223 protein-coding genes, 3 tRNA genes, 1 pseudogene and 2 riboswitches (1 of these 229 only partly in view) are annotated in these 229,877 nt (G+C 55.6%); of the genes and pseudogenes, 119 read left to right on the top strand and 108 right to left on the bottom strand.

Annotated features, from left to right (window positions below):
- Positions 1-75: 75 nt before the first annotated feature.
- On the bottom strand, positions 76-762 hold the full coding sequence (locus tag I3V23_08095) for a response regulator transcription factor (protein ID QPI84566.1): 687 nt from the start codon (positions 760-762) through the stop codon (positions 76-78).
- 173 nt (positions 763-935) lie between these two features.
- Between I3V23_08095 and ribA the strand changes: the two genes are divergently transcribed.
- Both ribA and I3V23_08105 read left to right on the top strand, forming a co-directional pair.
- On the top strand, positions 936-2,033 hold the full coding sequence (gene ribA / locus I3V23_08100) for a GTP cyclohydrolase II (protein ID QPI84567.1): 1,098 nt from the start codon (positions 936-938) through the stop codon (positions 2,031-2,033).
- Positions 2,034-2,122: 89 nt separating this feature from the next.
- On the top strand, positions 2,123-2,551 hold the full coding sequence (locus I3V23_08105) for a L,D-transpeptidase family protein (GenBank protein ID QPI86752.1): 429 nt from the start codon (positions 2,123-2,125) through the stop codon (positions 2,549-2,551).
- On the opposite strand, the gene I3V23_08110 is transcribed toward I3V23_08105, so the two are convergent.
- Positions 2,542-3,201 (bottom strand): YggS family pyridoxal phosphate-dependent enzyme, encoded by a 660-nt coding sequence (locus I3V23_08110; protein QPI84568.1) that lies wholly within the window; start codon positions 3,199-3,201, stop codon positions 2,542-2,544. The genes I3V23_08105 and I3V23_08110 overlap by 10 nt on opposite strands.
- A gap of 253 nt (positions 3,202-3,454) precedes the next feature.
- Here I3V23_08110 and I3V23_08115 point away from each other — a divergent pair.
- Positions 3,455-3,529 (top strand) — tRNA-Lys (locus I3V23_08115).
- A gap of 384 nt (positions 3,530-3,913) precedes the next feature.
- Positions 3,914-5,326, top strand: coding sequence for an L-serine ammonia-lyase (locus tag I3V23_08120; protein ID QPI84569.1), 1,413 nt, complete (start codon positions 3,914-3,916; stop codon positions 5,324-5,326).
- Between the two features lie 6 nt (positions 5,327-5,332).
- Here the strand turns inward: I3V23_08120 and I3V23_08125 are convergent, their stop codons facing one another.
- Both I3V23_08125 and I3V23_08130 read right to left on the bottom strand, forming a co-directional pair.
- Entirely contained in the window at positions 5,333-6,322 is a 990-nt protein-coding gene (locus tag I3V23_08125; protein ID QPI86753.1) for a LacI family DNA-binding transcriptional regulator, read from the bottom strand.
- A 181-nt stretch (positions 6,323-6,503) separates the two neighbouring features.
- Complete coding sequence (locus I3V23_08130; GenBank protein ID QPI86754.1) at positions 6,504-7,319, bottom strand: porin; 816 nt, start codon at positions 7,317-7,319, stop codon at positions 6,504-6,506.
- A 162-nt stretch (positions 7,320-7,481) separates the two neighbouring features.
- Between I3V23_08130 and I3V23_08135 the strand changes: the two genes are divergently transcribed.
- The 5 genes from I3V23_08135 to I3V23_08155 all read left to right on the top strand — a co-directional run bounded on the left by I3V23_08135 (position 7,482) and on the right by I3V23_08155 (position 11,717).
- Positions 7,482-8,417: a site-specific integrase gene (locus tag I3V23_08135; protein ID QPI84570.1), complete on the top strand. Its 936-nt coding sequence runs from the start codon at positions 7,482-7,484 to the stop codon at positions 8,415-8,417.
- Positions 8,418-8,467: 50 nt separating this feature from the next.
- A tRNA-Arg gene (locus I3V23_08140) sits at positions 8,468-8,544 on the top strand.
- Positions 8,545-8,625: 81 nt separating this feature from the next.
- Positions 8,626-9,867, top strand: coding sequence for a Coenzyme F420 hydrogenase/dehydrogenase, beta subunit C-terminal domain (locus I3V23_08145; protein QPI86755.1), 1,242 nt, complete (start codon positions 8,626-8,628; stop codon positions 9,865-9,867).
- 10 nt (positions 9,868-9,877) lie between these two features.
- Entirely contained in the window at positions 9,878-10,510 is a 633-nt protein-coding gene (locus tag I3V23_08150) for a ribonuclease HII (GenBank protein QPI84571.1), read from the top strand.
- Between the two features lie 100 nt (positions 10,511-10,610).
- Positions 10,611-11,717, top strand: coding sequence for a site-specific DNA-methyltransferase (locus I3V23_08155; GenBank protein QPI84572.1), 1,107 nt, complete (start codon positions 10,611-10,613; stop codon positions 11,715-11,717).
- A gap of 95 nt (positions 11,718-11,812) precedes the next feature.
- On the opposite strand, the gene I3V23_08160 is transcribed toward I3V23_08155, so the two are convergent.
- Entirely contained in the window at positions 11,813-12,946 is a 1,134-nt protein-coding gene (locus I3V23_08160; GenBank protein ID QPI84573.1) for an alkane 1-monooxygenase, read from the bottom strand.
- A 78-nt stretch (positions 12,947-13,024) separates the two neighbouring features.
- Positions 13,025-14,125: an A/G-specific adenine glycosylase gene (mutY, locus tag I3V23_08165; protein QPI84574.1), complete on the bottom strand. Its 1,101-nt coding sequence runs from the start codon at positions 14,123-14,125 to the stop codon at positions 13,025-13,027.
- A 66-nt stretch (positions 14,126-14,191) separates the two neighbouring features.
- On the opposite strand from mutY, the gene I3V23_08170 reads away from it, so the two are divergent.
- Genes I3V23_08170 through I3V23_08180 form a run of 3 tightly spaced genes read left to right on the top strand, consistent with a single transcriptional unit; the run spans position 14,192 to position 16,507 of the window.
- Complete coding sequence (locus tag I3V23_08170; protein ID QPI84575.1) at positions 14,192-14,722, top strand: DUF721 domain-containing protein; 531 nt, start codon at positions 14,192-14,194, stop codon at positions 14,720-14,722.
- Between the two features lie 19 nt (positions 14,723-14,741).
- Positions 14,742-15,365 (top strand): DsbA family protein, encoded by a 624-nt coding sequence (locus tag I3V23_08175; protein QPI84576.1) that lies wholly within the window; start codon positions 14,742-14,744, stop codon positions 15,363-15,365.
- Complete coding sequence (locus I3V23_08180) at positions 15,362-16,507, top strand: CoA transferase (GenBank protein ID QPI84577.1); 1,146 nt, start codon at positions 15,362-15,364, stop codon at positions 16,505-16,507. Before I3V23_08175 ends, I3V23_08180 begins: the two co-directional genes overlap by 4 nt.
- Here I3V23_08180 and I3V23_08185 read toward each other — a convergent pair.
- The 6 genes from I3V23_08185 to I3V23_08210 all read right to left on the bottom strand — a co-directional run bounded on the left by I3V23_08185 (position 16,479) and on the right by I3V23_08210 (position 22,728).
- A complete protein-coding gene (locus tag I3V23_08185; protein QPI84578.1) occupies positions 16,479-17,471 on the bottom strand; it encodes a tetraacyldisaccharide 4'-kinase in 993 nt (330 codons plus the stop codon). The two genes, I3V23_08180 and I3V23_08185, sit on opposite strands and share 29 nt — an antisense overlap.
- Positions 17,458-18,768 carry a 3-deoxy-D-manno-octulosonic acid transferase gene (locus tag I3V23_08190; GenBank protein ID QPI84579.1) on the bottom strand — a complete coding sequence of 437 codons (1,311 nt, stop codon included), beginning with the start codon at positions 18,766-18,768 and terminating at the stop codon, positions 17,458-17,460. The genes I3V23_08185 and I3V23_08190 overlap by 14 nt, the downstream gene beginning before the upstream one ends.
- Positions 18,769-18,781: 13 nt before the next feature.
- Positions 18,782-19,018, bottom strand: a complete 237-nt coding sequence (locus tag I3V23_08195) for a DUF4170 domain-containing protein (protein ID QPI84580.1) — start codon at positions 19,016-19,018, stop codon at positions 18,782-18,784.
- Positions 19,019-19,074: 56 nt separating this feature from the next.
- Positions 19,075-19,887, bottom strand: a complete 813-nt coding sequence (locus tag I3V23_08200) for a 3'(2'),5'-bisphosphate nucleotidase CysQ (protein QPI84581.1) — start codon at positions 19,885-19,887, stop codon at positions 19,075-19,077.
- On the bottom strand, positions 19,874-21,238 hold the full coding sequence (locus tag I3V23_08205; GenBank protein ID QPI84582.1) for a TldD/PmbA family protein: 1,365 nt from the start codon (positions 21,236-21,238) through the stop codon (positions 19,874-19,876). The genes I3V23_08200 and I3V23_08205 overlap by 14 nt, the downstream gene beginning before the upstream one ends.
- 89 nt (positions 21,239-21,327) lie before the next feature.
- Positions 21,328-22,728, bottom strand: a complete 1,401-nt coding sequence (locus I3V23_08210) for a DUF2125 domain-containing protein (protein QPI84583.1) — start codon at positions 22,726-22,728, stop codon at positions 21,328-21,330.
- A gap of 105 nt (positions 22,729-22,833) precedes the next feature.
- Between I3V23_08210 and I3V23_08215 the strand changes: the two are divergent.
- From I3V23_08215 to I3V23_08225, 3 genes and pseudogenes are all read left to right on the top strand, one after another.
- A pseudogene (locus I3V23_08215) lies at positions 22,834-23,601 on the top strand (SDR family oxidoreductase).
- A gap of 49 nt (positions 23,602-23,650) precedes the next feature.
- Positions 23,651-24,277 carry an enoyl-CoA hydratase/isomerase family protein gene (locus tag I3V23_08220; GenBank protein QPI86756.1) on the top strand — a complete coding sequence of 209 codons (627 nt, stop codon included), beginning with the start codon at positions 23,651-23,653 and terminating at the stop codon, positions 24,275-24,277.
- A gap of 23 nt (positions 24,278-24,300) precedes the next feature.
- Entirely contained in the window at positions 24,301-25,470 is a 1,170-nt protein-coding gene (locus I3V23_08225) for a TIGR03862 family flavoprotein (GenBank protein QPI86757.1), read from the top strand.
- On the opposite strand, the gene I3V23_08230 is transcribed toward I3V23_08225, so the two are convergent.
- The 3 genes from I3V23_08230 to I3V23_08240 form a co-directional block, all read right to left on the bottom strand.
- Positions 25,467-26,492 carry a DNA polymerase III subunit delta gene (locus I3V23_08230; GenBank protein QPI84584.1) on the bottom strand — a complete coding sequence of 342 codons (1,026 nt, stop codon included), beginning with the start codon at positions 26,490-26,492 and terminating at the stop codon, positions 25,467-25,469. The two genes, I3V23_08225 and I3V23_08230, sit on opposite strands and share 4 nt — an antisense overlap.
- 14 nt (positions 26,493-26,506) lie before the next feature.
- On the bottom strand, positions 26,507-29,167 hold the full coding sequence (locus tag I3V23_08235; GenBank protein QPI84585.1) for a leucine--tRNA ligase: 2,661 nt from the start codon (positions 29,165-29,167) through the stop codon (positions 26,507-26,509).
- Between the two features lie 109 nt (positions 29,168-29,276).
- Positions 29,277-29,765, bottom strand: a complete 489-nt coding sequence (locus I3V23_08240; GenBank protein ID QPI84586.1) for a DUF3576 domain-containing protein — start codon at positions 29,763-29,765, stop codon at positions 29,277-29,279.
- A gap of 298 nt (positions 29,766-30,063) precedes the next feature.
- Here I3V23_08240 and I3V23_08245 point away from each other — a divergent pair, with 298 nt between their 5' ends.
- The 4 genes from I3V23_08245 to mtaB all read left to right on the top strand — a co-directional run bounded on the left by I3V23_08245 (position 30,064) and on the right by mtaB (position 33,656).
- Positions 30,064-30,918: a porin gene (locus I3V23_08245; GenBank protein ID QPI84587.1), complete on the top strand. Its 855-nt coding sequence runs from the start codon at positions 30,064-30,066 to the stop codon at positions 30,916-30,918.
- A gap of 108 nt (positions 30,919-31,026) precedes the next feature.
- Positions 31,027-31,500 carry an acyloxyacyl hydrolase gene (locus tag I3V23_08250; GenBank protein QPI84588.1) on the top strand — a complete coding sequence of 158 codons (474 nt, stop codon included), beginning with the start codon at positions 31,027-31,029 and terminating at the stop codon, positions 31,498-31,500.
- A 54-nt stretch (positions 31,501-31,554) separates the two neighbouring features.
- The gene (locus I3V23_08255) at positions 31,555-32,400 is read left to right on the top strand and encodes a diaminopimelate epimerase (GenBank protein QPI84589.1); all 846 of its coding nucleotides are present in this window, start codon (positions 31,555-31,557) and stop codon (positions 32,398-32,400) included.
- Complete coding sequence (gene mtaB, locus I3V23_08260; GenBank protein ID QPI84590.1) at positions 32,397-33,656, top strand: tRNA (N(6)-L-threonylcarbamoyladenosine(37)-C(2))-methylthiotransferase MtaB; 1,260 nt, start codon at positions 32,397-32,399, stop codon at positions 33,654-33,656. The genes I3V23_08255 and mtaB overlap by 4 nt, the downstream gene beginning before the upstream one ends.
- Here mtaB and I3V23_08265 read toward each other — a convergent pair.
- Positions 33,653-34,213, bottom strand: coding sequence for a TlpA family protein disulfide reductase (locus tag I3V23_08265; GenBank protein QPI84591.1), 561 nt, complete (start codon positions 34,211-34,213; stop codon positions 33,653-33,655). The genes mtaB and I3V23_08265 overlap by 4 nt on opposite strands.
- Positions 34,214-34,254: 41 nt before the next feature.
- Here I3V23_08265 and argH point away from each other — a divergent pair, with 41 nt between their 5' ends.
- The 3 genes from argH to I3V23_08280 all read left to right on the top strand — a co-directional run bounded on the left by argH (position 34,255) and on the right by I3V23_08280 (position 37,460).
- Positions 34,255-35,646: an argininosuccinate lyase gene (gene argH / locus I3V23_08270; GenBank protein ID QPI84592.1), complete on the top strand. Its 1,392-nt coding sequence runs from the start codon at positions 34,255-34,257 to the stop codon at positions 35,644-35,646.
- 282 nt (positions 35,647-35,928) lie between these two features.
- The gene (gene greA / locus I3V23_08275) at positions 35,929-36,399 is read left to right on the top strand and encodes a transcription elongation factor GreA (protein QPI84593.1); all 471 of its coding nucleotides are present in this window, start codon (positions 35,929-35,931) and stop codon (positions 36,397-36,399) included.
- Positions 36,399-37,460, top strand: coding sequence for a hypothetical protein (locus I3V23_08280; GenBank protein ID QPI84594.1), 1,062 nt, complete (start codon positions 36,399-36,401; stop codon positions 37,458-37,460). The genes greA and I3V23_08280 overlap by 1 nt, the downstream gene beginning before the upstream one ends.
- Here the strand turns inward: I3V23_08280 and I3V23_08285 are convergent.
- Positions 37,457-38,332 carry a molybdopterin guanine dinucleotide synthesis gene (locus tag I3V23_08285; protein ID QPI84595.1) on the bottom strand — a complete coding sequence of 292 codons (876 nt, stop codon included), beginning with the start codon at positions 38,330-38,332 and terminating at the stop codon, positions 37,457-37,459. The two genes, I3V23_08280 and I3V23_08285, sit on opposite strands and share 4 nt — an antisense overlap.
- On the bottom strand, positions 38,329-38,913 hold the full coding sequence (mobA, locus tag I3V23_08290) for a molybdenum cofactor guanylyltransferase (protein ID QPI86758.1): 585 nt from the start codon (positions 38,911-38,913) through the stop codon (positions 38,329-38,331). Before mobA ends, I3V23_08285 begins: the two co-directional genes overlap by 4 nt.
- 84 nt (positions 38,914-38,997) lie before the next feature.
- Here mobA and I3V23_08295 point away from each other — a divergent pair, with 84 nt between their 5' ends.
- Together I3V23_08295 and I3V23_08300 are read left to right on the top strand one after the other, a co-directional pair.
- Positions 38,998-39,717: an AzlC family ABC transporter permease gene (locus I3V23_08295; protein ID QPI84596.1), complete on the top strand. Its 720-nt coding sequence runs from the start codon at positions 38,998-39,000 to the stop codon at positions 39,715-39,717.
- Positions 39,714-40,046 (top strand): AzlD domain-containing protein, encoded by a 333-nt coding sequence (locus I3V23_08300; protein QPI84597.1) that lies wholly within the window; start codon positions 39,714-39,716, stop codon positions 40,044-40,046. The genes I3V23_08295 and I3V23_08300 overlap by 4 nt, the downstream gene beginning before the upstream one ends.
- Here the strand turns inward: I3V23_08300 and I3V23_08305 are convergent.
- Positions 40,043-40,507: an Lrp/AsnC family transcriptional regulator gene (locus I3V23_08305; protein ID QPI84598.1), complete on the bottom strand. Its 465-nt coding sequence runs from the start codon at positions 40,505-40,507 to the stop codon at positions 40,043-40,045. The two genes, I3V23_08300 and I3V23_08305, sit on opposite strands and share 4 nt — an antisense overlap.
- Positions 40,508-40,571: 64 nt before the next feature.
- A complete protein-coding gene (gene mscL, locus I3V23_08310) occupies positions 40,572-40,997 on the bottom strand; it encodes a large conductance mechanosensitive channel protein MscL (protein ID QPI84599.1) in 426 nt (141 codons plus the stop codon).
- Between the two features lie 240 nt (positions 40,998-41,237).
- Here mscL and I3V23_08315 point away from each other — a divergent pair, with 240 nt between their 5' ends.
- Together I3V23_08315 and rnhA are read left to right on the top strand one after the other, a co-directional pair.
- Positions 41,238-41,702 (top strand): DUF3429 domain-containing protein, encoded by a 465-nt coding sequence (locus I3V23_08315; GenBank protein QPI84600.1) that lies wholly within the window; start codon positions 41,238-41,240, stop codon positions 41,700-41,702.
- Positions 41,695-42,144 carry a ribonuclease HI gene (gene rnhA, locus I3V23_08320; protein ID QPI84601.1) on the top strand — a complete coding sequence of 150 codons (450 nt, stop codon included), beginning with the start codon at positions 41,695-41,697 and terminating at the stop codon, positions 42,142-42,144. Before I3V23_08315 ends, rnhA begins: the two co-directional genes overlap by 8 nt.
- Here rnhA and I3V23_08325 read toward each other — a convergent pair whose 3' ends face one another.
- Together I3V23_08325 and I3V23_08330 are read right to left on the bottom strand one after the other, a co-directional pair.
- Positions 42,145-43,062 carry a methionyl-tRNA formyltransferase gene (locus I3V23_08325; protein ID QPI84602.1) on the bottom strand — a complete coding sequence of 306 codons (918 nt, stop codon included), beginning with the start codon at positions 43,060-43,062 and terminating at the stop codon, positions 42,145-42,147. It lies immediately after the preceding gene.
- A gap of 2 nt (positions 43,063-43,064) precedes the next feature.
- Positions 43,065-43,589: a peptide deformylase gene (locus I3V23_08330; GenBank protein ID QPI86759.1), complete on the bottom strand. Its 525-nt coding sequence runs from the start codon at positions 43,587-43,589 to the stop codon at positions 43,065-43,067.
- Between the two features lie 237 nt (positions 43,590-43,826).
- Between I3V23_08330 and I3V23_08335 the strand changes: the two genes are divergently transcribed.
- Positions 43,827-44,996: a pyridoxal phosphate-dependent aminotransferase gene (locus I3V23_08335; GenBank protein QPI84603.1), complete on the top strand. Its 1,170-nt coding sequence runs from the start codon at positions 43,827-43,829 to the stop codon at positions 44,994-44,996.
- Here I3V23_08335 and I3V23_08340 read toward each other — a convergent pair whose 3' ends face one another.
- Positions 44,997-45,893, bottom strand: coding sequence for a DMT family transporter (locus tag I3V23_08340; GenBank protein QPI84604.1), 897 nt, complete (start codon positions 45,891-45,893; stop codon positions 44,997-44,999).
- A gap of 212 nt (positions 45,894-46,105) precedes the next feature.
- Here I3V23_08340 and I3V23_08345 point away from each other — a divergent pair, with 212 nt between their 5' ends.
- Positions 46,106-47,065, top strand: a complete 960-nt coding sequence (locus I3V23_08345) for an L-malyl-CoA/beta-methylmalyl-CoA lyase (GenBank protein ID QPI84605.1) — start codon at positions 46,106-46,108, stop codon at positions 47,063-47,065.
- A gap of 99 nt (positions 47,066-47,164) precedes the next feature.
- Complete coding sequence (locus I3V23_08350; GenBank protein QPI84606.1) at positions 47,165-48,127, top strand: acetyl-CoA carboxylase carboxyltransferase subunit alpha; 963 nt, start codon at positions 47,165-47,167, stop codon at positions 48,125-48,127.
- On the opposite strand, the gene I3V23_08355 is transcribed toward I3V23_08350, so the two are convergent.
- The 3 genes from I3V23_08355 to I3V23_08365 are packed head-to-tail and all read right to left on the bottom strand — an operon-like array spanning position 48,124 to position 50,404.
- A complete protein-coding gene (locus I3V23_08355) occupies positions 48,124-48,837 on the bottom strand; it encodes a 1-acyl-sn-glycerol-3-phosphate acyltransferase (protein QPI84607.1) in 714 nt (237 codons plus the stop codon). The two genes, I3V23_08350 and I3V23_08355, sit on opposite strands and share 4 nt — an antisense overlap.
- Positions 48,834-49,709, bottom strand: a complete 876-nt coding sequence (locus I3V23_08360) for a cell division protein FtsX (protein ID QPI86760.1) — start codon at positions 49,707-49,709, stop codon at positions 48,834-48,836. Before I3V23_08360 ends, I3V23_08355 begins: the two co-directional genes overlap by 4 nt.
- A 14-nt stretch (positions 49,710-49,723) precedes the next feature.
- Positions 49,724-50,404, bottom strand: coding sequence for an ATP-binding cassette domain-containing protein (locus I3V23_08365; protein QPI84608.1), 681 nt, complete (start codon positions 50,402-50,404; stop codon positions 49,724-49,726).
- A 199-nt stretch (positions 50,405-50,603) separates the two neighbouring features.
- On the opposite strand from I3V23_08365, the gene I3V23_08370 reads away from it, so the two are divergent.
- Complete coding sequence (locus tag I3V23_08370) at positions 50,604-51,329, top strand: zinc-ribbon domain-containing protein (GenBank protein ID QPI84609.1); 726 nt, start codon at positions 50,604-50,606, stop codon at positions 51,327-51,329.
- On the opposite strand, the gene I3V23_08375 is transcribed toward I3V23_08370, so the two are convergent.
- Both I3V23_08375 and lysA read right to left on the bottom strand, forming a co-directional pair.
- Positions 51,323-53,767: a DUF4175 family protein gene (locus tag I3V23_08375; GenBank protein ID QPI84610.1), complete on the bottom strand. Its 2,445-nt coding sequence runs from the start codon at positions 53,765-53,767 to the stop codon at positions 51,323-51,325. The two genes, I3V23_08370 and I3V23_08375, sit on opposite strands and share 7 nt — an antisense overlap.
- A 39-nt stretch (positions 53,768-53,806) precedes the next feature.
- Positions 53,807-55,072, bottom strand: coding sequence for a diaminopimelate decarboxylase (lysA, locus tag I3V23_08380; protein ID QPI84611.1), 1,266 nt, complete (start codon positions 55,070-55,072; stop codon positions 53,807-53,809).
- Between the two features lie 137 nt (positions 55,073-55,209).
- On the opposite strand from lysA, the gene I3V23_08385 reads away from it, so the two are divergent.
- Complete coding sequence (locus I3V23_08385; protein ID QPI84612.1) at positions 55,210-56,196, top strand: quinone oxidoreductase; 987 nt, start codon at positions 55,210-55,212, stop codon at positions 56,194-56,196.
- A 3-nt stretch (positions 56,197-56,199) separates the two neighbouring features.
- Here I3V23_08385 and I3V23_08390 read toward each other — a convergent pair whose 3' ends face one another.
- Positions 56,200-56,517, bottom strand: a complete 318-nt coding sequence (locus tag I3V23_08390) for a DUF2834 domain-containing protein (GenBank protein ID QPI84613.1) — start codon at positions 56,515-56,517, stop codon at positions 56,200-56,202.
- 181 nt (positions 56,518-56,698) lie between these two features.
- On the opposite strand from I3V23_08390, the gene I3V23_08395 reads away from it, so the two are divergent.
- From I3V23_08395 to I3V23_08405, 3 genes are all read left to right on the top strand, one after another.
- Positions 56,699-58,351 (top strand): electron transfer flavoprotein-ubiquinone oxidoreductase, encoded by a 1,653-nt coding sequence (locus I3V23_08395; GenBank protein ID QPI84614.1) that lies wholly within the window; start codon positions 56,699-56,701, stop codon positions 58,349-58,351.
- 110 nt (positions 58,352-58,461) lie between these two features.
- Positions 58,462-60,153 carry a tetratricopeptide repeat protein gene (locus I3V23_08400; GenBank protein ID QPI84615.1) on the top strand — a complete coding sequence of 564 codons (1,692 nt, stop codon included), beginning with the start codon at positions 58,462-58,464 and terminating at the stop codon, positions 60,151-60,153.
- A complete protein-coding gene (locus I3V23_08405) occupies positions 60,150-60,974 on the top strand; it encodes a 4-(cytidine 5'-diphospho)-2-C-methyl-D-erythritol kinase (protein QPI84616.1) in 825 nt (274 codons plus the stop codon). The genes I3V23_08400 and I3V23_08405 overlap by 4 nt, the downstream gene beginning before the upstream one ends.
- 3 nt (positions 60,975-60,977) lie before the next feature.
- Here I3V23_08405 and I3V23_08410 read toward each other — a convergent pair whose 3' ends face one another.
- Positions 60,978-61,979 carry a polyprenyl synthetase family protein gene (locus I3V23_08410; GenBank protein QPI84617.1) on the bottom strand — a complete coding sequence of 334 codons (1,002 nt, stop codon included), beginning with the start codon at positions 61,977-61,979 and terminating at the stop codon, positions 60,978-60,980.
- Positions 61,980-62,047: 68 nt separating this feature from the next.
- Here I3V23_08410 and I3V23_08415 point away from each other — a divergent pair, with 68 nt between their 5' ends.
- From I3V23_08415 to I3V23_08425, 3 genes are all read left to right on the top strand, one after another.
- On the top strand, positions 62,048-62,263 hold the full coding sequence (locus tag I3V23_08415; protein ID QPI84618.1) for a DUF2007 domain-containing protein: 216 nt from the start codon (positions 62,048-62,050) through the stop codon (positions 62,261-62,263).
- On the top strand, positions 62,260-63,027 hold the full coding sequence (locus tag I3V23_08420; GenBank protein QPI84619.1) for a methyltransferase: 768 nt from the start codon (positions 62,260-62,262) through the stop codon (positions 63,025-63,027). Before I3V23_08415 ends, I3V23_08420 begins: the two co-directional genes overlap by 4 nt.
- Positions 63,028-63,143: 116 nt before the next feature.
- Positions 63,144-63,308: a DUF465 domain-containing protein gene (locus tag I3V23_08425; protein ID QPI84620.1), complete on the top strand. Its 165-nt coding sequence runs from the start codon at positions 63,144-63,146 to the stop codon at positions 63,306-63,308.
- A 58-nt stretch (positions 63,309-63,366) separates the two neighbouring features.
- Here I3V23_08425 and phbB read toward each other — a convergent pair whose 3' ends face one another.
- From phbB to I3V23_08440, 3 genes are all read right to left on the bottom strand, one after another.
- The gene (gene phbB, locus I3V23_08430) at positions 63,367-64,089 is read right to left on the bottom strand and encodes an acetoacetyl-CoA reductase (protein ID QPI84621.1); all 723 of its coding nucleotides are present in this window, start codon (positions 64,087-64,089) and stop codon (positions 63,367-63,369) included.
- Positions 64,090-64,231: 142 nt separating this feature from the next.
- Entirely contained in the window at positions 64,232-65,407 is a 1,176-nt protein-coding gene (locus tag I3V23_08435) for an acetyl-CoA C-acetyltransferase (protein QPI84622.1), read from the bottom strand.
- A gap of 159 nt (positions 65,408-65,566) precedes the next feature.
- Complete coding sequence (locus I3V23_08440) at positions 65,567-66,433, bottom strand: EAL domain-containing protein (protein ID QPI86761.1); 867 nt, start codon at positions 66,431-66,433, stop codon at positions 65,567-65,569.
- Positions 66,434-66,505: 72 nt separating this feature from the next.
- Here I3V23_08440 and I3V23_08445 point away from each other — a divergent pair, with 72 nt between their 5' ends.
- The 3 genes from I3V23_08445 (at position 66,506) to I3V23_08455 (ending at position 69,521) form a co-directional block, all read left to right on the top strand.
- The gene (locus I3V23_08445; GenBank protein QPI84623.1) at positions 66,506-67,078 is read left to right on the top strand and encodes a DNA-3-methyladenine glycosylase I; all 573 of its coding nucleotides are present in this window, start codon (positions 66,506-66,508) and stop codon (positions 67,076-67,078) included.
- Between the two features lie 81 nt (positions 67,079-67,159).
- Positions 67,160-68,179 carry a GDP-mannose 4,6-dehydratase gene (locus I3V23_08450; GenBank protein QPI84624.1) on the top strand — a complete coding sequence of 340 codons (1,020 nt, stop codon included), beginning with the start codon at positions 67,160-67,162 and terminating at the stop codon, positions 68,177-68,179.
- A 37-nt stretch (positions 68,180-68,216) separates the two neighbouring features.
- Entirely contained in the window at positions 68,217-69,521 is a 1,305-nt protein-coding gene (locus I3V23_08455) for a UDP-glucose/GDP-mannose dehydrogenase family protein (GenBank protein ID QPI84625.1), read from the top strand.
- Positions 69,522-69,525: 4 nt separating this feature from the next.
- Here the strand turns inward: I3V23_08455 and I3V23_08460 are convergent, their stop codons facing one another.
- Entirely contained in the window at positions 69,526-70,497 is a 972-nt protein-coding gene (locus I3V23_08460; protein QPI84626.1) for a KpsF/GutQ family sugar-phosphate isomerase, read from the bottom strand.
- 157 nt (positions 70,498-70,654) lie between these two features.
- Between I3V23_08460 and I3V23_08465 the strand changes: the two genes are divergently transcribed.
- A complete protein-coding gene (locus tag I3V23_08465; GenBank protein ID QPI84627.1) occupies positions 70,655-71,104 on the top strand; it encodes an NUDIX hydrolase in 450 nt (149 codons plus the stop codon).
- Here I3V23_08465 and I3V23_08470 read toward each other — a convergent pair.
- A complete protein-coding gene (locus I3V23_08470) occupies positions 71,092-72,405 on the bottom strand; it encodes a SpoIIE family protein phosphatase (GenBank protein QPI84628.1) in 1,314 nt (437 codons plus the stop codon). The two genes, I3V23_08465 and I3V23_08470, sit on opposite strands and share 13 nt — an antisense overlap.
- A 154-nt stretch (positions 72,406-72,559) precedes the next feature.
- On the opposite strand from I3V23_08470, the gene I3V23_08475 reads away from it, so the two are divergent.
- Entirely contained in the window at positions 72,560-72,958 is a 399-nt protein-coding gene (locus I3V23_08475; GenBank protein ID QPI84629.1) for an Hpt domain-containing protein, read from the top strand.
- 10 nt (positions 72,959-72,968) lie between these two features.
- On the opposite strand, the gene ilvA is transcribed toward I3V23_08475, so the two are convergent.
- Positions 72,969-74,207: a threonine ammonia-lyase IlvA gene (gene ilvA, locus I3V23_08480; protein ID QPI84630.1), complete on the bottom strand. Its 1,239-nt coding sequence runs from the start codon at positions 74,205-74,207 to the stop codon at positions 72,969-72,971.
- A gap of 131 nt (positions 74,208-74,338) precedes the next feature.
- On the opposite strand from ilvA, the gene I3V23_08485 reads away from it, so the two are divergent.
- Positions 74,339-75,559 (top strand): argininosuccinate synthase, encoded by a 1,221-nt coding sequence (locus tag I3V23_08485; GenBank protein ID QPI84631.1) that lies wholly within the window; start codon positions 74,339-74,341, stop codon positions 75,557-75,559.
- On the opposite strand, the gene galE is transcribed toward I3V23_08485, so the two are convergent.
- Together galE and I3V23_08495 are read right to left on the bottom strand one after the other, a co-directional pair.
- On the bottom strand, positions 75,556-76,569 hold the full coding sequence (gene galE / locus I3V23_08490) for a UDP-glucose 4-epimerase GalE (GenBank protein ID QPI84632.1): 1,014 nt from the start codon (positions 76,567-76,569) through the stop codon (positions 75,556-75,558). The genes I3V23_08485 and galE overlap by 4 nt on opposite strands.
- 75 nt (positions 76,570-76,644) lie before the next feature.
- Entirely contained in the window at positions 76,645-77,901 is a 1,257-nt protein-coding gene (locus tag I3V23_08495) for a glycosyltransferase family 4 protein (protein QPI84633.1), read from the bottom strand.
- A 262-nt stretch (positions 77,902-78,163) separates the two neighbouring features.
- On the opposite strand from I3V23_08495, the gene I3V23_08500 reads away from it, so the two are divergent.
- From I3V23_08500 to I3V23_08530, 7 genes are all read left to right on the top strand, one after another.
- Complete coding sequence (locus tag I3V23_08500; protein QPI84634.1) at positions 78,164-79,165, top strand: Hsp33 family molecular chaperone HslO; 1,002 nt, start codon at positions 78,164-78,166, stop codon at positions 79,163-79,165.
- Positions 79,166-79,172: 7 nt separating this feature from the next.
- The gene (locus I3V23_08505; GenBank protein QPI84635.1) at positions 79,173-79,781 is read left to right on the top strand and encodes a CoA pyrophosphatase; all 609 of its coding nucleotides are present in this window, start codon (positions 79,173-79,175) and stop codon (positions 79,779-79,781) included.
- On the top strand, positions 79,778-80,944 hold the full coding sequence (locus tag I3V23_08510) for a CCA tRNA nucleotidyltransferase (protein ID QPI84636.1): 1,167 nt from the start codon (positions 79,778-79,780) through the stop codon (positions 80,942-80,944). The genes I3V23_08505 and I3V23_08510 overlap by 4 nt, the downstream gene beginning before the upstream one ends.
- A gap of 44 nt (positions 80,945-80,988) precedes the next feature.
- A complete protein-coding gene (gene rnr, locus I3V23_08515) occupies positions 80,989-83,247 on the top strand; it encodes a ribonuclease R (GenBank protein ID QPI84637.1) in 2,259 nt (752 codons plus the stop codon).
- A 143-nt stretch (positions 83,248-83,390) separates the two neighbouring features.
- Positions 83,391-84,635: a lytic murein transglycosylase gene (locus I3V23_08520; GenBank protein ID QPI86762.1), complete on the top strand. Its 1,245-nt coding sequence runs from the start codon at positions 83,391-83,393 to the stop codon at positions 84,633-84,635.
- A 92-nt stretch (positions 84,636-84,727) separates the two neighbouring features.
- The gene (locus I3V23_08525) at positions 84,728-86,398 is read left to right on the top strand and encodes a DNA polymerase Y family protein (GenBank protein ID QPI86763.1); all 1,671 of its coding nucleotides are present in this window, start codon (positions 84,728-84,730) and stop codon (positions 86,396-86,398) included.
- A gap of 137 nt (positions 86,399-86,535) precedes the next feature.
- On the top strand, positions 86,536-87,648 hold the full coding sequence (locus tag I3V23_08530) for a hypothetical protein (protein QPI84638.1): 1,113 nt from the start codon (positions 86,536-86,538) through the stop codon (positions 87,646-87,648).
- Positions 87,649-87,708: 60 nt separating this feature from the next.
- Here I3V23_08530 and I3V23_08535 read toward each other — a convergent pair whose 3' ends face one another.
- From I3V23_08535 to I3V23_08550, 4 genes are all read right to left on the bottom strand, one after another.
- Complete coding sequence (locus I3V23_08535; GenBank protein ID QPI84639.1) at positions 87,709-88,569, bottom strand: D-amino-acid transaminase; 861 nt, start codon at positions 88,567-88,569, stop codon at positions 87,709-87,711.
- Between the two features lie 6 nt (positions 88,570-88,575).
- Positions 88,576-89,550 carry a dipeptide epimerase gene (locus I3V23_08540; protein QPI84640.1) on the bottom strand — a complete coding sequence of 325 codons (975 nt, stop codon included), beginning with the start codon at positions 89,548-89,550 and terminating at the stop codon, positions 88,576-88,578.
- On the bottom strand, positions 89,547-90,548 hold the full coding sequence (locus I3V23_08545; protein QPI84641.1) for a DUF1611 domain-containing protein: 1,002 nt from the start codon (positions 90,546-90,548) through the stop codon (positions 89,547-89,549). Before I3V23_08545 ends, I3V23_08540 begins: the two co-directional genes overlap by 4 nt.
- A 154-nt stretch (positions 90,549-90,702) precedes the next feature.
- Complete coding sequence (locus tag I3V23_08550) at positions 90,703-91,047, bottom strand: hypothetical protein (GenBank protein ID QPI84642.1); 345 nt, start codon at positions 91,045-91,047, stop codon at positions 90,703-90,705.
- A gap of 204 nt (positions 91,048-91,251) precedes the next feature.
- Between I3V23_08550 and I3V23_08555 the strand changes: the two genes are divergently transcribed.
- The 3 genes from I3V23_08555 to I3V23_08565 are packed head-to-tail and all read left to right on the top strand — an operon-like array spanning position 91,252 to position 94,151.
- The gene (locus I3V23_08555; GenBank protein ID QPI84643.1) at positions 91,252-92,232 is read left to right on the top strand and encodes a glutathione S-transferase family protein; all 981 of its coding nucleotides are present in this window, start codon (positions 91,252-91,254) and stop codon (positions 92,230-92,232) included.
- Positions 92,233-92,265: 33 nt separating this feature from the next.
- Positions 92,266-93,225 (top strand): pyridoxal phosphate-dependent class II aminotransferase, encoded by a 960-nt coding sequence (locus I3V23_08560; GenBank protein ID QPI84644.1) that lies wholly within the window; start codon positions 92,266-92,268, stop codon positions 93,223-93,225.
- Positions 93,222-94,151, top strand: coding sequence for a cobalamin biosynthesis protein (locus tag I3V23_08565; GenBank protein QPI84645.1), 930 nt, complete (start codon positions 93,222-93,224; stop codon positions 94,149-94,151). The genes I3V23_08560 and I3V23_08565 overlap by 4 nt, the downstream gene beginning before the upstream one ends.
- On the opposite strand, the gene smc is transcribed toward I3V23_08565, so the two are convergent.
- A complete protein-coding gene (gene smc / locus I3V23_08570; protein QPI84646.1) occupies positions 94,148-97,612 on the bottom strand; it encodes a chromosome segregation protein SMC in 3,465 nt (1,154 codons plus the stop codon). The two genes, I3V23_08565 and smc, sit on opposite strands and share 4 nt — an antisense overlap.
- Before the next feature lie 216 nt (positions 97,613-97,828).
- Here smc and I3V23_08575 point away from each other — a divergent pair, with 216 nt between their 5' ends.
- From I3V23_08575 to I3V23_08590, 4 genes are all read left to right on the top strand, one after another.
- The gene (locus I3V23_08575; GenBank protein QPI84647.1) at positions 97,829-99,028 is read left to right on the top strand and encodes a hypothetical protein; all 1,200 of its coding nucleotides are present in this window, start codon (positions 97,829-97,831) and stop codon (positions 99,026-99,028) included.
- Between the two features lie 191 nt (positions 99,029-99,219).
- Positions 99,220-99,615, top strand: coding sequence for a ribosome silencing factor (gene rsfS, locus I3V23_08580; GenBank protein ID QPI84648.1), 396 nt, complete (start codon positions 99,220-99,222; stop codon positions 99,613-99,615).
- Between the two features lie 6 nt (positions 99,616-99,621).
- On the top strand, positions 99,622-100,092 hold the full coding sequence (rlmH, locus tag I3V23_08585) for a 23S rRNA (pseudouridine(1915)-N(3))-methyltransferase RlmH (protein ID QPI84649.1): 471 nt from the start codon (positions 99,622-99,624) through the stop codon (positions 100,090-100,092).
- 88 nt (positions 100,093-100,180) lie between these two features.
- Positions 100,181-101,212: a glycosyltransferase gene (locus tag I3V23_08590; protein ID QPI86764.1), complete on the top strand. Its 1,032-nt coding sequence runs from the start codon at positions 100,181-100,183 to the stop codon at positions 101,210-101,212.
- On the opposite strand, the gene I3V23_08595 is transcribed toward I3V23_08590, so the two are convergent.
- Positions 101,191-101,976: an ABC transporter permease gene (locus tag I3V23_08595; protein QPI84650.1), complete on the bottom strand. Its 786-nt coding sequence runs from the start codon at positions 101,974-101,976 to the stop codon at positions 101,191-101,193. The genes I3V23_08590 and I3V23_08595 overlap by 22 nt on opposite strands.
- A gap of 31 nt (positions 101,977-102,007) precedes the next feature.
- On the opposite strand from I3V23_08595, the gene I3V23_08600 reads away from it, so the two are divergent.
- A complete protein-coding gene (locus I3V23_08600; GenBank protein ID QPI84651.1) occupies positions 102,008-103,180 on the top strand; it encodes a sugar transporter in 1,173 nt (390 codons plus the stop codon).
- A 4-nt stretch (positions 103,181-103,184) separates the two neighbouring features.
- Positions 103,185-103,838, top strand: coding sequence for an ABC transporter ATP-binding protein (locus I3V23_08605; GenBank protein ID QPI84652.1), 654 nt, complete (start codon positions 103,185-103,187; stop codon positions 103,836-103,838).
- Between the two features lie 3 nt (positions 103,839-103,841).
- On the opposite strand, the gene I3V23_08610 is transcribed toward I3V23_08605, so the two are convergent.
- Entirely contained in the window at positions 103,842-104,096 is a 255-nt protein-coding gene (locus I3V23_08610; protein ID QPI84653.1) for a hypothetical protein, read from the bottom strand.
- A gap of 126 nt (positions 104,097-104,222) precedes the next feature.
- Here I3V23_08610 and I3V23_08615 point away from each other — a divergent pair, with 126 nt between their 5' ends.
- The 5 genes from I3V23_08615 (at position 104,223) to I3V23_08635 (ending at position 108,750) form a co-directional block, all read left to right on the top strand.
- Positions 104,223-105,122, top strand: a complete 900-nt coding sequence (locus I3V23_08615) for a D-amino acid aminotransferase (GenBank protein QPI84654.1) — start codon at positions 104,223-104,225, stop codon at positions 105,120-105,122.
- Between the two features lie 16 nt (positions 105,123-105,138).
- The gene (locus tag I3V23_08620) at positions 105,139-105,831 is read left to right on the top strand and encodes an HAD family hydrolase (GenBank protein ID QPI86765.1); all 693 of its coding nucleotides are present in this window, start codon (positions 105,139-105,141) and stop codon (positions 105,829-105,831) included.
- Between the two features lie 23 nt (positions 105,832-105,854).
- Positions 105,855-107,339 carry an AMP nucleosidase gene (locus tag I3V23_08625; GenBank protein QPI84655.1) on the top strand — a complete coding sequence of 495 codons (1,485 nt, stop codon included), beginning with the start codon at positions 105,855-105,857 and terminating at the stop codon, positions 107,337-107,339.
- Positions 107,340-107,468: 129 nt separating this feature from the next.
- The gene (locus I3V23_08630) at positions 107,469-107,759 is read left to right on the top strand and encodes an HU family DNA-binding protein (GenBank protein ID QPI84656.1); all 291 of its coding nucleotides are present in this window, start codon (positions 107,469-107,471) and stop codon (positions 107,757-107,759) included.
- 106 nt (positions 107,760-107,865) lie between these two features.
- Entirely contained in the window at positions 107,866-108,750 is an 885-nt protein-coding gene (locus I3V23_08635) for a DMT family transporter (GenBank protein QPI84657.1), read from the top strand.
- On the opposite strand, the gene I3V23_08640 is transcribed toward I3V23_08635, so the two are convergent.
- Both I3V23_08640 and aroC read right to left on the bottom strand, forming a co-directional pair.
- The gene (locus I3V23_08640; protein ID QPI84658.1) at positions 108,747-109,385 is read right to left on the bottom strand and encodes a hypothetical protein; all 639 of its coding nucleotides are present in this window, start codon (positions 109,383-109,385) and stop codon (positions 108,747-108,749) included. The two genes, I3V23_08635 and I3V23_08640, sit on opposite strands and share 4 nt — an antisense overlap.
- A gap of 166 nt (positions 109,386-109,551) precedes the next feature.
- Positions 109,552-110,652 (bottom strand): chorismate synthase, encoded by a 1,101-nt coding sequence (aroC, locus tag I3V23_08645; protein QPI84659.1) that lies wholly within the window; start codon positions 110,650-110,652, stop codon positions 109,552-109,554.
- Positions 110,653-110,748: 96 nt separating this feature from the next.
- Positions 110,749-110,857: riboswitch (TPP riboswitch) on the top strand.
- A 55-nt stretch (positions 110,858-110,912) separates the two neighbouring features.
- Here aroC and I3V23_08650 point away from each other — a divergent pair.
- The 3 genes from I3V23_08650 to I3V23_08660 are packed head-to-tail and all read left to right on the top strand — an operon-like array spanning position 110,913 to position 114,110.
- Entirely contained in the window at positions 110,913-111,899 is a 987-nt protein-coding gene (locus tag I3V23_08650) for a thiamine ABC transporter substrate binding subunit (GenBank protein ID QPI84660.1), read from the top strand.
- A complete protein-coding gene (locus tag I3V23_08655; protein ID QPI84661.1) occupies positions 111,875-113,428 on the top strand; it encodes a thiamine/thiamine pyrophosphate ABC transporter permease ThiP in 1,554 nt (517 codons plus the stop codon). Before I3V23_08650 ends, I3V23_08655 begins: the two co-directional genes overlap by 25 nt.
- Complete coding sequence (locus I3V23_08660; protein ID QPI84662.1) at positions 113,421-114,110, top strand: ATP-binding cassette domain-containing protein; 690 nt, start codon at positions 113,421-113,423, stop codon at positions 114,108-114,110. The genes I3V23_08655 and I3V23_08660 overlap by 8 nt, the downstream gene beginning before the upstream one ends.
- Positions 114,111-114,179: 69 nt before the next feature.
- Here the strand turns inward: I3V23_08660 and I3V23_08665 are convergent, their stop codons facing one another.
- From I3V23_08665 to I3V23_08720, 12 genes are all read right to left on the bottom strand, one after another.
- On the bottom strand, positions 114,180-114,980 hold the full coding sequence (locus I3V23_08665) for a cytochrome c1 (protein QPI84663.1): 801 nt from the start codon (positions 114,978-114,980) through the stop codon (positions 114,180-114,182).
- Between the two features lie 18 nt (positions 114,981-114,998).
- Positions 114,999-116,348, bottom strand: a complete 1,350-nt coding sequence (locus tag I3V23_08670) for a cytochrome b N-terminal domain-containing protein (protein ID QPI84664.1) — start codon at positions 116,346-116,348, stop codon at positions 114,999-115,001.
- Between the two features lie 15 nt (positions 116,349-116,363).
- Positions 116,364-116,942, bottom strand: a complete 579-nt coding sequence (gene petA, locus I3V23_08675) for a ubiquinol-cytochrome c reductase iron-sulfur subunit (protein ID QPI84665.1) — start codon at positions 116,940-116,942, stop codon at positions 116,364-116,366.
- Positions 116,943-117,164: 222 nt separating this feature from the next.
- Entirely contained in the window at positions 117,165-117,620 is a 456-nt protein-coding gene (locus I3V23_08680; GenBank protein ID QPI84666.1) for a GNAT family N-acetyltransferase, read from the bottom strand.
- Positions 117,617-118,225 (bottom strand): glutathione S-transferase family protein, encoded by a 609-nt coding sequence (locus I3V23_08685; GenBank protein QPI84667.1) that lies wholly within the window; start codon positions 118,223-118,225, stop codon positions 117,617-117,619. Before I3V23_08685 ends, I3V23_08680 begins: the two co-directional genes overlap by 4 nt.
- 19 nt (positions 118,226-118,244) lie before the next feature.
- Positions 118,245-118,724, bottom strand: coding sequence for an RNA pyrophosphohydrolase (locus I3V23_08690; protein ID QPI86766.1), 480 nt, complete (start codon positions 118,722-118,724; stop codon positions 118,245-118,247).
- An 8-nt stretch (positions 118,725-118,732) separates the two neighbouring features.
- A complete protein-coding gene (locus I3V23_08695) occupies positions 118,733-120,061 on the bottom strand; it encodes a S41 family peptidase (GenBank protein ID QPI84668.1) in 1,329 nt (442 codons plus the stop codon).
- Between the two features lie 41 nt (positions 120,062-120,102).
- A complete protein-coding gene (locus I3V23_08700; protein ID QPI84669.1) occupies positions 120,103-121,233 on the bottom strand; it encodes a peptidoglycan DD-metalloendopeptidase family protein in 1,131 nt (376 codons plus the stop codon).
- On the bottom strand, positions 121,230-122,756 hold the full coding sequence (locus I3V23_08705; protein ID QPI84670.1) for a 2,3-bisphosphoglycerate-independent phosphoglycerate mutase: 1,527 nt from the start codon (positions 122,754-122,756) through the stop codon (positions 121,230-121,232). Before I3V23_08705 ends, I3V23_08700 begins: the two co-directional genes overlap by 4 nt.
- Positions 122,747-123,955: an NAD(P)-binding protein gene (locus I3V23_08710; GenBank protein ID QPI84671.1), complete on the bottom strand. Its 1,209-nt coding sequence runs from the start codon at positions 123,953-123,955 to the stop codon at positions 122,747-122,749. The genes I3V23_08705 and I3V23_08710 overlap by 10 nt, the downstream gene beginning before the upstream one ends.
- A gap of 57 nt (positions 123,956-124,012) precedes the next feature.
- Positions 124,013-125,266 (bottom strand): FAD-binding oxidoreductase, encoded by a 1,254-nt coding sequence (locus tag I3V23_08715; GenBank protein QPI84672.1) that lies wholly within the window; start codon positions 125,264-125,266, stop codon positions 124,013-124,015.
- Positions 125,267-125,270: 4 nt separating this feature from the next.
- Entirely contained in the window at positions 125,271-125,558 is a 288-nt protein-coding gene (locus I3V23_08720; protein QPI86767.1) for a YggT family protein, read from the bottom strand.
- Between the two features lie 183 nt (positions 125,559-125,741).
- Between I3V23_08720 and I3V23_08725 the strand changes: the two genes are divergently transcribed.
- Positions 125,742-127,088: an MFS transporter gene (locus I3V23_08725; GenBank protein ID QPI84673.1), complete on the top strand. Its 1,347-nt coding sequence runs from the start codon at positions 125,742-125,744 to the stop codon at positions 127,086-127,088.
- 13 nt (positions 127,089-127,101) lie between these two features.
- Positions 127,102-128,016 carry a penicillin-insensitive murein endopeptidase gene (gene mepA, locus I3V23_08730; protein ID QPI84674.1) on the top strand — a complete coding sequence of 305 codons (915 nt, stop codon included), beginning with the start codon at positions 127,102-127,104 and terminating at the stop codon, positions 128,014-128,016.
- A gap of 11 nt (positions 128,017-128,027) precedes the next feature.
- On the opposite strand, the gene I3V23_08735 is transcribed toward mepA, so the two are convergent.
- Positions 128,028-128,855, bottom strand: a complete 828-nt coding sequence (locus I3V23_08735; protein ID QPI84675.1) for a TIGR00730 family Rossman fold protein — start codon at positions 128,853-128,855, stop codon at positions 128,028-128,030.
- 136 nt (positions 128,856-128,991) lie between these two features.
- On the opposite strand from I3V23_08735, the gene dapD reads away from it, so the two are divergent.
- On the top strand, positions 128,992-129,822 hold the full coding sequence (dapD, locus tag I3V23_08740; protein ID QPI84676.1) for a 2,3,4,5-tetrahydropyridine-2,6-dicarboxylate N-succinyltransferase: 831 nt from the start codon (positions 128,992-128,994) through the stop codon (positions 129,820-129,822).
- 245 nt (positions 129,823-130,067) lie between these two features.
- On the top strand, positions 130,068-130,973 hold the full coding sequence (locus tag I3V23_08745; GenBank protein ID QPI84677.1) for a LysR family transcriptional regulator: 906 nt from the start codon (positions 130,068-130,070) through the stop codon (positions 130,971-130,973).
- Positions 130,974-130,981: 8 nt separating this feature from the next.
- Here the strand turns inward: I3V23_08745 and I3V23_08750 are convergent, their stop codons facing one another.
- Positions 130,982-131,710 (bottom strand): GNAT family N-acetyltransferase, encoded by a 729-nt coding sequence (locus I3V23_08750; protein ID QPI86768.1) that lies wholly within the window; start codon positions 131,708-131,710, stop codon positions 130,982-130,984.
- Positions 131,711-131,732: 22 nt separating this feature from the next.
- Positions 131,733-132,461 carry a competence/damage-inducible protein A gene (locus I3V23_08755; GenBank protein QPI84678.1) on the bottom strand — a complete coding sequence of 243 codons (729 nt, stop codon included), beginning with the start codon at positions 132,459-132,461 and terminating at the stop codon, positions 131,733-131,735.
- A 127-nt stretch (positions 132,462-132,588) separates the two neighbouring features.
- Here I3V23_08755 and map point away from each other — a divergent pair, with 127 nt between their 5' ends.
- Both map and radC read left to right on the top strand, forming a co-directional pair.
- Positions 132,589-133,416: a type I methionyl aminopeptidase gene (gene map / locus I3V23_08760; GenBank protein ID QPI84679.1), complete on the top strand. Its 828-nt coding sequence runs from the start codon at positions 132,589-132,591 to the stop codon at positions 133,414-133,416.
- Between the two features lie 43 nt (positions 133,417-133,459).
- Entirely contained in the window at positions 133,460-134,140 is a 681-nt protein-coding gene (gene radC, locus I3V23_08765) for a DNA repair protein RadC (GenBank protein ID QPI84680.1), read from the top strand.
- A 2-nt stretch (positions 134,141-134,142) separates the two neighbouring features.
- Here radC and secA read toward each other — a convergent pair whose 3' ends face one another.
- Complete coding sequence (gene secA, locus I3V23_08770; protein ID QPI84681.1) at positions 134,143-136,845, bottom strand: preprotein translocase subunit SecA; 2,703 nt, start codon at positions 136,843-136,845, stop codon at positions 134,143-134,145.
- A 209-nt stretch (positions 136,846-137,054) separates the two neighbouring features.
- Here secA and I3V23_08775 point away from each other — a divergent pair, with 209 nt between their 5' ends.
- From I3V23_08775 to mutT, 3 genes are read left to right on the top strand one after another with little or no spacing between them, the layout of a single operon-like run.
- A complete protein-coding gene (locus tag I3V23_08775; GenBank protein ID QPI84682.1) occupies positions 137,055-137,885 on the top strand; it encodes a peptidylprolyl isomerase in 831 nt (276 codons plus the stop codon).
- A 22-nt stretch (positions 137,886-137,907) separates the two neighbouring features.
- Complete coding sequence (argJ, locus tag I3V23_08780; GenBank protein QPI84683.1) at positions 137,908-139,167, top strand: bifunctional glutamate N-acetyltransferase/amino-acid acetyltransferase ArgJ; 1,260 nt, start codon at positions 137,908-137,910, stop codon at positions 139,165-139,167.
- Positions 139,164-139,562, top strand: coding sequence for an 8-oxo-dGTP diphosphatase MutT (mutT, locus tag I3V23_08785; GenBank protein QPI84684.1), 399 nt, complete (start codon positions 139,164-139,166; stop codon positions 139,560-139,562). Before argJ ends, mutT begins: the two co-directional genes overlap by 4 nt.
- Here mutT and I3V23_08790 read toward each other — a convergent pair.
- Positions 139,559-140,617 (bottom strand): ferrochelatase, encoded by a 1,059-nt coding sequence (locus tag I3V23_08790; protein ID QPI86769.1) that lies wholly within the window; start codon positions 140,615-140,617, stop codon positions 139,559-139,561. The genes mutT and I3V23_08790 overlap by 4 nt on opposite strands.
- 69 nt (positions 140,618-140,686) lie before the next feature.
- Positions 140,687-141,535: a methyltransferase domain-containing protein gene (locus I3V23_08795; GenBank protein QPI84685.1), complete on the bottom strand. Its 849-nt coding sequence runs from the start codon at positions 141,533-141,535 to the stop codon at positions 140,687-140,689.
- 65 nt (positions 141,536-141,600) lie between these two features.
- Here I3V23_08795 and I3V23_08800 point away from each other — a divergent pair, with 65 nt between their 5' ends.
- The 3 genes from I3V23_08800 (at position 141,601) to I3V23_08810 (ending at position 143,130) form a co-directional block, all read left to right on the top strand.
- On the top strand, positions 141,601-142,335 hold the full coding sequence (locus I3V23_08800; GenBank protein QPI86770.1) for a ComF family protein: 735 nt from the start codon (positions 141,601-141,603) through the stop codon (positions 142,333-142,335).
- An 18-nt stretch (positions 142,336-142,353) separates the two neighbouring features.
- Positions 142,354-142,611: a glutaredoxin 3 gene (grxC, locus tag I3V23_08805; GenBank protein QPI84686.1), complete on the top strand. Its 258-nt coding sequence runs from the start codon at positions 142,354-142,356 to the stop codon at positions 142,609-142,611.
- Positions 142,612-142,674: 63 nt separating this feature from the next.
- On the top strand, positions 142,675-143,130 hold the full coding sequence (locus I3V23_08810; protein QPI84687.1) for a MarR family transcriptional regulator: 456 nt from the start codon (positions 142,675-142,677) through the stop codon (positions 143,128-143,130).
- On the opposite strand, the gene ubiG is transcribed toward I3V23_08810, so the two are convergent.
- Positions 143,127-143,870 carry a bifunctional 2-polyprenyl-6-hydroxyphenol methylase/3-demethylubiquinol 3-O-methyltransferase UbiG gene (gene ubiG / locus I3V23_08815; protein QPI84688.1) on the bottom strand — a complete coding sequence of 248 codons (744 nt, stop codon included), beginning with the start codon at positions 143,868-143,870 and terminating at the stop codon, positions 143,127-143,129. The two genes, I3V23_08810 and ubiG, sit on opposite strands and share 4 nt — an antisense overlap.
- Positions 143,871-143,940: 70 nt before the next feature.
- On the opposite strand from ubiG, the gene pip reads away from it, so the two are divergent.
- Complete coding sequence (gene pip / locus I3V23_08820; GenBank protein QPI84689.1) at positions 143,941-144,930, top strand: prolyl aminopeptidase; 990 nt, start codon at positions 143,941-143,943, stop codon at positions 144,928-144,930.
- Here pip and I3V23_08825 read toward each other — a convergent pair.
- On the bottom strand, positions 144,925-147,834 hold the full coding sequence (locus I3V23_08825) for an error-prone DNA polymerase (GenBank protein ID QPI84690.1): 2,910 nt from the start codon (positions 147,832-147,834) through the stop codon (positions 144,925-144,927). The genes pip and I3V23_08825 overlap by 6 nt on opposite strands.
- A 56-nt stretch (positions 147,835-147,890) precedes the next feature.
- The gene (gene dapE, locus I3V23_08830; protein ID QPI84691.1) at positions 147,891-149,045 is read right to left on the bottom strand and encodes a succinyl-diaminopimelate desuccinylase; all 1,155 of its coding nucleotides are present in this window, start codon (positions 149,043-149,045) and stop codon (positions 147,891-147,893) included.
- Between the two features lie 288 nt (positions 149,046-149,333).
- Between dapE and I3V23_08835 the strand changes: the two genes are divergently transcribed.
- Complete coding sequence (locus I3V23_08835; GenBank protein ID QPI84692.1) at positions 149,334-150,890, top strand: Hint domain-containing protein; 1,557 nt, start codon at positions 149,334-149,336, stop codon at positions 150,888-150,890.
- Here the strand turns inward: I3V23_08835 and I3V23_08840 are convergent.
- The 3 genes from I3V23_08840 to I3V23_08850 are packed head-to-tail and all read right to left on the bottom strand — an operon-like array spanning position 150,887 to position 153,336.
- Complete coding sequence (locus I3V23_08840) at positions 150,887-152,335, bottom strand: cobyric acid synthase (GenBank protein ID QPI84693.1); 1,449 nt, start codon at positions 152,333-152,335, stop codon at positions 150,887-150,889. The two genes, I3V23_08835 and I3V23_08840, sit on opposite strands and share 4 nt — an antisense overlap.
- 6 nt (positions 152,336-152,341) lie before the next feature.
- On the bottom strand, positions 152,342-152,962 hold the full coding sequence (gene cobO, locus I3V23_08845) for a cob(I)yrinic acid a,c-diamide adenosyltransferase (GenBank protein ID QPI84694.1): 621 nt from the start codon (positions 152,960-152,962) through the stop codon (positions 152,342-152,344).
- Positions 152,959-153,336, bottom strand: a complete 378-nt coding sequence (locus I3V23_08850; GenBank protein QPI86771.1) for a hypothetical protein — start codon at positions 153,334-153,336, stop codon at positions 152,959-152,961. Before I3V23_08850 ends, cobO begins: the two co-directional genes overlap by 4 nt.
- A 121-nt stretch (positions 153,337-153,457) precedes the next feature.
- On the opposite strand from I3V23_08850, the gene I3V23_08855 reads away from it, so the two are divergent.
- The 6 genes from I3V23_08855 (at position 153,458) to I3V23_08880 (ending at position 157,655) form a co-directional block, all read left to right on the top strand.
- Positions 153,458-153,646 (top strand): DUF2892 domain-containing protein, encoded by a 189-nt coding sequence (locus I3V23_08855; protein ID QPI84695.1) that lies wholly within the window; start codon positions 153,458-153,460, stop codon positions 153,644-153,646.
- A 98-nt stretch (positions 153,647-153,744) separates the two neighbouring features.
- On the top strand, positions 153,745-154,458 hold the full coding sequence (gene mtgA / locus I3V23_08860) for a monofunctional biosynthetic peptidoglycan transglycosylase (GenBank protein QPI84696.1): 714 nt from the start codon (positions 153,745-153,747) through the stop codon (positions 154,456-154,458).
- Positions 154,459-154,515: 57 nt separating this feature from the next.
- The gene (locus I3V23_08865) at positions 154,516-155,187 is read left to right on the top strand and encodes a glutathione S-transferase family protein (GenBank protein QPI84697.1); all 672 of its coding nucleotides are present in this window, start codon (positions 154,516-154,518) and stop codon (positions 155,185-155,187) included.
- Complete coding sequence (gene queG, locus I3V23_08870; GenBank protein QPI84698.1) at positions 155,184-156,218, top strand: tRNA epoxyqueuosine(34) reductase QueG; 1,035 nt, start codon at positions 155,184-155,186, stop codon at positions 156,216-156,218. The genes I3V23_08865 and queG overlap by 4 nt, the downstream gene beginning before the upstream one ends.
- On the top strand, positions 156,215-157,072 hold the full coding sequence (locus I3V23_08875) for an SDR family oxidoreductase (protein QPI84699.1): 858 nt from the start codon (positions 156,215-156,217) through the stop codon (positions 157,070-157,072). The genes queG and I3V23_08875 overlap by 4 nt, the downstream gene beginning before the upstream one ends.
- Positions 157,073-157,160: 88 nt before the next feature.
- Positions 157,161-157,655, top strand: a complete 495-nt coding sequence (locus tag I3V23_08880) for a L,D-transpeptidase family protein (GenBank protein ID QPI84700.1) — start codon at positions 157,161-157,163, stop codon at positions 157,653-157,655.
- A 4-nt stretch (positions 157,656-157,659) separates the two neighbouring features.
- Here I3V23_08880 and I3V23_08885 read toward each other — a convergent pair whose 3' ends face one another.
- Entirely contained in the window at positions 157,660-158,187 is a 528-nt protein-coding gene (locus tag I3V23_08885) for a CAP domain-containing protein (GenBank protein QPI84701.1), read from the bottom strand.
- Between the two features lie 144 nt (positions 158,188-158,331).
- Between I3V23_08885 and I3V23_08890 the strand changes: the two genes are divergently transcribed.
- The gene (locus I3V23_08890) at positions 158,332-158,937 is read left to right on the top strand and encodes a L,D-transpeptidase (protein ID QPI84702.1); all 606 of its coding nucleotides are present in this window, start codon (positions 158,332-158,334) and stop codon (positions 158,935-158,937) included.
- A gap of 148 nt (positions 158,938-159,085) precedes the next feature.
- Entirely contained in the window at positions 159,086-159,265 is a 180-nt protein-coding gene (locus I3V23_08895; GenBank protein QPI84703.1) for a hypothetical protein, read from the top strand.
- Positions 159,266-159,328: 63 nt separating this feature from the next.
- Here I3V23_08895 and rlmN read toward each other — a convergent pair whose 3' ends face one another.
- Both rlmN and I3V23_08905 read right to left on the bottom strand, forming a co-directional pair.
- Complete coding sequence (rlmN, locus tag I3V23_08900; protein QPI84704.1) at positions 159,329-160,516, bottom strand: 23S rRNA (adenine(2503)-C(2))-methyltransferase RlmN; 1,188 nt, start codon at positions 160,514-160,516, stop codon at positions 159,329-159,331.
- 73 nt (positions 160,517-160,589) lie between these two features.
- On the bottom strand, positions 160,590-161,120 hold the full coding sequence (locus tag I3V23_08905) for a hypothetical protein (GenBank protein QPI84705.1): 531 nt from the start codon (positions 161,118-161,120) through the stop codon (positions 160,590-160,592).
- Positions 161,121-161,293: 173 nt separating this feature from the next.
- On the opposite strand from I3V23_08905, the gene I3V23_08910 reads away from it, so the two are divergent.
- Complete coding sequence (locus I3V23_08910; GenBank protein ID QPI84706.1) at positions 161,294-162,316, top strand: asparaginase; 1,023 nt, start codon at positions 161,294-161,296, stop codon at positions 162,314-162,316.
- On the opposite strand, the gene I3V23_08915 is transcribed toward I3V23_08910, so the two are convergent.
- The 3 genes from I3V23_08915 to I3V23_08925 all read right to left on the bottom strand — a co-directional run bounded on the left by I3V23_08915 (position 162,308) and on the right by I3V23_08925 (position 167,061).
- On the bottom strand, positions 162,308-164,095 hold the full coding sequence (locus I3V23_08915; protein ID QPI84707.1) for a response regulator: 1,788 nt from the start codon (positions 164,093-164,095) through the stop codon (positions 162,308-162,310). The genes I3V23_08910 and I3V23_08915 overlap by 9 nt on opposite strands.
- A 137-nt stretch (positions 164,096-164,232) precedes the next feature.
- Positions 164,233-165,828, bottom strand: a complete 1,596-nt coding sequence (locus tag I3V23_08920) for a phosphoglycerate dehydrogenase (GenBank protein QPI84708.1) — start codon at positions 165,826-165,828, stop codon at positions 164,233-164,235.
- A gap of 78 nt (positions 165,829-165,906) precedes the next feature.
- Complete coding sequence (locus tag I3V23_08925) at positions 165,907-167,061, bottom strand: phosphoserine transaminase (GenBank protein QPI84709.1); 1,155 nt, start codon at positions 167,059-167,061, stop codon at positions 165,907-165,909.
- A 293-nt stretch (positions 167,062-167,354) separates the two neighbouring features.
- Between I3V23_08925 and I3V23_08930 the strand changes: the two genes are divergently transcribed.
- A complete protein-coding gene (locus tag I3V23_08930; protein ID QPI84710.1) occupies positions 167,355-167,789 on the top strand; it encodes a MarR family transcriptional regulator in 435 nt (144 codons plus the stop codon).
- Here the strand turns inward: I3V23_08930 and I3V23_08935 are convergent.
- The gene (locus I3V23_08935) at positions 167,786-168,583 is read right to left on the bottom strand and encodes an alpha/beta hydrolase (GenBank protein QPI86772.1); all 798 of its coding nucleotides are present in this window, start codon (positions 168,581-168,583) and stop codon (positions 167,786-167,788) included. The genes I3V23_08930 and I3V23_08935 overlap by 4 nt on opposite strands.
- 190 nt (positions 168,584-168,773) lie before the next feature.
- Here I3V23_08935 and I3V23_08940 point away from each other — a divergent pair, with 190 nt between their 5' ends.
- The 16 genes from I3V23_08940 (at position 168,774) to I3V23_09015 (ending at position 184,541) form a co-directional block, all read left to right on the top strand.
- Positions 168,774-169,721: a zinc ABC transporter substrate-binding protein gene (locus tag I3V23_08940; GenBank protein ID QPI84711.1), complete on the top strand. Its 948-nt coding sequence runs from the start codon at positions 168,774-168,776 to the stop codon at positions 169,719-169,721.
- Positions 169,722-169,737: 16 nt separating this feature from the next.
- Positions 169,738-170,529 (top strand): metal ABC transporter ATP-binding protein, encoded by a 792-nt coding sequence (locus I3V23_08945; protein ID QPI84712.1) that lies wholly within the window; start codon positions 169,738-169,740, stop codon positions 170,527-170,529.
- Positions 170,530-170,531: 2 nt separating this feature from the next.
- A complete protein-coding gene (locus I3V23_08950) occupies positions 170,532-171,719 on the top strand; it encodes a metal ABC transporter permease (GenBank protein ID QPI84713.1) in 1,188 nt (395 codons plus the stop codon).
- Complete coding sequence (locus I3V23_08955; protein ID QPI84714.1) at positions 171,716-172,633, top strand: metal ABC transporter permease; 918 nt, start codon at positions 171,716-171,718, stop codon at positions 172,631-172,633. The genes I3V23_08950 and I3V23_08955 overlap by 4 nt, the downstream gene beginning before the upstream one ends.
- 73 nt (positions 172,634-172,706) lie before the next feature.
- Positions 172,707-172,908: riboswitch (cobalamin riboswitch) on the top strand.
- Positions 172,909-173,050: 142 nt separating this feature from the next.
- Positions 173,051-174,877, top strand: a complete 1,827-nt coding sequence (locus tag I3V23_08960) for a TonB-dependent receptor (protein ID QPI84715.1) — start codon at positions 173,051-173,053, stop codon at positions 174,875-174,877.
- A 28-nt stretch (positions 174,878-174,905) separates the two neighbouring features.
- The gene (locus I3V23_08965) at positions 174,906-175,685 is read left to right on the top strand and encodes an ABC transporter substrate-binding protein (protein QPI84716.1); all 780 of its coding nucleotides are present in this window, start codon (positions 174,906-174,908) and stop codon (positions 175,683-175,685) included.
- Complete coding sequence (locus I3V23_08970; protein QPI84717.1) at positions 175,682-176,680, top strand: iron ABC transporter permease; 999 nt, start codon at positions 175,682-175,684, stop codon at positions 176,678-176,680. The genes I3V23_08965 and I3V23_08970 overlap by 4 nt, the downstream gene beginning before the upstream one ends.
- Complete coding sequence (locus I3V23_08975) at positions 176,677-177,441, top strand: ABC transporter ATP-binding protein (GenBank protein QPI84718.1); 765 nt, start codon at positions 176,677-176,679, stop codon at positions 177,439-177,441. The genes I3V23_08970 and I3V23_08975 overlap by 4 nt, the downstream gene beginning before the upstream one ends.
- Entirely contained in the window at positions 177,438-178,109 is a 672-nt protein-coding gene (locus tag I3V23_08980; protein QPI84719.1) for an adenosylcobinamide amidohydrolase, read from the top strand. Before I3V23_08975 ends, I3V23_08980 begins: the two co-directional genes overlap by 4 nt.
- A complete protein-coding gene (locus tag I3V23_08985) occupies positions 178,106-178,720 on the top strand; it encodes a MotA/TolQ/ExbB proton channel family protein (GenBank protein QPI84720.1) in 615 nt (204 codons plus the stop codon). The genes I3V23_08980 and I3V23_08985 overlap by 4 nt, the downstream gene beginning before the upstream one ends.
- Positions 178,717-179,124 (top strand): biopolymer transporter ExbD, encoded by a 408-nt coding sequence (locus I3V23_08990; protein ID QPI84721.1) that lies wholly within the window; start codon positions 178,717-178,719, stop codon positions 179,122-179,124. The genes I3V23_08985 and I3V23_08990 overlap by 4 nt, the downstream gene beginning before the upstream one ends.
- Positions 179,121-179,546, top strand: coding sequence for a biopolymer transporter ExbD (locus tag I3V23_08995; GenBank protein QPI84722.1), 426 nt, complete (start codon positions 179,121-179,123; stop codon positions 179,544-179,546). The genes I3V23_08990 and I3V23_08995 overlap by 4 nt, the downstream gene beginning before the upstream one ends.
- Positions 179,543-180,295 (top strand): TonB family protein, encoded by a 753-nt coding sequence (locus I3V23_09000; protein QPI84723.1) that lies wholly within the window; start codon positions 179,543-179,545, stop codon positions 180,293-180,295. The genes I3V23_08995 and I3V23_09000 overlap by 4 nt, the downstream gene beginning before the upstream one ends.
- A 64-nt stretch (positions 180,296-180,359) precedes the next feature.
- Positions 180,360-181,028 (top strand): ABC transporter ATP-binding protein, encoded by a 669-nt coding sequence (locus I3V23_09005; protein ID QPI84724.1) that lies wholly within the window; start codon positions 180,360-180,362, stop codon positions 181,026-181,028.
- An 11-nt stretch (positions 181,029-181,039) separates the two neighbouring features.
- Complete coding sequence (locus I3V23_09010) at positions 181,040-183,475, top strand: ABC transporter permease (protein QPI86773.1); 2,436 nt, start codon at positions 181,040-181,042, stop codon at positions 183,473-183,475.
- A complete protein-coding gene (locus I3V23_09015) occupies positions 183,465-184,541 on the top strand; it encodes an iron ABC transporter permease (protein QPI84725.1) in 1,077 nt (358 codons plus the stop codon). The genes I3V23_09010 and I3V23_09015 overlap by 11 nt, the downstream gene beginning before the upstream one ends.
- On the opposite strand, the gene I3V23_09020 is transcribed toward I3V23_09015, so the two are convergent.
- On the bottom strand, positions 184,538-186,043 hold the full coding sequence (locus tag I3V23_09020) for an alpha/beta fold hydrolase (GenBank protein ID QPI84726.1): 1,506 nt from the start codon (positions 186,041-186,043) through the stop codon (positions 184,538-184,540). The genes I3V23_09015 and I3V23_09020 overlap by 4 nt on opposite strands.
- 150 nt (positions 186,044-186,193) lie before the next feature.
- On the opposite strand from I3V23_09020, the gene serB reads away from it, so the two are divergent.
- Positions 186,194-187,069 (top strand): phosphoserine phosphatase SerB, encoded by an 876-nt coding sequence (gene serB, locus I3V23_09025; protein QPI84727.1) that lies wholly within the window; start codon positions 186,194-186,196, stop codon positions 187,067-187,069.
- A 42-nt stretch (positions 187,070-187,111) separates the two neighbouring features.
- Here serB and gltB read toward each other — a convergent pair whose 3' ends face one another.
- Genes gltB through I3V23_09040 form a run of 3 tightly spaced genes read right to left on the bottom strand, consistent with a single transcriptional unit; the run spans position 187,112 to position 193,856 of the window.
- Positions 187,112-191,650 (bottom strand): glutamate synthase large subunit, encoded by a 4,539-nt coding sequence (gltB, locus tag I3V23_09030; protein ID QPI84728.1) that lies wholly within the window; start codon positions 191,648-191,650, stop codon positions 187,112-187,114.
- 58 nt (positions 191,651-191,708) lie between these two features.
- On the bottom strand, positions 191,709-192,416 hold the full coding sequence (locus I3V23_09035) for a hypothetical protein (protein ID QPI84729.1): 708 nt from the start codon (positions 192,414-192,416) through the stop codon (positions 191,709-191,711).
- Positions 192,417-192,422: 6 nt separating this feature from the next.
- Positions 192,423-193,856 carry an NAD(P)-dependent oxidoreductase gene (locus I3V23_09040; GenBank protein ID QPI84730.1) on the bottom strand — a complete coding sequence of 478 codons (1,434 nt, stop codon included), beginning with the start codon at positions 193,854-193,856 and terminating at the stop codon, positions 192,423-192,425.
- Positions 193,857-194,070: 214 nt separating this feature from the next.
- On the opposite strand from I3V23_09040, the gene I3V23_09045 reads away from it, so the two are divergent.
- Positions 194,071-194,874, top strand: coding sequence for an undecaprenyl-diphosphate phosphatase (locus I3V23_09045; protein QPI84731.1), 804 nt, complete (start codon positions 194,071-194,073; stop codon positions 194,872-194,874).
- Between the two features lie 3 nt (positions 194,875-194,877).
- On the opposite strand, the gene I3V23_09050 is transcribed toward I3V23_09045, so the two are convergent.
- Entirely contained in the window at positions 194,878-195,858 is a 981-nt protein-coding gene (locus I3V23_09050; protein QPI84732.1) for a complex I NDUFA9 subunit family protein, read from the bottom strand.
- 196 nt (positions 195,859-196,054) lie between these two features.
- Between I3V23_09050 and I3V23_09055 the strand changes: the two genes are divergently transcribed.
- Positions 196,055-196,141: transfer RNA gene (locus tag I3V23_09055), tRNA-Leu, on the top strand.
- A 287-nt stretch (positions 196,142-196,428) separates the two neighbouring features.
- Here the strand turns inward: I3V23_09055 and I3V23_09060 are convergent.
- From I3V23_09060 to glpD, 10 genes are all read right to left on the bottom strand, one after another.
- Complete coding sequence (locus I3V23_09060; GenBank protein ID QPI84733.1) at positions 196,429-197,496, bottom strand: fructose-bisphosphate aldolase class II; 1,068 nt, start codon at positions 197,494-197,496, stop codon at positions 196,429-196,431.
- A 15-nt stretch (positions 197,497-197,511) separates the two neighbouring features.
- Positions 197,512-198,519 carry a class 1 fructose-bisphosphatase gene (locus I3V23_09065; protein ID QPI84734.1) on the bottom strand — a complete coding sequence of 336 codons (1,008 nt, stop codon included), beginning with the start codon at positions 198,517-198,519 and terminating at the stop codon, positions 197,512-197,514.
- A 2-nt stretch (positions 198,520-198,521) separates the two neighbouring features.
- Positions 198,522-200,000 (bottom strand): glycerol kinase GlpK, encoded by a 1,479-nt coding sequence (gene glpK, locus I3V23_09070; protein QPI84735.1) that lies wholly within the window; start codon positions 199,998-200,000, stop codon positions 198,522-198,524.
- 107 nt (positions 200,001-200,107) lie between these two features.
- Positions 200,108-201,826: a carbohydrate ABC transporter substrate-binding protein gene (locus tag I3V23_09075; GenBank protein ID QPI84736.1), complete on the bottom strand. Its 1,719-nt coding sequence runs from the start codon at positions 201,824-201,826 to the stop codon at positions 200,108-200,110.
- 83 nt (positions 201,827-201,909) lie between these two features.
- Positions 201,910-202,182 (bottom strand): DUF2160 domain-containing protein, encoded by a 273-nt coding sequence (locus I3V23_09080; GenBank protein QPI84737.1) that lies wholly within the window; start codon positions 202,180-202,182, stop codon positions 201,910-201,912.
- Positions 202,183-202,205: 23 nt separating this feature from the next.
- Entirely contained in the window at positions 202,206-203,057 is an 852-nt protein-coding gene (locus I3V23_09085) for a carbohydrate ABC transporter permease (protein ID QPI84738.1), read from the bottom strand.
- A gap of 3 nt (positions 203,058-203,060) precedes the next feature.
- Positions 203,061-203,930: a sugar ABC transporter permease gene (locus I3V23_09090; GenBank protein QPI84739.1), complete on the bottom strand. Its 870-nt coding sequence runs from the start codon at positions 203,928-203,930 to the stop codon at positions 203,061-203,063.
- The gene (locus I3V23_09095) at positions 203,930-205,006 is read right to left on the bottom strand and encodes an ABC transporter ATP-binding protein (GenBank protein ID QPI84740.1); all 1,077 of its coding nucleotides are present in this window, start codon (positions 205,004-205,006) and stop codon (positions 203,930-203,932) included. Before I3V23_09095 ends, I3V23_09090 begins: the two co-directional genes overlap by 1 nt.
- A gap of 11 nt (positions 205,007-205,017) precedes the next feature.
- Positions 205,018-206,106 (bottom strand): ABC transporter ATP-binding protein, encoded by a 1,089-nt coding sequence (locus I3V23_09100; protein QPI84741.1) that lies wholly within the window; start codon positions 206,104-206,106, stop codon positions 205,018-205,020.
- Positions 206,107-206,119: 13 nt separating this feature from the next.
- Entirely contained in the window at positions 206,120-207,718 is a 1,599-nt protein-coding gene (gene glpD, locus I3V23_09105; protein ID QPI84742.1) for a glycerol-3-phosphate dehydrogenase, read from the bottom strand.
- A gap of 260 nt (positions 207,719-207,978) precedes the next feature.
- Here glpD and I3V23_09110 point away from each other — a divergent pair, with 260 nt between their 5' ends.
- Positions 207,979-208,743, top strand: a complete 765-nt coding sequence (locus I3V23_09110) for a DeoR/GlpR transcriptional regulator (GenBank protein QPI84743.1) — start codon at positions 207,979-207,981, stop codon at positions 208,741-208,743.
- A gap of 646 nt (positions 208,744-209,389) precedes the next feature.
- On the opposite strand, the gene I3V23_09115 is transcribed toward I3V23_09110, so the two are convergent.
- The 7 genes from I3V23_09115 to I3V23_09145 all read right to left on the bottom strand — a co-directional run bounded on the left by I3V23_09115 (position 209,390) and on the right by I3V23_09145 (position 214,968).
- Positions 209,390-210,736 carry a hypothetical protein gene (locus I3V23_09115; GenBank protein QPI84744.1) on the bottom strand — a complete coding sequence of 449 codons (1,347 nt, stop codon included), beginning with the start codon at positions 210,734-210,736 and terminating at the stop codon, positions 209,390-209,392.
- Positions 210,733-211,773, bottom strand: a complete 1,041-nt coding sequence (locus I3V23_09120) for a hypothetical protein (GenBank protein ID QPI84745.1) — start codon at positions 211,771-211,773, stop codon at positions 210,733-210,735. Before I3V23_09120 ends, I3V23_09115 begins: the two co-directional genes overlap by 4 nt.
- A 95-nt stretch (positions 211,774-211,868) precedes the next feature.
- A complete protein-coding gene (locus tag I3V23_09125; GenBank protein QPI84746.1) occupies positions 211,869-212,165 on the bottom strand; it encodes a hypothetical protein in 297 nt (98 codons plus the stop codon).
- Positions 212,162-212,347, bottom strand: a complete 186-nt coding sequence (locus I3V23_09130) for an AlpA family phage regulatory protein (GenBank protein QPI84747.1) — start codon at positions 212,345-212,347, stop codon at positions 212,162-212,164. The genes I3V23_09125 and I3V23_09130 overlap by 4 nt, the downstream gene beginning before the upstream one ends.
- Before the next feature lie 83 nt (positions 212,348-212,430).
- Complete coding sequence (locus I3V23_09135) at positions 212,431-213,096, bottom strand: hypothetical protein (protein QPI84748.1); 666 nt, start codon at positions 213,094-213,096, stop codon at positions 212,431-212,433.
- Complete coding sequence (locus I3V23_09140; GenBank protein QPI84749.1) at positions 213,083-214,255, bottom strand: integrase arm-type DNA-binding domain-containing protein; 1,173 nt, start codon at positions 214,253-214,255, stop codon at positions 213,083-213,085. Before I3V23_09140 ends, I3V23_09135 begins: the two co-directional genes overlap by 14 nt.
- A 188-nt stretch (positions 214,256-214,443) precedes the next feature.
- Positions 214,444-214,968, bottom strand: a complete 525-nt coding sequence (locus I3V23_09145) for a helix-turn-helix transcriptional regulator (GenBank protein ID QPI84750.1) — start codon at positions 214,966-214,968, stop codon at positions 214,444-214,446.
- A gap of 195 nt (positions 214,969-215,163) precedes the next feature.
- Between I3V23_09145 and I3V23_09150 the strand changes: the two genes are divergently transcribed.
- The 8 genes from I3V23_09150 (at position 215,164) to I3V23_09185 (ending at position 221,104) form a co-directional block, all read left to right on the top strand.
- The gene (locus I3V23_09150; protein ID QPI84751.1) at positions 215,164-216,810 is read left to right on the top strand and encodes a phosphoethanolamine--lipid A transferase; all 1,647 of its coding nucleotides are present in this window, start codon (positions 215,164-215,166) and stop codon (positions 216,808-216,810) included.
- Between the two features lie 8 nt (positions 216,811-216,818).
- The gene (locus I3V23_09155; protein QPI84752.1) at positions 216,819-217,196 is read left to right on the top strand and encodes a diacylglycerol kinase; all 378 of its coding nucleotides are present in this window, start codon (positions 216,819-216,821) and stop codon (positions 217,194-217,196) included.
- Between the two features lie 150 nt (positions 217,197-217,346).
- Positions 217,347-217,958, top strand: a complete 612-nt coding sequence (locus I3V23_09160; protein ID QPI84753.1) for a ribonuclease D — start codon at positions 217,347-217,349, stop codon at positions 217,956-217,958.
- Positions 217,959-217,967: 9 nt separating this feature from the next.
- Complete coding sequence (lptC, locus tag I3V23_09165) at positions 217,968-218,561, top strand: LPS export ABC transporter periplasmic protein LptC (protein QPI84754.1); 594 nt, start codon at positions 217,968-217,970, stop codon at positions 218,559-218,561.
- Between the two features lie 8 nt (positions 218,562-218,569).
- Positions 218,570-219,064, top strand: a complete 495-nt coding sequence (locus I3V23_09170) for a lipopolysaccharide transport periplasmic protein LptA (GenBank protein ID QPI84755.1) — start codon at positions 218,570-218,572, stop codon at positions 219,062-219,064.
- Between the two features lie 3 nt (positions 219,065-219,067).
- The gene (gene lptB, locus I3V23_09175; GenBank protein ID QPI84756.1) at positions 219,068-219,829 is read left to right on the top strand and encodes an LPS export ABC transporter ATP-binding protein; all 762 of its coding nucleotides are present in this window, start codon (positions 219,068-219,070) and stop codon (positions 219,827-219,829) included.
- 204 nt (positions 219,830-220,033) lie between these two features.
- Positions 220,034-220,600, top strand: coding sequence for a ribosome-associated translation inhibitor RaiA (gene raiA / locus I3V23_09180; protein QPI84757.1), 567 nt, complete (start codon positions 220,034-220,036; stop codon positions 220,598-220,600).
- Between the two features lie 39 nt (positions 220,601-220,639).
- On the top strand, positions 220,640-221,104 hold the full coding sequence (locus I3V23_09185; GenBank protein QPI84758.1) for a PTS sugar transporter subunit IIA: 465 nt from the start codon (positions 220,640-220,642) through the stop codon (positions 221,102-221,104).
- On the opposite strand, the gene I3V23_09190 is transcribed toward I3V23_09185, so the two are convergent.
- The 8 genes from I3V23_09190 to cysQ all read right to left on the bottom strand — a co-directional run.
- On the bottom strand, positions 221,101-222,510 hold the full coding sequence (locus I3V23_09190; GenBank protein QPI84759.1) for a nodulation protein NodH: 1,410 nt from the start codon (positions 222,508-222,510) through the stop codon (positions 221,101-221,103). The two genes, I3V23_09185 and I3V23_09190, sit on opposite strands and share 4 nt — an antisense overlap.
- Before the next feature lie 3 nt (positions 222,511-222,513).
- On the bottom strand, positions 222,514-224,217 hold the full coding sequence (locus tag I3V23_09195) for a glycosyl transferase (GenBank protein ID QPI84760.1): 1,704 nt from the start codon (positions 224,215-224,217) through the stop codon (positions 222,514-222,516).
- Entirely contained in the window at positions 224,214-225,230 is a 1,017-nt protein-coding gene (locus I3V23_09200; GenBank protein ID QPI84761.1) for a glycosyltransferase family 2 protein, read from the bottom strand. The genes I3V23_09195 and I3V23_09200 overlap by 4 nt, the downstream gene beginning before the upstream one ends.
- A gap of 14 nt (positions 225,231-225,244) precedes the next feature.
- A complete protein-coding gene (locus I3V23_09205; GenBank protein ID QPI84762.1) occupies positions 225,245-226,450 on the bottom strand; it encodes a glycosyltransferase family 4 protein in 1,206 nt (401 codons plus the stop codon).
- A gap of 10 nt (positions 226,451-226,460) precedes the next feature.
- Positions 226,461-227,354, bottom strand: coding sequence for a UTP--glucose-1-phosphate uridylyltransferase GalU (gene galU, locus I3V23_09210; protein ID QPI84763.1), 894 nt, complete (start codon positions 227,352-227,354; stop codon positions 226,461-226,463).
- A gap of 136 nt (positions 227,355-227,490) precedes the next feature.
- The gene (locus I3V23_09215) at positions 227,491-228,684 is read right to left on the bottom strand and encodes a glycosyltransferase (protein ID QPI84764.1); all 1,194 of its coding nucleotides are present in this window, start codon (positions 228,682-228,684) and stop codon (positions 227,491-227,493) included.
- Entirely contained in the window at positions 228,681-229,481 is an 801-nt protein-coding gene (locus tag I3V23_09220) for a 3-deoxy-manno-octulosonate cytidylyltransferase (GenBank protein ID QPI84765.1), read from the bottom strand. The genes I3V23_09215 and I3V23_09220 overlap by 4 nt, the downstream gene beginning before the upstream one ends.
- Positions 229,478-229,877, bottom strand: partial view of a 3'(2'),5'-bisphosphate nucleotidase CysQ gene (cysQ, locus tag I3V23_09225; protein QPI84766.1) — the 3' portion only. It continues 398 nt past the right edge of the window; the window shows 400 of its 798 coding nt (coding positions 399-798); its start codon lies off the right edge, out of view; it ends in the stop codon at positions 229,478-229,480. Before cysQ ends, I3V23_09220 begins: the two co-directional genes overlap by 4 nt.

The following is a 229,877-nucleotide window of genomic DNA, read 5'->3' on the forward strand; positions in this document are numbered from 1 at the left end:
CGGGGGGCGCGGGGGGGCTTAGGCAATCCCGCAAGGTTCCCCGTGTGACATCACAGGTGCAAATCTGATGCCAAGTTAGGCAACCAATCGGTAACCGCCGCCTTCGGTGACCAAAAGCTGCACATTGCTGGGATCGGGTTCGATCTTTTGACGCAAGCGGTAGATATGGGTTTCCAACGTATGCGTGGTGACCCCCGCATTATACCCCCAAACCTCGTGCAGCAGCACATCACGGGCCACAACCCCCTCCTGTGCGCGATAGAGGAATTTCAGGATATTCGTTTCTTTTTCCGTGAGGCGGATTTTCTTTTTATCTTCCGTCTCGAGCAATTTCATCGCGGGCTTAAAGGTATATGGCCCAAGTTGGAAAATCGCATCTTCGGATTGTTCGTGTTGGCGCAATTGCGCCCGAATGCGCGCTTGCAACACCGAAAACTTGAACGGCTTGGTAACATAATCATTTGCGCCCGCATCGAGGCCCAAGATCGTATCAGCATCGCTGTCATGGCCTGTGAGCATGATGATCGGGCATTTGATCCCTTGCTTGCGCATCAAGCGGCACAAATCGCGGCCATCCGTATCGGGCAGGCCCACATCCAAAATCACCAGATCGTAAATTTCCTGCTTGGCCTTTTCCATCGCTTGCGCGCCCGTGCCCGCCTCGAACACATCGGAATCCTCAGTCATCACGAGCTGTTCTGACAACGCCTCGCGGATATCTTCGTCATCATCGACAAGTAGGATTTTTTTCAGGTTCGCCATGTCAGCCCTCCAAAGGCAAAATTGTGCCCGTCTCACATGGGTGTGATATACCCTATTTGAAAAGGGTTTGAAAAATATCCTCACGGCTCTGTGTTGTTCTGTGGCCAATTGTTTCAAATTCTGACAATCGGGGCTAAAGCTAATGCCCAGACCATAAGATCAGGACGGACAAGATGAGCCTTGCGCCAACCGCCAATGAAATCGCCGCCCGCGCCCGCGCTGATTTGCGCGCAGGCTTGCCTGTGGTGTTTAGCGATGGCGCAAAGGGGTTGATCGCATTGGCCTCGGAGACAGCAAGCACAGATCGGGTAGAAGATTTCCGCGCGCTTGGCGCGCCCTTTATCGTGCTGTCCGATTGGCGGGCGCGCACCTTGAATCTGCCACTTTATGAAGGCGATATAGCGCGTATCGCATTGCCCAAAGATGCAGGCAGCCGCATCCTAAAGGCACTAGCCGACCCGAAAGATGATTTGGATCGCCCGATGAAAGGCCCGTTCCAAAGCCTTCAAGGGCCAGAACACGGCTCGGCGGATGATGCGCGCACCGCCATTCATTTCGCCAAGTCGGCACAGCTTTTGCCCGCGATGCTTTGCGTGTTTCGGGATGACGCCGTGGCGATTGCGCGGGAACATGGGCTGACCGTTCTGCCATTCTCGGTGGCGCGGTCACAATTGGCAGAAAGCCAACCCTTTCACGCCGTAGCCGCCGCGCGTCTGCCGATGGTTGCCTCTGAGGCGGGGCGCCTTCATGTGTTTCGGCCCGATGATGGCAGCGCCGAGCATTACGCCATTGAAATTGGTCGCCCTGATCGGGACAAACCCGTTTTGGCGCGTCTGCACTCTGCCTGCTTTACGGGCGATGTATTGGGCAGTCTCAAATGTGACTGCGGCCCCCAACTTCACGCGGCATTGGCACAAATGGGCCAAGACGGCGCGGGTATCCTTCTCTACCTCAATCAAGAGGGGCGCGGGATTGGTCTGGCCAATAAAATGCGCGCCTATAGCCTTCAGGATCAAGGGTTCGACACAGTCGAAGCCAATCATCGTCTTGGGTTTGAAGATGATGAGCGCGATTTTCGTCTTGGGGCAGAATTGCTGCAAAAATTGGGTTTTGCCTCGGTGCGCCTGATGACCAACAACCCTCGAAAAGTTGAGATGATGCGCCAATCAGGCATAGAGGTCACAGAACGCGTGGCGCTCCATGTCGGCCAAAACGCGCATAATGCGCATTACTTGGCGACCAAGGCCGCGAAATCAGGACATTTGCTGTGACCCTGCCCCGCCCCGAAGACCTTGTGATCACCCATCAGGGTGCGCAGTTTAAGGGACGGCGCTTTCCCTGCAGCATCGGGCGCGGCGGGATGAGCCGCAGCAAGCGCGAGGGCGATGGGGCCACCCCAGTCGGCATTCACCGCATCGTTGGCTGCCTCTATCGCGCCGACCGCATGGCGCGCCCTTGTGATTGGGCCCTCAAAATTGGGCCGCGTGATCTGTGGTCAGATGATCCGCGCGATGAAGACTATAACCTCATGGTGCGTGCGCCCTACGCGCACAGCCACGAGAAACTGCGGCGCGCAGAACCGCTTTATGATTTGGTGCTGATCACCGATTGGAACTGGCCCTATGCGGAGCGCGGGCGTGGCTCTGCGATTTTCATCCACCAATGGCGGCGCGCGGGCTATCCGACCGAAGGATGTGTTGCGTTCTCCCGTGCAGATTTGCGATGGATCACTGCGCGCATTTCCTACGAAACACGTTTGATCGTGCGGGACGCGAAAAGCTATCCGTGAGGGACGACACGCGCGCCGAATATGGCAGAGCCCACACGAATATGCGTGGCCCCTAGCCGCAGCGCTTTTTCATAATCTGCGCTCATTCCCATCGACAATTCCGAAAGCTCGTTTCGCGCAGCAATCTTGCCCAAAAGGGCGAAATGCAGGCTTGGTTCCTCGTCCACGGGCGGGATGCACATCAAACCTTTAAGCGGCAAATCCATCGCGCGCGCAGTTTGGATAAAGGCATCTGCATCGGCAGGTAGGATGCCCGCCTTTTGCGGCTCGGCGCCTGTGTTGACCTGAATGAACAGATCGGGACAGCGGCCCAATTCTTGGGCCATATCGGCGATGCGGCGCGCCAGTTTTTCGCGGTCGACTGTGTGTATCGCGTCAAACAGCTCCATCGCGGGGCGCACCTTATTGCTTTGCAATGGGCCAATCAGGTGCAAATCCACCCCCTCAAATTGGGCTTTGAAATCGGGCCATTTACCTTGCGCTTCTTGCACGCGGTTTTCACCGAAACTGCGATGCCCCGCTCGCAACACCGCCTCAACCCGCGCGTTTGGCTGGACTTTCGAGACAGCGATTAGTTTTGCCGCGTCAGGCGCGCGCCCCGCTTCAGTCAAAATTCGCGCAACATCTGCCTGAATATCCTCAAGCGCCATTTTACCCTCACCCGTCACCAAATGAAAAAGAGCGGGCCAAAGCCCGCTCTTTCCCTAGCAGATAATCCGAGAGGATTAGAAGCTGAATGTCAGACCGAAATCTGCTGTATTGCAGTAGACGCAGTACACACCAATCTGAACAAAACCGCCCGCGCAATAGCATAGAAATTGTAGGCTGATTATTATAATGACAATTATTCAGGTTTTTGGCTTGACGGGGGACAGTCTCGTTTATATTACGCGAGCCTCAGGCGGGCCCGTAGCTCAGTGGTAGAGCAGTTGACTTTTAATCAATTGGTCGGAGGTTCGAATCCTCCCGGGCTCACCAATAGCCAGATATGACGCGTATCTGCTACCCCCAATCCAGACAGTCAGCCGCATTAGTGTGCGCAGTTCATCTCACGAAAATTGATGTGTTGGCCGGCGTATTTCCCGTCTGGTCACTCTCAATTGGTTTAAAGTTGATGCCTCCAAACAAAAACCGTAGGTGCAGCCCACTGCCTTGCTAGAGGCTGGGCCTCTGACAAAGCGGATGCGCTCATAGGCTTGCGTCCCCATCGCAGCGCTATGAGCGGGCAGGGCATGATTTCTGATCACACGCCTTAGCGATTGGTCGCGCAGCGTGAGAAACGAGTCGGATTTATCACCATAGAAATCAGAAAAAATCGCATATCTTGATCCAAGGCGCAGCACAGATAGGGGCACTTGCAGTATGTTTCTGTCAGTTTTTGATATTTTCAAAATTGGGATTGGCCCCTCCTCCTCCCATACGATTGGGCCAATGAATGCCGCCGCGCAATTTCTCGACCGCTTGCGCCATGGCACTCGAGAGCCCGGCGCCGGTGAGGTGGCGGCCTTGTCATGTCATTTGCACGGATCGCTTGCCTTTACTGGCAAAGGTCATGCCACTGACCGCGCTGTAATTTTGGGCCTTGCTGGGTTTCGCCCCGATAAACTTGACCCAGACCAGGCGGATAGCGCCATTGCAGCGATCAAATCAGCAGGGCATGTTACCCCTAACGGGCTGCCGCAACTGCGCCTCAACCCAGAGGAAGATATCATCTTTGACTATGGCCCCGCCCTAGTGGGGCATGCCAATGGTATGATCCTCCGCGCTTATGACGCCAACGGGGCGCTCTATATGGAGGAAGTCTTTTACTCCATCGGTGGTGGCTTCGTAATGACCGCGAAAGAATTACAAGCGGCCAAAGCCGCCCGCAAGAATTCACTCGCCGCCCAAAAGGCGGATGCAGGATACCCCTATCCCTTTGGCACAGCTGAAGAAATGTTGATTATGGGGGCAAAGGCGCAGAAATCTATTGCGCAGATGAAATGGGAGAATGAATGCCACGGCGCGCCGCGCGCCGAGGTGCAAAAGCGCCTTGAGGCAATCCGAGATGCGATGCTGTCCTGCATTGAGCGCGGCTTGCGGATGGAGGGTGAATTGCCCGGCGGTTTGCGGGTCAAGCGCCGGGCAAAGGCGATCCATGATCAGTTACAGGCCGAGGCGGGGCGCAACATCACCCAACCCCATACAATCAACGATTGGCTTTCGGTCTATGCAATGGCCGTGAACGAAGAAAACGCGGCAGGGGGCCGAGTGGTTACCGCCCCCACCAATGGGGCGGCAGGCGTGGTTCCAGCAGTTTTGCATTATTATCTAACTCATTGCATCGGCGCGACCGAAAAGGGCGGGTTGGATTTCTTGATGGTCGCGGCGGCAATTGGCGGGTTGATCAAGCATAATGCCTCGATCTCTGGGGCCGAAGTTGGCTGTCAGGGCGAGGTCGGATCAGCCGCAGCCATGGCCGCAGCGGGGCTTTGCGCGGCACTTGGCGGCACCAACGAACAGATTGAAAACGCTGCTGAAATCGCGCTTGAACATCACTTAGGCATGACCTGTGACCCCGTGGCAGGATTGGTTCAGGTGCCGTGCATCGAACGCAACGGCCTCGGTGCGATCAAGGCTGTATCGGCCGCTTCATTGGCGCTGCGGGGCGATGGCACCCATTTCATGCCGCTTGATAATTGTATCGAAGCCATGCGGCAAACAGGCCATGATATGAACCTGAAATATAAAGAAACTTCGCTTGGGGGCTTGGCCGTCAATCTGCCTGAATGCTAAGGCGGGTCAGCCGCGCTTACGCACGGTGTCACCCGCCAAGAATTCTGGCGACAATCCGATATCGGCCCCCGAAAGCGCGCGCCCTGCAATGATTTTGGCCGCCTCACGTCCAATATCTGCGCGGCGGCTGTCCATGGTGGCAATGCGCAAGGGCAGCCCGTCCAAAATGGCAAAGGAATTGAACCCTGCAATGCCAATTTGATTGGGAATATCATACCCCTTTTCCAACAGATAAAGCAGGCCGCCCGCCGCGTTCATATCCGTATTATAATAGAGGAAATCAAGATCAGGGCTGCGGCTTAGCAAATCTTCGGTCATCGCGCGGCCTGTGCCAAAACCCGAGGGGCCTGCATAAAAAATCTTATCCGCCAAGGAAAGACCCGCCTCCTTCAGCGCATCCTCAAAGCCCTGCTGCCGCTTTTGCGACCGAAAATCGCGCAAAGAGCTAGAACCCAAATACCCAATTTTGCGATAGCCACGGGCAAGGATTTCTTCGGCCATGGCGCGCCCTGCTGCCACATGTGAGATACCTACGCGGGCCGCCACACTTGGGCCGTCAATGTCCATCACCTCGACAACAGGAATCCCCGCATTCTCCATCATCTTCCGCGCGGCATCTGTATGTTCCAAACCCGCCACGATCAGACCAGAGGGCCGCCATGAGAGCATTTCGAAAATGACTTTTTCTTCCTGCTCCAAATCATAATTTGAGGTGCCAACAACGGGCTGCAAATCCGTTTCATGCAGGCCCTCACCAATGCCTGTAAGCACATCTGGGAAAACCATGTTGGACAGAGACGGGATCACCACGCCAACCAGATTGACGCGGTTCGATGCCAAAGCGCCCGCGATTTTATTGGGCACATATCCCAAGGTGCGGGCAGCTTCAAAAACCTTGCTGCGCGTGCGCTCGGAGACATCCCCCCGATTGCGCAAGACGCGGCTGACGGTCATTTCCGACACCCCCGCTGCCTCAGCCACATCGCGCAAGGTCATCTGGGGTTTGCCATCAAAGGGATTGCGTCCGCGCACGTCTGGTATCCTGTCTTCGGTCGTCCGGTTCCTATTGATACGCCGAACCATCGCCACTTGCCAAGCGTTGCGATCAGGGCACCGCCCAAAACGAGAAAAGAGCGCACCGAAGTGCGCCCTTCCCTTAGCAAATAATCCGTTAGGATTAGAATGCCATCGCAATACCAGCAGAAGCTTTGCTTACATCGTTTACAGATGCCGCACCTGCCTGGAATGTTGCGCCACCGCCCAAATCGTAAGCGACGCCAAGACCGATGGAGCTGTCTGCGCTACCATCAATGTCTGAAGCGGCAAGCGTGATTGTTGTTGCAGCATCCATTGCGTATGCTACCGAAACGCCGGTTGCTTCGGTTTCAACATTGTTGGTTTCGCTTGTGGTCATGATGGCGTCAAGCGTCAATGCACCAGCAGTGTAACCAACTGCCAACAATGTAGTGTTGGTGTCTGCAGCGTCATCTTCATTAGCGATACCAACGTTGATGTCGAAGCCGTTTACCGAATACGATGCGCCCAACGCATAAGGCGCTGCCTCATTTGTATCGCTCAACATGGACGCATGCACTGTCAGAGAACCAACAGACAGGGTGTAGTGTACGTTTGGATCAGTAATTGCGGCGTTGCCTTCCACAACGTCGTCAACACCCAAGCCGTCGTAACCTACGTCACCAATGCCACCCAACTCGTTGGCTTCGGTGATACCACCACCGATGGTTAGTGTGCCGAAAGAGCCAGAAATGTGCACGTTCGCGTCTTCATTTTTACCGGCGTCTCCAGCGATGTTGAAGTCCGCGCCAAATGCCAAGCCAGCGTCAGTTGTGCCAGACATTGCAACGCCCAAATCGACTTCGCGCTGAACCTGCCAATCGGTGTCAGTTGCGTCATTTTCAACGTAGATTACACCCATCTGTGCGGAGCCAGATAGAGTGACGTCTGCAGATGCGATGCCTGCGGAGGCAACCAGTGCAGAAGTAGCGAAGAGACTTCTGTGATAGGTTTTTCACCGATTGATGAATTATTGGGCAATAAGTTTCATATTGAAACTTATTTCATTTTTTGCGCCCTAATGGTAGCATAGCCCTTAAAATAAACAGTGATAATCCACTGATGGGGGGAGGAAATAGCAATGAATAAAGTGTTAAATTGGCTCTTTTTCCGCGAATCGAAGGGGCAGAGCAGCGGGCCTACCCTCAACCAGTTTTTCGATGAGCAAGTCGTGCCATATTTGAATGCAAAGAGCCCCGACAACACGATCATCTCGATTTTCAATAACAATATTCGCTATGAAATCGGCTCTGTGCAGCTTGTGGATTTGGCGAACCAAGATTTGGATCGTTGGATCGCTGGCCAGCGAAAAAAAGGCCTTAAGCCAGGCACAATTAACAAGCATATTTTCGCCATCAATCGGGTGATCGGCCTCGCAAAGCGTTGGAGTTTTCTTCCCCCCCACAGCGCGCATCTTGAAGAGCTTGAACCGCTCCGTCTTGGTGATTACGCGCAGCGATTTCTATCCGAGGATGAGATCCAAACCCTTCTCACAGAATGCGCAAAATCAGATCACCCTTATCTGTCGCTCTTCGTTCGTTTTCTTTTGCTGACAGGCGCGCGCAACAGTGAGGCGCGTTTAGCAAAATGGCAGCATATCGATGTTGAGAAAAAGCTGTGGATCGTCCCCAAAAGTAAAAATGGCCGCTCGCGGCGGATCATTTTGAATTCAGCTGCACTTCAGGTGTTGCGGGATATAAAGTTGCAGGACGTTAATTATCATCCCCATACAGATAACCTGGCCTATCTGTTCACAAATCCACAGACCCAGAAGCCCTATGACAACTTTTACAATGCTTGGTATAAGGTGCGCGATCGCGCAGGGCTTGAGAATTTGCGGTTCCATGATCTGCGCCATACCTATGCCAGCCACTTGATCAATCAGGGCGTCAGTCTTTACGAGGTGCAGACGCTGCTCGGGCATAGCTCATTGCAGATGACGCAACGCTACGCGCATCTTCAGCCCAATCTCTTACAGCAGCACACGGAAATCATGTCCAACATCCTAAAGCGTTAGAGTGGCTTTGAAATTGCCAATTCTGACGAGTGTGATAGCTATCGGGCTGTGGCCCCGTGGCTCAACTGGATAGAGCAATCCCCTCCTAAGGGATAGGTTACAGGTTCGAGTCCTGTCGGGGTCACCATGCAATATGTCTATTTTGATTGACAGTCTAGCTGTCGCGTCTGATCATTGATCTTGGACCAAAGGAAAGTTGACCAAAATCATGTTGGATGCGCAGCGGGGAACACTCGCGCCTAAACTTGGTAAAGGGCCGCGTGCAGGGCTTTGCACCGATTGCGGGGTCAGTCGCATGTCTGATGATCGCGCCTGCGGGCGGGCCTGTCAGTTTATCGCCCCAGATTATCCGCACGCCGAAGCCCGCATTCATGGGCGTATCAGTGACCCTGCGCGTCATGAAGAAGCGTTTTTTGGTGTGACCGAAGCGATGTATCGCGCAAGGCTGACCCCTGTGGCCGAAGGCGCGCAGTGGACGGGCATTACCACGGCGCTCGCGGAAACCTTATTGCGGGCGGGGGCGATTGAGGCGGTCATCACAGTGGCGCCTGACCCAGACGATCAGTGGCGCCCTGTGCCTGTGTTGGTCACCGAACCAGACGACTTATCCGCCTGCCGCGGGATGCGCATGGGCTTTGCCCCAAGCGTGGCCTTGTTAGAACTCGCAAAGGCGCGCGGGATCACGCGCTTGGCCTTTATCGGCATCCCCTGTCAGACCTATGCCCTGCGTGCGCTTGAGGCCGAGTATGGGTTCGAGCGGCTTTATGTCATCGGCACGCCCTGTTCGGACAACACCACAACCGCGCGATTTCATGATTTCCTTGCGCTGCTTGACGCCAAGCCAAATAGCATCAGTTATCTTGAGTTTCGCGCGGATTACTCAGTCGAGCTGCGCTTTTCAGATGGGCGCCCGCCCCGTTTCATACCTTTTTTGAAATTGCCAATCTCGCAATTGCCTGCGGATTTCTTTCCGATGACCTGCAAGACCTGTGTCGATTACACGAACCGCTTGGCCGATATCACGGTGGGCTATATGGGCGGCGATGGGGCGCAGTGGATTTTGGTGCGCAATGCCCGTGGCGCAGAGATGCTTGATGGCATCGAAGATCGGATCTGCCTGTCGCCCTTGACCGATAAGGGGGATCGCACAAGCGCGGTCAAAGGGTTTTTGGCCAATACGGAGCGCGCGGCGGGCGGTTTGCCCCTGCGGAGGATGCCCAACTGGCTGCGGCCATTGGTGGCTTATCTGCAGCCTCGTCTTGGGCCGCGTGGCTTGGAATTTGCCCGCGCGCGGGTCGAGATGAAGGCGATTGAAACCATCTTGCATTTGCGCCGCAGTCATCCTGCCAAGATGAAGAATATGGTTCCCGCCCATGTCTGGCACCTTGCCGCGCGCTATGGGTTGGGCCCCAAATCATCCGAGATTGCGCGCGAGGATCGTAATCCGTAATCTCGCGACTATGACCAAACCCAATCTCGCGCCAGATTTCAGTTTTGAGACGCAGATCGGCGGCCTTGTCGCGGGCGTGGATGAGGTGGGGCGCGGCCCGTTGGCTGGGCCTGTTATGGCCGCAGCCGTTATCCTAAACCCAAGCGATATTCCCGAAGGTTTGCATGATTCCAAAACCCTCAGCCAAAAGCGGCGCGAGGCGCTGTTCGATGAGATCGCCGCGCGGGCAGAGGTCAGTATCGCAGAGGCGAGCGTTGCCGAGATTGATGAGTTGAATATTCGCAACGCCACTTTTTTGGCCATGCGCCGTGCGGTGCTTGGTCTCTCCCGCTGTCCAGATCATGCGCTGATTGACGGCAATGCCATTCCTCCTGATTTGCCCTGCCCTGCCACTGCAATCATCAAAGGTGATGCCCGTTCTGTTTCGATTTCGGCGGCTTCTATCATGGCCAAGGTAACACGGGATCGGCTGATGGTGACATTATCGCAACAGTTTGCGGGCTACGGCTGGGAGAAAAACGCGGGCTACCCCTCAAAAGCCCATCTTCAAGCCCTTCAAGATATTGGGGTGACCCCGCACCATAGACGTTCCTTCAAGCCCGTCCACAATATCTTGTATCAACGTCATCTTATAAGTCGTTGATTCAAAAAATAAATTGACGGCGAATCAGTTTCGACTCATCTTAGGCCTCAAGATGAGCGTCAAAAAATGGCGCCGTGACGATTAAAAGTCAGAGGCAGTAATGAAGACGAAAACCAATCCCGCGGGGGCGCATGCCCTGCCGCTTAACCAGATATTGGCTGGTGATTGCATTGATGTGATGAACAGCCTTCCTGAAGGTTCGGTCGATCTGATTTTCGCCGACCCGCCTTACAATCTTCAGCTCAAGGGTGATTTACATCGCCCCGACAATTCGCTTGTAGATGCGGTGGATGATCATTGGGATCAATTCGATAGCTTCCGTGCCTATGACGAATTCACGGAAAACTGGCTTGCTGCGGCGCGCCGTATCCTCAAGCCGAATGGCGCGATTTGGGTGATTGGCTCGTATCACAACATTTTCCGCGTGGGGGCCGAACTGCAAAACCAAGGCTATTGGTTGCTGAATGATGTTGTTTGGCGCAAATCCAATCCGATGCCCAATTTCCGCGGCAAGCGTTTGACAAATGCCCATGAAACGATGATCTGGGCTTCGAAATCTGAAACTGCGAAATACACGTTCAATTATGAGGCGCTCAAATCCCTAAATGAGGGGATTCAAATGCGCTCTGATTGGCTTTTGCCGATTTGTAATGGCGGTGAGCGTTTGAAGAACGCGCGGGGCGAAAAAGCACATCCAACGCAAAAGCCTGAATCGCTGCTGCACCGCATTTTGATTGCCTCAACAAATCCAGGTGATGTGGTTCTTGATCCCTTCTTTGGCACTGGGACAACGGGCGCCGTTGCAAAGAAATTGGGGCGCGATTTCATCGGCATCGAGCGTGAGGAAGAGTATCGCGACATCGCAGAAAAGCGTATCGCCAACACGCGCCGTTTTGACAGTGATGCGCTTGAAACCAGCCTCAGCAAAAGATCAGAACCGCGTATTCCCTTCGGTCAATTGGTCGAGCGGGGCTTGCTGCGGCCTGGTGAGGAATTGCACAGCGGTAATGGCCGCCATCGTGCAAAAATTCGCGCCGATGGTACGCTTGTCGCTTTGGACACCAAAGGGTCGATCCACCAAGTGGGGGCGAAACTTGAAGGCGCACCTTCGTGCAACGGGTGGACATATTGGCATTTCCGCCGTGACGGGAAAACCGTGCCTATTGATCACCTTCGTCAACAATTGCGTTCCGAGTTGGGCGAGTAACGCCACCTCCAAGACAGCTTTCGATATACCGCCCGTGCCTGTGGCTTTTGCCTCGGGGGCACGCACCTTACCCTCGCCCATCGGGCGGGGGTTTTTTATTCCGTTTGAAGCAGCCCTTTCGAATAGGGCGTCCAATCCTTGACTTGCGGATAATGTTGCTTGCGCCAAGCGCGCACCTTGGGGTTCATAACCCGCCGCCACACAGGCGGGCAGAGGGCCAAAATCCCCATCACGGGATAGCCATAAGGCAGTTGCGGCGCGGCATCGTGATCATAGGTTTGTAACAGCGGATAGGCCCGATCTGGACGATAATGATGGTCTGAGTGACGCTGCAAGTTGATCAGCAACCAATTCGTGGCCCGATGATCCGCATTCCACGAATGGCGGGGTTTGACATGTTCATATTTTCCCGCGCCTTTGTAGGCCCGCGTGAGGCCGTAATGTTCGATGTAATTTGTGATTTCCAAATGGAACACTGCAACAAAGGCCTGCACAGCGAAGAATGCAAGGCCCCATTTCCCGCCAATGGCATAGGCCAATCCCATCATGCCCGCCTGCAATCCCCCGTAACGCCAGAACGGATTGCTTCTATGCCATAGTGCAAGCCTGCGCTTTTCGAGGCGCTGCGCTTCGGCCCGCCATGCAGATTTGAACGACTGGATCAAAACACGCGGGAAAAAGCGGTGAAACCCCTCATTATATCGCGCAGAAGCAGGGTCACGCGGGGTGGCCACATGGATATGATGCACCAAAAGATGTTCGGTTTTGAAATGCGAATAAAGCGTCATCGCCAGTAGGATATCGGCCAAGCCACGTTCCAACCGCGTGGGGCGGTGCATCAATTCATGGCTGTAATTGATGCCAATCATTCCCGTGACAACACCCAAAGAGGCGGCCAACCCGAATTGCTCGGTAAGCGTCAGATGTTCAGGATTGGTGGCGAGATATGCAATCAACCCAAAGACCAATCCGAATTGTAAAGGTGTCCAAATCAAGGTGATTGCGCGATACCAAAACAGCGAGTTGAGACGCGCGGCCTCATCAGGGTTGGTTGGATCGCGGCCGAATACTTGATCCAACAGCGGAAACAACCACCATGTGGCCGCAAGCACCAAAAGGATGCTCCACCCGCCCCATTGGCTGACTGCGACCATGAGAGGGATAAGCAGAAGCGAGACCCAAAACGGGGCTACATCACGAAGCGATGCCAAATAATTTGACCCGAACATGCCTCTACCTCACAGCTCATTCTGTCATCCTAAACGTAGATATGGCGAAATATTATACATGAAAATATATAATTAGACTCAGGGTGAAGGCCGCGAGTCGATGCGGCAAAGGTCAAACGCTTTGCGCATCACTGTTGGCATATCCGCAACGCGGAACTTGGCGCGGGGCAGGAAATAACCTTGCTGCGGGCTCGCGTTTTTAGAGGCATGGCACAGATGCACGCGCAGGCGCAGGTGAAAATGGGTAAAGGTATGGCGCACCTCTTGGCCCGTGTCCTGCCATTCGCCCTCAACGGGAGGCGCAAGCGCCGCCACAATGGGCGCCGCGGGATGATCCACCCCCACCCAAGGGCTGGTGACAAAGCCAAGCATCCCCCCCAAAAGACCCGTTTCGGGGCGTTGCTCGACCAAAACCGCACCATCGGGCCGAAAGGCCAAGTAAATATGACCAACCCGCGTTGGTTTGGGCTGTTTTGGCTCCTTGCGTGGCAAGTCCGCCGCAATGCCCGCTTTGCGGGCGGCGCATTGGGTCATGATCGGGCAAATGCCACAGGCAGGGCTGCGTGGTGTGCAAATCGTGGCACCCAAATCCATGACGGCTTGCGCGTAATCCCCCGCCCGCTGCGCAGGGGTGAGGGCGCCGGCATGGGCTTTCAACACTGGCTTTGAACGGGGCAGCGGGGTTTCCACGGCGAAGAGGCGCGCCATGACACGCTCGACATTGCCATCCATGACGACTGCGCGGCGGTCAAAGGCAATCGCCGCGATCGCAGCTGCGGTGTAAGGGCCAATTCCGGGAAGCGTCAAAAGCGCCTCTTCGGTTGTCGGGAATATCCCCGCGTGTTGATCAGTAACCACGCGCGCGCATTTGAGCAGGTTGCGCGCCCTTGCGTAATAGCCAAGCCCCGCCCAAGCCGCCATGACATCCGCATCTTGCGCTGCGGCAAGATCCTCAATCCGAGGCCAGAGAGAGATGAACTTGGTAAAGTAGTCACGCACAGCCGCCACAGTTGTTTGCTGTAGCATCACCTCAGACAACCACACATGGTATGGGTTTGGCCGCTGCCCTGATTTTCGCGCCGCGGGCTCGACCCGCCACGGCATATCGCGCGCATGGTCATCATACCACGCCAACAAGTCACGCGAGAGGTCATCCGTTATTTCAATCTCGTCACGCAAGCTTTATCACCCTGTCTTCGGTTTTGATTGGTCAATCTGTTTCATACCCCCTAAATTGACCCGCAGATGAGAAAAGCAAGCGATCATATCCCGCCCAAAGAGGCAAGCCGCCGTAACCGTGGGTTTGAACCCGCGGCCAAGCTTGTTATGGCGCAAATAAAAAGCCCCGCAGAACGGCGTGGTTTCGCAGAGGCACGGCTGATCACCCAGTGGCGGGAGATCATGGGGCCTGAGATTGCAGATATCGCGCGCCCTGTAAAACTTTCGCATGGGCGTGATGGGTTTGGAGCCACCTTAGTGCTTTTGACGAGCGGGGCGCATGCCCCAATTCTTGAGATGCGCAAAGAAGATATCAGAACAAAGGTAAACGCGGCTTATGGTTATAATGCTGTGTCCAAAATATCCTTGACCCAAACGGCGGGACAGAGCCTTGCGCGTGACTTCATCGCACCACGCCCCCGGTCAGAATTGCCCCAAGAGGCAATAGAAATCGTGAACGCCAAGGCCAAGGCCGCCGCAGCGCACATCACCGATGAGGGGTTGCGCGATGCTCTTGAACGTCTGGCGCAGCGCGTCATAAGAAAACAGACATCCTAATTTACAGAGAGAGAATATTATGGATCGCAGACAGGCCTTGATCGCAGCATCCGCAGCGGCTTTTGTATCCGCCCTTCCCAGATTTGGTATGGCTCAAGACGCAAGCGCCGCCCCTGAGATTGTGGATTTTGCTCTTGGTGATCCGAATGCGCCTGTCGAGTTGATCGAATATGCCTCATTCACCTGTCCGCATTGCGCCACTTTTCACCTACAAGTTTTGCCTCAGCTAAAGCGCGATTACATTGAAACAGGCAAAGTGCGATTGGTTTATCGTGAAGTTTACTTTGACCGCCCAGGCTTGTGGGCGGCCATGGTGGCGCGTTGTGCAGGCGAAATGCGCTATTTTGGCGTGGCCGATATTGTTTACCGCACGCAGCGGGAATGGACCCAAGGTGATGCTGCGACCATCGCGGGCAATCTGCGGCGCATAGGTCTTTCTGCGGGTTTGACGGATGCAGAATTGGACGCCTGCATGCAGGATGCCGAAACCGCGCAGGCCATGATCGATAATTACGAAGCCAATCGCGTAGAATATCCGATTGAGGGCACACCCGCCTTGGTCATTGATGGCACGCTGTATGGCAATATGGCCTATGAGGACATCGCGGCGCGGATCGAAGACGCGCTTGCCCGTAACCAATGAACAGCACCCCCCTTGCAGGTGTCAAAGTTCTAGAGCTTGCCCGTATTTTGGCAGGGCCATGGGCAGGGCAGGTTTTGGCAGATTTGGGCGCCGAAGTGATCAAGGTCGAAAGCCCCGATGGTGATGATACGCGCCATTGGGGCCCGCCCTTTATCTCTCGTGAGGGGGATGAAAGCGCGGCTTATTTTCATGGCACCAATCGCGGCAAAAAATCCATCATCGCGGACTTTAAATCTGCCAAAGACCGCGATCGCGTGATTGCTTTGGCGCGCGAAGCGGATGTTTTGATTGAGAATTTCAAACTTGGTGGCTTGGCCAAATTTGGCCTCGATTACCCAAGTCTGGCCCGCGAAAACCCTGCATTGATTTATTGCTCGATCACGGGGTTCGGCCAAAATGGGCCTTATGCGCATCGCGCGGGCTATGATTACATCATCCAAGGCATGTCTGGCCTAATGTCTGTCACAGGCGACCCCGAGGATCATCCCCAAAAGGTTGGCGTTGCCGTTACGGATATTGTCACAGGTCTTTATGCCTCAAACGCCATTTTGGCAGCGTTACATATGCGCGCGCGCACAGGCCAAGGGCAGCATATTGATATGGCGCTTTTTGATGCCGCGACCGCGATGATGGCCAATCAAGCCATGAATTATTTAGCAACGGGGCAAGCCCCCAATCGTATGGGCAATGCCCATCCCAATCTCGCGCCTTATCAAACCTTTCCATGCGCGGATGGCTGGATCATCATCGCGGTTGGCAATGATGGGCAATTTCAAAAACTATGCGAGATTTTGGACTGTGCGGAGTTGGGACAGGATCCGCGATATCGCACCAATGCAGATCGTGTGAAGAACCGTGACAGCCTGAACGCCGCGCTTGAACCTAAGACGCGCAGCTTCAGCAAATCTGCCCTATTGGAGGCGTGCGAAGTGAAATCTGTGCCTGCGGGGCCGATCAATTCACTTGCAGAAACCTTCGCCGATCCACAGGCCGTGGCGCGCGGGTTTCGCCTTGATCTTGAGGGCGTGCCAAGCACGCGGCCGCCTTTTCATTTTTCGGGGGCTGATTTGGCGCTTGAACGTCCCGCGCCAAAATTGGGCGAGGATGATAGTATCACGGGCTTTTCGAAAAAATCCCGCTAAGGCGATCCCGCAAAGCGTGGTCTTGGTCTAATCGCAGGCGCACGGGCACCGTCAACACCTCACGCCGCAGCGCATCAGGCAGGCGCACCGCATCTTTTTCGGTTGTGACAGGCTGCGCCCCAAGGCTTTGCGCATCGCGCAAAATCCGCGCCATCAAGGCATCGCTTAAAGGTTGGTGGTCGCTGAGGGCCTCAGCCCGCAATATACGCGCCCCCATTTTGCGCAATGTGGCAAAGAACTTTTCAGGATGACCGATCCCTGCAAAGGCCAAAACGGGCATATCTTGGAAGGACATCCCCATATTTAACGGCGCCAGATGGCCCGTAAGATGGGGGCAAGGAAGGTCTGGATGGCGCATTGAAAACGCCGCCTGCTGATCTGCCTCGCCAATGGATAGAACAAAATCCGCACGCGCAAGGCCTGTTGCAATCGGCTCACGCAGCGGGCCTGCGGGGATGACCAGACCATTGCCAAATCCACGCGCGGCATCCACCACAATCAAGGACAGATCATAAGCCAGACTTGCATTTTGAAACCCGTCATCAAGGATCAAAATATCGGCCCCCGCCGCAATGGCCGATTTGGCACTTTGCAGACGATCTTGGCCCACCCATACAGGCGCAAAAGCTGACAAAAGCAAGGGTTCATCACCACAGTCAGCTGCGCTGTGACGGGTCGGGTCTACGCGTGTTGTTTGGGTGAGTGTTCCACCATACCCACGGCTGAGGATGTGGGGGGTGGCGCCAAGCCCTGCTAGGATTTCCCATAGGGCAATCACTGTGGGCGTTTTCCCAGTTCCGCCTGCGGTCAAATTGCCAACACAGACCACAGGCACGCCAAGTTTCGTCCGAGCGCCTGTTGCCAATTTGCGCGCCGTGCCTGCCGCATAAAGCGCGCTCAGTGGGCGCAAGGCATAGGCCACTGCATTAGGCTGCGCGCGATACCAAAATCTAGGTGCTTGCATTGCGCTGATCCGCTTCGCGTTGTTCCAACCGCTCTAGGATAGCATTGAGGGCACGATCCGTCACCGCAGCCCCTGTTGAGGATACTTCCCATGCGGCATTGGCCATAGCGGCTGCCCGTTCTGGGTTCATCAACTCATCCACTGCACGGGCGAGGCTTTCGGAATCGCGCACCTGCCGCGCGGCATCGACCGCCTGCAAGCGATCGAAAATATCGGTGAAATTGCTGACATATGGCCCATAGAGAATGGCCGACCCAAGGGCCGCAGGTTCAAATGGATTATGGCCCCCGATATCAACCAAAGAGCCCCCCAAAAAGGAAATCGGGGCAAGTCGATACCAAAGGCCCAACTCGCCCAAACTATCGGCAAGATACACTTGGGTGTCGCGATCAGGCAGAGCGCCAGTGCTGCGCTGCGCAAATGTCCAGCCATCGCTTTCTAAGAGTTTCGCAATATCTGCGCCACGCTCAGGATGGCGTGGCACGAGCAACAGAATGGCCCGCGGGTTTGACCGCAACACGGCCCGATGCGCGGCCAAGACCAAGTCCTCTTCGCCCGCATGGGTGGAGGCCGCCACCCAAGCGGGGCGGGTGCCAAGGCGCTGCGAAAGATCTTGGCGCTGCGCCTCATCATGCGGAAGCGCCGCCGCACCTTCCTTGAGGGTGCCTGTCACTTCGATGCGAGATGGCAACAAGCCCAAACACCGCAATCGAGAGGCGGTCAGATCATCTTGCGCTTGCACCAAATCAAAGCGCGACAGCAGCGCGCGGGCCATTCCGCCCAACCACCGCCAATTGCGCGCTGACCCTTGCGAGATGCGCGCATTGAGCAACATCATCGGGCATCCTTGCCGATGCGTCTCAACGATCATGGCAGGCCACAATTCGGACTCTGTCCAGATGGCGAGGTCTGGCTGCCAATGGTTCAGAAAAGATTGAACAAAACCTATAATATCCAAAGGCACGAATTGATGGATTACATCAGCAGGCAAACGCCGCCCCATGACAGCCGCAGATGTCACGGTGCCTGTCGTAACCAGAATCGTGAGATCTTCGCGCTCTTCACGGATACGGCGGATCAGCTCAAGAAGGGAAAGCGCCTCGCCGACAGAGGCCGCATGAAACCAAACCAATGGCCCATCGGGCCGCGCTTGACTGGCAATACCGCGCCGCTCATTGATACGCGCTGCGTCCTCTTTGCCGCGCGCCAAACGGCCCGCCAAAATCCGTTCCGCCAAACCCGTAGCATGACGCGAAAACAGAAGATAAAGCCAAAGCAGCAAGGAGCGTGACCGCATCCGATGCAATCCCTTACTCGCTTTGCGCGGAATTGGCCTGTTCCTCATCGCGCAGGCGATGCAAATGGGCGATGAAGTAGCGCATATGCGCATTGTCTACTGTGCGCTGCGCTTCAGATTTCCATGCGTTATAGGCGCTGTCATAATCAGGGAAAATTCCCACGATATGAATATCGTTCACATCGCGAAACTCCGTGCGGGCAGGGTCGACCAATTCGCCCCCGAACACCAAATGCAGACGCTGTGCCATAGATTATTTCCTTAACAAGAAGCCTTGAAAACCTGCGCGCACCCTAAGGTTTTGGCTCAGGCGGTCAAGCCAGTTTGACCCGAAAGCCGCGCCATGAATTTATCCACCAAGGCGCGTGATCCTGCAAAAACGCCCGCACTTCGCGGGTCGGGGCGGTTAAAGCGCAAATCCTGCCCCTCTCGGTCGCAGACCTTGGCACCTGCCTCGGCGGCAATAAGACTGCCTGCGGCGCTGTCCCATTCCCAAGTTGGGCGAAAGGTCAGCATTCCATCATAGCGCCCTTCGCCCACAAGGGCCAAACGATAGGCGAGAGAGGAACGAAAATGGCGGCTCACAGGTGGCGCGCCATGTGGCCAATAGCGCGGTTCAAAATTGACCTTGGTGGTCAGGATGCGCGCGCCCGCTTCTTCGGCATGACCTGAAATGCGCAAGGGCGTTTCATTGCACAGCGCCCCCCCATCGCGCGCAGCGGCATAAAGCCTGCCGACAGCAGGCAGATAGACCACCGCCGCACGCACGAGCCCATCTTCCACAACGGCCAATGCATGCGAGAAATCACCAGAGCCATCCATAAAGGCACGGGTGCCATCGATGGGATCAATGATGAAACCCCGCTTCGCGGCCAGACGGGCGGGGTCATCTTGGCTTTCTTCCGACAACCACCCGTAACTGGGACGCGCGGCCTGAAGATCGCGCGCCAACATCTTGTCGATTTCCAAGTCCGCTTCTGTGACGGGGCCTGCCCCTTCGGATTTTTCCCACGCCTTGGGGTCATTTTGCCAATAGCGCAGGGCAATCTCGCCTGCGGCACGGGCCGCTTCTACCAATAGGGTCAGATCTTCGCGATCTTGCCGCTCAGGCCCCTGCAAGCGTCATCTCCTCTACCAGAAGCGAGGGGATAACCCGCGACAGATGCGAGCGCGCATCATTTGCTGCACGGATCGTGCCAAGCATGTCGCGCAAATTTCCTGCAATGGTGCATTCATTGACCGCATAGGTGATTTCGCCGTTTTCAACCCAAAACCCTGACGCGCCACGCGAATAATCCCCTGTGGTTGGGTTGATGGAACTGCCGATCAAGGATGTCACCAATAGCCCCGTTCCCATCTCACGCAACAGCGTCTCACGTTCGACCTTTGGCCCGACCAAGGCGAGATTTCCAACGCTTGGCGAAGGCGGGCTAGTGAGCCCGCGCGCGGCATTGGCGGTGCTTTCCAGACCCAATTTTCGCGCAGTCGCCAGATCAAGCACCCATGAGGCCAGTTTGCCATCTTGTATGAAGGCGCGCTTTTGTGCCGCCAAACCTTCGGCGTCAAAGGGGCGCGAGCCGCCTGCACGCTTGCGCAAAGGGTCTTCCAGCAGATCAAACCCAACAGGCAAAACCGCCTCACCCAATGCATCGCGCAACCAACTCGACCCGCGTGCAATCGCGCTGCCATTGATCGCGGCCAAGATGTGACCGATGAGGGTTGAGGAGACACGTTCATCAAAGAAAACGGGATATTTCCCTGTTTTTGGCTTCCGCGCCCCTGCGCGCGCAGCAGCACGCATCCCAGCTTCGCGCCCTATTTCTTCGGGGCTAATCAGATCACTGCGGAAAATACGGCCATCCCCGTAGTAATCCCGCTCCATGCCTGTGCCTTCCCCTGAAATTGCCACGCAGGAAAGGCCATAATCACTGCGGGCGTAGCCGCCTGCAAACCCGTTGCTGCCCGCAAGAAAGATCGTGCGGTGGCTGTAGCCTGCATTTGAGGACTGAATTTGGGTGACTTTGGCAACGGCGCGGGCCGCAGCCTCGGCGCGGCGGGCTTCATCCTCCATCTCGGCGGGCAGAGGTGCCGCGCCGTCATCGCTCAACTCAAGACCTGATGCATCGCGCATTGAGCTGAGTTGCGCGGGATCGGCCAAGCCAACGGTTGGGTCTTCGGGGGCAAGCCGCGCCATAGTCACCGCGCGCGCGGCCATGTCACGTAGTGTGTCTGGGCGTAAATCTGCTGCCGAAACACAAGCCTGCCGTTGGCCCACCATGACACGAAGGCCCATTTCCGTGCCCTCGGATCGTTCTGCCTGCTCTAACGCGCCATTGCGCAAGCTCACTGTTTGCGAGATCCCTTGCACCACCATCGCATCTGCCGCATCCGCACCCGCAGATTTGGCAATGTCCAAAATCTGTTCCGCCAGATCCCGCAGCGCCGCTGTGTTCGAAGGGCTGTCTGTCATCGCAAAGCATCCTTTCTGGCCAAAACAGCCCGTCAGGGGCTATGCGTGACCTAAGCGCTGCAAGGACGCAGCGCAAGAACCCTTAACCTTTATTGCAAAGGCATTCCGCCAATCATGATCTTTCCCTCTTGGGTCAGATCAATTGCGCTTTCAAGCTGATCTTGGCCTTCGGTTCGGGTGGCGAAAAGGTCAATTGCGCCTGCGATCATCGCAAATTGGCTTGGATCAAGATGGCCCGACTGGGTCATCGCCTCTAGAAAGGTGAAAAGGCCGCGCGCGCTGATATCCACCCGCGATGGCCCTGCGCCAGATGTCAGATCAAGCCCACCTGTCGCACGGAAATCAAGGCCTGCACCCGTGAGGGTGGCCCTGTTGATTTGCAGCCGAGCCAATGACAAAGGCAGACGCATTCCCGTTTCGGGGGCAGGCCCCAGATCACCTGCAAGATCGAGATCAATCGCACCAGTTTCGCGGGGCAAAAGACCTGCGCGATCTATCCAATCCCAAACGGGGGGTTCGGGCATGGCATCTGCCACCGACAGTGTGATGGCAAACGGCCCGCCCTCACGGTTCAATAATGGCAGATTAGCGGCCAAGCGGCTTGGCCCAATGCGCCACAAAATGGGAATATCTTCGCCAAATTCGGCCCCCAAAAGCACGCTATCGGTGCTGAGGCTTGCGCCAAGACTTTCGTCTGTTTCCCTGTAGCTGAGATTGCCCGCCCCAAGCGCGAAGCCAAGCCGCCCTGCTTGATCCAGCCCCATCGGCTTTGCAAAAGCAGAAATCGGATCGGTGGCCACCAGTCCATTGGCCGCCTCAAACCCAAGTGAAGCTGTCTCGCCCCAGCCATCAAGGGTAAGCGCAGCCCCCTCAAGCGCGAATTGGGCCAAAGCCCCTTCCGCGATTGCGCCTTGCACTGTGCCAAGGCCAAAACGATGCGCAATGGGTGTTGCCGAAAATACAGATTGTCCTTCAAAAGTGCTGCTGCGCAGGGCAAATTCACCCGCTTGGATCAACACGCCGCCCAAAGCCTGAAAGGCCAATTCTTCTGTTTCTGCATCCCACGTTAGCGTGATGCCGTTTGCACTTTGCACCGTCACCTCAGGCAATGCAGGCAGATCCACCACCAGATCCCGCGCGGGCCGTTCTGTAGGGGTCAGCGCGATCACAATCGCCTCAGGCAGCGTGATCACCACATCACCTTCCGCGTTTAGGGCAAAAAAAGCGCGGGCCGTTCTTATGCTTGTATCTACGGTCGAATGTGGATCATCCACTTCGATAATTTGCAGGTTCTCTATCAACACCTGTGTGCCGATTACCTGTGGCGCGTCAAAGCGGAACTCATGCCCTGCATCTGCGGCGATTTCGCGGAAGGTCTCAAGCGCCATGTCAACGGGCGCGAGGCTTTGTGCAAAGGCAGGCAGAGAGGACAGGACAAAAGCCAAAGATAGAGCTGGACGCCAAATATATTTTGAATTCATCTTTGACATTCACAGGCCCAACGGCGACACCGACAGTATGTCCCAATGTTTCGTCCCCTGCGCTTAAGGTCAAGCGCCGATCCGCCTGCCCAAGAAATAGAAAGCCCCGCGATCATGTCTCATCTCTTTGAAACCGACCTATCGGGAAAAACCGTTGCAATCACAGGCGCAAGCCGTGGGATTGGGGCAGAAACGGCCGCGCTCTTTGCGCAGTCAGGCGCAAAAGTTGCATTATTGGCGCGCTCAGGGGCGGATTTAAAAAACGTGGCAAACTCAATCGGTGAAGGGGCGCGGGCCTATCCCTGTGATTTAGGTGAGATAGGCAAGATTGCCCCGCTCTTTGACGAGATCAAAGCCGAGCTTGGCCACATTGATATCTTGATCAACAATGGCGCGCTGATTGCGCCCATCGCCCGCATGGGGGAGGCAGATTTGCAAGCGTGGGATAATCTGATGCGGGTGAATGTCACAGGGTTATTTGCAACCACACAGGCCTGTTTGCCCGATATGGTGGCGCGCGGCGTAGGCACCGTCATCAATATTTCGTCAGGGGCTGCGAAAAATGCCTATGAGGGGTGGAGTGCCTATTGTGCGTCAAAAGCGGCTGTGGCGATGCTGACACAAAGCCTTGATTTGGAATATCGTGATGCAGGTATCCGTGCGCTTGGGCTGTCACCGGGGACTGTCGCCACGCAGATGCAACGCGATATTCGGGCAAGTGGGATGAACCCCGTGTCGCAGATTGATTGGGCTGACCATATCGCGCCGCATTGGGTGGCGCGCGCGCTCTTGTAGATGACCACATCCGAAGCGGATGGGCATCTGGGCCAAGATATCAGCCTGCGCGATCCCGCTTTGCGGAGCAAACTGGGGCTTGTGTGAGGCGAAAAGGAATTTTGCGATGATCAGGTTAGAGAGTTTCCCAGAAAGCATGCCCCAAAGCCAAGCACCGCTGTGGCGCGTGACGCTTGATCGTCCCGACAAAGCGAATGCCCTGACCGAAGATATGCTTGCCACCTTGGTCAGCATCGCCAAACAGGCACAGGCGCACCCAAACTTGCGCGCGTTGGTTATTACAGGGGCGGGCGAAAAGGTCTTTTGTGCGGGTGCGGATTTGGACGCGGCCCGCGCGGGTCTGGCCAACTCGCCCCTGTGGGAGGCGTTGTCAGGCGCGATTGCCGCGCTGCCCTGCCTGACGATTGCGGCTCTGAATGGCACATTGGCAGGCGGCGCTATGGGGATGGCATTGGCCTGTGATCTGCGCCTCAGCGTTGATCGCGCCTCATTTTTTTACCCAGTCGCAAAGCTTGGGTTTTTGCCGCAGCCCTCAGACCCCAAACGTCTGACGGCGCTCATAGGCCCTGCGCGCACAAAATTGCTGCTGCTGTCAGGCGCAAAATTTACCGCAAAAGAGGCCCTGTCCTTTGGGCTGATTGACAAGATCGTGCCGCAAGAGGCGCTTTGGCAGGAGGCGCAAAATATGGCCGAAGCCGCGATTTCGGGCAAAGCCGAGGTGCTGCGCGCCATCAAGGCGATGATCCCTGACGGCACGGCATGACGGGCGGACGCGACCCTATCACATTGGACGTGATGATCATCGGCGCGGGGCCGAGCGCGCTGATGGCTGCCGATTATTTGGCCCATGCTGGGCGGCGGGTTGTTTTGATGGAGGGCAAAGCCTCCCCTGCGCGTAAGTTTCTCATGGCGGGAAAGTCAGGGTTGAACCTCACAATGGACGAACCGCTTGAGGCGTTTCTTGCGGCCTATGGGCCTTCGGCTGCGCCGCTTGCGCCGATGATCCGCGCGTTTGGCCCTGAAGAAGTTATACGCTTTACCCGCGATACATTAGGGCAGCCGATCTTTACAGGCAGCTCACGGCGTGTATTCCCCAAGGCGATGAAAGCCTCACCCATGCTGCGCGCCTGGTTGCAGCGCTTGGGCGGGCGAGGCGTGGAGATTTGGCGCAATTTCACATGGGATGGATGGGGGCCAGACGGGGCGTTTCGTTTTTCTACAGCAGAAGGGCCGCGCGAGATCACAGCCACCACAACACTCTTGGCCCTTGGGGGGGCAAGCTGGCCGAATTTAGGCGGGCGCGGCGAATGGCTTGAATATCTGAGCGCGCGCGGGGTCGAAACGGTTCCGTTTCAGCCAATGAATATGGGGTTTCATATCAAATGGTCAGACCATATGCGCCCGCATTTTGGTCATCCGCTCAAATCCTTGATCTTGCGCGTGGGCGAAAAATCTGTGGCGGGTGAGATCGTGATCACCGCCAAAGGTATTGAGGGCGGCGGGGTTTACGCCCTCTCGCGCGAGATGCGAGAGGGGGCGATGCTCAGCCTTGACCTCTGCCCTGACCGCAGTCTGGACGATGTTGCGGCGCGTCTTGAGAAAGGGGGCAGGCGCAAGGACAGTTTGTCGAATATCCTGCGCAAATCCCTTGGGATAGACGGGGCAAAGCGCGCAGTTTTGTTCGAAATGTGCAAATCCCTGCCCACTGCGCCGAAAGCGTTGGCAGAGCGCATCAAAGCCTTGCCCATCCCCCATAGCGGCCCGTTTGGATTGGACCGCGCAATCTCTAGTTCGGGCGGGGTCGCATGGTCTGCGCTAGACGAGACTTTGCAGCTTCGCGCCCTACCAAATGTCTATTGTATCGGCGAGATGGTCGATTGGGATGCGCCTACGGGTGGCTATTTGCTGACAGCCTGTTTTGCTACGGGCCTTTGGGCGGCGCGTGCAGCAGCCTAGCGGGCGTTGCGCGGCATCATGGCCAAGCGGATGAGACTGCGCTCCATCACTGCCAATTGCGGGGCTTGTGAACTTGAGCGGAGGGTCAAATCCGTCTCGATCAGGCTTTGCACCGCATCCTCAAGGCGTGTAACGCCCCAAGCCTGCGCTTGTTTGACCATGCGATCCCTGCGCGGGCCAAAGACCCCTGTTTTCGGGGAAAACCCAGCCGCTGGCCCCTGTGGATGACAGGCGGCCATATGGAGCGTGCGAAAATGGCGCAAGGCCGCGATACAAAGTGCAACCGCCGTGACCCCCTGACCACCAAGCCTTGCCATCAGGGCACCAACACGCGCATGGGCGCCTTCGGCAGCGGCGTGTAAGATTTCGTCAATCTCCGCATCAATCGTGGCAGGCGCCAATGCTGCCACCTCCGCCGAAGAGAGAGGGCTCTCATCGCCTAGTTTATAAAGGGCTAGCTTTTCCAAGAGCTGCCTGAAATCGCCAGGATCAAGCGCGCGGGCGAGGGCGGCCAAGTCACGAGAGGCATCTTGCGCGATTGCAGATAGCCCCGCCTTTTTCAATTCGGCCTCGACCTCAGCCTGACTGGGCGGATCATCATAAACGGCGATACAAAAAGCCGATTTTTGGGTTTCAAACAATTTTCTCAGCGCCGAGCGTGGTGTCAGTTGCCCCGCCGTCACAATGATTTGGGCGTCACCTGCAGCCCATTCGTTTATGGCGCTTGTGATTGCGGCGGCGGCGGCATCTGTTGCATCTTCGACAAAGACAGCGCGCGGGCCTGGAAAGAACCCTGTCGCCTTAATCGCGTCCAAAAGAGCCGCAGGATCACTGCGCAAAGATGCCCCCATCATACGGGTAAGGCGCATTTCGCCTTCGGCATCTGGCCCCAAAAGATTGGCAAGCAGGTCTTGGCGCTTAATCGCCACCCGCATCGCATCTGCCCCATAAATCAGAACGCCTGCCGCCCCTGTATCGGGGCGGGTGATAAACCGCGCCGCCTCTGAGGTGGAAAGCTTCATCGGGTTACATTGCCTTAAATAACGACATTCATAATCCGCCCTGGCACAACAATCAGCTTGCGGGGCGCGCGACCTTCAAGCGCCTTCGCCACAGCCTCATCCGCCAGAACCAATTTTTCAACCTCTTGTTGCGGCATATCTTTCGCAACAGTCAGTTCCGAGCGGCGTTTGCCGTTGATCTGGATGGGTAAGGTGACGGTATCGGACACCAACATCGCCTCATCGGCTTTGGGCCACGGTGCGGTAGCTACCAAACCAGACCCGCCCTGACGCGCCCAAATTTCTTCGGCCAAATGTGGGGTCATTGGTGACATGAGCTGCGCCAAGGTCAGGATCGCCTCACGCTGTGCGGCGGCCGAGGCGTTCGATTTCGCCAAAGTGTTGGTAAAGGCATAAAGTTTGGCGATCGCCGCATTAAAGCCAAAGCTTTCAATGCCGTTTGTCACATCAACAATGGCGCGATGCATGGCGCGCAGTAGGTCTTGATCGCCTGAGCCTGCCGCATCTTTCGGCATATCCGCGATTTTTTCGCTCAAGGCCCAGACACGGCCCAAATGTTTAAATGCGGCTTCGGCCCCCGCAGCCGTCCATTCCACATCACGCTCGGGCGGGCTGTCAGAGAGGACGAACCACCGCGCGGTATCGGCGCCATATTGGGCTATGATCGCCACAGGATCGACCACGTTGCGTTTCGATTTCGACATTTTGGCGGAAGGGATGATCTCAACCTCGCGGCCGTTCTTTACGGCAATCCTGTGTGCTTCCGGTAGGCTATCGGACAACCCTAGGTCTTCAGCAAATTTCCGTTCTACTGCTCGTTCCTTTCCGGAATCGTTGAACAGGATTACCTCTTCTGGATAAAGATATTCGCTACGCAATTTAGCGCCAGGCTCCTTTAAGTCACCCTGCACACGCTTTATTTTGTAAATTGCATGCGTCACCATCCCCTGCGTGAACAGTGCGTTGAACGGCTCGGCGCATTTTGCGGGCAAATGCCCCGTCTTTTGCATCGCACGCGCGAAGAAGCGCGAATAAAGAAGGTGCAAAATCGCGTGCTCAATCCCGCCGATATATTGATCTACATTCATCCAATATTCGGCCTCGGCGGCATCGGTGGGCGTTGCCGCGCGCGGCGCGGTGAAGCGGGCGTAATACCACGAGCTGTCCACGAATGTGTCCATCGTGTCGGTTTCACGCTGCGCAGGCGCACCGCAGCTAGGGCAGGCGCAATCGCGCCAAGTCGGGTGACGATCCAGCGGGTTGCCTGGAATGTCGAAACTGACATCGCGCGGCAGTTCGATGGGCAGGTTTTCCTTTTTCTCTGGAACAACCCCGCAGGTGGCACAATGCACCACAGGGATTGGACAGCCCCAATAACGTTGGCGGCTCAAACCCCAGTCGCGCAGTCGGAACTTGGTTACGCCTTGGCCCCAACCCCTCGCCTCAGCGAGATCAATTGCGGCATCCACTGCGGTGTCACCTGTTTGCACTGCCTCGCCTGCAAAGCCGCGAATATAGCGCACACGCTCGGCTTTGGTTGGCACGAAGGCTTCGGCCAAGTGGGCTTCTTCCGCGCCCTCGGCCACAAAAACAGGGGTGATCGGCAGATCGAACTTGCGCGCAAATTCAAAATCGCGCTGGTCATGGGCAGGGCAGCCGAAAATTGCGCCCGTGCCATAATCCATCAAAATAAAATTCGCGATCCAAACGGGCAATTCCCAAGACGGATCAAGCGGGTGGCGTACACGCAGGCCCGTATCGCGGCCCTTTTTCTCGGCCTTTTCCAAGGCTTCGGCAGTTGTTCCACCTTTGCGGCAGTCTTGGCAGAATGCCGCAATCTCGGCGTTTTCTGCTTCGAGTGCTTTGGCCAAGGGATGATCGGGGGAGATACCCACAAAACTGGCCCCCATCAGCGTATCAGGGCGGGTGGTGTAAACATCAATCGTGCTGTGACCATGCGCAGGTGCGGTCAGCTCAAAGCCAAATTGCAGCCCGCGGGATTTGCCGATCCAATTCGCTTGCATCAGGCGCACTTTTTCGGGCCAATCGTCTAAACCATCCAGCGCGCCAAGCAAATCATCGGCCATGTCGGAGATTTTAAAGAACCATTGCGTCAACTCGCGCCGTTCTACGTCAGCACCCGAACGCCAGCCTTTGCCATCGATGACCTGTTCATTGGCAAGAACCGTCATATCGACCGGATCCCAATTCACCACCGCGTTTTTTCGGTAGACCAAACCCTGCTCTAGCATATCAAGAAACAGCGCTTGTTGCTGTCCGTAATATTCAGGGTCACAGGTGGCAAATTCCCGATCCCAATCAATCGACAGGCCCAAGGGTTTCATCTGGCCGCGCATTGTATCGATGTTTTGATATGTCCAATCGGCAGGGTGGCCGCCATTTTCCATTGCGGCATTTTCGGCAGGCATCCCAAAGGCATCCCACCCCATAGGATGCAGCACGTTAAATCCAGTGGAGGATTTGAAGCGTGCGATCACATCACCCATCGTGTAATTGCGCACATGGCCGATATGGATGCGCCCCGATGGGTAAGGGAACATCTCAAGCACATAGTATTTTTCACGCGCAGGATCGCGCTTGGCCTGAAAGATTGCGGCCGCATCCCATGCCTGCTGCCATTTCTCTTCAATCTGGGACGGATCGTAGCGCGACATTGCGAACTCCTGAAACATGGGGCTTTCGGGCCAAACGGGTATAGTCGGGCGCGTGTTTAAGCCGCCCGCTTGAAGAGGTCTAGGGGTATGGCGTGAATTCGCCGCCTGATTACAGGCCCGAGTCGCGGATGCGCAATTGGCGGGCGCGGGTCAAGATCGCATCTTCGATCTGACGCGTGGTTTCGCGGCTGACAGGGCCACCGCGCGTGGCCAATGCAACGCGCAGCGCACGCGCATCCAATGCGGGGTCACTGACATAGACGGTTGCGCGATAGGCTGTGCCGCCGCCTGGTGGCGTGCCATAGCCAAAATCAATCACGCCTGAGAATGGATCAGCTGATTCAATCGGCAAGAAGTCCAACACTTCAAGCGTGGCGTTCCAGATGTATCGATTGACTTCAACGGTGACATTCGGGTCATCCACGTTCTGGAACAAATCCCAGATGGTTTCGCGCTGTGGCTCTTGTGCGTCTAGCGCGGCGCGCTGTTCTTCGGCGGCCTCAGACCCGCCCAAGCTGCCACCCAACCGCCCGCAAGACGCAAGCGCCAGTGCGGTCGCAACAACCAAGATAGCTTTGCCAAAGCTCGAAAATGCCATGTGACTTTGCCCTTTCGTCCATATTGCGCACTGCGTGCAACGCGGGGGGCAAATGACTGCGCCCGTTGCGTGCCTCTTGGTAACTTAGCCCCGCCATTGCGGCAAGGACTTTGATATTATCGTCAAATTAGACCTAAATAACACACTGTGGCATCTGTGCATCAGAGTTGGCCCAAGATGAAGATGTCTGTCACGGCTTCGTTGCAATGCGCGGCTTGATGCGAGAGAGAAAGCCATACTCAATTCGGACTTCCCCGTCTTGAGGTGCACCTTAGAAATCAATTACGAGGGAAAAACCATGAAAAAGGTTCTCTTCGCTACTACTGCTTTGATTGCAACCGCAGGCGTTGCATCTGCAGACATCACTTTGACTGGCTCTGCTTCCATGGGTCTGACCCACGCGAATGACCAGACCGTTAATGACGTTGAACTAGACTTCAACATCGTTGGCTCCGGCACTGCAGACAATGGTTGGACATTCGGCGCTAAAGTCGGTGTTGATAACCAGGTTAACGGCGAAACTGGCACAGCGACTGGCCCAGCCGAAGACGCAACTGCATTCGTTTCTGGCTCTTTCGGCACGCTCACCATGGGCAGCGTTGACCCAGCAACCGATGGCATGGGTATCGCTGACGCGGGTCATCAGGGCATCGGCATTGATGACGTTGCAGAACTCAACAAAGCAATCGGTTCCGCAGACGTAAACTGGGCATACTCGGTAAACGGTCTGAGCATCTTGGTTGGTTACAGCTCTGTGAACGAAGACACATCTGCACGCCTCAGCTTTGACGTAGGCACAGTTGCATTGTCCTTGGGTGTTGCAAACGATCGCAACGGCGCAGCCGACACCGACACAACAACTGCAATTCAGGCAAGCACAAACGTAAACGGTGTTGGTCTGACTGCATACTACAGCGTATTTGACGATGACGGCAGCAACACTGAAACCGACAGCTTCGGCCTGTCTGCTTCGTTCGCGCTTGACGATGCAACCACCATCACTGCTGTTTACGCCGACAACGACACTGCAGTCGAAGCCGCTTACGGCTTGGGCGCAAGCATGAACCTCGGCGGCGGCTTGAGCCTCGCTGGCGGTGTAGGCTCCGCAGGCGACGACACGAAGTGGGACTTGGGTCTGAACATGAGCTTCTAATCCTCACGGATTACTTGCTTGGGAAAGAGCGGGCTTCGGCTCGCTCTTTTCTTTTGAAAAATGCGTTTATTTATCATAAATAAATAACATAATAATCTAGGGGCAGATATGAAACGGCACCTCATTTCATTACTCGCCTGTGGCCTTGGTCTGCCTGGATCGGCCCTAGCGGATAGTTCTGTGATCGGGCTGACGCGTGACGGCACGAACAGAGGCTCAGGCATTGTGGCCGAGTATCATTGGACAGGCGCGTTAGCCGAGGGTGATCGCTTTACCGCAGGTTGGGCTACTTCAGTTTTGGCCGATAACAATCACAACGGGTTTGTGGGGTTTGGCGTCTCTGCGGAATATCAGATCAGCGGTCAAAATTTCATCGAGGCCAGCTTTATGCCTGGATATTACAAAGAGGGTGACGTTGATTTGGGGGGCCATATGCATTTTCGCAGCACCCTTGGGATTGGCACCAATATCACCGACAGCGCTGCGCTTTCATTCGCGTTCAGCCATATCTCAAACGGTGGCCTAAATGATCGCAACCCTGGAATGGATATGGTCATGCTGCGTTTGACCCGCCGCTACTAATCCGCACAAAGATTCGAGTCCCATTCACCGCGCGCTTGCGCTATAGGCGCATCCATGTCTGAGCCGCACACATATATCGGCCTGCCCTTCATGAAAATGCACGGGCTTGGCAATGATTTTGTCGTCATGGACGCGCGCAAGCGCGAGGTCACCGTGACCGCTGATTTGGCGCGCGCGCTTGCAGATCGTCATCGTGGGGTGGGGTTTGACCAATTGGCCTTGATCCAAAACGATAACGAGGCGGATTTAGCACTGACCTTTTACAATGCCGATGGATCCCTCTCTGCAACCTGTGGCAATGCCACACGCTGCATCGCTGCCTATGAAATGGCGGCACAGGGCCTTAATCAGATCCGCCTGCGCACAGAACGCGGGATTCTGGTTGCGCAGGATCGCGGCAACGGCCTGACCGCTGTGAATATGGGGGCCCCGCTGTTGGAGTGGCAAGATATCCCTTTAGCCACGGCGATGGACACGCTGCATCTGCCCCTAGACGGGGATCCTGTTGGGACAGGCATGGGTAACCCTCATTGCAGTTTCTTTGTGGACGATGCCGAAGCGGTGGATTTGGCTGCCCGCGGCCCCGAAGTGGAACATCATCCGCTGTTCCCTGCGCGCACCAATGTGCAATTCGCCTCACTCATCGGGCCAGATCATCTGAGGATGCGGGTCTGGGAACGGGGAACGGGCATCACGCTTGCCTCAGGATCATCCTCTTGTGCGGTGGCGGTTGCCGCGGCGCGGCGGGGCCTGACAGGTCGTGCAGTGAAACTGACCCTTGATGGGGGTGATATTTGGATTGAGTGGCGCGAGGATGGCGTTTGGATGACAGGGCCAACGGCCCATGTGTTCACCGCTGAATTGACCGCAGATTTCATAAGTCGCCTACAAAACCCATGACAAAGCCACCTGAATTTCGAACGCTTGGGTGTCGGCTCAATGCCTATGAAACCGAAGCGATGACCGATATGGCCACCGCAGCGGGCCTCAGGGATGCGGTGATCATTAACACCTGCGCCGTAACGGCCGAGGCCGTGCGCAAAGCGCGCCAAGAAATCCGCAAGGTGAAGCGCGACAATCCAAGCGCGCGGATCGTGGTGACGGGCTGCGCAGCACAGACCGAGCCCGAAACCTTTGCCGCAATGGGCGAAGTTGACCTCATCATTGGCAATCGCGAAAAGATGGAACCTGCAACATGGGCCAAACTCAGCGGCCCTGATTTCATCGGCCAAACCGAAAAGGTCATGGTCGATGACATCATGTCCGTGCGCGAAACAGCCGAGCATCTGATTGACGGCTTTGGCACCCGCGCGCGCGCCTATGTGCAGGTTCAAAATGGCTGTGATCATCGCTGCACCTTTTGCATCATCCCATTTGGGCGCGGTAATTCACGCTCCGTGCCTGCGGGTGTGGTAGTGGATCAAATCAAACGCTTGGTCGACCGCGGCTATTTAGAGGTGGTGCTCACGGGGGTTGATCTGACCTCATGGGGGGCGGATCTCCCGCAAGCCCCCCATTTGGGCGATTTGGTCATGCGTATCTTGAAACTTGTTCCTGATCTGGCGCGCCTGCGGATTTCCTCTATCGACTCCATCGAAGCTGATCCGATGTTGATGGAGGCCATCGCCAACGAACCCCGCCTGATGCCTCATCTGCATCTGAGCCTTCAACATGGCGATAATTTGATCCTCAAGCGTATGAAGCGCCGCCATGCGCGCGAAGATGCCATTGCCTTTTGCGAGGAGGCGCGCCGCCTGCGGCCTGAGATCAAATTTGGCGCAGATATCATTGCAGGTTTCCCGACAGAAACCGAAACACATTTCGAAAATTCCCTCAAATTGGTTGAGGAGTGCGGGCTAACATGGCTCCATGTGTTTCCGTTCTCACCGCGCCAAGGCACGCCAGCGGCACGGATGCCACAATTGCAAAGCGCCACCATCAAAGACCGCGCGGCACGATTGCGCGCCGCTGGGGATCGGGCCCTCGCCCAACATTTATCGGGCGAGATTGGCAAAACCCATCAGATTTTGATGGAAAATCCCCATCTTGGCCGCACCGAAGACTTCACTGAAGTCAGCCTCAATGAGGCGCAAGAAACAGGTCAGATCATCACTGCTACAATTTCAGGCCACAAAGACGGACGGCTTTTAGCCTAGATTGCTTCCGCCAAAAGTGCCTCGAAAAAGGCAAATGCCTCGGGGCTGTCCCAATGGGCATCCCCCATCAGCCGCGCAATCTCGCGTCCTTCGGGATCAATCACCAGCGTAATCGGCAAGCCCATCACCGACATTTCGCGCGCAATCTGTTGGTTGATGTCACGATACATCGGGAGATGTTCTACGCCAATTTCCTCAAAAAACCTGCGGATCGCCTGCGGGGAATTGCGCCCCGTGGCGAGCGTGACCACTTCAAACTGATCTGAGCCAAACTGACGTTGCAATGCCTCTAGGCTTGGCATTTCTTCACGGCAGGGCGCGCACCACGTGGCCCAAAAATTGAGAACCACATATTTCCCGCGATAATCGCTCAAGCGCCCTTCAACTTCATCCTCATCAACAAAAGGCAAATCCGACACAGGCACAGGCTCTGAGGCGATCACCAGACCGCGCATATCCCCATCACGGGGCAGCTGCGAAAGATCTTGCGCAAAGGCGGCATTTGCACAGAAACCCAAGGCAATGTAGAGCAGAGCAATGATACGGCGCGAGAGCATCCTAGCGGCATCCTTTCTTTGATCGGCGGATAAAACAGAACATGGCACAGAAATCTTCAAACGCAATGTGGGGCGGTCGCTTCGCCGCAGGGCCAGATGCTTTGATGGAGGCGATTAACGCATCTATCGGCTTTGACCAAAGGCTCAGCGCGCAAGATGTCACTGGCTCACGCGCCCATGCTGCAATGCTCGCCGCCCAAGGCATCATAAGCAGTAAAGATGCCGAGACGATCAGGGAAGGCCTGCTCACGATCTTGTCAGAAATTGAGAGCGGCACATTCGAATTTTCCACCGCCCTTGAGGATATTCACATGAATATCGAAGCGCGGCTTAAAACCCTGATTGGTGAGCCCGCAGGACGTCTCCATACGGCGCGGTCACGCAATGATCAGGTCGCCACCGATTTTCGCCTATGGGTGCGGGATCAAATGGATGCGGCCATTGAGGGGCTGCAGGCCTTGATCCGCGCGGCATTGGCGCAGGCCGAAGCGGGCGCTGATTGGGTGATGCCTGGCTTTACCCATCTTCAAACCGCGCAGCCCGTAACATGGGGGCATCACATGATGGCCTATGTCGAGATGTTCGCCCGCGATTTATCGCGTTTTCAAGATGCGCGCGCGCGGATGAATGAATGCCCGCTTGGTGCGGCCGCCCTTGCAGGCACATCTTTTCCAATTGACCGCCACATGACTGCAGAAGCCCTAGGTTTCGATCGGCCTATGGCGAATTCCTTGGATGCCGTTTCAGACCGCGATTTCGCCCTAGACTATCTCGGGGCGGCCTCCATTTGCGCGATGCATCTGTCGCGATTGGCTGAAGAATTGGTGATCTGGTCTTCGGCACAATTCCGCTTTGTGACCCTGTCGGATCGGTTTTCAACAGGCTCCTCCATCATGCCGCAAAAGAAAAACCCTGATGCGGCGGAATTGATCCGCGCCAAAATCGGGCGGATCATGGGGGCGAATGTGGCCTTGATGACGGTCATGAAAGGTCTGCCCTTGGCCTATTCCAAGGATATGCAGGAAGACAAGGAGCAAGTCTTTGATGCCGCCGACAACCTCATGATCGCAATGGCCGCAATGGCGGGGATGCTCGGCGACATGAGCGCCAATAAAGACGCACTAGAGCGCGCCGCCGCATCTGGCTTTTCAACCGCAACTGATCTCGCCGATTGGTTGGTGCGCGAATTGGGTCTGCCATTCCGTGAAGCGCATCATGTAACAGGCGCGCTTGTCAAAATGGCCGAAGATCGGGGCTGTGATTTACCTGATCTCAGCCTTGCGGATATGCAAACAGTGCAATCCAACATCACTGCGGCCGTGTTTGATGTTTTGGGGGTTCACAACTCGGTTGCCTCGCGTCAATCCTACGGCGGCACCGCACCCGATCAGGTGCGCCTGCAAATTGCACGATGGAAAGAAAGGTTGGCGTGATGGGGCGCTCTTTTGCATCATGGATTAAGCTGGGGCTATTGGCCCTGACTTTGGGTGGAACTTTGGCCGCCTGCGGCGCAGATGGCCCGCCTGAACCGCCAAGCGAAAATGCAGTGACCTACTAAGCCTGCGTGGCGTTTGGGTCATTTTCTTGCACCGCGTGTGGCGTTCTGCGTCTTGCCCGTTGAAACTGGGGCAAAGAGCCCCTAACGTCTGGGGTCAGACTGCTCATTTTAAGACGATTGACCATTCCAAGACCTAAGTTTGAGGCCCCGAGTTCCAATGGAAAAAATACCGATGACCCCGACAGGGTATAGCGCCCTTGATGCCGAGCTGAAGCATCTGCGTAGTGTTGAGCGCCCTTCTGTCATCAAGGCGATTGCTGAAGCGCGCGAGCATGGGGATTTGTCGGAGAATGCCGAATATCACTCGGCCCGCGAAAAACAGTCCTTCATCGAAGGTCGCATCAAGGAATTAGAGGGGATTTTGGGCCTTGCACAGGTCATCGACCCCAAGACCCTGTCTGGCCCGATTAAATTCGGCGCCACGGTTGTGTTGATTGATGAGGATACCGAGGAAGAAAAAACCTACCAGATTGTCGGCGAATCTGAGGCCGATATCGAAAAAGGTTTGCTCAATATCAAATCGCCCTTGGCCCGCGCTTTGATCGGTAAAGATGAAGGCGATAGCGTAGAGGTCAAAACGCCCGGTGGCAGCAAGGATTACGAGATCACGAAGGTGACCTACGTGTGATGATCCCCGCAGCATTGCCTCACCCCAGATTGACGCTTGCGCATCGCTTCACGCGGGACAAGCAGATTTGGGTAGGCCGTGCGGTTGGTTTTCTTCAGTGCGCCGATGGCGCGATGTCCTTTGGACTGCGCGAAGGCATCGCGCTGGCCTTGGCCTTGCTTTGGATTGGGGCACTCAGCCTCACGGCGTTGGGCTTTGGCGGTGACACCCCGAATATGGCCGAGATGCTGAGCGGGCTCATGGTTGCGGTTGGGGCAATCTTGCCGCTTGTTTTGTTATGGATTGTTCTAAGCCTCCTGCGCATCACGCAAAGCCTGCGTCTTCAGGCCCAAGATCTGCGCCTGAGGCTCAACAATATTGAGGACGCGCTTCACGGCGGGGCTGTGCCTGCTGATTTGCGAGAGACACAAAACCGCATAGAGGCTTTGGCAGAGGCACAATTGGCCACCGATACCAAGCTCGCAAGTTTTACATCTTTGCGCCTGCAAGACCCTGACCTGCGGGCGGCTGTGCCCCTAAGCCCGCCCCCTGCCCCAGATCGGCCACAATCGGATTTATCGCTTATCGCAGCCGAGCCCGCCTTGAACCATCCGGTCACGCCCGCTGACTTTATTCGTGCGCTCCATTTCCCGAATAATGATCAGGACAAGGAGGGCTTTCGCGCCCTTCGCGCGGCCCTAGAAGACCCTGCAACCCGTCCTTTGATCCGCGCTGCACAAGATGTGTTGACCCTGCTCTCGCAAGACGGGATTTTCATGGATGATCTCAATCCAGACCGCGCCCGCCCTGAGATTTGGCGCAAATTCGCGAAAGGCGAGCGGGGCCGCGCGATTGCATCGCTTGGCGGTATTCGAGATCGGTCTTCCATCGCGCTTTCCACTGGCCGGATGCGGCAAGACACAGCCTTCCGCGAAGCTGTTCATCAGTATTTGCGCGAATTTGATCGCGTTTTCTGTCAGTTCGAGCAGGCTGCAACCGATGAAGATATTGTCAAACTCAGTGCCACCCGCAGCGCGCGGGCCTTTATGTTGCTCGGGCGTGTGACTGGGATTTTTGACTAAGGCCCCAAGGCCGCATGGATCGCAGAGCGCAACAGTGCCTCATGCCCCGCACCCAAAACACCGCCCTCCTCGGCATCACCATCGACAAGCATTTTTGCAAGATCATCAGGGGCCAAAGCGGCCAAACCCGCGGCAATCACCCGCACTTGTGCGGCATCTGGGATTTCGCCCGCCAAAGCATAATGTGCGATCTCTTTCGCCATCAACGAAGGCCAACATTCTGCCAAAACAATAGGCCGCTCGATCCCGTCATAAGGTGCCACGGCAAGCGCCGACCCAAACCGCCCGCGCAAGGACTGCAATCTTGCGATCCCAAGGATCGCCTGTGATCCCACAGATCCCGTGGTGTAAAGCTTCCACCCCGGCTGCATTTTGCCATAGGCCAATTCAACTTTGCGCCGTTCTGGCAGATGATGTCCGTGGCGCAGGTCGCGCGCGGGCAGATCAGGGCAGGCCTGTGTTTTGGGCACGCACCAAAAGGGGCCAACCCCTGGAAAACGGCGATTAAGCGCGCGGGCCACATCGAACCGATTATTCGCATTGTCTGGCCCATCCTTAACCATCTGCGCAAAAAGCGGCCAAACCGATAGCGCATCGGCCTTGCCTGTCAGATGCTGTGCAAAGCCCGCAGGATAGGCGAAGGAAAAGTCAAAGGTCGCCAAGATACGTTCATCCCGCATAAGGGTGTCTGTCATCACCTGCTCAAGCGCGGCCATCGCATCAGCGCGCGTGCGATAATAGCTCACCTGTGGCGTTGCACCATGCGCCGAATGAGCAATGAAAATCGCGTCCTTCGTGGGGGCTTTGGGGCTTGGGGTGGCTCGTGCCGACCAATCGACCACCACAATATGATCAAAGCGTCCCGCGCTCATAAGGCCATCTCAGCGGCCTGTTCCAAATCAGCCTTTGTGTTGATGTTGAAGAACGCCTGTTCAGGTGCATTGAGAGGGGCAGAAACCCCGCCCAATCGCGCCATGACTTCGCGCATTTTGCGGCCACCCCCCCGCAATTCTGCTGCCAATGGATCGGCCAAATCCACATCCCAAAGCGCAAATGTTGGATGTATGCCCCCGCTTTGATCCTCAGCAAAAACCAATGCGTCATGCCCTTGTGCGGCGCATAAGTGCGCCACGATATCGCTTGGAAAAAACGGGCTGTCCGAGGCAAAGCTCATCACCCGCTGCGCCCCAAGCATCTTGGCTGCGCGCAAGGCCGCCAAAACGCCGCCAAGTGGCCCCATCGCGGCGAATGCGCCATCAGCAACCACATCAAGTCCAAGATCCGCATAAAGCGCGGGGTCGCCATTGGCGGAGAGGATCAAATGATCCACCTGCGGGCGCGCGCGCGCAATAACATGCGCATAGAGGCTTTGTCCCCGCAGCAGCAGCCGTCCCTTGTCTTGCCCGCCCATACGGCGCGCTTCCCCGCCTGCCAAGATCACGCCACAGATCATTGCTTTGCCCTTATCCATCCGCGCAGATTGCATCCTTCGCCCATCAAGGCTAGATCGCATGAGCAGAAACGACAATGGTGCAAGATGCGCAAAACCCCTTCAGACTCGGCCTATCTCTCTGGGATCATTGGTGGATTGCCGTTCCTGTTGGTGCTCCTGCCATTTGGTCTTTTATTTGGGGTTCTTGGCACAGAAGCGGGTCTGCCCCTGTCGCAAGTCATGGGATTTTCTTTCCTTGTCATTGCGGGCTCAGCCCAATTCACCGCGCTGCAGCTGATGACGGAAAATGCACCCGTCCTCGTGGTTTTGGCCTCTGCTTTGGCTGTTAATCTGCGCATGGCGATGTATTCAGCCTCGATCACCCCACATTTAGGGGCCGCGCCTTTATGGCAGCGCGCGCTGTTATCCTACATGTTGGTCGACCAAACCTATGCAATGGCCATGCAAACCTATGAGGCACAGCCTGAACGCTCGGTCAGATGGAAAGTGGTCTATTTCTTCGGACTCGCGACCCCGATCTGCCCCCTGTGGTATGGCGCGACCTATGCAGGCGCAGTCTTAGGAGCAACCATACCACCTGAATTTGCACTCGATTTCGCAGTTCCGATTACCTTTCTTGCATTGGTGGCCCCCGCCTTGCGCACACTTGCGCATATCGCGGCGGCAATGACCTCGGTGGTTATGGCGGTCTTGCTAAATTGGATGCCCTATAACCTTTGGTTGATGGTCGCAGGGATCTCCGCCATGATCGTTGGCGCAGAGGTGGAACGGCGCATGAGCCTTGCAAAGGCGAAGCTGACATGAGCGCCTATTCCGAAACCACGGTCTGGCTGATCATCGCTGCGCTTGGCTGCGGCACTTATCTTGTGCGGCTGTCTTTTTTGGGGATTTTGGGCAACCGCGATCTGCCAGAATGGGTCTTGCGCCATTTGCGCTATACGCCCGTGGCGATCCTGCCCGCATTGATCACGCCCTTGGTGCTATGGCCGCAAGCGACAGGCGGCGCGCTAGATGCCCCCCGATTGAGTGCGGCAATCGTGGCCTTGAGCGTGGGGGTCTGGCGCAAAAATGCCATTGCAGCTGTCTTTGCGGGCATGGCAACGCTATACGGCGTGGGTTATTTCCTCGGCTAAATCGGCAAGGCAGTTGTTGAAAATACGTTTTTCAGAGCAAAGCTGGATTGCATCTTCGAAACCCCCGGCAAACGGGCCAGATATTCGCGATGCACGCGGGCGAAATCTTCGCTGTCGCGTGCCACCACCTTTAGAAGATAATCCGCGCTGCCTGCCATAAGATGGCATTCCAACACATCTGGCACCCGCTTCACAGCCTGCTCGAAGGCCTGCAAAACCTCGTCCGCCTGTCCTGACAGGCTAATTTCCACAAAGACGGTTGTCATCCGACCAATCGCACGGTGATCCACCAAGGCGACATAATCTCGGATGATTCCCTCCTGCTCCAAGCGCGCGATCCGCCGATGACAGGACGAGGCGGACAAATTCACCTGTTCGGATAGCTCCGCATTGGTGATGCGGCCGTTCTTTTGCAAAACTTCCAAGATTTTGCGATCCGTGATGTCCAACTCAAAACCCATATCATCTCTCGCTAAAACGGCTTGCGCCCCGCCATGGTGACGGGGACGCATGTTTTATTCGTGCTTACTTCTTGGCCAGAGCATCACGGATTTCAATCAGAATGTCCAATTCGCTTGGGCCTGCGGGGGCTGAAGCGGCTTCTTCCTTCTCTGCTTCTGTCATAGATTTGATGCGGTTGACCAAACGCACCAGCATGAAAACCACAAAAGCTACGATCAAGAAATTGATGACCGCCATCACAAATTTCCCAATCGCAAAAACAGGCGCGCCTGCTTCGAGCGCCACGGCAAGCGAGGCATAGTCATTTCCGTCTAAGGCGTAGAACCAACCTGAGAAATCAATCCCGCCCGTGAAGATAGCGATCAATGGATTGATCAAGTCGCCCACGAGTGACGTTACAATCGCGGTAAAGGCTGCCCCGATGATAATCCCCACAGCCATATCCATAACATTGCCACGGGCAATGAAGCTTTTGAATTCTGCAAACATATCTTTCCCCTTCTTGGGCGCAGAGCGCCCTCTCCGATTTTGAACCCATCACGCCGCCGCATAAGCGTTCGGCAGATAGGGTCAGATTAGAGACAGCGGTGCCGATGGAACAATGGGTTTGTTCAAAGTTTCAAAGAATTCCAAAAGCTGCGCGATGCCCGCCACTGGCAATCGAATGCTCAGCCATAGATGGCCCAAATGCGCTTGCGCGCTGCGCAAAGATGCGGGACAAGCTGAGATATGAGCAGCAGGGATCACATACCAAAGGCGGCATTATATTTAGGCTTGGCGGGGGTTTTGCCCTTTGCCTACGCCGCGCTGTGCTTGATCGTCCCTTCCGCCGCTCCCCTTGGCGACTGGCTTCTGCCGAATTTCGCACCCGATATACTGCTGCGCAATTATGGGATCGTGATCCTGTGTTTTATGGCGGGGGTCATATGGGGCTTTGCTGTGCATGCGCCATCACCGCAGATGATGGGATATGGCTTTGCGGCATCCACGATCCCCGCATTGGTGGCGTTTTTCCTTGGATTTGGCCCAACCCATCAGGCTTTGCCCATCCTGATCATGGGCTTCTTGGCGCTTTTGCCCCTTGATGCATGGGCGATGCGTGCGGGCCTTGCACCGAACTGGTGGCTGCGATTGCGCGGGCTTTTGAGCAGCCTTGTCATTTTGTGCCTAACACTGGGCGTGCTCTATGCCTGAGCTATTCGCCTATACGGATGGGGCCTGTTCAGGCAACCCTGGCCCTGGTGGATGGGGTGCGCTGCTGCAGGCCAAGGCTGGCCATACCGTTGTCAAGGAACGCGAGCTCAAAGGCGGTGAAGCAGACACCACCAATAATCGAATGGAGCTTTTAGCCGCGATTAACGCGCTTGAGGCGCTGGAGCGTCCAAGCACGATCACTGTGGTGACAGACAGCGCCTATGTCAAAGGCGGCATCACCGAATGGCTGCGCAGTTGGAAACGCAATAATTGGCGCACCGCCACAAAAAAGCCTGTCAAAAACGAAGACCTTTGGCGGCGTTTGGATGAGGCGGCAGCGCGCCATCAGGTAACGTGGACATGGGTCAAGGGCCATGCAGGCCATCCCGAGAACGAACGCGCGGATGCCTTGGCCCGTGCGGGCATGGCCCCCTTCAAATAATCACAAGCCCAAAATTGTCCCTGCAGGCAGGTCTGTGCCACGCAAGAAATCGGCAGCGGCCATGCGCGGCTTGCCCTCGGGTTGCAGTTCGGTGATCTCAATCGCGCCCCTGCCGCACGCGATTGTCAGGCCATCAATGACCGACCCTGCCACAGCCCCATCGGGCCGCGCCTGCGCCCTTCGGCAGGCAAGGAATTTTAACCGCCGCCCCGAATGCGTTGTCCATGCACCAGGCAAGGGTGAAAGGCCGCGAATTTGGCGGTCAATCTCTGCGGCATCATTCGACCAGTCTATGGCAGCCTCGGCCTTGTCGATCTTTTCGGCATAGGTCACGCCCTCTTGCGGCTGCGGAACAGGGGTGAGACTGTCAAAATCGGCAAGCGCGGCAACAATCGCCTCAGCGCCAAGCTGCGAAAGACGATCATGCAGTGCGGCGGTGGTATCCTCCGCGCCGATTGGCAGGGTGCGGGTCAATAAAACTGGCCCCGTATCAAGCCCCGCTTCCATTTGCATAATGGAAATGCCTGTCTCATCATCCCCCGCCATAATCGCGCGATGAATAGGGGCCGCGCCACGCCAACGCGGCAAAAGCGAAGCATGGATATTCACACAGCCCAAGCGCGGCGCGTCAAGCACCGCCTGAGGCAAGATCAAACCATAAGCCACAACCACGGCAATATCGGCAGCCCATGCCGTGAATTCGGCCTGTGCCTCGGCATTGCGCAAGGTTTCGGGATGGCGCACCGGCACGTGCAGATCTTCGGCCAAAGCCTGAACAGGGGTCGCGCGGGGTTTTTTGCCGCGCCCTGCGGGACGGGGGGGCTGACAATAGACCGCAGCAATCTCATGCCCCGCCGCAATCAAGGCGCGCAAAGGCGCACAAGAAAATTCGGGCGAGCCCATGAAAACAATACGCAAATCTACACCTTATCGCGCGCGATGTCGCGCTTAAGCTTTTGCATCTTTCGAGTAATCAATTGCCGCTTCAAGGGCTTGAGATAATCGATAAAGAGAACCCCATCGAGGTGGTCAATCTCATGCTGCACGCAAGTGGCCCATAGCCCCGTAAATGTCTCGCGCTGCAAAACGCCATCGCGATCCAACCATTCCACGGTCACATCGCGCGGACGCTCGACATCAGCATAAACATCTGGGATCGACAAACAGCCTTCCTCGTGGATGTTTTTTTCATCCGAGGATTCCACGATCTTGGGGTTGAACATCGCGGTCGGGCGGGGTGTTGCCCCTTCCTCTTTGACGCAATCCATCACGATCACGCGCTGATCAATCCCAATCTGTGGCGCAGCCAGACCAATACCGGGCGCGTGATACATCGTCTTGAGCATATCATCTGCAAGAGCGCGCAACTCATCCGAGAGGTCGGGCACATCTTGTGCGACCTTTTTCAGACGAGGATCAGGATGGATTAATATTGGGTAAATCATGGCCTGTGCCATAAGCGAATTCTGCGCCCCGCGCAACCAGCGCGGCTGGGATTTGCACAGGGCAGGCGCGCCTGATAGGCTCATGTGAGAAATCCTATAAATGCAGAACGAAAGTTCTAACAATATGCGAAATATAAAGACATTGTTCTAGTAAATTTTATTGATTTGGAACATATGTCCATTTATATGGTATATCAAAGAACGCGCAGCATATGCGCCAAAGAATGGATAACACCGATGAACTTTGACGAAATCATCAATCGCCAAAACACCCATTCAATGAAATGGGATATGATGTCGTCAATTTATGGGATTGGCCCAGAAGATGGGTTGTCCATGTGGGTGGCAGATATGGATTTCCGCCCCCCTCAATCTGTGCAAACCGCGCTGCAAAACATGCTCGATCATGGCATTTACGGCTATTACGGCGATGAACGCGCCTATCGCGCCGCCATTGGATGGTGGATGGCAAACCGCCACGGTTGGGAGATTGAGCCCGACTGGATCTTCACCACCCATGGTCTGGTGAACGGAACGGCCCTTTGCGTGGATACCTATACGCAAGAGGGGGATGGCGTGGTTCTAATGACGCCCGTCTATCATGCCTTTGCCCGTGTGATCCGCGCCGCCAATCGTCAGGTGGTCGAATGCCCGCTTGCACTGATTGAAGGCAAATATCACCTCGACATCCCCGCATGGGATGCGGCGATGACAGGGCGCGAAAAAATGCTGATCCTCTGCTCCCCCCATAATCCAGGCGGCAGGGTTTGGACTGTTGAAGAATTGCAGGCAATTGCCGATTTCGCGCGGAGACATGATCTGATCTTGGTTTCAGATGAAATCCACCATGACCTGATCATGCCAGGCCATACCCATACGCCAATGGCGAAAATTGACGGGATCATGGATCGTTTGGTGATGATGACCGCGACCACCAAAACCTTTAACATTGCGGGTGGCCATTCGGGCAATGTGATCATCCCTGACGCGGAGCTGCGCAAACACTTTGCCGCGCGCATGGGCGCTTTGGGGATTTCGGCCAATTCCTTTGGCCTCGCAATGGCCGAGGCGGCCTATAGCCCCGAAGGTGCAGAATGGGTCGATGCACTTTGCGCCTATCTCGCAAAAAACGCAGAAACCTTTGATGCAGGCATCGCCAAAATTCCAGGCCTAAAGCCCATGAAATTAGAGGCGACCTATTTGTCATGGGTCGACTTTTCGGGAACTGGCATGAGCCATGAAGAATCCATAGCCCGTGTGGAAGGGGACGCGCGGATCGCCACCAATTACGGGTCAAGCTTCGGCTTGGGTGGCGCGCCATTCCTGCGATTTAATCTCGCCATGCCCCATGCGCAGATTGAAGAGGCGGTTGCGCGGATGCAAAAGGCTTTTGCTGATTTGCAATAGTCACGCAGCGCGGGCCGCACGCCCCCGCGCAAAGCGCATATGCAGCAAATATGTTGCCAGTGAGGCCACCACAATCGCACCGCCCACCATCATCAAAGGGGTCGGTGCCTCGCCCACGCCAACCCAGACAAGGATCGGGCCAAGCACAGTTTCTAACAGCATCAAAAGGCTGACATTGGCCGATGCCGTATATCGGTTTGCCAGCGTAAGCAGGAAGAAACTGGCAGGCAAAATCACCGCGCCCGTCACCAAGATCAAAAACACATCAAAGCTGCTTGCCCCGCTTGGCACGCCAAAGGCCCACCCCACCATGCCCGACACAAAAGCCCCAAGGCCCATACCGAGTAAAATCGGCAATTGATGGTGTTTGCGGATCAGAACAAAGGTCATGGCCAGAAACCCACCCATAGACAGGCCCATCAAGCCGCCCCAAAGCGTGGCTAAATCAAAGGGCAGGCCTGCATCGGATTTGCCGAATATCGCCAGAGCAATCCCGAAAAGAACCGCCGCAATCGTCAACCATGTGGCGCGGGTCGTAGGCTCGCCCAACATCAAATGAGACAACACCGCCGAGAAAATCGGGACGGTCGCCACGCCCATCAATACCACAGTGACAGGGGCCACCGCGATGGCCACGCTGAAAAGCGCCCCATTCAACGCCTGACACAAAACCAACAAAGCGCCTGCGCCCGTGGCAAGGGCTGACACTTCAACAAGATGCCGCCCACGCGCGGCGATAAACCAAGCCGCAATCAGCACCAAACCCATCGCGGTGCCGCGCCAGCCCAACATCTCGAACCCACCCATACCAGACAAGCGCATCAGCAACGTATCAGGCGCGATGATCAACGCGCCCGTCAGTGCAAGCAATAAGCCATATGCAGGATGCTGTTTCATAGGTGGCTCCGCAAAATCTTTACTTCGCCGCTATAGGCCTGATCGGGGTCAGCGGCAACGGCACGGGGGCAAACGGGGTCTAATTTCCAGAAATTTCTATTTTGCCGCAGTGCAGCACTTGCGAAACTCCGCGTAATATCATACCCAAAGATCAGCAAAAAACGAAACTTCCTTGCGCGACCCTAGCGCATTATCCGCCGAAGGAACATCTGATGAGCTTCCGTCTCCAGCCCCAACCTGTGGCCCGCCCAAACCGTTGTCAGCTTTTCGGGCCTGGCTCGAATGTGAAACTTTTTGAGAAAATGGCGGCCTCAGCAGCGGATGTCATCAACTTGGATCTCGAAGATTCCGTTGCCCCCAGTGACAAAGAGGCGGCCCGTGCGAATGTGATCGAGGCCATCGGTGCAGTTGAGTGGGGCAAAAAGACCCTCAGCGTGCGGATCAACGGGCTTGATACGCCCTATTGGTATCGGGAGGTGGTTGATCTGCTGGAAAACGCGTCTGACCGTCTGGATCAGATCATGATCCCAAAGGTGGGAAATGCCGCTGATATTTACGCGGTCGATGCGCTTGTTTCGGCAATTGAATCCGCCAAAGGCCGCCAAAAGCGGATCAATTTCGAGGTGATCATCGAATCTGCGGCAGGCATTGCTCATGTCGAAGAAATCGCCGCCGCATCGCCCCGCCTTGTAGCCATGAGCCTAGGGGCTGCGGACTTCGCGGCCTCGATGGGCATGCAGACCACAGGCATCGGCGGCACGCAGGAAAATTACTATATGCTGCACGATGGGGCGCGGCACTATTCTGATCCTTGGCATTGGGCACAGACCGCGATTGTCGCCGCCTGCCGCACCCATGGCGTCTTGCCCGTAGATGGGCCATTTGGCGATTTCTCGGATGATGAAGGCTATCGCGCGCAGGCCCGCCGCTCGGCCACTTTGGGCATGGTTGGGAAATGGGCCATCCATCCCAAGCAAATCGCGCTCGCCAATGAGGTGTTCACCCCATCCGAGGCCGCGGTGGCCGAGGCGCAGGAAATTCTGGCCGCTATGGAAGACGCTAAGCGCAGCGGCGCGGGGGCGACTGTCTATAAGGGCCGCTTGGTCGATATCGCCTCGATCAAACAGGCTGAGGTGATTGTCAAACAAGCACAGATGATTGCGCAAGGCTAATCAAGCGCGCTTGTTCGTTGCATCTTTGGTCAGGCTTAGCCATATAGGCATAAGCCATTAACGACCCATGCCGCTGATGCGGCCATGCCCTGCGGAGGTGTGATGAACTATCTCGATTTCGAAAAACCCTTGGCCGAGATTGAAGGCAAGGCAGAAGAGTTGCGCGCAATGGCGCGTGGCAATTCTGAAATGGATGTCGAGGCAGAGGCAAAAGCGCTGGATAAAAAGGCGCATGATATCCTGAAGGATCTCTATAAAAACCTCACCCCTTGGCGCAAATGCCAAGTTGCGCGTCACCCCGACAGGCCACATTGCCGCGATTACATCAACGCGCTGTTCACCGAATATACCCCGCTTGCCGGGGATCGGAACTTTGCCGATGACCACGCCGTGATGGGGGGGATTGCACGATTCAATGATCGCCCCGTTGTGGTGATTGGTCACGAAAAGGGCAATGACACCAAATCACGCATTGAACATAACTTTGGCATGGCGCGGCCCGAAGGCTATCGCAAAGCCGTGCGTTTGATGGATATGGCTGATCGATTTGGCCTGCCTGTTGTCACCTTGGTCGACACCCCTGGCGCCTATCCTGGAAAAGGGGCTGAGGAACGCGGCCAATCTGAGGCCATTGCGCGGTCAACGCAGAAATGCCTCGAAATTGGCGTGCCTTTGATCAGCGTGATTATTGGCGAAGGCGGATCAGGCGGCGCCGTGGCCTTTGCCACCGCAGATCACCTCGCCATGTTGGAACATTCGATTTACTCGGTCATCAGCCCCGAGGGCTGCGCCTCAATCCTCTGGAAAGACGCCGAACGGATGCGCGAAGCCGCAGAGGCCTTGCGCCTCACTGCACAGGATTTGCAAAAGCTGGGCGTCTGCGACCGCATCATCCCCGAACCAATGGGCGGCGCGCAGCGCGACAAAGCGGCAACCATCGCGGCCGTTGGTCAGGCCATCGAGGCAATGCTTGCCGCAACAAAGGGCATGGATCGCAAAAAGCTGATTGCTGCACGGCGCAAGAAATATCTTGATTTGGGCTCGAAGGGCTTGGCGGCTTAAAGCCCCGTTTCGTCCATCAGTGCATCTGAGGCGGTCTCAATCTCGCGTTCGAGATGTGCCATCACCTGCTGCACATCTTGCCCTGCGGGGATCGGTGGCAAAAACTCAACCACCGCAAGACCAGATTTGCGCGCAATACCGATGCGGGGCCAGAACAGTCCGACATTGGTGGCCGCGGGCACACATGGCATTTTTGTGCGTTCAACCAATACGCCCACCCCAACCTTATAGGGCTTACTGACACGTGGGGCCACACGTGTGCCTTGCGGGAATATGATCAACTGCCCCTCATCGCCCATGCCCGCCAGCACACCATCGACCATAGCTTGAATGGCCTGCCCCCGCTTGCCGCGGTCAACCGCAACACAGCCAAGCCGCGCTGCATACCAGCCCAAAAAAGGCGCGTTTTTGAGGGATTTCTTCATGATAAATCGCGGGCGCGGAAGCACCGAGGTCAAGATGATAATATCAAAAAAACTTTGATGCTTTGAGGCCACAATCACCTCACCCTGAGGCACATCTCCCCGCACCTCTGAGCGCAGACCAACCAAGAGGGCCGCCGTCCACCGCACATAGCGCGCATAAAACCGCACGCCTGCCACAGCGCCTTGGCGCGAGACAATCGCCCATGGGGCGAAGGCTAGCGCGACAAACGGGATCATCAGATACATCTGACCAACAAAGATCAGGGATCTTAACCATTGGATCATGGCATGCCTCGCAAAGTTCGGAAGGCCGCAGCCTTGGTCGCTTGGAAAGACACAAAAGCGATCATCACGGGAATAATCAAGGGCAAGAGCCACTCAAGACCCGAAAAGCTCAGACCCACCATAAAGCTTTGCGCGCTTGCTTGATTTGGAAAAACCAACAGCGCGCCTATCCCAAGCGCGGCACCGCATCCACCACCAATCAAACTGCGCAAGGCAAATCTTCGCACGAAGGCCCCCGCGATATAGGCATCACGGGCACCAACCAATCGCAAGACGCGGATCACCTGCACATTGGCCGCAAGCGCCGCCAAACTGACCATTGCAACCGTTGCGGCAAAGATCAAAGCCAGCGCCAGATACCCCATCATGCGCAACCGCCCCGCCGCCGAGATCAACGCCCTGCGCCATGTATCGTGATTATCCAAAACAGCATCAGGCGCCTCAGCTTCCAAACGCAGGCGCAAGCCCTCGACATCATAGCCTTCTGCCGTTTCCGTCACATCTATGATCCGTGGCAAAGGTAAAAATTCAAGGGGCATATCGCTGCCAAACCATGGGGCAAGCAGATCGCGTTGTTCTTCCAAGGATAAAGCTCGCGCAGAGGCAACACCGGGCGTTTGCGCGAGGGCCGCAAGCACTGCATCAACCTGCGCGTCCATCTCCGCCAAAGGGGCAGCCACGCGAATGGTGCTGCTGCGCGCTAAATCCTCAGACCATCGCGCCGCAACGCGCCCCGCCGCCAAGGATAGGGCCAAAGCGAATACGGCCAAAAAGGCCATCGCTGCAGATGCAAAAATCGTAAGGCGTGCCGCCGTGCCTGTGGAGGGCACTACCCGATCCGAGGCTGCATCGCCGAACAAAACAGCCAGCATATTCAGGAGGAAGCTCACAAATCTGCCCCCGCCAATTGCAGCTTACCGCCCACAATCCGCAACACCCGCGCAGCCACATGTTTCTTTGCCGCGCGGATAAAGGCGAGATCATGTGTCGCCACCAAAACCGCTTTGCCGAGGCGGTTCAACTCCACCAACAAGCGCAACTGCCGCATCGCCATTTCCCAATCGACATTGCCCGTTGGCTCATCCGCCAAGATCACATCAGGGTCCATGATAATCGCCCGCGCCAATGCCGCGCGCTGCCGTTCCCCGCCCGATAGTTCAGGGGGCAACGCGGCAGAGCGGTGACGCAGATCAACCCAATTCACCAATTGCGTGAGATTGCGCCGCTCCGCCTCGGATATATCACGCCCCGCCACATAAAGCGGCAACGCGATATTTTGTGCGACATCCAAATGATCCAAGAACTGGCAATCTTGATGCACAACACCGATCTTTTGACGCGCAAGCGCCAGATCATCGCGGGCCATTGTGGCACTGTCATGCCCCATCAAACGAACCTGCCCAGAAAGCGGGCGTAATTCGCCGTAACACAATTTGAGAAAGGTGGTCTTGCCTGCCCCAGAGGGGCCCGTCAGAAAATGGAACGAGCCTTTGGCCAAGCGCAAAGACATTTGCGACAGAACCATGTCAGATCCATAGCCATAAGACACATCTTGTAATTCGATCACGAATTTCCCCACAGCACAGCCAGCACCTTCCTTTGATGCCCGATGCTGTGTTCTGTTGCAATCGCACTACAACAAATACTTGCGCATCACGGCCTTGGATTGCCCATGCAGCATTGCTAAATGGGGAAGAATACCGCCATATAGAGGCGTTACGCGGCCCCCGTGCAAAGATTGAACTCAAAGGGATTATACCACCCATATGCGCCTGACTTGTCCAAATTGCGGCGCGCGTTACGAGATTGATGACGCGCTAATCCCTGCTGAAGGGCGGGATGTGCAATGTTCCAATTGTTCGACCAATTGGTTCCAGTCTGGTGCGGTTGCGGTTGACCCGTTGAGCGCTGCACCTGCAAGCCCTGAACCTTCAAGCCCCGCGCCCGAAGCCCCGCGCCGTGAGCTTGATCCAAGCTTGAGGGCACTCTTGCGCGAAGAGGCGGAGCGCGAAGAGCGCCTGCGCCGCGAAGAAGCCGAAGGTTTGGAGCGGCAAGATGAAATGGCGCTACAAGACCCTGCGCCGACCAATGCCGCCGCGCCAGAGCCGCGAACTCCAGAACCGCAAACCAAAGATCGCGCAACGCTGTTGCCAGATATTGAGGAAATCAACGCCTCGCTTCAGCCGCAAAAGGCTGCGCCACGCCCCGCGCCGAAACAGCAAAGCGCAAGCCAAGCAACGTCACCTGACGCCGCACGCCGCAAGGGTCGCAATGCAGGTCTATTGCTGAGCTTGGGAGTGGGCATGATTGCAATAGGCGTTTACAGCAATGCCGCCCAGTTGGGCGAAGCTGTGCCAACCGCCGCGCCTTATCTCATCCAATATGCCAATGGTGTAGAGGCACTGCGCGACCAAATCCTAGACTGGCTGCGCGAAACTTTGCCTGCGCTTCAGGCACAGATTACAGCCTTGATCGCCTCTTTCACTCAGTAAGGCTCAATCAAACGTCTGAGATAATCACGCTCTTGGTCTGGGCGCGTGGTTTCACCAGAACGGCGGCGCAGTTCCTCAAGCAATTCCTCTGCACGCCGCGCGGCCTCTTGGCGGGACAATGGCCCGCCTGCCACACCCGCCCCTTCGCCCCCCGTGGCGCGACCAAGCGGGTCGGTCAATGGGCGCGCAGATCCTTGCTGCTGCCCACCTTGCTGCGCCTCACCCATCTGTGGCGCATCATCCTCGCGGGGGGTGCCGCCCTCATCGGCAAAGGCGCGCCCCAACTGATCCATACCCTCGCGCAATGCATCCATAGCGTCCGCCTGACGATCCAAAGCACCCGCCACATCGCCCTCTTCCAAAGCGCGCGCCGCATCACGCATCGCGCGTTCCGCCTCGTCTAAACGATCCCGCGCCGCTTGGCCTTCTTCACGTCCTTGGCCGGGCAAGTTTTCTGCCTGCTCACGCAAGCTGTCGCGCAAAGCCTCTTGGCGATCGGCAAGGGATTGTTCCCCATCTTGGTCAGAAGGCTCGCCCTGACCAAAACTATCTTGGAAAGACCGAAAACTATCATCCGCCAAACCCTGCTGTTCACGCAACGTGTCGCGCAGATCTTCCATCGCGCGTTCGCCCGCGGAACCCTGCCCCTGCCCTTGGGTCACTTCCATATTTTCAAGCATTTGTGACAAGGCATCTAGCATCGCCTGCGCCTCGGCCATGCGCCCTTGCTCCATCAACTCCTGAATTTGATCCATCATCTGGGACAGATCATTCATCGACAACTCCATCCCCTCTTGCCCTTGATCGGGGCTGTCCGTGGGGGTGTCACTGGGTTCGGCAGATTGCGCCAATTCACGGATGTAATCATCCATGGCACGCTGTAAATCTTCCATCAGCTGAGCGATTTCTTCGTCACTGGCCCCGCGCCGCATCGCCTCGGATAAGCGTTCTTGCGCTTGGCGCAGGGCCGCCAACGCATCATCTAAATCTATCTCCTCGAGATCTACCGCCACCTGCCAGAGGATTTCCGCCAATTCATCACGGATTTCACGAGCCAAGGGCGCAGGGGCCGCCTCTATGCGGCGAATGACACTGCGCAGGGGCAAATAGGTTGCCTCATCCTCCAAATAGGTCTGCGGCGCATAGGTGATGGCGCGCAAAACCTGCGCCACGCGCGGCGCATTTTCAACCGACCACAAAAGGTCACGGCGCTGTTCAATGAGGCTTGCCGCGAGCGGGTCAAAAAATCTTCGGGATAGCAAACGTGCCACCTGCAAGGTCGCGCGACCCGTTTGGCCCAAATCATCTTCGACTGTGACAGTGAGGGTCACGGGTAAGTTCGCCAAAACGGATTTGGAGAGATCTTCGATCAAGGTTTCCGAAAAAGCCGCCCGATCCCCCGAAAACGGCATCGGCAAATCAAAGACCAAATCATCGCGGGGTTCAGGCGGAACGCGCAACCCATAGCGCCGAGTCACAGCCTCTAGATCAAGCGATAGGGAGGCGGCACCGCCTAAAATCGCAAAATCATCCTGCGCGCGATAGGCAATCGCCGTTTGATCCGGTGCCTCAAGCTGCGGCGCCCCTAATATCGTGACGCTTGGGGGCGCATCAGGGGTCAGGATAAAACGCCATGCTGCGTCACCAATCGCGACATCCCCTGATTGCGAGATGATCAGATCATCGGCTAAAGCACCTGCCTGATCGCCAAAGCTATGGGTGACCTCCATCGCATCTGCGCTGTCATATATGCGCAAAATCAGACGCGTGCCCGTGACAACTTCAATCGCGCTTGCATCCGCATGTGGTAAATCCTGCAGGTAAAGCGTGGGCAGCCCCGTGTAGCGCGGCGGCTCAACCCATGCTTCCCAACTGGGGCCTACTGCAATCTCTGATCCTTGAGACGGTTGCACCTCACGCGCGGCGTCGCCAAAAATCAGCGCCATCGCCAAAGCGGTCAGCGCAATTAAGCGCAGCGCATAAGGATCACGGCGGGCCAAGTGTGGAGCGGGTTTGATCGCCTCGAGCCCCGCAAGATCACGCTGCATCCGCGCCAAATGCGCCTGCCACAGGGCCGCAGTGCGGATTTGACCACGGCCGACCGATATTTCATCCAAATATGCGCTAATCGGGCGATGAGGGTGGCTGTGGTCTAGCCGTGCAAGGGCTGCATCGCGGCGGGGCCATTGAAATGCGGCAACCCCGCGCCACAGCGTTGTGACAAATAAGCCCGCCAAAACAATCCAAATCGCAGGGTGCAAAAGAGCCGCCCCCGCGAAAACCCAAACCGCATAGCACAGCGCAACAAGGGACAAAAACGGCCAAAAGGCACCCAAGCCGCGCTCCCAGATCATGGCGGCCCATGTCAGGCGCAGGGGCCAGCGGATCTGCTGTATCACCTGTGCGGTTTTGTCGATCTCGTCCATCAGCCCCATCATCTGCGGCCTGATTCCAACCCAATCAGGCGGGTTCTGGCATTATAGCCATTCAGGAACGATATCGCGGTTGATGATTTCGTCAAACTCTGGACGTTTGCGGATGACGCTGAATTGATCGTCTTTCACCAAAACCTCTGGGATCAGAGGCCGCGTGTTGTACTCGCTCGACATAACCGCGCCATAGGCCCCTGCCGACCGAAAGGCCACAAGATCCCCTGCGACAAGTTTCGGCAGATTGCGGGCTTTGGCGAATGTGTCGCCTGTCTCGCAGACAGGGCCAACCACGTCATAGGGGCGCTGCTCGGCGGCGGCTTCGGCCTCAATCACGGGGATGATGTCATGCCACGCGCCATACATCGCAGGGCGGATCAGATCATTCATCGCCGCATCCAAGATCAAGAAATCGCGCCCCTCGCCCGATTTCACATAGATCACCTCGGACACCAAAATCCCTGCATTTCCTGAAATCAAGCGGCCAGGTTCGATTTCAACCTCAACACCCAAATCCCCAACACAGCGCTTGATCAAAGCCCCGTATTCAACGGGCAAAGGCGGCGCAGAATTTGACCGCTCATAGGGGATACCCAAGCCTCCCCCCAAATCTAGACGGCGAATATTATGCCCGTCCGCACGCAAAGCGCGCGTTAAATCGGCCACTTTGTTATAAGCCAACTCGAACGGGGCAAGGTCGGTAAGCTGGCTGCCAATATGCACATCAACCCCGATCACATCTATCGCAGGCAGGCTTGCTGCATAGGCGTAGACCTCGCGGGCGCGGGCGATGGGGATACCAAATTTATTTTCAGATTTGCCTGTGGCGATCTTTTCGTGCGTTTTCGCGTCAACATCGGGATTAACACGAATGGTAATCGGTGCCGTCACGCCAAGGCTTTGTGCGACCTCGGACAAAACCGCCAATTCAGGCTCCGATTCCACGTTGAATTGCCGAATGCCACCTTCGAGAACAGTGCGCATCTCTGCGCGGGTCTTACCCACGCCAGAAAACACGATTTTCGATCCATCAACACCCGCAGCGCGTGCGCGGGCGTATTCGCCGCCAGACACAACATCCATACCCGCGCCCAAATTGCCCAAATGGCGTAATACCGCTTGGTTTGAGTTGGATTTCACGGCGAAACAAACAAGATTGTCCAAGCCCGCAAGCGCGTCTTTGAACAAACTGTAATGGCGGGTCAGCGTGGCTGTGGAATAGAGGTAAAACGGCGTGCCAACCTGAGCGGCGATTTCGCGCACGGCAACATCCTCGGCATAAAGCTCGCCGTTCTTATACAGAAAATGATCCATTGCCCGACCTCCGCGCGGCATCTTTTGGGTGCGCCTCGCGCTTATCACCCTTGCGCGCGGTTTCAAACCCTCTCTGGACGGGCAGGGGGCTGCGCCCTAGGTTCCGTGCAACGATATTTCTCCAAAGGGAAACGCATATGAGCGATCTGGCAAAAACCGTCATCATCGAGGCACATGGTGGATCTGAGGTCTTGAAATTGGTTGAACGGCCCGTGGGTGACCCACAGGCGGGCGAGGTTAAAATCCGCCACAAAGCCGTTGGGCTGAATTTCATTGATGTTTATCAACGCTCTGGCTTGTATCCAATGGCGCTGCCCCATGCTTTGGGTATGGAAGCCGCAGGGATTGTCGAGGCGGTTGGCGCAGGTGTAACCCATCTCAAAGAAGGCGACCGCGTGGCCTATGCAGCGCAACCGCCCGGGGCCTATACCGAGGCCCGCGTCATGCCTGCCGCGCAAGTCTGCCCTCTGCCAGATGCGATTTCGTTCGAAGAGGGCGCGGCAATGATGCTGAAAGGTCTGACCGCGCATTACCTGTTTCGCCGCACCACCGAGATCAAGCGCGGGGATCGGGTGTTGTTCCACGCGGCGGCAGGCGGTGTTGGTTTGATTGCCTGCCAATGGGCACGCTCCGAAGGGATCGAATTGATCGGAACTGCAGGGTCTGACGCAAAGTGCGCGCTGGCGCTTGCACATGGCGCGACCCATTGCATCAACTATAGCACCGAGGACTTCACCGCGCAGACCCGCGAGATCACTGGCGGGACAGGCGTTGATGTTGTGATGGATTCCATAGGCGCCGCCACATTTGAAGGCTCGCTTGACTGCTTGCGCCCCTTGGGGATGATGATTTCCTTCGGCAATGCCTCAGGCCCTGTGCCGCCCGTATCCCTCGCGACATTGGCGGGCAAAGGATCGCTCAAGATCACACGCCCCACATTGTTCACCCATATCGCGGATCACGATACCTGCCAAACCATGGCGCGCGAGTTGTTCGACAAGGTCACGGCAGGCGATGTGACAATCCGCATTGATCAGCGATTTGCGCTTGAGGAGATTTCCAAAGCCCATGATGCGCTAGAAGCGCGGGCCACCACAGGATCAACCATCCTGACGTTGGACTAGGCCTCAGACTTCGTGGCGGGAGCGCAAGAACAAATAAAGCGGCAGGCCGCAGCTGACCCCGATCCCGTAAATCGCGGGGATTGCCAAAAGCGACACCCAATCGCGCCGCGCAATCCCCTCAACCAATATCCAAACGGTCAGGGTGACAGCGGCAATGGTCAAATCCCAGACCAGACCTGATGAAGCATCATTGGCGTGCCACGCATCCACCATCGCCATAATCGACCAGTCATTCGCGGCCAACCATGGCAAGAAATATTGCATTGGCAAAATCGTTCCCAAAATAGCCAAGCCTAGGTAGATCATTCGCAGTTTCGACATTCGGCTTCCCCTTTTACCCATCTTCTGCGCAGCAGATAGCACGCGCGCAAGTTTTGCAAATTATTCAGTCGTAACGCGACAATATATTGTCGCGTATCAATTGACCCCCTGACCCAGATCGCGCTACCTGTTCCTGACACTTTACGCCCAGACCACCCGACTGTCGGAAGGAACGAGACCCATGGCGGATATAGAACGCGAATCCGTAGAATATGATGTCGTCATCGTTGGCGCAGGCCCATCAGGCCTATCTGCCGCGATCCGTCTCAAGCAACTTGACCCCGATCTCAGTGTGGTCGTGCTTGAAAAAGGGTCAGAGGTTGGGGCGCATATCCTGTCAGGTGCGGTGCTTGACCCCGCAGGGCTTGACGCGCTGATCCCTGATTGGAAAGCCAAAGGTGCGCCTGTTACAGTGCCAGTGCGCGAAGATAATTTCTATATGCTCGGCGAAGCGGGCGGCATTCGTTTGCCCAATATGCTGATGCCACCCTTGATGAACAATCACGGCAATTACATCGTTTCGATGGGCAATGTCTGCCGTTGGTTGGCTGAGCAAGCCGAAGGCTTGGGCGTTGAGATTTTCCCCGGCATGGCCTGTTCTGAATTGGTTTATGCGGATGACGGGTCTGTCAAAGGGGTCGTTGCGGGCGTGTTTGGTCTGAATGCGGATGGCACCCCCTCAGACGGCTTTGAACCGGGGATGGAGCTGCACGGCAAATATGTCTTCTTGGGCGAAGGCGTGCGCGGCTCACTGACCAAAGAGGTCATTTCAAAATTCGGCCTTTCCGAGGGCAAAGAACCGCAGAAATTCGGCCTTGGGATGAAAGAAATTTGGGAAATTGACCCCGCCAAGCACCGCGAGGGGACTGTGACCCATACGATGGGTTGGCCGCTTGGAAATAATGCAGGCGGCGGCAGCTTTGTATATCACCTTGATAACAATCAAGTTTATGTGGGTTTCGTGGTGCATTTGAACTATGAGAACCCGCATCTATACCCCTACATGGAATTCCAACGCTTCAAGCATCATCCGATGATTGCTGAGTTGTTGAAGGGTGGAAAACGTGTTGCCTATGGCGCGCGCGCGATTTCCGAAGGCGGCTATCAATCTATGCCAAACCCTGTCGCGCCAGGTGTTGCGATTTTGGGCTGTGGCGTGGGCCTTGTGAACGTGCCGCGTATCAAGGGCAACCATAACGCGATGCTCTCGGGCATTGCGGCCGCCGAAGCGGCGCATAGCGCGATCAAGGCGGGCCGCTCAAGTGACAGGCTGGACGATTACGCCACGGCACTCACCGATGGCCCGATTGGCAAAGATCTAAAGCGTGTGCGCAACGTCAAACCGCTTTGGTCAAAATTTGGCCTTTTGGGCGGCCTGAGCTTTGGTGGTTTGGACATGTGGGTTGCGAACCTGACGGGGCTCAATCTTTTTGGCACAATGCGTCACGGCAAAACCGATGCCGCCGCAACGGGCAAAGCCAAGGATTTCGCGCCAATCGATTATCCAAAACCAGATGGGGTTTTGTCCTTTGACCGGCTGACCAATGTCAGTTTCTCAATGACCAATCACGAAGAAAGCCAACCCGCGCATCTGCGTCTTGCGGATGCCTCGGTGCCGATTTCAATTAATCTGCCCGAATATGCCGAACCTGCACAACGCTACTGCCCCGCAGGGGTTTACGAAGTTGTGGAGGAAGCGGGTAAAGACGCGCGCTTTGTGATCAATTTCCAAAACTGTGTGCATTGCAAAACATGCGACATCAAAGACCCCTCGCAAAATATCACTTGGGTCACACCGCAAGGTGGGGATGGGCCAAATTACCCGAATATGTGATTGAAAATCGGATTAATTCAGCAGGGCGCGGCATCTTTATCGGGTGTCGCGCCATTGTTTTCATCCGATCAAGCCCCTAATCTCAGTCACATATAAACGGGAGCCACCCTATGCGTCACCTGACAGCCTCAGCCTTGATCCTTGCCCTGTCTCTCGGCGGGCAAATACACAAGGCCGAGGCGCAGATTGTGAACCGTGACACAAGCGCGGGGGCCTATCTCGCTGCGCGCCATGCGCTGAACGAAAGCAACTATCGGGTTGCAGCGAATTATCTGGATCAATTGCTAGCCTTAGATCGCACGAACGGGGATTTGGCCATCAATGCGATCCTTTCCCATGCGGCCTTGGGGGATTGGTCACGAGCCGCCGAGATTTCAACCACCATCAAGGACGACAATCCAAGCCGTGAATTGGCAGATTTGGCGATCTTGGTCGACCTTTTGCAGAGAGGCGATGTTGAGGCCGCATTCACCCGCATCCGTGCTGAGCGGGGCGCGGGTCTATTGGTGGATGATCTGATTGCGGGCTGGCTTTACCTTGCACAGGGCCAAATGGATCTCGCAAGCGACAGTTTTAATGGGCTTGCGGGGGATCAGGGGCTTGCCGATCTCGCCTATTACCACTTGGCCCTCGCCCGTGGTGCGGTCGGCGATTTTGAGGGTGCCGCACAGATTTATGAGGGCGTGGAATTCAATCTGGGCGCAGCAGGATCACGCATCCTGCGGGCCTATGCGCAAACCTTGGTGCAACTTGACCGCGCGGATGACGCTGTGGCGATGTTGGACGGCATCTTGTCCCAAAATCGTGATCCCAGCCTTGCGGCCCTGCGGGATGACATCGCGACCAATCCAACCCGCAGCTATGATTTTGTCGTCACCCCGCAACAAGGTTTAGCGGAGGTTTTCTTCACATTGGCCGAGGCCTTAGGGCGCGAGAGCGGGCCAACCCTGCCGCTGATTTACGCACGAGCGGCCTATCACATTGACCCTAACCATCTGGAGGCCGCGCTTTTAAGCGGTGATCTGTTGGTGGAAACGGGCCAGTTTGAGCTGGCGGTTGAGATCTATGGTGCCGTGCCTGCAGATCACCCCTTAGCCCTTGAGGCAACGATTGGCCGTTCTGATGCCTTTGCCCGCACAGGCCGCAGTGATGAAGCGATCACAACCCTGCAAGACCTGATTGCCGCAGAGCCACAGCCCTTTGCCGTTCATGCACAGCTTGGCGATTTGCTGCGCCGTGACGAGCGGTTCACCGAGGCCGCAGCGGCCTATAGCCAAGCGGTAGAGCTGATTGATCAAGAAGATCCAAGGTTCTGGTTCCTGTTTTATGCGCGCGGGATTTGCTATGAACAAACCGATGAATGGGATGCAGCCGAAGCAGATTTCCGTAAGGCGCTGCGCCTAAGCCCTGACCAAGCCTCCGTGTTGAATTACTTGGGCTATTCTTTGGTGGAACAACGCCGCAATCTAGACGAGGCGTTGACGATGATCGAACGTGCGGTCGCGCTAGAACCCGAGTCTGGCTATATCGTAGACAGCCTTGCTTGGGTCTATTTCCGCCTTGGTCGCTATCAGGAGGCAGTCGCGCCAATGGAACGTGCGGTCGAATTGCTGCCCACTGACCCGATCGTCAATGATCATCTGGGCGATGTGTATTGGAAGGTTGGTCGTCAACGCGAAGCGCGGTTCCAATGGGAACGCGCGCTGTCCTTTGAACCGACCGAAGAAGATGCTGAGCGGATCAGACTGAAACTTGAGCTCGGTCTGGATGCGGTTCAGCAACGCGAGGTCGAAGGGAAATGACCCTGCGCCCCGCACAAGCCAAGCTCAATCTGGCTTTGCATGTGGTGGGCCAAAGGGCGGATGGGTATCACTTACTCGACTCGCTTGTGTGCTTTGTTGAGGTAGCAGATTACCTTGAAATCAGCCCAGCAGAGGAACTTACCCTCACAGTTTCAGGCCCTTTTGCCCAGGGTGTGCCCACAGATCAGCGTAATTCGGTGCTTAAAGCGGCGGGTCTTTTCCCGCGCATAAAGGGCCAAGGTGCTGCAATCCATCTGGTCAAAAACCTGCCCCATGGCGCTGGAATTGGCGGTGGGTCTGCTGATGCGGCGGCCACTTTGCAGGGGCTTGCAGACCTATGGGGATGCGATCTGCCCCCGCGCGATGCGATCCTATCTTTGGGCGCAGATGTGCCAGTGTGCCTTGAGACTGCGCCCGTTTATATGCGCGGCATTGGCGATGAAATCACCGCCGCGCCCACGCTGCCACCGCTTTGGGCGGTTTTGGTCAATCCCAATCTGCCACTGGCCACACCATCTGTATTTGCCGCGCTGACCACCAAGACCAATCCCGCACTGTCGGCATGGCATGATGATTTTTGGACTTGGATCGCCGCGCAACGCAATGATCTACAAGACCCCGCCATCGACCTTTGCCCAGAGATTGGCACTGTTTTGGCAGAACTGCGCCGCACCAAAGATATGCGTCTGGCCCGTATGAGCGGATCAGGCAGCACCTGCTTTGCCCTTTATGACAGCGCCGTTGCCGCTGAAAAAGCAGCCGCAGACCTCGCGGCCAACAAGCCGCACTGGTGGGTCAAAACGGGTGCAGTTCTTCGTTAAGGATTACGCGATCCGCGCAACCACATAATCCGCTAAGTCGCGCATCATATCGCGCAAGGGATGATCAGGAAGGCCGGCCAAAGATGTCTTTGCGTGATCCGCAAACCGCAAGGCCTCAACGCGGGTTTCTTCAAGCGCACCATGACGGGTCAAAATGGCAAAGGCCTGTTCCAAATCCCCTTCGCCCTGATCCCCGCGTCCAATCGTGCGCGCCCAGAATTCACGCTCGGTTGCATCGGCCTTAGCAATCGCACGAATGACGGGCAGGGTCATTTTCCGCTCACGGAAATCATCGCCCGTATTCTTGCCCATGGCCCCCGAAGCACCGCCCCAATCCAAAAGATCATCAACGATCTGGAAGGAAACGCCCAACGCATCGCCATATTGGGCAAGGGCCTCACGATCTGCATCACTGCGCCCGGCCAGAACGGCGCCCGCTTCGGTGGCCGCCTGAAACAGGGCGGCAGTCTTGCCGCGGATCACCTGCATGTAGGTGTCCTCGCTGGTGGTGATATCCATCGCGGCGGTCATCTGCAGAACCTCGCCCTCTGCAATCGTTGCCGCCGCATTGGAGAGAATTTCCAAAACATCCAAATTTTGCGGCTCGACCATCAACTGAAATGCGCGCGCAAATAGATAATCGCCGACCAAGACCGAAGATTTATTGTCCCAAAGCAAATTCGCAGTCGGACGACCACGGCGCTGGTTGCTTTCATCGACCACATCATCATGCAACAGCGTAGCCGTGTGGATAAACTCTACGGTCGCGGCCAATTTAATATGGCCCTCGCCTTTATATCCGCACAGATTGGCCGCCGCCAAAGTCAGCATCGGGCGGATACGCTTTCCGCCTGCATCAATCAAATGTGCCGTCACCTCGGGAATGCGTGGCGCGTGCCGCGAAGCCATACGTTCACGGATCAACTGATCCACAGCGCCCATTTCTGCCTCAAGATGGGCGGCCAAACGCTCATGCGGTTTTGCACTGGCATGGTCTAGCGACATGAATTCTCTTTCTCCCGTGACCCGCAGCCTCTCTCGACAGACGCGATCGGGGGGCCTAAGTCAACCTGATGCATGAAGTTCTGCGCAGCAACGATCCAACGGTCATCGCCTTTGCCTCCGTCATCTTATCTGGCGAGGGTATAGAGGTGTTCGAGTTTGACGTAAATATGAGCCTGCTTGAAGGCTCCATTGGCATATTGCCGCGCCGATTGATGGTGCGGCGGCAGGATTTGCACATGGCGCGCATCGCATTGCGCGATAATGGTTTAGAGGTCAGCCCATGAGCGTGCCTTTCTCGGACGATGATCTGACCTGCGATGGTTTTTTGGATGGTGCGCTTCAGATCTACCAGCCAAGCACAGGCTATCGCGCCGCCACAGACCCGATCTTTTTGGCGGCAGCCTGTCCGGCGCGCGCGGGTCAATCGGTGTTGGAATTGGGCTGCGGGGTTGGCACAGCCAGCCTAGCCTTGGGAAAGCGTGTTGCTGACTTACGCATGGTCGGGGTTGAGCGCCAGGAAAACTATGCCCAGCTTGCACAGCGCAATGCCGACAATGCCGCCCTTCCCTTAGAGGTCGTGGTTGCGGATTTAACCACGCTGTCACGGCATCTCACTGAAACTTTTGATCATGTCATGGCCAACCCGCCTTTTTTCGCGACAGGGGATGGAACAGGGGCCAAGGATGCAGGGCGTGAAGCAGCACGGCGCGAGGAAACAGGGTTAAACGACTGGATCAGCTGCGCAAAAAAACGCCTAAAGCCACAAGGATGGCTGACCCTCATCCACATCGCTGAACGTCTGCCAGAAATATTAGCGGCCCTTCAGGCCGAGAAATTTGGCGCGATTTCCATTTTGCCCCTGCAATCCCGCGCAGGGCAAACCGCAAAGCGCGTGGTGATCCGCGCGCGCAAATTGGCGAAAACACCTGCCACCCTCTGCCCGCCCTTCATCATTCATGCGGGCGCGGCCCATGAAAAGGATGGCGATGACTATTCGGATGCCGCCCGCACTGTTCTGCGCCAAGGTGCGGCGATCAACTGGCCATAAGACCAGCATCGGCAAACTGCCGCGCATCATGACAGTTTTATGAAGGGAATGCGTGACACGACTCACAATCCGTGGTGCACTGACCTTGTCGAACATCAACGAGAGGAGATTTGACCATGTCACTGAACGGACATTTGCAGCAACTCAAGAAGAAGCACGAAACCCTCTCCAAACGCGTGGAAGAAGCGCAACGAAGTCCAAGCATGGATGGATCAGAAATCCGCGATCTGAAAAAGCAAAAGCTGAAAATCAAAGAAGAAATTGCCCGCCTAAACGGCTGAGCCAAAAGAAAACCGCCCCCCACCAGAGTGAGGGGCGGTTTTTTCATCAGCCTCGTGATTACACGAAGAACTGCGCCCCATTGGCGGAGATGGTAGACCCGTTGATGAACCCTGCATCATCAGATGCAAGGAAGGCCACGCAGCGGGCGATTTCGTCAGGTTCACCCAAGCGACCCGCTGGGATGCCTGCAACGATTTTCGCGCGCACCTCTTCTGGGATCGCCATAACCATTTCGGTTGCAATATAGCCGGGGCAAATCGCGTTGGCCGTAATGCCTGCGCGCGCGCCTTCTTGCGCCAGAGATTTCACAATCCCCAAATCTCCCGCCTTGGTCGCGGCGTAATTCACTTGGCCGAACTGGCCCTTTTGGCCATTGATCGAAGAGATCACAATGACACGGCCAAATTTGCGCTCGCGCATTCCAGGCCAAATCGGATGAACCGTGTTGAACACACCCGTCAGGTTGGTGTCGATCACCTCATGCCATTGTTCGGGCGTCATTTTGTGGAAAGGCGCATCGCGGGTGATACCCGCATTGGCGACAACAACATCAATTGGGCCAAGATCAGCCTCGACCTTGGCGATACCCGCAGCGGAATCTTCGTAAGAGCCAACATTCCATTTATAGGTTTTGATGCCTGTGGCTTTGGTGAATTCCGCAGCTTTCTCATCATTGCCCGCATAGGTTGCAGCAACCTCATAGCCTTCGGCCTTTAAACGCTTGGAGATTGCCTCCCCAATACCGCGGCTGCCACCTGTTACTAATGCTACTCTTGCCATATCTTCCTCCGATCAGGCCTAGGTCTGTGTAACGTTGTTACGATAGATATGCTGCGCGCGCAACATTGTTTCGCATATGATTTTGCGGATGCAAAAAGGGGCGCCCGAAAGCGCCCCTTGCGAAATACCCCAATAAGTTGCCTCAGGGGCGTTCAAGGCACATGGCCACGCCCATGCCGCCGCCGATGCACAAGGTCGCTAGACCTTTTTTCGCATCACGGCGCTGCATTTCGAACAAAAGCGTGTTCAGGATACGACAGCCAGACGCACCAATCGGGTGGCCAATGGCAATAGCGCCGCCATTCACGTTCACAATATCAGGGTTCCACCCCATATCCTTGTTCACAGCGCAGGCCTGCGCAGCAAAAGCTTCGTTGGCTTCAACCAAATCAAGATCAGCAGCAGCCCACCCCGCTTTGTCCAATGCCTTACGTGACGCATAGATCGGGCCAACACCCATGATCGAAGGGTCAAGACCCGCAGTGGCATAAGAGGCAATGCGCGCCAATGGGGTTAGACCGCGCTTCTGCGCGTCTTCTTCTGACATCAACAACACCGCGGCAGCGCCATCATTGAGGCCCGAGGCATTGCCCGCTGTCACAGAGCCATCCTTTGCAAAGGCAGGACGCAAGCCTGCCATCGCTTCGACTGTTGCGCCATGGCGGATATATTCATCGCTATCAACAACAGTTTCACCCTTACGCGTTTTCAGCGTAACAGGGGTGATCTCATCCACGAATTTACCTGCCTTTTGCGCTGCCTCAGCCTTGTTCTGGCTCGCAGCCGCAAATTCGTCCTGAGCCTCGCGGCTGATTTGCCATTGATTGGCGACATTCTCGGCGGTCTGGCCCATGTGATAGCCGTTAAACGCGTCCCACAAACCATCACGAATCATTGTGTCGATATAGGCCAAATCACCCATTTTCTGGCCCTGACGCAGGCAGGCTGCATGGGGGCTCATCGACATATTTTCTTGACCACCAGCGGCAACGATTGCAGCGTCACCCAGCATAATGTGCTGTGCCCCAATTGCGACTGAACGCAGGCCCGAACCGCAGACCTGATTGATGCTCCATGCGGCCGCTTCCTGTGGGAAACCTGCATTAATATGCGCCTGACGCGCGGGGTTTTGACCTTGTGCCGCTGTCAAAACTTGACCCAAAATTGTCTCGGACACTTCGGATTTATCAATCCCTGCGCGGGCCACAATGGCCTCAAGCACAACGCGCCCAAGTTCATGGGCAGGCGTATTTGCGAATGATCCCAGAAAACTACCCACCGCTGTGCGTGCAGCAGAAACAATCACCACGTTGGTCATTAGACGTCCTTTCCTGACCTATCCCTGCCGACCCCGTGGCGGAGAGGAGAGGGCCGCGGGGCCGAAATTCTTTCCTCAAGGTCTAGTGATAGGCCTTCATCGCTCAACCGACAACAGACTTTGTTGTCGCGCTTGCTAGACATCTGCGCAATTGACAGATTAACGCGACCCAGGGCGCACCCGCCGTGGCGCAGCAATAGAGGGATGACTAGGGGCGGTTTCCTTCAGCCACGGCTTTTCCAAACTGGGCACGGCGTATACATATCCTTGCAACCCATCAAAGCCCGCCCGCGACAGCCAATCGGCATCGGCAGGGTTTTCAATCCCTTCCGCCACAATCAGCATATCAAAATGGCGTGCCACGGATTGGATCGCAGAACATAAAACCTGATTGTCGGGATCATCGGCGACATGCGCCACGAATTGCGCATCAACCTTCAGAATATCAAACGAGAAGTCCCGCAAATAGCGCAAGGCAGTATTCCCTGCCCCAAAATCATCCAAGGCAAAGCTAACCCCCTTCGCGTGCAGATCCCGCATAAACGGCGTCACCAATTCAGGCATCTGCATCGCGCTTGTCTCAGTGATCTCAAGGATCAAACGTTCCAAATCTTGCGGATGGGCGGCAATATGAGCGGCCAGAATTTTATGAAACGGCGCATAGCCGATAGAGCGGGCTGACATATTCACCGCAAGACGCAGATGCGGCGCTTCATGTATAGCTGCAAGCCCCATCGCAAGGGCCGCGCAATCCAGCCTGCGGCCAAGTTCTGTGGCCTCAACCTCCATGATAAAATCGCGGGCGGGGATCAGCCGCCCCGCCTCATCAAATACGCGCACCAACCCCTCGTAAAAGGCAGGGCCTTTCCCATGGGCCCGCATAATCGGCTGAAATGCCAAGGCGACATCCCCCCGCCTCAAAGCCCCTTCGACTAGGGCGATTGCCCCGCGCCGCATATCGGTCATGGCAACCGCGAAAGGGCTGGCCAAATCAGGATTTGCAAAATCACTGCGCGGCACGGTCATGGTCATCTCCAATTGCTGCCTTGTAGATGTGCCGTGCCAACTCTTAATGTGAGGTGAACAAAGGGGCAGATTATGGATGATCCAACGATAATTCGCTGCGCATGGTGCTTGGGCGATCCCGACTATATCGCCTATCACGACCAAGAATGGGGGCGGCCCCTCTATGACAGCCGCGGGCTGTTTGAAAACTTGTGTCTTGAAGGGTTCCAAGCAGGCCTAAGTTGGATCACGATCCTGCGAAAGCGCGAGAATTTTCGCGCTGCTTTTGCAGGGTTTGATCCCCATGCACTCGCCAAATGGGGTTCGGCGGATATTGAGCGATTGATGCAAGACCAAGGCGTCATTCGCCACCGCGGTAAAATTGAGGCCACCCTTACAAATGCACAGGCCTATCTCAAACTTGAGGCTGAGATTGGCTTTTCAAAATTTATCTGGGGTTTTGTGGATCACACCCCGCAGATAAACCGCCCCCAAACCCTTGGTGATGTTCCAGCACAAACCGCAACCTCGGCGGCGCTGTCCAAGGCCCTAAAGCAGGCAGGGTTCAAATTCTGCGGCCCCACAACAGTTTATGCCTTCATGCAAGCCAGTGGGCTTGTGAATGATCATTTTGCAACCTGTGCCTTTGCGCCAAATATCACATAGCCCCCAAAAGCGCGGATTTGTCTCTTGGAGGTTCAAGGCTTTCCCTGTTAGGGAAACCCAAACGACAATCGAGGACATGACATGGCCACACGGCGCGCATTGGTAACGGGTTCATCTGGTTTTATCGGGTTTCACCTGTCGCAGCGTCTCTTGGCCGATGGGTGGGAGGTTCTGGGCCTAGATGCCATGACCGATTACTATGATGTCACCCTCAAAGAACGCCGCGAGGCGATGCTGAACCAGTCGCCCAATTTCCGCGTTGTGCATGATCGGGTTGAGGGTGCGGGTGTCATGGATGGGCTCATGGCCGATTTCCATCCTGACGCGGTGATCCACCTCGCCGCGCAAGCGGGGGTGCGTTATTCCATCGACAATCCCGAAAGCTATGTCGAAGCCAATTTGATCGGAACCTTCCGCGTGCTTGAGGCCGCGCGCCATCACAAGCCCGCACATTTACTAATCGCCTCGACCTCCTCCGCCTATGGCGCGAATGAGACGATGCCCTATGCCGAAACGCAAAAATGCGACACACAGATGTCTTTCTATGCGGCAACCAAGAAATCCAACGAAGTGATGGCGCATTCCTATGCCCATCTTTTTGACATCCCCACCACATTGTTTCGGTTTTTCACGGTCTACGGCCCATGGGGCAGGCCTGATATGGCGCTGTTCAAATTCACCAAGGCGATCCTCGAAGGTAAGCCAATTGATGTCTACAACCATGGCGAAATGGCCCGTGATTTTACCTATGTCACAGATCTGGTTGATGGGATTGTGCGTCTGATTGATGCCATACCGACCCGCCCCAACGCGGCCTCTGAGATTGCTGAAGGCGATAGCCTTTCACCTGTTGCGCCCCATCGCATTGTGAATATCGGAAACTCACAATCAGTGCCTTTGATGGAATTCATCGCCGCGATAGAAGCGCGTCTTGGGATCGAGGCGCAAAAGAATTTCATGGATATGCAAGCAGGCGATGTGCCTGCCACATGGGCCGATGCAAGCCTTTTGATGCGCTTAACAGGCTACAAGCCACAAACCGCAGTGCAAGACGGGGTTGCCGCGTTTGTGGACTGGTATCGCGATTATTATCGCTGCTAGGACGAGAACAAGATTGGCCAAAAAAGGACATTAAACCATGCGGATTGCAATGATTGGCACAGGCTATGTTGGCTTGGTTTCGGGGGTCTGCTTCTCGGATTTTGGGCATGAGGTGATCTGTGTCGACAAGGCCCCAGAAAAAATCGCTAAACTGAATAAGGGTGAGGTTCCGATTTATGAGCCCGGCCTTGAGGATTTGATGGCCCGCAATGTCGAGGCGGGGCGGCTGTCCTTTACAACGGATTTGGCGCACGCTGTAGATGGGGCAGATGCTGTGTTTATTGCTGTTGGCACGCCCACGCGGCGGGGCGATGGCCATGCTGACCTCACCTATGTCATGGCCGCCGCCGAAGAAGTCGGGCGCGCGCTGACAGGCTATGCCGTGGTGGTGACAAAATCGACTGTGCCTGTTGGCACCAACCGCAAGGTGCAAGAGGTTGTGGCACAGGCCAATCCAAAGGCGGAGTTTGATGTTGCCTCAAACCCTGAGTTTCTTCGGGAAGGGGCCGCGATTGACGATTTCATGAAGCCAGACCGCGTTGTGGTTGGCGTGCAATCAGAGCGCGCAGCCAAGGTTATGGCAGAGATTTATCGCCCCCTGTATCTGCGCGATTTTCCAATCGTGACCACCGATCTGGAATCGGCGGAAATGATCAAATACGCGGCCAATGCCTTTCTTGCGACCAAGATCACCTTCATCAATGAAATCGCCGCGCTCTGCGAAAAAGTCGGCGCGGATGTGAAGGAAGTCTCAAAAGGTATGGGGCTTGATGGGCGCATTGGAAATAAGTTTCTACATGCAGGGCCAGGGTATGGTGGGTCTTGTTTCCCCAAGGACACCCAAGCCTTGGCGCGGATCGGTCAGGATTTTGCAGCCCCCCAACAGATTGTAGAAACAGTGATCCGCGTGAATGACGCAGTTAAACTGCGCATGATCGAAAAACTGCGTGATCTGTGTGATGGCAGTTTCAATGGCAAGAAAATCGCTGTGCTGGGCGTAACCTTTAAGCCAAACACCGATGATATGCGTGATGCGCCTTCGCTTACCATTGTGCCCGCTCTTGTGGGCGGTGGCGCGACCGTGCGTGTGGTCGACCCGCAAGGCCGCCGTGAAGGGGAGCATCTGTTGCCAAATGTGACATGGTGCGATGACCCCTATACCGCTGCGGAAGCCGCCGATCTTTTGGTGATCCTAACCGAGTGGAACGAGTTCCGCGCGCTGGATTTAACCCGTTTGTCCAAGGGCATGGCGCAGGCGCGCATGGCCGATTTGCGCAATATATACAGCCGCCAAGATGCGCTAGCCGCAGGCTTTGCCACCTATGACGCGATAGGACGCTAAAGGTTTAAGCCAAACCCGCCCGCAGGCAATCGTGCAAGTGCAACAGACCGACAGGGCGTTGTTCATCATCCAACGCGAAAAGGGCTGTGATTTTATGCGCTGACATGACCGCCAAGGCCTCGGCGGCAAGGGCATCTGGGGCGGTCACGCGGGGGGATTTGGTGGCGACATCACCAGCCGTGCAGGACATTAGCCGCGCCATGTTGCGCCGCAAATCCCCATCCGAGATCACCCCATCAAGGCGACCTTCGCCGTCCAAGACCCCCACGATACCGAAGCTTTTCTCGGTCATCACCAACAGGGTCTCAGGCATCGGGGTGGTCACCTGAACCAAGGGCAAGGCCGCCCCTTCATGCATCAATTGCGCAACTTTTGACAATTGTGCGCCCAATTTCCCGCCGGGATGAAAGGTGCGGAATTGATCGGGTCGAAAACCGCGCTGCTCCATGACACAAACGGCCAATGCATCGCCCAAGGCAAGTGTTAGGGTCGTTGAGGTTGTCGGCGCCATCCCAATCACACAAGCCTCAGGCGCGGCAGGCAAGGTCAAACGATACTGCGCCGCCCGCATCAATGTGCTGTCTTCGCGCCCTGATATGCCAATCATCGGGATTGAAAACCGCGCCACATGGGCAACGATATCGCCCAATTCAGCCGTTTCACCTGAGTTTGAGATCAAAATCACCAAATCCTCAGGGGTGATCATACCTAAATCACCGTGGCTTGCCTCAGCAGGGTGGACAAAAGCCGAAGGTGTACCAGTCGAAGCAAGGGTTGAGCTGATCTTGCGCGCAATATGCCCCGATTTTCCGATACCAGATAGGATCACACGGCCTTTCGTGGCCAACATGGCCTCAACCGCGCCGTCAAAATCAGCAGGCAAGTGCGCGGCCAAAGCCATCACCGCATCCGCCTCAATTTTCAAAACGCGGGCGGCGGTGTCGCGGATCGCGGCCAATTTATCCTGCTGTGTCATAATCTCTTGCCCGATCTGGTTGGTGTGGCGTGCTGTGGTCTGACTTAGACAAAAAATCAAGCTTTGCACAGGGTCTGACATGCATTTGAGGGGTTTTGAGAACGGGATACACCTGTCAAAGTCGTGCTCAAAGCAAGTCGCACCTGAGGGGGATAAAATGAACCGCCGTTTTGGCAATTGGCCAGATCCAAACCAATATTACCGCCCCCGCGCGGGGGCCTATGCGATTATTGATGCAGGTGATGGCATTCTGGCCACATTCCAAGAGGATCCAGACCCCGAATTTCAATTGCCTGGGGGCGGGATTGACGCAGGCGAAACCGCCATCCAAGCCTTGCATCGCGAAGTTTTGGAAGAAACGGGATATCGCATCCATGGAATTCGCCGCTTGGGGATGTTTCATCGCCATACATTCATGCCCGATTATGGCTATCACGCACATAAGCAGTGCCACATCTTCTATGCCCAACTGGGGCGCCGCATGGGGGAACCAACAGAGGCAGGCCATAGCGCGATTTTCCTGCCGTGGGACGAGGCTGAAACGCTATTGGCCGTGTCAGGGGATCGGCATTTTGTGCGGCAACTCCTGGCCCATTATGGCCGATAGGCCAACATGGCGGCAGAGATATCATCCACGAATTCATCACCACCCGCATAGGCCTCAAGATCGCAGGTCAGGGCGGAAAGTAGGTCATGGCCGCGCCGCTCCTGATGGCGCGCCAAGGCCGTAGCCAAACCGGCCTCTTGCCACAATTGCCCTTGCGGATTGGGGCATTCGACCCATCCATCCGAATATAGAAACAGACAATCCCCGCCCGTGAGCGTGAATTCTTGCTCAACCCAATCTGCGTCCTCCAAAAGACCGATGGGCAATCCACCTGTGCCAATTTCCTGCACACTGCCCCCATTGCGTAAAACGAAGGGCAAGGGATGGCCCGCTTGAACAAAGCGGCCCGTTCCAGTTTTCAGATTGAACAGCACATAGCACAACGTAAAGTAATGCCCCCCCATATCCTCGCGAAGCATCAGACGGTTAAGGGCTTGCGCCACCTCAACAGGGGGTAAGGCCTGCACCGCGCCACCGTTGCGCCGCAGGCAGAGGTTTCGTTCAGCCGAATGCGGCAAGAGCAAACTGGCCAAGCGCGCGGTGATCATCGCTGCTGAAACGCCATGACCCGAGACATCCAAAGAGAACATGCCGATCTTGTCTTCACCTGCAGGAAAATAACCGACAAGATCACCGCCAACATGGCCCGATGCGCGCAGCATCAACGACAGCTGTGCCTCAGGCAGGCTAACAGATGGTTCGCGCACCAAGGCCTGTTGCATATCACGCGCCGCCTGAAGGTCACGATCCAGATCAACATAAAGAACGCTAAGTTTCTCAAGGGTTTGGCTGAGCAGCGCATTTTTCTGCTGTAATTCGCTGTGAATTTGCAAAATCCGCTCGCCTGCGCGCAACCGCGCCAATAATTCGGGCGGATGCACGGGCTTTGAAAGAAAATCATCCGCACCCGAGTCCAAACCCGCCGTAATCGCGTCCCGTCCTGTTTTTGAGGTCAGCAGGATGACATAAGAATACCCGTCCGTCTCAATCTTGCGCAGATGGGCGCAGAATTCTGGGCCAGACATTTCTGGCATCACCCAATCACAGACGACCAGCGACATTTGCCGCTGTTTCAACACCTCAAGCCCATGGGTTGCTGTCTCGCATGGCACTGGGTCATAGCCCCACTGGGACAGCATATGGCAAATCAACCGCCGTTGCGCGGCACTGTCATCGATCACCAGAACAGGCATTGGGTGTCCCGCATAAGGCGATACCCGCGCAGAAGGCATATCTGCGAGGGTTGGCAACCGTGAGGGCCGCGCAGCAATCCTATGATTGGTCAGGGCGTGAATCGTCACGGAAATCTCCTTTGCCCGACCCTCTTAGCGCCCTGTTCCTAATACAACGTAAACGCGAGTAGGCGCTCAGGCTGTAAACTTCAGCCCTGCCGTAAACACTTCTTTAACCGCTAGGGGCGTATCGAGGGGCAAGGCAAAAGGCGAAGGCAGCAAGATGACCGCATTTTCCACAAATCACGGCGCGCGCTCGCATCTGGGTCAAATTCAATCTCGATTGGCCGCAAATGCCATTGACCTTGATCATGTCACCATTTTGCGCAGCGAATTGGGCGAAGATGAATTCATCGACTTGGCGGCGGTGTTTATCGCCGAATTGAAAAATGACCTCAGCGCCTTATCCGCTGATCCAAACATGGCCACAGCACGTGCATTTCATGCATTGCGCGGGGCGGCCAGTAATCTTGGCCTAACTAGCTTTTGCGAATATTGCCACAGACTTGAACATCGTGAGGGGCTCGCAACACAGGCCGATCTCGACAGTTTGACCCGACTGCTTTCGACCGGTCTTGCGGCGCTGGCGCACCATATCCCCCAACTTGGCGCCGAGATTTAGACCGCGCTTTTCAAATCAGAAATTCAGCCAAAACCTCGTCATTGGTAATGTCGCGACAGGCAAATCCACGCGCCTCAATCCGCGCCATTAGATCCGGAAAATGCGCGGCGTCTTTTGTTTCAATCCCAATTAAAACCGATCCGAAATTGCGCGCGGATTTCTTCAAATACTCAAATCGCGCGATATCATCATCTGGGCCAAGCAGGTTCAAAAATTCGCGCAGGGCCCCGGGGCGCTGCGGCATACGCAAGATGAAATATTTCTTTACGCCCAAGAAGCGCATTGCACGCTCTTTGACTTCGGGCAATCGCTCGAAATCGAAATTTCCGCCAGAGGTCACACAGACCACCGACTTACCCGTAATCTCATCGGCAATTTCAGGCAAAACATCAATCGACAAGGCCCCGGCAGGTTCCAGCACAATGCCTTCGATGTTGAGCATCTCTTGAATCGTCACGCAAATTCGGTTTTCAGGTGCCAAATGCACGCGTTCAGGCTTGATATGACTGAGCCGCGCAAAGGTTTTTTCACCAATGCGCGCAACAGCCGCGCCATCGACAAACGTATCTTCAATTTTGACCGTCTTTGGCGCGCCCTCGGTCAGTGCTGCGGTCAGACTTGGGCCGCCCACAGGCTCAACCAAGGTCACGGCCTGATCGCGCCCGAGATACGACAACATACCCGCTGACAACCCCCCACCCCCTACAGGCAGCACCAAGCAATCGGGGGCGCGGCCCAGTTGCTCGACCATCTCAACAGCCACCGAAGCCTGCCCCTCAATCACATCTTCATCATCAAAAGGTGACAGGAAATGAGCACCTTCGCGCGCGCAAAATCCCTGCGCTGCGGCCAATGTCTCATCAAAATAATCGCCGACCAATTCGATGCGCACATTGCCCCCCCCAAAGGCACGGGTTTTGGCGATCTTCTGCTGTGGGGTGGTGACGGGCATGAAAATCACACCTTCAACCCCAAAATGCTGGCAGACATAGGCCACGCCTTGTGCGTGATTGCCCGCGCTGGCGCAAACGAATTGCCGGCGCGTGGCATCCACGGCCAAAGCCTTGCGCATTGCGTTAAAGGCACCGCGAATTTTATACGAGCGCACAGGACTAAGATCCTCGCGCTTGAGCCAAATATCTGCGCCATAGCGCTCTGACAGATAAATATTTTTCTGCAAAGGCGTAGGCGTAAACAAGGCGCGCATTGCCTGTTCTGCAGCTTTGGCATTATTTTTAAAATCATTCATTCCCTAGGCCTGCCTTAAAGATTGCCCCCTGTCTAGCCTGCGCAATGCGCCAAGCGGATACTGCGCCAACTTGCGTCCCTCGCCAAAACCCGTTATCGCGCGCCAATCCCTTTCAAATTCGGAGCTAAACGATGTCTGCGCCCAAGAAAGTTGTTCTCGCTTATTCAGGTGGTCTTGATACATCCATCATCCTGAAATGGCTGCAGACCGAATATGGCTGCGAGGTCGTGACCTTTACCGCCGATCTGGGTCAAGGCGAAGAACTGGAGCCCGCACGCAAAAAGGCCGAATTGCTGGGCGTGTCCGAAATTTTCATCGAAGACCTCCGCGAAGAATTCGTGCGCGATTTCGTTTTCCCGATGTTCCGCGCCAATGCGATTTACGAGGGGCTTTATCTTCTTGGCACATCCATCGCGCGCCCGCTGATTTCCAAGCGGTTGGTTGAAATTGCCGAAGCCACTGGGGCCGATGCGATCTCGCATGGGGCAACGGGCAAGGGCAATGACCAAGTGCGTTTTGAATTGGCCGCCTACGCGCTGAACCCAGACATCAAAGTCATCGCACCATGGCGGTTGTGGGATTTGACCAGCCGCACAAAATTGTTGGATTTTGCAGAAAAAAATCAAATTCCTATCGCCAAGGACAAACGCGGCGAAGCCCCATTTTCAGTGGATGCAAACCTGCTGCACACATCTTCTGAAGGGAAAGTTCTCGAAGACCCCGCACAAGAAGCGCCCGACTACGTCTATCAGCGCAGCGTCCATCCTGAAGACGCGCCTGACACGCCCGAAATGGTGGAAATCACGTTTGAGCGCGGTGATGCAGTTGCAATCAATGGCACCGCAATGAGCCCCGCCACAATCCTGACCAAGCTCAATGAATTGGGCGGCAAGCACGGCATTGGCCGCCTTGATCTGGTTGAAAACCGCTTTGTTGGGATGAAATCGCGCGGCATTTATGAAACACCAGGCGGCACGATTTTGCTTGAGGCCCATCGCGGGATTGAGCAGATCACCTTGGATAGCGGCGCGGGCCATCTGAAAGATTCCATCATGCCGCGCTATGCGGAACTGATCTATAACGGCTTCTGGTTCAGCCCTGAGCGCGAAATGCTTCAAGCGCTGATCGACAAAAGCCAGGAGCATGTATCTGGCACTGTGCGCGTCAAACTCTATAAGGGTGCGGCACGCACTGTGGCGCGTTGGTCCGATCACAGCCTATATTCCGAGGCCCATGTGACCTTCGAAGAGGATGCGGGCGCCTATGATCAAAAAGATGCGCAGGGCTTTATCCAGCTGAACGCGCTGCGCTTGAAACTGTTGGCCGCGCGCAATCGCCGCCTAAAAGGTTAATCGTTCCCGCACTCTTGGGCCTGCATCCAAGCCCAAGAACTGGCGCACATCTCATCAAGCCCGCGCTTTGCTTCAAACCCTAGCAGATCGCGGGCTTTTTCTGTTTTGGCACAATAAATTGGCACATCCCCCTCACGGCGCGCGACAATCTCATAGGGCAACTGGCGGTTCGTAGCGCGCTGATAGGCGGCGATCATTTCCAAGACCGAATACCCCCGCCCCGTCCCTAGATTGACCAAATGCCCGTGCCCCTGCCGCAACTGCGCCAAAGACAGAACATGACCTTCGGCCAAATCTTCAACATGGATATAATCCCGAACACCCGTGCCATCGGGAGTGTCATAATCATTTCCAAAAACCGAGATTTTTGCCAATGCGCCAGTGGCCACCTTGGCAATATAAGGCATCAGATTGTTTGGGATATCCGCAGGGTCTTCGCCAATCAGCGCCGAGCCATGCGCCCCAGCGGGGTTGAAATAACGCAAAACACCCACCGCCCATTCTGGATCAGCTGCACACAGATCCTGCAACATTTCTTCGCAGATGATTTTGGTGCGCCCGTAAGGGTTCATCGCACGGCGTGGCGCAGTTTCGGGTGTTGGGGTTTCATCAGGCTCACCATAAACTGTGGCGGATGACGAAAACACAAGGCGCTTACACCCTGCCCGTTCCATTGCGCCGAGGAGGTTCAAAAAACCACCCACGTTATTATCAAAATACGCCAATGGCTTGGCAACGCTTTCGCCCACCGCTTTATGGGCGGCCAAATGAATCACCCCGCCAAATTCATGTTCCTGAAAGGCCTGATCAAGGCAGGCACTGTCGCGGATGTCCCCCTCAATAACGCTTGGGGCCGTGCCCATGATCTGCGCCAAACGCACAGGCACATCGCGGCGGGCGTTGTTAAAATTATCGAATATGACGGGGGTATAGCCCGCCTCATGCAAAGCGACCACGACATGCGAACCAATATAGCCCGCCCCACCTGTTACCAGAATTTGCTCTGCCATGGATCACCCGTGCGGAAACTGCGGTATTGTCAATCCTGCTGTCAGAAAACACCCGCGCGGTCAAACCCCAGATCACTATTTGCTCTTGGGCAACGCTATCGCTTTGGCCTTTGGAACCAGCGCATTGATCTGGCGCAGATGCTGAGGCAGGCAGACTTTTTCAAAGTCATAGAACTTCACCACATGGGCACGAGCGGCTTTGCCGAGTTTCTCACCGAGTTTGTAATCCGACAAAAGTTGGATCGCCTTTTCGGCGATCTCATCAGGGTTCAAGAAATCCGCCAAAAGCCCCGTCTTGCCATCTTTGATCACCTCGCGCACGGGGGCCGTGCCAGAGGCCACAATCGGGGCTTGCATCGACATCGATTCAAGCAAAGACCAGGACAAAACAAAGGGCACCGTCAAATAGATGTGGCAGCGCGAGAGCTGAATAATGGTGCGATAATCCGCATAAGGCACACGGCCTAAAAAGTGGACACGCGACCAATCAAGGTCTTTGCCCACTTCTTGCTCCATTTGCGCGCGATATCCCCCTTGGATATCCGATTTCTTGCCATATGACGCCTCATTGCCACCAATGATCAACGCCCTTGCATTCGGCCGTGCCTCTAGGATTTTTGGCAAAGCGCGCATGAATTGGTGGAAACCGCGCACAGGCTCCAAATTGCGCGCCATATAGGTGAAAACCTCATCCTCTCGCGTCAGTTTCTTCGCAAGCCGAGACAGCCCGATTGTGGCATCTGGGTCAGCCATAAGCCTGTCCGTTCGGATGCCATCGTGGCAGGTGTAAAATTTAGAATGAAAGCTCTTGGGAAAGGTATCGTGCTGCCATTTCGTGGGTGTAACCCCTCGATCAACCGTTTCCAAATTGGCAAAGTTCATCGCGTTGCGCGCATGCATAATATAGGGCGTGTCTTTGGAAGACGGATATTCAGGATCAAAGCCAACGCTGCCGCCTTCATTGAGAAAGAAATATTCAAAATATCCAATGACGGGGCATGCGGGCCACACCTGACGCACAAAGGTCAACTCACCCCAACCAATATGTCCCAAGATGATGTCGGGTGTGAACCCTTCGGCCTTTATCGCTTGCATCGCAACGGCCGCGCCATAGCCATTGCCACAACATTCTTCCCAATATTTACTAAGGGCATAGGCGCCGTCAGAGGGTCTGTGATGGGTTGGATAGCTGACAATTCTCACCCCATCGCGCGGTGCAATGCCCTGTCTTTGGGTCAGAAACACAATTTCATGCCCACCTTGTGCAATCAGCCAAGACAATATTTCTCGATACTGACCGGGATAATTTTGGTGCACCATCAAAATTTTCATATGCGCCTTACCCCGTTCGCAGCCTGAGGCGGATTTTGCGCAAGCCACGCGCAATGAGAGCCAAATCAAAGTTATGGCCCGTAAATGACCATCGAAATTTGCCCAGATTGTGGCAGCCGCATGGCGGCTTTGCGGCCCAAAGCGTGGTTTGGGTCTTGCCCTTGGACGACCTATATGAAAGCAGACCGCGGTTGACGGGGTGCGGCCTTTGGCTGACCCTGACAAAAAAGGCGCGATTATTTTAGGCGAAGGACGAAAGAGAATGACTGTTGGCGCGGATGCCGCTTGGGATGATGTGGTTTTACCATTTCAATTAGACGCTTCCGATATTCGGGGGCGCGTGGTGCGCCTTGACCAGACGCTGGATCAAATTCTGAGCCAACATGATTACCCATCAGGCGTTGAGGCTATGGTGGCTGAGATGGTGCTTTTGACCGCCTTGATCGGACAGACCATAAAACTGCGTTGGAAATTGTCGCTGCAATTACGCGGTGATGGGCCGCTGCGTTTGATCGCGACAGATTTTTATGCCCCTGAAGGCGAGGGGAAACCCGCCCGCATCCGCGCCTATGCAAGTTATGACAAAGACAAATTTGACAACAGCGCCGCACCCTTTCCACAGGCGGGCAAGGGCTATTTCGCGCTTCTTTTGGATCAGGGCACGGGTAGCGCGCCCTATCAGGGCATCACACCTCTGACGGGCGATGCTTTGCGCGGTTGTGCCGAAGCATATTTCGCGCAATCCGAGCAATTACCAACACGGTTTATGTTGGGCTATGGTCGCTCCTCCACCCCAGGGCAGGAAGGGGAGAATTGGCGCGCAGGCGGCGTGATGCTGCAGCATATGCCCAAAGCAAGCCCGCATGTGACTGGCGAAGGCGGATCAGGGGAAGCAGGGCTTTTGGCCGCAACCGATCTTCTCAATGAGGATGAGGGCGAAAATTGGAACCGCGCCAATATCCTTCTTGATACTGTAGACACGTTTGAATTGATTGGCCCCTCTCTCAGCCAGACGGATCTCTTGCTGCGCCTGTTCCATGAGGAATCGCCACGCGTCTTTGATCCGCTGCCAGTGCGGTTTGGCTGCACCTGTTCAGAGGCGCGGGTGCGTCAAAGCCTGTCGATCTATTCGGCTAAAGATATCGCACATATGACCACGGAAGACGGGCAGGTCTTGGCCGATTGCCAATTCTGTGGGGCGCATTATGAATTCGACCCCGAAACCCTTGGGTTCGAGGCGACAAAACCCGTGCCAGAGGCGTAAAGGGCCAATGGCGGGGGCGGCGGGAAAGATCACTCTAGATCAGTTGATGGCGGCGCTTGAGCGGCCCGCCAAACCCTCCTCCGATTATGATTTGAACCCTGACATCAAATTGCCTGCGGGACGCAAACTGCGCCCTGCCGCTGTGCTTTTCGGCATCGAAGCCTTTGGGGCCACGCCACAGGTTGTATTGACCAAACGGGCCTCGCATTTGGCCCATCACCCTGGACAAATTGCTTTCCCAGGCGGCAAGCAGGACGAAACCGATGCTAGCCTCGATCATACCGCCCTGCGCGAGGCGCATGAGGAAATCGGTCTGCCTGCGGCACAGGTCAATGTGCTGTCCCATCTGTTGCCGCATGAAACAGTCACGGGCTATCTGATCACCCCGATCTTGGCTGAAATCACCACGCCCTTTACAGCAATGCCAGAAGCGAACGAAGTAGACGAGGTGTTTCGCGTCCCGCTTTCCTTCGTGATGGAGCCGCAGAATTTCCGTATCGAGGCCCGCCGCTGGCAGGGACAGTGGCGCAAATTCTATGCCGTGCCCTATGGCCCCTATTACATTTGGGGCGCGACCGCGCGGATATTGAAATCTCTTGCGGATCGGATCACATGAACCAATCCCCTATCATATCCGCAGATTGGCTTTCCAATCGCACCACGCAAGCAGCCTTGGCACTTTTGAGCGATGCAGGCCACCAAGCCTATGTTGTGGGCGGTGCGGTGCGCAATCACCTGATGGGTCACGCGGTAGGGGATATTGATATCGCCACAGATGCAACCCCACAGCAGGTAATCGAATTGGCGCAAGCGGCCTCTGTAAAATGCGTGGAAACGGGCGTTGAACACGGCACCGTAACCCTGATCCTATCAGGGGAAAGTTATGAAGTGACCAGCTTTCGCCGAGATGTCGAAGCCCATGGCCGCCGCGCAACCGTAGCCTTTGGCACAAGCCTGATCGAGGATGCCATGCGGCGGGACTTCACGATCAACGCACTCTATGTTGATGCGGGCGGTGCGATATCTGATCCCACGGGCCAAGGCATGGAGGATCTGCGCAGGGGTCTGCTACGCTTTATCGGGTCGGCGCATCACCGCATCCGTGAGGATTATCTTCGTATTTTACGCTTCTTCCGATTTCATGCGCATTATGCACCGCCAGATGCAGGGTTTGACCCGGACATACTCGCGGCCTGTGCGGTACTGGCAGACGGGCTAGACCAGTTATCGCGCGAACGGATTGGGGCAGAGATGATCAAGCTTCTCTGCGCCCAGAACCCCGCACCCGCCTTGGCCGCGATGGAGCAAACGGGAATTTTACACCACTGCATCACAGGCGCAAATCTGCGCGCCTTAGGGCCAGTTTTGCATTTTGAGGCCGAGCGCGGCTTTGCACCTGATCCCGCCCTTAGGCTTGCCGCGATTGGGGGGGAAGATCTGCAAACGGAACTCCGTCTGTCCAAATCTATGGCCCAAAATGTGGCAGTTTTGCGCGAAACAGCTACGGGCAACATGGCGGGCGCGGAATTGGGCTATCGCCATGGTGAGACAATGGCCCACGCGGCGCTGATGCTGCGCCATGCCTTCTTTGAAACCCCGCTTGATCTGTCGGAATGGGCAGCCGCAACATTGGGCGCACAGGCCGAGTTTCCAATTCGCGCAGCCGATCTCATGCCCAAATTGCAGGGGCCAGACTTGGGCAAAGCCCTTGCTGAATTAGAAGCACGTTGGATTGCCTCAGGCTTTAGCCTGACCCGCAGCGATCTTTTGGCGCTTTAAGATTACCCCATGACGGCAGGCCCACACCATGCTAGGGCAGTGCCATGAGCGCGATCCCATCAAAAAGCGAAATCCTGCAATGGATTTCCGATCATCCACATGCCAGTTCAAAACGCGATATCGCGAAGGCTTTTGGTATCAAAGGGGCCGCGCGCATTGATCTCAAGCGCCTTCTCAAAGAGCTTGAAGAAGAAGGCCATCTGCGCCGCACCAAGAAAACCTATGCCGACCCCGATAAATTACCACCCGTGGCCATCCTGACAGTTTTGGCCGAAGATAGCGCAGGGGATCAATTCTGCCGTCCGATGGAATGGCAGGGCGAGGGGGACGCGCCAAAAATTCTATATGTTCCCCGTGAGGCTGATCCTGCCTTGGGTGAAGGCGACCGTATCCTTGCTCGTTTGCAAGAGGTTCATGGCGAAGACCACAATTACCTCGCGCGCCTTATTCGGCGCATCGGCACCAATCCCCGCAAATTCATTGGTATTTTCCGCACAACCTCGGAAGGTGGGCGTATTTTGCCCGTCACCAAAGGATCAGACAAAGAATGGCGCGTAGCCTCAGATGCCACCTTATCCGCAAAAGATGGCGAGTTGGTTGAGGCCGAACTTGCAGGGCCAAAGTCCCGCATGGGCCTGCCGCGGGCGCGCATCGTGACACGGCTTGGCGATCCAAGCGCGCCGAAGGCGGTCAGCCTTATTGCTATCCATGAACATGGGCTGCGCGATAATTTCCCAGACGAGGTCATCGCAGAGGCTGACAAAGCCAAACCAGCATCAAAATCAGGTCGCGAAGATTTGACCAATCTGCCATTCGTGACCATCGACCCCTCAGACGCGCGCGACCATGATGATGCGTGCTATGCGCATGCAGACCCTGACCCGAAGAACAAAGGCGGTCATATCATCTGGGTCGCGATTGCCGATGTCGCGCATTATGTGCGCGCGGGCAGTGCGCTTGATCGCGAGGCAAAAAAGCGCGGTAATTCTGCCTATTTCCCAGATCGCGTTGTGCCGATGCTGCCTGACCGATTGTCGGGGGATCTTTGCTCTTTGCATGAGGGCGTTTTGCGCCCCTGTCTTGCCGTGCGCATGGTCATTGATGCAACAGGTGAGAAAAAGGCGCAAAGCTTTCATCGCGGGCTTATGCGCTCGGTCGCATCTCTGTCCTACGAAGAGGCGCAGGCCGCCCAAGACGGCGCCCCAACCCCGCGTTGCGAGACTTTGATGGAGCCCGTCATCGCACCCCTCTTTGCGGCTTATGAGGCACTCAAAACGGCGCGGGCGCGCCGCCAACCGCTTGACCTTGATCTTCCAGAGCGGCGTATCATTCTCTCCGAAGAAGGCGAGGTTGAAAGCGTGGCCTTCCGCGACAGGCTAGACGCGCATCGCCTGATTGAAGAATTCATGGTTTTGGCCAATGTCGCCGCAGCTGAAACTTTGATTGCGAAAAAATCGCCGCTCTTGTTCCGCGTTCACGAAGAACCTGATCCCGACAAGCTGGACGCTTTGCGCGAGACAGCCGCCACAGCGGGGCTTGTTTTGGCGAAAGGTCAGGTGTTGATGACCCGCCATCTCAATGCGCTTTTGGCGCAGGCCGAGGGCACGGATCACGATGAGCTGATCAATATCTCAACCTTGCGCTCAATGCAGCAGGCCTATTACCACCCCGAAAATTTCGGCCATTTTGGCCTTGCTCTGCGGGCTTATGCCCATTTCACATCCCCCATTCGCCGTTATGCAGATTTGATCGTGCATCGGGCGCTGATCTCGTCTCACGGCTTTGGCAAGGATGGCTTGAGCGCCGAAGATATCGAAACGCTGGACGCCACCGCCAAACAAATCTCCGAAGCTGAGCGCCGCGCGATGGTGGCCGAGCGAGACACGACCGACCGCTATCTGGCCGCCTATCTCAAGGATCGCGTAGGGGCTGAATTCACAGGTCGCATTTCAGGCGTGGCGCGGTTCGGCGCATTCGTGAAACTGGATGAAACAGGCGCAGACGGCTTATTGCCCGTGCGCAGCTTGGGCCGCGAGTTTTTCCATTTTGATGCAGACACCCAGACATTGATGGGTGCGGATACGGGTTTAACCTTAGGCATTGGGGATCGCGTCTTGGTGCGCCTGACGGAGGCCTTGCCCGTCACAGGCGGCATCGGTCTTGAGCTACTAGAAATTCACGGCACGCAACACCGCCCCAACACAGGCGGCAAACGCGGCAAGCGCGGCTTTGGCGGGCGCAGATCGGGCCAAGCTGAAGCCAAAAAGCGTAAATTGCGCAAATTGAAAAAGCGAAAATCCTAATCTCGATTGCCCCTAGGCGGAATGCATTCTGCGCGCTAGGTTTGTCCATGAGCGGCAAAACCAAGCGCCAGCGGGCTGTTGCTGGTCTGTATCGGGGAAGAAAAATGCAGGTGAAGCAAAACGCCTTGCAATGGTGCGCGCCTATGGCCGCCATTTTGATATTGCTTGGCGCAGAGGTGAGCTTGGCTCAGGGATTAGCGGTCAGCAGTTCACCCTTGCCTTACCCACGACCTGCCACGCTCAGCACCCAATCCAACCCTGCACCCCGCGAAAGTTTTTCTCAATGGCGCGCAGATTTCGCATCCCGCGCCGTGGCACAAGGTATTTCGCCCGCAGTGATAGATGCCGCCCTTGGCCGAATGACCCCGTTAGATGAGGTTGTGCGTCTTGATGGCAATCAATCCGAATTTGTGCGCCCCATTTGGGACTATCTCGACAGCGCCGTTTCCACACAACGCATCGAAGGCGGGCGGGCCAATTATCAAAGGTGGCGCGAAGATTTGGCGCAGATCGAATCTCAATTTGGCGTTCCTGGAGAGGTGGTTGTCGCCGTTTGGGGGGTCGAGACATCTTATGGCAGTTTCCGTGGAAACACAGACACATTGCGCGCATTGGCCACGCTGGCATGGGAAGGGCGCAGGCGCGCCTATTTCGAAGCCGAACTTCTCGCCGCTTTGCAAATCCTAGAGCTCGGGGCGGTCAGCCCCCGCGCCTTTGCAGGGTCATGGGCAGGGGCAATGGGGCATACGCAATTCATGCCAACCAGCTATCTGGCCTATGCGGTGGATTACACGGGCGATGGCCGCGCAGATATTTGGGGCGATGACCCGCGCGATGCCTTGGCCTCAGCCGCCAATTTCCTGAGCGAAGCAGGATGGCGGCGCGGGCAACCTTGGGCGTTAGAGGTGCGCTTGCCACAAGGATTTGACTATCGCCTTGCCAGCCGTGAGGAAAAACGCGGCGCCAGTTTTTGGCGCAACCGCGCGGTCACCCTCGCGGATGGCACGCCCTTGCCAGATCATGGGCCCTCTGCGCTGCTCCTCCCCGCTGGGGCGAATGGTGTGGCGCTTATGGTCTACGATAATTTTGGTGTCCTAGAGCGCTATAACCCCGCTGATAGCTATGTGATCGCGCTGGGTCATTTGTCAGATAGGATCGTGGGGCGTTCAAACGGGTTTCGCGCCACATGGCCCCGCAATGACCGCGTCCTAACGCGGAGTGAGCGTGCAGAATTGCAAACACTACTCACCGCGGCAGGGTTTGATACAGGCGGGGTCGATGGGCGGATTGGCCCCAATAGCGTGGCAGCAATCCGCGCCTATCAAATTGTCAACGGCCTCCTACCTGATGGCTATGCCAGCCCCGATCTTTTACGCCGCCTTCAATAGGTGGGACTCGACTCTTTCTGAGGCGCGGACTAAATAAGAACAAAATGTGAACATTTGATGGATGATTTCGAATGTCCGCCCCCGCCCCCCAAATGGCCCGTGCCAAAACGCGCCGCATTTTGTCGATCTATTTGCCGCATCTTGCTGCGGAGCAAATCTTGCGCCTGCATCGCGGCACGAGCCTGCAACCACTTGCCGTGATTGCGGAAGCGGGCAATCGGCAAGTTCTCTCCTCGCTCTGCCCCAAAGCACAAGCCGCAGGGCTTTATCGTGGACAGGCGTTAAGCGCCGCTATGGCGCTATGTGCAAATCTGATCACCCGCAGTCAAAACCCCGCGCAAGAACAAGCCTTTCACAAGGCACTGTGTCGATGGGCAGAGAAATTTTCGCCTTGGATCGCGGCGGAGGGGACAGATGGTCTGGTGATGGATATTTCTGGCTGCGCTCATCTTTTTGGTGGGGAAACCGCCATGGCCGAGACCATTTGCGCCGATCTCGCGGCATTGGGCCTGAGTGCGGAAATCGGGCTTGCCGATACGCGCGGGGCAGCTTGGGCCTTGGCCCGCTTTGGACATGGTCGTGGCAGAGCGCATCAAGCCCGTGGTGATGCCATCAGCCAAGAAGCGCGCGCCACGCGGGCACGCGCCGCTTTGCGCAGGCGTGACATGGGCCCAAAATTTGCGCCACCCGCCCACCAAAGCAAAGAGATGCCCATACATATCGCCCCCCCTTTGGAAACCCGCGCGGCAGTTTTGCCCTTGCCTATCGCCGCTTTGCGGCTTGGGGACGAAACGATAGACGGGTTGGCACGGCTTGGCCTGCATCAGATTCACCATCTGCTTGCGCAACCCCGCGCAGGTCTGGCACGGCGCTTTGGCCCGTTTTTGCTCCAGCGCCTTGACCAAGCTTTGGGAAGTCTTGCCGAACCTGTCTCGCCCGCGCGCAGCACGCCCTATTTCGCGGTGCGCATGAGCTTTCCCGAACCCATTGGCACAAGTGATGATCTTGATGCAGCGATCCTGCGTTTAACCGAAGCGCTGTGTCAAAAGCTCGACAAAGCAGGGCGAGATCTGCGCAGCCTACGTCTTGATCTTGCCGAAATGACCGAAGCGCGCCGTCATATCACTTTGCGGCTTGCGCGCAGCCATACCGATGCGCGCACCGTTTACAGCCTGTTGAAATTACAGATGGAACAAGGCCTCAAAGATTTAGAACCTTCTACAGCCTTTGACATGATCCGCCTTGAGGCGCTGCAAACCGAAGCGCGCAATGCCATCCCACATCAAGGCGGGGATCGTGCCGCGCGCGCCCATGCGGCGCGCAGCGCCTTGGACGATCTGATCACGCGCATTGGCACAAGGATTGGGCTAGAAGCAATCACCCGACCCCATCCTGCGGACAGTCATCTGCCCGAAAAATCACAGAAGTCTCTTGCGGCCGCATGGTCAGACCCGTTTGAGGGCCTATGGCCACGCGCGCATCTTCCGCGCCCTTTAACCCTATTCAAGCCCGAATTTATTGATGCCCCCGACAGCCCAGAACCGCCATTTCGCTTTGCCTGGCGGCGACAAAATTTCACTGTGAAATCCTATATCGGCCCTGAAAGAATCGCGCCAGAATGGTGGCTTGATGACCCCAATTGGCGCACTGGATTGCGGGATTATTGGTGCATTACCACCGAGCAAGGCGCCAGATTATGGCTTTTTTATGCCCATGGGGGCGCGATAACAGGCGGTTGGTTTGCTCAGGGTGACTTCACCTAAAAGGCGAAACTCAAATAATTTCAATGCATTGCTGATTTGCGAACAATCCGTTTCCAAGGATTGGATTTTTTTATTTGGTTAATAATGTCTAAAAATATAAGATTGTGGCCGAATAATGGCATTTAGGGGTTTATGCTATGCTTGCTCTTTTGTTGATGGCGCCAATCTTGGCTGCGGGCATCGGCTATGCTGTGCTTACCGATGAAAATAACGATGACGACAACAGATCATCAAATGGCGCTGGCGCAGGTTCTGGTGCCAGCTCAGGTGGAGGCGCTGGCGCAGGTGCGGGCTCAGGTGCGGGCGCTGGATCGGCAAGTGTTCCCAATATCAATCTCACAGATGGCGCAGATAGCAGAACCATGTCTGACGCAGGGGCCCTCTTCGCAAAAGACGGTGATGACACGATCACTGGGTCAAATGGGGATGACTTCATTCGCCTCGGCGCCGGCAATGACAGCGTTACGGGCCGCGCTGGCAATGATGAAATTTTCGGCGATATCGGCGATGACACGCTGCTTGGGTCTTTTGGCAATGACACGCTGTTTGGCGGCTTCGGCAATGACGAAATGCAGGGTAATGGCGGCGATGACAGTCTCGCGGGCGGCGCAGGTTCGGACACGATTACTGGCGGCACGGGCAATGACTCGATTGTCGGTGAAGGCGATGGCGACCTTCTTTGGGGCGGCGAAGGCAATGACACATTGCTAGGCTTCACAGGCAATGACACGCTTTTTGGCGGTGTGGGAGATGACAGCCTTGATGGCGGCTTTGGCTCCGACAGTCTGGTGGATGGGATCGGACGCAACACCCTAATCGGCGGTGGCGGTGCAGATTCCTTGGCCGCCTTGGACGAATACAATACAGGGGCAGGCGCGGCGAATGCGGATACGTTGAATGGCGGCTCTGAGGGTGATGTCTTGGTCGGCGACAATGGCGATGTTCTGACAGGCGGCTCTGGTGTTGATGCCTTCGGCGTTCAAGTGACCAAAGCGGCAGGGGCCGCGCTACTGACAGAAAATGTTGTGACTGTGACCGATTTCACCGCGAACGAAACGCTACAAGTGCTGCTGACCAATGCAGATGGTTCTTCGGCTGATCTGACAGGGGCGAGTTTGCAATTGGTGGCAGACGGCGCAAACACCAATGTTCTTGTGTCCTTTGGTGGTGGGCCAGGCACATTGGTCGCGACCTTGCAAAACATTACGCCTACGCAAATTACCGCGGGATCAATTACCCTGACAAATTAAGGTGCAATTCACTCCAACTGAAAAGGGCGCCATCTCTGGCGCCCTTCTTTTTTGGCCTGTTCAGATTGCCGCTTTACGGCTTTCTTCAAGGTAAATCTCGCGCAAACGTGTCGCCACAGGGCCAGGTTTGCCTGTGCCAATCGGCGTTCCATCCAGTTCAACCACAGGCATCACGAAGGTTGAGGCCGAGGTGATAAATGCCTCATCTGCGGCTTGCGCCTCGGCGACTGTGAAGGGGCGTTCTTCTACCTTCATCTGTGCTTCACGCGCAAAACGCAGCACCGCTGCGCGGGTGATCCCATGCAAGATTTCAGTGCCAAGATTGCGGGTGATGATCGTGCCATCCTTAATGATATAAGCATTGTTTGACGTGCCTTCTGTCACAGCACCATCTTCCACCATCCACGCATCGTCACAGCCAGCCGCCTTTGCCATCATCTTGCCCATTGAAGGGTAAAGGAGCTGCACAGTCTTAATATCGCGCCGCCCCCATCGCTGATCTTCGATAGAGATCACCTTCATCCCTGTCTTTGCCATTGGGCTTTCTGCCAAACCTGGTTTGGACTGGGTGAACAGCACCAAGGTTGGCTCTGTCTCGGGGGCAGGATAGGCAAAATCGCGATCATTGGGTGCGCCGCGGGTGATCTGTAGATAGATCATACCATCGACCAAGGCATTGCGCGTGACCAGTTCGCGATGAATTTCAAGCAAGCGATCACTGTCACATGGCGCGCGCATATCCAATTCGTTCAAGGAGCGGGCAAGGCGTTTTGCGTGGCCTTCGAAGTCAATAAGTTTGCCATCCAAGACGCTGGTCACCTCATAGACGCCATCGGCAAACAGAAACCCTCGATCAAACACCGAAACTTTGGCCTGATCCTCGGGCAGATATTCGCCGTTCACATATACGATGCGCGTCATCTCAACTCATCCCCATAATTCTGGACGCGCAGGATGCACCCCGTCTGCGTCAAATGTCAAAGCGTGCTCACGGTCTTCTGCCAGAAGAAGCGGCCCGTCAAGATCGGTAATTGCCGCGCCTTGTGCCACGAGAAGCGCAGGGGCCATAGCAAGAGAACTGCCGACCATGCAGCCCACCATAATCCCATAGCCCTCCGCCACAGCCGCATCGCGCAACGCAAGCGCCTCTGTCAAACCGCCTGTTTTATCCAATTTGATGTTCACCATATCGTATTTGCCCACCAGATCAGGCAGGCTTGCACGATCATGGGCGGACTCATCGGCGCAAACTGGTAAGGGGCGGGCGATTTCAGCCAAAAGATCATCGGCACCCGCAGGAAGCGGCTGTTCCACCATCTCGACCCCGAGACGGATCAGATGCGGCGCAAGATCGCTGTAGCTGTCCACAGTCCATCCCTCATTGGCATCCACGATGATCCGCGCGCGTGGCGCACCACGGCGCACCGCCTCAAGACGGGGCATGTCATCGGGCGTGCCCAATTTAATCTTAAGCAGCGGACGGGATTGATGGCGCGCTGCCGCAGCCTCCATGCGCTCGGGCGTATCAAGCGACAGGGTATAGGCTGTAATCTCAGCGCGCGGCGCGGTCGCAAGCCCCGCCAAATCCCAAACGGGCCGCCCCGTTGATTTTGCGTCCCAGTCCCACATCGCACAATCGACTGCGTTTCGCGCGGCCCCTGCGGGCAATGCGTCCTGCAAGCTTTTACGATCAATCCCTGCAGGCAGCCCCTCTATTTGCGCCACGACCGAGGCAATGCTTTCGCCATAGCGCGCATAGGGCACAGATTCGCCCCGCCCCGTGATCCCATCGCGGCTGATATGGACTGTGACCACCTGCGCCTCACTGCGCGAGCCGCGTGAAATCGTAAAAACCTCGGCCAAGCGAAAGGTTTCGGGCGTGGCCGTGATGGTAAAACTCATATCGCCTCCAATGCGTCACAAAGACGTGCAGCACCTTGGCGGAAAGGATCGACAGCAGGCAAGTCCATACGCTTTTCAACCTCTGCCAGATAGGCCAAGGCTTCATCCTCGCCAAATGCTGCTGTGTTGATTGAGATCCCCACCACTTGCGCCGCTGCATTAGACTGGCGTGCAAGTGTCAGGGCCAGATCACGCAGCGCCTCAAGGCTTGGCATTTCATAATCGGGCAGACCACGCATATGGGGGCGGGTTGGTTCATGGCACAGGATCAACGCATCAGGCTGACCCCCATGCACCAAAGCCATGGTCACACCAGAATAGGAAATGTGGAACAGGCTGCCCTGTCCCTCAATCATATCCCAATGATCTGGGTCATTATCAGGGGTCAACCATTCCACCGCCCCTGCCATGAAATCCGCAATGACCGCATCCAATGGCACGCCTTCGCCTGTAATCAGAATACCTGTCTGGCCCGTGGCGCGGAAACTGGATTTCAACCCGCGCGCCTTCATCTCGGCATCCATGGCCAACGCCGTATACATCTTTCCGACCGAGCAATCCGTGCCAACGGCAAGGCAACGCTTGCCGCTGCGTTTAACGCCATTGGCAATGGGATATTGCACATTTGGCACCCGCACATCATGCAGACTGCGCCCTGTCGCCTTGGCAACGGCGACCAAATCAGGCTCATCACGCAACAGATTGTGCAACCCAGAGGCCAGATCAAACCCTTCTTCTAGAGCCGCGATCAAAACCTTTTTCCACGCGGGCGAGATCACCCCGCCACGATTGGCAACGCCAATCACGAGGGTTTCCGCACCAGCGGCGCGCGCCTCGGCCAAAGTCATATCAGGCAAGCGCATATCGGCCTGACACCCTTCCATGCGGAATTGGCCTATTGCGTTCTCAGGACGCCAATCACGAATACCTCGCGCCACTTTGGCCGCCAAAGGGTCGGGCGCATCGCCCAAAAACAAAAGGTAAGGGGTCTTGATCATCTTGGCACTCCGACAAAGAGGTGAAGCTTTGTCACAGGATAATCCAAGCCGTCAGAAATTCTTTCGCAAAATCACGCGACCTGCGCGCAATTTTCGCACGAATTTCTTGAAAAGCAGGCCACAATCGGTGGCTTATTGCGCCAATTCAGTCGAATCAGGTCAAGTATCCCGAAACCTGTGGCGTCACTTCTTCAAAATCCAAAGCGGCGCGATCAGAGGCAGCGGTGTTGCGCTTGAATTCATAGCGCATCAAATCGCCATCTTGTTCTGAGGCGATAATCAAGGCCTGACACTGGTGACGAGAGCCTTCATAAACATCCACCAAACCGCGCAAATGCGGGGTGGTTTCCGCGTCAACCGCGAAACCTGAGGGCGTGAATTCTAGGATTGCATAAACATCATCCCCGATCTGAACCGAACGGGTCGCACGGCGCTTGAGATCGCGCATCTTCGCGTGGCGCAGGCCATCTACGACATCTTTGGGCAAAAAATCGTTCATAACACACCTATCAATTCCCACTGTAACATGGATCATGGTTGGTTTTGGTCAACATCGGGTTAACCAACCTGCAAATTCGTTGCCAATTTGCAACATGGGTTCTGTGCATATACGCAGAGTGCCTCTGCATGACCTAGGGTTGGACGAAAAGGCCACACGCATTAGGTCTGAGACAACAGGAAACAGCGAGACGAGGTGGAACCAATGGGTCTTTTGGTCGATGGCACATGGCAAGATGTTTGGTATGACACCAAAAAATCAGGCGGCGCATTCCAGCGCAGTGTGGCCTCGTTTCGCAACTGGGTGACCGAAGATGGCAGTGCAGGCCCCTCGGGTGAAGGCGGCTTCAAGGCAGAATCGGGGCGCTATCACCTTTATGTTTCGCATGCGTGCCCTTGGGCCAATCGCGCCATGATCTTCCGCGCCATCAAGGGCCTGACTGACCATATCAGCGTCAGCGTTGTGCACCCCGATATGCTGGGCGATGGGTGGACATTTTCGACAGATTTTGACGGGGCTACGGGGGACACACTCTACGGCCTGCCTTTCGCCCGTGATGTCTATCTCAAAGACACGCCCGACATGACGGGCCGCGTTACAGTTCCAATCCTGTGGGACAAAGAGCGCGAGAAAATCGTCTCGAATGAGAGTTCGGAAATTATCCGAATGTTCAATTCGGCCTTTAACGGGATCACAGGCGTCACGCAGGATTTCTACCCCGAAGAACTGCACCAAGAGATCGACCAAGTGAATGCGCGCATTTATGACGAGGTGAATAACGGCGTCTACAAATCAGGGTTCGCGACCTCACAGGCGGCCTATGATGACGCTGTGCAGACCCTGTTTCACGCGCTCGATTGGTTAGAGGATCGCCTCAGTCGCAACCGCTATCTGATCGGCGCACGTATCACTGAGGCGGATTGGCGACTGTTTACCACGTTGATCCGCTTTGATCTGGTTTATCACCTGCATTTCAAGTGCAACCGCAAGCGGATCATCGATTACCCCAATCTTTGGGGCTACACGCGCGAGCTATATCAATGGGCGGGTGTGGCAGATACGGTGCATTTTGATCATATCGTCCGCCATTACCATTACAGCCACGATATGATTAATCCCGCACGCATCCTGCCGATTAACCCTGTGCTGGATTTCAACGCCCCACATGAGCGCGACCACCTCTAGGCGGGGCGGGACAAATCGCCTATCTAAGGCGGCATGACGACCAAAACGCAACATAGCCGCGACCATGGGGGCGGAATTGATGCCGCCGCTGCCCAATATGGTGGGGCGCGCGCAGATTGGCTTGATCTTTCAACAGGGATCAATCCCTCCCCCTATCCAATCGGTGACCTGCCTGCCGATGCATGGCACGCCCTGCCCGATCAGGGGGCTGAGGCTGCGCTGATTGCCGCCGCGCGCGCATTTTGGTCGGTTCCCGCATATCTTGATATTCTGCCAACACATGGCGCCTCTGCGGCAATTGCGCGATTGCCCACGATTTTTGGGGATTTGGACAAATCCGCGCAAATCACCATGCCCACCTATAATGAATGGGCGGCCAGTTTCGAGGGTGCAGGTTGGACGATAACCCAAGGCAGCGCCGCGCTTGAGATCTATGTCCACCCCAACAACCCCGATGGTCGCCTCGCGCCTGCACCAGTCGGTGACAAAATCCGCATCTATGATGAAAGTTTCTGCGATGTGATACCTGAGGCCAGCCACCTGCCCAAAATCGCAGAAAGCAGTCGCGATATTGTGCTTAAAAGCTTTGGGAAATTCTGGGGCCTTGCAGGTCTGCGCCTTGGCTTTGTCATCGCCGCGCCCGACACGATTGCCCGTTTGCGGGCGGTAATGGGCCCATGGTCTGTTTCAGGCCCCGCCCTTGTGATCGGGGCGCGGGCCTTGCGTGATCCCGCATGGGCCGAGGACACCCGCCGTAGATTGGCGCAAGATGCGGCGCGGCTTGATGCGCTGATGGCGGCGGCGGGCGCAAATGATCCGTGCGGCACAAGCCTGTTTAGACTGTTCCATGTTGGCAACGCTGCGGCCCTGCAATCCAAGCTTGCGCAGCATCACATCTGGACACGCATCTTTCCCTATTCCACCTCTATGATCAGACTGGGCTTACCCCATGCACCCGAGGACTGGACAAGGTTGGAAAAGGCATTGGCATGATCACGGAAACCGCTGCCCTCTTGGTTCTGGCGCTTGGCCTTGATGCCCTATTTGGCGAACCACGCATGCTGTGGCAGCGTATCCCCCATCCTGCCGTGGTGATGGGGCGGATCATTGCTTGGGCAGATCGCCGCTACAACACCGAAAACGCGGCTGCACGCAGCGCAGGCGTGACGGTTATGGCGCTTTTGTCCCTTGGCGCTTTGGGGCTTGGGGCCACAATCGCCCTCTTGCCCTTTGGGGAGGTGATCTCAATCCTGCTTGCAGCCATCCTCATCGCACAGCGCAGCCTCATATCCCATGTCTTGGCCGTGCGCGATGCTTTGGGCCTGTCGCTGCCCGAAGCCCGCCGCGCGCTCAGCGATATCGTAGGGCGGGACACGGCTGAATTGGGTGAAAGCGAAATCAGCCGTGCCGCGATTGAATCTGCGGCTGAAAATTTTTCAGACGGGGTGATTGCCCCTGCCTTTTGGTTTCTCATCCTCGGGCTACCTGGCGTGTTGCTCTATAAACTCGTGAACACAGCCGACAGCATGATTGGCCACCGCACCCCGCGACATGAGGAATTTGGGTTTGCTGCCGCCAAGTTTGACGACATCCTCAACTACATCCCTGCCCGTCTCAGCGGGGCACTGATTGCCGCTGTTTGCGGCAAACCTGCGGCTTGGGCGGTGATGCGAGAGGACGCCTCAAAGCACCCAAGCCCCAACGCAGGATGGCCCGAAGCCGCAATGGCAGGCGCGCTTGATATCACATTGGCAGGCCCGCGCAGTTATCATGGGCATCTCAGCGATCACCCAAGCCTGAACGCCGCAGGACGGGCAGAGGCCACACGCAGCGATATTTCGAACGCGGTTACGATCCTTTGGAAATCATGGGCCGCATTTGTGATGGCTGTCGTGCTTCTGGCGGTCTTGGCCGCCTAGGCGACCAAAGCCTCAGCCTTTTTCAGATCAACACTGACCAATTGGCTGACACCTTGCTCGGCCATTGTGACGCCGAACAAGCGATCCATCCGCGCCATCGTCACAGCATGGTGCGTGATGATCAAGAAGCGCGTTTTGGTGCGGCGGGTCATCTCGTCCAACATATCGCAGAAACGGGTCACGTTGGCATCGTCCAAAGGCGCATCCACCTCGTCCAACACACAGATTGGCGCAGGATTGGCCAAGAAGACCGCAAAGATAAGCGCAAGCGCGGTAAGGGTTTGTTCTCCCCCCGACAACAGTGACAAGGTCGAGAGTTTCTTGCCCGGCGGTTGGCACAGGATCTCAAGCCCCGCTTCGAGAGGATCATCGCTTTCGACCAAAACAAGCCGCGCTTCACCACCGCCAAACAGGTGGCTAAACAACTGTCCAAAATTGCGGTTGACCTCATCAAAGGCTGCCAAAAGACGCTCGCGCCCTTCTTTGTTCAAGGCCGCAATCCCCGAACGTAGCTTTGAAATGGCCGCTTCAAGATCCTGCTTTTCTGACAGCAACGTGTCATGCTCGGTTTGGACTTCGCGCGCATCCTCCTCAGCCCGAAGGTTAACCGCACCAAGCGCATCGCGCTGACGGCGCAGGCGCATAACATCACCTTCAAGCTTTTCAGCCGAGGCCATATCGGTCGGGTCTGTCTCTAATTGCTCTAACAACGCATCAGGGGTGACTTCTATCTCCTCATGGATGCGCTCCGCTGCATGGGCAACGGATTCTGCCGCACCATCGCGCCGCGCTTCGGCAGCCGCGCGGGCTTCGCGGGCATCCGAGGCGCTGCGTTCGGCATCGCGCTCGGCTGATGTCGCGGTGCGCGCAATACCTTCTGCAACGCTCAACGCATCTGCGGCAGCCGCCTTGCGCGCCTCGGCATCTTTGATCTTTTGCGCCAATTCTGCGCGCTGGCCCGCAAGATGGTCGGGTTTGTTCTTCGCATCTTGCAATTGAGCCTCAGCCTCAATGCGGCGGGTATTCAGCTCCGCCATGCGGGACTTTGCGGTATCAAGACGCTTTTGCCACCCATCTACTTCGCTTGCAATTTGATCAATGCGGCGTTCCCGCGCTTCGCCTTCGCGTTTGATCTCATCATGCGCCGTGCGTTTGGCCAACATCGTCAGGCGCGCAGCCTCGACTGTCGATTTCGCGCTTTCAACCCGCGCGCGCATTGTCGTGAGGTCTTCAAGGGCTTTTTGCCCCGCCTCAGCTTCAACCAATTGCCGCTCGGCACTTGCGGCTTCCTCGCCATGGCGGCTGACGGCTTGGGTCAATGTTTCAAGACGACCTGCCAAAATATTGCGCTCTGCTTCGGCGCGCGACAAGAGGCGACTGGCTTCGGCCATGGCGCTATCGGCATCACGGCGCGATTGGCGGGCAGTTTTATCTGCCTCGCTTGCGGCAGTGAGACGTGCTGAAATTTCGTCATGGCGGCTGCGGGCTGCATCGGCGGCATCCTTGGCCGCAGTCAATTCCCGATCCAACTTTTCCAGTTGATTAACCTGCTGCAAGCGCCGTGCAGCCGCGCTTGAGCTGTCCTCAGATGCAAGGCTATAGCCGTCCCACCGCCAGAGATCGCCCTCGCGGCTGACCAAGCGCTGACCTGGCAAAAGATCCTTTTGCAACCGCGCCCCATCTGCGGCATCGACAATACCGACCTGCGACAAACGCCGCGCCAATACGCGCGGCGCGCGGGTGACATCGGCCAAACAAATCGCCCCTTGGGGCAAGGGTTGGGGATTGGCATATTGATCCAGACCAAGCCACCCTGTCAGCCGTGTTGCCAGACAATCTGCGCGGATCGGGGCCTTGAGATCATCGGCCAAGGCCGCCCCAACGGCGGCCTCAAAACCCACATCCACCTTCACATGATCCAGCAATTGCTCCGCCGCGCCCTGTTCACGCTCAAGCAGGCGGCGCAATGCGCGCACTTCGGACTCAAGCGTGCTCAGCGTGCCATTGGCCTCAGCCAAAGCGGCGCGGGCCTCGCCCTCTTCGCTTTGGGCGGTGGCGCGATCTGCTTCGGCCTGTGCCAATGCAGCCTCAGCTTGGTTTGCCTGCTCTGTCGCACTGGCCAAAGCGGTTTGTGCTGTGTCTACATCGTGGCTCACCTCGGCCAAGCGCGCCTCGGCTTCCGCCGCCGCAAGCCGTGCCTTTTCCGCCTCGGCGCGGTTCCGCTCAAGGGCGGCGCGGGCGTCAGAAACAATGCGCTCTGCGGATTGATGGCGCGCTGCAAGACGCGCTGCGTCTTCTGTCAGCTGACTGAGGCCCGTTTCACAATCGGCCAAAACCTCAGCGGCATCAGCGGCTGCAAGTGACGCGGCCTTCAACGCCTCATCATGGCCTTTACGTGCCTCAAAGAGGGCTTCGCGCTCCTCCATCAGCTTGGCCACTGTTTCGCTTGCATCCGTGTTAAGACTGTCTTCGCGACCAATGTCACGGGTCAGTTGTTCAATCCGTGCTTCCAATCCTTCAATCGCTTGGCGAACACGGAAATCTTCGGCTTGCAGCGTTTCGCGCTCTACAGTCAGCCGCTGCAAAATTGCGGCAGCGATTGCCTCCTCCTCCCGTTTAGGGGGAAGGGCGGCTTCGGCCTCCTCACGCGCTTGGGCGGCCTTGACCGCGGCCGCCTCAGCCTGCGCCGCAGATTGCACGGCCAAGCGCAAGGTTTCCTCAGCGCGCGCGCGGGCCTGATCTGCCTCTCGCCAACGCAAATATAACAGCATCCCTTCGGCTTGGCGCAGCTCTGTCCCAACCTCGCGATACCGCGCGGCTTGACGCGCCTGCCGAGCAAGCGAGGATAATTGCCCCGCCAGTTGTTCAATCACATCATCAACACGGGTGAGATTGGTTTCTGCACCCTTCAGCTTTAGCTCGGCCTCATGACGGCGCTGATAGAGGCCCGAGATACCCGCAGCCTCCTCAAGAACCCGCCGTCTTGCGCGTGGTTTTGCGTTGATCAACTCCGAAATCTGACCCTGCCGCACCAAGGCGGGGCTATGCGCGCCTGTTGAGGCATCCGCAAACAGCATCTGCACATCACGCGCACGCGTGTCTTTGCCATTGGCCTTGTAGGCAGATCCTGCATCGCGGGTGATACGGCGCACGACCTCAAGGGTGTCATCCTCGTTAAACCCTGCGGGTGCGAGACGGTCTTGATTATCGATGCTAAGGGATACTTCTGCGAAGTTACGCGCAGGCCGTGTTGCCGCCCCCGCGAAAATCACATCTTCCATACCGCCGCCGCGCATCGCCGAGGCGCGATTCTCGCCCATGACCCACCGCAACGCTTCCAGAAGATTAGACTTGCCACAGCCATTGGGGCCAACCACGCCCGTAAGACCGTCCGAAATTACCAATTCGGTCGGGTCAACAAAGCTTTTAAAGCCGTTCAAGCGTAATCTGGAAAACCGCACAGGCAGACCCTTCGGTGATTCTTATCCAGTGTTACTGTCTCGCCGCTGCCATCGCAGAGTCAATCACGAACCCCACGATGTGGATAAGTTTAACCAGTTTTCTACAAGATATAGTCAAATTTAGCCAATTCTCTGCCCTGCGACATTTCATCCGTTGCTAAACTAAACCGACTAGTTCAGAAATTAGTTAACAAAGTTCATCAAAGGGGACTAACAATGTCACTCGCTCAAAATCGATATTCACCGCTCTACTTCCTTGCTTCGCTCGGTGCGGGGGGATTGGCCGTTACGTTTTTTATGTGGCTGATGTTTTGGGTGCCGCATCCTGACCAACCCGTTCCGATCTTCGAAAACAACTTTGCGGTTTTGACGACAGGGTCAATTTTGCAGCAGGCTATGGTCTTGGGCGCCATGGCGGGGGTCGCAGTTTTTGGGTTCTTGAACATCAAACTGTTGATCTGGAACCTTGGGCGCTTCTCTGCGTTCCGCGCAGCAGCGTCTTATTCAGATTTTGCCGCTTCAAACGCAGGGAGCCAAGTTTTGGCGCTGCCTCTTGCCTTGGCGATGACGGTTAATGTTGGCTTTCTTCTGGGTCTTACCTTTGTCCCAGGGCTATGGAGCATTGTGGAATATCTATTCCCCGCAGCCATGGCCGCCTTCCTGATGATCGGCATTCTGGCATTCCGCATGATCGCTGATTTCCTCAAGGCGCGCTTTGCCAATGGCGGTTTCAAATGTGCCGCGAACAACTCCTTTGCCCAAGTTCTGCCCGCATTTGCGCTGTCTATGATCGGTGTTGGCCTTGCTGCCCCCGCCGCAATGTCGAACCTACAACTGACGGCAGGGGTCTCGATTATTCTGGGAACCTTCTTCATCACAGCGGCGCTGTTGATCGCTTTTGTCGCCGCGATATTGGGTCTGCGCTCAATCATGGAGAACGGTCTGAATGTTGAGGCCGCCCCCACGCTGATGGTCATCATTCCGCTGATCACTGTTGTTTCGATTGCGATGATGCGGATCTCGCATGGCCTGCACGTTCATTTCGACATCCATGGCGGTGCGGGTGAAACATTTACCTTCCTGACACGCATGCTGTCGATTGAAGTTCTGATCGCACTCTTTGGCATCATGGCCTTGGCCAGCGTGGGCTATCTTGGCCGCTTCATCAATGGCACCGAAGCCTCTGCAGGCTCATACGCCCTTGTTTGCCCCGGCGTTGCAATGTCTGTCTTGGGTCATTTTTGGATCAACAAAGGTCTGGTCGCCACAGGCATGATCGCAAAATTTGACGCAGCCTATTGGGTGCTCAGCGCATTGGCCCTAGGCCTGCAATTCGGAATGATCGCCTTGGTTCTGATCCTTGCGCGCAAGCATTTCGCAAAGAACAGCGCCGCAGCACTTGCGCCTGCTGAATAAAACACACCCCACGAGGTTACGGGCCGCGATGCACATCGCGGCCCGTTTCATTTGTATAAATCCCATATTATCCTTTGCATTGAGATCATCCCAAAGCAGTGGTATCCTTGCCCTATTCGTCAGCGCCAGATGGTTGCCCATCTTAGACTGACGCCATGAAACGGAGGGCCTTCGTCCTGACTGGACCGAGAATGGCGGTAACTGACACCGCAGAGATTGCGCCGCATGCCGACACGCATGCACCCCGCATTGGTGGCAAGGATTTGCTAGACCAAGTGCTTGACTCTCTGAGCGATGACAAAGCTGAAAACGTAATCACAATCGAGCTGGCGGGGAAATCCTCAATGGCCGATTATATGGTCGTGGCTTCGGGGCGTTCGACACGGCAAGTGGCCGCTATAGCGACCAATTTGGTGGATCGCCTCAAGCAAGATTACGGGCTTTTGTCCAAAACCGAGGGCAAAGACGCAGGTGATTGGGTTTTAATCGACACGGGCGATGTGATCGTACATGTCTTCCGCCCCGAAGTGCGGGATTTCTACCAGATCGAAAAGATGTGGCTGCCCAATGGCACGGCGCAGGCCTAATCGGCCATGCGCGTGTCCATCTGTTGTGTCGGCCGCCTGCGGCAAGGCCCCGAACATGATCTGATTACCGAATACCTCACGCGATTTGATCGCACAGGCCGCGCACTTGGCCTGACTTTAGGCGATGTCATTGAGGTGGAAGATAAAAAGAATCAGGGCATGAAAGCCGAAGGCGACTTGCTGCGCCGTGCTTTACCAAAATCCGCGATGATCTGGGCGCTAGACGAGCGGGGCGAGACCCTAAGCTCTCCAGAATTCGCCACAGGTCTTGGTCAAGTGCGTGATCAAGGAACAAGCGATTTGGCGCTGATCATTGGCGGGGCAGATGGCATTGAGCCAAACCTACGCGGCGAAGCCGCACGGCGTATTTCCTTCGGCCGTATGGTTTGGCCGCACATGTTGGTGCGGGTGATGCTGTCTGAACAGCTTTACCGTGCCGCATCAATCCTTGCGGGCGCGCCTTATCACCGCGTCTGAAACCTTTCTTTAAGCAAAATATCCGAACTTGGCTGCGATTGAGATTTCGCGCGAGAGGCCAAGATTGGCGATGACCTGCCTGACACCCATGTTGCATTTGGGCAGCCCTGCACCCACGGGCCAGCGCCCAAGGCCAGACGGGAATGCACCGCCTAAGGGTCGGTTGGTGGCGGTGATTGCAACGCATAATCGCCTCGCGTCTTTATCGCGCGCACTTGATGCACTTCTGGAAAGCACATCTCGTGATCTGGCCGCCATAGTTGTGGTCGATAATGCCTCAAGCGATCAAACTTGGTCGATGCTTTGCGCGAATCCCGACCCCCGTGTTCTGCCAATTCGAATGGCGCGGAATCAAGGCGGGGCGGGGGCCTTTGCCACAGCCATCAAATTTGCGATGTCCGCCCTTGATCCCGATTGGCTATTGATCATGGATGATGACGCATGGCCAGAAACAGGTGCCATTGCAGCGTTTCACAGCACGGATCACCGCGGCGCAGATATGATTGCCGCCGCAGTTTATGCGCCTGATGGCACGATTATGGAAATGAACCGCCCCTCTCAAAACCCGTTCTGGGATTGGGGTAGGTTTTGGGCAACTGCGCGATATGGGCGGGCGGGCTTTCATATCCCGCATAGCGCCTATCACCAAACCGCACCCCACCCGATTGATGTGACGTCCTTTGTTGGGCTGTTTGTAAGCCGTGCGATTGTCACCAAAATTGGGACACCAAACCCCAAACTCTTTGTTTCAGGCGAAGATGGAATTTATACCCTCACCGCGACCAAAGCGGGGTTTTCGGGTGTCTTTTTACCGCAAATCCGCTTTCGCCATGCCTGCAAAACATTTTCAGGCGCGGGCGGCGGGTTTTACCCAGTCTGGAAAGCCTATTTTTATCATCGGAACCTGATGATCCTATATCGTCAGGCGGCGGGGATTTGGTTCTGGGCTGTTCTTCTCGTGATCCTGCCCAAATGGATCCTCAAGGCACGCCGCCAAGTGGGCAATCGCGGGGCCTATCTGACGCTCTTGGCCTTAGCCATTTGGGATGGGCTTTTGCACAACTTATCGCGTGATCCCGCGCGGCTGATTGCGCGATATCAGCGCGATAAAATCACATGATGATACCGCGTCAGCACCAAAAGCCCCACGGCAAGAGGGATCACCCCCGCGGCACAGGCATAGAGCGGGGTAATGGCGGGGCTGTAGAACCCATAAAGACCATCGCGCATCAAGCCCACCACATGGATCAACGGGTTGAACCACAAGATATCCTGCGCCCAGTTTGGCAGGGTTTCGGGCAAAAAGAACACCGCCGAAACAAAGAACAAGGGCCGCGTTGCGACCGACCAAATTTGCTCCCAAACGGGCCAAAGCCCGATCAGGGCGGCATTCAACACCCCCACCCCCGCACCCAACACCAAGGACAAACCCAACGCCGCAAGGATCAATTGCGCATCTGGCGTTGCGCGGGCGGTGCTGATGCCCAAAACCACCCCCAACACAATTGCCGCAATCAACAACCCTGTCAGCCCGTTCAACAGGCCGCGCGCGACCACCGCGTGGCACCATCCCACCACTGGATAATTCAGCAAGGGGCGAGAAAAAATCAAACTGCGCGCCACGGTGAGCTGCATCGACTGAAACAGAGAGAAGGGCAAAAACCCGCTGGCCAAAAACAAAATATGAGACACCCCCAAGGGCGGGGCCGACAAGATCATTCCATAGCCTGCAGCAAGGATGAAGATTGCGCCCAAAGGCTCGACCACCGCCCACAAGTAGCCCCCCGCGCTTTGACCATAGCGCGTAGACATCTCGCGCAGCATCAAAGCAAGGATCACCCGAAGAGCAGGGAAACGGTTCGATATCGTTTGCGGCTTTCTCATAGCGCGCAGTGTGGCGCAAAATGGTGAAGCAATGGTAGATCAGCCCAAACGCATCATCCAAGTGCGCCCCACGGCACGCCCCGCACAGATGCGACCGCGGCATCTGATCGCCGCAGCAGGCGGCCTTTTTGGGGTGGTCTTACCCCTTAGCCTCTTGGCGATCTATCTTTGGGTCTTTGCCACCCCGCAATATCAGGTGATTGCAGGCTTTACTGTGCGCCAAGAAGAAGGCAGCAGCCTGCAAAGCACGGGACTTGGCGGGTTGGTGCAATTGGGCGGGCTGACCGCACCGCGGGGCGATGCCGATATTCTTTATGAATTCATCCGCAGCGGCGATCTAGCCATGCGTCTGGATCAAGAGTTGGACATGATCGCCCATTACAGCGCCGCTTACAGCCGTGATCCGCTCTTCAGTCTAAACCCCGAGGCCAAGGCCACCGATCTGCTTCGCTATTGGCGGCGGATGACAAGCCTGTCCTATGACCGCGCCTCTGGCCTGATCGAATTTCGTCTGCGCGCTTTTTCGCCCGAAATGGCCTTGGCGCTGTCTGAGGCGGTCATTTCCAAAAGTGAGACTTTGATCAATGAATTGAATTTGGCGGCACGCGAGAACCTTTTGGAATTTGCCCAAATAGATCTTGCCCAAGCGGGTGCAGATTTAACCCTTGCGCGCGGCGCGATGACGGATTTTCGCACCCGCAGTCAAATCGTGGATATCAGCTCAGACCTTCAGGGACGAATGGGGGTTCTGAACACCCTGCAACAGCAATTGGCCGAAGCGTTAATCGCAACCGACATGTTGGCGGCCACTTCGGGTGAAAATGACCCGCGCCTTGCGCAATCCCGTGCGCGCATTTCTGTGATCGAAAGCCGAATCTTACAAGAAAGGGCCAGTTTCGCCAGCGCCGACCCAATGGGCGGAAATGGCCGTGATTACCCCAATCTTTTGGCGCAATATGAGGCGCTGGCGACCGAGCAAGAATTGGCTGAACGTCGATACGCCGCCGCACAAGCCGCCCTAGAAATGGCACAAGACAATCTCGCGCGTCAGACCCGCTATCTGGCAGTCTTTATTCGCCCTGCCCTGCCCGATGATGCCGATTATCCCAAGCGCGCATTGATCCTGACCTTGGCGAGCCTGTTTGCTGGCCTGATTTATGTTGTTCTCACCTTAGCGGCCTATGCGTTACGCGACAGGCGGTAAGACGATGATCAAGCTTGAGCATCTTTCAAAATCTTTTCGCACAGGCCAATCCCGTCACATCATTCTAGATGATGTGACCCTCACCTTACCCAAGGGGCGCGCTTTAGCCTTATTGGGGCGCAATGGCGCGGGCAAATCGACCTTTTTACGGATGATTGCGGGGATTTTATCACCAGATCACGGGCGTATCCTGCGCGAGGGCAGCATTTCATGGCCTGTCGGGTTTGGCGGCTCATTACACGGTGATTTATCTGGCGCCCAAAACACCCGCTTCATTGCCCGCGTCTATGGGGTGGATAGCGAAGACCTTCTCGAATTTGTTGCCGATTTCGCCGAACTCGGCGCAGCGTTTGATCGCCCCGTCCGCCTCTATAGCCAAGGGATGCGCGCACGGCTTAGTTTTGGTCTCTCTATGGGGATCAAGTTCGACACCTATTTGGTTGATGAGGTGACGGCCGTGGGTGATGCTGCATTTCGGCGCAAAAGTGCGGCCGTATTTCGGGATCGCATCCGCGGATCTAGTGCGTTGGTGGTGAACCACAATCTGGCCGAACTGCGCGACTATTGCGATGCGGCGCTCATTCTTGAGGCGGGAAAGCTTAACTACTATGCCGACCTGAATGAGGCCATTAAGGCGCATAAGGCTATGCTGTCGTAGCGCTCAGATATCCCGCAAACGGGGCCCGTGCGCGTTCAGATCGCCTGTCGCGGGCAAGATCTGCGGGCCTTTGCACACCAGATCACAGGGCGCACTGTGCCCGAAGACGGGCATTTGCCCCTTCAACAGAGATTGCACAATCACCGCGCCGCGATCCTGAGGCGAAAGCATTTGCAACACAAATGCCAGCCCAATGGCGACACTCAAAACGACCAGTTTAAACCCACTGCGCAGTGATTTATTGTCAGTCCGTGTCATAGCCTGCCTCCCATTGCTTTGGGAAAATGTGGAAACTGCCCGCACTAAACTGTGATTGATATTGCACATCAAGACGGCATCCTGTCTCCTCACGCGAAGGTGACTAGGGCAAGGGCGAGGCAAATCATGGTCAGCACACATCAAAGCGAAGAAGACGCGCGCAATGAACATATTCTGATCTGGATCAACGGAGTGCTCAAACCCCGCGCCGAGGCAATGGTCAGCGTCTATGACAGCGGCTTTATGCTTGGTGATGGCGTTTGGGAGGGGTTACGTCTCTATAATGGGAAATGGGCCTTTTTGGACGATCATATGGATCGCCTGTTTGAGGCTGCCAAAGCGATTGATCTTGATATCGGTATGACCCGCGCCGCGGTGATTGCGGCCCTCGAAGACACCCGCCGCGCCAACGAGATGCAGACCGATGCCCATGCCAGATTGATGGTCACACGTGGGGTCAAGATGCGCCCCTTTCAACATCCTGCCCTGTCGCGTTCTGGCCCGACTGTTGCGATCATCATGGAGCATTCCAAACCCTCCATCCCGCGCCCCATTCGTCTGGCCACAGTGCCACATCTGCGCGGCTTGCCGATGACGCAAGACCCCAAGCTAAACTCTCATTCCAAATTGAATTGTATTCTCGCTTGCATCGCCGCGGAAAAGGCGGGGGCCGATGAGGCCTTGATGTTAGACATCCATGGCTTTGTGAACACCACAAATGCGTGCAATTTCTTCATCATTCGCAAGGGCGAGGTTTGGACAAGCACAGGCGATTATTGCATGAATGGGATCACACGGCAGAAGGTCATTGACCTGTGCCGCAACAATGACATCCCCGTCTTTGAGAAAAACTTTTCCTTGGTGGAAACCTATAGCGCAGATGAGGCATTTTTGACGGGCACATTTGGCGCGCAAACCCCTGTGGGCGAGATTGACGGCCGCGTCATCGGCACAGGCGATTTGGGCCCCCTGACCACGCGCATCCGCGCGCTTTATAAAGACATGATTGATCAAGGCACAGAATAGAATGACAAAAATTGCCATGTGGTCGGGGCCACGCAACCTTTCGACTGCGATGATGTATGCCTTTGGCGCGCGCACCGATTGCGCAGTTTGGGACGAGCCATTCTACGCCCCCTATTTGGCAGAGACAGGGCTCGACCACCCGATGCGATCCGAGATCCTTGCCGCGCATGAAAGCGATGCCAAGACCGTGGCGCGGCGCTGTGCGGGCAGCCCGCCTGACGGAAAAGAGCATTGGTATATGAAACACATGCCCCACCATATGTTGGATGGGTTTGACCTGACTTGGGCTGAGGGCTGCGTGAATATGCATCTGATCCGTCACCCCGCCCGCGTCATTGCCTCCTACCTCGCTAAACGCGATATGCCGAGCCTGCTTGATATTGGCTATCCTCAACAATGGGCGCTTTATCAGCGCCTTCCTGGCCCAATTTTCGACAGCACAGATATTCGCGCGAACCCAGAGGCCATGTTGCGCATGATCTGCGCGGCGGCCGACCTTCCGTTTGACGCGGCAATGTTATCTTGGCCCGCAGGGCCACGGGCCCAAGATGGGATCTGGGCCAAGCATTGGTATGGGGCTGTGCATCGCTCAACTGGGATTTCTGATCCCGAAGGGCCATTGCCCGACTTGCCCAAAGAATATCATGGGCTGCTGACCGAGGCGCTTGAATATTACGAACAAATGCGCAGTCTAAAACACACAGGCTAAGGTTAAATCAGGGGGAGTGCGCGATGCGAAAATCAGCCAAAGACGAGCAAATTCTATCGCCCGCCGCACCTCACCCGAAATATTTCAGTAAGGCCGCAGACGCAGTCGCCGAATTGCAACTGCTGTATCAGGCGGCCACAAAATTCCTTTACGATGCCTTTTCCGAGGCCTTGAAAGCCCCGCGCGAGAACACCCGCTATCGCGCCTTTTATCCTGAGATACGGATTACCACGACAGGTTTTGGCAAGATCGACACCCGCCTTTCTTTTGGTCATGTCGCAGAACCAGGCACCTATTCCACAACGGTCACGCGCCCCGATTTATTTGCCAATTACCTGACACAGCAAATCGCCCTTCTGATTGAAAACCATAATGTTGAGGTCGCGATTGGGGTATCCTCTACGCCAATTCCGCTGCATTTTGCAGTGCTGACGGATCCCAATCTCAACGTCCCGCAAGAGGCAGCGCTAACCTTTCCCTTGCGCGATATGTTTGATGTGCCTGATCTGGGCGGCATCCATGACGAGATCGTCAATTCCTTTGGCTTTAAGCATCCAGACGGGTCGGGGCCGCTTGCGCCCTTTACCGCCGAACGGATCGACTATTCTCTAGCACGGCTCGCTCATTATACCGCGACTGATCCTGTGTATTTCCAGAACCATGTTCTGTTCACCAATTACCAATTCTATATTGACGAATTCATTGCCTATGCGCGGGCAATGTTGGCCGACCCAAACAGCGGCTACACCGCCCTCGTTGGGCCGGGAAATCAAGTCCTAATGACGGCTGAGGCAGAGCTCACACATCCCGCAAAAATGCCCCAGATGCCAAGCTATCACCTCACCCGGAACGACAATGCAGGTATTAGTTTGGTTAATATTGGGGTCGGGCCTTCAAACGCAAAAACCGCCACTGACCATATTGCAGTTTTGCGACCCCATGCATGGTTGATGGTTGGTCATTGTGCAGGTCTGCGCAACACGCAGGCGCTTGGCGATTATGTCTTGGCACATGCCTATCTGCGCGAAGATCATGTTCTTGATGATGACCTGCCCGCATGGGTTCCTATCCCCGCATTGGCCGAAGTTCAAATTGCCCTTGAGGATGCTGTGGCAGATGTTGCGCAAGTGTCTGGCTATGAATTGAAACGGATCATGCGCACAGGCACGGTCGCCACAATCGACAATCGCAATTGGGAATTGCGCGATCAATCTGGCCCCGTAAAGCGCCTCAGCCAAAGTCGCGCCATCGCACTCGATATGGAAAGCGCAACCATCGCCGCCAATGGATTTCGCTTTCGGGTGCCTTATGGCACGCTGCTTTGTGTCTCGGATAAGCCGCTGCATGGCGAGTTAAAGCTGCCTGGAACGGCCTCAGAATTCTATAAAACCCAAGTGACGCGGCATTTGCTGATTGGCATTCGCGCCATGGAAAAATTGCGCGAAATGCCGCTTGAACGCCTTCATAGCCGAAAATTGCGGTCTTTTGAGGAAACGGCTTTCTTATAAATATATAAATTTTTGTCAAGATGCATGTTTTCTGCACCATTTTGTCTACTAATTGTTGTGTCCCTCCACAATATTAGGGTAATTTCGCACCAGCGAGCCCAAGGGTTCGGGGAGTAAAGGAGATAAAAAATGGCACAGAAACCGATGACAAAGACGCAGCTTGTTGCCGCGCTTGCCGACGAAATGGGCAGTGACAAGAAAACCGCAGCAGCCGCTTTGGATGCAGTGACCGCAGTGATCACCAAAGAAGTCGCAGGCGGTGGCGCAGTAACCCTTCCTGGGATTGGCAAAGTATACTGCCGCGCACGTCCCGAGCGTATGGTGCGCAACCCAGCAACGGGTGAGCAGATCAAAAAGCCTGCCGACAAGGTTGTGAAGGTCACAATCGCAAAGGCATTGAAGGACAGCGTAAACGGCTAAGTTTTCGCAGTTTTGAAGTTTTAAGGGCCGCCTTCTTGGGTGGCCCTTTTTCTTGGGCGGGTTTCATGCTTCTGTGTCGCAAGCAGGTTTCGGCAGGATGCATGACATGGATTTTCGCGCAATTGGAATGGGGCTGATTTTCGCCCTCATATGGTCTTCGGCTTTCACCTCCGCGCGAATGATCGTTGAAGCCGCGCCCCCCCTCTACGCATTGGTTCTGCGCTTTGGATTAGCGGGTCTGATTGGTGTGGCCATTGCCAAGGCCCTCGGACAACACTGGAAATTTTCGGCCAAGCAATGGCGCGGCATTTTGATTTTTGGCACCTGCCAAAACGCGATCTATCTGGGTCTGAATTTTATCGCCATGCAAACGGTCGAAGCGGGGCTTGCAGCCATCATCGCATCGAGTATGCCGCTGTTGGTGGCGACTGCGAATTGGGCGTTTTTCCGCGAAACCCTCCCAAAGCTTGGGATTTTCGGCCTGATAGCGGGCTTTGCTGGGGTGGCGCTGATTATGTCACAGCGATTAACAGGCGGGGCGGATGTCATGGGCCTTGCACTCTGCGTCATTGCTGCCGTGGCGCTGACCATCGCAACATTGGCCGTGCGCAGTGCTTCAGCCTCGGGCGGAAATGTGATCATGACCGTTGGCTTGCAAATGGCGGTTGGCTCGATTGTCTTGGTGCCCTTTGCCTTAATCTTTGAAACGCCAGAATTTGACATGTCGCAGCGTCTCTTTTGGGCCTTCACTTATACAACTTTAGCCCCAGGTCTTTTGGCAACGTGGATTTGGTTTTTGTTGGTCGCCCGCATTGGAGCAACCCGCGCCGCAACGTTTCATTTCTTGAATCCGTTTTTCGGCGTGGCGATTGCCGCGGCGCTCCTTGGGGAAAAATTATCTTTGGCCGACATCATTGGGGTTGCCATTATCGCAGGCGGGATTTTGGCGGTGCAGTTGGCCCGCGTCACCCCAACGGCGCCAAGCAGTTAGGCCCCGTCAAGCGGCGTATCGCTGACAATGACGCGCAGATTATCAATAGCGATGCGATAGGGGCTATCCGTATCATCACTGCCAAATAGGCTGATTTCGCCCTCTGCGTCATAGCTGCTGACCGCAATGCGCAAAGATAATCGTGTGGTTTCTTCTCCCGATTGCAGTGACCCATCGGGTTTGGGATACGCGTCAAGCAATTGAAACCGCGTGCCTGTTGGGCTTTGCCGCGCGATTTCGATCACAGGGGCATCCGCCGCGCCCGTAATGCGCAAGGCTGCATCGGCAAAGCTCAGTTCAACCGCCGCACCGTCCCATCCGTCAAGAAGCCACAGGTCTAACTCAAGCACAGCATTGCGAAAACCAAGTGGCAAAAGGATTGGTTTTTGGATCACCAACCCCGCTGCAACAGGGCCCAGAATACCGCCCGTTATCACGGATTGGTTTGATTGAGCCGCACCACTAAAGCCGCCTTCGTTAAACTCGAAATCTTCGAAAGAGACGAGTCGGTCGTCTTGCGAGAACACCCGCAAACCCGCCGTGCTGTCATTGGTGCTTGCCCAGACATCGGGGGTCGGGCCGATCCGCCAAACCATCCCAATGAGGAGGCCAAGCGCCATAAGCGCGATGATCATCGTTCTTCCATCCACCCGAAAGGATCTCGGAAGTGCCCATGTTCGCTTGGCCTGTCGCATAGTTAACCTCTTACTCGTTTACCCACTCAAGATCGCAAGGAAACTTGGTTAAAAAGCGGCAAGGCCGAGAAAATTTTACGGAATTTGAAACTAATCTAAGAAACGATCAGCCGATGTTGCCACGATTTGCGCCGATTTGTCCGCGATGCAGCAACAAATGATCCAGAACCACACAGGCCATCATCGCTTCACCCACGGGAACGGCACGAATACCCACACAAGGATCATGCCGCCCTTTTGTGATGATTTCAGCCGATTCGCCCGATTTCGTGATCGTTTGGCGCGGCGTCAGGATGGAGGAGGTGGGTTTCACGGCAAAACGCACAACCACATCTTGGCCAGTGGAAATTCCACCCAAAATCCCGCCCGCGTGATTAGAGGCGTATTGCGGGCCATCTGCGCCCATCGTGATTTCATCCGCGTTTTCACTGCCCCGCAGGGCAGCGGCGTTCATGCCCTCGCCAATCTCAACACCTTTCACGGCATTGATTGACATCATCGCTGCGGCCAAATCCGTATCGAGCTTGCCATAAATTGGCGCGCCAAGCCCTGCGGGCAAACCGCGCGCGACCACCTCGATCACCGCGCCGACACTGTCGCCCGATTTGCGAAGACCATCTAAATAGCTTGCCCAATCTGCCGCTGCCTTGGGGTCAGGCGTCCAAAATGGGTTCTGCTCAATCTGATCCCAGTCAAACCGCGTGCGGTCAATCTGATGTGGGCCCATTTGCACCATGAAGCCCGTAATTTGCAGATCAGGCAGCAGCGTGGCCAAAACCGCGCGTGCGACCCCGCCTGCGGCCACGCGTGCAGCGGTTTCTCGGGCGCTTGATCGCCCACCCCCGCGCGGATCGCGGATACCGTATTTTTGCCAATAGGTGATGTCGGCATGGCCTGGACGGAATTTTTCGGCAATTTCAGAATAATCTTTCGACCGCTGATCCGTGTTGCGGATCATCAACTGTATCGGCGTGCCTGTCGTCTGGCCCTCGTAAACGCCCGAAAGAATTTCCACCTCATCAGGTTCGCGGCGTTGCGTGGTGTATTTATTCTGCCCTGGTTTGCGGCGATCAAGCCAATGCTGCAGCATTGCGGCATCTATCGCGACACCTGGAGGGCATCCGTCAACAGTCGCGCCAAGGGCTGGCCCGTGGCTTTCGCCCCAAGTGGTAACCCGAAAAAGATGACCGAATGTGTTCATCGACATTGGCGTGACCTACATAATTTTAGCCTTCACAGGGGTTAGCCTTCCTGAGGCAAAATGCCAAGACCCTTGCCCTTCGCAGAAAACCTGCCTAGATCAGTCCTTGTCTCGGGGTGGCCCGTTATTGGGCCTGAGATGCGCAATCCTGCGTAAACCCGTTGAACCTGAACCGGTTAGGACCGGCGGAGGGAAGGCTTTGGAACAGAGGGCAATTTACCCAAGCTCCATCTTCACTTCGCCCGTCGCAATGGAGGAGTGAGGAAATGAAACACACCATCATAGCAGCGGGTATGAGCATCTTTGCAGGGGCGGCAATGGCCGAAAACCCTGTTTTGCATGTCTATACCTATGATTCATTTGTCGCTGATTGGGGGCCTGGGCCCCAGATTGAGGCTGCTTTCGAAGAAAGCTGTGGCTGTGATCTGCAATTCGTCAGCGCGGGCGATGGCGCAGCACTGCTGTCGCGGCTTCAGCTTGAGGGCAGTCGCAGCGAAGCAGATGTGGTCTTAGGCCTTGATACAAACCTGATGACAGCCGCACGCGATACAGGCCTATTCGCCACGCATGATATCCCCGCTGAGGGGCTGACCCTACCAATCGCATGGGATGATGCAGAATTTCTGCCCTTTGATTGGGGCTATTTCGCCTTTGTCCATAACGCTGATCTGCCCAATCCCCCCCAAAGTTTTGAGGAATTGGCCGCAAGTGATCTGCGCATCTTGATCCAAGACCCACGCAGTTCGACCCCAGGTTTGGGCCTCGTTTACTGGATTGAGGCCGCCTATGGCGATGGGGCTGCGCAAATTTGGCAGGATTTGGCGGATAACATCGTCACCGTCACCCCAGGATGGTCAGAGGCCTATGGCCTGTTCCTAGAGGGTGAGGCCGATATGGTGCTTTCCTACACAACATCCCCCGCCTATCACCTCATTGCTGAGGAAGATCCCAGCAAATCTGCCGCTGCCTTTGACGAGGGGCATTATATGCAAATTGAAATTGCAGGCATCACCGCGGCAAGCGATCAACCCGATTTAGCGCGTGCGTTTATGACCTTCATGCTGTCGCCCGCATTCCAATCTGTAATCCCCACGACAAACTGGATGTATCCTGCGGCTTTGCCCGTTTCGGCGCTACCCGATGGGTTTGAAACCTTGATTGCCCCTGAAAAAGTGCTGCACTTCTCGGGGGATGAGGCTGCGGCGCTTCGCGATGCAGCGATTGACAGATGGCAATCCGCACTCAGCCGCTAAGTGCCTTGGTTTGGGTCGGGACGGGCGCTTTGGCGCTTGTCCTGACCGTGACCCTTGTCCCGCTTGTGGCGATTGCCGTCACGGCGGACGATGGGTTTAAATTACGCGCGGCCGACTGGGCCGCAATTCGCTTTACGCTCCTTCAGGCATTCCTCTCCACAAGTCTGAGCCTTGCAATTGCCATTCCACTGGCCCGCGCTGTTGCGCGGCGGAGGTTTATTGGCAGGGGCATTTTCATCAGCCTAATGGGTGCCCCATTTATCCTTCCCGTCATCGTTGCCGTGATCGGCCTGATTGCAAGCTATGGTCATAACGGGTGGCTTGCGCGCGCCTTACAGGTCATTGGCCTAGACCTCCCCGAAATTTACGGGCTGCACGGCGTAGTTCTCGCGCATGTGTTTTTTAACCTCCCCCTTGCCGCGCGCTTGATCCTGCAAGAGTGGCAAGCCATTCCACAGGAACGCATACGTCTTGCACAATCTTTGGGGCTTAAGGGCGGCGCTTTTTTTCGGCATATTGAATGGCCGATTGTGCGAAGCACCGCACCGGGCGCTTTTGTGGTGATTTTTCTGCTCTGTTGCTCAAGTTTCGCAGTCGCGTTGATCTTGGGCGGTGGCCCGCGCGCGACCACGATTGAATTGGCCATTTATCAAGCGTTTCGATTTGATTTTGACCTTGGGCGCGCCGCAAGTTTGGCCGCCGTGCAGGCCCTGCTGTGCCTCGGCCTCGGCGCGTTTGCACTGCGGCTGTCAGCCCGTGGCACGGGACTTGGCACGGGGCTGGATCGCAGATTGGCCCTGCCTACTGAAGGGCGCGCATTTGTCGATACTCTGGTGATCGTGGCTGCGGGTGGATTTCTCGCATTGCCCTTGGTGCGGATCGTGATCCTTGGCCTGCCAAATCTTACAGAACTACCCACAGCCGTTTGGATTGCGGCGCTGCGCTCGCTGATCATGGCGTTATCTGCGACCGCTCTGTCGATTGCGATGGCGCTGCCAATCGCCTTTGCCTTGCTCCGCTTGCGCCGCGCCGCAATATTTGAGGCTCTTTGCCTGCTTGCCTTGGTCATTTCACCTTTGGCCCTCGGCACAGGATGGTTTTTAATCCTGCGGCCAATCACCAATCCCGTGACATGGGCCTTGCCCGTCACCGTATGCGTCAATGCCCTGATGGCACTGCCCTTCGTGCTGCGTGCCGTTCTGCCCGCCCTTCATGAAGCTGAAGCAAGCCAAGCCCGCCTTGCCACGGCGTTGGGCCTTGTCGGTTGGCACAGATTTCGGCACGCGATCCTGCCGCGCCTTATCCGTCCATTGGGCTTTGCGGCGGGTTTATGTGCGGCCTTATCAATGGGGGATTTGGGCGTGATCGCCCTATTCGCGGCACCTGATCAAGCCACTTTGCCCCTAGAGATGCTGCGCCTGATGGGGGCCTATCGTATGGCGGATGCCCAAGGGGCAGCATTGCTGCTCTTGATCCTAAGCCTGGGCTTGTTTTGGATATTTGACCGTGGGGGCCGTTACCATGCTTGAGATCACAAATCTAACCTATCGCAGCGAGGGCTTTGAATTGAACGCCACCTTCCGCGTGGAGCGAGGGGAAAGGCTGGCCTTAATGGGGCAATCAGGCGCGGGAAAATCCACGTTGATCAGCCTCATCGCAGGGTTTCTCAGCCCAAATGCGGGAGAGATCTGGTTTGACAGCGCAAACCTCACCCAGTGCGATCCATCCAAACGGCCAATTTCAATCCTGTTTCAAGACAGCAATCTTTTCCCTCATCTGACTTTGCGGGAAAACCTAGGCTTGGCCCTCTCGCCGCGATTGGCGTTGAACGCGGCGATGGAGGCGCAGATCAGCGCCGCATTGGCACAAGTGGGCCTGCGCGGGTTTGAGGGGCGCCGCCCCGCAAGCCTGTCAGGTGGGCAACAATCCCGTGCAGCCATTGCGCGCGTCCTTTTGCAAAATCGGCCAATCCTGCTGATGGACGAGCCGTTTGCAGCCCTAGATCCCGCTTTGCGGCGCGAGATGGCAGAGTTGATCCGCAGTTTGTGCCGCGATTTGGGACTGACCTTGATCCTCGCTTCTCATGATTTCACGGATGCCGAACGGATGTGTGACCGCGTGATGCTTTTGTCCGAAGGGCAGATTACAGAAGATTGCCCCATCACAGGCCTACGCGCCGCACCTCCTGCGGGTTTGGCGCCATGGCTGTAGGCAAAAGAAAAAAGCGCCTCTGGGATCAGAGGCGCTTTTAGGTTTCTATCGTCCCTTCGGGGGCGTGGCTTATTTCGCTGCGCCCGCTTTGGCGCGCGATTTGATAGGCGCCCAAAGTTTCTTATTGGTCAGATACAGCATCACAGCGAGAATGCCGAGCATGATAATCGCGGTGAAGCCAAGCTGCTTACGCTCCATCATGCGGGGTTCTGCCGCCCAAGTCAGGAACGCAGCCACATCTTTGGCCATGCTCTCGATATCATTGGGTGAGCCATCTGCGAACTCAACCGCACCATCCCACAAGGGAGGGGCCATTGCGATCAAACCACCAGGGAAAGATTCGTTCTCGTAGAAGTATGTCCCATACTGCTCCACCTCTTCGCCCGTATAATGGGTCAGAAGAGATGCAATATATTCTGGGCCACCAATGCCGTTGAACAACTGGTTCAGACCCAAACCATATGGCCCATGAAAGCCAGCACGGGCCTTCGCCATGAGGCTCAGGTCAGGTGCGTTTTCAAGGCTAGACTGCGGGAAATGGTCATTCGGAGTCGCAGTGCGCCAATCATCAATGGAGGGGTCATACACCTCGAACTGTTCCGCATAGGCGCGGGCCTGTTCGGGGGTATATCCCAAGCCATTTTCATCGGCGAGGTTGCGGTAAGCCACATATTGCAGACCATGGCAGGCAGAGCAAACTTCGGTGAAGACCTGAAGCCCGCGCTGCAACTGATCTTGGTCATAGCGACCAAATGGGCCTTGGAACGAGAATTCATAATTCACGATGTGGCCCTCTGCACCTTCTGCAAGTCCCGCTCCGGTCGAGAGGCTCAGCGCAGCAATTGTGCTGATCACAAGTTTCCTGAACATGTCAGACTATCCTTTCTCTCACTCAGCAGGAATTTTCGCAGAGGCAGGGCCAGTGCCCACGCTTGCATTGCCGTAATGGGCGTTGAAATCCTCTTCGATGGTCGAAGGCGGTGTGGTTGGCTTTTCCAGAACCCCCAGAAGCGGCAGGATCACGAGGAAATAGGCGAACCAATAGGCCGACCCGATCAAAGCGATGTAGGGGTAAATCCCTTCTGCAGGCATTGCACCCGCCCACATCAGCACGAAGAAGTTGATCACGAAAACCCAGAACCAAGGCTTAAACATTGGGCGGTAGCGGCCAGAGCGCACCGAAGATGTATCAAGCCATGGCACCAAGGCCATCACGATGATCGCACCAAACATGGCGAGAACACCGAAGAATTTCGCGTCAACAATCCCGCCTGTCAGGAACTCCGCCGCAATCACAACCCAAACTTCACCGTCAAAGGCGCGCAGGATCGCGTAGAAGGGCAAGAAATACCATTCAGGCACGATATGTGCAGGCGTGACCATTGGGTTTGCCTCGATATAGTTATCGGGGTGACCCAGATAGTTCGGCATAAAGCCCACGATGGCAAAGAAAGCCACCAGAACAACCGCCAAGGCGAACAGGTCTTTGATTACGAAATAGGGCCAGAATGGCAGCGTATCGGCTTCGGCCTCTTTCTTAGATGCGCGGCGCACATCAACACCTGTTGGGTTGTTGTTACCCGTGGTGTGGAAGGCCCAAACGTGAACGATCACCAGACCCAAGATCACGAATGGCAGCAGATAGTGCAGCGACAAGAAGCGGTTCAGCGTGGCGTTGTCCACCGCAGGCCCGCCCAAGAGCCATGTCTGGATCGCTTCGCCCACAAAGGGAATCGCGCCAAATAGGCCCGTGATCACGGTCGCGCCCCAGAAGGACATCTGACCCCAAGGCAGAACATAGCCCATAAAGGCTGTGCCCATCATCAGTAGGTAAATCAGCATACCGACAATCCATGTGACTTCGCGTGGCGCCTTGTAGGAGCCGTAGTAAAGACCACGGAAAATGTGCAGATAAACCGCGATAAAGAACAAAGACGCGCCGTTTTGGTGGATATAGCGGATCGCCCATCCCCCGTTCACGTTGCGCATAATGTGTTCAACGCTTGCAAAAGCGAGATCGACATGTGGGGTGTAGTGCATCACAAGGATGATCCCTGTGACAATCTGCATGACCAAGCAGAACACAAGAACGATGCCCCAAATCCACATCCAATTCAGGTTCTTGGGGGTTGGGATCATCAATGTGTCATAAAGAAGGCCCACGATGGGAAGGCGCGAATGCAACCACTTCTCGGCGTTGGACTTCGGTTCGTAATGGTCGTGGGGAATGCCAGACATCGGTCGTTTCCTCCGTTAACCGAGCAAAATTGTTGTATCGTCTACGAAAGACGCGTTTGGAATGTGCAGGTTCTGCGGCGCGGGGCCTTTGCGGATACGGCCTGCCGTGTCGTAATGCGAACCATGGCAAGGGCAGAACCAACCGCCGAACTCGCCTGCGCCATCACCCAAAGGCACACAGCCCAAATGGGTGCAAACGCCCTGCATCACCAACCATTCGCCTGTGTTCTCACCCTCAGGGGTGGTTAGGCTGCGGTTTTCGTCATGCGCATCCGAGCCTGCAGCGATGTTTGGGTTGCGGCTATCGGTATCTACAAGGTCATTCATGTCAACGGCGCGCGCCGCTTCAATCTCATCCTGCGTGCGACGGCGGATGAAAACGGGCTTGCCGAGGAACAGAACGGTCAACTGCGTTCCTTCCTGCACACCCGAGACATCAACGCGCATCGTGGATGCGGCTTGAACGTCTGCCGAAGGGTTCATTTGATTGACCAGCGGCCAGACGGCGGCGCCGGTTACAACAGCACCTACACCGCCTGTCGCATAGTACAGAAAGTCGCGGCGTGTGCTGGACTGGTCTTCTGCGTGTGACACTGAAAGCGTCTCCCTTGTCAGCGACCCACCAAACGGGGCCAATTGAATCGAAGCCACAGGAATCCCCCGCAGCTTTTCTCGGGCTGTTTATGCAATGAAATGATAAGCGTCTAGCGGACAAACGCGCGCAGTTTGGCCGAAATGTCGCGGTTTGTGATGAATTTTCAACCTCTGCGCGAAAAACATGAAGGTTTCACACGAAAAAAATTTCGCAAAGCCCGCCTATTTCCCGAAGTTTAGGGCCATTTTTCGGTGCAAAATACCTGATCCATCATCAAATTCGGGGCCTGTGGCGGTGAATCCCAAGCGCTCGTAAAAGGAAATCGCGCTCAATTGCGCGTCCAATTCCATCTGATGTGGATCTGGTTCTGTGGCGATGTGGCGAATATGCGCCATCACAAACCGCATAAGTGACGCACCATAGCCCGCGCCCCGCGCATCTGCGACAACCGCGATGCGTCCAATCCGCCACGCCTGCCCTGTGCGATAGAGCCGCCCTGTCGCCACAGCCCGCCCCGCCAAACGACCCAAAACATGAGTGGCTTTTGCGTCAATCGTATCAAATTCCTCTGAAAGCGGCACAGATTGCTCGACCACAAAGACAGCGCGGCGGATCTCATAGCACAGATCCAAATCAGCCTGTGTTTGCACAAGGCTAAATTCGGGCGAACCACTCATCCAACTGGGAATGTGTCTTTGAAAGAGGGACGCGCGCTTAAGCGATCAAAAAACGCGGTCAAGTTCGGGCGGGTCGCGCGCCAATCAAATTGGCCTTGGCGAAAATCAAGATAGCCCAAGCCCGCACCAACCGCGATTTGGCCCATATCAAGCGCCTGATCAAAACTCGGCACTTGGGTTTCGAAATAATCAAGCGCGCGCTCTACTTTGGCCCATTGGCCTTCATACCAAGGCTCATACCAATGTGTTTCGGGGCGGAAGCGTTTTTCATAGACCATGGCCACCACAGCCTCGATCATACCATCTGCCGCCGCTTCGGTGGTCAGCACCTCCCAAAGGCGGCTTTCGGGATAAAGCCCCGCTTGCGCATGTTGATCCAAAAAGCGGGTGATCACACGGCTGTCAAAAATCGGGCTATCGCCTTCGCGCAAAAGCACAGGAATACGTCCTGAAGGATTGGCGGCATTGAGATGGGCATCCCCGCCCATGGGTGAGGCTTTGACAGTTTCGAACATCACATCTGTCATACCCGCCTCTTTGACCATCACAAGAACCTTCCGCACGAAGGGGGATGCAGCAGAGCCGAGAACCTGAAATTGCGCCATTTTTCTTGTCCCTTTGGGCTTAGATTAAACCAAATTCTTGAAACACGGCGGCATAGATGTCGCGCTTGAACGGCACAATCTGCACCAAAAGATCCTGCGCCCGCATCCATTGCCAATCGGAGAATTCAACATCCTGATAGCTGAGGTCAATCGCGTCATCGGGGGCGGTTAATTCAACCATAACCCAATGCTGCTTTTGTCCCCGAAATTTGCCGCCCCAACGATAGGGGATCACTTCTGGCGGCAGATCATAGGTCAACCAATCAGCGGTCTGCCGTATAAACCGCGTTTGATCTTCTGAAATGCCAGTTTCCTCAAGCAATTCGCGGGCAGCGGCTTGGCGTGGGGTTTCACCCGCATCAATACCGCCCTGCGGCATTTGCCATGCAGGTTTGTCCATATCCGCGCGCGTGCCCGCGAAAACACCACCCGCGGCATTGACCATCACAATGCCAACACAGGGCCGATAGGGCAGCGCAGCGATATCAGCAGGCGACAGCGCCGCGCTCATCGGGCGTTTGGCCCCAAGGCGTTTAGCCCCGTCAGAATATCAATCGCATAGGCCAGTTGATAATCCTGATTGCGCAGGCGTGCGGTTTCCTCGGCAATGGCTTGCTCCTCATCGCGAAGACGCTGCTCATCTTCGGTCAGGGTGGTGTTGCGCAAGGCCCCGCGCAAATCGGCTTCGGAGCGGGTGAACCGATCTTCGGTTGGCGCATCCTCAACAGGGTCGCGCTGTTCCACCAGAATATCAGGGGCCACGCCCAATGCCTGAATCGAGCGGCCCGAAGGGGTGTAGTATAGCGCAGTAGTCAGTCGAATGGCCCCCTCGCCCTGCACAGGCATCACGGATTGCACCGACCCTTTGCCAAATGTGTTTGTGCCTACGACCACAGCGCGGCGATGATCTTGCAACGCGCCCGCCACGATCTCGGAGGCCGAGGCAGAGCCGCCATTGACCAGAACCACCATCGGCAATCCGTCAATCAAATCGCCTGCCGTTGCATTGTAGCGATCCCCATCCGCGCCATTTCGGCCACGGGTGGAAACGATTTCGCCCTGTTCCAAAAAGGCATCGGACACACGAATTGCTTGGGTCAATAGACCCCCAGGATTGTTTCGCAAATCAAGCACGACACCATTCAGATTTTCGATCCCGCCAAGCTCTGCGATGACATCAGACAAACCGTCCTCCAAGTTGGGGTAGGTTTGATCATTGAAGGTCGAGACGCGCAAAATCGCGGTGTTTCCCTCTAGGCGCGTGCGCACAGCAGTAAGACGGATGCGGTCGCGGATGATGGAGATGTCAAAAGGTTCATCAACCCCCTCCCGCACGACAGTGATGACAATCTCCGAACCAACAGGCCCACGCATCAGATCAACGGCTTCTTCCAATGTCAGGCCAAGCAGTGCCTCGCCATCCACATGGGTGATGAAATCACCCGCCTCAACACCCGCTTCCATTGCAGGGGTGTCATCCATTGGCGTGATGACGCGCACAAACCCGTCTTCTTGGGTCACTTCAATGCCCAACCCACCAAACTCGCCACGGGTCTGCACTTGCATCGAGTCGAAATCACGCGGCGGCAGATAGCTTGAATGTGGATCAAGCGAGGTCAGCATGCCATTGATCGCCGCTTCGATCAGCGCAGATTCATCGACCTCCTCAACGTAATTCGAGCGGATCCGCTCAAACACATCTCCAAATAAATCAAGCTGCTCGTAAACGCTGCGCTGCTGTTCCTGCTCTTGCGCCAAGAGCGGGGCGGCAAATTGGGATGCCAAGATGACCCCAGCAACCGCGCCCCCTAAGCCCGCAATAACCAGTTTCTTCATGTTCATCCGTCCTTTCCGACCGCATATCTGGCGCGGCGCACTTATTCCCAATCAAACCATGGTTGCGGATCAATCGCGCCGCCATTCTGTCTCAATTCAATATAAATAGTTTCTGAAAGCGCAGCGCCAGTCTGATCTGGTGTCTCAGTGATCAAATCTGCGCGCGCGCCTGCGGCGCTTGGCATCATTCCCAAGGGTGCGCCCTGTGAAATCACGGCGCCCGCGGTCACATAAAGATCACCAAGCCCCGCAAGAATCATCAAAATATTCCCTTCAGGTTCAAGGATCACCACATTGCCATAGTCCAACAAAGGCCCCGCATAGCGCACTGTTCCAAACCACGGGGATGTCACAAGTGCCGCAGGGGCTGTGGCTAATAACAAACCGGGGCGGCTGATGCCTGCCGCATCTTGGGCCTCGAACCCATTGAGCAACACCCCAAAAACGGGCAAAGGCACTGCGCCGCGTGCATCACTGAACCCGCGCATAGCGCTATCTTCGGGCGCAGGGGCTTGCGCCAATAAATCAAGAAACGCGTCCAATGTGTCGACTGCTTCGACAATCTGGCGCAAGGCGTCTTCGCTCAGCGCAAAGCGATCAGGGGCTTCACGCCGTTCCGCCACTGCGGCGGCGAGACTGGCGCGGGCGGTTTGCACTTCGGACAAAGCCGCCTCCATCTGCAGCACAGCACCCGATTGCAAACGGGACAAGGTGGCGATCTGGTCCAATTCCTGCCGCAACGCAATCGCTTCAGCCGCAAGCGCTGGGGTCACATCCGCAAGCACCATCCCCGCACGGGCCGAAGCAACAGGCCCATTGGGGTGCATCAAACCAACGGGGCTTGGCTCGGCTGCGATCCGCTGCATGGCCATAAGCAGCCCTGATAATTTGGCGCTCTCCGTATCCAAACGCGATTCGATTGCCCTTTGTGCAAGCGCGGCACGGCGCACGGCCTCGCGCAGGGTCAATAAACCATGTTCATAGCCCTTAATCGTCTGGGTCAGGGCCGCAATGCGATCACTGGCACTCTGGGCATTGGCAAGGGCTGTGGCCGCGGCTTCTAATTCAAGGATAGCCGCTTCGGCCGCCTCGCTTGGGTCAATCTCCGCATGCAGCGCCACAGGCGCGCAAATCAAAAACACCGACAAGAGAAGGCTAAAGCGCGCTTTCATCGCAACAGCGACTGCCCCGTCATTTCAGGCGGTTGCGGCAGGCCCATTAGGGAAAGAACAGTTGGCGCCAAATCCGCCAATCGACCATCTGCAAGGCTTGTGCCTTCGGGCGCGCCATACACCACAACAGGCACGAGATTGACGGTATGTGCCGTATGAGGGCCACCTGTCACAGGGTCGATCATCGTTTCGCAATTGCCATGATCCGCCGTCACAATCATCGCACCGCCTTTACCCTCAAGGGCCGCCAAGGCCGCGCCAAGGCCTTGATCCACCGCCTCGCAAGCAGCGATTGCGGCGCCCAAATCCCCCGTATGCCCCACCATGTCAGGATTGGCGTAATTCACCACGATCAGGTCATACTCCGCATTAATCGCGGCAACCAAATTTTGGGTCACCTCAGCGGCGCTCATCTCGGGTTGCAGATCATAGGTCGCCACTTTTGGCGAGAGCGGCATAAACCGATCCTCCCCCTCAGCCGCACTTTCTTGGCCGCCATTGAGAAAGAAGGTCACATGCGGATATTTCTCTGTTTCAGCAATCCGAAATTGACGCAAACCATGGGCCGCAACCCATTCACCGAGCGTGTTTTTCAATTCCTGCTTGGGAAAAACCACCTGCATATAGCGATCATGGTCGGTCGAATAATTCACCATCCCCAATCGCGCCGAGAGATCAGGGCGAGGGCCACGCGCAAATCCTGTGAACTCAGGCGCGCAAATTGCGGCCAATATTTCGCGCGCGCGGTCTGCGCGGAAATTCACAAAAAACAGACCATCGCCTGCCGCCATGCCTGAATAGTCATCAATCACTGTTGCGGGCAGGAATTCATCAGTTTTCTCAGCCCCATAGCCTTGATCAATCGCCGCCTGCGCGGACGAGGCTTTTGCGCCTTTGCCTTCGACCATTGCGCGATAGGCGGTCTCGACCCGTTCCCATCGATTGTCGCGATCCATCGCAAAATAGCGCCCCGTGACAGTTACAATGCGCGCGCGGTCGGGCAATCCCGCCTCAAGCCCCGCGATCTGGTCTTTTGCGGATTTCGGGGCTACGTCCCGCCCATCGGTGATCGCATGGATCACCACCTCAAGCCCTGCATCTGCACAGGCCTGAACAGCAGCCAAAATATGCGCCTGATGGGCATGCACACCACCGGGGGAGGCAAGCCCCGCAATGTGAGCGCGTCCCTTCGCGGCTTTGACAGTCGCGATGAACTCTTGCAATGCTTGGTTGCGAAAGAAGGAGCCATCCTCAATCGCCAGATCAATTTGGCCCAAATCCATGGCCACCACGCGCCCTGCGCCGATATTGGTATGGCCCACCTCGGAATTTCCCATTTGCCCCGTTGGCAAGCCGACATCAGGGCCGAAGGTCACCAAGGTCGCATTGGGGCAGGTGGACATCAGCCGATCAAAGTTTGGGGTTTTGGCCTGCAACGGCGCGTTGCCTTCGGCCTCTGTGCCGATACCCCACCCATCCAAAATGCACAAAATCACAGGTTTTTTCTGGGTATTCACGCGCATTGCGGTGCCTTTCTGCCAACCTGCCCCGTTTCTAGGATGGGTTGGACAGAGAGGCAAGTTTCAACCTCAGGCGCAAAGACGGGGGGGCGCTGCCCCATGCGCAATGCGGCCACTGCCGAGCGCGCCAAACTGCGCGCTTCGCGGATGGCAACATCCATGTCTAAATAGCGATAAGTGCCAAGCCGACCCGCAAAGCTGACGCCATGTTGACCCAAGGCTGCCGCGATATACCGCCCAAGCTGCGCCTTCTCGCGCGCAAGGCGCACAGGGTAATATGGGGTATCATTCGGCCCCGCCTCGAACGGATATTCACGGGTGATAACGCTGCCCCGCACCGCACGTTCAGGCGCGAAGTGGCGATGCTCGGTGATCCGTGTCCATGGCACATCTGGGGCGGGATAATTCATCACGGCAAGGGCTTGGGCAGGGTCAGGCAGGCGCTCATGCTCAAACCGCAGACTGCGATAGGCTAAATGCCCGTGCTGATGCTTAAAATACGCATCAATCGGCCCCGTCCAAAACACATGATCAAATCCCCCACTGTCCTGCGCCGTGACAAGCTGACCCAAATGCAGGGCAATATTCGGATGCGCGAGCATCGCCGCGACAACCGCGCTATATCCTTCGGCGGGGATCGCTTGGATCGGGTGATTGAAATAATCTGCTCGCATCGTAAAACGAACAGGCAGACGCGCAAAAACGGAAGCAGGCAGGGCGTGCGCGGGGCGACCCCATTGTTTCTCGGTATAGGGTTTGAAAAACGCCTGATAGAGAGCGGGGCCAATCTGCGACAGGGCCGCCTCCTCAAAATTCTGTGGGTTTGAAATGGGGATACACTGCGCCGCGATAAAGCGGCGCGCCGCCTCTGAGGTAAAGTTGTGACCAAAGAATTGGTTGATCGTGGCAAGGGTGATTGGCAAGGGAAAGACCTGCCCGCGTAAAGACGCATCCACCCGATGCCGATAGGGCATAAACGCCCCAAACCGCCGAATAAACGCCCAAGTTGCGAGATCAGCCGTGTGAAAGATATGCGGCCCGTGGCAATGGATCATGACCCCCGTCTCAAGATCGATTTTTGTGGCACAATGCCCGCCCACATCATTGCGCGCTTCAATCACGGTGACCTTCAGCCCCGCCTCCGCACATTCACGCGCGAGCGTGGCCCCTGAGAACCCTGCACCAACCACCAAAACGGGCATTCTGCGCCTCCATATTGCCGAGGGCAGAATGAGGCTCAGGGGTTAATGGGCCATGAATCAAAGAAAAGAGCGTGCCGCCGATAATCCGCCAATCGCCAAATTGGGCTGCCGCCCCTCAAGGAGATCAGCCACAATCCGCCCCGTCACACCCGCCAAAGTGAGGCCCAAATGTTGGTGGCCAAAGGCGTGGATAATCTTTGAGGAGCTTGGGCTTGGCCCGATAACAGGCAAGGCATCAGGCAAGGTAGGCCTGCATCCCATCCATGTGGCATCAGGCGCGGGCAGATCGCCCCATAACTCGGCCCCTTTGCGCGCGATATAATCCAAACGGCGCGGGTTTTGTGGTGCGTTCAGGGCCGCAATCTCAACGGTTCCCGCCAAACGCAGACCTTGCGCCATAGGGGCGGTATAGAACCCACCCTCAACCCAACCCACGGGGCGCAAGGCATAATGGCCAAGATCTTTATATATCAGGTGATAGCCCCGTTCGGTTTGCAAGGGCAGATGCTCCGCACCGCCGCCTTTGATCTGCGCCGAATAGGCCCCTGCGGCCAGAACAACCCGCGCCGCGGTGACATCATCCTGCCCAAGGTGCACCCGCACCTGCGCGCCTTCATCGCTAAGTTCGGTCACCGCTTTGGCGATCGTCTGCCCACCCAATTCGGTAAATTTCTGATGCAATCTTTGCGTCAAAAGCAGCGGATCGCGGATATGGCGCGCGAGCGGATAATAGACCCCACGCGCGGGTTGAAAGGCCAAGGCAGGTTCCATCGCATGAGCTTCGGCCCCGCTTAATTCCTCAAAGGGAATGCCTTGGTCGCGGCGAAACTTGAGGCCCGCCCGATCTGCATCGGCAGCAGTCGCGCTGCGCCAGACTGTCAATTGCCCATTTGCAATAATCAAATCCTCTGCCGCGGCGGCCTCAATCAGAGGGTTCAACCCCGCATCGGCATGGGCCAACAGTGCCGCCAATTCCTGCGCAATCTGGCGGGATTTCGTAGCGCGACAATTGGCCAAGAATTTCATCATCCAGATCGGATGGCGCAGCGCATGACCCCAAGACAAAGCAAGCGGGCTGTCATTTGAAAACAGATAATAGGGCAGATTTGCAAAGACGGATGGGTCATTGACGGGCAGGCAGGCATAGGTGGCTAAAGTGCAGGCATTGCCCGAACTTGCCCCTGATCCAACGGGGGCAGGATCAATCAAGGCCACCGATTGCCCACGCATCTGCGCCCAAAGCGCGCTGGCCACGCCCACCACACCCGCGCCAACAATAACGGCGTCAAAATGGGACCGGGGCGTGGACATAGGCCTACATGAACATCATGGCATTGTTGCGCAGGATGATCTCAAGCGCGTAGATCCCCAAGATCACAATCAGCGGTGCCAAATCTAGCCCACCCATTTGGGGCAAAACACGGCGAATGGGGCCATAAATCGGCTCAAGGAGGTTCGAAAGACCTTGCCAAATTTGATAGACCAAAGGCTGCCTAATGTTCAGCACACCGAAATTGATCAGCCAGCTCATGATGATATGGGCGATGATGATATAGGTCGCCACATTGAGCAGCAGCATCAAGATCATGAAGAGCGAAGTCACGGCAAAGGCCCCTTCCATCGGAAATCCCAGTTCGAATGATCTAAGCCCTGTCCAACCTAAGCGCAAGGGATCGGGCATTTTTGCCGATTTTTAAGCTGCTTTTATACCATCCTTTCGGATTCCCTTTGCCAAATCGAGAAAGCCCTCCACAGTAACGATAACAGAACGGCCATGGCGGGCAGGATGATCGAAAGTAAGAAACGCATCTATGGATGGTGGGCGTTTGACTGGGCAAGTCAGCCCTATAACACGCTGCTTCTGACCTTCATTTTCGCGCCCTATATCGCGCAAGTCTTAGGTGATGGCACCCGCGCCCAAAGCCTTTGGGGCTATAGCATCGGGGCGGCAGGCCTATTGATTGCCATCGCTGCGCCTATATTGGGCAAAATCGCAGATCACACTGGGCGCAAATTGCCGTTCATTTGGGTATTTTCCGCCTTTTACGTCATCGGCGCATGGGGCTGTTGGTTTGCTGCACCCGATGGAATGCAAATCTGGGTGGTTTTGATCCTCTTTGCCCTCGGCCTTTTTGGGATGGAATGCGCCACGATTTTCACCAATGCGCTGATGCCTGACCTTGGCCCACGCGCGCAAATGGGGCGCATCTCTGGGACAGGATGGGCCCTTGGGTATCTGGGCGGATTGGTGGCGATGATCCTGATGCTCGGATTTTTCGCCGAAAACGCCGAAACGGGGCGCACGCTTTTTGGCCTATCACCCGCTTTTGGTCTGGACGCCGCCGCGCGCGAAGGGACACGCGCCGTGGGGCCCTTTACCGCGCTTTGGTATGTGATCTTTATGATCCCCTTCTTTCTTTGGGTGCGAGAACCGCACAAGCCCAAGCCGCACTCTGGCCCAAGCCTTGGTCAAACCATGCGCCAAGCACTGCCTGAGCTTGCACGCTCGCTGAAATCCTTGCGCCATCATCCAAGCCTGCTGCGCTATCTGCTCTCATCTATGTTCTACCGCGATGCTTTGAACGGTCTTTATGCCTTTGGCGGCATTTATGCGGCGGGTGTCTTGGGTTGGTCGATCACAGATATCGGAATTTTCGGGATTCTTGCCATCATCTCGGGGGCCGTTGCGGCATGGATTGGCGGCAAATGGGATGATCGTTTCGGGCCATACCAGATCATTTGGTGGTCAGTTCTGTGCCTAACTGGTCTATCCCTTCTCATCCCCTTTATCGGGCGCGATAGCCTATTTGGTCTTGCGCTTGCCGAAGGCTCAAACCTGCCAAGCCTAATGTTCTACCTGATCGGCATCGGCATTGGCGCGGCAGGCGGTATCGTGCAAAGCGCATCCCGCCATATGATGCTGCGCCAAGCGGATCCTGCCGCAATAACCGAACATTTTGGCCTTTATGCCCTCGCAGGAAAGGCCACAGCTTTCCTCGCCCCATTTCTCATTGCGGTGATGACCTCCCTCACCAACAGTCAAAATTGGGGTGTAACGCCGCTGATTATGCTATTCTTACTGGGGTTATGGCTGTTGCGCGGGGTGAATGCCGATCCGCGGCAGCACGAATAGGGGAAATCAGGCCATGCGCAAATATATCGCCTCTATCGGTTTGTGTCTCATCGCGGTTACGGCCTGCGCCCCAAGCGCACCGCCTGTGGCCAATGATCTGCCGCAGGTGACACTCTCAAGTGCTGATCTGAGCCGCGAAGCACGGCTTGTCTTTGGCAATCTGCCAACGCCCACCACAACAGCCGCAAATGTGTTCGGCGCCTATGCAGGCGGATGCGTGGCAGGGGCCGTGCAACTGGCCGAAACAGGGCCGACATGGCAGGCAATGCGACTGTCGCGCAATCGCAACTGGGCCCACCCTGACACAGTCGCGTTCGTCCAAGACCTAAGCGCAAGAATGGCGGCTGCAACCTCTTGGAGCGGTCTATATATTGGCGATATGAGCCAGCCACGCGGCGGGCCTATGCTGTCAGGCCATGCCAGCCATCAATCGGGGCTTGATGCGGATATCTGGCTCTTGCCCGCGCGCAATCTGAACCTATCGCGAGCCGCGCGTGAAAACCTGTCCTCTATTTCGATGCAGGCGCAACGCGGCGCAGCCGTGAATGAAAATTGGACGGAGGAACACGCCACGCTGATCCGCCTTGCCGCCAGTGATCCGCGCGTGTCGCGCATTTTCGTCTTTCCAGCCGCAAAGGTCTGGATGTGCGAAAATGAGACAGGGGATCGCAGCTATCTGCGGAAAATCCGGCCGTGGTTTGGCCATCACTACCATATCCATGTGCGCCTAAACTGCCCGCGTGGCGCAAGCGATTGTGAGGCGCAAGATGTGCCGCCTGTGGGGGATGGCTGCGAAGATGCGCAGGCTTGGGTCAACAATATTTTGAACCCGCCGCCCCCTGACCCCGATGCGCCTGATCCCGAACCACGCCGCGCCCTGCGGCTTGGTGATTTGCCTGCACAATGTCAGGCAATCAGTCAGTTGTAGCGCCCGAAACCTTAACGGCCTGGAATGCCGCCGCGCCGTCCTGATAGGGGCCATGTGTCGATGACGTCTAGCGCCTCTTCCGCGGTTTCCACGAAACGGAAGAGGTCGAGATCCTCAGGTGAAATCGTGCCGATCTCGACCAGCATGTCCCAATCGACAAGGCGCGTCCAATAATCTCGGCCAAACAGAAGCACGGGCACCTGCTCCATTCGCCCTGTTTGGATCAAGGTCAGGCTTTCGAACAGCTCATCCATCGTGCCAAAACCGCCTGGAAAAATCGCAAGCGCACGCGCGCGCAGCAGGAAATGCATTTTGCGAATGGCGAAATAGTGAAAATTAAAGCTCAACTCAGGTGTGACATAAGCATTGGGGGCCTGCTCGTGGGGCAGCACGATATTAAGCCCAACGGAAACACCGCCCGCCTCATGCGCGCCGCGATTGCCTGCCTCCATCACGCCCGGGCCACCGCCCGTGACAATGACATTCTCACCGCGCGCACCGCGCTGGGTGATTTGATAGGCAAAACGGCGGGCCTCCTCGTAATAACGGGCCATTGCGGCAATCGCGGGGGGTTTGCCGTCTGTGGCGTCAGGCGCAGGAATGCGCGCACCGCCAAACAGAACAATGGTTGACCGAATGCCTTCTGCATCCATCCCCATTTCGGTCTTCAAAAGCTCAAGCTGAAGGCGCACAGGGCGCAGCGCGTCCTGACACAGAAAATCAGGGTCTGCGAAGGCAAGCCTATAGGCGGGACTTTGGGTTTGCGGCGTGTCTGGCGTGCGGTCGGCTTCGCGCAAATCCAAACCTGCATCCCGCATCAGATGTTTCTTGCTGCTCATCGCTTGTCTCCCCCTGTTCTGGCCATATTTAACTCATACCAATATTCGCACCATGCGGCCAGAGGGCGGCGCGTTGCGCAAAGCCCCCCTTGGCGCTATAGCGCCTGTCAAACAGCCCGAGCTAAGGATAAAGCCTATGACCGATATTCAGAAACTGGAAACGGCGATTGAAGCCGCGTGGGACGCGCGCGACAGCATCACGCCTGCAACCACTGGCGAAACCCGTGATGCGATTGAAGAAACCCTCAGCGCCCTCGACCAAGGCAGCTTGCGCATTGCAGAGCGCGGCGGTGATGGCACATGGCATGTCAATCAATGGGCAAAGAAAGCCGTTCTTTTGGGCTTCCGCCTGAAGGATATGGAAATGCAATCGGGCAGTCCTCAAGGCGGCAGTTGGTGGGATAAGGTCGACAGCAAGTGGAAGGACTGGTCAGACAACGATTGGAAATCCGCAGGCTTCCGTGCAGTTCCAAATTGTGTTGTGCGCCGGTCTGCCTATATCGCGCCTGGCGTTGTTCTGATGCCGTCCTTCGTAAACCTTGGCGCCTATGTCGACAGCGGCACAATGGTTGATACATGGGCCACGGTCGGGTCTTGTGCGCAGATCGGCAAGAATGTCCATCTGTCGGGCGGCGTGGGTATTGGCGGCGTTTTGGAGCCAATGCAGGCAGGCCCCACCATCATCGAAGATAACTGCTTTATCGGCGCGCGCTCCGAGGTGGTCGAGGGCGTGATCGTGCGTGAAGGCTCGGTTCTAGGGATGGGCGTCTTCATCGGCCAATCCACCAAGATCGTGGATCGCGAAACAGGCGAGGTCTTTTACGGCGAGGTTCCACCTTATTCGGTGGTTGTTGCAGGCTCTATGCCCTCAAAGAACGGGATCAACCTCTACTGTGCTGTCATCGTAAAACGCGTTGATGAGAAAACCCGCTCTAAAACGGGTATCAACGAGCTGCTGCGGGACTAAATCGCGAAGCAGGTATCACATTCAAAACGGGTCGCAGGCGCGGCCCGTTTTTTTGCGGCAACTGTTAACGATGCGGCAACAAAATCGGCAGGATTACGGCAAATCACGGAAATTACGCCCAAATTTGCCTTTTTGCCCTCAACACTCCCTCATAATTCCCGCCTTTAGTCCGTTCTTTTCCCCAATAGCGCCCCATTTGGAAACGATGCTGCGAGGGAAGTCGAACAATGCCCAAAGGACGAAAGATGGACAGATTGACCGAAATGGAAGCCTTCGCCATGGTTGTGAACCAAGGTGGCTTCACCGATGCGGCGCGCAAGATGGGTATCTCGAAATCCGCCGTGTCCAAGCATATTTCATCGCTCGAAACCCGTTTGGGTGCGCGGCTATTAAATCGCACCACCCGCCGCGTCAGCCCGACCGAGATCGGTCTAGCCTATTATGATCGCGCCTGTCGCGTTCTCAATGATGCGGGCGATGCTGATGCGATGGTCTCCTCTATGCAGTCTGCACCATCGGGGCTGTTACGCGTGACCGTCCCCACTGATTTTGGGTCTGGTCATCTCTCGCCCCTCATTGGCGGTTTCCTCAAAGCCTATCCGCAAGTGTCCGTCAGCATGGTTTTGGAAAATCGTCATGTAGAACTGATTTCTGAGGGGTTTGATGTTGCTATCCGCATGGGTGAGATGGAGGACAGCACACTCAAAGCCCGCCGTATCTGTGACACCACAATGCGCATGATCGGATCCCCTGCCTATTTCGCGTCACATGGTCATCCCGAACGGATTGAAGACCTCAATGAACATCGCTTGCTGCACTTCTCGAATGAAGCGCAGGGAAATGTTTGGAAACTCTTGGCCCCATCAGGGGAGCGGCGTTTTGTGCGCTCCACAGGCGCATTGACCGTCAATGACGGGCAAGCCTTGTTGAAAGCGGCAATCGGCGGTTTTGGTATCGCCTTTTTGCCAAGCTTCCTCTTTGGCGAGGCGCTGCGGGCAGGCGAAGTGGAAGAAGCGATGCCACATCTGCCGATGGAAATACAAAGCCTGCACGCAGTTTACCCACCTGGGCGCTATACACAGCCCAAATTGCGCGCCTTCATTGATTTTCTGGTTGATCAGTTCAAAGACAAAGGCCCAATGGATTGGTGATCAATCTCTCAGGCATCTTCGGGGTGGATTTGATAGTGATAAGCACTGACCACCTCGAAGCCCATGGATTGATAAAGCCCATTTGCCGCTTGATTGGCCTTGGTCGTCACAAGTGTTAACCAATTCGCCCCTTCCGCCTGTGCCCAATGCGCCATGTGCCACATAACACGCCGCCCCACGCCCTGACGGCGGGCCGATTGGGCGGTTTCGACCGCGTGCACCATGGCGATATCTCCATCGCAGGCGATAAAGCCAGTCGCGGCAATGCGATCCTGCTGCCGCGCAAAAACTGTGGTTTTCGGAGCGCACGCCCGCGCCATGACCTCTAGGCGCGCGGGCCCTATCCCGCCATCAGCCCAAATTGCCGCTTGCGCGGCCAAGGGCGGCCAAAGGGCAAAGCACTCAGACAGCGCAGGCAGATCCCGCCCGCGCAGATCCATCGCGTAAAACCATACAGGATCTTTGATCTGATAGCCGCGTGCCCCAAGGGCGGCATCCAAAGCGGATTGGCTTTCGCGAATAATAAACAAGCGCGGCTGTCCCATAGCCTGCATGCGGGCCTCGGCCTTGTTGAGCGTTGCCTCATCGGGCGTATCTTGGCCGTCCCAACTGGCCGCAGATACGCGACTGCCGCCGCCTGCCCCCTCACGAAAGGTCAAAAGCCCATCAGTTTGGTAAGTTCTGGCGGGCCAAGTGGCATCTAACGCCATAAACAAACGGCCCTCATCAGGCAGCATGTCGGAACAGGCCGCGCCCATATCAAACGCCCTGCGGAAAAGCGCGCGCCATTTCTGCAATGGCACGTTGAAGCATCCCCTCATCGGCACTGCGCAGCACGATATTTGCCCCATACACCCCGTTCAATTGATAGGGGTAAGAGCCGATTGAAACATCGGGAAATTGGGCAGCAATTTCGCCCAAAGGCCCCGCAATATCACCTTCGCCCATCTCTAGGCGGATGCTGTGGCTGATCAAGGGCGCGCCACCTGTCAAGCGCGGCATGACCGAAGCCACCATCGCCTGAAAGACCGAAGGCACCCCCGCCATCACATAGACATTTTCGATCTGAAACCCGGGTGCGGTGGAGACGGGATTATCGATCAAAGCCGCGCCATCGGGAATGCGCGCCATGCGCAGGCGGGCTTCGTTCAACTCTTGCCCGCGGGCATCATAATGGGCTTGCAACAACGCCCGCGCATCCGCCCGAACATCAATATGCACGCCAAAAGCCGCCGCAACCGCGTCAGCGGTGATATCGTCATGCGTTGGCCCAATACCGCCCGAAGTAAACACATGATCATAAGACCCGCGCAGCGCATTGAGGGCCTCTACAATACCCGCATGATCATCAGAGACGATGCGCACCTCTTTCAGCGCAATCCCTTTTGCGGTCAATTCATTGGCCAAATGGTGCATATTCGCATCGCGTGTGCGTCCTGATAGGATTTCATCCCCGATCACCAACATCGCTGCGGTTGGTTGTGCCATTTTGAGAACCCCCCACTTGTCATGCACCCTGCCTGCGGTATAGGCCAAGCCCTGTCATGCCGCAACGCGTCATCGCGTGGCGGGGTTGGCTAGAATTCAAGCGCCAAAAACCGTAATCTGGTGCGAGATGACAGGAGCAGATGTTTTGGACGATTTCAAAGGCCGCGTGACCAAAGACGGAATTCGCATTCACGATGATGCAGGCTTTGCTGGGATGCATGCAGCGGGCGCACTGGCCGCGCGCATTCTGGACGACATCGCGCCCATGGTAGAGCCAGGTGTCACGACCGAAGCTTTAGATCAAGCGATTGAGGATATGGTCAATGCGGCGGGCGCGAAATCAGCAACCATCGGATATCGTGGGTATAAACATGCAAGCTGCATCTCGGTGAACCATGTGGTCTGCCACGGCATCCCTAGCCCCAAAACCCTTAAGGATGGGGATATCCTGAATATTGATGTAACCGTTATCGTGGATGGGTGGTTTGGCGACACAAGCCGCATGTATGTGGCCGGCAATCTGAACCGCAAAGCAGAACGCCTGATCCAAGTGACCCATGACGCCCTATTCAAAGGGATTGAGATCGTGCGTCCTGGGGCCACGTTCGGGGATATTGGCCATGCGATTCAAACCTATGTCGAAGCCAATCGCATGAGCGTGGTGCGTGATTTCTGCGGTCATGGGTTGGGTCAGGTCTTTCACGCACCGCCAAATGTTCTTCATTATGGCCGCGCGGGCACAGGCCCCGTCTTGGAAGAGGGGATGTTCTTCACCATTGAGCCCATGGTGAACCTTGGCCGTCCCGAAACCAAAGTTTTGGCAGATGAATGGACAGCCGTGACACGGGATAAATCCCTCTCCGCACAGTTTGAACATTCGATTGGGGTGACAGCGGACGGGTTTGAAATTTTCACCCTGTCACCCTCTGGGAAATTCCACCCCACTTGGGGGTGATCTGCTTAATTGCTGATTAACCATTCTGATGGATGGTGCGGGCATGACAAAGCCCGAGTTGACCCTTGCCCATAGCCGCACCGCGCCCCTGCCGAAATTGCGCAGGGTTGCGGTTGATGCCGCACAGCATGATCTTCTCGCGCGGCTATTGGCGGCGGCGGCGCCAAACGCACCCTCTGCGCGGATGGCGGCCACGCTGTTACGACAACATGGCAGCCTTGCGCGCGTTCTTTGCGCCAGTGACCAACGCCTAAAATCCGTCAGCCATATGACCGAAGACACGATTGCCCATTTACGCCTAACGCAGGCTGTGGCGGAAACGATTACCCGCAAACAGCTTGATGACCGCCCGATCTTAGGCTCATGGCAAACGGTGATGGAGTATTGCCGCGCAACCATGGCGCACCGTGATGTTGAGGAGGTGCGGGTTTTCTACCTTGACCGCAAAAACCACCTGATCGCAGACGAACAGCACAGCCGCGGCACCGTGGATCACGCGCCCTTCTATCCCCGCGAAGTTATCAAGCGCGCGCTTGAGATGAGCGCCTCGGCACTGGTTGTGGTTCACAATCATCCGTCAGGCGACCCGACCCCAAGCACAGGCGATATTGCCCTGACCCGACAGTTGGGTGAGGCAAGCAAAATGATGGGTCTGACCCTGCATGATCACATCATCATCACGCCAAGCGGCGAGGTCAGCTTTCGCGCGGAGGGTCTGATTTAAAATCAGGCCAAACGCCCGTGACAATGCTTGAACTTCTTTCCCGATCCACAGGGGCAGGCATCATTGCGGCCAAGATTGCCCCATGTTTCTGGGCGCGTCTCATCAAAGCCTGTATCATCACCGCTTGCTTTTGCTTCAGCCTCATCCGCGGCTTTCAAGGCGGCTTGCTGCTGCGCTGCGGCCTGTGCCTGCAATTGACGGATCAATTCTGCCTGCTGCTCGGGGCTGAGCGGTTGGATGCGGCCAAGTTTCTGCGTCACTTCCTGACGAAGCCCATCCAACAGGCCCTCGAACAATTGAAACGCCTCGGATTTATATTCGTTCAAAGGATCACGCTGCGCATAACCACGGAATGCCACGACTGAACGCAAATGTTCCAATTTCAATAGGTGATCGCGCCATTTCTGATCGATTGTCTGCAACAATACCTGTTTTTCAATATTGCGCATCTGCTCGGCACCAAAGGCAGTGGCTTTGTCGTTCATGAATTTATCGGCGGCTTCCTCAAGCCGTTCAATCACCACGTCCTGATCTACGCCGTCTTCTTCAGCCCATGCGGGGATCGGAAGATCGAGTGACAATGTCTCGCGGCAGGCCTGTGCCATCGCCTCAACATCCCACTGATCTGCATAGGATCGCGGTGGCATATAAGTGTCGACCATATCGGCGATCACCTCATAGCGCATATCCTTGACGATATCCTCGATATCATCGGAGGCCATGATATCCATACGCTGGCCAAAGATGACTTTGCGCTGTTCATTCATCACATCATCGAATTTCAGCAACTGCTTGCGGATGTCGAAGTTGCGCCCTTCAACCTTGGCCTGCGCGCGCTCCAAGGATTTGTTGACCCAAGGATGCACAATTGCCTCACCCTCGGCCAGACCGAGCGTGGTCAACATCTTTTCAAGACGTTCTGACCCAAAAATCCGCATCAGATCATCTTCGAGCGATAGGTAAAACGCTGAACGACCCGGATCGCCCTGACGGCCCGAACGACCGCGCAACTGGTTGTCGATACGGCGGCTTTCATGCCGCTCGGTTGCCAAAACATACAGACCACCTGCGGCCTTCACGGCCTCTTCATCGGCTTTGTGGGTTTCTTCAATTTCAGCGCGCAGTTTTTCAGGGTCAGCATCAGGATTCGCGGCGATGGCATCCATCACCTTCAACTCGACATTGCCGCCCAGTTTAATGTCAGTTCCGCGCCCCGCCATATTGGTCGCAATAGTGATCGCGCCCAATTTGCCCGCATCTGCCACAATCTGCGCTTCCTGCTCATGCTGACGCGCGTTCAAAACATTATGCGGCAACTTTGCCTTGGTCAAAAGGCCGCTCAGCATCTCGGATTTCTCAATCGAGGTTGTGCCGACCAAAACAGGTTGGCCCTTTTCATGCGCTTCGCGGATCGACTCTACGATGGCGTTATATTTCTCGGCGGCGGTGCGATAGACCTGATCATGGTCATCAATCCGCGCCACAGGGCGATTGGTTGGAACCTCAACAACGCCAAGTTTGTAAATTTCAAAAAATTCTTCGGCCTCAGTCGCCGCTGTGCCCGTCATACCACCCAATTTTTTGTAGAGGCGGAAGTAATTTTGGAATGTCACCGAAGCCAAGGTCACATTCTCAGGTTGGATCGCAACGCCTTCCTTGGCTTCGATGGCCTGATGCAGACCATCAGACAGGCGCCGACCTGGCATCATACGACCCGTGAATTCATCGACCAAGACCACCTCATCGCCGCGCAACAGATAATCGCGATCTTTGAGATACACCTTATGCGCCCGCAGCGCGCAGGTCGCGTGATGCACAAGCGATGTGCTTTCAGGGTCATAGAGGCTTTGCCCCTCAGGCAAGAGGCCCGCTTCGGCAAGGCGCTGCTCAAGAAAGTCATTGCCTTCCTCGGTCAAGGTCGCGTTTCGCGTTTTCTCGTCCAGCGTATAGTGCTCTTCGGTCAGCTCAGGGATCACTTTGTCAATCGCCACATAAAGATCGGAACGATCTTGAGATGGGCCAGAAATGATCAAGGGCGTGCGCGCCTCATCGATGAGGATCGAGTCGACCTCGTCCACAATCGCGAAATTGTGACCGCGTTGCGCCATCTCAGGCAGCGATCCGCGCATATTGTCCCGCAAATAATCGAACCCAAGCTCGTTATTGGTCGCATAGGTGATGTCGGCGGCATAGGCCTCGCGCTTTTCGGCTTCGGGCTGGCGCGGATAAACCACGCCCGTTGTCATGCCAAGCGCGGCGAAAACCTTGCTCATCCATTCCGCGTCTCGCCGTGCAAGGTAATCGTTCACAGTGACAACATGCACACCCTCGCCGCTCAAAGCGTTGAGATAGGCGGGAAAGGTCGCAACCAAAGTTTTCCCTTCGCCTGTCTTCATCTCGGCAATATTCCCTTGGTGCAGGAAAATGCCGCCCATCAACTGCACATCAAAGGCGCGCAAACCCAAAGCGCGCTTGGCGGCTTCGCGGCAATTGGCAAAGGCCTCGGGCAATAGCGCATCAAGGCTCTCACCATTGGCGTGGCGCTGGCGAAGTTCTTCGGTCTTTGCGATCAGCCCTGCATCATCGAGGGCGACAAACTCAGGCTCAAGTGCGTTGATCTTTGCAATAAGCGGCCTTTGAGCCTTGACCAATCGATCATTTGAACTGCCAAAAATCTTCTTTGCGATAGATCCAAGCCCAAGCATGCAAAACGCCTTATGTCAGAATTGATCCACGCTGTGGCAGACCCAATAGAATGTGATCTCCGCTCGGGTTGTTTGCATCCGCGCGGCGGTCTAGAAGACCCATCAAGGAAGCTGTGCCAACGTCCCCAACCGCAATGGGACATAAGCGCCCGCTTTTGGCCTGTCAACGTGGGCGCGAAGGATTACGCCCGTAATAAAAGGACTGTTCTATGAAACGCATGCTTGTCTCCGCCGCAATTTCCCTCTCCCTCGCAGCCCCAGTGGCGGCGCAAGACGCCAGCACGGTCTTGGCAACGGTCAACGGCACCGACATCACTTTGGGTCATTTGATTGCAATGCGCGCGATGCTGCCCGCGCAATATCAAGAATTGCCAGACGAGGTTCTTTATAATGGAATGTTGGATCAGCTGATCCAACAGGAGGTGGTCGCAGACTCGCTGCGCGGCTCGGAAGACGCGCGCACAAAACTGACCATGGAAAACGAAGATCGTGCGTTTTTGGCCAGTGTCGCCATTGATGCGATTGCCTTTGACACAATCGCAGATGCGGATGTCCAAGCCCTCTATGACGCAAATTTCGCGGATGCAGGCGGTGATCTGGAATGGAATGCAAGCCATATTCTGGTCGCAACCGAAGAAGAGGCGCAAAACCTGATTGACCAATTAAATGATGGCGCTGATTTCGTTGCTTTGGCGCAAGAATTCTCAACAGGCCCCTCTGGCCCAAATGGCGGCGCTTTGGGGTGGTTCGGCACTGGTATGATGGTGCCAGAATTTGAAACTGCCGTAGCAGACCTAGAGGCCGGGGAAATTTCCGCGCCTGTCCAAACCCAATTTGGTTGGCACGTTGTGAAATTGAACGAGTCGCGCATCAGTGCGCCCCCCGCGCCAGAAGATGTGCGCGCCGATCTTGAGGAAGAATTGCGCCGTCAGCGCGTTGACGCCTATCTTGCGGAATTGACCGAAGCGGCAGAGATCACGCGGCCAGAGGTTGAGATTGACATGAGCCTCATCCGCAACATTGATCTTTTGACACAGTAACCCCTCTTACATAGGCCCGATCATGGCAAAAGCCCCGCTTCCTGTCTCCCCCCTCGCCCCAAAAGGTGGGTTTCCTGAATTGCCCCGCATTGATGGGGTGCGCTTTGCCAGTGGCGCGGCGGGGGTGCGGTATCAAAACCGCACCGATGTCATGTTGGTCGAGATTTGTGCAGGGGCGTCAGTGGCAGGTGTCTTTACCAGATCCTCCACGCGCTCCGCACCTGTCCTTGATTGTGAGCGCAAGTTGGCCGCTTTGGGGGAAAGCAGCGATCAAGGCTTTGGAATTGTAGTAAATTCTGGAAATTCCAATGCCTTTACAGGCCGCGCAGGCGATCAAACGGTCGAGGCGGTAACCGCCGAAGCGGGCCGTGTTTTGGGTATTCCTGCCGCTCATGTGTTCAGCGCGTCAACGGGGGTGATTGGCGAGCCCTTCGCCCCCGAAAAAATTACGCATATCTTGGCGGAATTGGCGGGCAAACTGGATGCTGACGGGGCAGATGGTGCGGCGCGAGCGATTATGACCACCGACACTTTCCCCAAAGGCGCGACAGAAACCCTGACCCTCTCGGGCCATGAGGTGAAAATCGCGGGCTTTGCCAAAGGCTCGGGCATGATCGCGCCAGATATGGCCACAATGTTGGCCTATGTCTTTACCGATGCCGCAATTTCGCGTGCCGCGCTGCAATCCATGTTATCGCAAGCCACCAAACGCAGCTTTAACGCGGTGACAGTGGACAGCGACACCTCAACCTCGGACAGTTTGATGGTGGCCGCGACAGGCAAGGCAGGTAATCCCCAGATTGCCGATTTGGACAGCACAGATGCAAAGGCGTTTTATGCGGCCCTTGAGGCGGTTCTCAAAGACCTTGCCTTGCAATTGGTGCGCGATGGGGAAGGCGCAACCAAACTGATTGAAGTGCAGGTCACCGGCGCGGCAAATGACGCGGATGCAGATCGCGTTGCCCGCGCGATTGCCAACAGCCCACTCGTGAAAACCGCGGCGGCGGGCGAGGACCCAAATTGGGGCCGTGTTGTCATGGCGGTCGGGAAATCTGGCGCAGTCGCGGATCGTGACCGCCTGACCATCAAGTTCGGTGATATTTTGGTGGCCGAAAATGGCTGGGTCAGCCCCGATTACCGCGAAGAACAAGGGGCCGCCTATATGAAACAGCAGGAATTGCGGATCGCCGTGGATATGGGCCTTGGCATGGGGGCGGCGACAGTTTGGACCTGTGACCTGACCCATGGCTATATCAGCATCAATGCGGATTATCGCTCATGAAAACGGTGCTTGTCTCTGCAGCGGCGTTGATTGATGGCGAGGGTCGTGTGCTTTTGGCGCAACGGCCTGAGGGGAAATCCATGGCCGGTCTTTGGGAGTTTCCGGGCGGTAAGGTCGAAGAGGGCGAAACGCCCGAGGCCGCCTTGATCCGAGAATTGCACGAGGAATTGGGCATTGAAACGTGGCAAAGCTGCCTTGCGCCATTATGCTTTGCCAGCCACAGCTATGAGAAATTCCATCTGCTTATGCCGCTTTTTGCCTGCCGCAAATGGGGCGGTATCCCGCAATCGCGCGAAGGGCAGGCGCTGAAATGGGTCCGCGCAAAAGATTTGCGCGACTACCCGATGCCACCTGCAGATATCCCTTTGATTCCGATCCTGCGCGACTGGCTTTAGCCGCCAATCCACCCTTTGAGGTGATCCTGCGCGACAGCAACCAATGCCTTGATATGCGCATCATCATCGTTGAGGCAGGGGATGTAGGTAAACTGCTCGCCGCCCGCCTCTTCAAAGCTTTCGTGGATTTCTTCGTTGATCTCTTCCAAAGTCTCGATGCAATCGGCCGAGAATGCAGGGGCAATCACCGCAATCTTTTTCTTGCCCGCCTCGGCCAATCGCGCCACTTCTTCGACTGTGTAGGGCTTGAGCCACTCTTCGGGGCCAAAACGGCTTTGGAACGTCGTGACAATCTCACCGTCAGACCAACCCAAACGCTCTTTCAGCAGGCGTGAGGTTTTTTGGCACTGGCAATGATAGGGATCGCCCTCCATCAAATACCGCTTGGGAACGCCGTGATAGGAGGCCACCAAGACATCAGGTCGGTCTTCAATCTTTGCATAGGCCCGCTCAACCGACTGCGCCAAAGCCTCAATATAGAGCGGATGCTCGTAATAGGCCTCGACTGTGCGCACGGTCGGTTGCCATTTGATATCCGTGAGTGCCCGAAAGAATTGGTCGCATGCTGTGGCCGAAGTCGCGCCCGCATATTGAGGATAAAGGGGGAAAAACAAGATTTTCGTGCAACCTTTTGCAACCAGCTCATCCACTTTGGACTTGGTCGATGGGTTGCCATACCGCATGCAGAAATCCACCTCGACCTGATCGCCATAAAGCGCCGCCATTTCAGACTTAATCTTTGCGGTCTGATCTTTGGTAATGGTCATCAGCGGGCTTTCGCCCTGCTCTTCATTCCAAATAGATTTATAAGCCGCCCCCGAAGAAAACGGACGCTTGGTCAAAATCACCAATTGCAAAAGTGGTTGCCAAATCCACGGGCTGTAATCAATCACGCGGCGATCTGAGAGGAATTCGTTCAAATAGCGGCGCATTGACCAGTAATCATAATGATCTGGCGTGCCCAAATTTGCCAAAAGCACACCAATCTTGCCGAACTTCACCTTTGGGTGATCAGCGGGTGCATGGGGCAGAGCAGGTTCGGTCGCGTTTTGCATCATATTCATCTTTTATCGCACTTCTTTCTTCAGCCTGACTAACCCAGACAACAAAAAACGGCCACCCTTTTACGACCCGTTTTCCACGGGTCGGGCGGTTTCATCAAATTCGGTCACGCCAAGCGCGTCTGCCAATCTCGCCTGCGCCGATCCAGGTCGAAGCGGCTTTTGTTGACTGGCATCTGGTTTCCATCCTGAAAGGAATACGATCTCAACAGTGGATCGGATGCGATTTTCTTCGAACGGATAAGTTTTTTTATAAATCTCATCGGCGCGCGTGAATAAATCACGCGGGGGGGCGGCGCGGTGACGCGCGTCAAGCACATTGGTTTCCCCCATATCGCGCAAATCGCCAATCAGATGAAAAATATCCCGATAACTGATGGTTTTGCGCAATGTATCGGCCACAGGCAGGGCGAACCCCGCACGCCCTAAGAGCCCGCCCATATCACGCAAATCCCCCATCGGGGCCACGCGCGGCGACAAGCCGCCCATTACAGCAATTTCGGCTTGGCGCAGAACATCTCGCAATTCGGTCAGACTTTCGCCGCCAAAAAACACCCCGAGAAACAGCCCATCAGGTTTCAGCGCACGGGCCGCTTGCACAAGTTGCCCCACGGGATCATCGGCCCAATGCAACGCCATCGCGTGGATCACCAGATCATGGGCCCCTTCGGTCAAGCCCAAGTCATCTTGGGGCAGAACGCGGGGGGCATCGGGCATAAAATCTGCCCAATACTCCACAAAAGGCGCGATCAAAACGGGCGCGGTAAAGCGCCTGTTAACGTCTGCCAGTCTTTCTTCAAGCTCAAGCTTGACCTCGTCATGCAAAAACCCAGCCCGATCCAATCGCGCACGCGCGCGGGCACGGGCCAAGGCCTGCGGGTCGGTCAACTTTGGCGGAAGGGGTTCAGTCACGACTATGGTCTCAGGCTTTTTGAAAACTTAGAGGGGTTATGTAAGTGTTCGCGTCCCGTTTGCAAATCCTTGATCGGGCCAAAACATGGGCCTTTCCGCCTGATTGCCTGCGCTGCGGTGACAGGGTTGAAATCCCTTATGGTCTTTGTGGCCCCTGTTGGGCGGAGGCTCAATTTATTGGCAAATCCTGCTGTCACGCCTGCGGCGATGAATTGATTGGCGAGGAGGCTGCGCCGAGTGATCTTTGTGATGCATGTCTCATGCGCCCGCCGCCATGGGATGCAGGCCGCGCCGTGCTGCGATATGAGGGGACAGGACGCGCGCTTGTGCTTGCCCTCAAACATGGCGACCGCGCCGATATTTGCCGTGCGGCCAGCTCTTGGATGGCGGAAAAGGCGCAAGAGTGGCTTGGTCAAAACCCGCTTCTGGTTCCCATCCCCCTACACCCGTTGCGTTTGCTGCAGCGGCGGTTCAATCAATCCGCTCTCCTCGCGCATCATATCTGCAGAACGCCCCAGTTCCGTGAACACGCAATCACCTGCCTGCCTGATGCGTTATATCGTCTGCGCAGAACGGCCTCCCAAGATGGGCTGGGCGCGGAAGCCCGTTTTGCCAATTTAGACGAGGCGCTGGCCCTAACCCCGCGCCATTGTGAAAGGCTGCGGGGACGGGCGATCATTTTGATTGATGATGTGATGACCTCAGGCGCGACCCTTTGGTCTGCAACCCACGCCTTGCGCTTGGGCGGCGCAGGGCCGATATATGTGCTGGTGATGGCCCGCGCTACAAAAGCAGCGTAGCAGATAGGAGACAGGCAGATGGCACAGATTGAAATCTACACAAGCCCACTTTGCGGCTATTGTCACGCTGCCAAACGCCTTTTGGCAAGCAAGGATGTCAGCTTTGTCGAGACTGATGTCAGCCGTGACCCAAAACTGCGCCAAGATATGATGGCACGCGCCCATGGTCGGCACACTGTGCCGCAGATTTTTATCAATGACCAACATATAGGCGGTTACGATGATCTTGCGGCACTTGAGCGTCAGGGCAAGCTTGATCCGTTGCTTTCTGCGTAAATTTCTAGTGTTTTTAACGATTTCCCTTGCGCCGAAAGGCTGGCATAGGGTCTAGTCCGCGCCATGAGTGACACCAGTGATCCCCTCTCTATCGCGCTGTTCAGCGAATTGTTCATGGCTGATCAATTGGCCCGAAACCGCCTGTCCAAAGCGCTGCCAAAAGGTATGGAACTGAGCCATTTTTCTGTGCTGAACCACTTGGCCCGCGCCAATGAGGAACGCACACCTGCACAGCTTGCGCGGCTGTTTCACGTCACCCGTGGTGCCATGACCAACACGCTGAACCGCTTGGAATGGGCGGGACATATCCATATCCGTCCCGATTGGGACGATGCCCGCCGTAAATTTGTGACCATCAGCCCCGCGGGGCGTTCCGCGCGCGATGCAGCGCTACAGGCGATTGCACCGATTTTGTCGGATACGATCGAAGCCATCGGTGCGGCCAAAGTTCGCGCAGCCCTGCCTGTTTTGCGCGAGATGCGGGTGCGCCTTGAAGATGATGCCGACCTGCGCGGTTAGGGGCGAATGGATGCGGTGACGTAATTCACCGACAAATCGCGATCCGAGATCGACCAACCCCAAGAAATCGGATTGAACACATAGCCCTTGCGATCCACGGGCCTCAGCCCTGCAATCTCGATCATTTTGAATAACTCATCGGGCGTGATGAATTTTGACCATTCATGCGTGCCTTTTGGCAGCCAACGCATGATATATTCCGCGCCCACAATCGCCATGGCAAAGCTTTTGGGATTGCGGTTGATGGTTGAGCACAGCATCAGCCCGCCTGATTTCAGCAAATCATGGCAAGCAGTCAAATAGGCCTGCGGATCGGCCACATGTTCAACCACTTCCATATTGAGGACGACATCGAATTGCTCGCCTGCTGCGGCAAGGGCCTCAGCGCTTGTGTGGCGATAATCAATCGTCAGGCCTGATTGCTCGGCATGAACCCGTGCCACAGGAATGTTGCGCTCAGCCGCATCTGCGCCCACCACATCAGCGCCAAGCCGTGCCATGGGTTCAGATAGAAGCCCACCCCCACAGCCAATATCCAAGAGACGCAGCCCCTCAAAGGGTCGCTCAGCCGTTAGATCCCGCCCGAATTCGGCCGCGATCTGGCGCGTGATATAGTCAAGCCGCACAGGGTTCATCATGTGCAACGGTCGGAATTTCCCGTTTGGATCCCACCATTCGGCGGCCATCGCCTCGAATTTTGCGATTTCCGCAGGGTCAATTGTGCCAGTCTTGTCCGTCATTCTATGCTCAAAGCCTTGCCAAGGGGTTTGGGACTGTTAGGTTGGGTCTTACGTCCTATATAGGAAGCTTATGGATAAGTTCACGGGCCAAAAGCGCGCAGTGCAGCATCTCTTTCCGCCGATCGACCCGTTCGATCAGCGAATGTTGGATGTTGGCGAAGGTCACCAGATTTATATGGAGCAATGCGGAAACCCAAACGGCCCTGCCGTTGTGGTGCTGCATGGTGGCCCTGGCGGCGGGTGTAGCCCTGCCATGCGGCGCTATTTTGACCCTTCGGTCTGGCGAATTATCCTGTTTGATCAGCGCGGCTGTGGCCGCTCGCGGCCCCATGCGGCTATCCGAGGCAACAGCACATGGCATCTGGTCGAAGATATTGAGCGCATCCGCAATACGCTTGGCATTGAAAAATGGGCCGTATTTGGCGGCTCTTGGGGTGCGACCCTTGCCTTGATCTATGCGCAAACCCATCCGCAATCCGTGGCCTATTTGGCCTTGCGCGGTGTATTTTTGTCGATGCAACGCGAGTTGGATTGGTTTTATGGCGGCGGTGCGGGTCAATTCTGGCCAGAACAATGGCAGCGCTTTGTCTCGCTGATCCCCGAAGATGAGCGCGGCGATTTAATTGCCGCCTATAACCGCCGCCTTTTCTCAGGCGATATGATGGTGGAAACCCGTTATGCGCGGGCTTGGGCCGCATGGGAAAACGCATTGGCGTCTATCGAAAGCGATGGCCAAGGGGGCGATTGCCCCGCCGACTACGCCCGCGCCTTCGCGCGGCTTGAGAACCATTATTTCGTCAATCGCGGCTTTCTCGAAGAAGACGGGCAGATTTTAAAGAATATGCATCGCATCGCCCATATTCACGGCGTGATCGTGCAGGGGCGGTATGACATGATTTGTCCACCCCAATCCGCCTATAGCCTTTCCGCGCGTTGGCCTTCGGGTCGTTTGCAGATGGTCAAGGCTGCAGGCCATGCCCTGTCTGAGCCTGGTATCAGCCAAGAATTGGTGCGGGTGATGAAATCTGTGGGCGAACACGCCACAAAATTTGGCCTATAAGCGCGCCACCCAATTTGGGCTCAGTTTTCCACGCAAAAACGCAACGGGGTGACGTTTCAACGTCAACCGCAGGCTCGCATAATCTTCGATCACGGCTTCACCTTCGGTCATCTGTGGCAAATTTGGCGCGGCCTCGTTATGCGCCTCGCCCTCAAGATCACGGGCAAAAAGCGGCAAATCTTGTGCAGGGCCAAGCCCGCGCAATTCCCAAAGTGCCGCGCGGCGATCAAACCCAAGCGCGGCAAAAGCATCTGCCTCGGCCAAGGCCCGCAAAGGTTTTTGCGACAGACCCGCACGACGCCATAAATCACGCGGGCTCAGATAGCCGTTGCCACGCGCAGCAATGACCCAATGCGCGTCCTCCTCGGACAGGCTTCTGATCTGCCGCAGCCCCAATCTTAGTGCCAACGCGCCTGTCCCATCTGGTTCGAGCGTGTGATCCCATGCGCTGAGATTGACACAGACAGGTCGCACCTCCACCCCATGCGCCTGTGCATCACGCACAATCTGTGCAGGGGAATAGAACCCCATCGGTTGGCTGTTTAGCAAAGCGCAGGCAAAAACGGCAGGGTAATGGCATTTGATCCATGCGCTGGCATAAACCAAAAGCGCGAAACTTGCGGCATGGCTTTCAGGGAAACCATAGGCGCCGAACCCTTCGATCTGCGCAAAACAGCGCGCAGCGAAATCGGGGTCATATCCGTTATTCTGCATGCCTCGCAAAAACCGCGCCCGAAATTCCGAGACATGACCCTTTTTCTTGAACGTGGCCAAGGCACGGCGCAGCGCATCGGCCTCGGTCGGGGTGAAACTGGCCCCGACAATTGCGATTTGCATTGCCTGTTCTTGAAACAAGGGCACGCCCAAGGTCTTGCGCAGCACAGCGCCCAACGCATCAGAGGGAAACTCCACCGCCTCCTCCCCGTTGCGGCGGCGAATGAAGGGATGCACCATATCGCCCTGAATAGGCCCAGGTCGGATGATCGCCACTTGGATCACCAGATCATAGAAAGAACGTGGGCGCATACGCGGCAAAAAATTCATCTGCGCGCGCGATTCCACCTGAAACACACCCAGACTGTCTGCTTTGCACAGCATATCATAGACGCGGCCATCCTCGGCGGGCAGGGTGGCCAGATCAAAATCCCGCCCATAGTGACCCCGCAAAAGATCAAAGGATTTGCGCAAACAACTGAGCATTCCCAAGGCCAAAACATCGACCTTCAAAATGCCCAAGGCGTCAATATCATCCTTATCCCATGCGATGATGGTGCGATCCTCCATCGTGGCATTTTCTATGGGCACAAGCGCATCAAGCCGCCCTTCGGTAATCACAAAGCCCCCCACATGCTGGCTGAGATGGCGGGGGAAGCCGATAATCTGACCCACCAAATCCATCACCAAGCGCAAATGCGGGTTATCAGGATCAAGACCGATTTCGCGCAGTCGGGCATCCTGCAATTCACCTGACCCCCATGATCCCCAAATCTGGCTTGAAAGCGCGGATAGGATATCTTCGCTCAAACCCATTGCGCGGCCAACTTCACGAATGGCACGCTTGCCGCGATAATGGATCACTGTGGCGCAAATCCCTGCGCGGTGACGACCATAGCGGGCGTAAATCCATTGGATCACCTCCTCGCGGCGTTCATGCTCGAAATCAACATCAATATCGGGTGGCTCATCACGAGCCTCCGAGACAAATCGCTCGAACACCATCGTGCCAATTTCAGGAGATACAGAGGTCACGCCCAAAGCATAACACGTGATGGAATTGGCCGCAGACCCACGCCCTTGGCACAAAATCCCACGCCCGCGCGCGAAAGCGACAATATCATGCACTGTCAAAAAATAGGGCGCATAACCAAGCTTATCGATCAGCGCCAATTCATGGGTCATGAGGGTCTGCGCACGCTCAGGGATGCCCCTTGGGTAGCGCCATGCAAGCCCCTTCCACGCCAATCGTTCAAGGCGGGACTGTGGGGTTTCGCCATCAGAAATCTCGGATGGGTATTCATAGCGCAATTGATCCAGTTGAAACTGGCAGCGCCGCGCGATCAAGCGCGTTGCCGCAAGAGCGCGGGGATAATCGTGAAACAAGCGGCGCATCTGCGACAAGCTGCGCAACCGCTGTTCGGCATTGACCTGCGCATGACGTCCGAGATCAACCAAACGAATGCCTTTCCGAATGGCGCTAAGGACATCCACCAAACGGCGGCGGCGGGCGTGATGCATCATCGGCGCACCAGAGGCCACAAGCGGCAGGGATAGCGCCTCTGCCCGCCGTGCAATCGCGGCAAAACGTAATGCATCCTGCCCGTCATAATAGGGGGTAAGGGCAAGCCAAATATGCCCCGCGAACCGCGCCGCCAATTGGGGCAGCGCATTATGCCAAGCCCCTGCATGATGCGGTGGGAAATGGGCGTTTCGATCACTGAGCACAACCAATTCCAGCCCTGCCGCATGCGACAGCAAATCCTCGAGAGCAAGCAAGCACTGCCCTTTTTCTGCGCGCAACTGACCTTTGGACAGAATACGGCACAGATTTCCCCAACCTTCCCGCGTGCGGGCGAGGGCAACAATCTCTAGCCCATCAGGGAAAACCAATCGCGCGGCAGGCAAAAGCCGCGGACAGGTGAAAATTGGTGCGCGCGGGGCGGGGGGAATATGGGCGGGGCGCGGTGGCCCGTGCAAATCAGCATCCGCCGCGCGCCGCGCCGCAATCTCACGCGCGATACGGCGCAATTCGCTATGCGCCCGCACGATGCCCGAAACCGAATTCACATCGGCAATCGCCAAAGCATGAAGCCCCAAATCCGCCGCGCGCACAGCATATTCTTCAGGATGCGATCCACCCTGAAGAAAAGAAAAATTTGACAATGCGGCAAGCTCTGCGAATCCCATACCGCAAAGATATTCACGTTTTGTTCTTTTTTCGAGAGGGATTTTTGAGGCCAGCCTTAGCCTTCGAAATAGCGGCGCAAAATGTCGGAATAGATCACGGTCAGGCCTTGGATATCTTGGCAAGATACCCGCTCGTCAACCTCATGCATCCGATGGCCGACAAGACCAAATTCCACCACGGGGCAATGGCGCTGCACAAATCGGGCATCCGATGTGCCGCCTGTGGTCGACAAAACGGGCTGTCGTCCAGTGTGCTGCGCCACTGCCGCCGCGATCAGGTCAGAGAACGCGCCAGGCTCGGTCAAAAACGCCTCGCCCGAAATACGGGTTTCGCAGGCAATCTGAACGCCATGCACAGCCGCAACTTCGGCGCATTCACGTTGCAACCATGCATCCAAAGATGCGCCTGAATGCAAATCATTAAAACGAATGTTAAGCCGCATTTCACTGCGTGCAGGGATCACATTGCTGGCGGGATTCCCTGTCTCAATCGCCGTAATTTGTAGATTGGACGGGTCAAAATGCGCTGTCCCCTCATCCAGAACATGGCGCGACAGACGATCCGCAAGCGCGGCCATGGCAGGCATTGGATTTTGCGCCTTATGCGGATAGGCGACATGGCCTTGCTTCCCCGCCACTGTAATCTGCGCATTGATTGACCCGCGCCGCCCGATTTTGATCATATCGCCCAAGGTTTCTGGACAGGTTGGCTCGCCCACAAGGCAAACCGACATCGCTTCGCCTTGAGACTCCATCCACTCCAAAAGCGCCACTGTTCCATCCGTGGCGGGGCCTTCCTCATCGCCCGTAATGGCCAGAATAATCGCGCCATCAGGCGGGGCGGTTTGCACCATATCGACCGCAGCCGCGACAAAGGCCGCAACGCCCGATTTCATATCGGTCGCGCCACGCCCATAAAGCCAATCCCCCTCGCGCACCGCGCCAAAGGGCGGGTGGCTCCAATCCGCTTCGGCCCCAATTGGCACAACATCGGTATGTCCATTAAAGCCAAAACTGCGCGCATGACCTTTGGGCCCAAAGCGTGCAAAAAGATTTGCTGTGCCATTTCGATCTACGCGATGGCACTCAAACCCTGCCGCCTCTAACACAGTTTGCAACAGCACCAATGCGCCGCCCTCCTCTGGCGTGACAGAGGGGCAACGCAGCAAATCTGCGGTCAATAGAACAGGATCAAGGCGGGTGTCGGCCATATCCGATTTCTCCAAAGGCATCAGGCGCTAGGGTTACGCGCCCCTTGGCCAAGAGACAAACAGAAAACCGATATCTTGGTCAAACCACTATATGCAGAAGAATTGCAGGGCGCATCGCATAAATATATTAACAATAGAGATAATTTTGTGATAGCATCATACCAATAACAATAAGCCGAGGCAGGCCGAGCGGAAAATCCGCTGTAAATCAGACGAACATGAAGGTGCTTAGGGGCGCCTGATTTGCCTGAATTTACCATGCCTTGGCACGGGGCATGGGCTAGGGGTATGGAAAGCGCACAAGAACTGGCGCTCAATACAGGCGCATCTGCGCTCAGGATGGCGTATACCATCTTCCACGATGACGTTTCCATCGTGGATGCCCGCTATTATGGCAATAATGCCTCGTCAGCGATTTGGATGGGGGGTGACAGCACCTCATCGCGCCTGACCCCATCCGATACGGGCGTTGTTCTGTCTACGGGCTTTGTCAGCGATTTAACCAATGGCTCGGGGGCCACCAACCAATCCCTTGATACGACAGGCATAACGGGCGGCGGGCGTGATACCGATTTTGAAACCATCGCCGCGCGGCGCACATATGACGCAAGCATCTTGGAGGTGGATTTTATCCCCGACAATGCGCAAATGTCGCTGCAATTTACCTTCGCCTCAGAAGAATATCCCGAATTTGTAGGCTCGATCTTCAATGATCAGGTCGGCATTTGGATCAACGGCACCAAAGTCACGTCCCCTGTCTTTACCTTGGCCTCAATCAATTCTGTTTCTGACAACTCTAACAGCACGCTCTACATCGACAATGCCAGCGGCACCTATAATACCGAAATGGATGGGTTCACCACCACGCTTCGCGTGAGTTTTCCTGTCTCGGTCGGTGCGATCAATACGCTCAAAATTGGCATCACCGATGTTGGTGATCCAACCCTTGATTCAGCAATCCTCATCGCGGGTGGCAGTATTCAAGGCATGGCGCTGAGTGCTGATGACAGCCTGCGCATCGCACAGCGCGCAACCAGCACTTTAGATGTTTTGGCCAATGACAGCGCAACAATGGCTGTCACCCAAATCAACGGCCAAGACATTCGCGCGGGGGAAACAATAACCCTTGCCTCTGGTCATCAGATCACACTCTTGCCCGATGGCAAATTGTCGGTCACAGCACCCGCCCTTCCCGCGGGTGACACAGTTATCCGCAATTTCACCTATACCGCGACCAATTCAGACGGCATCACCGACACCGCCTTTGTCACAATCACCACTGTGCCTTGCTTCGCCCGCGGCACAAAAATCAGAACGACCGAAGGGGATATTGCGATTGAAAAGCTAAGGGTCGGTATGATGGTCGAAACCCATGACGATGGCCCGCAGCCAATCCGTTGGATTGGCAGCCGCAAAGTGCCAGCGATCGGCAATCACGCCCCGATTGTCATTGAGGAAGGCAGCCTTGGGTTTCACGGCACGCTGGTATTATCGCCCCAACACCGTGTGCTTGTGCGCGATATTCGCGCACAATTAATGTTCGGCGAGGAGGAGGTCTTGGTTGCGGCCAAAGATTTGATCAATGATGTCACGATCTATCGCCGCGAAGGCGGGGATGTGGAATATTTTCACATCCTGTTTGACCACCACCAGATCATCACATCCGAGGGGCTTTTGACCGAAAGCTTTTACCCCGGAAAACAGGTCTTGCCCGAATTTGATGATGCGATCCGCGCCGAATTGTTCGACCTCTTTCCTGCCCTGCAAGAGAGCTGTGGCGCGGGTTATGGCGAATTGGTGCGGATGCCACTGCGCAGCTATGAGGCGCGGGCCATGATGGCTTAGCGGGCCAGATCAAAAATGGCATCAACATCCAAATGCGTCTCCAGATGCTGTGCCAAATCATCCAAGACTGCACCGATCTGCGCCCGATAGCCGCCCGTGCTAATCTCGGCACCAAGACCCGCGAAGAACGCGGTGCGAAACCCGTCCTCTTGGAAAAGCCCGTGCAGGTAACTGCCCATTACCCGCCCATCGGCACTTATCGCGCCATCGTTGTGACCGGCCAAAGCAGCAAAGGGACGGGTGCAATCAGGGCCTGAGGTCTCGCCCATATGGATTTCATAGCCCGAAACGGCGGCCCCCGTTGGAACATGGTGCGCCGCGCTGAGCGCCAGACGCTTCTGGGGTCGCATCAGGGTTTCAATCTCTAACAGACCCAAGCCGTCAGTCACCCCAACCGCGCCATCAAGCCCCTCAGGGTCGCTGATCCTGCGGCCAAGCATTTGATAGCCGCCACATAGGCCCAAGATCGCGCCGCCGCGCCGCCGATGCGCGGCCAGATCAACATCCCAACCCTGCGCGCGCAAAAATTCCAAATCGGCCCGCGTGCTTTTTGATCCAGGCAGGATGACCAAATCAGCATCCGCTGGAATCACACGCCCCGCTTCAACCCAAGTGAGGCGCAGCTTGGGGTCTTGGGCAATCGGATCAAGATCATCGAAATTCGAAATCCGTGGAAATGCGAGGGCCGCAACATGAAACGCGCCATCATGGGTCGGGGTTTTGCCCAGATCTACGCCATCCTCGGCGGGTAATTTCCAAGCATCGCCAAACCAAGGCACCACTCCAAACCCACGCCATCCTGTTTGCTCGGCAATATAGCGATATCCCTCATCAAAGAGGCGCGGATCACCCCGAAAGCGGTTGATCATAAACCCCGCAATTTGAACGCGATCTTGGTCGTCCAATACGGCTTTCGTCCCAACGATCTGTGCAATCACCCCACCACGATCAATATCGCCTGCGAGGATCACGGGGATATTTTCAGCACAGGCAAAACCCATATTGGCGATATCACCTTTACGCAAATTGACCTCGGCAGCGCTGCCTGCCCCTTCGACAATCACAAGATCATGCTGCGCGGACAGCCGCGCAAAACTGTCTTGCACGGCCGCCAAGAGGCGCGGCTTCAACCCTTGGTAATCCTGCGCTTCGGCGCGGGTCAGACGCGCGCCTTGCACCACAATCTGCGCGCCTGTGCTGCTTTCGGGTTTGATCAAAACAGGGTTCATATCAACATGAGGCGCAAGACCTGCGGCCTCAGCCTGCACCGCCTGTGCGCGACCAATCTCGCCCCCTTCAGGGCAGACAGCCGCATTGTTCGACATATTTTGTGGCTTAAACGGCGCGACATTGATCCCACGCTTGCGCGCAGCACGGCACAGCCCCGCGACAAGCAATGATTTGCCCACATTCGACCCTGTGCCTTGGATCATGACAGCGGGCATAAGGCCTTAGAACTCCACGCCTTTTTGCGCAACAATACCTTGCTCACGGAATGGATGCTTGACCTCGGTCATCTCGGTCACAAGATCGGCAATCTCAATCAATTCGGGCTTGGCATTGCGACCCGTCAAAACAACATGGGTCATTTCTGGCTTCTCTGTGACCAAAAATTCTACCACCTCTAGGATCGGAAGATAGTCATAGCGCAGAGCGATATTGATCTCGTCTAGAACAACCAATGACATATTGGGGTCTTTGATCATCGCTTTGGCTTCTTCCCAACCCGCACGCGCCGCTGCAATATCGCGCTCGCGGTCTTGGGTGTCCCACGTAAATCCTTCGCCCGACACAACAAACTTGCATTCATTCGCGAAATGTTTGCGCAGGAATTCCTTTTCGCCTGTCACCCATGTGCCTTTGATGAATTGCACGACACCGCAAGGCATCCCATGGGCGATGCAGCGCATAATCATCCCAAAAGCAGACGAGCTTTTGCCCTTGCCATTGCCTGTATGAACAATCACCAGACCTTTCTTCTCGCGCTTTTTCTCCGCCATCATACGATCGCGCGCGGCCTTAATCTTCTGCATCTTTGCCTTGTGGCGCGCGTTAAGGTCTTCCTCGCTCATGTCTCATCATCCTCGGCAAAATAGGGTGTCATCTGCGCGACTATGACCGAGTTTTCTTCCAAAGCGCGCATCATCAAAGCGCGTTCTTCTTCATCAATCTCAAGCCCCTGCGCCTCGCGTTCGGTCAAGGTGCCATAGCCCGTGACCTCAAGCGGGTTCATATCCGCCGTTTTCAGCACGGCAACCGTCTCGCGCACCGCTTCGGCCTCGTCCACGCCTGACGCGTAGCACAACAGCCCCGCCCCCGTTGCGCTGGTAGGCAGGCCATCCCCCTCGCGGCGACCCAGTTCAACAACAAGCGTATAAACATCCTGCGCGCGCTTAGGCTTGGCAGCGGCATCTTTGCTTGGCTTTGGTGTATTCTCTTTGCTCATGGCTGCGGCATGGCCTGATTTCACAGCACAAGTCAAGCAAACCAGCGCATGTGACATGGTCACAGACCATCAGGGGCCAGTATGTGATGATCTGTCATCGGCTATAGAAAGGAGTTTAGATATGACTCGCAATGCTGGGATGATCGACCGCGCGCTTCGCGTGATCTTAGGCGTGGCTCTTATTGCCATTGTATTTGTTGGCCCACAAACCGCTTGGGGTTGGGTGGGTCTGGTGCCTCTCTTGACAGGTTTGGTGGGCAATTGCCCTCTTTATACGATCCTGGGCATCAAGACCTGTAAGGCCTGCTAAGGCGTTTTCCACCAGACGGGACAAGGTAAAACCGTTTTACCTTGCGGGCTGATCCGCGTAGTTTGTCAAAAACCAGATAAATTGGCAGAGCAAGCAGGTTGGCCCGCAAACGCAAAGATAAAAAATCCCACGAGGATCGTGGCCTGACGCAGCGCGTGGGTCGCGTTTTTTGGCGTGTCGGGTTTTCGGCGGTCGCTCTAGTGCTGCTGTGGATCATTGCTTATCGCTTTCTTCCTGTGCCAACCACGGCCTATATGATCAGCGAGGCACGGCGCATCGGCACAATCGACCAGACATGGCGCCCGCTAGAAGAGATTTCCCCAAATTTACAAAGAGCCGTGGTCGCGGCAGAGGATGCAAATTTTTGCGCCCATTGGGGGTTCGACATGAGCGCAATTCGTGACGCAATTTCAGATGGCGCACAGCGCGGCGCATCCACGCTCAGCCAACAAACTGTGAAAAATGCGTTTTTGTGGCATGGCCGAAATTGGGGGCGCAAGGCGCTTGAAGCGGCACTGACCCCCGTGGTCGAGCTGATCTGGCCAAAATCGCGGGTGTTAGAGGTCTATCTCAATATCGCGGAATTTGATGCGGGCATTTTCGGGGCAGAGGCCGCCGCACAGCATTATTTTGGGGTGAGTGCCGCTGATTTGACATTGGCACAAGCCGCGCGCCTCGCAGCGGTGCTGCCAGCGCCAAAGGATCGATCTGCTGCAAACCCCTCCCCATGGCTGTTGGAGCGCGCTGCAAGCATTACCGATGGGGCGGCGACCATCGCCAATGATGGGCGCGATGATTGCTTTGCGAATTGAATTCCCCACCCAGACAGGGCAAAACCCTCGCGACCAATGAGTTAGAGCAAAACCCAAATGAACACGCCGCGCCTCTACCACTTCGCCCTATCGCCCTTTTGCCGCAAAGTGCGCTTGGTTCTGGCGGAGAAAAAAATCGAAGTCGAATTGGTGGAAGAACGCTATTGGGAAGGCAGCCCGGATCACCTGCGCCGCAACCCTGCAGGTAAGGTCCCCGTTCTCAAGATTGACGGCGTCTTCCTGAGTGAAAGCCAAGCCATTTGCGAATATCTCGAGGAAAAACATCCTGAGCCAGAACTGATCCCAGAAGACATCAAAGCCCGCGCCGAAGTGCGCCGCCTGTGTTTCTGGTTTGATGATAAATTCCACCATGATGTGACCAAGAACCTCGTCTATGAACGCGTGAACAAAAAGCTGATGCGCGCGGGATACCCTGATGGGCGGGCGGTCAAAACTGGCGCAAGCCAGATCAAATTCCATCTGGATTACATGGCATGGCTGCTAGATCATCGCCGTTGGTTGGCGGGAGATCGCATGACCTTGGCCGATTTCACCGCAGCGGCGCACCTATCCTGTCTTGATTACATCTCAGATGTGGATTGGAACCGATCTGAGATCGTCAAAGACTGGTATGCAAAGGTCAAATCGCGTCCTGCATTCCGTTCCATTTTGGCGGATCAAATCTCGGGTTTCCCGCAGCCGCCCCATTACGCGAATTTGGACTTTTGAGCGCGCTGAAGCAGACCCTAACGACCGAGGCCAAAGCCATAGGTTTTGCCAAAATTGGTGTTTGTCGACCCACAGATATCGCTGAAGCAGGGGCGCGCATGCACGCGTTTGTGGCGGCAGGGCATCATGGCCAAATGGGATGGTTGGCAGATCGCATTGCGTGGCGTTCTGATCCAAGCGTGCTTTGGCCCGAAGCGAAATCGGTGATCATGTTGGCTGATCTTTACACGCCAAACCATGACCCGCTTGCGATTTTGCAAGAGAAATCCCGCGCTGCGATTTCGGTCTATGCGCAAAACAAAGACTATCATGATGTGGTCAAGAAACGGCTCAAACGCCTCGGGCGGTGGCTGCTGGAACAAGCAGGCGAAGACCATCAGATCAAGGTATTTGTTGATACGGCCCCCGTGATGGAGAAACCCCTTGCGCAGGCTGCAGGGCTGGGGTGGCAGGGCAAACATACCAATCTCTTGGCGCGGGATTTGGGCAATTTCTTTTTCTTGGGTGCCATTTTCACAACGGTTCCTCTCGAACCAGACAGCCCAGACGTCAGCCATTGCGGAAGTTGCACAGCCTGCCTTGATATTTGCCCAACAAAAGCCTTCCCCGCGCCCTACCAATTGGATGCGCGGCGGTGCATTTCTTACCTCACAATCGAACATAAAGGCCCGATTGATCCTGACCTGAGATCCGCTTTGGGAAATCGTATTTACGGCTGCGATGATTGTCTGGCCGTTTGCCCTTGGAATAAATTTGCTCAAACAGCGACCGAGATGCGCTATGCCCCGCGCGATGATCTGCGCGCACCCAATTTAGCGAAGTTGGTGCAGCTTGATGATCAAGGGTTCCGCGATAGGTTTTCAGGATCACCGATCAAACGCATTGGGCGGGATCGGTTTGTGCGCAATGTGCTTTATGCAATTGGCAATAGCGGCGATGCAGGCTTGATTGAAATGGCGCGCAGTTTGGTGGATGATCCTGACGCGGCCGTATCGGATGCCGCCAAATGGGCTTTGGAGCAACGACCATGATCCTCTTGTCTTTTGGCCACGGCTATAGCGCAAGCGCGCTTGAACGGCGATTGCTGCCACAAGGCTGGGAGATTATCGCCACGACCCGCGACCCCAAAAAGGCCGAGGCACTGCGCGCGCGGGGGTTATCTGCACGGGTTTGGGGGCGTGATGATCTCTCTGCCGATATCGCGCGTGCCACTCATATTCTATCATCCATTGCCCCTGAGGGCGGGCGCGATCCTGTTTTGGGCGCATGGGGCGGGGCGCTTGCACCTTGCTTGGATGAAAAAGCATGGATTGGGTATCTGTCGACCACGGGCGTTTATGGCGATCACGGGGGGGCGTGGGTGGATGAAACCAGCCCGCTCACCCCCAACACGGATCGCGGACGCGCCCGCGTTGCGGCAGAAAGCGAATGGGCCGCCGTTTGCCGCCAAACCAAGGCGCCGTTACATATTTTCCGTCTGGCAGGAATTTATGGCCCCCATCGTGGCCCGTTTGAAAAACTGCGAAACGGGACAGCGCGGCGCATTATCAAAGAGGGACAAGTGTTTTCACGGATCCATGTTGAGGATATCGCGATGGCGCTAGAGGCCTCGATGACGGCGCAAAAGCGCGGGGCTGTTTACAATATATGCGATGACATGCCCGCCCCTCCCGAAGATGTGATTGCCTATGGGGCCGAGTTACTGGGCCTGCCAATTCCACCTGCAATCGCGTTTGAACACGCCGATTTGGGGCCGATGGCAGCCAGTTTTTATTCAGAAAATAAGCGGGTCAAGAATGACCATGTGAAAGCTGATCTTGGCCTTTCATGGCTCTATCCCGACTATAAATCAGGGCTAAAGGCCATTCTTGCGGCAGGCGGGTAATCTTTAGCGCGCAAAATTTCAGTTTTGCGAGCGCCCAAATTCAAGTATGCGCAGCCACAAGAGCAGCTTTTCATATTTCAGGCCCGTCATGAGTATACGCCGCGGTTTTATCGTGTTTGTCTTTGCCACTGCCCTGAGCGGGTGCGTGTCAAAAACAATTCCGACTTATACAGGCCCTGAGGTAACGCGCATTGTCCTCGACAAAAACGAGCGCGAATTGACGCTCTTGCATAATGACCAAGTGCTGCGCAGCTATGATGTGGAACTGGGCTTTGCACCCGAAGGGCATAAGCAATTCGAAGGCGATGGTCGCACGCCAGAAGGGCGATATTACATCGACCGCCGCAATCCCAATTCAGCCTTTTACCTGTCAATCGGGCTAAGTTATCCGAACGCCCAAGACCGCGCCTTCGCGCGCGCGCGTGGGCGATCACCTGGGGGCGATATTTTCATCCACGGGACCCCGGCGAGCGTGATGTTTCGCAATGATTGGACGGCGGGGTGTATTGCTGTCTCAAACGCCGAAATGCGTGAGATTTATTCAATGGTGAACCTACGCACACCGATTGACATCTATCCGTGATCCGTCACCCACGGGGGCCAAAGGCCGCGCGGCGGCTGTCACCGACCATGAGCACCCACCAAATTTTTCCAGCATCTTCTTGGAAATACCCAAGCCCCAAGTCGCGGCCACTTGGGTCAAGAATGACGGCCCTTGTGTCAGGCTGCGCCATCCATGCCCGCAGGGTTTCAAGCTCGCCTTCATAGGTTTCCGAGATATTTTCACCCAAAACCGCCCCCGCATAACCCGCGCGCCTTGCGCGATCTATGGGTGATGAGCCGTCCGAGCCAAAATGCCATGGTCGATTTTGCACAGACATATCGCGGGCATGGGTCGATGCGGCTGCAATCAACCCACTATCAAGCCCGAGCGCAGGGGCTTGAGCGGAGGCGCGCAGAAGATTGACCGCGTCCAAGACCCGAAACTGCACTTCAGCGCGATCCGCCTGATCCAGCCGATAAATCCGCACCGAGTTTGGGTCAGGCCGCGTGGGCGCACCAATTTGGCAGCCCGCAACCAACACTGTCAGCCCCATGAGGAAGATTATTCGCATCACGCCTGCGGCCTTTTAATCATCCCAAGCTTCGCAAAAGCGCGACATTGGTCACAAATGCGATCTCGAAATTGCAAAATTGCAAAAATAGAAGTAAATCATACCTAAAATATAAATAAGCAGTTTCGCAAGAGGTAGAGCATCATGGCAAAGTCAAAGCCTATGAAACGAAGGCCATTTATGGTGGGGCTTGGCGCAAGCGCATTGACGCTGAGCGCAGGTAATCCCGCCTTGGCGCAAAGCCTTGCGGATAGCACCGAAATTGAAGCGGATATCTCGCATTCTGTGCCACGAAATATCTCTAGTTTTCGGACCTTGGATTGGCGGCCCTATTTCACCAATACCCAAAACGGGGCGATTTTGGTGGATTTGACCTCGCGCGCACTGCACTTCTGGAGCGCCGATCAATCTATCTATCGGCTGTATCCGACATCGGTTCCAATGAGCGAAGACCTGACCCGCCGTGGTCGCACGGAGGTGGTGCGCCGTGTCGAAGGCCCCGATTGGAGCCCGACCCCAGCCATGAAGGAACGCAACCCAGAATGGCCCGATTATGTGCCACCTGGCCCAGATAACCCATTAGGAACACACGCACTTTATCTGTCGTGGCAATTCTATCGCATCCACGGAACGCATGACACGCGCAAGATTGGTCGGCGGTCGTCAAACGGATGTATTGGGCTTTATAACGAACATATTGCAGAACTTTACAATTTGGCGCGCATTGGCACGCAAGTGTTGCTAATTTGACGACACCACAAAAATCGCAAAGACGAACAGATGCGGATTCCATTGCATTTTGCGTGCAATCCTGAATATAGACATATTTACGAGGTACAGTCTTGGGTGCCCGTATAAAGCGCAATAATGCGCATTTGGGCGTATCTTGGAGGATACAATGAAGAAACTCGCACTCGCCGCCGTTCTCTCGGTTGCCGCAACTGGCGCTTTCGCTGGTGGCACCGCTGCTCCGGCAATGGAACCCGCAACTATCGCAGGCGACACTTCGTCTTCTGCTGGTGGCGTTCTCGTTCCAGTTCTTGCTCTGATTTTGCTTGCAGCAGCAGCTGCAAACTAATTTAGCCTTCGGCTGCAGAACAAAGGACGGCTTCCTGGTCAGGGAGCCGTCTTTTTTTGTGCCTCAGGCTTCGCCAATCTCGGCAGCAATTTCAGCGCGTGATTTGCGCGCGCGTTCAGTCGCAGATTTCAACTGACCACAGGCCGCCATGATGTCTTCACCACGGGGCGTGCGAATGGGGCTGGCATAGCCCGCCTTGTAAATAATATCTGCAAACCGCTTGATCCGCGCCCAATCTGACCGCTGATAGGGGGCGCCAGGCCATTCGTTGAACGGGATCAAATTGATCTTCGCGGGGATGCCTTTGATCAGCTTGATCAACCGATGCGCATCTTCGTCACTGTCGTTCACATCCTTGAGCATCACATATTCAAACGTAATCCGCTCAGAATTTGAGGCTTTTGGATATTGCCGTAAGGCCTCAAGCAGCTCCGCGATAGGCCATTTCTTGTTAATCGGAACAAGACGATCGCGCACCTCGTCTGTCGTGGCATGAAAGCTGATGGCTAACATACAGCCGATTTCCTCGGCACAACGTGCAATTTCTGGCACAACGCCACTGGTCGAAAGGGTAATACGGCGGCGGCTGAGGCTGATCCCTTCGCCGTCCATTGCGATTTTCATCGCATCGCGCACCGCATCGAAATTATAGAGCGGCTCACCCATGCCCATCAGCACGATATTTGAGATCAAACGCGGCCGCTCGCCATAGGCCTCGCCTGGGCGCGGCCAATCATCCAAATCATCGCGCGCCATCATGATCTGCCCGACAATCTCAGCCGCCGTCAGATTGCGCACCAGTTTCTGCGTGCCCGTGTGACAGAAAGAACATGTCAGGGTGCAGCCAACTTGGCTTGAAATACACAATGTGCCGCGATCTTCTTCGGGGATATAGACGACCTCAACCTCATGGCCGCCCGCAATCCGCGCCAGATATTTCCGCGTGCCATCGCTTGAGATTTGGCGGCTGACCATTTCAGGCAGACCAATATAAAAATTTTCTGCCAATTCAGCGCGATAAGACTTGGCGAGGTTGGTCATCCCGTCAAAATCCCGCGCCCCCCAGACATAGACCCATTGCCAGATTTGATTAACCCGCATCTTGGCCTGTTTCTCGGGCGTGCCTGCTGCGATTAACGCCGCGCGCAATGCATCACGACTGAGGCCAACGATATTCGTCAGGCCTGTTTCGGGCAGTTTGCGCGGAATGGTCAAAACATCCTGCGTGATCGGGGCGCTGGCTTGGGTCATTTTCATTGTCCTTTGAGGCGGCGCACACATAGCCGCAAATCCGCCTCAAAGCAAATCAAAGAACATGTTTGGCTTAATTGCCTTGGCAGCGTGTTTCCGCATCCTCAACCGCAGCGGTAAAGCCCAGGAGCGAGAATGTATCCTCTGTCTGCGTGCCGCGGCTAGAGCGAGCGGTCAAAACCGCTTCTGCGCCGCGCTTCATCGCGGTTACAATGGATTGATCATCCTGCGGGGACGCGGCCCATGCCATCTCACCTTGGGTAAACAGCGAATAGGACGCATCGCCAATTTCCATCTCAACAGTGGAATTTTCGGCAAAAGGATAGCCACCAGTAAAGGATACCTCAAACCGGCGATCTTGATTCGGCCAGAAACTGACAAACAGCAAAATTTCGCCGCGGTTCACCGAAACTGGGTTTCCGTCACGCGTATTGACGGTTTCGCGCGGCGCACTCACAACCCAACACACGGCAGGGTCAGATTGGACAAAGACACTCCAATCCGTTTGCGCGTTAACGCGGTTATCCGATGTCTCTTGTGCGATGGCTGCGGGCGTGAAAGCCAATGCTGCTGCCACCAAAACTGCTATTCTACGACCAGCCATTGCCGATACGCCTCCTGATCTGCTTGTTACTGCCTCAAGCGCGAGATGTATGTCGCCATCATCCCTTCTATTGCGCCTTTACCATTACTCGGACGCAGAATAACCTGAAATCACGATCCCGCGAAAGCCCTTCGCGCGTGAAACTCCAAAATCTTGATCAAAAGGAAGCGCTCATGCCCCAGCCAGATGATACGGCGGAAATTCTCGTTGAATTGCATCGCGGCCCTTTTGCCGAAAGCCAACATCGCGGCCATGCTGTTGTGGTGGATCATGCAGGGACAATTTTGGGGGCGTGGGGCGATCCGTCCAAAATTATTTTACCCCGCTCAAGCAGCAAGATGATCCAAGCCTTACCTCTCATTGAAAGCGGTGCGGCGGATCACTTTGGTCTGAGCCAAGCGCAGCTGGCTTTGTCTTGTGCCTCCCATAATGGGGCAAAGGTGCATACGGATATGGTCGCAGCATGGTTGGATCATTTGGGCCTTCAAGAGGCAGATTTGCGCTGTGGCCCACAAATGCCCGATGATCGCGCCGCGCGAGAGGATTTGATCAAATGCGACTGTGCACCAGATCAGGGGCATAATAATTGCTCGGGCAAACATTCAGGATTCTTGACGCTGAACAAACATTTGGGCGGCGGCAGCGAATATATTGAAGCTGATCATCCCGTGCAAAAAGCGGTTCTTGAAGCCTTTGAAGATGTGACAGGCGAAACCAGTGCAGGCTATGGGATTGATGGCTGCTCTGCACCAAATTTTGCCTGCTCCCTTTTGGGGCTTGGTCGGGCGATGGCGCGTTATGCAGGTGCAAACCCTGATGGCGCGACCCGCGAGGCGGCAATGGCAAAACTGCATCGCGCTATGGCCACCCACCCCATTTTGGTTGCGGGTGAAGGGCGCGCCTGCACCGACCTGATGGCGGCGATGGGGGGCCGCGTTGCGGTGAAAACAGGGGCCGAGGCCGTTTTTGTGGCAATCATTCCCGAAAAGAAAATCGGCATTGCCCTGAAAATCGAAGATGGCGGCACCCGCGCCTCAGAAGCCGTAATCACGCAATTGCTGATCGGGGCGGGTGTGTTGGATGCAGCCAGCCCCGTTGCAAAACGCTTAACCTATGGGCCAATCACCAATCGCCGTGATGTTGAAACAGGTTTTATTCGCCCTGTCGCAAGCGTGCGAGATTGGCGATTATCCTAAGCCTTGTGCCGCCTCTTTTGGCAGAAAGATCTCCATCGCTTCGCGCAGATCAGCGCGGCTTAATGGTTTGGGAATGTGATGGTTTACGCCTGCCGCGCTCATCTTAGCGCGGTCATCCTCCATGACATGGGCTGTCATGGCGACAATCGGCACGGGCGGCAGACCTTCGGATTTTTCCAAGGCACGGATATGGGTTGTGGCCTCTATCCCATCCATCTGCGGCATAGAAACATCGGTGAAAATCATATCAGGGCGGCGCGCCTCATACTGCGCGACCAACGCGGCACCCGTGGCGACCAAAACCAAATCAACCCCCAATGGGTCGATCAGTTTGCGAAAAAGCATCTGGTTGGTCGCATTGTCCTCAGCGGCCAGAATATAGGGCAGCGCGGGGGTTTGGTCGGGGGCCTGCTCAATCGGGGCAATCGGCGGTGCATCAACCACAACCTGTGCAGCGGAAAGCGGCAAGGTGACGGTAAATCGGCTGCCGTGACCGAGGGTTGACGTCACCGAAACATCCCCACCCATCAGCGTTACCAAGCTGCGTGTGATCGCCAGACCAAGGCCTGTCCCCTCAAAACGGCGATTATTTTGATCCTCAACCTGATTAAATTCGCCAAAGATATGATCCAACATATCCTCGGCAATACCGATGCCCGTATCCTCGACCCATAGGGTGAGCGCAGGCGTGTTTTCGTCACCCTCAGCGACCCAAGACAGGCCAACACGGACATGGCCCGCTTCGGTAAACTTCACCGCATTTCCCACCAGATTGATCAAAATCTGGCGAATTCGGGCGGGATCCCCATGAATCAGCTTAGGAAAATCTGACTCAATCTCAGTTAAAAGCTTTAAATCGCGTTCTACACAAGACGCCTGCAAAAGCTTGATCACATCCTCGACCAGCGCGATCAGATCAAAATCTGAATTGTGAATCTCAAGGCGATGCGCCTCGATTTTTGAATAATCCAGAACATCGTTAATCACCGCCAAAAGCGCTTGTGCGGAACTTCGGATAGTATCCACGCAGTGGGTTTGCTCGCTGTCTAGTGCCGTATCGCGCAACAACTCCGTCATGCCCATTACGCCATTCATGGGCGTGCGAAACTCGTGGCTCATATTTGCCAGAAATGCCGATTTTGCCCGATTTGCCGCCTCGGCACGATCCCGCGCCTCTCGCAAGCTGGCCTCGCGGCGCATGGTTTGGGTGATGTTCAGCGCCAAGGTCACGATGTCACCCTCGGGCGTATGTCGATCAACAAGTCGGATATAGGCCCCGTTCCAAAGCCGCAGAACTTGGTCAGGGATAATGGGCTGACACCACCGATCAAGCATCTTGGCGACCCAATCACTGGGGGGCACCCCCTCAAGATCTACCAGACCCTCATCAGCGGCCACCTTCAAAACGGCCGCATATTCGGCGCCTGGCCCCACATCAACCACGCCATCAAAGGCGCCTAAAAATGCGGGATTTGCCGCGACCATGCGCCAATCGCTATCAAACACCGCAAAGCCATCGGTGATTGCGCGCAGTGAATCCCAAAGGCGGCGTTCGGCTATCTCAGCTTTGGATGTGACAAGTTCCAACTTGGCCTCCACCCGTTCAGCCCGCCCCTCAAGCTGCTGTTCCCGCGCGCGTTGTGCGATGACCTGATGGCTTAAATGGTCGGCGTGCTGGGCCAGTTTGCGATGCGCCGCGTAAAGTTCCTCTGATCGTTGGGCAAGCAACCGTTCCGCCTGAAGGCGCAAGCGCCGTTCCTGCGTCAGGCTTTTATCCATCCCGAATCCGTAGATCGTCACCGCTTTGCCCTCATGGATCTCTAGGCCAATCTCGCAAATCAGAGTGAACAGAATGTTAAAAAGCCCGCCCCCCATAAGGGGAGGCGGGTCAGGAATTCCTAAATATCTGGCGTAGATTAATGGGCGCTAAAGCGAAGCGGGCGCACCTGCTGGAACAACCCAGTCGCTTTGAGTGCGTCAACCGCAGCAACGGGGGGTTGTTCGTCCAGATACAGCATCGCAATCGCCTGATGCCCTTTTGAGGCACGGCCCAAGGTAAAATTAGCGATGTTGACGTTCATCTCAGCCATCGTGCGGCCCAATGTGCCGATGATGCCTGGAACGTCCTCATTGGTGGTATAGAGCATGTGTTCACCGATCTCGGCATCAATGTTGATGCCTTTGATCTGAATGAAGCGTGGCTTGCCATCCGAGAACACCGTGCCTGCAATAGACCGCTCTTTCGAGGCTGATTTCACATTGAGGCGAATATAGCCATCAAACACACCTGATTTATCCTGTGTGACAGTCGACAATTCAATCCCGCGCTCTTTGGCGATAATCGGTGCGGACACCATATTCACGTCAGGGTTGGTCGCCTTCATGACACCTGCAATCGCGCCACAATTCAGCGCCTTGAGGTTCATATCTTTGACAACGCCATTATAGGTGATCTCGATTGTCTCAATCGCGTCTTCGGTCAACTGACCGACAAAACTGCCCAAATGCTCGGCCAACTTCAACCATGGCCCCATGACACGCGCTTCTTCCGCTGTCACAGAGGGCATGTTCAGCGCGTTGGTTACGGCACCTGTCAGCAGGTAATCCGCCATTTGTTCGGCCACTTGCAGCGCCACATTTTCCTGTGCCTCGGTCGTGGCAGCGCCCAAATGCGGGGTCACGACCACGTTTTCAAGATTGAACAATGGGTTCTCGGTTGCAGGTTCTTCTTTGAAAACGTCAAAGGCGGCGCCTGCCACATGGCCTGATTTAATCAATTCAGCCAAAGCAGCCTCATCCACCAAACCACCGCGGGCGCAGTTGATGATGCGCACCCCTTTCTTGGTTTTGGCCAAATTTTCAGCCGATAGGATATTTGCCGTCTTTTCGGTGAAGGGCACATGCAGCGTGATGAAATCAGCGCGCGCCAACAGCTCGTCCAGTTCTACCTTGGTGACACCGATTTGCGTGGCGCGTTCTTCAGAGAGGAACGGGTCATAAGCCACAACCTTCATCTTGAGGCCAAGCGCACGTGAGCAGACGATCGCCCCAATATTGCCCGCGCCAATAACGCCCAAGGTTTTGCCTGTCAGCTCAACCCCCATAAAGCGGGATTTCTCCCATTTGCCCGCATGGGTCGAGGCGTTGGCCTCGGGGATTTGGCGCGCAACGGCAAACATCATCGCAACCGCATGCTCTGCGGTGGTGATGGAGTTGCCGAACGGCGTATTCATCACGATGATGCCTTTTTTCGAGGCTTCGGGGATATCCACATTATCTACGCCGATCCCTGCGCGGCCAATGACCTTTAGGTTATCGGCAGCCGCGATGATCTTTTCCGTAACTTTGGTCGCAGAACGAATTGCCAAACCATCATATTGGCCGATGACCTCAAGCAGCTTGTCTTTGTCTTTGCCAATGCTTGGGTCAAAGGTCACATCAATGCCGCGATCTTTGAAAATCTGAACGGCTGCATCCGAGAGTTTATCGGAAATCAATACTTTAGGAGCCATGATAGGGCCTCATATGTTCGAAATGGGAAAGGGTCTGGCCGCAGGGATCACACCCGCATTGCGGCCAGAAAAAGGGGTTTAAGCCGCAGCAGAAAGCGCCGCGATTTCGGTTTCAAACGCCCAATCAAGCCATGGCAGCATGGCTTCGATATCGGCGGTTTCCACCGTGGCACCGCACCAAATACGCAGACCCGCAGGTGCGTCTCGGTAGGCCCCGATATCGAGCGCGATACCTTCGCCTTCGAGACGTTTTGCAACCGCCTTGGCGAAGGCTGCGCCATCCGTAATGCGCGGATCCGTGAATTTCAGGCAAACGCTGGTGTTCGAGCGTGTCGCGGGATCTTCGGCCAGATTGTCAATCCAATCGCGAGACGCGCAGAAATCGAAAATCGCCTGCGCGTTCGCGTTGGCCCGTGCCATCAAGGCAGGCAATCCACCGATGGATTTGGCCCAATCAAGCGCGACCAAATAATCTTCAACGGCGAGCATGGACGGGGTGTTGATCGTTTCCCCCTTAAAGATGCCCTCAATCAATTCGCCGCCTTTTGTCATGCGGAAAATCTTGGGCAACGGCCATGCAGGTGTGTAGCTTTCAAGCCGCTCAACCGCGCGCGGGCTGAGGATCAACATGCCATGGGCAGCCTCACCGCCCATGACCTTCTGCCAAGAGAAGGTGGTGACATCGAGCTTGTCCCATGGCAAATCCTGCGCAAAGGCCGCCGAGGTTGCATCGCAAATGGTCAAGCCTGCGCGATTGGCAGGGATCATGTCGCCATTGGGCATCTTTACACCCGAGGTCGTGCCGTTCCATGTGAACACAACATCCGTGTCATAATCGACCGCGCCCATGTCAACGATCTGGCCATAATCGGCGTTCAGAACAGTCGCATCGAGTTTCAGTTGTTTGACAACATCACTGACCCAACCTGCACCGAAGCTTTCCCAAGCGACCATTGTGCAGGGGCGCGCACCCAAGAGCGACCACATGGCCATCTCAACCGCGCCTGTGTCAGAAGCGGGCACGATGCCAATGCGATAGTCAGCAGGCACGCCCAGAATTTCACGAGTCTGGTCAATCGCGGCAGCAAGCTTTGCCTTGCCAATCGCAGCGCGGTGCGACCGACCCAAAGGGGCGTCAGCCAGTTTATCCAATGTCCAGACGGGGGGTTTGGCGCAGGGGCCAGACGAAAAACGCGGATTAGCCGGCCGCGTTGCCGGAGTGGTCAAAGCCATGATGTGATACCCTCACAGATATATGCCCCTCGTTGGGGAGGGGTGTCCCATCTGCGCTGCTATACCTATGTTGCACGGCGCGCAAGTCGGAAAATAAATCAAAAGAGTCGCAGTTGATGACTGGCTCAAACGGCCAAAGGCGGAGATGCGCAGCGCAAAAATAAACAAGTAACCCAATGTCTTTAAATTGTGACAATCATATGTCAGATTTAATTTACAGGTTTTCCTTGCGCCAACGGGGTATTTCGCGCTAAAGATGAGTGGTAAATGCTTATTCACGCCTTGGGTGCAAAGTGGAAGATTTCTCACAAACACGCCAGTTCAGCCTCAAGGATTTTGTGCCTTTTCAAATGGCTGTCATCGCAAGCGCCCTGTTTCAGAACCTGATGCGGGATGCAGATTTACAGGTTCCAGAATGGCGCATCATGATGGCTTTGCCTGAGAATCAACCCTGTTCCTCGCATGATCTGTGCATTTTGACCGCGATGGATGCCGCACGGGTCAGCCGCGCACAGCGCCGCCTCGAAGATCTCGATATGATCAATGTTTCGACCGATGCAGTGGATCGCCGCCGTTTGGTGGTGCGCCTGTCCGAAAAAGGGAATGAGGAAATCCGCCGCCTTCAAGCCGCCGCTCTAGAAGCGGAAACCGATCTTCTAGACCGCCTCGGCCCAGATGAACGCGCCCAATTGCGCACAGTCGTCTCTGATCTTTACGCGCGCGGCTAATCAGCCAAGATTTGCTGCAACAGCCGCCCGTCTGGCCGCTCCAATTCCTCGATCACATCGAAGTGATGCAAGCCCGCTAGATGCATCGCTTCAATTTCAACACCAGCGCCATACCAAATATTCGCCAAAAGATCATTTTGACGGATGAATTCGGGCCGCTCATCGCCCCCCACGGCGGCAACGAATCGCGCGGTCTTTCGCGGCAGCAACAATGCGGGGCTTTCCCGCATGGCTTCCTCTAAGGTCAAACGCAGGTCTTGGTTGATTTCTGTGTTCAGCAAAGGCCGTAAATCATGCACGCCCGAGATTGACATCACCTGAACCACGCGAGAGGCGACCGCGTCAGGCAAAACGCCTTCGCACATCATGCGAGTGGCTAAATGCCCGCCTGCCGAATGGCCCGTGATTCGGATTGGCCCTTCCACCAAACCCGCCGCATGGCAAACAGCGCGCATCATTTCATCGGTGATTTGAGCAATCCGCGCCTCGGGTGCGAGTGTGTATGACGGCAGGGCCACGGCTTGCCCCGCGTCTCGCAGGGCGCGGGCCAAATGGCTAAATTCGCGCGGCGAGAACCGCCGCCAATAGCCACCGTGAATAAAAATAGTCAGACCTTTGGGCGCGCCATCAGGCATGAATAGATCAAAATACTGGCGCGGGCCTGTCCCATAGTGATGCGTGACCGGCGGATAGGTCGCGCGAAAACTGGCTGCGGCTTCTGTCCAACGTGTGATGAACCCATCTGCATCGGGGATATAGGCCCCGTTTTGATAGGCATCATCGAAATCTGTAATCTTAACCATGGCCGCCTCGTCTGCGTGAATTCGCCTCACTTTTGCACAGGATAAGAAATTGGCAAGGGCAAGCACTAGTTGCGAGTCATTCGCAACTTCTTGACTTTTTGCGAATGATTATCAATATCATCTTTGTGGCGGCAATGATGGCCCGCAAGGGCCTATGTCTTTCGATATTGGAGAAGCTTTCATGCGTTTCCTACGCATTTTGACAGTGATGCTGCTGCCCGTTCTGGCCGCACCCGCCCTTGCGCAATCTGCACCCATCAAAGTGGTCGCTACCACAGGGATGATCGCAGATGCCGCCAGTCAGATCGGGGGGGATTTGATCGAATTAAAGACCCTCATGGGTGCGGGCGTTGATCCGCATTCTTTTCGGCAAACCCGTTCGGATATTCTGGCATTAATGAATGCGGATCTAATCCTATGGAATGGGCTTTATCTTGAGGCGCAACTTGAGCCGCTCCTGCTTGATCTTGGGCAATCCCGCACTGTTGTCGCGGTGGCAGAGGCTATCCCACAAGACAGATTGCGCAGTCATCCAGAGTATGAGGATCGATTTGACCCCCATGTCTGGATGGATCCGACCCTATGGCGCACAGTTGTTTTAGCCGTGCGCAATGCATTGAGTGCGTCATATCCCGAAGGCGCTGCCATTTTCGAAGCGAATGCCGCACAGCATTTGGCCGAAATTGATCGCCTAGCCGCCTATGCCCAAAGCAGCCTCTCAAGCGTTCCCGAAGCAGCACGGGTTCTGGTCACAGCCCATGATGCCTTTGGCTATTTTGGCCGCGCTTTTGATTTCGAGGTTTTGGGCATCCAAGGCATCTCGACCGCATCAGAAGCAGGGCTTTTGCAAATCTCAACCTTGGTCGACACGCTGGTGGCGCGCCAAATTGGGGCCATCTTTGTTGAAAGCTCTGTATCTGACCGCAATATTCGCGCCCTCCAAGAAGGTGCGGCTGCCCAAGGTCACGCGGTCGCCATCGGGGGCGAGCTTTTTTCAGACGCGATGGGGCCAGAAGGCAGCTATGAAGGCACCTATATCGGGATGTTGGATCATAACATCACCACCATCACCCGCGCCCTTGGGGGCACAGCCCCTGAAGGTGGGATGAATGGCGCGTTAACCCCTTAGCGGCAAGGAATTGGCCATGTTACGGCTTCATCAGAACGACCAACCCCTCGATCCGCAAAGCCCGCTGGCCATACGCGGCCTCAGCGTCAGCTATGGGGAAAAGCCCGCGCTTTTCTCGGTCGATCTTACGGTGGCGCCCCGCTCAATGACGGCCATCATCGGGCCAAATGGCGCGGGCAAATCGACCTTACTTAAAGCGGCGCTGGGGGTCGTTCCGCGTCTCTCGGGGCAAGTATCGATTTTCGGACGCGCTCTGGCCTCTGAACGCCACCGCATTGCCTATGTGCCACAGCGCGCCAGTGTCGATTGGGATTTTCCTGCGAGTGTGCGCGATGTGGTCTTGATGGGCCTCTATGGGAAAATAGGGCTTCTGCGCCGTATCAGCCGTGACGATCAGGCCATAGCCGAGGATGCTTTGGCACGGGTCGGGATGCAGGACTTTGCCCATCGTCAAATCGGCCAGTTGTCAGGTGGACAGCAACAGCGGGTCTTTCTGGCCCGCGCCTTGGCCCAGAATGCTGATCTTTACCTTTTGGACGAGCCTTTTGCAGGCGTAGATGCAGCGACCGAAGCGGCCATCATTGCCGTTCTCAAAAAGCTGAAAGATGAGGGAAAAACGGTTGTTGCGGTGCATCATGATCTTTCAACTGTAACCGCATATTTTGACCATGTCGCGATGATCAACACACGCCTCATTGCAGAAGGGCCTGTGGCCCAAGCCTTTACCACCGCACATTTGCAAGAGGCCTATGGCGGGCGATTGGCGACAGCGCAAATCGATCGATTGCGGGAAGCGGGTCACTATTAGACATGGGTATCATGGCCTTCACACTGACCTATAATGTCGCTTTGGTCATGTTTGGCGCAGGCGTTTTGGGCGTTGCCGCAGGGGTGACAGGAACATTTATGTTTCTGCGCAAACGCGCCTTGCTATCGGACGCGATCAGCCACGCCACCCTACCTGGCCTCTGCGGGGGGTTTATGGTGATGGTCGCCTTAGGCGGCACTGGGCGCGCATTAGAGGGCTTATTGCTTGGCTCTGCGATCAGCGCGGCACTTGGCCTATTGGCAGTTAATTTCCTGAAATCCCGAACAAGATTATCCGAGGACGCCGCAATTGGGGCGGTCTTGTCGAGCTTCTTTGGGTTGGGGGTCGTCATGTTGACCCTGATCCAAAACATGAGCGCGGGCCGCCAAGCAGGCTTAGACCAACTTTTACTCGGCTCAACCGCTGCAATGCTGCGTGAAGATGCTGAAATGATTGCAATCGGGGCAGCGTTGGTTTTCATGGTGGGTCTTGTTCTGCATCGGGCGATGACCCTCACGGCGTTCGATGAAAACTTTGCCCGCGCGTTGGGATTGAACGTGCCCCTGATTGATGCGGCGGCCATGGCATTGGTTTTAGCCGTAACCGTTGCGGGGTTGAAAATCGTGGGTCTGATTTTGATCGTTGCCTTGCTGATCATCCCCCCTGTCACCGCGCGTCTCTGGAGCAACCGCGCCGCCTATATCTGGCCCATTGCGGGCGCAATTGGCGGGGCATCGGGCCTGATTGGCGCAGGCCTTTCAAGCCTTGCCCCCGATTTGCCCACTGGCGCCATTATCGTTTTGGTGGCAGCCGGATTTTTTCTCATTTCGCTTTTGGTTGCGCCCGCACGCGGGGTCTTGGCCTCCGCGATGCGGCACCGCAAATTTCAACGCCGCGTGCATCGCAGACAGGGCTTGCTTGCCTTGGCCCAAGGCTATCGCATACTGGAGCCCTATACCCGCAAGCTTCTACAGCGCGAAGGTTATGTGCGTGCCGATGGGGTGATGACCGAACGCGGCCAGTCTGCAGCCATAGCAGCACAGCGCGATGAGGCGCGTCTGGCCTATTTGCGCAGCAAACCCGATTATGCCGAATTTCTGTCGCGCCATGACGGGTTGAGCGACCTATCCCGCGCCTTCACCCGCGATGAGTTAGCCCATATCGACACAAGATTGGAGGACGCGTCATGAGCGGCGCTGAATTCGTGCCCCTTTCGCTTCCGCCGATTCTCATCGGCATTTTGGCGGCAATCGCCTGCGCCCTGCCTGGAAATTTTTTGGTGCTGCGCAAGCAGGCCTTGATTGGCGATGCCATCAGCCATGTGGTTCTGCCAGGGATCGTGCTGGCCTTTTTGGTGACACAAGCCCTAGACGCTTGGGCGATGCTTTTGGGTGCAGGTGCTGCGGCCCTTTTCGCAGTCGTGATGATTGATGTGATCAAACGTGTCTCGCGCATTGAGGTGGGCGCAATCATGGGTGTGGTCTTCACCACCTTATTTGCGCTTGGTGTTTTACTTCTCGAGCAAAGCAGCGCGTCTTCGGTTCATTTGGATGTCGAACACGCTCTGATGGGAAACCTTGAAAGCCTGATCTGGCTTGAGGCGCCGGGATGGGCCTCGCTGCTTGATCCTGTGGCGCTTGCTGGCCTGCCACCAGAACTGCCCCGTCTGGCCCTGACTTTGGTGCTGATTGTGGTGCTTTTAATCATCTTTTGGCGGCCTTTGACCCTATCAACCTTTGATGAAGGCTATGCCGAAAGCCTTGGCTTACCCGTGCGCGCCATTAGTCTTGGCCTTGTGATGGTCGCGGCTTTGGCCGCCGTCACGGCCTTTGATGCCGTGGGCTCTATCATCGTGATCGCAATGTTCATATGCCCCGCCGCCGCCGCACGTTTGATGACGGATCGTTTGCGCAGTCAAATTATGTGGAGCGTGGGTTTTGCCACGCTCTCGGCAAGTTTGGGATATGTTTTGGCGGGATATGGCCCGCTTTGGATCGGCCTCGAGAACTCCGTCAGCGCCGCAGGTATGATTGCGGCAGTTTCGGGATTGATCTTGGCGCTTACCGCCGTGTTCGGCCCAAAACGGCGCGCAGCCACCGCCTAAGCCTAAGACAGTTTGCCGCCGCTTTCCCGAGGCAGACAGTCGCTTTCACCCTTGAGTTGCAGGGCCCCAAAGGTTACACCGATCTCGCTTCGGTCTCAGTGTTGGTGACAACATTGGGTGAAAAGGGAACGCGGTGTAAATCCGCGACTGCCCCCGCAACTGTAAGCGGCGAGTGCGATTGGCATATGCCACTGCGGCCCCAGATGGGCCACGGGAAGGCCCGATCAAACAACGACCCGCGAGTCAGGAGACCTGCCGAGGTGATCACCCTGTCCAAGCGCGGTGGGCGCAGCGGGCAACGGACAATTCCGTAGTGGTGGCACAAATCGCCGTCTGCGGAAGGGCCAACCCTCCAATGACCATTCACTTTTGCGCAAGGCATGTGCCTTGCCACCCATTCGTAATTGGAGAGCAAAAATGCGCCCCTCTTCCACTCTGAGCCTCGCCGCGCTGTGCGCAGGTCTCGCCGCCACACCCTTGGCCGCACAAAATGTATTCACCCTTGATGAACTGGTCTTTTCCGCAAGCCTCACCGATGTCGCGCGGGATCGGACGGGGGTTAGAGTGAGTCGCTTAACCGCGCGCGACTTGGCCAATGGAGGTCGTCTGCAATTCTCTGAATTTCTCGAAACGCTGGCCGGTGTCAACGTAACGCAATCAGGCCCCATCGGAACCAGCGCAACCCTCCGCATTCGTGGTTTGGACAGCAAATATATCCCTGTCCGGATCAATGGAATTGACGTGACAGATCCGTCCTCAACGCAGACGCAATTTGACTTTGGAAAGTTGACCTCTTCCGGCATCGCCTCGGCTGAGGTTCTCTACGGATCACAGTCTGCAATTCTTGGTTCTGGGGCCATTGGCGGCGCGGTTAACATCACGACAGTCGATGCGCCTGACGAAATTGGCAGCGAAATTGGTTACAATCTTGAGGTGGGCAGCTTCGAAACAATGCGCACAGGTTTGACTTATGGAACCCGATTTGAGCGCGGGTTCTTAGCCGTGAGCCTGAGCAATACAAATACAGAAGGCTATTCAGCCGCAGATGAGAACGCAGGCAACGCGGAGGCGGATGGATTTGAATCGATCGACTTGAGCCTGCGCGGCGAGTATCAGGCGACAGATACTCTAACATTTGGCGCCAGTGTTTTGGCGCAGAATGCCAATTTTGAATTTGACGCATCGGGCGGTGTTGGTGGGGACGCTGCACGTTTCAGCGAGTATGAACTGCTCGCAGCGCGTCTTTTTGCGCTCGCTGATTTTGGCAGCAGCACCCATGAATTTGGAATTGAAGCCTCGCGCACAACCCGCACTGATCCCTCTGCGCCCGCTGGACGGCGCTTCTTGTTTGAGGGGCAGCGCGAGAAGCTAACCTATTTGGGGGTGCAATCGCTAGACAATGGTGACACGATCAGCTTTGGCGCGGAGGCCATGACGGAGCGGTATTTTTCTACCGATAATACAAGCCCCATCCACGCCGATTACGAAAGCAATTCTGTTTTTACAGAATGGCTCACCTCACCCCTGACAGACCTTGATATCTCAATCTCTGCGCGGTTGACCGACAATTCCGACTATGGGTCAAAAACCACTGGTCGCGTTGCGATTGCATGGCAAGCGGGCCCATCAAGCCTTCTGCGCGCCTCCCTTAGCACGGGATTCCGCGCACCTTCATTAAACGAGCTATATGGGCCATTTGGCGCGAACGCCGCCTTGCAGCCAGAAACCAGTCAATCCGCTGAAATCGGATTTGAACACGTGATGGGCAGAGTAACCTTTGAAGCAGGGCTGTTTCAGACCCGCATTACGGATTTGATCCAATATACCACAGGTTATAACCAAGTGCCTGGAACAAGTCGCACCGATGGGTATCAGTTGGGCCTCTCTTACATCTTCCTGAATGATGCAGAAATTGATCTGAATTATACATCCACAGATGCCCGCGCGGCAGATGGCGCAAGGCTCGCCCGCGTGCCGCGCCATGATGTATCGTTGAGCGCGTCCACGCCCTTGGGGCAACGAACCACTGCGGGCCTGTCGCTGCAATCAGTCTCTGATCGCCTTGATACGACAACACCGCTTGAAGACTACACAGTTCTCAACGCTAACCTGACCTATACCTTGGCCAATGGTGCTGATCTGTTCATGCGCATTGATAACCTAACAGATGAGCAATACCAAACCACCCGCGGTTACGGTGCTTCCGACCGCGCATTTTATATCGGGGTTCGTGGCACGTTTTAGGCTCATATCGCTTTGCATGGCGGCGCTGATGGTTACCAGTGCCGCCGATGCCCAAACCGCACCTTTGCGTGTGGTGTCTATGAACCTTTGTACCGATCAACTGGCCATGATGCTTGCCGATGAGGGGCAGTTGATCTCGGTGTCCGATATTGCGACCGATCCCAATATGTCACCTATGGCAGAGGCGGCGCGGGCCTATCCCATCAACCACGGGCAGGCAGAGGAAATCTTCCTCATGCGCCCTGATCTGGTTGTGGCGGGGCGATATTCCGATCCTGTGGTCTTGGATATGCTGCGCCGCCTTGGCATTGCCACAGCGCAGATTGATATTGTCTCCAATCTTGATCAGGTCAGCGACCGCATTCGCGAGATGGGGGAAATTCTTCACCAAACTGCCCGCGCGGGCGAGTTGGCAGATGCATTCGAGGCAGATTTGGCACGATTGCGCGCGGCCCCGACTGGCCCGCGTGCAGCGTTTTACTACCCCAACAGCTATAGCCTTGGCACAGGCACGCTCAGCCATGAAATCATCACGATTGCAGGGTTTCGTCACATTGCCGAAGAAATGGGGCGCAGCCGATCAGGGCGGCTTGATCTGGAATTGTTAACATTGGCGCAGCCCGATCTGATCATCCATGCCGAGCTTTATTCAGGCAACTCCCGTTCCGAAGAGGTCATGTCACATCCCGCCCTCGCCCATCTTGGCGCGATGCGCACGCAATCCAATGCGGATTGGGTCTGTGGCACCCCTGTCGTCCTGCGCGCGATCCAAGATTTGCGCGCCCTTCGCGCGAGGATGGAGGGATGAGCGGGGTGTCGCAAAAACTGCTTTTCACAGGTCTTGGCCTGATGGTGGGGCTTTTGACTTTAGCCTCGCTCTTGATCGGCCCCGCTGGGTTTTCTATTGCCGATAGCCTTGCCGCACTCTTCGACGGCACAGGCGATGCTGTCAGCCTTGTGATGCAAGAAATCCGCCTGCCGCGCGCCTTACTTGCGATCATGGTTGGGATAAGTTTGGGGCTATCAGGGGCGGCCTTGCAGGGCTATCTGCGCAATCCCTTGGCCGAACCTGGATTGATTGGTGTATCCTCTTCGGCCGCATTGGGGGCAGTGGTCACTTTGCAAACGGGTCTGGCCGCACAGGTGATGTTTGCTTTGCCGTTTTTTGGCCTGTTCGGGGCAGGCGTTGCCGTGGTGCTGCTGCTGCTTTTGGCGGGACCACGGGGTGGGTCACTTACCCTTATCCTTGCGGGGATCGCAATCAGCGCGTTAGCTGCGGCCCTGACGTCACTTGTGTTGAACCTGTCGCCAAACCCTTTTGCAACGTCTGAAATCGTCTTTTGGATGTTGGGATCATTGGCAGATCGCAGCTTTTCTCATATCACCATTGCCCTGCCCTTTATGGTGTTGGGGTGGATATTAATCTTGTCCGCGTCACGCGGGTTAGATGCGCTGATCTTGGGCGAAGATGCGGCCGCATCTTTGGGCATCAACCTGACCCGCTTGCGGTGGGTTTTGGTCTTGGGGGTCGCAGCCTGCACAGGGGCGGCAACATCCGTGGTTGGGGCGATTGGATTTGTTGGTCTTGTTGTCCCGCATATCCTTAGGCCATTTGTGGGCGCACGCCCCTCACGGCTTTTGCCCGCATCCGCGCTTGGCGGCGCGGCACTTGTCTTGGCCGCCGATATCGCCGCGCGCATCATCTTACCTGATCGTGACCTAAAATTGGGTGTGGTCATGGCCATCATCGGCGCACCCGTTTTCCTGCATTTGATCTATCGCACAAGGCGGGCCGAGCTATGACCACATCATGTCTCAGCTTGCAGGATTTCACTGTCCATCGCGGGGAATGTCCCGTTGTGGATCAGGTCAGCACTGAATTGCGGGCAGGCGATTTGGTTGGCCTGATTGGCCCCAATGGCGCAGGAAAGACCACCTTGATGCGTGGCGCGCTTGGACTTTTGCCCCATCAAGGCCACTCATCGCTGAGCGCATTGCCCGCCAATGCGCGCGCCCGTGCTGTCGCATGGCTGCCGCAAACCCGCGAAATTGCATGGCCTGTATCAGTGGAAACCTTGGTCATGCTGGGCCGCGTTCCACATTTAGGCGCGGGGCAATCCCCACGGGCCGAAGATCACGCCGCAGTCTCTGACGCCTTGGCCGCAATGGATTTGACGGGGTTTGCCACCCGCCCTGCCACGGCGCTGTCAGGCGGTGAGCAGGCACGCGTGCTTATGGCGCGGGCACTTGCACAAAACTGCCCGCTGATCATGGCCGATGAACCCGTTGCAGGGCTTGATCCGCGTCACCAGATTGCCACGCTGGCGCATCTGCAAAGCCTGACGCAAAGCGGCAAGGCCGCGCTGGTCTCGCTGCATGATCTGGGCCTTGCGGCGCGGTTTTGTGATCGATTGATTCTCATGGATCGCGGCCAAAAAATTGCCGAAGGCCCGCCCGAGGATGTGTTGACCGAAGATCATCTTCGCAGCGTTTTCGGCATCACCGCGCATATCACCCAATCAGAACAGGGCCTGATCTTCCAAGCCTTGGAGGTTGTCGAATGACCGCGACCCTGACTCATCCATGGCTGATTTGGGATCTCGGCAAACCGCATGCCTGTCTCAGCTTTGCCCCCTATCGGGGCGGTTTCGTCTCTGCCCAACAGATTGCGTGGCGCGAGGTGCGCAATGCCGATTTGCCGCCCGATTTTGATGTGATCTCGTGGTTGGAGGGCCAAGTTAATGAGAGACTTGACCACGCGGATCAGGCAATTGCGATGCTAACTTCGCGTGATATCCGCTTTCACCATTTTGACACGGCAGTGGTTGGTCAGACAAAAGTAGAGGCATTGGTGACCCTTGGCCTTTCAAATGCCGAACGCATCGGCCACCGCCGCCTTGCCTGCCCTGAAGAGTATGGCACGATCAACATTGCTGCCCGTCTCAATCAGTGCCTAAGCGAAACCGCGATGATTGAAGCACTGACCATCATGGCCGAGGCGCGCACAGCCGCCGTCATGGAGGCGCGCTATGAGGTCATGGTCAGCGGCGCGCCCGTCATTGCCACAGGAACAGGCACGGATTGCCTGACCTTGGCCTGCGTCCAAGGCGAAGATCGGCACCACGCCCATGCAGGACTGCACACAGAAATCGGTCACGCATTGGGACGCGTGGTTTATGATGCTGTGCGGACAGCCTGCGACACCTATCTCAGCGAAGAGGCAACGGCATGATCGAATTACTTCTCAAAGGCGGCCCAATCCTTATGTTGATTGCAGCGCTTTCTGTGATCAGCCTTGCGGTCATCCTGTGGAAGATCAGTCAGCTTTTGTGCCTTGGCGCGCTTCGCTCAGGGCAAAACACCGATGCGGCAATCTCGCGGTGGTGCGCAGGTGAGGATGTCAGCGCCGTGCTTGCGGCGCGCAGCGGGATGCGCGCAGAATTTGCCCGTGATGCGATCCGCCTGCGCGAAAGCGCCGACTGGGATGAAAGCAGCCGAAAGGAAGAAATTGCCCGCATCGCCCGCGCGCGGCTTCAAGAGATCAGCGCAGGGTTGCGTGCCTTGGAACTGGTTGTGACGATTGCGCCACTATTGGGCCTGTTGGGCACGGTTTTGGGCATGATTGACGCGTTCCAAGCCCTTCAGCTTGAGGGCGGGAATGCCGACCCTGCCACGCTTGCAGGGGGGATTTGGGCCGCCCTTTTAACCACCGCCGCAGGCATGGCCGTGGCGATCCCAGTTGCGATGTGCCTGACATGGTTCGACACCATCCATGACAAAATGCGCCACAGCTTTGAAGATATAGCCACGCGTATTTTTGCAATCAAAGGCCCCGCGGCATGAGGTTAGACTTTCACCAACCCCGCATCGGCAGACGCAAGGCTAGCCTTGCGCCGATGATTGATGTGGTGTTCCTGTTGTTGATTTTTTTCATGCTCGCCGCACAAATGGGCCGCGACAGCACCGTATCTATGCGTCCCGCCACGCCCAACGCAAGCACCACCGTGATTTATGAAGGCCCACCGCGTTTGGTTACACTCGGGGCCGATCATCTAATGCTCAATGGGCAGGTCATAGATGCCGCTGATCTCATCCCCGCATTGCACAACCTGATCCAAGAAGATGGATCAGAAGCCGCACAAAAAATCATTCTGCGTCCTGAGGCGGGTGCAACAGTTCAACAGTTGTTATCCTTGATGGCCGCGTTGCGGGCGGGCGGTTTAGACAATCTTGCGGTGATTGAATGAGACTTATCCCCCCACAAAGCCGCAGCAGACGACACTTGGCCGATCTTGATATGGTGCCGATGATCAATGTCGTCTTTTTGCTTTTGATCTTCTTTCTCACCAGCGCAACCTTACGCGCTAAGCCGCCTGTGGAACTGACCCTGCCCGTGTCACCCTTAGCCGAAGCGTCAGATCCCGCGCGTGATGCGGTGCTGTATATCGCGGCGGATGGTTTGTGGCACTACGGTGCCGAACAGGGCCGCGAGGCAGTGTTGGCGGAACTTCAATCGGCTCTGTTACGGGATGCAGAGACTGAATTTACCCTGAAACTTGCGCTGGATGCCACCTTACCCGCCCAAGATCTGGCGCGCGCTTTGGCGGATTTTTCCGCGATTGGTGTGGGGCGTGTCGACCTCATCACCCGCGCAGGGGGTGCCCCATGATCCGACTTGGCGCGCAAATATTTGGGTTTCTTACCCTATCGCTTGGGCTGCATCTGGGTGCTGCCACTTGGATTGGCGCAGGGGCGCCGCAAAACATGGTCGGGGATGAAGCAGCAGGCGATCACGGGCATGCGCAACTGTCGCTTTCCGCGGCCCCGCAAGATTTGGCGGCCCTTGTTGATCAATGGTCACGGCCGCCCGAACACAGCCAAGTCATACCAGACGTTCCACCGATGGCTGCCCCACTTGCGCCCATGCGCCCAGAAATTGCACCGCTTGCACCGCCAAACCTAACCGAACGCCGTCCTGAATTGGCACCGCAACTGCAAGAGGCGGCACCCGCGCTGGAACCTGAGGTTCCAAACGCGCCAACGCCCACCGCCCCCGCACCGCGCCCTGCAACACGCGCAAGCGGTGGGGCCGAGGCCGCGCCAACCACCACAACCGCCGCCACAAACAGCGAAGATCAGGATGTGATCATGCGCTTGATGTCCCATTGGGGCAGCGGAATTTTACGTCAATTAGAACGCAGCCCTAGCCGCCCACGCGGGCGCGGCGCGGCAACCTTGCGGCTTGTGATTGATGCCGATGGCCGCCTTCATGATGTTCGAATTCTAGCGGGCACGGGCCAAGCTGATTTGGACACAGCCCTCTTGGCTTTTGTGGCAGAGGCAAGCCCATATCCACCCGCCCCAGATGGGATTAGCGCCGCACGATTTAATTTCGATCTGCCCTTGCGCCTGCGCTAGCCCGCCGCGCTGTGCAACGGGGCAAAACGGCCTATGTTTTGTCACGACAGCTCACGGGTGAATTATGCTATTAGAACTGCGCAATGTCTCAAAATCCTTTGAGAGCGGTGAAGGTCGGGTCACTGTCTTAAACGACCTGTCCTTACAACTGGGCGCAGGCCAGAGCCTTGCATTGACGGGGGAAAGCGGGGCGGGAAAGTCTACCCTGCTTCACTTGGTGGCAGGTCTAGAACGGCCCGATCACGGCGAAATTCTGATCAAGGGCCAAGATATTACGAAATTGGATGATGGGGGCTTGGCCGCCATTCGGCGTCAGTCGATTGGTCTGGTCTTTCAACAGTTCAACCTGATCCCCGCTTTGACCATTGGTGACAACCTTTCCTTTCAAGCGCGGCTCGCGGGTCGATATGATCGCGATTGGATCGCGCATCTGTCACAAAACCTAGGCTTAGAGACGCTTTTGGCGCGCTATCCAGAGGAGATTTCAGGCGGACAACAACAGCGCGTTGCCGTTGGCCGTGCCTTGGCACTGCGCCCTGACCTTATCCTTGCGGATGAGCCCACGGGAAACCTTGACGAAGAAAATGGCCAAGCGGTGCTGTCACTTTTTTTACGACTGATCGCGGAAAGCGGGGCGGGTCTTTTGATGGTCACCCATTCGGCGCGCATTGCCGCCGCCTGCGAGACGCGCCGACATCTCTCACGCGGGCAGTTGCAGGCATTCGATCCATGAACCGCGCCTTGATCCTGACCACCCTATCGGCACTTTTGGGCCATTGGCGCAGACATCCTTTGCAGGTTTTTGCGCTGATTGCGGGGCTTGCACTGGCAACGGCACTGTGGTCGGGGGTTCAGGCCCTCAACGCTGAAGCGCGCGCAAGCTATGCCCGCGCCGCGAATTTATTGGGACAAGATCAATTTGACCGCATCTTGCGCCAAGATGGCCGCGCTATGGATCAAGCGATCTTTTCCGAATTGCGCCGCGCGGGCTATCTTGTTTCACCGCTTCTTGAGGCACGGCTTGGCTCTGGCCCGAATGCCTTACGTGTGCTTGGGATTGACCCTCTAACCTTGCCAGTCGCAGCACTTCCCGAACGGCTGCAATCTGGCAGCATCCCCGTGACGGATATTCTTCTGGGCGGTCAGGTGTTGATGACATCAGACACGGCATCCCGCGGCCTGCCCCCTGATTTGACCGAACACGCGCGCACAATCTTGGCCAATGCCAGCTATGATGACACGCTCGCAACGGGCTTGGTCATCGGCGACATCGCAACAATCGCACAGCTTGTGGGTGAGATAGGGCCAACCGCGTTAATTGTCTCAGCACCCCAGCCTTTTGGACTTGCGCCGATTGACACTTGGCTTGCCTCACGCGGTGACTTGATCCTTCAGCAGGCAGAAACCAGCAATGATCTGGCACGGCTGACAGATAGCTTTCATCTCAACCTAACGGCCTTTGGCTTTCTTGCCTTTGCCGTGGGTTTGTTCATCACCCACGCCACCATTGGTCTGGCCTTTGAGCAACGCCGCACAAGCCTGCGGGCCTTGCGCGCGCTTGGCGTGCCATTGGGTGGGTTGATTGTGCTTTTGGCTGCGGAAATTGGGATTTTCGCACTTGTTTCAGGCATCCTTGGTCTTGGTTTAGGATATGGTTTGGCCGCAACTCTTTTGCCAGAGGTTTCCGCAAGCCTTCGGGGGCTATACGGCGCCGATATCGGCGCAGTGTTACAATTTGATCCGATGTGGGCCGTTGCTGCCCTAGCCATGTCCGTGATCGGGGCCGCGATTGCGGGGGCATCTGCGCTTTGGCGGGTGGCGCGCTTGCCGATCTTGCGATCAGCGACACCGAATTCATGGGCGCAAACCAGTGCCGCCTTACGCCTTATCCAAGCCCTTTTAGGCCTAGGCCTTTTGGCCCTGTCTGGCCTTGTTGTGATCTTTGGCAGCGGCCTGATGATGGGTTTTATCGGTTTGGCTGCGCTCTTATTGGGGGGCGCATTGGTTTTGCCCTTTGGCCTATCGGTGCTTTTGGCGGGCATCGCAACACGGGTCAGGGCCCCGTTTATGCACTGGGCCTTAGCTGATATGCGTCTGTCTTTGCCTGCCTTATCCCTATCTTTGATGGCGCTTTTATTGGCGCTTTCAACGAATATTGGCGTATCCACCATGGTTGGCTCGTTTCGAGCAACCTTTACAGGCTGGTTGGATCAACGGCTTGCGTCCGAGCTGTATTTGACCACCGCTTCCCCCGAACAAGCGGCGCGTGTCACCGACTATCTTACACCGCGTGTTGACGCGATTTTGCCCTTCGCCCTAGTAGACACGCGATTTGGTGGATTGCCCGCCGAATTGCATGGGCTGGTGGATCACGCCACATATCGGGATCACTGGCCATTTCTCGAGGCCCTGCCTGACGCGTGGTCACAGATGGCCGAAGGTCAAGCTGTTATGATCAACGAACAACTCGCCCGCCGCGAAAGGTTGGAACTGGGTCAAGATTTTAATGTAACCCCAAGCCTCACCCTGCCAATCCTTGGGATTTATTCAGATTATGGAAACCCCGAGGGGCAGGCGATCATTGGACTTGATCTGTTTAAGACGCTCTTCCCCGAATCCCCGCCTTTGCGCTTTGCGCTGCGCACTGATCCTGCAACGGTCACAGATTTAGCGGCTGACATCACAGAGGCTACAGGCCTCTCTCCGCAATCCATGATCAATCAAGCGGCGGTGAAAGACATCTCGCTGCGGGTGTTTGAACAAACTTTTCAAGTGACCTACGCGCTGAATGCGCTGACCCTTGGGGTGGCAGGGTTCGCCATGTTCACGAGCCTCTTGACCCTGTCTGAAATGCGTCTTGCGCAAATAGCCCCGATCTGGGCTGCGGGACAGCGGCGGCGGAACCTTGCCTGGGCCGAATTTTTGCGGGTTATCGCCTTTGCCAGCTTCTGCGCCATTTTCGCGCTGCCTTTGGGTCTTGCTTTGGCACATTACCTTTTGGCCATCATCAATGTTGAGGCCTTTGGATGGCGCCTGCCACTGCAAATCTTTCCTGCGGATCTGATCAAACTATGCGTTTTGGCGGCAGCGGCTGCGGCGATTGCCGCCCTATGGCCCGCATGGCAATTGGCGCGTCTCTCACCCCATCGATTGCTTGGACTATTCGCCCATGAACGCTAGGTCGCTACTTGCATTGGTTTTTATATGGATTGCCCCTGTCGCCCATGCTCAGGGTTTCGCGGGGCTTGGCCTCAGCGCCGAAGGATATGCGGCGGTCGATCCGAACCGACCGATCACATTTCCCCAGGATCACACGGCCCACCCCGATTATCGAATCGAGTGGTGGTATCTGACCGCCAATCTAACCGATGCCGCAGGAAACCCGCTTGGGGCGCAATGGACTGTGTTTCGCAATGCAACCCGCCCCGCTGATGGCCAAAGCAATGCCTGGGAAGACGGGCAAATCTGGCTCGGCCATGCCGCTGTTACCCTGCCTGATCAGCATTACCACAGCGAACGCTATGCCCGTGGTGGCACAGGCCAAGCGGGGGCTTTACTAACCGAAAATCTGCTTGAGGTCTGGATTGATGATTGGGGGTTACAGTCTCTAAACACTGCATCAGAGACAGATGCACTTGACCAGATCATTGTCAGCGCGCGCGGCGATACATTCGCATATGACCTCACCCTCACGGCTCATGGCCCGCTCGTGCGCCACGGGGTGAATGGGTTTTCGGTGAAATCGAATGAAGGTCAGGCAAGCTATTACTACTCCCAACCATTTTATCAGGTCAGCGGAACCATCACCTTGCCCGATGGGGCACGGCAAGTGTCAGGACAAGCATGGCTTGATCGCGAATGGTCATCGCAACCATTGGCGGCGGATCAAGCGGGATGGGATTGGGTGTCGCTTCATTTTGAAACGGGTGAAAAGCTCATGGGTTTCTCATTGCGCAGCCGCGATGAAACCCGATTTACCTCGGCCACATGGATCTCGGCAAATGGCCAACCCACCGCTTATGGTGATGGCGCACTCCGCATGACGCCTATTGTGACACATGAGGTGGCAGGGCGGGTTTTGCCTGTCGGGTGGCACATCAGCCTGCCAGAACAGGGTCTAGATATCCGCACGAACGCGCTCAATCCCGATGCATGGATGGGCGGCACAATCCCCTATTGGGAAGGGCCGATTTTTAGCACAGGCAGCCATTTAGGGCGCGGATATTTGGAGATGACGGGGTATTAACCCGCCTGAAACAGCGGGAAGCTGGCTGCCAGCGCCCAAGCCAAAGACAGCCCAAGCGCCAAACCCATGCCAAGAACTGCCGCCTGTCCCCGCCCCAATCGGCCATAGACAAAGCCAAAACTGGCATAAAACAATAGGATCACAGGCAAGATCAGGATCAAAAACAACATCCGATCAAAATCCAATGCGACCGCAAGGCCAAGCGATGCCAAAAAGGCAAAACGCACCAAAATCCGTTTCCATATCGGCGCGCGGGCGGCGGAAATCAGCGCCGCATCCGCAATCATCGCGGGCAATGCGCCGATTAAAATCATCACAAATGGCAGCAGGCGTGCGCCCCCTGCCCAAAAACTGCCGACATAGCGATCAAGATAAAGACCCATAAGACCAAGTGCGACAGCGCCAAACCCGATCCCAATCCACAGGCTGCGCAAAACCCGGCGCGGCGTTGGAAAAATCACCGAACCATGACCTGTGATCAGCAAAATCGCAATCGCAAGCCCCCCATAAAGGGCAAGGTGCAGCGCGAGGTAATCGGCAAGAATGACAGGCAAAAATGGCAGAGATGCCCCCCGTAAAACCACAGGCGTTATCAGCGCGGGCAGAAGCGCGGCCAACCAAAAGGCGCGCGGCGCAATTGGCAAAACCCGCCTTGGTTTGCCGCTAAATCCCAATGTCGCAAGCCCGCCGAGGGCCATCACAATCCCCGCAAACCCGCTCAAAATTATTGCGCCATAGGGTGCGATAGAGGGCGGGCTTGCGCGGGTGATGCCAAATTCTGCATCATACCACGCAATCACCTCGGCAATGGCCGCGCGAGAATAGAGAATGCCGACATGCTCGGTCATCGGCGCAACAAGGGCCGCGCGGGCAAAACCTGTCACATCGCGAATGCGATCACCTTCGCTTGCGCCGATTTGTTGCATCACTGATTGCGCAGCCGCGCGTAATCCTGCCTCCCATTGACCATTGATCATCAGGAGCGAGCGCGGCTCGTCAGGCGTAATCGCCAAGGAAAAGACCGATAATGCAGCGGTGGTCGCAACACGCGGATCCTCTATCGCTTGGCGGATGATGATATCACTGGCCATCGAATGGCCCAAATAGGCCAGCCCGTTTGCCTGCCCGACCGCGTCAATGGCGCGATCCGTGACGCGGGCCAGTTCCTGCATCAAATAACGGGTTGTGCCATCTATCGCGGTGACATCGCCGCGCATCGGTTGGCGATTGCGACCATGCCCCTCAAAATCGAAGCTAAAGGTCACATAACCCGCTTTGGCCAAAGATATTTGGTAGGCCTGCATCAGTTGGCGTGACCCTGCAAAACCATGCGCAATTATAATGACCGGCCCCGTGGATGCAGGGCGCTGCATCCATGTCACTGGGGTGTCACCCCATAGCATCTGCTGCTGCACGATATCTGCGCGATCCCGCTCGAGGACGATCACGGCGCTCAATGCGAGAAGCGCGCCCAGTATCAGGCCAATCACAGCGCGGATCATGCCAAGTCTGCCCCTTACCAAGCCAATCTTTGGCCCAAGCTAACGCAAAATTGCCGCTTGCGCACCCAAAGTGATTGTTGACTGGCCAAGACCAAGGACATTTCCTATAGGATCAATGGACTTTCGCCATATCCCCAAAGGGACAAAGCCATGTTTGTTGTCACATTAATCACCAATCCCGCAATCCATTTGGAACCAGAATTGGTGGCAAGCCTCCGCAATGCATTGGGCGGCGGTGATGCTGTGTGGCTGAACCCAAACACAGCGGCAGAATTCACCATTCCGCAAGCGCCCACCAATTTCGAAGACATCTGGGCCAGCCTTCAGGCCGAAGGTGTGGATATGGTTTTGCAACCCCAAGAGGGGCGGCGCAAGAAAATGCTGCTGGCGGATATGGATTCGACCATGATCCGTCAAGAATGCATTGATGAATTGGCCGCCGAGGCGGGTGTTGGCCCGCGCGTGGCCCAGATTACCGCCCGCGCGATGAATGGCGAATTGGATTTCGAAGGCGCGCTTCGCGAACGTGTGAGCCTGCTCAAGGACCTCGATGTCGCGGTGATCAGCCATGTTTTGGAAAAGCGCATTCACCTTATGCCGGGCGGCCCCGTTCTTTTGGCTACTATGAAGGCAAATGGGGCCTATGCCGCGCTTGTATCTGGAGGGTTTACGGCCTTCACGGCGGCCATTGCAGATAGGCTTGGGTTTGACGAACACCGCGCAAACACGCTTTGCGCCGAAGGCGGTCAGCTGACAGGCAAGGTGACTGACCCAATCTTGGGACGCGAGGCCAAAGTGGAGGCCTTGAATGACATCACAGCACGGCTTGGGATTACCCCTGCCGATGTCTTGGCGGTCGGCGATGGCGCAAATGATTTGAGGATGCTGCAACTTGCAGGGGCGGGGGTCGCATTACACGCGAAACCTACAGTGCAAGCGCAAGCCAAGCATCGGATCAATCACGGTGATCTAACGGCGCTTCTTTACATGCAAGGCTACGCCGCAACAGATTTTATCAAGGCCTAAAGTAAAACCGCGCGCAAATCTCTTTGCGCGCGGTTTTTTGGTTTATTCAGCAGGCACAGCCGCCGCTTCAAGGCTGATCGGATGGGGCAGCTTATTGAGCATTTCCTTGGGGCAAACCTGCAAGAAGTTTGCCTTCTCACTCTCCCAATTCTTGAGGATCATATCTGCTTTCTGCGAGGCCGTTTCCGCATGATGGCGGGTGATCAGATCACGCAACTGCTCTTCCCAATGTGCGACTGTGACGGGGCAAGTCACCAATGTCTCAAGGTTCATATTGATCAAAGCCTCACCGCTTGGGTCATAGAGATAGGCCATACCGCCCGTCATACCCGCGCCAAAATTGGCCCCAATTGACCCAAGGATCACGGCAACGCCGCCCGTCATATATTCACACCCGTTCGAGCCACAGCCCTCGACCACGACTTTGGCGCCTGAGTTACGCACCGCAAAGCGCTCACCCGCGCGACCCGCTGCAAAGAGATAGCCATCGGTGGCGCCATAAAGAACAGTGTTGCCGATGATGACGTTTTCAGAGGCCTTCAGAGGGCTGACTTGAGCGGGTTTCACGACAATCGTGCCACCTGACAGGCCCTTACCCACATAGTCATTGGCATCACCCGACACCTCAAGCTTCAATCCAGGCGCGGCAAAGGCCCCTAAGGACTGCCCTGCCGAACCCTCCAATTTCACCGTCAGGTGATTTGGTTGAAGGCTGTTGCGCATCCCGAATTTCTGCACGATGTGGCTAGATGTCCGCGTGCCAATGGTGCGTAGCGTGTTCTGCACAGCGTAAGACAATTGCATCTTTTCGCCATCTTGCAAAAAGCGCGCGGCATCCGCCACGATCTGTGCGTCCAACGTGTCAGGCACAGAGTTGCGCGGCTTATTGCGATCATAAACAATCTTATCCGCCCCATCGACTGTGATCAGCATGGGGTTAAGATCAAGATCATCCAAATGTGCCGAACCACGGCTGACCTGTGTCAACAAATCGGCGCGGCCAATGACGTCATCAAGACTGCGCGCGCCAATCTCTGCCAGAATCTCGCGCACTTCTTGCGCGTAGAAGGTGATCAGATTGACAACCTTATCTGCGTTGCCTGTGAATTTTGCGCGCAGGCTTTCGTCTTGCGTGCAAACGCCCACGGGGCATGTGTTCGACTGGCACTGGCGCACCATGATACATCCCATGGCAATCAACGCAGCCGTGCCGATACCATATTCCTCGGCCCCCATCATGGCTGCCATGACAATGTCACGACCTGTGCGCAGGCCACCATCGGTGCGCAAGGTGATTCGATCGCGCAGGTTGTTCATCGACAAGACCTGATGCGCCTCGGTCAGGCCCATCTCCCATGGCAGACCCGCATATTTGATCGAGGTCGCGGGGCTTGCACCCGTGCCACCATTGTGGCCCGAGATTAGGATGACATCCGCCTTTGCCTTGGCGACACCCGCCGCAATCGTGCCAACGCCCGATGAGGCCACCAATTTCACGGTGACTTTAGCGCGGGGGTTGATCTGCTTGAGGTCATAGATCAGCTGCGCCAAATCTTCGATGGAATAGATATCGTGATGCGGCGGCGGCGAGATCAACGTCACACCCTTGGTCGAGTGACGAAGGCGCGCAATCAAATCTGTCACCTTCATACCAGGCAACTGACCGCCTTCACCCGGCTTGGCGCCTTGTGCGACCTTGATTTCCAACTCCTCGCAATGGTTCAGATATTCCGCAGTAACGCCAAAGCGGCCCGATGCGACCTGTTTGATCTTGGCGCTTGGGTTGTCGCCATTGGGCTCTGGTGTGAAATGTGCGGGATCTTCACCGCCTTCACCACTATCGGATTTCGCGCCAATGCGATTCATCGCCACGTTGAGCGTCTTATGGGCCTCGGGGCTAAGCGCCCCAAGGCTCATGCCTGGCGTGACAAAGCGCTTGCGGATTGAAGTGATGGATTCCACTTCTTCGATCGCGATAGGCTGACCCAAAGGCTTAATGTCCAACAAGTCGCGCAAATGAATGGGCGGGTTGGCGCGCATCTTGGCGGAATATTGTTTCCACAATTCAAACGAGGCTTTGTTGCATGCCATCTGCATCATATGCATCGACTGCGCTTCCCAAGCGTGGGTTTCCCCCGAACGGCGGGATTTATAGAAACCGCCAATTGGAAGGATTCCATCGCCCTGCAACCAACCAAGCGCGTGGACTTCTTCACATTTTTTCTGAAGACCCGAAACGCCAATGCCCGAAATGCGGCTCGTCATGCCGGGGAAATATTCCGCAACCATGGCGCGGCTCAGACCCACAGCCTCGAAGTTCAAACCACCACGATATGAGGAGATCACCGAAATCCCCATTTTGGCCATGATTTTCAACAAGCCTTGGTCAATCGCGTTGCGATAGCGTGCGACCGCTTCGGTCAAAGTGCCCTCCAACAGACCGCGCTCAATGCGATCTGCTAGCGAATCCTCGGCCAAATAGGCGTTCACTGTGGTTGCCCCACAGCCCACCAGAACCGCAAAATAATGCGGGTCAATGCATTCCGCTGATCGGATGTTGAGCGAGCAGAATGTGCGCAAGCCCTTGCGCGTCAGCCACGAATGCACCGCGCTTGTCGCCAAGATCATTGGCATCGCGACTTTGTCTGCGCTTTGGAACCGGTCGGTCAGCACGATATGCGCTGCACCCGAACGCACTGCATCCTCGGCCTCTTGGCGAATGCGCTCTAGCCCATCACGCAAGCCATTTTTATCCGCACCCGCAGCAAAGGTCGCGTCAATCGTCACCACGGCATCGCCAAAATGCTTTACCATCGCGTCAAATTGCGCATTGCCCACGAAAGGACTGTCGAGAACCAAAATCTCTGTCTGGCTGCTATCTTCGTCCAACACATTCTTCAGGTTGCCGAAGCGCGTCTTAAGGCTCATCACCCGATATTCGCGCAAACTGTCAATCGGGGGGTTCGTCACCTGACTGAAATTCTGGCGGAAGAAGTGGCTCAAGGGACGATATTTCTTCGACAAAACCGCGCTTGGCGTATCATCGCCCATAGAGGCCAAGGCCTCTTTGCCATCTTCGGCCATTGGTGCAAGGATATGTTCCAATTCCTCAATCGTGTAGCCCGCAGCCACCTGACGGCGGCGCAGATCTTCGCCTGAGAAAATCGCCGTTTCTGTAAGCCCTTCGGTTTCCTTGGCCAAATCCGTGATCTTGCCGACCCAGTCGCCAAACGGGCGCGCCGCAGCCAAAGCATCCTTGATCTCGGTATCGTGGAATAGCTTTTGCGTTTCCATATCTACCGCAATCATCTGACCAGGCCCAAGCGCGCCTTTTTCGATCACGCGCGCCTCATCAACAGGCACCATGCCCGCCTCGGAACCCGCAATCAGCATCCCATCGCCCGTCACCACATAGCGCATTGGACGCAGACCGTTTCGGTCAAGACCCGCACAAACCCAACGTCCATCGGTCATCGCAAGGGCGGCGGGGCCATCCCATGGCTCCATCACCGAATTGCAATAGGAATACATATCCTGCCATGCCTGCGGCAATTCGCTGGCAGTTTGGCTCCAAGCCTCGGGAACGAGCATGGTTTTTGCCATTGGCGCGTTGCGACCTGCGCGCACCAAAACCTCGAACACAGCGTCCAAAGCGGCAGAGTCAGACGACCCTTGCGGGATGATCGGCTTAATATCTTCGGCCATATCCCCGAAATAGGTGGATGCCATGCGAATCTCATGGCTCTTCATCCAGTTCACATTACCCTTGAGCGTGTTGATTTCGCCATTATGGGCCAACATGCGGAATGGCTGCGCCAACCACCATTGTGGGAATGTGTTGGTTGAATACCGCTGGTGGTAAATCGCGAAGGCGGATTCAAACCGCTCATCCTGAAGGTCGGGATAGAATTCCGACACCTGTTCCGCCAACATCATACCTTTGTAGATGATGGAACGGCAGGAAAGAGAGCACAGATACAGTTGCCCCACGCCTGCGGCCGCAGCAGCTTTTTCAATACGGCGGCGGATGACATAAAGCTCGCGCTCGAATTGTTCGTGATCGATGCCCTTTTCGTTCCGGATCAAGATTTGCTCAATCTCGGGCCGCGTTGCATTGGCCTTTTCACCAAGGCAAGCGGTATCAACAGGCACATGACGCCAGCCGTAAATATAGTGCCCCATCCGCAAAACTTCGGTTTCGACAATCGTGCGGCACCGCTCTTGCGCACCAAAATCCGAACGCGGCAAGAACACCTGACCGACTGCAATCAATTTGTCAGAGGCAGGCTCATGGCCTGTGCGGCGAATTTGATCATAGAAAAACTGCACAGGGATTTGCACATGGATGCCTGCGCCATCGCCTGTCTTTCCATCCGCGTCCACAGCGCCGCGATGCCAAACGGCCTTAAGCGCGTTGATCCCGTTTTCCACCACGCGGCGTGAAGGTTTGCCATCGACAGCAACGACCAAACCCACACCACAAGAGGAATGTTCCTCCTCAAGGGAATACATACCATGCTCGGCCATAAACGCGCGCTTGGCCTCTTCTGCAGCCACCCATTCGGCATCAAACTTGGTCATCACTCATACCTTTCTTTCGGAAGGGGCATCTTCGGGATGCGCGAAACGGGCCGAGGCCCTAGGATAAAACATCACCGCAATCATAAAGCGGCAGTGCATTCAGAAATCCCGCCTCATTGGGACGGGCAAAATCAACGGGGCTTGCGTCATAGGAGATTTCTTCCCCGCTGGGCAGGGTCAGCGTCTCGGTGCCGCCAAAGAACATCCGCAAAGAGGGGCTTACATATTGGTTGCCCACAGTGCTGCGTGCGCCGTCTGGCGTGGTTTCGGTATAGGCAAATTCCGTGCGTGCCAAAACCTCACCGTCAATCTCAACTGTGTCGCCCGTAAGAGCGTCAAAACCGCTGTAATCGCGGGTAAAGGGCGCGTCCCCTTCTGAGACAGACAGCGAAAAGGTGAAACTGTCCCGCCCTGTCTCAAGCAATTCGCTAAGGCTTGCGGGGTCAATTTCAGGTTGGACCAAGCGCGACCGAAGGCCCGTGCGAAGATCAAGCGATTCAAGCCACCGAAACTCTCGATCCGTATGGGATAATGACATGGGCCCATCGACATCTAGGCTGAGGCGCCAATGCTCGCCCGCAGCATCACCTTCACAGGTCCAATAATGCGAGACCATGCATCCGCGGCTTTGAACCGTGAGGAAGGCTTCGCACCCGGCGGGCGGTGTGATTTGCGCCGCTTGCGCCATCGCCGCAACACCAATGACCCCGCCCGCCGATGCGAGAAGGGTCAAGTGACGTGCGATGCTATGCGCAAGACGGGCCATATCGGATCACTCAGCCGCTATCACGCCGTGGCCTGCAACTTTTGCGAGGATCGCATCCGCTGCTTCACGACCATCACGGATCGCCCAAACAACAAGGCTCGCCCCGCGCGCAATATCGCCAACGGCATAGACGTTTTCCAATGCCGTTTCATGGCTACGGAAATCGGTCTTTACTGTCCCCCAACGGGTGACAGGCAAATCCGCGCAATTCCAAAGCGTGGGCAGATCTTCTGGCTCAAAGCCCAAGGCCATGATCACCAAATCCGCGTCCTCAACATAATCGGCACCCTCAATCACCTCGGGGCTTTGACGGCCTGTCGCATCAGGCGCGCCGAGGCGCATTTTCTGAACCTCGACACCTGTTACAGGGTTGCCAACAAAACCTTTTGGCGCGGACAACCAGACAAATTCCACGCCCTCTTCTTCGGCGTTCTGAACTTCGCGTTGACTGCCAGGCATATTCGCGCGGTCACGGCGATACAGGCATTTCACAGAGGTCGCACCCTGACGAATCGCGCTGCGCACACAGTCCATCGCAGTATCACCACCGCCGATTACGACAACTTTTTTGCCTTCGGCATTCAATGCGCCAGTGTCAAAATCAGGCACAGCGTCGCCAAAGCTTTTGCGGTTGGACGCGGTAAGATAATCCAATGCTTTGACGATCCCCGAAGCCTCATGCCCCGCAACGTCCAAGTCGCGCGATTTATAGACGCCTGTCGCGATCACGATGAAGTCGTGCTTTTCGCGCAGCGCCTCAAAGGTGATGTCGCGGCCAATATCAGTGTTCAACTCGAACTTGACCCCGCCTTTTTCCAAAAGCTCATTGCGGCGCATCACCACGGGCTTTTCCAATTTGAACCCTGGAATCCCGTAGGTCAAAAGCCCGCCTGCGCGGTCATAACGATCATAGACTGTCACCTGAAGCCCCGCGCGGCGCAGACGATCTGCGGCAGCCAAACCGCCTGGCCCTGCGCCAATGATGCCCACGGATTCTGCCCGCTCGGTTGTGGGGGCAATGGGCATCACCCAACCTTCATCCCATGCGGTATCGGTGATGTATTTCTCGACCGAGCCGATGGTGACGGTGCCATGCCCAGATTGTTCGATTACACAATTGCCTTCGCACAGGCGATCTTGCGGGCAGATACGCCCACAGATTTCAGGGAAAGTGTTTGTGGCTTGGCTGATCTCATAGGCCTCGCGTAAGCGCCCTTCGGCAGTCAGGCGGAGCCAGTCGGGAATATTGTTGTGAAGCGGGCAATGCGACTGGCAATAGGGCACGCCACATTGGCTGCAACGGCCTGCTTGCTCCGCGGCTTTTTGCTCGGCATACTCGGCATAGATCTCGCGAAAATCCGCACGGCGTTCTTCGGCGGATCTCTTCTCGGGCGTTTCTTTAGCCACGGAGACAAATTTTAACATCGGTTGCTTAGCCACGGAACTTCTCCCATCTTCAACGTGCTTCTCATATTCCGAAAGCGCACCACATAAAAGACAGCAATACTGACCTATATAATGCTGTTTTCATTTCTGGCGGCCAATTTGCAACTTTGATTTACGAAAATAGGTATCGTACCATTACCTATTTCAAAAAATATCACATTAATTCAAGTCTTTAGAGAAGACTCGTTTTTATTGGGACATAGAACTCATGAGCCTGTTTTATCTTTTTATTCTCGCTACCATCCAAGGGATCACGGAATTTCTGCCGATATCCTCCTCTGGTCACCTGATTCTATTGCCCGCGCTGATGAATCATGCCGACCAAGGTCAGGTGATTGATGTCGCCGTGCATGTCGGCACCTTGGGCGCCGTGATCTTGTATTTCTGGGCCGATGTAAAAGAGGCGCTGTTTGGATTTTTCCGCCTCCTGCGCGGCCAGATTGACACACGCGGCGCGTTTCTCGCGCTGTGCCTCATCATATCCACAGTGCCCGTGGTTGTGGCAGGATTGGTGTTCAAGCTTACAGGCCTCTCTGACCTGCTGCGCTCAACGGCGGTCATCGGGTGGACGATGCTTGGATTCGGAATTGTGCTTTATTGGGCAGACCGCACAGGCACAGAAACGAAGCCTGCCACGGCATGGACGCTAAAAGATGCGCTGGTTATGGGGTGTGCGCAAATTCTTGCACTGATCCCCGGCACATCGCGCTCAGGGATTACCATCACTGCCGCACGAAAACTAGGATACGGGCGCGAAGATGCGGCGCGGTTGTCGATGCTCATGTCAATTCCAGTGATCATCGCATCAGGCGCACTATTGGGGCTTGAGGTCATTGGAACCGCAGACATGGCCGCCGCACGCGATGGTGCCATCGCCGCAGGGTTCGCCTTTGTCGCGGCACTTTTGGCCCTGTCTGTGATGATGCGCCTTTTGAAAACCATCAGCTACACGCCCTATGTGATCTATCGGGTGATCTTGGGCGTGGTGCTGTTGGTGACCGCGTATAGCTAGGGCTTATCGCAGCTTAGATGCACTATCGCGGATTGCTGCATATTGGCCGCCATCGCGATAAGGCCACAAATATTCTGGCAAAACCGTATCAAGCGCAGTCGGTGTAATGCCAAAATCTGCCAAGGTTTTTGCCTTCGGCGACACGACATTATCCCGCTTGAGCTGACGCAGCTGATCACGGGTGAGGACACCATTGGTGAAAAGGCCAAATGTCACCGCCTGCGCCATATCAAGGCCAAAGGCTAAAGGCGCCGCAGCAAGGCTTGGGACACTCAAGATCACACGGCGGCGGACAATCACCTTGAGCATCTTCTCAATCAACGCGCGGAAGCTCAGCTGTTCTGGCCCGCCCAATTCGTAAATTCCACTAAACCGATCATCAAGAATGGCGGTCACAGCCGCTTGGGCCACATCATCCACATAGACAGGCTGAAATTTGCTGCCCGCCCCCATCAAAGGCACGAAAGGCGACAGCCGCGCCATGGCGGCAAAGCGGTTAAAAAACTGATCTTCAGGCCCAAACACAATCGAAGGCCGCAAGATCACCGCCTTTGGGAAAGCCGCCTTAACGCCTGCTTCACCTTGGGCTTTGGATTGCGCGTAAAGGCTATCGCTGTCTGCATCCGCACCGATAGCGGACACATGGACAAGCCGCGCGGCGCGCTCCTCTTTCGCAATCCGCGCAATGCGTGCAGCCCCTTCGGCCTGAACGGCATCAAACTTGTTTTTCCCTGATTCAACGAGAATACCCACGCAATTCACAACCGCATCGGCCCCTTTGATCGCGGCACGCACCGAAGCATCATCGCGGATATTGGCCAAGACAGGCTCGACCTGACCAACCACACCATAAGGGCGCACAAAACCTGCTTCATTAGGGCGGCGCACGGCAACACGCACGCGCCAACCTTCCTTAGCCATACGTCTTGCGATGTAGCGCCCCACAAAACCTGAGCCGCCAAAAATTGTCACAAGCTTGGACATCGTTCTGCCTTTCGGTCGTCTGGTCTGGATTTGCGCGATTGATACGCGGCAAACCCAAGCGAAACAAGGCGCAATTATATCACGCTCAAGCGTCACATGCGCGCAATCCATATCACCCCATCCAAATCCGCCACAGCCATGCAACAGCCGTTGACAGCACCCATGCCGATATATAACAGACAGCCTCACGACACTGGCCCAGGTGGCGGAATTGGTAGACGCGCTAGCTTCAGGTGCTAGTGTCTGTATGGACGTGGAGGTTCGAGTCCTCTCCTGGGCACCAAAAAACGATTATAAGTACAATAAAATCAATCGTTTATGGTGTAATAAACCAATATATCCACCCTTTTATCCATCTTTTTATTGCGCGTTCCACGCGCGCGTGGCTGCGCATTTGTCCCTACACGTGCACGCGTTACCTCTGGAACTTGACGAGCATTGCAAAACAATTCGATGGGCTTAACGTAAGCTCAACCTTTCCAAGCTTCGACACCGGCGAGATCTCGCGTTATCCTTATAAAGGATCATGACTGAACATCATGCGGTGCAGGGCGGTCAGTGCATGGGCTATCATGCAGCGGCGTGACCCTCAGTGACCTGGCAGGCATAACGCGCGGCCATTTCGGGCAGGGCAATGGATTTTATTCGAGTCGCATGCCCCGCGCTTCCAAATTGCTCGAAGCGATCTCGACACACGGCGGACATGGCTTCTATCCCGGGGGCAAGGTATTTGCGTGGATCGAATTCACCGGGATGTTCAGCAAAGACCTTACGTATCGCGCCGGTTAACGCTAGCCGTAGGTCAGTATCTACATTGACCTTGCGCACACCGTAGCGGATGCCCTGGATGATCTCTTCAACGGGTACGCCCCATGTCGGTGCAATCTCGCCACCATAGGCGTTAATCTTCTCCTGCAATTCATGTGGCACCGAAGACGAACCATGCATCACCAGATGCGTGTCCGGCAGGCGAGTATGGATCTCACGCAGTCGATCGATGGCAAGAATCTCTCCATCGGGCTTGCGAGTGAACTTGTAGGCTCCGTGCGACGTACCGATAGCCACGGCCAGTGCATCAACACCGGTTAGCCGCACGAACTCGGCAGCTTCATCCGGGTCTGTCAAGAGCTGTTCACGCGACAAAGCCCCGTCGAACCCGTGTCCGTCCTCAGCCTCGCCCTGCAGTGTTTCAAGCGACCCAAGATGGCCAATTTCCCCCTCAACTGAAACACCCACTAGATGGGCCATCTCAACCACCCTAGCCGTCACCGCAACATTTTCTTCAAACGTAGTCGGTGTTTTGCCATCCGCTTTTAGCGAGCCATCCATCATCACAGAGGAAAACCCATTAGTGATAGCTGAGAGACAGGTTGCAGGCGAATTGCCATGATCCTGATGCATACAAATCGGAATGTGCGGATATAGCTCGATAGCCGCGCGGATCAGATGTGACAGGACTATATCATTGGCAAAGGCACGGGCGCCCCGGCTAGCCTGCATAATAACAGGGCTTTGGCACGCATCCGCTGCGGCCATAATCGCCAACATCTGTTCCATATTATTTACGTTGAACGCGGGTAGCGCATAATCATTTTCTGCTGCGTGATCGAGCAGCTGACGGAGGGATACTAGAGCCATGAAAATATCCTTTATTCAGAACGCGGCTGAACCGGCAGCTGCTTTATGATACTTAACAATTTGTTCCACCTCGTTTGCAGAACCAAGGATGACCGGAACGCGCTGATGATGACCCGTTGGTTGGATGTCGAGGATTCGGATTGCACCGTCCGAGGCAGCACCACCAGCCTGCTCTATCAGAAGCGCCATCGGGCTAGCCTCGTAGAGTAAGCGCAACTTACCGCCAGCTGTGCGATTGTCGTCATCGGCCGGGTAGAGAAAGACACCGCCACGAATTAGGATGCGGTGCACTTCAGCCACCATAGAGGCAGTCCAGCGCATATTGAAATCGCGTCCACGTGGGCCCGTGCTACCTGCCAGGCATTCATCCACATAGCGCCGCACCGCCCTATCCCAAAAGCGATAACGTGACGCGTTTATTGCAAATTCCGCGGTCTCTTCCGGAATCGTCATCTGCGGATGAGTTAGCCAGAAATCCCCGGTCCCATATTCACAAGAAAACCCGTGCACGCCGCTACCCAAGGTCAGAACCAACATCGTAGTAGGCCCATAAATTGCGTAGCCCGAACAATGCTGCGTGTGCCCAGGCTTTAGAATGTCACGGTCGCCATCCACCTTGGCAGTGCAGATCGAAAAGATTGAGCCGACAGACAGGTTGACGTCAATATTGGAAGATCCGTCTAATGGGTCATAAAACAATAGATAATCGCCTGCTTCCGGATCCTTTAGCCAGATCGCATCCTCCCGCTCTTCACTGACCAGTGCAGCAAGCCGGGGGGAGGTTTCGCAGATCGAGGCAAAGACCTCATCTGCGATCACGTCGAGTTTCTTCTGATCTTCGCCCTGCACATTTGTGTCCCCGGCTAGACCGTGATTGCCTTCGAACGCCGCGTTACGCAATCGGTTGCCGATACTACGGCAGGCCGACGCGATGTCCTCGATCAGCAAAATAAGATCAGTATCTAAACTGTGGGATCCAGCGTGGTCGGTCAGAAAACGGCGCAAAGTGATTGGTTGAGTCATCCTTAGAAGCTCATCGTTGCAGTTACGGCCCGTTGCCATGCCTTGTATTTTCGATCGCGGTCCTCTCCCGCCATCGAAGGCTCGAAACTCCGCTCCAAAGCCCAGGTTGCGGCAAAGCCATCCATGTCAGGGTAAAGACCCGCACGGCTGCCCGCCAGCCAGGCTGCCCCAAGGGCGGTGGTTTCAAGCACTTTGGGCCGGTCCACACGGGCGTCAATGATATCCGAAAGGAACTGCATGGTGTAGTCGGATGCGCTCATGCCGCCGTCCACGCGCAGGACTGCGCCCCCTGGCCCGCCCATATCAGAATGCATTGCTGCCAGCAGATCGCGGGTCTGATAACCTACGCTTTCAAGCGCGGCGCGGGCGAACTCTTCTGGGCCAGAGCCGCGGGTCAATCCAAACACCGCGCCGCGGCATTCGGCATTCCAATAAGGTGCGCCCAGCCCAGTAAAGGCTGGTACTAGTACCACACTCTGCGCATCATCGGCAGCTTTAGCCAGTGGTTGAGTTTCTTTGGCGTCGCGGATAATCTTTAGCCCGTCACGCAACCATTGCACTACGGCGCCCGCAATAAAGATCGAGCCTTCCAGCGCATAGGTGGGCTTTCCTTCGAGCTGATAAGCGATGGTAGTGAGAAGCCGGTTTTGTGAACGCACCGGCGCATCGCCTGTATTGATCAGAGCGAAACAGCCAGTCCCATAGGTGGATTTCAGCATCCCTGGTTGGAAACAGGCTTGCCCCACTGTTGCTGCCTGTTGGTCACCCGCGATTCCAAGTATTGGGATTGGGTGACCAAAAAGGTCAGGCCGCGTCTCACCAAAATCAGCTGCGCAGTCGCGCACTTCAGGCAACATAGACATGGGGATGTTCAGTCGTTCGCAAATGGTTTGCGACCAGCGCCCTTTGCGAATGTCATAGAGCATTGTGCGTGCGGCATTTGTGGCGTCGGTTACGTGCTGTTCCCCACCAGTCAAGTTCCAGACTAGCCACGTGTCCACCGTGCCGAAGACGAGCTCCCCAGCCTCGGCACGGGCGCGAGCACCATCCACGTTGTCCAATATCCAGGCCAGTTTTGTGCCGCTGAAATAGGGGTCTAGCAACAGTCCAGTACGGTCGGTAACGGTGTCTTCGAACCCGTCTGCCTTGAGCGCTTGACATAGCGCAGAGGTGCGTCGGTCCTGCCAAACAATAGCGTTTTGGATTGGTTTTCCGGTCTTGCGGTCCCAGACCAACGTGGTTTCCCGCTGGTTCGTAATGCCAATAGCGGCAATCTCGGCACGGCCAGATTTCTCGATTGCCGCGCGGCAGGTGGCCGCGGTGGTCGCCCAGAGATCCGCCGGATCATGCTCGACCCAGCCGCTGTTTGGAAAATGCTGTGGGAACTCTTCCTGGGCAGAGGCGATGGCCTTCATATCTCTGTCAAAGACAATAGCCCGTGTTGATGTAGTGCCCTGATCAATGGCCAGAATATGGGTCATAACCGCATCTCCTCAAAGCAATGTAAAGATGCACCAAACCAGTGCGTAAATTTGATAGAAAATAAAGTCGGTCGAGGCCCAGTAGGGCCCCGACCAGAGTCAGAGGCTTACTGCCAAGACGCGATCAGCTCGTCGTAGCTGACAGTTTGAGGTTCTTCATCCTCGTTCGCAAGCGCAGCCTTAGGAGCACCGGGCTGGCTCAGCCAATATTCCGGATCCTGCTCGTCGTTCAAGACTGGACCGAGATCACCCTGAACACCGGAGCGCTCAAGGCGTTCAAGCACCCGCTCCTGATCAGCGCACAAACCATCAAGCGCTTCTTGCGGCGTCCGGGCACCGGACATGGCATCACCGATGTTCTGCCACCAAAGCTGTGCGAGCTTTGGATAATCCGGAACGTTGGTACCGGTTGGCGACCACTGAACGCGCGCAGGCGAACGATAGAATTCGACCAGACCGCCAAGCATCGGAGCACGCTCGGTAAAGCTCTCGTGTTGGATCGTTGACTCACGAATGAAGGTCAGGCCAACGTGCGATTTGCGCACGTCGACAGTCATCGAGGTGACGAACTGTGCATAAAGCCAAGCCGCCTGAGCCCGATCAACAGGAGTCGACTCCATAAGGGTCCAAGAACCGGCATCCTGATAGCCGACCTTCATACCCTCTTCCCAGTACGCGCCGTGCGGGCTCGGCGCCATGCGCCAGCGCGGCGTCCCGTCATCGTAAAGAACCGCGCTAGCACCTTCGCCAACCATGTCGGCGGTAAAGGCGGTGTACCAGAACATCTGCTGCGCAATCGAACCCTGAGCTGGGATCGGGCCAGCCTCGGAGAAGGTCATACCTGCAGCAGCGGGCGGAGAATAATTTTCCAACCATTCGATAGCCTTGGTAACGGCATAAACAGCTGCAGGGCTGTTAGTCGCACCACCACGAGCCACACAGGAACCTACGGGTTGCGAATTCTCGTTGACCCGGATACCCCATTCGTCAACTGGTAGGCCGTTTGGCTCTCCGACGTCGCCCATACCGGCCATCGACAACCATGCATCGGTGTAGCGCCAACCAAGTGATGGGTCACGCTTACCATAGTCCATATTGCCATAAACACCTTCGGACGGGCCACCAATGTAGGACATGTCGCGACCAGTGAAGAACTCAGCAATGTCCTCATAGGCAGACCAGTTCACCGGAACGCCCAAATCATAGCCATAAGCTTCTTTGAAGTCAGCCATGGTCTGGGGATCGGTGAACCAGTCATGACGGAACCAGTAAAGGTTCGCGAACTGCTGGTCTGGCAGCTGGTAGAGCTTGCCATCGGGGCCAGTGGTAAAATCTATGCCGATGAAGTCTTCCAGATTCAAATTTGGGTTGGTAACAGCTGCACCATCGCCTGCCATCCAATCAGTCAGGTTCCGGGCTTGCTGATAGCGCCAATGAGTACCGATCAGGTCGGAGTCGTTGATGTAGGCGTCATAGATGTTTTCGCCGGTCTGCATCTGTGTTTGCAGTTTTTCTACCACGTCACCTTCGCCTATGAGGTCGTGGGTTACTCGAATACCGGTGATCGCGGTGAACGCCGGAGCAAGCACTTGGCTTTCGTATTCATGAGTGGCGATGGTTTCCGACACCACCTTAATTTCCATGCCGGCATAGGGTGCTGCGGCATCGATGAACCATTGCATTTCAGCTTCCTGCTCAGCGCGGGTCAGCGTAGACAGGTCTCCAATTTCAGCATCAAGAAAGGCACGTGCTGCATTCATGTCGGCAAGTGCAGGGCTTGCCAGAATCAGCAGGGCCGCGGTTGTGGATTTTAAATTAAGGTTCATTGTTACCTCCCAATGTGAACCTGTGGACGAGGATAGAGAACATGGGTCGGATCTCCTCAACTTCCGACCCTAAGTTACCTGTCTTAGACCCAACGGAAGACCGCAAAGGCGTACAACAAGCAAACTATTAGGGCATAGGGCTGAGCCATGCCCACAAAACCAAGCCAGGCCAAATTTATAAAAGCCGAGCCTAGAAGGGTAATGAAGAGCCGATCGCCCCTCGTTGTTTCAATCCGCAGGATGCCCGTACGAGGCGTTTCCGGGAACTTGATCGCGAGCACCGTAAAAGCGATCAGAAGCGTGGCAATAACCATGAAGAATATCGCTGTCGGCCAGGTCCATGCCATCCAATCCATTTGAATTGCTCCTTTCTTCGGTTTTACACACGGCCCAGGGCGAAGCCCTTGGCGATGTAGTTTCGGACGAAGTAGATCACGAGAGCACCCGGCACGATGGTCAGGATGCCCGCAGCCGCAAGCACACCCCAATCGATACCAGAGGCACCCTGGGTCCGGGTCATGACCGCGGCTATCGGCTTTGCATCGACTGTTGTAAGGGTCCGGCTTAGCAGCAGTTCAACCCACGAGAACATAAAGCAAAAGAACGCTGCCACACCGATCCCGCTGGAAATTAGCGGGGTGAAGATCTTTACGAAGAAGCTGCCAAAACTGTAGCCATCGATATAAGCAGTCTCATCGATTTCTTTCGGCACTCCACGCATGAAACCTTCAAGGATCCAGACCGCCAGCGGGACGTTGAATAGGCAGTGCGCGAGAGCCACGGCGATATGGGTGTCAAAAAGCCCTACGCTGGAATACAGCTGGAAAAAAGGCAGTGCGAACACCGCGGGCGGGGCCATCCGATTTGTCAGCAGCCAAAAGAAGAGGTGCTTGTCACCCATGAAATGATAGCGTGAGAAGGCATAGGCTGCCGGAAGCGCAACCGCGAGGCTGATCACCGTGTTGAGTGTCACATAAATCAGCGAGTTCACGTATCCCATGTACCACGCCGGGTCCGAAAGGATCGTGATATAATTAGCCAGGGTCAGGTCTTGCGGCCATAGCGTGAGCCCGTTCAGAATTTCGGCGTTGGTCTTGAGGCTCATGTTCAGCAGCCAATAGATAGGCAACAACAAGAACAAGAGATAGAGGGTCATTACTACGGTGCGGCTGCTGATCTTAGGCATCGACAGCCCACGGCGTGTGGTTTGGTTTACGGTCATCTCGGCCATCACTCAGCCCTCCCGCTTATCGAGGTTGGTCATCGCGGTGTAGAACACCCAGGAGATCAGAAGGATCACAAGAAAGTACATGATCGAGAAGGCAGCCGCAGGCCCGAGGTCGAACTGTCCTAGCGCCATCTTGACGAGGTCGATCGACAAAAGTGTAGTCGCATTACCGGGACCACCGCCGGTGACGACGAACGGCTCGGTGTAAATCATGAAGCTGTCCATAAAGCGTAGCAAGATGGCAATCATCAACACGCCCATCATCTTGGGCAACTCGATGAAACGGAACACCTTCCAACGCGAGGCCTGGTCGATTTTTGCAGCTTGATAATAGGCGTCAGGGATTGACTTGAGACCAGCAAAAGCCAGGAGCGCCACAAGAGAAGTCCAGTGCCATACATCCATAACGATGATCGTGATCCAGGCTGCGATAGTATCTTGCGTGTAATTATAATTGATACCAAGCGCATCTAGCGTGTAGCCCAGCAGACCGATATCGACTCGTCCGAAAATCTGCCAGATCGTGCCGACTACGTTCCAGGGTATGAGAAGAGGCAGTGACATCATAACAAGACAGAATGACGACCAGAAGCCAGATTTCGGCATGTTCAGCGCCACAAAGACGCCCAGCGGTATTTCGATAGCCAGAATGATGCCCGAGAACATCAACTGACGGCCAAACGCATCCCACATCCGTTCCGAGCGCACCATTTCTTCGAACCATTCCAGGCCCGCCCAGAAGAATTGATTATTCCCGAAGGTGTCCTGAACAGAATAGTTGACCACGGTCATCAGCGGGATCACTGCCGAGAAGGCAACTAGCAAAAGCACTGGTAGTACGAGAAACCATGCTTTTTGATTGACTGTCTTTTCCATTATGCAGCCTCCCCGATCACGCGCCAGTCATTCGCGTAGACATTGACTTGGTTTGCGTCAAAGGTGACGCGGTTCATATCCGCGCTGATATGATCATCTTCGCCAGCAATAATGTTGATATCTGTATCAAAAAATTCAGCGCGAATGATCTTGTGACGACCTACATCCTCAACGCGACGCACCTTAACGGGTAGGCCTTCGGACTGGCTAAGCTTGGCAAATTCTGGGCGCACGCCAATCTCAACCTTGCCGTCAAGCGGCTTGTAGCGATGAGCTAGCTCAACATAGGATCCGTTCACATAGGCTTTATTGCCGTCAATCCGCGCTGGGATCACGTTCATGCCAGGCGAGCCAATGAAGTATCCCACAAAAGTATGCTCTGGACGCTCAAAAAGCTCTTCGGGCGTGCCGATTTGTACGACGCGACCGTCATACATGACCACCACCTTGTCGGCGAACGTCAGTGCCTCTGTCTGATCGTGGGTCACGTAAATCATCGTGTGCCCAAAATCGTGATGCAGCTTTTTCAACTGTGTCCGCAATTCCCATTTCATATGCGGGTCGATCACGGTCAGCGGCTCGTCAAACAAGAGCGCGTTCACATCCTTACGGACCATACCGCGCCCGAGCGAGATCTTCTGCTTGGCGTCCGCCGTCAACCCACGAGCTTTCTTGCTTAGGACCTCCTCCATGCCGATCATACGGGCGATTTCCTGTACGCGCTCGGCGACATAGGTTTCGTCCCGGCCCCGGTTACGCAGTGGAAAAGCAAGATTGTCATGCACGGTCATGGTGTCGTAGACGACCGGAAACTGGAACACCTGCGCAATGTTGCGTTCAGCGGTTGGGGCGTGTGTAACGTCCTTACCATCAAACAAAATACGACCTTGGCTCGGGTGCAAGAGCCCCGAGATGATGTTCAAAAGCGTAGACTTGCCACAACCTGATGAGCCGAGCAAAGCATAGGCTGCACCATCATCCCAGTCGTGATTTAACTCCTTAAGCGCGAAGTCATCCTCACAGCGAGGATTAGGCATGTAGGAATGTGCAAGGTTATCAAGTGTGATCTTGGCCATGATTCCCTCCCTCAGGCCGCAAGCGCATAGGTGGCGGGCGCAACGAGCTTTCCGTCTTCGCCAAAAATGTAAACGTGGCGAGGGTCTAGCCATACGTCGAGCCGAGCTCCAAGCTCCAGCTCATGCACGCCATGGATCAGACCAACCCAACGCTCACCAGAATGATCGAGATGTACAAAGGTTTCCGAGCCCGTCAGTTCGGTGACCGACAATGTCGTGGCGAACCGCATCGCGTCTGGAGAATGTTGGCTGATCTCAAGATGGTTTGGACGGAACCCTGCAGTGTAGCGACCATCTGCTAGTTCAGCGAGGTTACCTGTCGCCCGAGCGCTCTGACCATCGCCGAACAAGATGCGATCACCGGTCTTGGAAATCTGCAAAAAGTTCATCGGAGGATCCGAGAAGACCCGCGCCGTTGTGGCATCCACTGGCTGGCGATAGACCAACGGGGTTGGACCAAACTGCGTGATACGACCTTCAGCTAGGGTTGCTACATTGCCGCCAAGAAGCAACGCTTCTTCTGGTTCGGTCGTGGCATAGACAAAGATTGAGCCGGAAGCTTCAAAGATTTTCGGAATCTCGACGCGCAACTCTTCGCGCAGCTTGTAGTCAAGGTTTGCGAGCGGCTCGTCGAGTAGCACGAGGCCTGCATTCTTGACCAATGCGCGCGCCAGAGCACAACGTTGCTGTTGACCTCCTGAGAGCTCCAGCGGCTTACGCTCCAGCATCGGTGTCAGTTTCATCAATTCAGCGGTTTCACGCACCCGGGCGTCGATCTCAGCCTTGGCCCAGCCCATCAGCTTCATTGGCGAGGCGATGTTGTCATACACGCTCATTGACGGGTAATTAATGAATTGCTGATACACCATTGCCACCTTGCGGTCCTGCACGCGCTGACCCGTAACATCGTCTCCATTCCAAAAGACCTGGCCGGTGCTGGGAACATCCAACCCTGCCATCAGCCGCATCAGCGACGTTTTGCCCGAAAGTGTTGGCCCAAGCAGCACATTCATCGTGCCTTTTTCCAGCGTCAGCTCCGTTGGATAGATATGCGTCTGCCCGTCAACGGTCTTTGATACGCCCCTCAGTTCCAGAGTCATCCAGCCCTCCTCCCTATTCCGCGGCCGCGGGTTCAGACTGGCGGTGTTGCGCCATCCAATCATCAAGCTTCTCGACCTGCTCTTGGCTCAGCCGTAGCCCCAGTTTATTGCGCCGCCAGATCACGTCTTCTGCTGTGCGCGCATACTCATGTGACATTAGCCATACGATTTCAGCCTCTGTGAGCGTGGCGCCAAAATCTTTTCCTAAATCCGAGGCTTGCTTCGCATTGCCGAGAACATCGTAGGCCTCTGTACCGTAGGTGCGCACTAACCGCTTCGCCCAGAATTCACTCAGAAAGGTGAAACGAGATCGCAGATCGGCAAGTAGTTCTTCCACTCCATCTACGGGGAAGTTCCCACCGGGTAGAGGCACGCCAGCGGTCCAATTGCCCTTACCCAGTTTCAAGTGCTCAGCAATCTTCTCCATCGCGCTCTCGGCCAGACGACGATAGGTGGTGATCTTCCCGCCAAAGATGTTCAAGACTGGGGCGCCAGCGCTCGTGTCCACCTTGAGCGTGTAGTCACGCGTCGCTGCCGTTGCGCTGCTTGCACCGTCATCGTAAAGCGGACGAACGCCAGAATAGGTCCAGACCACATCATCACGGGTCAGTTGTTTTTTGAAATATTGATTGGCAAAGCCCAACAGATAATCCTGCTCTTCTTCAGTGCATTTCGGATCAAGCGATGGGTCGGTATGCTCGGCATCGGTGGTGCCAATTAATGTGAAATCTGTCTCATAAGGGATGGCAAATATAATCCGCCCATCGGTACCCTGAAAAAAGTAGCATTTGTCGTGACCATACAGTTTTCGAGTGACTATGTGGCTGCCACGCACCAAACGCACGCCCTCGCGCGAATTCAGCCGCACTTTAGATCGAATGATGTCACCAACCCAAGGCCCACCGGCATTAACCAGCATTCGGGCGTAGTGGGTTGTGAGTTGGTTAGTTTCGGTGTTGCGCGTTTCAATTCGCCAGATCCCGTTTTCACTAGCGGCGCTGACCACTTGCCTACGCGGCAATATCTGTGCACCGCGCATTTCAGCATCGCGTGCGTTCAAAACAACAAGACGCGAATCTTCGATCCAGCAATCCGAATACTCATAGGCTTTGGCAAAGCGGTCTTGCAGCGGAGCTCCCTCATTTGAGACGCTCAGTTCCACGGTCGACGTGCCTGGCAAAATCTTACGCCCACCCAGATGGTCATACATGAACAGCCCCAGCCGAATTAGCCAAGCAGGCCTCCGGCCCTTCATCCAGGGCATAAAAAAGCCGAGCAGTCTCGAGGTTGGCGTATCCGTCTCGAAACGCATATCTCTGTGATAGGGCAGCACAAACCGCATTGGCCAGCTGATGTGCGGCATCGCTTTCAAAAGCGTTTCACGCTCGATGAGTGCTTCGCGCACCAAGCGAAATTCGAAATATTCCAAATATCGCAGCCCACCATGAAACAATTTGGTTGACGCCGAGGACGTTGCGGATGCGAGGTCATTCATCTCAGCAAGCGCAACAGACAGCCCACGTCCCGCCGCATCCCTGGCGATCCCGCAACCATTTATGCCTCCACCAATGATGAACAGGTCTTTAATTTCCGTGTCAGTCGGGTATCCCACGCGATTCTCCTCCAAGCGCGTTGTTTTGCCTTTGTGAAGAAAGCGCTGACATTTCGCAATCAAAAAATATTCGTTTATGTTCGATTTTTTTTCTTTCCATTGTTTTTCAAGATTTTATTTCACTGGGAATTGTTCCAATGCGCACTAAACGGCGCAAAATGAGACAAATCTTATTGTGCTAACACTTCTGTTGCGCATATCTTTCTTGGGCCAAACAAACGCACATCCGAACGCAAACGAACGTAAGCAAAAGGCATTCCATGTCACAAACATTCCGCCACCCCGAAATTCTGGAGATTGCGCGCCGCGAGGGCAAAGTGACGGTAGAAGGGCTTGCTAAATATTTTGACGTGACGCTGCAGACTATTCGCCGCGATCTGACTGATCTAGCCGACGCGGGGAGGTTGGAACGGGTGCATGGCGGTGCAGTACTGCCTTCAGGAACTATCAATATTGGCTATGAAGAGCGTCGATCGCTAAAATCCGAAGAAAAACGCGCCATCGCTCGCGCCTGCGCCAGCGCAATCCCGAACGGTATTTCCCTGTTCCTCAACATCGGCACATCCACAGAAGCCGTCGCGCAGGAGCTTATGCATCACGAGAACCTTATGGTGGTCACAAACAATATCAACGTAGCCAACATTCTCGCCGGCAATCGCGCCTGCGAAATAATCGTAACCGGTGGCCAATTGCGCCGCACGGATGGTGGGTTGGTTGGTAATCTAGCGGCAGAAACAATCCGCCAGTTCAAGTTCGATCTGGCAGTGATCGGGTGTTCCGCGTTGGATCGCGAGGGTGACCTACTGGATTTCGACATTCAAGAAGTCAGTGTCAGCCAAGCCATCCTGCGCCAGTCCCGCAAGACATATTTGGTCGCCGACCAGTCAAAACTTTCGCGTAGCGCTCCGGCAAGGATTGCTTCGCTTGCTGATATTGACACGTTTTTCACTGATCGGCGCCTACCTGCGGACTTGACCACGTCATGTGATGCCTGGAGGACAAAAGTTGTTGTCGTTGATTCATAGAGTGTTTACGAACTGAACCATATACCTGCGAATATTAGTATTAATTTTTCCCATAAAAAAATAGTGTGGTTATCTTTGCTTGAACTAACCCCCCTTTCAGAAAGCTGTCGCTATAAAGCTTGAGTGGCCTGAACGTACCCGCATCTAATTGCTATCGCAGGACCCGTTTTGGCATTTTGAGCATTTGGTGATGGGCAGTTCTCGCGCACGCGAGCCTGATGCATTGTCATGTGTATTAATGGCTTGCTTTACCCAAATGAGCGTTGTTCAAATTTGTGGGTTAACATTGGAAGAGTTTTGGGGCGCTGGTTCAAAAGTGTGCACTCGTATAGATTCTATCCACCCCCTCCCCAGAGATTGTGAGATGTTGGAATGACACAGCAGTGTTGGATGTTGTTGACGGCAGCACGCCTGAGTAGAGCAGTCGAGCAATCTCTTCACACTTTCGCCACAGTCTGCGGCATGGCTAAATTCAATTCCCAATTTCCTCAGAATAACTTCGTAAAACCAATGCCTTGAGGTGCTTCTGTAGAAAGCAGTCTAACAGCTCGACTGGCTCTACCGTTTCCGCCGAATTGCAAAAAATCCGCCGTGGCGGAGGATTGCTCGACCACGGCGTGGGGTGGTGATGGTCTTAGCGCGCGACCTAGTCTGACGGCTTACCGATCTTCGCAAAGACAGTCATCCCTTTGAAGTCGCCAGATTTGAACTGTCGGCCTTGGCTCTCGTAACCTGCCGCGTTTAACGCACCCCGTATCCTATGCTGAAGCTGGGGGGAGAGGGCTGCGGTGGTGACGTCGCTCTCAGTATGTATGAAGCGTTGCGCAATCTGCTTCATGCATGTCTCAGATTTCCCCGTCTCAGCGAGCCACTGGGCAACTTCTTCATACAGAGGGTCAACCGTAGTCCTCTTCGCCTGCTCCGCACCCGCCAGAGCCGCTTCGTCAGGTGTAAGCCACCACGCCTCACCATCTCTGTACAGCGATAGAGCCGCCGCCCATATACGGTCGCGATCATGGCGGATGAGGTCGTGGTCAATGTTGTCCACCCGCACAGGCCAAAACCGCCGATTGCCTGTCTCATCGCGCAAGTAGTCTGTGCGATTGGTAGTGCCGACAAATACACAGCGGCGGGGATAACCCACTTCAGCACGACCATAGGCAGGTCGGAACTTCTCCTCGGTGCGGGTGATGTAGGCTTTGACATGCTCGACTTCGGCCTTTGAGACAGATGACAGCTCCGCAAGCTCGATAATCCACTTGCCCCGCACGTAATCTGCCGCGTCTTTCGTATGCAAAGATGGAACGCTATCTCCGAAGGCTTCGCCTCCACACAAGATGCGTATGGCCGTTGACTTGCCAGCGCCTTGGCTGCCCTCCAAGATCAGCACATGGTCGGCCTTGCACCCAGGCTCCAAAGCCCGCGCCACAGCTGAGATGAGCCATTTCCTGAAGGCGAGTTCCGCAAATCGGATGCTATCAGGATGAACATCAAACCGCCGTAGGCCGAAGTGTTTATTCAGCACCTCAAGCAAGAACTCGCGCGCTTCAGTGGCGCCAACTGCTGGCAGCTCCTCGAGGTAATGGCGGATTGGCGAGATAACCCGTTGCTTCGCCACAAGGTCAATCGCGTCAAAGACGTCATTCTTGGCCACCTTGCTCCATTTCATACGGCGTGACAGCCACATCCGCACTCGGGAGACGTCCGTGTCTTCAAACCGTCGTGGCCTGAAGAGGTTGGGATTGCCGCGTGAGCCTGGCATTGGACGCATGATCATGATCTGCGCGGCAAGCTCATCATAGGCAAACACGCCGTCCCAATCGGATAGTCCGTCTAACAGGATGGCACAGTTCAAGAGTGAGGCTGGGATGCCACGTCCATCTACCTCAAGATTAAGGCGGTCTAGCTTGTCGGTTGTGCGGCTGTCGCCGAAGTCGATGGGCGTATCGCTCTCTGTAACCATCACGGCATTCTGTGTGTCAGGCTTATTCATGACAGCCCCCACATTTCGAGCATGTGGTGCAAGGCGCGCTGCTCGTATCCGCATTGCTGCCTGTATTCGAGCAAAGCCACGCGCATATTATTGCCGTGGACACAGGCCACGTAGACGTCCCACGCGTCATAGGTCGTCCACCCATTATCGGTTGTCTTGCCAATGCGGCCTGCGTCACTGGTGGTGAAGCTGACAGCGCGTTGGTCTGTCACCCAGACAGACCGCCCCTTGGATTGCGAGAAGGGGGAGGCGAACCAATCGCCGCCACGCGGTAACCACCCATGTTCAAGCATGAGTGTGGTGAGGTCATTCTCGGCCAAGAAGGTTTCAATGATACTTGGGCCACCTGACGCCTCACTTAGTTTGCGGTTCTTCTCCGCACGCTCCAACGCGGCTTTCTTGGCCTCACGCTCAGCTTCAAGCCGCTGTGCCTTGTTGGTGGCAGCGCGGGCAGCCACGGCCTCTGGCACGTGCAGTAACCCCGAGCTGCCGCTGATCGAGTATTGGTAGAACAGTGGCTCACCATTCTCGTTCCTGCGTGAGGGAGGCACGTTTGGCAGGTAAACGGGCTGCCCAGTCCGTGCCATGGCGTAATCTGCGTGCAGCCCTTGCTCTGCGAGCAGGTCAAACAGAGCCTCCTGAACGTCTTTGTAATCCGCCCCAGCGATGGGATAGCGGATTGGTATAATCCCGCGCCACTTTGGATTATCTTCTGTCGCGCTGCTCGATGAGTAGATGATGACGGTCCTGTCGCCAATGATCCGCTCGATACAGTTCTGCACAAAATCGATCCGATGCGCGCCTGTATCGACATCGATAATCATAGCGTGAAACTGTCCACTCTGGCGCTGCGCCTCATGGCTTCTAGCAAGGTGGCCAATATAGCTTGAGGGGATGAACGCAGGGGCTTCCTGCTTCTCGACCGCTGCGGGGTTAGCGCAACGCTTCTTGATAGCAGAGAAATTGGTCGTGTCGTAATCTCGACCGTCATGGCGCCGCGTATCGCGGCTGCCATGGAATAAGGGAAAGTGTGGCATGCTCGTGCCTCCTTTTACTAGAGGCCAGCGCGCAATTGTGCTATCGTGAGGTTCTTCAGGCCACCCGTCAGCTTGCAACTGCAGCTGGCGGGTTTTTATTTGGATGAGCCTGTTTTGGTGACTGTCTGCCGAGACGGCAGCGCATCCACCACTTCGTCGGCATCGCGCTCAGAGAGGCCGCCAAAACGGCGGAGTGCTTTGATTAGACCTGGTCGGGTCGTCACATACGCGCAGGTCTTCCATCGCGCCGCCCCGTGCTTCTCACCGTCTCTCACCTGAACAAGCCACTGGATTGCATTGCGGCAGACAGCGATGCGCAGGTTGGTCAGCGGTCGAGCGACAACGCCCATGTAGAGGTCGCTGGTTTCAGATGTGCGGGCATTGATAATCATGGGCCGCACTCCTCCTGAAGGAAGTCATGCAGCTTCTGCAGAACTTGTGCCTTGTCCCAGTAGAGGCGGCTCCCAAAGCGCATCGGGCGGGGCAGGCGGCCTGCATTGAGGTCGCGGTAAATGCTGCTGCGCGATCTGCCGGCCATCAACGATTGCAATTGTGCGAAGTTAATAAGTGTCATGGTGCATCACCTTTTTTCATGGCATGCACTGATCATCGACCAATTAGCATTAATACGCTTATACTATAAATGATAAACGGTTCTCACTTTGAGGATATCCGTTTTGTGCCGTGTCTCGCGGCGCCATCAACGTGTTCATCTAGATCAAATATTTCTAAAATATCCTTCAGAAATTCGTAATACCTTCCCCCAAACCTGTTCCGGTCTCGGCTTGTGAAGTTCGACAAGGTTGCTGGTTTGCCGGTCAGTCGCTCAAACTGCTTTGCAGTTTCAACAGCAACACCGTTTGCCCCGGTATGCGGGGGGCGCCCTCTAGAATTTTCAATATCACGGGTATCAGGCTTTTCCTGATTTCTTAGGCCTGCCAATACACCCGGCAAGTTAATCAGAATTTTTCTATAAGAAATTTCTATTTCAATTTGATCTTCAAAACTCTGAATTATTTGATGAATAGATGGTGCTCTCTGTTGTGTTGGTATTGCGAGCTTCGAACCAGATTTTTTTATTTTATCGCAGTATTTTAAAATTTTTTCGTAGTGCTCTATGTCCGTGGCCGCTTGTGCCGCAGTGGCGCGGCCACTATAATTCCCGACATGTCGTAGACATGCTTGAACGAGTTTAACTGAGTGTATGTCAGCTGTTTTTGCGTCAATCATTTCAGCCTGAAAATGTTCAAGTAAAATGCGACTGACATTTTGGAATAAGACCTCAAGTTGTCGGATATCCGCTTCAATATCAGGCTGTACCAAAGTTATCTCCATGCAGATACTGCGCCCATTGCTCCATATACGGCCTCCGCTGCTCGAGGAGGTCTGAATGCTGGTAGGCCCGATGCACGGCGTTTCCAACTTGGTGAGCGAGTATGGTTTCGCCCACCTCGTATGAGGCATCAGTTTGGTCTGTCAGCCAAGTCCGAAGGGTTGAGCGGAAGCCATGAGGGCGTGCTTCGAGTTCGCGCCGCTCCATGAGCCGAGACATAGTAGCATCGCTGATGACGCCCTTACGCGTGCCTGGGAAAAGGAAGCCGTCCCGCGCAAATTGCATGGCCGTCTGCCACACAGAGAGGGCTTCAGCTGACATTGGGATATGGAAGTCACGGGCCTTGCCCACAGTTGCCTTCATGTTGGCGGCTGGAATAATCCACACATCATCTTTTAGCTGATCAACATGCGCGAACCTAATTGGCATGCTGCGTGAGCCTGTCAGCATCAGCAGTCGTAGGGCTAGGTGCGTGATGGTTGGTTCTTCCAGCGATTGATAGAAGGCGGGTGCATCCTGCCAAGACATCGATGGCGTATTCTGCGGAGTGTGGCGTGGCCGACCTAGTAGCTGCTTCGCTTTTTCCACCACGCCGATGTCTACATTCAGCTCCATTGCTGCGGCATGCTTGATAACGATCTGCAAACGATTGGCAGCCTTGCGAGCTGTCTCTGATTTTGTGTGCCAAATTGGAGCGAGGGCGTCCTTCACATCACGTGCCGTAATTTCCTCAACAGGCATGCGGCCAAGCTTTGGTAAAACGTGCTTCTCGATTGGCGAAAACCATCTGCCTGCCGTGCCATCGCCCTTGAGCTGCGATTTACGAGCCTCGTAGGCCTCCTGAGCAATGTCCTTCAGATTGTTTTCTGGGCGGAGCATTGCAGCTTTCCGCTGGCGCCTTTCACGGATAGGGTCAATGCCATCGCGCGCCATGCGGCGATACTTCTCCGCATATTCTCGCGCCTCTTTCAGTGACACATCACGCACACCACCAAGGCCCATTTCTCGGCGCTGCCCCATAACAGCGTAACGCAGCACCCATTGGCCGCCTGTGTCCCTCACATTCAGCCATAAACCACCCCCGTCGCAATGCTTGCCAGGGGGGGCATTCTTGACGAATGCTGGGCTGAGAGCGTTTCGCTTTGTCACAATTCGTCCACCTTATGATCCACCTTTTATGATGGCATATGGTGGTGCATCATGGCAATCCATGTTGTGTCACGGTTCTCAGATGTCTTATTTACAAAGGATATAAGAGCTTTGCTGACATCAGATGATATATTTGTTTTGGTCCTCTCCTGGGCACCAATCCCAAAAATTGAAATGCCGCAAACCGCTCAGAGATTGCTCTCTGGTGCGACGTCTAGAAATTCGTCCATAAACAGGCTCATCAATTCGGTGCGGGAATTTACGCCCGTTTTCCGAAAAATACTCGAGCTTTGCGCCTTGATTGTGCCCTCAGCGGTGGCGCGGGCGGTGGCAATCTCGGAAATACTCAAACCTTTCAGCATATACATTGCGATATCACGCTCTGCGGGACTAAGCCCCCAATGCGTAAATTTATTGCGCACGAAATGATCCATTTCACCGCGTAGTAGGCGCAGTGATCCTGTTTGAGCGATATTGCGCTCCTGCAACAGGCGCAGCTGCCGCAACAAAACGCGAATGGCCAAGATCAATGCGGCTGCCGATGCAACTTCGAAGGTGAGATGCACCAAATCAAGAAAACTCGGCGCGTTGCGGGCTATCAACCGCTCGTAAAGGTCACTTACGATGTCGAATAGGAAAAACAAAACGCTGCCAAACAGAAATAAAGACGTAAATTTCAGGGTCTTTTCTTCTTGAAACATGGGTTTTGGCATAAGGGATCCCGAAACTCTGTGCGACGTCTTCTGTATACTGAAATCTTGCTGCCATCGGTAGCCTAAGTTCGGACTAAACCAAAGATATAATCCATGGGTTTTACGACCGTGGTTCAGTTGGCGTGACCAAAAGCCATAAGTATCTGCAAGCCTGCGACACGCCCCATCCTGAAACGACCATGCAAGGTGCAGCCCGTGCAAGACCCGACACCAGAGACGCGCAATACTATGTTGCGCAACGGCCTTCCCCATTTTGCCCTCAACTTAGCTGGGGCGACCTATATTATGGCGCTGCTCAATACCGCCTTTTGGCAAAGACTGATGACCCTGTTCGAGGGAGATCTTCTTGCCGCCATCGGCTTGGCCGCGGCTGTAGGCGCCTTGACCTTATTGCTGCTTGAATTGATCGGGCCAAGCGTTCTGCAAAAGCCCGTTCTGGCGGTCTTGATCCTGATTTCCGCCTCAGCAAATTATTTCCAAACGACCTTTGGCGTGTTCATTGATGAAGAAATGGTGCGCAGCACTTTGGAAACGACAGTCGCAGAATCGCGCCATCTTATAACGGCATCTATGGTTCTGAAGATCGGGCTGACAGGCGTCCTGCCCGTTTTGATTTTGTGGAAAATTCCCGTGCGGCGGGCGCGGGTTATCCATCAACTTTGGCGATATCCGCTCGGGGTCGTTGTTAGCTTTGCCTTGGTGATTGGGTTTCTCTTTACCAACTATAAAACCTACTCATCCGTGTTGCGGGAAAATCATGCGCTGATGCAATCCTATCAGCCAGGGGCAACGCTGCTATCGGTGGCTAAGTTTATCAAAAATGAATATGCTACGGGCAGAATTGAGGTGGCCCCCCTTGGCGAAGATGTGGCGCAAGGGGCGCAGCTTTCAAATTCGGACAAACCACTGGTTTTTGTCCTGTTTGTCGGTGAAACGACACGGGCCGCGAATTTCGGCCTTGAAGGATATGAACGAAACACAACGCCCAATCTGGCTGCTCGCGAGGATGTAATCTATTTTCCGAACACCACATCTTGCGGCACCGTCACGACCGTTTCTGTGCCTTGTATGTTTTCGCCCTTCAGCCAAGACGACTATTCGCGGGATCAGTATTTTGCATCGGAAAACCTTGTGGATGTGATCTCGCGCGCGGGTTTCGATGTGCAATGGTGGGACAATAACACGGGCGATCAAACCGTGATGCAGCGCCTAGACTGGGCCAAGGTTGACGCGACATGGGACCCCGATGCCTGTGCAGCCGGTGAATGCACAGACGCCATCTTTTTGCCCCTCATTGATCAGGTATTAGAGACTGCCACAGGCAATACTTTGTTGATTCTGCACATGATCGGCAGCCACGGCCCCGCCTATTTCATGCGCTATCCAGAAAGTCGCGCGCAGTTTACGCCAGATTGCCGATCTGCTGAATTTGCGGATTGCACGGACCAAGAGATTATCAACGCTTATGATAACACCATCATAGAAGCGGATTATGTCCTTGCAGGTGCCATCGAACGCCTGAGCCAAGCGCAGAATGTCGACACAGCCATGCTCTATATTTCCGATCATGGCGAAAGTCTTGGCGAGGGTGGCGTATTCTTGCACGGGTTGCCCAGATTCATGGCCCCTGATGTTCAGACCCATGTGCCGTTTCTTGTTTGGCTTGGGCAATCCTATCAATCACGCTTTGGAATTGATCAGACTTGTTTGGAAAGCAACCGCAACTCAGGCACATCGCAAGATATGGTTTTTCACTCTATGCTCGGCCTGTTGAATTTGGACACCGAAGCGCGCAACCCTCGCCTTGATATCACAACAGCGTGCAGTGCAGATGCGGGATGAGGACATTTATGAACAAGCCTGAAAAACAGATCCAAAACCGACAGGGTCTTTTGCATATCATTGACGCGGCGGGTTTTTCTATGGCGGGGTTGCGCCGCCTTTGGCGCGAAACCGCCTTCAAATTAGAGGTCGGCGCCGCCGTTCTTGCGATTGGGGCGGTTGGCTTTTCTGGCGCGGCGTCTGCGCAAATTTTTACACTTGGCTGTTTATTCTTAATGCTTTTCGCGACAGAGGCGCTGAACACAGCCATTGAAGAAATTGTTGATCGCATTTCTCCAGAATGGTCGCTGGCTGCACGCAATGCCAAGGATTTGGGATCGCTCGCCGTTGGCCTCGTGTCTTTGGTCGTGGCTGGCTATATCGCGTTCATCTTCCTCAGCCTGTAACCCCTGCATCACTGAGCATAAATTCACAGATCATTGCCTTGACCCCAATGGGCACCGCCTATACCCAATTTTTATTCGTAATCAGATGGGAAATGGGCAAAGATGGCCGCAAGAGGGCATCACCATATCCGCCCGTGAAAGGCTAGACACGTGACCATCCATACTTATCTTGGCGACCTTCCTGACGGTCTAAAACTGGGGCCGATTGTGGCGATTGATTGCGAGACAATGGGGTTAAACCCACATCGTGACCGCCTGTGTTTGGTGCAATTGTCTGACGGGGATGGAAACGCGCATCTGGTGCAGATCACCCAAGATCAAACAGCAGCCCCAAATCTTTGCGCGCTTTTGACGGATCCGAACACGCTGAAATTATTTCATTTCGGACGTTTCGATATCGCGGCGATGTATCATCGCTTTGGTGCTTTGGCCGCCCCTGTCTATTGCACAAAAATCGCCTCAAAACTGGTGCGCACCTTCACAGATCGGCACGGTCTGAAGAACCTCGCCCAAGAATTGATTGGCGTGGATATGTCAAAATATCAACAAACCTCCGATTGGGGGGCAAGCCATTTGACCGATGCCCAAAAGGATTACGCGGCCTCGGATGTGCTGTATCTGCACCAGATCAAAGATAAACTTGACGCCATGCTCGCCCGTGAGAACCGCCAAGAGATGGCGCAGGCCTGTTTTGATTTTCTGCCAACCCGTGCCAAGCTTGATTTGGCGGGATGGCCAGAGATTGACATCTTTGCGCATTGATCCAACCCCATGCCCCAAGGTGCCACCTATTCTCGGATCATAACATTCAGCAAGTTGGTTCTGCCGCTTGCTGCTTTGGTGGTGTTGTCTCTGATGTTTCTGTTTTCAGGGCGCCCTGATCCGAACCAAGCTTTGCCTCTTGCCACGCGAAGCGCCGATGGCCAATTGGGCCAGCAAGGGATGACCAACCCCCGCTTTGCGATGGTTACAGGATCTGGCGATGCGGTGGAATTGATCGCATCTTCCGCAGAGCCTAGTGATGGAGATGCCAATCAAATTCTCGCCACCAATGTAACGGCAGAAATAACGCGGTTAACGGGCGGGCGCGATCAAATCACGGCTGATCAAGCCTTATGGAATAGCCAAAGCTCTGACACACGATTAACTGGAAATATTGTTGCAACATCACCCGAAGGCTATAGGCTAGATACTGAGGAATTATCTATAATTGCCGCATCTGGTGACATTATCGCGCCTGCGGCGGTTTTGATCACATCGGACGGGATTCGCCTTGAAGCGGGGCAAATGGCAATCACTGGCCCGTCAGATCATCAGGTTGTGCATTTTCAGGGTGGCGTGCGGCTGCTATACGAAGGGAAATAGGGGGGCATATGCGGCAATTCTTCATCGCTATTTTCTTGCTGGCCATGGGCCTGCCTGCGCAGTCGCAGACACAAGTGGGCTTTGGCGGCACCCCGCATGACAGCAGCGCCCCAATCGAAGTTGTCTCCGACAGTCTTGAGGTCGATGACACTAACGGAAATGCAATATTTCGCGGCAATGTGATTGCTGTGCAGGGCGATTTGCGCATCTCTGCGGCTGAAATCCACGTCCTCTATCAAACCAATGCCGAAACCGGCGGTCAAAACGATATCGACCAAGTGCAAGCTCTAGGTGGGGTTTTGATTACCCGCGGTGTGGACGCGGCCGAGGCTGAAACCGCCACCTATTTCGTAGCTCGCAACGAAATGGAAATGGTTGGCAATGTTTTGGTCAGTCAACAAAGCGGTGTTATTGCGGGCGAGCGGATGCTACTGGATATTGCCACGGGGCAAGGCACGGTGGATGGGCGTGTGCGCACAACTTTGCAGGGGGCAAACCAGTAAGTCATGGCAAAGCGGGTGTCATTAAAGGTCGAAGAGGGCGCAGCGGGTTTGATCGTTTCAAACCTCCGCAAAAGCTATCGCCGCAGACCCGTCATTCGTGATGTTTCCATGGAATTGCGCAGAGGCGAGGTCGTGGCCTTGCTTGGCCCAAACGGGTCAGGCAAAACCACAAGTTTCTATGCAATTGCGGGCTTGGTCACGCCTGATGGTGGCAAAGTAATGTTGGATGGCCACGATGTGACGCGGTTGCCAATGTATCGCCGCGCACGGGCGGGCATCGGATATTTGCCACAGGAAATGTCGATTTTCCGCGGCCTATCAGTTGACGCAAACATTCTATCAATCTTGGAGATATCCGAGAAAGATGGCGCAACACGGCGCAAACGGCTTGAAGATTTGCTGAGCGATTTCTCGATTGAACATTTGCGCCGCGCGCCCGCCCTATCCTTGTCAGGTGGGGAACGCCGGCGGGTGGAGATCGCGCGCTGCTTGGCATCAAATCCGCGCTATGTGTTGCTGGATGAGCCCTTCGCGGGCGTTGATCCGATTGCAGTCAACGATATCCGCAGCCTTGTTGCCGATCTCAAAACGCGCGGCATTGGTGTTTTGATCACCGACCATAATGTGCGTGAGACGCTGCAAATCGTGGATCGCGCCTATATCCTGCATGACGGCAAAATCTTAATGAGCGGCACCTCCAAAGATGTCGTGCAAGACGAGAATGTGCGCCGCGTCTATTTGGGCCAAAATTTCAAAATCGGCTGATCGTCTTCTGCTTTACGTTGACAGATGGCGGGGATTCGTCGCCAAATAGGGGTGATGTTTGACAGAGCCAACACCCTCTTCTTTCCTGTCGCGCTGCTGACCGCAGGCAGAAATAGATTTGGGCAGGCGGTATCCCTGACATCTTATTTTATAGTGTAGCGTTGCAGCCTCGCTTCAACGCTATCTTTACGTAATGGAGGTAACATGCGCTATCAAATCAGTGGGAAACAAATCGATATTGGCGAAGCACTCCAAACATATGTGAAAGACGGGCTTGGCGCGGCTGTTGCAAAATATGCTGAAAGACCAACAGATTCACATGTCGTTTTCTCAAAAAGTGGGCATGAGTTCGTATGCGAATCCAATGTTCACCTTTCCACTGGACTCAGCGCATCTGCCAAGGGCAGCGATACAGAAATCTACGCGGCCTTTGATAAGTGCTGTGAGAAAATGGAAAAGCAACTGCGCCGATACAAGCGCAGATTGAAAGATCATCACCGCGAACGCGCAGAACCCGTTGAACATTTCGCTGCGGCCTCGTATATCCTCGCGTCAACAGACAAAGACGAAGATGATGCGGATGACACCTTGCAGCCCATCATCATCGCAGAAACCGAAACTAAAATCCCTTCGCTCTCTGTGGGTGAGGCGGTAATGCAGATGGAATTGGCGGGCGCCCCTGTCTTGGTATTCCGAAACGAAGCGAGCGCAGGCGTAAACATCGTCTATCGCCGCGAAGACGGAAATATCGGCTGGATTGATCCCCGCTAGACCGAAATAAAGACCCTGACGGGTAAGGAATACACGCGAATGGAACTTTCGATGCTCCTTGAGCCGCAAGGCGTGAAGGTTGTTTCTGATGTGACAAGCAAAAAGCGGCTTCTGCAATCTCTTGCAGATGTGGCTGAGGGTTTGCTTGACGTCAGCGCCTCGGAAATTTTCGAAGCTCTGCAGGAGCGTGAAAGCCTAGGGCCAACAGGCGTGGGGCATGGCGTGGCCTTGCCCCATGCGCGTTTGTCGGCGCTCACGAAAATCACAGGCGTATTTTTCCGTCTTGAACGTCCCGTCAACTTTGATTCCGCAGACAGACAGCCTGTTGATCTGGTTTTTGCGCTGTTTGCGCCTGCCGATACGGGCGTGGATCACCTCAAGGCGCTGGCGCGCGTGTCGCGCACATTGCGGGATGCGGAACTTTGCGAAAAATTGCGGGCAAATTCTGACCCAATGACACTGCACACCTTGTTGACAGGCGGCGCAGAAAGCCAAGCGGCCTAGGCCCAAGACCCAAATCCAAAACTGACATAGTCGCGCCGATAGGCTTCGGCGCAGACATCCTCAATTTCGGTCGTGTATATCTCGGAAAGCGAAATTGGATCGCAGGGATTGGGCAGAACGAAGGCCTGTTCTTGCCCTGCCAAAGCAGGAAGGGCATTTGGCAATTCTTCGGCCCGCAACAAGAGATCAGGCAGTTTCACCTGCGCCATACCTTGCAAAATTGCAGTCTGGCTGGCCCAACCAGGATCAACAGGAAGGCTCGTTTGCCCCGCCAGATTGCCCCGTAGAAATTTCAGAAATTGCAAGAAGCCTGCGCGCTGCGCCTCAAGTGACCAATCTTGCGCCCCGCTTTGACTTGGCAAAACAAGCCCGTAGGTTTTGCTTAAAACGCGCCGCGCCGTTGCAAAATGAGGGCGATCCTGTGGCAGGATATAACGGGTAAAGACATCATAGGCCCGCTCCAACGGGTGTTGGATTACCGCAAAACTGCGATAGCCGACATGCGCCCGCATCCATTGACGCAATTGATTTTGGCTCATGCGCCGATACAGCCCATCGCGCCCCACCCCATCAAGCGCCCCCATCCAATCAATCACAGCCTCAGATAAGGTGCCACGCATCGGTTGAAACAATAGGCCTGTTTTGGGGGCCGCCACAAAGGATGGCACAGCGGCATGGCGGCTTGGCTCAAAAAGCGGAATATCGGATAGGCCAAATGGGTCTAGTCCCTGTAAATCTGCCACCATCTGATCATAATTGATCACCTTTTTTGAGAGCGCTTCGGGATTTTGCTTTTTGATTTTCGCAGGTGGGGTGTCGACCTGATGGGCTGATCCCAAAAATCGGGCCAATCCATTGATCACTGACATGTCGAACAATTCATCATAACTGATGCGATAGGCCACCTGCCCAGTCACCTGCAGCGCCCGTGTTACTTTAGACTGGAAGGCCAGAAGGCGGGCCAATAAATCTTGGAACTCTCCCAGTTTAAAGGTGATCTCCGCACTGCGTTGATGGCGCATATCGCGCAGCATCCATTGCCCCGTCTCAGCGGCAATCTTGCGCGACACATAACTATCAAGCGGGTTTCGTGTCAAAATCACCTTCGCAATCGTAGGGTCACCCAAAACGGCTTCGGTCACACGGGGGTCATGGTCATGGAACAAACGAAAGCCAGCCATCGCGGGCGGGTTATCAAAAATCGCCTGCATCAATCCCAAAGGATCATCTTCGCGCCGCGCAAGGTCGTAATCGTAAAGAGTTTCCGTCTTGGGATGCCCAAGGAAGCTGGGGTTAAACACCTCGCCATGCGAGCAAATATCTGGAAATTCATTCAGCGCAGCCTCTAGGAAATTCGAGCCCGTGCGCATTTCAGCAAAAATGACAAATCCTTTGAATGTCGTCATGATCTATCGCACCACATAAGGCCGAATGGCCGAAGGTTTTGACGACATCATCTCCATATCATCGGATGGGAAATCGCCCACCACATGGGCGCGCATTCCCTGATTCTTAAGGGTCTGCAAAAACTTGGCAAATCCTGCAAATTTCACCATCCGCGGCACCGTTTCGAGATGCACAGGCCCGCCCGCCTGAGGCACATGTTGGATCGCTTCAGAGAGATGCTCGATCGGATATTCCAGAAATTCTGTGAGCGTCCAAATCTTGACATGGGCGCGTGCGTAAAGCGCGCGCAATTCATCCAAAAAATCCATTTCATTGCGCTGTAGGCGCGCGGCCTCGTTGCGAATATCGTCAAAATTTCCATTCGATGCGAACAGGCGCAACGCCCACGCGCCCGTGATGATATGGATACGGGCATTTCCATCTGCAGCCAGAAATGGGGTGATTTTTTGAGTGTCGCGCGGGCTAAATTGAAACACTTGCCGTTCACTGCGCGCATTCCAAATCAACGAGGTGAGAAAGGCTTCTGGATTGTAATCCCGTAACACCGAACTGTCGCTCAGGCCGCCTGGCCCAACGCTACCACCGCCAGAAAATTCCACGCGATCAGGCGCAAAGAGATGGCCGTGGACATGAGCATTGCTGCGCCGCGCAAGCCATGGCTCAAAATCTGGAAAAAGGTCTGAAAATCCATGAAATACGGAATATTCAACTGCCGTTTTCCCATTCTCCCAATTCCAATTTGGAAAACGGCTATGCATATAGAGGCCCGGCCTGCCACGCGTGCGCCGCTCCACCGCTTTTGCAAAGACGCGATCAATCTTGCCTGGGGCTGGCTCTGTTTTGAGGCAGGCTTCTTGTTCCTGATAGAGGAAGGTTTGGTAAAGCAAATCGGCCTCATGCCAAATTTTGCGGGCCACAAAGCAATCAGACCGGCGCAAAAGCCGCAGATGATCATCATAGAAAACATGAGGTTTTCCTTGGAAATCAAACTTCGACAAGGTCAGCGAGCGGCTTTCTATGTTAATCGCATAGCGGCGGGCCAATGATTGGAAATAGCTTTCATCAGGGATCCAAACCCGTTTGAAATAGCGATCATAGGTGTCACCATCAGGATCGGTCAGGATCGCCGTCAGGGTCTGACGGGTCAAACACCACCATTGGCTACCCAAATGGGGGGTCAAATCATTCGGAATTTTCCGCCGAAATCCAATACGGCGTTGAAACGCCACATATTGATCAAACAGGCGGCGATTGCGTTTCCAAGAAAAGGGGAAACGGAAGATAAATCGCTCCTCGTTTAGGCCGCCGACTGTCCATTGCACATCATGGATGGTCACGCTTTCGATAAAATCGGTTTGCGGATGTTGTTTGAGATAGGCGCGCAATTCGGACACGGGCCGAAGCGGCAAACAAGACCCGGAAACGAGATAAACATGACCAACTTTCGGTTCGGATTTCAGCAATTGCTTTGCCGCTAACTTGGTCGCGTGAACCAAAGACCAAGTGCCCCATTCACAAGGAACGCGTGCGCTAAATTGCACATTTTTCAAATCAGATAGGGCTTGCTTGAATCCTGCGAACTCAGCAGCGGGAACCTTCGCGTCCACATGGATCACCAAAGGGCAATCACGCTCGGCCCAATGGCGGGCTACCTCAGCGGCACGATCCAAATGGGAATGGCAGAGCATGACAAATCCCAAACTCATGCCCAGTTCCCTTTCGACATCAGGCCAAGGATTTCTAATTGCCGCCAATTGATGAATTTCTCAGAAAATCGCATCCAGAAATTTGGCCCGCGATCCGCCTCTAATGCGGCGAGATAGGCGCGATACTCTTTTGAATTTGCGAAATGCTCTCGCCGCTGCAATTCTTCTTGGGCTTTTTGTTGGAAGCCATCGATGAATTTTGCATGCAGCAACACACCTGAAGTTTTTTCACCACCCCATTCGTCATAAACAAGGTTCAATCCACGCGGCAAAAGCATGTGGGTTGAACTGGCATAGACATTTCCCCGCTGCCATCTCACCAAAGGGATCTTATTCAATGCGGGTGCAGATTTTGGATCATCTGCAAAAAACACCCGCGCGCGCGGCCCGCCTTGGATCCAAAGATTTCCAAAACTTGGGTTCTTCTGGATCATGTAATTGCCGCTATCAAACCAACAGCATTGCGCGAACGGGTCTTGCCCCGCCTCATAGGTGAAAGTGCCAATAGGGCCTTTGGGATACATATCCAACAGCATCGTCCCAAAGCTTTTGATCGAGGATGCCTCAAGCCAATCCGTCAAAGCGTTAATAGGGCGGGTGTCGACAAACGGGTAAATTAAAAATTCATCAGGGTCGACTGTGAGGCACCAATGACCGTGCCCATATTTGCCCAGCAAATGGTTCAACCAATCCATCCCAAATCGGGATCGCTTATAGCTTTCCGTGCTGAGCCAGACTGAACAATCCGTTTGCGCGGCCAAATAATCGCGCGAGCCATCATCGCTATCATTATCCACAAAAAGGAAATGGCGGACGCCCTTAGATCGGTAATATTCAAGGAAATAGGGCAGGCGCAGAACTTCGTTGCGCACTGTGCAAAAGCACAAAAGATCACGCGATTTAATCTGTGCCGTGCGATTTTGCACAGGTTTCAGCGCACGCGACTTTCGCCAAGCGCGCACCAAAAACCGCTTTCGTTGCAGCCTGAGCCGATACCGGCTGAGCGCATTCATACTCGATCCCCATCTCACTCCCGCACATCGTCAGATATAACGGCCTGCACCGCGCGAAAGTGATCCTTCCAATTTGGTAAATCATCCATGGGACTGGCCAGACCCGATGATCCAGATAGCAGTATTTCCTTAATTTGCGTTTTCCAAGCCTGCGGATCAAGCGGGGAAAGGAAAATTGCATAAGTTTTCAAAACTTCTCGATGAACAGGTAAATCTGAAACGATGCACGGCAGCCCAACCTGCAACGCCTCAAGCGGCGGATAGCCAAAGCCTTCGGCCAAACTTGGAAAGAGAAGCGCATTCGCGCTTTGCATCAAATCGCGTAATTCGGCATCGGGCAGCGCGCCATGTTCGAATATCTTGGTATTACGCAACAGATGCTGATCCAATCTTTGCAAAAGATCAGGCGCAGCCCAACCGCGCTGGCCCACAAGATGCAATTCAGGGCAGTCATCTGGCCCCATTTCCGCGAAAAGCGCGTCCCATGTATCTAGCAGAAGGGCGTGGTTTTTGCGCGGCTCAATCGTGCCAATCATCAAAAAACGCCGCTGCGGATTTCGGGGCAATGGCAGGTTTTTTGCGTGATCCAAGCCTGGGTATAGAACGTGGCAGGGCGGCGAAGGGTTTGGATAAAACCAGTCACAAATCGCCTGTTTAGAGACGTTTGAATTCGTCAAAATTGCATCCGCATAGCGCCCCACCTGCGACAGTTTCTGTTCAAACCGCGCGCTAATCCCAGCGCGTGTGAATTGGGGATGGGTCAAGGGGATGACATCATGAACATAAACCAGAACCTTGCGCGGCTGAACGGCCTCAAACACAGCGGGGGACAGATTGGCGTGACCAACATTCAAATAGACAGCCTCACTTGGAACATGGGCTGAAATCATCCGCGACAAGCCCGTGAAATGCGGACAGCGCGCCAAAGCAAATTTTCGCAAGGCCGCTTGAAGGCGATGCCGCGGATGGCGGCCGCGCCAGATCAAATGCGATAGGATATCGCCCCGTGCAGGCAAATCTTCACCATCGGCAAAGCGCGCCAAGGCGCGCCCGCCCTCCGCCCCAAGCAAGACATAACCTCGCGTGCTGCGATAAAAAAACAACGGGCGTGGCAGGCCTAGGGCGAAATCCAAATAGGCCCGCTCTACACGATCCACGCCCGTCAACTGGCTTTGCCCGATCCGCGACACCAGCCGCGTCACGTCTAGCAAAATATGCATGAGGTGGCGTTTACTGGGCTGCGGCGCGCATCGACATCAAATCTTGCAAGAAATCGCCAAATTCATCGCAAAGATCTGGGCGAGACAGCCCAAATGCCACTGTGGCCTGCAAGAAACCCGCCTTTGAGCCACAATCATAACGCTGACCTTTAAAGCGGAAGCCATAAACATTGTCAGAATTTTCGATCTCATGCGCAATCGCATCGGTCAGCTGAATTTCACCACCCTTGCCAGATTTGATCTTGTTCAAATTGGTCATGATTTCAGGCGTTAGAATATAGCGCCCAATCACGGCAAGGTTTGAAGGGGCGGCGCCTTCATTCGGCTTTTCAACCATGCCTTTGACCGACACCATCGCGCCATGATCTTCCTTCACGTCCAAGATCCCGTAAGAAGAGGCCTTATCTGCGGGCACCTCCATTGCGGCAACCATATTGCCGCCAGTTTCCGCATGGGCCTCAACCATTTGCTGCAAACATGGCGTTTCAGCCGCAATAACATCATCAGGCAAAATAACCGCGAAAGGTTCATTCGCAATCAGGCGCCGCGCGCACCACACTGCATGGCCCAATCCCAAGGGTCGGTTCTGGCGCAAATATGCAATCGCGCCGCTGTCCATATTGGTGCTTTTCAGCAAATCCAAAAGATCATTTTTATCCTTGCGGCGCAGGGTCGCCTCTAACTCGGGGGAGTGGTCAAAATAATCCTCAAGCGCGCTTTTTCCGCGCGATGTAACAAAGATGAATTCCTTGATCCCTGCCGCGCGCGCCTCGTCAATCGCGTATTGGATCAAGGGACGATCGACCAAAGTCATAATCTCTTTCGGGATTGATTTGGTCGCGGGCAAAAATCGCGTGCCTAGTCCTGCAACGGGAAAAATTGCTTTTGTAATTTTTTTCTTCATCTTCGCTCTCTCTGGCCAATTTTTACGCCCAAGCCCATTAAGACATGCCGCCTCACCCCAACTTGGTATGTATTGAAGAATTGTGTAACGAATTTTCTCGCTAAATCCTAGGGGCCAGTGTGATGCGCCTATGATTTCATGGAAGACCCCGTGCCGATGCAACGCGCGCCGTCTCGGCCTGAACACGGCCCGCAAAGCGCCACAAGACAACCCGCTTCTGATCGCGGCGGGAGGGGCCATAAAGACCCCCGACCTGTTCCCAATATCCTTGGCGATGAAACCGCACCCAATGCGGAACGGCGGTTGGATGAAACAGAAACAAGGAGGTGTTTTCGCCCGCTGCCGCATGCTGCGCCGCTTGGATGCGCAAGCGGTGACGATCACGCCACGGGCCATGTAGAATGACAGGCGGCTGTGGATCATCATCGCGCAAGGGCTGAAACGGGGGGGCTTGGTCAAAGGATTGGCGCAGCAGGAGAGGCCGCATTCGCCCTTGTTCAAACCCTGAACGCAGCTCTGCTAAAAGGGGCGCAATACGAAAAGGCGACAGATCCCCTGACAGCGCGAACCGCTCAATACGCCGTTTTTGCGTATATTCAAAATCCAACAATGCAGCATCCATTGACGCTGGGGGTGCATAGCGGCGCAAAAATCCTGCATAGCTTGCACCAATCTCAAACAGGGTTTTCGGCGCGCGGCGGGCAGATCGGCGCGCGCTTTGTGCGAAACCATGATGGATCAATCCCCCATCAAGATAGCCTGTTTCATGCCCCGCATGATGCAATCGCATCGCAAGATCTGTGTCGTCATAGAGAAAACGATAGGCCTCATCAAAGCCGCCTATTTGGCGCAGAATATCGGCTCTGAACAGCATATTTGTGCCGTGTAATTTGCGTGGGCCTGCATCAGATTTGGGCTGATCCCGCCCCAAGTCATCAAAGCCAACATCGCCCCATTGCACCGAAATTCCATTCCGCCCCAAAACAGTGCCCGTGAGCGCGGCCCATGGGTGCTGACACATCTCTTTCAGCATCAGTGATAGCCACATCGGCTCGGCCACCGCGTCATCATCTAGAAAGGCGATATATTCCGCCGCCGCATGATCAATCCCGATATTTCGGGCGGCTGAGATATTTTCATTTTCGAACAAAACCCGCTTAATGCGGCTTACAAAGGGCAAAGTCGAAATCGCCGCCAAACCCAAGTGATCAGCCACAATGATCAATTCCACAGGGCGGTGGTTTTGATGAAATACAGACAGCGCGGCGCGACACAAAAGATCAGGGCGTCCGTGGCTGACCACGATCACGCTGACGCGCGGCTGGCTCATTCTTGGCCCATCTCCGCAAGCATGGCTTCGATCCGTGACACATCTTCAGGGTTGTTCAATTCCCAGAATTTGCGCCCTTGCGCTTCGACCTCGACACATAACACACGGCGACCAGACTCGAGGAAGCGCAATTGTTCTAACCCCTCAAGTGTCTCTAGCGGCCCTGTCGGCCATGTCGGATAGGCCAATAGCGCCTCGGGGCGATAAGCGTAAACACCCACATGATGAAAGACGGGGGTTTCTTCGGCGTCCTCAGAAATACCCGTGGTGTAGGGGATCACTTCCTTTGAAAAATAGAGTGCTTGGTGCGCGCTGCCAAAAACGGCCGTGGTCCCGCCAACGCGGCCTGCCTTACGATCCGCTTTGAATGCGGCCAAGGTTTCACCATCACAGCGCAAAACGGGCGTAGCAATGTCCGCAGACGGATCAGCGCGCAGGCCTGTGATCAACTCCTCCAAGAACCATGCAGGCGTCAGCGGCGCATCCCCCTGAAGGTTCACCACCATCTCAACATTTTGTCCAAGATTATTGAGGGCCTCTGCGCAGCGCTCCGTCCCATTCACACAATCGGACGAGGTCATCACAACCTGCGCGCCAAAACCTTGGGCGGCATCTCGAATACGATCATCATCCGTGGCCACATAGACCGCGTCAAAACCTCTTACGGCACAAGCGGCGCGCCAACTGCGTTCAATCAGGCTCATAGATTTGCCCGAAACCCCGCGCAACTGAACCAAGGGTTTGCCCGGATAGCGTGAGGATTGATACCGCGCGGGTATTACACAAATGACGCTCATGGCTCGATCAACTCCACGGTTGGGGCATAGGCGATGAAGAAGCTATTTTCAAAACCTGCCTTGCCATAGGTAAATTCCTGATGGGTCGAAAACTCCACCATCTGGCCGCCCGCACCGCGCAACACTGCATCGCCCGCGGCCGTATCCCACTCCATCGTGCGGCCAAGACGCGGATAGAAATCCGCCTCACCCGAAGCAACCAAACAGAATTTCAAAGATGAGCCTGCGCTGCGCAAATCTGAAATTTCATAGGCACTGATATAGGCATCCGTGGCGGCATCGCGATGTGATTTTGAGGCGACTACGCGCAAGGCGCTATTGTCGGCCTCTGCCACGGAAAGCAATTTCTGCGGGCCAATTTCATCGTGGTTAAAGGGCATGAATTCCTCAACCGAT

It is taken from the genome of Rhodobacterales bacterium HKCCA1288 (assembly GCA_015693905.1).
Lineage (GTDB): Bacteria > Pseudomonadota > Alphaproteobacteria > Rhodobacterales > Rhodobacteraceae > M30B80.

Excerpts from the sequence above, each read along its gene's own strand:
- I3V23_08095 (QPI84566.1), bottom strand. The coding sequence starts at position 762 with ATGGCGAACCTGAAAAAAATCCTACTTGTCGATGATGACGAAGATATC.
- ribA (QPI84567.1), top strand. The coding sequence starts at position 936 with ATGAGCCTTGCGCCAACCGCCAATGAAATCGCCGCCCGCGCCCGCGCT.
- I3V23_08105 (QPI86752.1), top strand. The coding sequence starts at position 2,123 with ATGAGCCGCAGCAAGCGCGAGGGCGATGGGGCCACCCCAGTCGGCATT.
- I3V23_08110 (QPI84568.1), bottom strand. The coding sequence starts at position 3,201 with ATGGCGCTTGAGGATATTCAGGCAGATGTTGCGCGAATTTTGACTGAA.
- I3V23_08120 (QPI84569.1), top strand. The coding sequence starts at position 3,914 with ATGTTTCTGTCAGTTTTTGATATTTTCAAAATTGGGATTGGCCCCTCC.
- I3V23_08125 (QPI86753.1), bottom strand. The coding sequence starts at position 6,322 with ATGACCTTGCGCGATGTGGCTGAGGCAGCGGGGGTGTCGGAAATGACC.
- I3V23_08135 (QPI84570.1), top strand. The coding sequence starts at position 7,482 with ATGAATAAAGTGTTAAATTGGCTCTTTTTCCGCGAATCGAAGGGGCAG.
- I3V23_08145 (QPI86755.1), top strand. The coding sequence starts at position 8,626 with ATGTTGGATGCGCAGCGGGGAACACTCGCGCCTAAACTTGGTAAAGGG.
- I3V23_08150 (QPI84571.1), top strand. The coding sequence starts at position 9,878 with ATGACCAAACCCAATCTCGCGCCAGATTTCAGTTTTGAGACGCAGATC.
- I3V23_08155 (QPI84572.1), top strand. The coding sequence starts at position 10,611 with ATGAAGACGAAAACCAATCCCGCGGGGGCGCATGCCCTGCCGCTTAAC.
- I3V23_08160 (QPI84573.1), bottom strand. The coding sequence starts at position 12,946 with ATGTTCGGGTCAAATTATTTGGCATCGCTTCGTGATGTAGCCCCGTTT.
- I3V23_08170 (QPI84575.1), top strand. The coding sequence starts at position 14,192 with ATGAGAAAAGCAAGCGATCATATCCCGCCCAAAGAGGCAAGCCGCCGT.
- I3V23_08175 (QPI84576.1), top strand. The coding sequence starts at position 14,742 with ATGGATCGCAGACAGGCCTTGATCGCAGCATCCGCAGCGGCTTTTGTA.
- I3V23_08180 (QPI84577.1), top strand. The coding sequence starts at position 15,362 with ATGAACAGCACCCCCCTTGCAGGTGTCAAAGTTCTAGAGCTTGCCCGT.
- I3V23_08185 (QPI84578.1), bottom strand. The coding sequence starts at position 17,471 with ATGCAAGCACCTAGATTTTGGTATCGCGCGCAGCCTAATGCAGTGGCC.
- I3V23_08190 (QPI84579.1), bottom strand. The coding sequence starts at position 18,768 with ATGCGGTCACGCTCCTTGCTGCTTTGGCTTTATCTTCTGTTTTCGCGT.
- I3V23_08195 (QPI84580.1), bottom strand. The coding sequence starts at position 19,018 with ATGGCACAGCGTCTGCATTTGGTGTTCGGGGGCGAATTGGTCGACCCT.
- I3V23_08205 (QPI84582.1), bottom strand. The coding sequence starts at position 21,238 with ATGACAGACAGCCCTTCGAACACAGCGGCGCTGCGGGATCTGGCGGAA.
- I3V23_08210 (QPI84583.1), bottom strand. The coding sequence starts at position 22,728 with ATGTCAAAGATGAATTCAAAATATATTTGGCGTCCAGCTCTATCTTTG.
- I3V23_08220 (QPI86756.1), top strand. The coding sequence starts at position 23,651 with ATGCCCCAAAGCCAAGCACCGCTGTGGCGCGTGACGCTTGATCGTCCC.
- I3V23_08230 (QPI84584.1), bottom strand. The coding sequence starts at position 26,492 with ATGAAGCTTTCCACCTCAGAGGCGGCGCGGTTTATCACCCGCCCCGAT.
- I3V23_08235 (QPI84585.1), bottom strand. The coding sequence starts at position 29,167 with ATGTCGCGCTACGATCCGTCCCAGATTGAAGAGAAATGGCAGCAGGCA.
- I3V23_08240 (QPI84586.1), bottom strand. The coding sequence starts at position 29,765 with ATGGCATTTTCGAGCTTTGGCAAAGCTATCTTGGTTGTTGCGACCGCA.
- I3V23_08245 (QPI84587.1), top strand. The coding sequence starts at position 30,064 with ATGAAAAAGGTTCTCTTCGCTACTACTGCTTTGATTGCAACCGCAGGC.
- I3V23_08250 (QPI84588.1), top strand. The coding sequence starts at position 31,027 with ATGAAACGGCACCTCATTTCATTACTCGCCTGTGGCCTTGGTCTGCCT.
- I3V23_08255 (QPI84589.1), top strand. The coding sequence starts at position 31,555 with ATGTCTGAGCCGCACACATATATCGGCCTGCCCTTCATGAAAATGCAC.
- mtaB (QPI84590.1), top strand. The coding sequence starts at position 32,397 with ATGACAAAGCCACCTGAATTTCGAACGCTTGGGTGTCGGCTCAATGCC.
- I3V23_08265 (QPI84591.1), bottom strand. The coding sequence starts at position 34,213 with ATGCTCTCGCGCCGTATCATTGCTCTGCTCTACATTGCCTTGGGTTTC.
- argH (QPI84592.1), top strand. The coding sequence starts at position 34,255 with ATGGCACAGAAATCTTCAAACGCAATGTGGGGCGGTCGCTTCGCCGCA.
- greA (QPI84593.1), top strand. The coding sequence starts at position 35,929 with ATGGAAAAAATACCGATGACCCCGACAGGGTATAGCGCCCTTGATGCC.
- I3V23_08280 (QPI84594.1), top strand. The coding sequence starts at position 36,399 with ATGATCCCCGCAGCATTGCCTCACCCCAGATTGACGCTTGCGCATCGC.
- I3V23_08285 (QPI84595.1), bottom strand. The coding sequence starts at position 38,332 with ATGAGCGCGGGACGCTTTGATCATATTGTGGTGGTCGATTGGTCGGCA.
- mobA (QPI86758.1), bottom strand. The coding sequence starts at position 38,913 with ATGATCTGTGGCGTGATCTTGGCAGGCGGGGAAGCGCGCCGTATGGGC.
- I3V23_08295 (QPI84596.1), top strand. The coding sequence starts at position 38,998 with ATGCGCAAAACCCCTTCAGACTCGGCCTATCTCTCTGGGATCATTGGT.
- I3V23_08300 (QPI84597.1), top strand. The coding sequence starts at position 39,714 with ATGAGCGCCTATTCCGAAACCACGGTCTGGCTGATCATCGCTGCGCTT.
- I3V23_08305 (QPI84598.1), bottom strand. The coding sequence starts at position 40,507 with ATGGGTTTTGAGTTGGACATCACGGATCGCAAAATCTTGGAAGTTTTG.
- mscL (QPI84599.1), bottom strand. The coding sequence starts at position 40,997 with ATGTTTGCAGAATTCAAAAGCTTCATTGCCCGTGGCAATGTTATGGAT.
- I3V23_08315 (QPI84600.1), top strand. The coding sequence starts at position 41,238 with ATGAGCAGCAGGGATCACATACCAAAGGCGGCATTATATTTAGGCTTG.
- rnhA (QPI84601.1), top strand. The coding sequence starts at position 41,695 with ATGCCTGAGCTATTCGCCTATACGGATGGGGCCTGTTCAGGCAACCCT.
- I3V23_08330 (QPI86759.1), bottom strand. The coding sequence starts at position 43,589 with ATGATTTACCCAATATTAATCCATCCTGATCCTCGTCTGAAAAAGGTC.
- I3V23_08335 (QPI84603.1), top strand. The coding sequence starts at position 43,827 with ATGAACTTTGACGAAATCATCAATCGCCAAAACACCCATTCAATGAAA.
- I3V23_08340 (QPI84604.1), bottom strand. The coding sequence starts at position 45,893 with ATGAAACAGCATCCTGCATATGGCTTATTGCTTGCACTGACGGGCGCG.
- I3V23_08345 (QPI84605.1), top strand. The coding sequence starts at position 46,106 with ATGAGCTTCCGTCTCCAGCCCCAACCTGTGGCCCGCCCAAACCGTTGT.
- I3V23_08355 (QPI84607.1), bottom strand. The coding sequence starts at position 48,837 with ATGATCCAATGGTTAAGATCCCTGATCTTTGTTGGTCAGATGTATCTG.
- I3V23_08360 (QPI86760.1), bottom strand. The coding sequence starts at position 49,709 with ATGCTGGCTGTTTTGTTCGGCGATGCAGCCTCGGATCGGGTAGTGCCC.
- I3V23_08370 (QPI84609.1), top strand. The coding sequence starts at position 50,604 with ATGCGCCTGACTTGTCCAAATTGCGGCGCGCGTTACGAGATTGATGAC.
- I3V23_08375 (QPI84610.1), bottom strand. The coding sequence starts at position 53,767 with ATGATGGGGCTGATGGACGAGATCGACAAAACCGCACAGGTGATACAG.
- lysA (QPI84611.1), bottom strand. The coding sequence starts at position 55,072 with ATGGATCATTTTCTGTATAAGAACGGCGAGCTTTATGCCGAGGATGTT.
- I3V23_08385 (QPI84612.1), top strand. The coding sequence starts at position 55,210 with ATGAGCGATCTGGCAAAAACCGTCATCATCGAGGCACATGGTGGATCT.
- I3V23_08390 (QPI84613.1), bottom strand. The coding sequence starts at position 56,517 with ATGTCGAAACTGCGAATGATCTACCTAGGCTTGGCTATTTTGGGAACG.
- I3V23_08395 (QPI84614.1), top strand. The coding sequence starts at position 56,699 with ATGGCGGATATAGAACGCGAATCCGTAGAATATGATGTCGTCATCGTT.
- I3V23_08400 (QPI84615.1), top strand. The coding sequence starts at position 58,462 with ATGCGTCACCTGACAGCCTCAGCCTTGATCCTTGCCCTGTCTCTCGGC.
- I3V23_08405 (QPI84616.1), top strand. The coding sequence starts at position 60,150 with ATGACCCTGCGCCCCGCACAAGCCAAGCTCAATCTGGCTTTGCATGTG.
- I3V23_08410 (QPI84617.1), bottom strand. The coding sequence starts at position 61,979 with ATGTCGCTAGACCATGCCAGTGCAAAACCGCATGAGCGTTTGGCCGCC.
- I3V23_08415 (QPI84618.1), top strand. The coding sequence starts at position 62,048 with ATGCATGAAGTTCTGCGCAGCAACGATCCAACGGTCATCGCCTTTGCC.
- I3V23_08420 (QPI84619.1), top strand. The coding sequence starts at position 62,260 with ATGAGCGTGCCTTTCTCGGACGATGATCTGACCTGCGATGGTTTTTTG.
- I3V23_08425 (QPI84620.1), top strand. The coding sequence starts at position 63,144 with ATGTCACTGAACGGACATTTGCAGCAACTCAAGAAGAAGCACGAAACC.
- phbB (QPI84621.1), bottom strand. The coding sequence starts at position 64,089 with ATGGCAAGAGTAGCATTAGTAACAGGTGGCAGCCGCGGTATTGGGGAG.
- I3V23_08435 (QPI84622.1), bottom strand. The coding sequence starts at position 65,407 with ATGACCAACGTGGTGATTGTTTCTGCTGCACGCACAGCGGTGGGTAGT.
- I3V23_08440 (QPI86761.1), bottom strand. The coding sequence starts at position 66,433 with ATGACCGTGCCGCGCAGTGATTTTGCAAATCCTGATTTGGCCAGCCCT.
- I3V23_08445 (QPI84623.1), top strand. The coding sequence starts at position 66,506 with ATGGATGATCCAACGATAATTCGCTGCGCATGGTGCTTGGGCGATCCC.
- I3V23_08450 (QPI84624.1), top strand. The coding sequence starts at position 67,160 with ATGGCCACACGGCGCGCATTGGTAACGGGTTCATCTGGTTTTATCGGG.
- I3V23_08455 (QPI84625.1), top strand. The coding sequence starts at position 68,217 with ATGCGGATTGCAATGATTGGCACAGGCTATGTTGGCTTGGTTTCGGGG.
- I3V23_08460 (QPI84626.1), bottom strand. The coding sequence starts at position 70,497 with ATGACACAGCAGGATAAATTGGCCGCGATCCGCGACACCGCCGCCCGC.
- I3V23_08465 (QPI84627.1), top strand. The coding sequence starts at position 70,655 with ATGAACCGCCGTTTTGGCAATTGGCCAGATCCAAACCAATATTACCGC.
- I3V23_08475 (QPI84629.1), top strand. The coding sequence starts at position 72,560 with ATGACCGCATTTTCCACAAATCACGGCGCGCGCTCGCATCTGGGTCAA.
- ilvA (QPI84630.1), bottom strand. The coding sequence starts at position 74,207 with ATGAATGATTTTAAAAATAATGCCAAAGCTGCAGAACAGGCAATGCGC.
- I3V23_08485 (QPI84631.1), top strand. The coding sequence starts at position 74,339 with ATGTCTGCGCCCAAGAAAGTTGTTCTCGCTTATTCAGGTGGTCTTGAT.
- galE (QPI84632.1), bottom strand. The coding sequence starts at position 76,569 with ATGGCAGAGCAAATTCTGGTAACAGGTGGGGCGGGCTATATTGGTTCG.
- I3V23_08495 (QPI84633.1), bottom strand. The coding sequence starts at position 77,901 with ATGAAAATTTTGATGGTGCACCAAAATTATCCCGGTCAGTATCGAGAA.
- I3V23_08500 (QPI84634.1), top strand. The coding sequence starts at position 78,164 with ATGACTGTTGGCGCGGATGCCGCTTGGGATGATGTGGTTTTACCATTT.
- I3V23_08505 (QPI84635.1), top strand. The coding sequence starts at position 79,173 with ATGGCGGGGGCGGCGGGAAAGATCACTCTAGATCAGTTGATGGCGGCG.
- I3V23_08510 (QPI84636.1), top strand. The coding sequence starts at position 79,778 with ATGAACCAATCCCCTATCATATCCGCAGATTGGCTTTCCAATCGCACC.
- rnr (QPI84637.1), top strand. The coding sequence starts at position 80,989 with ATGAGCGCGATCCCATCAAAAAGCGAAATCCTGCAATGGATTTCCGAT.
- I3V23_08520 (QPI86762.1), top strand. The coding sequence starts at position 83,391 with ATGGCCGCCATTTTGATATTGCTTGGCGCAGAGGTGAGCTTGGCTCAG.
- I3V23_08525 (QPI86763.1), top strand. The coding sequence starts at position 84,728 with ATGGCCCGTGCCAAAACGCGCCGCATTTTGTCGATCTATTTGCCGCAT.
- I3V23_08530 (QPI84638.1), top strand. The coding sequence starts at position 86,536 with ATGCTTGCTCTTTTGTTGATGGCGCCAATCTTGGCTGCGGGCATCGGC.
- I3V23_08535 (QPI84639.1), bottom strand. The coding sequence starts at position 88,569 with ATGACGCGCATCGTATATGTGAACGGCGAATATCTGCCCGAGGATCAG.
- I3V23_08540 (QPI84640.1), bottom strand. The coding sequence starts at position 89,550 with ATGAGTTTTACCATCACGGCCACGCCCGAAACCTTTCGCTTGGCCGAG.
- I3V23_08545 (QPI84641.1), bottom strand. The coding sequence starts at position 90,548 with ATGATCAAGACCCCTTACCTTTTGTTTTTGGGCGATGCGCCCGACCCT.
- I3V23_08550 (QPI84642.1), bottom strand. The coding sequence starts at position 91,047 with ATGAACGATTTTTTGCCCAAAGATGTCGTAGATGGCCTGCGCCACGCG.
- I3V23_08555 (QPI84643.1), top strand. The coding sequence starts at position 91,252 with ATGGGTCTTTTGGTCGATGGCACATGGCAAGATGTTTGGTATGACACC.
- I3V23_08560 (QPI84644.1), top strand. The coding sequence starts at position 92,266 with ATGACGACCAAAACGCAACATAGCCGCGACCATGGGGGCGGAATTGAT.
- I3V23_08565 (QPI84645.1), top strand. The coding sequence starts at position 93,222 with ATGATCACGGAAACCGCTGCCCTCTTGGTTCTGGCGCTTGGCCTTGAT.
- I3V23_08575 (QPI84647.1), top strand. The coding sequence starts at position 97,829 with ATGTCACTCGCTCAAAATCGATATTCACCGCTCTACTTCCTTGCTTCG.
- rsfS (QPI84648.1), top strand. The coding sequence starts at position 99,220 with ATGGCGGTAACTGACACCGCAGAGATTGCGCCGCATGCCGACACGCAT.
- rlmH (QPI84649.1), top strand. The coding sequence starts at position 99,622 with ATGCGCGTGTCCATCTGTTGTGTCGGCCGCCTGCGGCAAGGCCCCGAA.
- I3V23_08590 (QPI86764.1), top strand. The coding sequence starts at position 100,181 with ATGTTGCATTTGGGCAGCCCTGCACCCACGGGCCAGCGCCCAAGGCCA.
- I3V23_08595 (QPI84650.1), bottom strand. The coding sequence starts at position 101,976 with ATGAGAAAGCCGCAAACGATATCGAACCGTTTCCCTGCTCTTCGGGTG.
- I3V23_08600 (QPI84651.1), top strand. The coding sequence starts at position 102,008 with ATGGTAGATCAGCCCAAACGCATCATCCAAGTGCGCCCCACGGCACGC.
- I3V23_08605 (QPI84652.1), top strand. The coding sequence starts at position 103,185 with ATGATCAAGCTTGAGCATCTTTCAAAATCTTTTCGCACAGGCCAATCC.
- I3V23_08610 (QPI84653.1), bottom strand. The coding sequence starts at position 104,096 with ATGACACGGACTGACAATAAATCACTGCGCAGTGGGTTTAAACTGGTC.
- I3V23_08615 (QPI84654.1), top strand. The coding sequence starts at position 104,223 with ATGGTCAGCACACATCAAAGCGAAGAAGACGCGCGCAATGAACATATT.
- I3V23_08620 (QPI86765.1), top strand. The coding sequence starts at position 105,139 with ATGTGGTCGGGGCCACGCAACCTTTCGACTGCGATGATGTATGCCTTT.
- I3V23_08625 (QPI84655.1), top strand. The coding sequence starts at position 105,855 with ATGCGAAAATCAGCCAAAGACGAGCAAATTCTATCGCCCGCCGCACCT.
- I3V23_08630 (QPI84656.1), top strand. The coding sequence starts at position 107,469 with ATGGCACAGAAACCGATGACAAAGACGCAGCTTGTTGCCGCGCTTGCC.
- I3V23_08635 (QPI84657.1), top strand. The coding sequence starts at position 107,866 with ATGGATTTTCGCGCAATTGGAATGGGGCTGATTTTCGCCCTCATATGG.
- I3V23_08640 (QPI84658.1), bottom strand. The coding sequence starts at position 109,385 with ATGATCATCGCGCTTATGGCGCTTGGCCTCCTCATTGGGATGGTTTGG.
- aroC (QPI84659.1), bottom strand. The coding sequence starts at position 110,652 with ATGTCGATGAACACATTCGGTCATCTTTTTCGGGTTACCACTTGGGGC.
- I3V23_08650 (QPI84660.1), top strand. The coding sequence starts at position 110,913 with ATGAAACACACCATCATAGCAGCGGGTATGAGCATCTTTGCAGGGGCG.
- I3V23_08655 (QPI84661.1), top strand. The coding sequence starts at position 111,875 with ATGGCAATCCGCACTCAGCCGCTAAGTGCCTTGGTTTGGGTCGGGACG.
- I3V23_08660 (QPI84662.1), top strand. The coding sequence starts at position 113,421 with ATGCTTGAGATCACAAATCTAACCTATCGCAGCGAGGGCTTTGAATTG.
- I3V23_08665 (QPI84663.1), bottom strand. The coding sequence starts at position 114,980 with ATGTTCAGGAAACTTGTGATCAGCACAATTGCTGCGCTGAGCCTCTCG.
- I3V23_08670 (QPI84664.1), bottom strand. The coding sequence starts at position 116,348 with ATGTCTGGCATTCCCCACGACCATTACGAACCGAAGTCCAACGCCGAG.
- I3V23_08680 (QPI84666.1), bottom strand. The coding sequence starts at position 117,620 with ATGAGTGGTTCGCCCGAATTTAGCCTTGTGCAAACACAGGCTGATTTG.
- I3V23_08685 (QPI84667.1), bottom strand. The coding sequence starts at position 118,225 with ATGGCGCAATTTCAGGTTCTCGGCTCTGCTGCATCCCCCTTCGTGCGG.
- I3V23_08695 (QPI84668.1), bottom strand. The coding sequence starts at position 120,061 with ATGAAGAAACTGGTTATTGCGGGCTTAGGGGGCGCGGTTGCTGGGGTC.
- I3V23_08700 (QPI84669.1), bottom strand. The coding sequence starts at position 121,233 with ATGAAAGCGCGCTTTAGCCTTCTCTTGTCGGTGTTTTTGATTTGCGCG.
- I3V23_08705 (QPI84670.1), bottom strand. The coding sequence starts at position 122,756 with ATGCGCGTGAATACCCAGAAAAAACCTGTGATTTTGTGCATTTTGGAT.
- I3V23_08710 (QPI84671.1), bottom strand. The coding sequence starts at position 123,955 with ATGCCCGTTTTGGTGGTTGGTGCAGGGTTCTCAGGGGCCACGCTCGCG.
- I3V23_08715 (QPI84672.1), bottom strand. The coding sequence starts at position 125,266 with ATGTCCACGCCCCGGTCCCATTTTGACGCCGTTATTGTTGGCGCGGGT.
- I3V23_08725 (QPI84673.1), top strand. The coding sequence starts at position 125,742 with ATGATCGAAAGTAAGAAACGCATCTATGGATGGTGGGCGTTTGACTGG.
- mepA (QPI84674.1), top strand. The coding sequence starts at position 127,102 with ATGCGCAAATATATCGCCTCTATCGGTTTGTGTCTCATCGCGGTTACG.
- I3V23_08735 (QPI84675.1), bottom strand. The coding sequence starts at position 128,855 with ATGAGCAGCAAGAAACATCTGATGCGGGATGCAGGTTTGGATTTGCGC.
- dapD (QPI84676.1), top strand. The coding sequence starts at position 128,992 with ATGACCGATATTCAGAAACTGGAAACGGCGATTGAAGCCGCGTGGGAC.
- I3V23_08745 (QPI84677.1), top strand. The coding sequence starts at position 130,068 with ATGGACAGATTGACCGAAATGGAAGCCTTCGCCATGGTTGTGAACCAA.
- I3V23_08750 (QPI86768.1), bottom strand. The coding sequence starts at position 131,710 with ATGCTGCCTGATGAGGGCCGTTTGTTTATGGCGTTAGATGCCACTTGG.
- I3V23_08755 (QPI84678.1), bottom strand. The coding sequence starts at position 132,461 with ATGGCACAACCAACCGCAGCGATGTTGGTGATCGGGGATGAAATCCTA.
- map (QPI84679.1), top strand. The coding sequence starts at position 132,589 with ATGACAGGAGCAGATGTTTTGGACGATTTCAAAGGCCGCGTGACCAAA.
- radC (QPI84680.1), top strand. The coding sequence starts at position 133,460 with ATGACAAAGCCCGAGTTGACCCTTGCCCATAGCCGCACCGCGCCCCTG.
- secA (QPI84681.1), bottom strand. The coding sequence starts at position 136,845 with ATGCTTGGGCTTGGATCTATCGCAAAGAAGATTTTTGGCAGTTCAAAT.
- I3V23_08775 (QPI84682.1), top strand. The coding sequence starts at position 137,055 with ATGAAACGCATGCTTGTCTCCGCCGCAATTTCCCTCTCCCTCGCAGCC.
- argJ (QPI84683.1), top strand. The coding sequence starts at position 137,908 with ATGGCAAAAGCCCCGCTTCCTGTCTCCCCCCTCGCCCCAAAAGGTGGG.
- mutT (QPI84684.1), top strand. The coding sequence starts at position 139,164 with ATGAAAACGGTGCTTGTCTCTGCAGCGGCGTTGATTGATGGCGAGGGT.
- I3V23_08790 (QPI86769.1), bottom strand. The coding sequence starts at position 140,617 with ATGCAAAACGCGACCGAACCTGCTCTGCCCCATGCACCCGCTGATCAC.
- grxC (QPI84686.1), top strand. The coding sequence starts at position 142,354 with ATGGCACAGATTGAAATCTACACAAGCCCACTTTGCGGCTATTGTCAC.
- I3V23_08810 (QPI84687.1), top strand. The coding sequence starts at position 142,675 with ATGAGTGACACCAGTGATCCCCTCTCTATCGCGCTGTTCAGCGAATTG.
- ubiG (QPI84688.1), bottom strand. The coding sequence starts at position 143,870 with ATGACGGACAAGACTGGCACAATTGACCCTGCGGAAATCGCAAAATTC.
- pip (QPI84689.1), top strand. The coding sequence starts at position 143,941 with ATGGATAAGTTCACGGGCCAAAAGCGCGCAGTGCAGCATCTCTTTCCG.
- I3V23_08825 (QPI84690.1), bottom strand. The coding sequence starts at position 147,834 with ATGGGATTCGCAGAGCTTGCCGCATTGTCAAATTTTTCTTTTCTTCAG.
- dapE (QPI84691.1), bottom strand. The coding sequence starts at position 149,045 with ATGGCCGACACCCGCCTTGATCCTGTTCTATTGACCGCAGATTTGCTG.
- I3V23_08835 (QPI84692.1), top strand. The coding sequence starts at position 149,334 with ATGGAAAGCGCACAAGAACTGGCGCTCAATACAGGCGCATCTGCGCTC.
- I3V23_08840 (QPI84693.1), bottom strand. The coding sequence starts at position 152,335 with ATGCCCGCTGTCATGATCCAAGGCACAGGGTCGAATGTGGGCAAATCA.
- cobO (QPI84694.1), bottom strand. The coding sequence starts at position 152,962 with ATGAGCGAGGAAGACCTTAACGCGCGCCACAAGGCAAAGATGCAGAAG.
- I3V23_08850 (QPI86771.1), bottom strand. The coding sequence starts at position 153,336 with ATGAGCAAAGAGAATACACCAAAGCCAAGCAAAGATGCCGCTGCCAAG.
- I3V23_08855 (QPI84695.1), top strand. The coding sequence starts at position 153,458 with ATGACTCGCAATGCTGGGATGATCGACCGCGCGCTTCGCGTGATCTTA.
- I3V23_08865 (QPI84697.1), top strand. The coding sequence starts at position 154,516 with ATGAACACGCCGCGCCTCTACCACTTCGCCCTATCGCCCTTTTGCCGC.
- I3V23_08875 (QPI84699.1), top strand. The coding sequence starts at position 156,215 with ATGATCCTCTTGTCTTTTGGCCACGGCTATAGCGCAAGCGCGCTTGAA.
- I3V23_08880 (QPI84700.1), top strand. The coding sequence starts at position 157,161 with ATGAGTATACGCCGCGGTTTTATCGTGTTTGTCTTTGCCACTGCCCTG.
- I3V23_08885 (QPI84701.1), bottom strand. The coding sequence starts at position 158,187 with ATGCGAATAATCTTCCTCATGGGGCTGACAGTGTTGGTTGCGGGCTGC.
- I3V23_08890 (QPI84702.1), top strand. The coding sequence starts at position 158,332 with ATGGCAAAGTCAAAGCCTATGAAACGAAGGCCATTTATGGTGGGGCTT.
- I3V23_08895 (QPI84703.1), top strand. The coding sequence starts at position 159,086 with ATGAAGAAACTCGCACTCGCCGCCGTTCTCTCGGTTGCCGCAACTGGC.
- rlmN (QPI84704.1), bottom strand. The coding sequence starts at position 160,516 with ATGACCCAAGCCAGCGCCCCGATCACGCAGGATGTTTTGACCATTCCG.
- I3V23_08905 (QPI84705.1), bottom strand. The coding sequence starts at position 161,120 with ATGGCTGGTCGTAGAATAGCAGTTTTGGTGGCAGCAGCATTGGCTTTC.
- I3V23_08910 (QPI84706.1), top strand. The coding sequence starts at position 161,294 with ATGCCCCAGCCAGATGATACGGCGGAAATTCTCGTTGAATTGCATCGC.
- I3V23_08915 (QPI84707.1), bottom strand. The coding sequence starts at position 164,095 with ATGGATAAAAGCCTGACGCAGGAACGGCGCTTGCGCCTTCAGGCGGAA.
- I3V23_08920 (QPI84708.1), bottom strand. The coding sequence starts at position 165,828 with ATGGCTCCTAAAGTATTGATTTCCGATAAACTCTCGGATGCAGCCGTT.
- I3V23_08925 (QPI84709.1), bottom strand. The coding sequence starts at position 167,061 with ATGGCTTTGACCACTCCGGCAACGCGGCCGGCTAATCCGCGTTTTTCG.
- I3V23_08940 (QPI84711.1), top strand. The coding sequence starts at position 168,774 with ATGCGTTTCCTACGCATTTTGACAGTGATGCTGCTGCCCGTTCTGGCC.
- I3V23_08945 (QPI84712.1), top strand. The coding sequence starts at position 169,738 with ATGTTACGGCTTCATCAGAACGACCAACCCCTCGATCCGCAAAGCCCG.
- I3V23_08950 (QPI84713.1), top strand. The coding sequence starts at position 170,532 with ATGGGTATCATGGCCTTCACACTGACCTATAATGTCGCTTTGGTCATG.
- I3V23_08955 (QPI84714.1), top strand. The coding sequence starts at position 171,716 with ATGAGCGGCGCTGAATTCGTGCCCCTTTCGCTTCCGCCGATTCTCATC.
- I3V23_08960 (QPI84715.1), top strand. The coding sequence starts at position 173,051 with ATGCGCCCCTCTTCCACTCTGAGCCTCGCCGCGCTGTGCGCAGGTCTC.
- I3V23_08965 (QPI84716.1), top strand. The coding sequence starts at position 174,906 with ATGGTTACCAGTGCCGCCGATGCCCAAACCGCACCTTTGCGTGTGGTG.
- I3V23_08970 (QPI84717.1), top strand. The coding sequence starts at position 175,682 with ATGAGCGGGGTGTCGCAAAAACTGCTTTTCACAGGTCTTGGCCTGATG.
- I3V23_08975 (QPI84718.1), top strand. The coding sequence starts at position 176,677 with ATGACCACATCATGTCTCAGCTTGCAGGATTTCACTGTCCATCGCGGG.
- I3V23_08980 (QPI84719.1), top strand. The coding sequence starts at position 177,438 with ATGACCGCGACCCTGACTCATCCATGGCTGATTTGGGATCTCGGCAAA.
- I3V23_08985 (QPI84720.1), top strand. The coding sequence starts at position 178,106 with ATGATCGAATTACTTCTCAAAGGCGGCCCAATCCTTATGTTGATTGCA.
- I3V23_08990 (QPI84721.1), top strand. The coding sequence starts at position 178,717 with ATGAGGTTAGACTTTCACCAACCCCGCATCGGCAGACGCAAGGCTAGC.
- I3V23_08995 (QPI84722.1), top strand. The coding sequence starts at position 179,121 with ATGAGACTTATCCCCCCACAAAGCCGCAGCAGACGACACTTGGCCGAT.
- I3V23_09000 (QPI84723.1), top strand. The coding sequence starts at position 179,543 with ATGATCCGACTTGGCGCGCAAATATTTGGGTTTCTTACCCTATCGCTT.
- I3V23_09005 (QPI84724.1), top strand. The coding sequence starts at position 180,360 with ATGCTATTAGAACTGCGCAATGTCTCAAAATCCTTTGAGAGCGGTGAA.
- I3V23_09015 (QPI84725.1), top strand. The coding sequence starts at position 183,465 with ATGAACGCTAGGTCGCTACTTGCATTGGTTTTTATATGGATTGCCCCT.
- I3V23_09020 (QPI84726.1), bottom strand. The coding sequence starts at position 186,043 with ATGATCCGCGCTGTGATTGGCCTGATACTGGGCGCGCTTCTCGCATTG.
- serB (QPI84727.1), top strand. The coding sequence starts at position 186,194 with ATGTTTGTTGTCACATTAATCACCAATCCCGCAATCCATTTGGAACCA.
- gltB (QPI84728.1), bottom strand. The coding sequence starts at position 191,650 with ATGACCAAGTTTGATGCCGAATGGGTGGCTGCAGAAGAGGCCAAGCGC.
- I3V23_09035 (QPI84729.1), bottom strand. The coding sequence starts at position 192,416 with ATGGCCCGTCTTGCGCATAGCATCGCACGTCACTTGACCCTTCTCGCA.
- I3V23_09045 (QPI84731.1), top strand. The coding sequence starts at position 194,071 with ATGAGCCTGTTTTATCTTTTTATTCTCGCTACCATCCAAGGGATCACG.
- I3V23_09050 (QPI84732.1), bottom strand. The coding sequence starts at position 195,858 with ATGTCCAAGCTTGTGACAATTTTTGGCGGCTCAGGTTTTGTGGGGCGC.
- I3V23_09060 (QPI84733.1), bottom strand. The coding sequence starts at position 197,496 with ATGGCTCTAGTATCCCTCCGTCAGCTGCTCGATCACGCAGCAGAAAAT.
- I3V23_09065 (QPI84734.1), bottom strand. The coding sequence starts at position 198,519 with ATGACTCAACCAATCACTTTGCGCCGTTTTCTGACCGACCACGCTGGA.
- glpK (QPI84735.1), bottom strand. The coding sequence starts at position 200,000 with ATGACCCATATTCTGGCCATTGATCAGGGCACTACATCAACACGGGCT.
- I3V23_09075 (QPI84736.1), bottom strand. The coding sequence starts at position 201,826 with ATGAACCTTAATTTAAAATCCACAACCGCGGCCCTGCTGATTCTGGCA.
- I3V23_09080 (QPI84737.1), bottom strand. The coding sequence starts at position 202,182 with ATGGATTGGATGGCATGGACCTGGCCGACAGCGATATTCTTCATGGTT.
- I3V23_09085 (QPI84738.1), bottom strand. The coding sequence starts at position 203,057 with ATGGCCGAGATGACCGTAAACCAAACCACACGCCGTGGGCTGTCGATG.
- I3V23_09090 (QPI84739.1), bottom strand. The coding sequence starts at position 203,930 with ATGGAAAAGACAGTCAATCAAAAAGCATGGTTTCTCGTACTACCAGTG.
- I3V23_09095 (QPI84740.1), bottom strand. The coding sequence starts at position 205,006 with ATGGCCAAGATCACACTTGATAACCTTGCACATTCCTACATGCCTAAT.
- I3V23_09100 (QPI84741.1), bottom strand. The coding sequence starts at position 206,106 with ATGACTCTGGAACTGAGGGGCGTATCAAAGACCGTTGACGGGCAGACG.
- I3V23_09110 (QPI84743.1), top strand. The coding sequence starts at position 207,979 with ATGTCACAAACATTCCGCCACCCCGAAATTCTGGAGATTGCGCGCCGC.
- I3V23_09115 (QPI84744.1), bottom strand. The coding sequence starts at position 210,736 with ATGAATAAGCCTGACACACAGAATGCCGTGATGGTTACAGAGAGCGAT.
- I3V23_09120 (QPI84745.1), bottom strand. The coding sequence starts at position 211,773 with ATGCCACACTTTCCCTTATTCCATGGCAGCCGCGATACGCGGCGCCAT.
- I3V23_09125 (QPI84746.1), bottom strand. The coding sequence starts at position 212,165 with ATGATTATCAATGCCCGCACATCTGAAACCAGCGACCTCTACATGGGC.
- I3V23_09130 (QPI84747.1), bottom strand. The coding sequence starts at position 212,347 with ATGACACTTATTAACTTCGCACAATTGCAATCGTTGATGGCCGGCAGA.
- I3V23_09145 (QPI84750.1), bottom strand. The coding sequence starts at position 214,968 with ATGCCAAAACCCATGTTTCAAGAAGAAAAGACCCTGAAATTTACGTCT.
- I3V23_09155 (QPI84752.1), top strand. The coding sequence starts at position 216,819 with ATGAACAAGCCTGAAAAACAGATCCAAAACCGACAGGGTCTTTTGCAT.
- lptC (QPI84754.1), top strand. The coding sequence starts at position 217,968 with ATGCCCCAAGGTGCCACCTATTCTCGGATCATAACATTCAGCAAGTTG.
- I3V23_09170 (QPI84755.1), top strand. The coding sequence starts at position 218,570 with ATGCGGCAATTCTTCATCGCTATTTTCTTGCTGGCCATGGGCCTGCCT.
- lptB (QPI84756.1), top strand. The coding sequence starts at position 219,068 with ATGGCAAAGCGGGTGTCATTAAAGGTCGAAGAGGGCGCAGCGGGTTTG.
- raiA (QPI84757.1), top strand. The coding sequence starts at position 220,034 with ATGCGCTATCAAATCAGTGGGAAACAAATCGATATTGGCGAAGCACTC.
- I3V23_09185 (QPI84758.1), top strand. The coding sequence starts at position 220,640 with ATGGAACTTTCGATGCTCCTTGAGCCGCAAGGCGTGAAGGTTGTTTCT.
- I3V23_09190 (QPI84759.1), bottom strand. The coding sequence starts at position 222,510 with ATGACGACATTCAAAGGATTTGTCATTTTTGCTGAAATGCGCACGGGC.
- I3V23_09195 (QPI84760.1), bottom strand. The coding sequence starts at position 224,217 with ATGAGTTTGGGATTTGTCATGCTCTGCCATTCCCATTTGGATCGTGCC.
- I3V23_09200 (QPI84761.1), bottom strand. The coding sequence starts at position 225,230 with ATGAATGCGCTCAGCCGGTATCGGCTCAGGCTGCAACGAAAGCGGTTT.
- I3V23_09205 (QPI84762.1), bottom strand. The coding sequence starts at position 226,450 with ATGCATATTTTGCTAGACGTGACGCGGCTGGTGTCGCGGATCGGGCAA.
- galU (QPI84763.1), bottom strand. The coding sequence starts at position 227,354 with ATGAAGAAAAAAATTACAAAAGCAATTTTTCCCGTTGCAGGACTAGGC.
- I3V23_09215 (QPI84764.1), bottom strand. The coding sequence starts at position 228,684 with ATGAGCCAGCCGCGCGTCAGCGTGATCGTGGTCAGCCACGGACGCCCT.
- I3V23_09220 (QPI84765.1), bottom strand. The coding sequence starts at position 229,481 with ATGAGCGTCATTTGTGTAATACCCGCGCGGTATCAATCCTCACGCTAT.